The organism is Pseudomonas sp. Pseusp21 (genome assembly GCF_059492145.1).
Genome location: NZ_CP168520.1, coordinates 861,243 through 1,091,928, shown reverse-complemented (window position 1 = coordinate 1,091,928; position 230,686 = coordinate 861,243). Strand labels below are relative to the sequence as shown.

General features: G+C 60.4%; 180 protein-coding genes, 4 pseudogenes and 2 riboswitches (2 of these 186 only partly in view). Of the genes and pseudogenes, 100 read left to right on the top strand and 84 right to left on the bottom strand.

Translation table 11 applies throughout. From position 1 onward, the window contains the following. The 7 genes and pseudogenes from ACEN93_RS04655 to ACEN93_RS04625 all read left to right on the top strand — a co-directional run. On the top strand, positions 1 to 904 hold the 3' portion of the coding sequence (locus ACEN93_RS04655; protein ID WP_490840948.1) for a ShlB/FhaC/HecB family hemolysin secretion/activation protein. 803 nt of this gene lie to the left of the window's left edge; the window shows 904 of its 1,707 coding nt (coding positions 804-1,707); its start codon lies beyond the left edge, outside the window; it ends in the stop codon at positions 902 to 904. A gap of 25 nt (positions 905 to 929) precedes the next feature. Next, positions 930 to 9,626 (top strand): annotated as a pseudogene (locus tag ACEN93_RS04650) (two-partner secretion domain-containing protein). Positions 9,627 to 9,808: 182 nt separating this feature from the next. Further along, positions 9,809 to 10,159, top strand: coding sequence for a hypothetical protein (locus tag ACEN93_RS04645; protein ID WP_134333930.1), 351 nt, complete (start codon positions 9,809 to 9,811; stop codon positions 10,157 to 10,159). A gap of 208 nt (positions 10,160 to 10,367) precedes the next feature. Continuing rightward, positions 10,368 to 10,607 carry a DUF7660 family protein gene (locus tag ACEN93_RS04640; RefSeq protein WP_207273881.1) on the top strand — a complete coding sequence of 80 codons (240 nt, stop codon included), beginning with the start codon at positions 10,368 to 10,370 and terminating at the stop codon, positions 10,605 to 10,607. 212 nt (positions 10,608 to 10,819) lie between these two features. After that, positions 10,820 to 11,086, top strand: coding sequence for a hypothetical protein (locus tag ACEN93_RS04635; protein ID WP_134333931.1), 267 nt, complete (start codon positions 10,820 to 10,822; stop codon positions 11,084 to 11,086). A gap of 373 nt (positions 11,087 to 11,459) precedes the next feature. Beyond that, positions 11,460 to 11,993, top strand: coding sequence for a hypothetical protein (locus ACEN93_RS04630; protein ID WP_134333932.1), 534 nt, complete (start codon positions 11,460 to 11,462; stop codon positions 11,991 to 11,993). A gap of 117 nt (positions 11,994 to 12,110) precedes the next feature. Next, the gene (locus ACEN93_RS04625) at positions 12,111 to 12,572 is read left to right on the top strand and encodes an SMI1/KNR4 family protein (protein ID WP_081353100.1); all 462 of its coding nucleotides are present in this window, start codon (positions 12,111 to 12,113) and stop codon (positions 12,570 to 12,572) included. Positions 12,573 to 12,632: 60 nt separating this feature from the next. On the opposite strand, the pseudogene ACEN93_RS04620 reads toward ACEN93_RS04625, so the two are convergent. Next, positions 12,633 to 13,334: pseudogene (locus ACEN93_RS04620) on the bottom strand (IS4 family transposase); the annotation flags it as partial. A 326-nt stretch (positions 13,335 to 13,660) separates the two neighbouring features. Here ACEN93_RS04620 and ACEN93_RS04615 point away from each other — a divergent pair. Together ACEN93_RS04615 and ACEN93_RS04610 are read left to right on the top strand one after the other, a co-directional pair. Further along, on the top strand, positions 13,661 to 13,939 hold the full coding sequence (locus ACEN93_RS04615; RefSeq protein WP_074688638.1) for a hypothetical protein: 279 nt from the start codon (positions 13,661 to 13,663) through the stop codon (positions 13,937 to 13,939). Positions 13,940 to 14,023: 84 nt separating this feature from the next. Next, positions 14,024 to 14,500: a hypothetical protein gene (locus tag ACEN93_RS04610; protein WP_239065517.1), complete on the top strand. Its 477-nt coding sequence runs from the start codon at positions 14,024 to 14,026 to the stop codon at positions 14,498 to 14,500. A gap of 59 nt (positions 14,501 to 14,559) precedes the next feature. On the opposite strand, the gene ACEN93_RS04605 is transcribed toward ACEN93_RS04610, so the two are convergent. Further along, a complete protein-coding gene (locus tag ACEN93_RS04605; RefSeq protein WP_102688306.1) occupies positions 14,560 to 15,603 on the bottom strand; it encodes an LLM class flavin-dependent oxidoreductase in 1,044 nt (347 codons plus the stop codon). A gap of 67 nt (positions 15,604 to 15,670) precedes the next feature. Next, positions 15,671 to 16,156 (bottom strand): flavin reductase family protein, encoded by a 486-nt coding sequence (locus ACEN93_RS04600; RefSeq protein ID WP_007950450.1) that lies wholly within the window; start codon positions 16,154 to 16,156, stop codon positions 15,671 to 15,673. A 325-nt stretch (positions 16,157 to 16,481) separates the two neighbouring features. Between ACEN93_RS04600 and ACEN93_RS04595 the strand changes: the two genes are divergently transcribed. Together ACEN93_RS04595 and ACEN93_RS04590 are read left to right on the top strand one after the other, a co-directional pair. Beyond that, entirely contained in the window at positions 16,482 to 17,888 is a 1,407-nt protein-coding gene (locus ACEN93_RS04595; RefSeq protein ID WP_495611124.1) for a purine-cytosine permease family protein, read from the top strand. 252 nt (positions 17,889 to 18,140) lie between these two features. Next, positions 18,141 to 19,241: a polyamine ABC transporter substrate-binding protein gene (locus ACEN93_RS04590; RefSeq protein WP_074688632.1), complete on the top strand. Its 1,101-nt coding sequence runs from the start codon at positions 18,141 to 18,143 to the stop codon at positions 19,239 to 19,241. Positions 19,242 to 19,283: 42 nt separating this feature from the next. On the opposite strand, the gene ACEN93_RS04585 is transcribed toward ACEN93_RS04590, so the two are convergent. Continuing rightward, positions 19,284 to 20,261 (bottom strand): TerC family protein, encoded by a 978-nt coding sequence (locus tag ACEN93_RS04585; protein ID WP_074688630.1) that lies wholly within the window; start codon positions 20,259 to 20,261, stop codon positions 19,284 to 19,286. Positions 20,262 to 20,454: 193 nt separating this feature from the next. On the opposite strand from ACEN93_RS04585, the gene ACEN93_RS04580 reads away from it, so the two are divergent. Beyond that, positions 20,455 to 21,405 carry a Dyp-type peroxidase gene (locus ACEN93_RS04580; protein WP_163975609.1) on the top strand — a complete coding sequence of 317 codons (951 nt, stop codon included), beginning with the start codon at positions 20,455 to 20,457 and terminating at the stop codon, positions 21,403 to 21,405. A gap of 37 nt (positions 21,406 to 21,442) precedes the next feature. On the opposite strand, the gene ACEN93_RS04575 is transcribed toward ACEN93_RS04580, so the two are convergent. Beyond that, positions 21,443 to 23,155, bottom strand: coding sequence for an amidase (locus tag ACEN93_RS04575; protein ID WP_085667598.1), 1,713 nt, complete (start codon positions 23,153 to 23,155; stop codon positions 21,443 to 21,445). Between the two features lie 138 nt (positions 23,156 to 23,293). Beyond that, a complete protein-coding gene (locus ACEN93_RS04570) occupies positions 23,294 to 24,082 on the bottom strand; it encodes an AraC family transcriptional regulator (protein WP_085667599.1) in 789 nt (262 codons plus the stop codon). 85 nt (positions 24,083 to 24,167) lie between these two features. Here ACEN93_RS04570 and ACEN93_RS04565 point away from each other — a divergent pair, with 85 nt between their 5' ends. Next, complete coding sequence (locus tag ACEN93_RS04565) at positions 24,168 to 25,166, top strand: bile acid:sodium symporter family protein (protein ID WP_495611123.1); 999 nt, start codon at positions 24,168 to 24,170, stop codon at positions 25,164 to 25,166. A gap of 3 nt (positions 25,167 to 25,169) precedes the next feature. Here ACEN93_RS04565 and ACEN93_RS04560 read toward each other — a convergent pair whose 3' ends face one another. Continuing rightward, positions 25,170 to 26,093, bottom strand: coding sequence for a LysR family transcriptional regulator (locus tag ACEN93_RS04560; RefSeq protein WP_495611122.1), 924 nt, complete (start codon positions 26,091 to 26,093; stop codon positions 25,170 to 25,172). Positions 26,094 to 26,223: 130 nt separating this feature from the next. On the opposite strand from ACEN93_RS04560, the gene ACEN93_RS04555 reads away from it, so the two are divergent. Then, positions 26,224 to 26,499, top strand: coding sequence for a DUF2798 domain-containing protein (locus ACEN93_RS04555; RefSeq protein WP_039766910.1), 276 nt, complete (start codon positions 26,224 to 26,226; stop codon positions 26,497 to 26,499). A 12-nt stretch (positions 26,500 to 26,511) separates the two neighbouring features. Here ACEN93_RS04555 and ACEN93_RS04550 read toward each other — a convergent pair whose 3' ends face one another. After that, the gene (locus tag ACEN93_RS04550; protein ID WP_039766908.1) at positions 26,512 to 27,117 is read right to left on the bottom strand and encodes a LuxR C-terminal-related transcriptional regulator; all 606 of its coding nucleotides are present in this window, start codon (positions 27,115 to 27,117) and stop codon (positions 26,512 to 26,514) included. A gap of 113 nt (positions 27,118 to 27,230) precedes the next feature. Between ACEN93_RS04550 and ACEN93_RS04545 the strand changes: the two genes are divergently transcribed. Then, positions 27,231 to 28,868, top strand: a complete 1,638-nt coding sequence (locus ACEN93_RS04545) for an ATP-binding response regulator (protein ID WP_163975605.1) — start codon at positions 27,231 to 27,233, stop codon at positions 28,866 to 28,868. On the opposite strand, the gene yecR is transcribed toward ACEN93_RS04545, so the two are convergent. From yecR to ACEN93_RS04520, 5 genes are all read right to left on the bottom strand, one after another. Beyond that, positions 28,840 to 29,148 (bottom strand): YecR family lipoprotein, encoded by a 309-nt coding sequence (yecR, locus tag ACEN93_RS04540; protein ID WP_007950440.1) that lies wholly within the window; start codon positions 29,146 to 29,148, stop codon positions 28,840 to 28,842. The genes ACEN93_RS04545 and yecR overlap by 29 nt on opposite strands. A 59-nt stretch (positions 29,149 to 29,207) precedes the next feature. Then, complete coding sequence (locus ACEN93_RS04535) at positions 29,208 to 29,522, bottom strand: hypothetical protein (RefSeq protein WP_039766904.1); 315 nt, start codon at positions 29,520 to 29,522, stop codon at positions 29,208 to 29,210. A gap of 218 nt (positions 29,523 to 29,740) precedes the next feature. After that, positions 29,741 to 30,280, bottom strand: coding sequence for a hypothetical protein (locus tag ACEN93_RS04530; protein WP_495611121.1), 540 nt, complete (start codon positions 30,278 to 30,280; stop codon positions 29,741 to 29,743). Positions 30,281 to 30,990: 710 nt separating this feature from the next. Then, positions 30,991 to 32,169, bottom strand: coding sequence for a trans-sulfuration enzyme family protein (locus ACEN93_RS04525; protein WP_039766902.1), 1,179 nt, complete (start codon positions 32,167 to 32,169; stop codon positions 30,991 to 30,993). Beyond that, the gene (locus ACEN93_RS04520; protein ID WP_039766899.1) at positions 32,166 to 33,542 is read right to left on the bottom strand and encodes a pyridoxal-phosphate dependent enzyme; all 1,377 of its coding nucleotides are present in this window, start codon (positions 33,540 to 33,542) and stop codon (positions 32,166 to 32,168) included. The genes ACEN93_RS04525 and ACEN93_RS04520 overlap by 4 nt, the downstream gene beginning before the upstream one ends. A gap of 397 nt (positions 33,543 to 33,939) precedes the next feature. Between ACEN93_RS04520 and ACEN93_RS04515 the strand changes: the two genes are divergently transcribed. Next, positions 33,940 to 34,200: a ParD-like family protein gene (locus ACEN93_RS04515; RefSeq protein WP_039766896.1), complete on the top strand. Its 261-nt coding sequence runs from the start codon at positions 33,940 to 33,942 to the stop codon at positions 34,198 to 34,200. After that, on the top strand, positions 34,197 to 34,988 hold the full coding sequence (gene map, locus ACEN93_RS04510) for a type I methionyl aminopeptidase (RefSeq protein ID WP_074688609.1): 792 nt from the start codon (positions 34,197 to 34,199) through the stop codon (positions 34,986 to 34,988). The genes ACEN93_RS04515 and map overlap by 4 nt, the downstream gene beginning before the upstream one ends. A 284-nt stretch (positions 34,989 to 35,272) precedes the next feature. Here map and ACEN93_RS04505 read toward each other — a convergent pair whose 3' ends face one another. From ACEN93_RS04505 to ribBA, 5 genes are all read right to left on the bottom strand, one after another. Continuing rightward, on the bottom strand, positions 35,273 to 36,427 hold the full coding sequence (locus ACEN93_RS04505) for an ABC transporter ATP-binding protein (protein ID WP_103386950.1): 1,155 nt from the start codon (positions 36,425 to 36,427) through the stop codon (positions 35,273 to 35,275). A gap of 17 nt (positions 36,428 to 36,444) precedes the next feature. Then, positions 36,445 to 37,254 carry an ABC transporter permease gene (locus ACEN93_RS04500; protein ID WP_007957396.1) on the bottom strand — a complete coding sequence of 270 codons (810 nt, stop codon included), beginning with the start codon at positions 37,252 to 37,254 and terminating at the stop codon, positions 36,445 to 36,447. Between the two features lie 6 nt (positions 37,255 to 37,260). Next, positions 37,261 to 38,205, bottom strand: coding sequence for an ABC transporter permease (locus ACEN93_RS04495; protein WP_039766889.1), 945 nt, complete (start codon positions 38,203 to 38,205; stop codon positions 37,261 to 37,263). Next, positions 38,202 to 39,227 (bottom strand): ABC transporter substrate-binding protein, encoded by a 1,026-nt coding sequence (locus ACEN93_RS04490; RefSeq protein WP_490843556.1) that lies wholly within the window; start codon positions 39,225 to 39,227, stop codon positions 38,202 to 38,204. Before ACEN93_RS04490 ends, ACEN93_RS04495 begins: the two co-directional genes overlap by 4 nt. Positions 39,228 to 39,392: 165 nt before the next feature. Beyond that, positions 39,393 to 40,502 carry a bifunctional 3,4-dihydroxy-2-butanone-4-phosphate synthase/GTP cyclohydrolase II gene (ribBA, locus tag ACEN93_RS04485; protein ID WP_414881896.1) on the bottom strand — a complete coding sequence of 370 codons (1,110 nt, stop codon included), beginning with the start codon at positions 40,500 to 40,502 and terminating at the stop codon, positions 39,393 to 39,395. 65 nt (positions 40,503 to 40,567) lie between these two features. Here ribBA and ACEN93_RS04480 point away from each other — a divergent pair, with 65 nt between their 5' ends. Then, a complete protein-coding gene (locus ACEN93_RS04480; protein WP_039766882.1) occupies positions 40,568 to 40,861 on the top strand; it encodes a DUF1330 domain-containing protein in 294 nt (97 codons plus the stop codon). A gap of 157 nt (positions 40,862 to 41,018) precedes the next feature. On the opposite strand, the gene ACEN93_RS04475 is transcribed toward ACEN93_RS04480, so the two are convergent. From ACEN93_RS04475 to ACEN93_RS04445, 7 genes are read right to left on the bottom strand one after another with little or no spacing between them, the layout of a single operon-like run. Then, on the bottom strand, positions 41,019 to 41,582 hold the full coding sequence (locus ACEN93_RS04475; protein WP_011334615.1) for an NUDIX hydrolase: 564 nt from the start codon (positions 41,580 to 41,582) through the stop codon (positions 41,019 to 41,021). 1 nt (position 41,583) lies between these two features. Then, a complete protein-coding gene (locus ACEN93_RS04470) occupies positions 41,584 to 42,336 on the bottom strand; it encodes a GntR family transcriptional regulator (protein ID WP_039766879.1) in 753 nt (250 codons plus the stop codon). A gap of 58 nt (positions 42,337 to 42,394) precedes the next feature. After that, the gene (locus ACEN93_RS04465; RefSeq protein ID WP_007957404.1) at positions 42,395 to 42,784 is read right to left on the bottom strand and encodes a carboxymuconolactone decarboxylase family protein; all 390 of its coding nucleotides are present in this window, start codon (positions 42,782 to 42,784) and stop codon (positions 42,395 to 42,397) included. A gap of 11 nt (positions 42,785 to 42,795) precedes the next feature. Beyond that, on the bottom strand, positions 42,796 to 43,281 hold the full coding sequence (locus ACEN93_RS04460) for a flavin reductase family protein (protein ID WP_007957406.1): 486 nt from the start codon (positions 43,279 to 43,281) through the stop codon (positions 42,796 to 42,798). Between the two features lie 12 nt (positions 43,282 to 43,293). Next, positions 43,294 to 44,775 (bottom strand): aldehyde dehydrogenase, encoded by a 1,482-nt coding sequence (locus ACEN93_RS04455; RefSeq protein ID WP_074688587.1) that lies wholly within the window; start codon positions 44,773 to 44,775, stop codon positions 43,294 to 43,296. Further along, the gene (locus ACEN93_RS04450; RefSeq protein WP_039766874.1) at positions 44,772 to 45,605 is read right to left on the bottom strand and encodes an alpha/beta fold hydrolase; all 834 of its coding nucleotides are present in this window, start codon (positions 45,603 to 45,605) and stop codon (positions 44,772 to 44,774) included. Before ACEN93_RS04450 ends, ACEN93_RS04455 begins: the two co-directional genes overlap by 4 nt. Before the next feature lie 32 nt (positions 45,606 to 45,637). Continuing rightward, a complete protein-coding gene (locus tag ACEN93_RS04445; protein ID WP_007957412.1) occupies positions 45,638 to 46,228 on the bottom strand; it encodes an amino acid synthesis family protein in 591 nt (196 codons plus the stop codon). Positions 46,229 to 46,552: 324 nt separating this feature from the next. On the opposite strand from ACEN93_RS04445, the gene ACEN93_RS04440 reads away from it, so the two are divergent. Beyond that, positions 46,553 to 47,581: a WD40/YVTN/BNR-like repeat-containing protein gene (locus ACEN93_RS04440; RefSeq protein WP_495611120.1), complete on the top strand. Its 1,029-nt coding sequence runs from the start codon at positions 46,553 to 46,555 to the stop codon at positions 47,579 to 47,581. Positions 47,582 to 47,609: 28 nt separating this feature from the next. Further along, a complete protein-coding gene (locus ACEN93_RS04435) occupies positions 47,610 to 49,994 on the top strand; it encodes an efflux RND transporter permease subunit (RefSeq protein ID WP_085603072.1) in 2,385 nt (794 codons plus the stop codon). A gap of 264 nt (positions 49,995 to 50,258) precedes the next feature. Here ACEN93_RS04435 and ACEN93_RS04430 read toward each other — a convergent pair whose 3' ends face one another. Both ACEN93_RS04430 and ACEN93_RS04425 read right to left on the bottom strand, forming a co-directional pair. Then, positions 50,259 to 50,978 (bottom strand): FadR/GntR family transcriptional regulator, encoded by a 720-nt coding sequence (locus ACEN93_RS04430; RefSeq protein ID WP_011334609.1) that lies wholly within the window; start codon positions 50,976 to 50,978, stop codon positions 50,259 to 50,261. A gap of 214 nt (positions 50,979 to 51,192) precedes the next feature. After that, positions 51,193 to 52,929, bottom strand: a complete 1,737-nt coding sequence (locus ACEN93_RS04425) for an IlvD/Edd family dehydratase (protein ID WP_192561337.1) — start codon at positions 52,927 to 52,929, stop codon at positions 51,193 to 51,195. A 193-nt stretch (positions 52,930 to 53,122) separates the two neighbouring features. On the opposite strand from ACEN93_RS04425, the gene ACEN93_RS04420 reads away from it, so the two are divergent. The 8 genes from ACEN93_RS04420 (at position 53,123) to ACEN93_RS04385 (ending at position 59,792) form a co-directional block, all read left to right on the top strand. Next, complete coding sequence (locus ACEN93_RS04420) at positions 53,123 to 54,445, top strand: MFS transporter (protein WP_074688585.1); 1,323 nt, start codon at positions 53,123 to 53,125, stop codon at positions 54,443 to 54,445. Between the two features lie 35 nt (positions 54,446 to 54,480). Then, positions 54,481 to 55,473: an AraD1 family protein gene (gene araD1 / locus ACEN93_RS04415; RefSeq protein ID WP_495611119.1), complete on the top strand. Its 993-nt coding sequence runs from the start codon at positions 54,481 to 54,483 to the stop codon at positions 55,471 to 55,473. A 9-nt stretch (positions 55,474 to 55,482) separates the two neighbouring features. Then, on the top strand, positions 55,483 to 57,063 hold the full coding sequence (locus ACEN93_RS04410; protein ID WP_495611118.1) for an aldehyde dehydrogenase (NADP(+)): 1,581 nt from the start codon (positions 55,483 to 55,485) through the stop codon (positions 57,061 to 57,063). A 190-nt stretch (positions 57,064 to 57,253) separates the two neighbouring features. Beyond that, a complete protein-coding gene (locus ACEN93_RS04405; RefSeq protein WP_134333938.1) occupies positions 57,254 to 57,562 on the top strand; it encodes a DUF5629 family protein in 309 nt (102 codons plus the stop codon). After that, positions 57,559 to 58,734 (top strand): lactonase family protein, encoded by a 1,176-nt coding sequence (locus ACEN93_RS04400; RefSeq protein WP_490840960.1) that lies wholly within the window; start codon positions 57,559 to 57,561, stop codon positions 58,732 to 58,734. Before ACEN93_RS04405 ends, ACEN93_RS04400 begins: the two co-directional genes overlap by 4 nt. Positions 58,735 to 58,890: 156 nt before the next feature. Next, positions 58,891 to 59,070, top strand: a complete 180-nt coding sequence (locus ACEN93_RS04395) for a hypothetical protein (RefSeq protein WP_007941320.1) — start codon at positions 58,891 to 58,893, stop codon at positions 59,068 to 59,070. 255 nt (positions 59,071 to 59,325) lie between these two features. Then, positions 59,326 to 59,538, top strand: a complete 213-nt coding sequence (locus tag ACEN93_RS04390; RefSeq protein WP_064380404.1) for a hypothetical protein — start codon at positions 59,326 to 59,328, stop codon at positions 59,536 to 59,538. Further along, complete coding sequence (locus tag ACEN93_RS04385; protein ID WP_495611117.1) at positions 59,535 to 59,792, top strand: hypothetical protein; 258 nt, start codon at positions 59,535 to 59,537, stop codon at positions 59,790 to 59,792. The genes ACEN93_RS04390 and ACEN93_RS04385 overlap by 4 nt, the downstream gene beginning before the upstream one ends. A 5-nt stretch (positions 59,793 to 59,797) precedes the next feature. Here the strand turns inward: ACEN93_RS04385 and ACEN93_RS04380 are convergent, their stop codons facing one another. Genes ACEN93_RS04380 through ACEN93_RS04370 form a run of 3 tightly spaced genes read right to left on the bottom strand, consistent with a single transcriptional unit; the run spans position 59,798 to position 65,261 of the window. Beyond that, positions 59,798 to 60,382, bottom strand: a complete 585-nt coding sequence (locus ACEN93_RS04380) for a glutathione S-transferase (protein WP_495611116.1) — start codon at positions 60,380 to 60,382, stop codon at positions 59,798 to 59,800. Beyond that, a complete protein-coding gene (locus ACEN93_RS04375; protein ID WP_495611115.1) occupies positions 60,379 to 64,020 on the bottom strand; it encodes an AAA family ATPase in 3,642 nt (1,213 codons plus the stop codon). Before ACEN93_RS04375 ends, ACEN93_RS04380 begins: the two co-directional genes overlap by 4 nt. Then, the gene (locus tag ACEN93_RS04370) at positions 64,017 to 65,261 is read right to left on the bottom strand and encodes an exonuclease SbcCD subunit D C-terminal domain-containing protein (RefSeq protein ID WP_007959327.1); all 1,245 of its coding nucleotides are present in this window, start codon (positions 65,259 to 65,261) and stop codon (positions 64,017 to 64,019) included. The genes ACEN93_RS04375 and ACEN93_RS04370 overlap by 4 nt, the downstream gene beginning before the upstream one ends. A 414-nt stretch (positions 65,262 to 65,675) precedes the next feature. On the opposite strand from ACEN93_RS04370, the pseudogene ACEN93_RS04365 reads away from it, so the two are divergent. The 7 genes and pseudogenes from ACEN93_RS04365 to ACEN93_RS04335 form a co-directional block, all read left to right on the top strand. Further along, positions 65,676 to 72,587: pseudogene (locus ACEN93_RS04365) on the top strand (two-partner secretion domain-containing protein); the annotation flags it as partial. A gap of 1,241 nt (positions 72,588 to 73,828) precedes the next feature. Next, positions 73,829 to 77,293 (top strand): DUF637 domain-containing protein, encoded by a 3,465-nt coding sequence (locus ACEN93_RS04360; RefSeq protein WP_495611114.1) that lies wholly within the window; start codon positions 73,829 to 73,831, stop codon positions 77,291 to 77,293. Continuing rightward, positions 77,290 to 77,769 carry a pentapeptide repeat-containing protein gene (locus tag ACEN93_RS04355; RefSeq protein WP_080770591.1) on the top strand — a complete coding sequence of 160 codons (480 nt, stop codon included), beginning with the start codon at positions 77,290 to 77,292 and terminating at the stop codon, positions 77,767 to 77,769. Before ACEN93_RS04360 ends, ACEN93_RS04355 begins: the two co-directional genes overlap by 4 nt. Positions 77,770 to 78,066: 297 nt before the next feature. After that, positions 78,067 to 78,474, top strand: a complete 408-nt coding sequence (locus tag ACEN93_RS04350; protein ID WP_414881888.1) for an Imm63 family immunity protein — start codon at positions 78,067 to 78,069, stop codon at positions 78,472 to 78,474. A 79-nt stretch (positions 78,475 to 78,553) separates the two neighbouring features. Then, entirely contained in the window at positions 78,554 to 78,856 is a 303-nt protein-coding gene (locus ACEN93_RS04345; protein ID WP_414881887.1) for a hypothetical protein, read from the top strand. A gap of 727 nt (positions 78,857 to 79,583) precedes the next feature. Beyond that, positions 79,584 to 79,946, top strand: coding sequence for a ribonuclease toxin immunity protein CdiI (gene cdiI, locus ACEN93_RS04340; protein WP_414881886.1), 363 nt, complete (start codon positions 79,584 to 79,586; stop codon positions 79,944 to 79,946). A gap of 96 nt (positions 79,947 to 80,042) precedes the next feature. Next, entirely contained in the window at positions 80,043 to 80,348 is a 306-nt protein-coding gene (locus ACEN93_RS04335) for a hypothetical protein (RefSeq protein ID WP_039766835.1), read from the top strand. Between the two features lie 267 nt (positions 80,349 to 80,615). Here the strand turns inward: ACEN93_RS04335 and ACEN93_RS04330 are convergent, their stop codons facing one another. The 7 genes from ACEN93_RS04330 to ACEN93_RS04300 form a co-directional block, all read right to left on the bottom strand. Beyond that, a complete protein-coding gene (locus ACEN93_RS04330; RefSeq protein ID WP_495611113.1) occupies positions 80,616 to 82,256 on the bottom strand; it encodes a BatD family protein in 1,641 nt (546 codons plus the stop codon). After that, positions 82,253 to 83,989 (bottom strand): vWA domain-containing protein, encoded by a 1,737-nt coding sequence (locus ACEN93_RS04325; protein WP_495611112.1) that lies wholly within the window; start codon positions 83,987 to 83,989, stop codon positions 82,253 to 82,255. Before ACEN93_RS04325 ends, ACEN93_RS04330 begins: the two co-directional genes overlap by 4 nt. Continuing rightward, on the bottom strand, positions 83,986 to 85,065 hold the full coding sequence (locus ACEN93_RS04320; protein WP_085610528.1) for a vWA domain-containing protein: 1,080 nt from the start codon (positions 85,063 to 85,065) through the stop codon (positions 83,986 to 83,988). The genes ACEN93_RS04325 and ACEN93_RS04320 overlap by 4 nt, the downstream gene beginning before the upstream one ends. Next, positions 85,058 to 85,555 carry a DUF4381 domain-containing protein gene (locus ACEN93_RS04315; protein WP_039766825.1) on the bottom strand — a complete coding sequence of 166 codons (498 nt, stop codon included), beginning with the start codon at positions 85,553 to 85,555 and terminating at the stop codon, positions 85,058 to 85,060. Before ACEN93_RS04315 ends, ACEN93_RS04320 begins: the two co-directional genes overlap by 8 nt. Continuing rightward, positions 85,552 to 86,496 (bottom strand): DUF58 domain-containing protein, encoded by a 945-nt coding sequence (locus ACEN93_RS04310; protein ID WP_007959332.1) that lies wholly within the window; start codon positions 86,494 to 86,496, stop codon positions 85,552 to 85,554. Before ACEN93_RS04310 ends, ACEN93_RS04315 begins: the two co-directional genes overlap by 4 nt. Before the next feature lie 5 nt (positions 86,497 to 86,501). Beyond that, a complete protein-coding gene (locus ACEN93_RS04305) occupies positions 86,502 to 87,461 on the bottom strand; it encodes an AAA family ATPase (protein WP_011334589.1) in 960 nt (319 codons plus the stop codon). 219 nt (positions 87,462 to 87,680) lie between these two features. Beyond that, positions 87,681 to 88,034, bottom strand: coding sequence for a hypothetical protein (locus tag ACEN93_RS04300; RefSeq protein WP_074688549.1), 354 nt, complete (start codon positions 88,032 to 88,034; stop codon positions 87,681 to 87,683). A 516-nt stretch (positions 88,035 to 88,550) separates the two neighbouring features. On the opposite strand from ACEN93_RS04300, the gene ACEN93_RS04295 reads away from it, so the two are divergent. Further along, positions 88,551 to 93,437: an NAD-glutamate dehydrogenase gene (locus tag ACEN93_RS04295; RefSeq protein ID WP_490841958.1), complete on the top strand. Its 4,887-nt coding sequence runs from the start codon at positions 88,551 to 88,553 to the stop codon at positions 93,435 to 93,437. A gap of 178 nt (positions 93,438 to 93,615) precedes the next feature. Here the strand turns inward: ACEN93_RS04295 and ACEN93_RS04290 are convergent, their stop codons facing one another. From ACEN93_RS04290 to pdxR, 5 genes are all read right to left on the bottom strand, one after another. Beyond that, positions 93,616 to 94,329, bottom strand: a complete 714-nt coding sequence (locus ACEN93_RS04290) for a hypothetical protein (RefSeq protein WP_039773280.1) — start codon at positions 94,327 to 94,329, stop codon at positions 93,616 to 93,618. Between the two features lie 273 nt (positions 94,330 to 94,602). Next, on the bottom strand, positions 94,603 to 95,835 hold the full coding sequence (locus ACEN93_RS04285; protein ID WP_134333943.1) for a hypothetical protein: 1,233 nt from the start codon (positions 95,833 to 95,835) through the stop codon (positions 94,603 to 94,605). 210 nt (positions 95,836 to 96,045) lie between these two features. Next, complete coding sequence (locus ACEN93_RS04280) at positions 96,046 to 96,468, bottom strand: cupin domain-containing protein (protein ID WP_103387187.1); 423 nt, start codon at positions 96,466 to 96,468, stop codon at positions 96,046 to 96,048. A gap of 203 nt (positions 96,469 to 96,671) precedes the next feature. Beyond that, a complete protein-coding gene (locus ACEN93_RS04275; RefSeq protein ID WP_039773274.1) occupies positions 96,672 to 96,965 on the bottom strand; it encodes a putative quinol monooxygenase in 294 nt (97 codons plus the stop codon). Between the two features lie 120 nt (positions 96,966 to 97,085). Beyond that, a complete protein-coding gene (pdxR, locus tag ACEN93_RS04270; RefSeq protein ID WP_495611111.1) occupies positions 97,086 to 98,522 on the bottom strand; it encodes a MocR-like pyridoxine biosynthesis transcription factor PdxR in 1,437 nt (478 codons plus the stop codon). A gap of 310 nt (positions 98,523 to 98,832) precedes the next feature. Between pdxR and ACEN93_RS04265 the strand changes: the two genes are divergently transcribed. Beyond that, complete coding sequence (locus ACEN93_RS04265; RefSeq protein ID WP_039773270.1) at positions 98,833 to 99,273, top strand: carboxymuconolactone decarboxylase family protein; 441 nt, start codon at positions 98,833 to 98,835, stop codon at positions 99,271 to 99,273. A 1,357-nt stretch (positions 99,274 to 100,630) separates the two neighbouring features. Here ACEN93_RS04265 and ACEN93_RS04260 read toward each other — a convergent pair. After that, on the bottom strand, positions 100,631 to 100,945 hold the full coding sequence (locus ACEN93_RS04260) for a hypothetical protein (protein WP_039773268.1): 315 nt from the start codon (positions 100,943 to 100,945) through the stop codon (positions 100,631 to 100,633). Between the two features lie 123 nt (positions 100,946 to 101,068). Here ACEN93_RS04260 and ACEN93_RS04255 point away from each other — a divergent pair, with 123 nt between their 5' ends. Genes ACEN93_RS04255 through ACEN93_RS04245 form a run of 3 tightly spaced genes read left to right on the top strand, consistent with a single transcriptional unit; the run spans position 101,069 to position 103,335 of the window. Then, the gene (locus tag ACEN93_RS04255) at positions 101,069 to 101,815 is read left to right on the top strand and encodes an STN domain-containing protein (protein WP_495611110.1); all 747 of its coding nucleotides are present in this window, start codon (positions 101,069 to 101,071) and stop codon (positions 101,813 to 101,815) included. Further along, positions 101,812 to 102,363, top strand: a complete 552-nt coding sequence (locus tag ACEN93_RS04250) for an RNA polymerase sigma factor (RefSeq protein ID WP_011334580.1) — start codon at positions 101,812 to 101,814, stop codon at positions 102,361 to 102,363. The genes ACEN93_RS04255 and ACEN93_RS04250 overlap by 4 nt, the downstream gene beginning before the upstream one ends. A 33-nt stretch (positions 102,364 to 102,396) precedes the next feature. Further along, positions 102,397 to 103,335: a FecR family protein gene (locus ACEN93_RS04245; protein WP_495611109.1), complete on the top strand. Its 939-nt coding sequence runs from the start codon at positions 102,397 to 102,399 to the stop codon at positions 103,333 to 103,335. Here the strand turns inward: ACEN93_RS04245 and ACEN93_RS04240 are convergent, their stop codons facing one another. Together ACEN93_RS04240 and gspH are read right to left on the bottom strand one after the other, a co-directional pair. Then, complete coding sequence (locus tag ACEN93_RS04240; protein ID WP_039773261.1) at positions 103,336 to 103,944, bottom strand: type II secretion system protein GspJ; 609 nt, start codon at positions 103,942 to 103,944, stop codon at positions 103,336 to 103,338. Further along, positions 103,941 to 104,393 (bottom strand): type II secretion system minor pseudopilin GspH, encoded by a 453-nt coding sequence (gene gspH, locus ACEN93_RS04235; RefSeq protein ID WP_011334577.1) that lies wholly within the window; start codon positions 104,391 to 104,393, stop codon positions 103,941 to 103,943. The genes ACEN93_RS04240 and gspH overlap by 4 nt, the downstream gene beginning before the upstream one ends. A 132-nt stretch (positions 104,394 to 104,525) precedes the next feature. Between gspH and ACEN93_RS04230 the strand changes: the two genes are divergently transcribed. Then, on the top strand, positions 104,526 to 104,987 hold the full coding sequence (locus ACEN93_RS04230; RefSeq protein ID WP_495611108.1) for a type II secretion system protein N: 462 nt from the start codon (positions 104,526 to 104,528) through the stop codon (positions 104,985 to 104,987). Positions 104,988 to 105,157: 170 nt separating this feature from the next. On the opposite strand, the gene ACEN93_RS04225 is transcribed toward ACEN93_RS04230, so the two are convergent. Beyond that, on the bottom strand, positions 105,158 to 105,289 hold the full coding sequence (locus ACEN93_RS04225) for a hypothetical protein (RefSeq protein ID WP_017337405.1): 132 nt from the start codon (positions 105,287 to 105,289) through the stop codon (positions 105,158 to 105,160). Positions 105,290 to 105,351: 62 nt separating this feature from the next. Next, positions 105,352 to 105,834, bottom strand: a complete 483-nt coding sequence (locus ACEN93_RS04220; RefSeq protein WP_235972406.1) for a toll/interleukin-1 receptor domain-containing protein — start codon at positions 105,832 to 105,834, stop codon at positions 105,352 to 105,354. Positions 105,835 to 106,535: 701 nt separating this feature from the next. On the opposite strand from ACEN93_RS04220, the gene ACEN93_RS04215 reads away from it, so the two are divergent. The 5 genes from ACEN93_RS04215 (at position 106,536) to ACEN93_RS04195 (ending at position 111,896) form a co-directional block, all read left to right on the top strand. Continuing rightward, positions 106,536 to 108,518, top strand: coding sequence for a tetratricopeptide repeat protein (locus tag ACEN93_RS04215; RefSeq protein ID WP_495611107.1), 1,983 nt, complete (start codon positions 106,536 to 106,538; stop codon positions 108,516 to 108,518). A gap of 109 nt (positions 108,519 to 108,627) precedes the next feature. After that, on the top strand, positions 108,628 to 109,485 hold the full coding sequence (locus tag ACEN93_RS04210; RefSeq protein ID WP_495611542.1) for a DUF5677 domain-containing protein: 858 nt from the start codon (positions 108,628 to 108,630) through the stop codon (positions 109,483 to 109,485). Between the two features lie 535 nt (positions 109,486 to 110,020). Further along, complete coding sequence (locus ACEN93_RS04205; RefSeq protein WP_495611106.1) at positions 110,021 to 110,686, top strand: hypothetical protein; 666 nt, start codon at positions 110,021 to 110,023, stop codon at positions 110,684 to 110,686. Positions 110,687 to 110,844: 158 nt separating this feature from the next. Then, positions 110,845 to 111,075 (top strand): DUF7706 family protein, encoded by a 231-nt coding sequence (locus tag ACEN93_RS04200; RefSeq protein WP_495611105.1) that lies wholly within the window; start codon positions 110,845 to 110,847, stop codon positions 111,073 to 111,075. A 434-nt stretch (positions 111,076 to 111,509) separates the two neighbouring features. Continuing rightward, positions 111,510 to 111,896: a DUF6124 family protein gene (locus ACEN93_RS04195; protein ID WP_495611104.1), complete on the top strand. Its 387-nt coding sequence runs from the start codon at positions 111,510 to 111,512 to the stop codon at positions 111,894 to 111,896. Between the two features lie 205 nt (positions 111,897 to 112,101). Here ACEN93_RS04195 and ACEN93_RS04190 read toward each other — a convergent pair whose 3' ends face one another. Both ACEN93_RS04190 and ACEN93_RS04185 read right to left on the bottom strand, forming a co-directional pair. Next, positions 112,102 to 112,515, bottom strand: coding sequence for a hypothetical protein (locus ACEN93_RS04190; protein WP_495611103.1), 414 nt, complete (start codon positions 112,513 to 112,515; stop codon positions 112,102 to 112,104). Between the two features lie 51 nt (positions 112,516 to 112,566). Next, positions 112,567 to 112,908, bottom strand: coding sequence for a hypothetical protein (locus ACEN93_RS04185; RefSeq protein WP_495611102.1), 342 nt, complete (start codon positions 112,906 to 112,908; stop codon positions 112,567 to 112,569). Positions 112,909 to 113,007: 99 nt separating this feature from the next. Between ACEN93_RS04185 and ACEN93_RS04180 the strand changes: the two genes are divergently transcribed. From ACEN93_RS04180 to ACEN93_RS04170, 3 genes are read left to right on the top strand one after another with little or no spacing between them, the layout of a single operon-like run. Then, positions 113,008 to 113,547, top strand: a complete 540-nt coding sequence (locus tag ACEN93_RS04180; protein WP_285414173.1) for a PAAR domain-containing protein — start codon at positions 113,008 to 113,010, stop codon at positions 113,545 to 113,547. Continuing rightward, positions 113,547 to 114,269 (top strand): peptidoglycan recognition protein family protein, encoded by a 723-nt coding sequence (locus ACEN93_RS04175; protein ID WP_495611101.1) that lies wholly within the window; start codon positions 113,547 to 113,549, stop codon positions 114,267 to 114,269. The genes ACEN93_RS04180 and ACEN93_RS04175 overlap by 1 nt, the downstream gene beginning before the upstream one ends. Next, entirely contained in the window at positions 114,266 to 114,553 is a 288-nt protein-coding gene (locus ACEN93_RS04170; RefSeq protein WP_495611100.1) for a hypothetical protein, read from the top strand. The genes ACEN93_RS04175 and ACEN93_RS04170 overlap by 4 nt, the downstream gene beginning before the upstream one ends. 85 nt (positions 114,554 to 114,638) lie before the next feature. Here the strand turns inward: ACEN93_RS04170 and ACEN93_RS04165 are convergent, their stop codons facing one another. Continuing rightward, positions 114,639 to 115,001, bottom strand: a complete 363-nt coding sequence (locus ACEN93_RS04165) for a DUF6124 family protein (protein WP_007959368.1) — start codon at positions 114,999 to 115,001, stop codon at positions 114,639 to 114,641. Between the two features lie 967 nt (positions 115,002 to 115,968). After that, complete coding sequence (gspI, locus tag ACEN93_RS04160; RefSeq protein ID WP_495611099.1) at positions 115,969 to 116,349, bottom strand: type II secretion system minor pseudopilin GspI; 381 nt, start codon at positions 116,347 to 116,349, stop codon at positions 115,969 to 115,971. Between the two features lie 146 nt (positions 116,350 to 116,495). Here gspI and gspG point away from each other — a divergent pair, with 146 nt between their 5' ends. The 9 genes from gspG (at position 116,496) to ACEN93_RS04115 (ending at position 138,719) form a co-directional block, all read left to right on the top strand. Beyond that, positions 116,496 to 116,954, top strand: coding sequence for a type II secretion system major pseudopilin GspG (gspG, locus tag ACEN93_RS04155; protein WP_085610505.1), 459 nt, complete (start codon positions 116,496 to 116,498; stop codon positions 116,952 to 116,954). A gap of 8 nt (positions 116,955 to 116,962) precedes the next feature. Further along, positions 116,963 to 117,916: a type II secretion system minor pseudopilin GspK gene (gspK, locus tag ACEN93_RS04150; RefSeq protein ID WP_495611098.1), complete on the top strand. Its 954-nt coding sequence runs from the start codon at positions 116,963 to 116,965 to the stop codon at positions 117,914 to 117,916. Continuing rightward, positions 117,913 to 119,058, top strand: coding sequence for a type II secretion system protein GspL (gene gspL, locus ACEN93_RS04145; protein ID WP_495611097.1), 1,146 nt, complete (start codon positions 117,913 to 117,915; stop codon positions 119,056 to 119,058). Before gspK ends, gspL begins: the two co-directional genes overlap by 4 nt. Beyond that, positions 119,051 to 119,596, top strand: a complete 546-nt coding sequence (locus ACEN93_RS04140; RefSeq protein WP_495611096.1) for a type II secretion system protein M — start codon at positions 119,051 to 119,053, stop codon at positions 119,594 to 119,596. Before gspL ends, ACEN93_RS04140 begins: the two co-directional genes overlap by 8 nt. After that, positions 119,593 to 121,944 (top strand): type II secretion system secretin GspD, encoded by a 2,352-nt coding sequence (gspD, locus tag ACEN93_RS04135; protein ID WP_495611095.1) that lies wholly within the window; start codon positions 119,593 to 119,595, stop codon positions 121,942 to 121,944. Before ACEN93_RS04140 ends, gspD begins: the two co-directional genes overlap by 4 nt. Next, entirely contained in the window at positions 121,941 to 123,347 is a 1,407-nt protein-coding gene (gene gspE, locus ACEN93_RS04130; protein WP_011334556.1) for a type II secretion system ATPase GspE, read from the top strand. The genes gspD and gspE overlap by 4 nt, the downstream gene beginning before the upstream one ends. After that, on the top strand, positions 123,347 to 124,558 hold the full coding sequence (gene gspF / locus ACEN93_RS04125; RefSeq protein ID WP_085654186.1) for a type II secretion system inner membrane protein GspF: 1,212 nt from the start codon (positions 123,347 to 123,349) through the stop codon (positions 124,556 to 124,558). The genes gspE and gspF overlap by 1 nt, the downstream gene beginning before the upstream one ends. A gap of 348 nt (positions 124,559 to 124,906) precedes the next feature. Next, the gene (locus ACEN93_RS04120; protein ID WP_085668243.1) at positions 124,907 to 126,016 is read left to right on the top strand and encodes a substrate-binding domain-containing protein; all 1,110 of its coding nucleotides are present in this window, start codon (positions 124,907 to 124,909) and stop codon (positions 126,014 to 126,016) included. Positions 126,017 to 126,206: 190 nt separating this feature from the next. Beyond that, a complete protein-coding gene (locus ACEN93_RS04115; protein WP_495611094.1) occupies positions 126,207 to 138,719 on the top strand; it encodes a filamentous hemagglutinin family protein in 12,513 nt (4,170 codons plus the stop codon). A gap of 65 nt (positions 138,720 to 138,784) precedes the next feature. Here ACEN93_RS04115 and ACEN93_RS04110 read toward each other — a convergent pair whose 3' ends face one another. Beyond that, entirely contained in the window at positions 138,785 to 139,732 is a 948-nt protein-coding gene (locus ACEN93_RS04110) for a SphA family protein (protein ID WP_495611093.1), read from the bottom strand. 91 nt (positions 139,733 to 139,823) lie between these two features. Continuing rightward, positions 139,824 to 141,049 (bottom strand): IS3 family transposase gene (locus tag ACEN93_RS04105; protein ID WP_428997874.1). Its coding sequence is split into 2 segments (ribosomal slippage): positions 139,824 to 140,698 and positions 140,698 to 141,049, totalling 1,227 coding nucleotides; the frame shifts between segments, so codons are not numbered across the junction. Positions 141,050 to 141,257: 208 nt separating this feature from the next. Between ACEN93_RS04105 and ACEN93_RS04100 the strand changes: the two genes are divergently transcribed. The 11 genes and pseudogenes from ACEN93_RS04100 to ACEN93_RS04050 all read left to right on the top strand — a co-directional run. After that, complete coding sequence (locus tag ACEN93_RS04100; protein ID WP_039768895.1) at positions 141,258 to 142,295, top strand: AraC family transcriptional regulator; 1,038 nt, start codon at positions 141,258 to 141,260, stop codon at positions 142,293 to 142,295. A 144-nt stretch (positions 142,296 to 142,439) separates the two neighbouring features. After that, on the top strand, positions 142,440 to 143,327 hold the full coding sequence (locus ACEN93_RS04095) for a Dyp-type peroxidase (protein ID WP_495611092.1): 888 nt from the start codon (positions 142,440 to 142,442) through the stop codon (positions 143,325 to 143,327). A 9-nt stretch (positions 143,328 to 143,336) separates the two neighbouring features. Then, positions 143,337 to 144,305: a Gfo/Idh/MocA family protein gene (locus ACEN93_RS04090; RefSeq protein WP_495611091.1), complete on the top strand. Its 969-nt coding sequence runs from the start codon at positions 143,337 to 143,339 to the stop codon at positions 144,303 to 144,305. A 95-nt stretch (positions 144,306 to 144,400) separates the two neighbouring features. Next, positions 144,401 to 145,147, top strand: coding sequence for a GntR family transcriptional regulator (locus ACEN93_RS04085; RefSeq protein WP_039768890.1), 747 nt, complete (start codon positions 144,401 to 144,403; stop codon positions 145,145 to 145,147). A 2-nt stretch (positions 145,148 to 145,149) separates the two neighbouring features. Continuing rightward, positions 145,150 to 146,880, top strand: a complete 1,731-nt coding sequence (locus ACEN93_RS04080; RefSeq protein ID WP_414881860.1) for a fumarate reductase/succinate dehydrogenase flavoprotein subunit — start codon at positions 145,150 to 145,152, stop codon at positions 146,878 to 146,880. Positions 146,881 to 146,905: 25 nt separating this feature from the next. Continuing rightward, on the top strand, positions 146,906 to 147,151 hold the full coding sequence (locus ACEN93_RS04075; protein ID WP_414881859.1) for a 4Fe-4S dicluster domain-containing protein: 246 nt from the start codon (positions 146,906 to 146,908) through the stop codon (positions 147,149 to 147,151). Between the two features lie 111 nt (positions 147,152 to 147,262). Next, a complete protein-coding gene (locus tag ACEN93_RS04070; RefSeq protein ID WP_074690271.1) occupies positions 147,263 to 148,666 on the top strand; it encodes an ABC transporter substrate-binding protein in 1,404 nt (467 codons plus the stop codon). 125 nt (positions 148,667 to 148,791) lie between these two features. Beyond that, on the top strand, positions 148,792 to 149,565 hold the full coding sequence (locus ACEN93_RS04065; protein ID WP_039768884.1) for an ABC transporter permease: 774 nt from the start codon (positions 148,792 to 148,794) through the stop codon (positions 149,563 to 149,565). Then, positions 149,565 to 150,413 (top strand): ABC transporter ATP-binding protein, encoded by an 849-nt coding sequence (locus ACEN93_RS04060; RefSeq protein WP_103386677.1) that lies wholly within the window; start codon positions 149,565 to 149,567, stop codon positions 150,411 to 150,413. Before ACEN93_RS04065 ends, ACEN93_RS04060 begins: the two co-directional genes overlap by 1 nt. Further along, on the top strand, positions 150,410 to 151,372 hold the full coding sequence (locus ACEN93_RS04055) for a HEAT repeat domain-containing protein (RefSeq protein WP_103386676.1): 963 nt from the start codon (positions 150,410 to 150,412) through the stop codon (positions 151,370 to 151,372). The genes ACEN93_RS04060 and ACEN93_RS04055 overlap by 4 nt, the downstream gene beginning before the upstream one ends. Further along, positions 151,369 to 151,638, top strand: a pseudogene (locus ACEN93_RS04050) (DUF971 domain-containing protein); the annotation flags it as partial. The gene ACEN93_RS04055 and the pseudogene ACEN93_RS04050, both read left to right, overlap by 4 nt. Positions 151,639 to 151,645: 7 nt before the next feature. On the opposite strand, the gene ACEN93_RS04045 reads toward ACEN93_RS04050, so the two are convergent. The 3 genes from ACEN93_RS04045 to ACEN93_RS04035 form a co-directional block, all read right to left on the bottom strand. Continuing rightward, positions 151,646 to 153,304: a phosphoethanolamine transferase gene (locus ACEN93_RS04045; RefSeq protein ID WP_495611090.1), complete on the bottom strand. Its 1,659-nt coding sequence runs from the start codon at positions 153,302 to 153,304 to the stop codon at positions 151,646 to 151,648. A 163-nt stretch (positions 153,305 to 153,467) separates the two neighbouring features. Then, entirely contained in the window at positions 153,468 to 154,205 is a 738-nt protein-coding gene (locus tag ACEN93_RS04040) for a TorF family putative porin (RefSeq protein WP_285414149.1), read from the bottom strand. Between the two features lie 99 nt (positions 154,206 to 154,304). Then, positions 154,305 to 156,062, bottom strand: coding sequence for an amidohydrolase (locus ACEN93_RS04035; protein WP_495611089.1), 1,758 nt, complete (start codon positions 156,060 to 156,062; stop codon positions 154,305 to 154,307). Between the two features lie 103 nt (positions 156,063 to 156,165). Here ACEN93_RS04035 and ACEN93_RS04030 point away from each other — a divergent pair, with 103 nt between their 5' ends. From ACEN93_RS04030 to ACEN93_RS04010, 5 genes are all read left to right on the top strand, one after another. Then, the gene (locus tag ACEN93_RS04030) at positions 156,166 to 157,083 is read left to right on the top strand and encodes a LysR family transcriptional regulator (protein WP_039768875.1); all 918 of its coding nucleotides are present in this window, start codon (positions 156,166 to 156,168) and stop codon (positions 157,081 to 157,083) included. A 186-nt stretch (positions 157,084 to 157,269) separates the two neighbouring features. Then, complete coding sequence (gene lexA / locus ACEN93_RS04025; protein WP_064381249.1) at positions 157,270 to 157,887, top strand: transcriptional repressor LexA; 618 nt, start codon at positions 157,270 to 157,272, stop codon at positions 157,885 to 157,887. Beyond that, a complete protein-coding gene (gene imuA / locus ACEN93_RS04020; RefSeq protein ID WP_495611088.1) occupies positions 157,887 to 158,504 on the top strand; it encodes a translesion DNA synthesis-associated protein ImuA in 618 nt (205 codons plus the stop codon). The genes lexA and imuA overlap by 1 nt, the downstream gene beginning before the upstream one ends. Before the next feature lie 7 nt (positions 158,505 to 158,511). After that, positions 158,512 to 159,927, top strand: a complete 1,416-nt coding sequence (locus ACEN93_RS04015) for a Y-family DNA polymerase (RefSeq protein ID WP_039768872.1) — start codon at positions 158,512 to 158,514, stop codon at positions 159,925 to 159,927. Beyond that, positions 159,924 to 163,001, top strand: coding sequence for an error-prone DNA polymerase (locus ACEN93_RS04010; RefSeq protein ID WP_103386671.1), 3,078 nt, complete (start codon positions 159,924 to 159,926; stop codon positions 162,999 to 163,001). Before ACEN93_RS04015 ends, ACEN93_RS04010 begins: the two co-directional genes overlap by 4 nt. Positions 163,002 to 163,203: 202 nt before the next feature. Here the strand turns inward: ACEN93_RS04010 and ACEN93_RS04005 are convergent, their stop codons facing one another. From ACEN93_RS04005 to ACEN93_RS03975, 7 genes are all read right to left on the bottom strand, one after another. Further along, on the bottom strand, positions 163,204 to 163,863 hold the full coding sequence (locus ACEN93_RS04005; RefSeq protein ID WP_495611087.1) for a flavin reductase family protein: 660 nt from the start codon (positions 163,861 to 163,863) through the stop codon (positions 163,204 to 163,206). An 11-nt stretch (positions 163,864 to 163,874) separates the two neighbouring features. After that, on the bottom strand, positions 163,875 to 165,362 hold the full coding sequence (locus ACEN93_RS04000; RefSeq protein ID WP_495611086.1) for an amidohydrolase family protein: 1,488 nt from the start codon (positions 165,360 to 165,362) through the stop codon (positions 163,875 to 163,877). Further along, on the bottom strand, positions 165,359 to 166,555 hold the full coding sequence (locus ACEN93_RS03995) for an amidohydrolase family protein (protein WP_495611085.1): 1,197 nt from the start codon (positions 166,553 to 166,555) through the stop codon (positions 165,359 to 165,361). Before ACEN93_RS03995 ends, ACEN93_RS04000 begins: the two co-directional genes overlap by 4 nt. Before the next feature lie 85 nt (positions 166,556 to 166,640). Further along, complete coding sequence (locus tag ACEN93_RS03990; RefSeq protein WP_064597104.1) at positions 166,641 to 167,693, bottom strand: extracellular solute-binding protein; 1,053 nt, start codon at positions 167,691 to 167,693, stop codon at positions 166,641 to 166,643. A 15-nt stretch (positions 167,694 to 167,708) separates the two neighbouring features. Continuing rightward, complete coding sequence (locus tag ACEN93_RS03985; protein WP_007959453.1) at positions 167,709 to 168,497, bottom strand: ABC transporter permease; 789 nt, start codon at positions 168,495 to 168,497, stop codon at positions 167,709 to 167,711. After that, on the bottom strand, positions 168,494 to 169,411 hold the full coding sequence (locus ACEN93_RS03980) for an ABC transporter permease (protein WP_163975499.1): 918 nt from the start codon (positions 169,409 to 169,411) through the stop codon (positions 168,494 to 168,496). The genes ACEN93_RS03985 and ACEN93_RS03980 overlap by 4 nt, the downstream gene beginning before the upstream one ends. A 1-nt stretch (position 169,412) precedes the next feature. Further along, complete coding sequence (locus ACEN93_RS03975) at positions 169,413 to 170,498, bottom strand: ABC transporter ATP-binding protein (protein WP_495611084.1); 1,086 nt, start codon at positions 170,496 to 170,498, stop codon at positions 169,413 to 169,415. 139 nt (positions 170,499 to 170,637) lie between these two features. On the opposite strand from ACEN93_RS03975, the gene ACEN93_RS03970 reads away from it, so the two are divergent. The 3 genes from ACEN93_RS03970 (at position 170,638) to ACEN93_RS03960 (ending at position 176,234) form a co-directional block, all read left to right on the top strand. Further along, positions 170,638 to 171,327, top strand: coding sequence for a GntR family transcriptional regulator (locus tag ACEN93_RS03970; protein ID WP_039768861.1), 690 nt, complete (start codon positions 170,638 to 170,640; stop codon positions 171,325 to 171,327). Between the two features lie 132 nt (positions 171,328 to 171,459). Beyond that, a complete protein-coding gene (locus tag ACEN93_RS03965) occupies positions 171,460 to 173,571 on the top strand; it encodes a hybrid sensor histidine kinase/response regulator (RefSeq protein WP_495611083.1) in 2,112 nt (703 codons plus the stop codon). Between the two features lie 29 nt (positions 173,572 to 173,600). Continuing rightward, entirely contained in the window at positions 173,601 to 176,234 is a 2,634-nt protein-coding gene (locus ACEN93_RS03960) for an excinuclease ABC subunit UvrA (RefSeq protein WP_495611082.1), read from the top strand. A 95-nt stretch (positions 176,235 to 176,329) separates the two neighbouring features. On the opposite strand, the gene ACEN93_RS03955 is transcribed toward ACEN93_RS03960, so the two are convergent. The 7 genes from ACEN93_RS03955 to ACEN93_RS03925 all read right to left on the bottom strand — a co-directional run bounded on the left by ACEN93_RS03955 (position 176,330) and on the right by ACEN93_RS03925 (position 182,518). Beyond that, positions 176,330 to 178,273 (bottom strand): PAS domain-containing hybrid sensor histidine kinase/response regulator, encoded by a 1,944-nt coding sequence (locus tag ACEN93_RS03955; protein ID WP_074690300.1) that lies wholly within the window; start codon positions 178,271 to 178,273, stop codon positions 176,330 to 176,332. Continuing rightward, entirely contained in the window at positions 178,263 to 179,138 is an 876-nt protein-coding gene (locus tag ACEN93_RS03950) for a sensor histidine kinase (protein ID WP_074690302.1), read from the bottom strand. The genes ACEN93_RS03955 and ACEN93_RS03950 overlap by 11 nt, the downstream gene beginning before the upstream one ends. After that, complete coding sequence (locus tag ACEN93_RS03945) at positions 179,131 to 180,141, bottom strand: ATP-binding protein (RefSeq protein ID WP_039769014.1); 1,011 nt, start codon at positions 180,139 to 180,141, stop codon at positions 179,131 to 179,133. The genes ACEN93_RS03950 and ACEN93_RS03945 overlap by 8 nt, the downstream gene beginning before the upstream one ends. After that, positions 180,138 to 180,542, bottom strand: coding sequence for an anti-sigma regulatory factor (locus ACEN93_RS03940; RefSeq protein WP_039768856.1), 405 nt, complete (start codon positions 180,540 to 180,542; stop codon positions 180,138 to 180,140). The genes ACEN93_RS03945 and ACEN93_RS03940 overlap by 4 nt, the downstream gene beginning before the upstream one ends. Then, entirely contained in the window at positions 180,539 to 180,901 is a 363-nt protein-coding gene (locus tag ACEN93_RS03935; RefSeq protein WP_011334518.1) for an STAS domain-containing protein, read from the bottom strand. Before ACEN93_RS03935 ends, ACEN93_RS03940 begins: the two co-directional genes overlap by 4 nt. A 3-nt stretch (positions 180,902 to 180,904) precedes the next feature. Beyond that, a complete protein-coding gene (locus ACEN93_RS03930) occupies positions 180,905 to 181,756 on the bottom strand; it encodes an STAS domain-containing protein (protein ID WP_074690304.1) in 852 nt (283 codons plus the stop codon). A gap of 240 nt (positions 181,757 to 181,996) precedes the next feature. Continuing rightward, positions 181,997 to 182,518 carry a DUF4142 domain-containing protein gene (locus ACEN93_RS03925; protein ID WP_039768854.1) on the bottom strand — a complete coding sequence of 174 codons (522 nt, stop codon included), beginning with the start codon at positions 182,516 to 182,518 and terminating at the stop codon, positions 181,997 to 181,999. A 205-nt stretch (positions 182,519 to 182,723) separates the two neighbouring features. Here ACEN93_RS03925 and ACEN93_RS03920 point away from each other — a divergent pair, with 205 nt between their 5' ends. Both ACEN93_RS03920 and ACEN93_RS03915 read left to right on the top strand, forming a co-directional pair. Next, positions 182,724 to 182,966, top strand: coding sequence for an HP1242/YdcH family protein (locus tag ACEN93_RS03920; protein ID WP_039768852.1), 243 nt, complete (start codon positions 182,724 to 182,726; stop codon positions 182,964 to 182,966). A 109-nt stretch (positions 182,967 to 183,075) separates the two neighbouring features. Further along, positions 183,076 to 183,246 carry a hypothetical protein gene (locus ACEN93_RS03915; RefSeq protein WP_166742314.1) on the top strand — a complete coding sequence of 57 codons (171 nt, stop codon included), beginning with the start codon at positions 183,076 to 183,078 and terminating at the stop codon, positions 183,244 to 183,246. Positions 183,247 to 183,354: 108 nt separating this feature from the next. On the opposite strand, the gene ACEN93_RS03910 is transcribed toward ACEN93_RS03915, so the two are convergent. The 4 genes from ACEN93_RS03910 to ACEN93_RS03895 all read right to left on the bottom strand — a co-directional run bounded on the left by ACEN93_RS03910 (position 183,355) and on the right by ACEN93_RS03895 (position 188,325). Next, the gene (locus tag ACEN93_RS03910) at positions 183,355 to 184,371 is read right to left on the bottom strand and encodes an SMP-30/gluconolactonase/LRE family protein (RefSeq protein WP_371855447.1); all 1,017 of its coding nucleotides are present in this window, start codon (positions 184,369 to 184,371) and stop codon (positions 183,355 to 183,357) included. A 56-nt stretch (positions 184,372 to 184,427) separates the two neighbouring features. Continuing rightward, complete coding sequence (locus ACEN93_RS03905) at positions 184,428 to 185,573, bottom strand: SRPBCC family protein (protein ID WP_163975487.1); 1,146 nt, start codon at positions 185,571 to 185,573, stop codon at positions 184,428 to 184,430. 109 nt (positions 185,574 to 185,682) lie between these two features. Then, positions 185,683 to 186,546 carry a LysR family transcriptional regulator gene (locus tag ACEN93_RS03900; RefSeq protein ID WP_495611081.1) on the bottom strand — a complete coding sequence of 288 codons (864 nt, stop codon included), beginning with the start codon at positions 186,544 to 186,546 and terminating at the stop codon, positions 185,683 to 185,685. A 60-nt stretch (positions 186,547 to 186,606) separates the two neighbouring features. Then, on the bottom strand, positions 186,607 to 188,325 hold the full coding sequence (locus ACEN93_RS03895; protein WP_210710868.1) for a hydrogenase maturation protein: 1,719 nt from the start codon (positions 188,323 to 188,325) through the stop codon (positions 186,607 to 186,609). Between the two features lie 298 nt (positions 188,326 to 188,623). On the opposite strand from ACEN93_RS03895, the gene ACEN93_RS03890 reads away from it, so the two are divergent. From ACEN93_RS03890 to ACEN93_RS03830, 13 genes are all read left to right on the top strand, one after another. Next, a complete protein-coding gene (locus tag ACEN93_RS03890; protein WP_011334510.1) occupies positions 188,624 to 189,130 on the top strand; it encodes a sigma-70 family RNA polymerase sigma factor in 507 nt (168 codons plus the stop codon). Continuing rightward, a complete protein-coding gene (locus ACEN93_RS03885; protein WP_495611080.1) occupies positions 189,127 to 190,074 on the top strand; it encodes a FecR domain-containing protein in 948 nt (315 codons plus the stop codon). The genes ACEN93_RS03890 and ACEN93_RS03885 overlap by 4 nt, the downstream gene beginning before the upstream one ends. Before the next feature lie 90 nt (positions 190,075 to 190,164). Beyond that, positions 190,165 to 193,089: a TonB-dependent receptor domain-containing protein gene (locus ACEN93_RS03880; RefSeq protein WP_495611079.1), complete on the top strand. Its 2,925-nt coding sequence runs from the start codon at positions 190,165 to 190,167 to the stop codon at positions 193,087 to 193,089. A gap of 269 nt (positions 193,090 to 193,358) precedes the next feature. After that, entirely contained in the window at positions 193,359 to 193,835 is a 477-nt protein-coding gene (locus ACEN93_RS03875; RefSeq protein ID WP_170844922.1) for an antitoxin Xre/MbcA/ParS toxin-binding domain-containing protein, read from the top strand. Beyond that, positions 193,832 to 194,335: an RES family NAD+ phosphorylase gene (locus ACEN93_RS03870; protein ID WP_495611078.1), complete on the top strand. Its 504-nt coding sequence runs from the start codon at positions 193,832 to 193,834 to the stop codon at positions 194,333 to 194,335. Before ACEN93_RS03875 ends, ACEN93_RS03870 begins: the two co-directional genes overlap by 4 nt. A 117-nt stretch (positions 194,336 to 194,452) precedes the next feature. Then, positions 194,453 to 197,107: a TonB-dependent receptor gene (locus ACEN93_RS03865; protein WP_236187737.1), complete on the top strand. Its 2,655-nt coding sequence runs from the start codon at positions 194,453 to 194,455 to the stop codon at positions 197,105 to 197,107. Positions 197,108 to 197,334: 227 nt separating this feature from the next. Beyond that, positions 197,335 to 199,185 carry an extracellular solute-binding protein gene (locus ACEN93_RS03860; protein WP_495611077.1) on the top strand — a complete coding sequence of 617 codons (1,851 nt, stop codon included), beginning with the start codon at positions 197,335 to 197,337 and terminating at the stop codon, positions 199,183 to 199,185. Beyond that, positions 199,172 to 200,236 (top strand): microcin C ABC transporter permease YejB, encoded by a 1,065-nt coding sequence (locus ACEN93_RS03855; protein WP_495611076.1) that lies wholly within the window; start codon positions 199,172 to 199,174, stop codon positions 200,234 to 200,236. The genes ACEN93_RS03860 and ACEN93_RS03855 overlap by 14 nt, the downstream gene beginning before the upstream one ends. Then, complete coding sequence (locus ACEN93_RS03850) at positions 200,236 to 201,258, top strand: ABC transporter permease (protein ID WP_495611075.1); 1,023 nt, start codon at positions 200,236 to 200,238, stop codon at positions 201,256 to 201,258. The genes ACEN93_RS03855 and ACEN93_RS03850 overlap by 1 nt, the downstream gene beginning before the upstream one ends. A 1-nt stretch (position 201,259) precedes the next feature. Further along, positions 201,260 to 202,894, top strand: a complete 1,635-nt coding sequence (locus tag ACEN93_RS03845; RefSeq protein WP_495611074.1) for an ABC transporter ATP-binding protein — start codon at positions 201,260 to 201,262, stop codon at positions 202,892 to 202,894. Between the two features lie 34 nt (positions 202,895 to 202,928). After that, a complete protein-coding gene (locus tag ACEN93_RS03840) occupies positions 202,929 to 203,456 on the top strand; it encodes a PAAR domain-containing protein (RefSeq protein WP_039768840.1) in 528 nt (175 codons plus the stop codon). Positions 203,457 to 203,468: 12 nt separating this feature from the next. Continuing rightward, positions 203,469 to 204,506: a hypothetical protein gene (locus ACEN93_RS03835; RefSeq protein WP_495611073.1), complete on the top strand. Its 1,038-nt coding sequence runs from the start codon at positions 203,469 to 203,471 to the stop codon at positions 204,504 to 204,506. A gap of 2 nt (positions 204,507 to 204,508) precedes the next feature. Continuing rightward, complete coding sequence (locus ACEN93_RS03830) at positions 204,509 to 205,108, top strand: hypothetical protein (RefSeq protein ID WP_103386649.1); 600 nt, start codon at positions 204,509 to 204,511, stop codon at positions 205,106 to 205,108. Between the two features lie 72 nt (positions 205,109 to 205,180). On the opposite strand, the gene ACEN93_RS03825 is transcribed toward ACEN93_RS03830, so the two are convergent. Together ACEN93_RS03825 and ACEN93_RS03820 are read right to left on the bottom strand one after the other, a co-directional pair. Further along, entirely contained in the window at positions 205,181 to 205,498 is a 318-nt protein-coding gene (locus tag ACEN93_RS03825) for an SCP2 sterol-binding domain-containing protein (protein ID WP_007959502.1), read from the bottom strand. Between the two features lie 48 nt (positions 205,499 to 205,546). Next, complete coding sequence (locus ACEN93_RS03820) at positions 205,547 to 206,257, bottom strand: histidine phosphatase family protein (protein WP_085668223.1); 711 nt, start codon at positions 206,255 to 206,257, stop codon at positions 205,547 to 205,549. 207 nt (positions 206,258 to 206,464) lie between these two features. Between ACEN93_RS03820 and sohB the strand changes: the two genes are divergently transcribed. Together sohB and ACEN93_RS03810 are read left to right on the top strand one after the other, a co-directional pair. Beyond that, positions 206,465 to 207,487, top strand: coding sequence for a protease SohB (gene sohB / locus ACEN93_RS03815; protein WP_074690330.1), 1,023 nt, complete (start codon positions 206,465 to 206,467; stop codon positions 207,485 to 207,487). Between the two features lie 195 nt (positions 207,488 to 207,682). Then, a complete protein-coding gene (locus ACEN93_RS03810; RefSeq protein WP_495611072.1) occupies positions 207,683 to 212,545 on the top strand; it encodes an NEL-type E3 ubiquitin ligase domain-containing protein in 4,863 nt (1,620 codons plus the stop codon). Between the two features lie 61 nt (positions 212,546 to 212,606). Here the strand turns inward: ACEN93_RS03810 and ACEN93_RS03805 are convergent, their stop codons facing one another. Both ACEN93_RS03805 and ACEN93_RS03800 read right to left on the bottom strand, forming a co-directional pair. Next, positions 212,607 to 213,101 carry a DUF934 domain-containing protein gene (locus ACEN93_RS03805; RefSeq protein WP_007959510.1) on the bottom strand — a complete coding sequence of 165 codons (495 nt, stop codon included), beginning with the start codon at positions 213,099 to 213,101 and terminating at the stop codon, positions 212,607 to 212,609. Then, positions 213,085 to 214,743 carry a nitrite/sulfite reductase gene (locus ACEN93_RS03800; RefSeq protein WP_085668220.1) on the bottom strand — a complete coding sequence of 553 codons (1,659 nt, stop codon included), beginning with the start codon at positions 214,741 to 214,743 and terminating at the stop codon, positions 213,085 to 213,087. Before ACEN93_RS03800 ends, ACEN93_RS03805 begins: the two co-directional genes overlap by 17 nt. Positions 214,744 to 215,267: 524 nt before the next feature. Between ACEN93_RS03800 and ACEN93_RS03795 the strand changes: the two genes are divergently transcribed. After that, positions 215,268 to 216,341 (top strand): ABC transporter substrate-binding protein, encoded by a 1,074-nt coding sequence (locus ACEN93_RS03795; protein ID WP_163975475.1) that lies wholly within the window; start codon positions 215,268 to 215,270, stop codon positions 216,339 to 216,341. A gap of 5 nt (positions 216,342 to 216,346) precedes the next feature. Here the strand turns inward: ACEN93_RS03795 and ACEN93_RS03790 are convergent, their stop codons facing one another. After that, the gene (locus ACEN93_RS03790) at positions 216,347 to 216,565 is read right to left on the bottom strand and encodes a DUF2970 domain-containing protein (protein WP_007959515.1); all 219 of its coding nucleotides are present in this window, start codon (positions 216,563 to 216,565) and stop codon (positions 216,347 to 216,349) included. Between the two features lie 109 nt (positions 216,566 to 216,674). Beyond that, on the bottom strand, positions 216,675 to 220,385 hold the full coding sequence (metH, locus tag ACEN93_RS03785; RefSeq protein WP_103386645.1) for a methionine synthase: 3,711 nt from the start codon (positions 220,383 to 220,385) through the stop codon (positions 216,675 to 216,677). Between the two features lie 158 nt (positions 220,386 to 220,543). On the opposite strand from metH, the gene ACEN93_RS03780 reads away from it, so the two are divergent. From ACEN93_RS03780 to nfuA, 3 genes are all read left to right on the top strand, one after another. After that, positions 220,544 to 222,838: a fatty acid cis/trans isomerase gene (locus ACEN93_RS03780; RefSeq protein WP_074690334.1), complete on the top strand. Its 2,295-nt coding sequence runs from the start codon at positions 220,544 to 220,546 to the stop codon at positions 222,836 to 222,838. A gap of 59 nt (positions 222,839 to 222,897) precedes the next feature. Further along, positions 222,898 to 223,899: an acyltransferase family protein gene (locus ACEN93_RS03775; RefSeq protein WP_074690336.1), complete on the top strand. Its 1,002-nt coding sequence runs from the start codon at positions 222,898 to 222,900 to the stop codon at positions 223,897 to 223,899. A gap of 91 nt (positions 223,900 to 223,990) precedes the next feature. Further along, entirely contained in the window at positions 223,991 to 224,575 is a 585-nt protein-coding gene (gene nfuA, locus ACEN93_RS03770) for a Fe-S biogenesis protein NfuA (protein ID WP_007959519.1), read from the top strand. A gap of 132 nt (positions 224,576 to 224,707) precedes the next feature. On the opposite strand, the gene cobM is transcribed toward nfuA, so the two are convergent. From cobM to ACEN93_RS03750, 4 genes are all read right to left on the bottom strand, one after another. Then, the gene (gene cobM / locus ACEN93_RS03765) at positions 224,708 to 225,454 is read right to left on the bottom strand and encodes a precorrin-4 C(11)-methyltransferase (RefSeq protein ID WP_074690338.1); all 747 of its coding nucleotides are present in this window, start codon (positions 225,452 to 225,454) and stop codon (positions 224,708 to 224,710) included. A gap of 91 nt (positions 225,455 to 225,545) precedes the next feature. After that, on the bottom strand, positions 225,546 to 225,959 hold the full coding sequence (locus tag ACEN93_RS03760) for a cobalamin biosynthesis protein (RefSeq protein WP_074690340.1): 414 nt from the start codon (positions 225,957 to 225,959) through the stop codon (positions 225,546 to 225,548). After that, positions 225,956 to 226,657: a CbtA family protein gene (locus tag ACEN93_RS03755; RefSeq protein WP_039768821.1), complete on the bottom strand. Its 702-nt coding sequence runs from the start codon at positions 226,655 to 226,657 to the stop codon at positions 225,956 to 225,958. Before ACEN93_RS03755 ends, ACEN93_RS03760 begins: the two co-directional genes overlap by 4 nt. 11 nt (positions 226,658 to 226,668) lie before the next feature. Further along, on the bottom strand, positions 226,669 to 226,866 hold the full coding sequence (locus ACEN93_RS03750) for a CbtB domain-containing protein (protein WP_039768819.1): 198 nt from the start codon (positions 226,864 to 226,866) through the stop codon (positions 226,669 to 226,671). Positions 226,867 to 226,987: 121 nt separating this feature from the next. Continuing rightward, a riboswitch (cobalamin riboswitch) is annotated at positions 226,988 to 227,208 on the bottom strand. A gap of 727 nt (positions 227,209 to 227,935) precedes the next feature. After that, positions 227,936 to 228,145: riboswitch (cobalamin riboswitch) on the top strand. Positions 228,146 to 228,244: 99 nt separating this feature from the next. On the opposite strand from ACEN93_RS03750, the gene cobW reads away from it, so the two are divergent. Next, complete coding sequence (gene cobW / locus ACEN93_RS03745) at positions 228,245 to 229,318, top strand: cobalamin biosynthesis protein CobW (protein ID WP_039768817.1); 1,074 nt, start codon at positions 228,245 to 228,247, stop codon at positions 229,316 to 229,318. 3 nt (positions 229,319 to 229,321) lie between these two features. Then, positions 229,322 to 230,686 carry the 5' portion of a cobaltochelatase subunit CobN gene (gene cobN / locus ACEN93_RS03740; RefSeq protein ID WP_495611071.1) on the top strand. The gene runs 2,403 nt beyond the window's last position, so 1,365 of the gene's 3,768 nt are visible here — the first part of the coding sequence; its start codon is at positions 229,322 to 229,324; its stop codon lies off the right edge, out of view.

Sequence of the window (230,686 nt, the reverse complement as noted above, 5' to 3'; positions counted from 1 at the left end):
GATGACCGATCACCAGCACACCTCCAACAACGCCATGCTCAACTACAACCTGCCGTGGGGCTGGTGGAACTTCAGCTACACCTACAGCCAGAGTGAGTACCGCTCGCAGATCGCTGCCAACGGCTACAACTTCAAGCAGACCGGCGACAGCGAGAACCATCAGTTGCGCGCCGAGCGGGTGATCCATCGCGACTCTGTCAGCAAGACCTCCCTCAGCGCCGGTCTGTCGTATCTGCGCACCAACAACTTCATCGAAGACAGCAAGCTCAAGCTGAGCAGCAACCGCATCAGCGAAGCGCAGTTCGGCTTCAACCACGGACGTCGTATCGGCAGCGCCTTCGTCAACTTCGACGCCGGCATGCAGGAAGGTATCGGTGCATTCGACGCTCAGGGCAGCCACGATCCGGGTCCCGGCGAGCCCGACGCGCGCTATCGCAAGTACACCGCGACCCTGAGCTATCTGCAGCCATTCAAAGTGTGGGGCGAGTCCTTCAGCTTCAGCAGCCTGATGACCGGCCAGCGCAGCGAAGACGTGCTGTTCAGCCCGCAGCGCACCAGCCTCGGCGGGTCGTCTTCGATCCGTGGCTACAAGGATCAATCGCTGTCAGGCGACAGCGGCGGCTATTGGCGCAACGACCTGCGCTGGTCGCGCCCGATCAACGCCGAATGGCTGCGCCCGGTGTTCGCCGAATACGGCACCAGCCTCGGCTATGACCAGGGCGTGATTCGTGGCGACCGTTACAACGGCGAGCAACACGGGCGCATGTCGAGCAACTCGCTGGAGCTGTTTGCGCGTGGCGAACACGTGGCAGCAAGTGTGACTTTTGCCCATTCCCTGGAACGCCCTGACGTGCTGACCGAGCGCGAAGCGCCGATCTATTTCCGCGTGGATTTCTTCCTCTAGTTTTTGCCCTTTCCGAGATTCTGCTATGGACTTCCGCCAACTGGCCTTTCTGGCCAGTCAGCCTTCTGCTGCCGTAAAAAACCGTGAACACTTCTGGGGCATGCCCAAACGCGGACTGGCGTTCCTGCTGGCCAACGTCATGTTCTGGCAACCGATGTGGGCACAGGCGGACGGTATTGTGGTCAGTGCGCCCGGCACCACGCTCGACCGGGCAGGCAATGGCGTGCCGATCGTCAATATCGCCACACCCAACGGTGCGGGTCTTTCGCACAACCAGTTCCACGATTACAACGTGGACGCCCAAGGCCTGATCCTCAACAACGCGACCAGTCGTACTCAGCTGACGCAGATGGGCGGGATCATTCTCGGTAACCCGAACCTGCGCGCAGCAGCTGCGCAAACCATCCTCAACGAAGTCAACGGTGGCAGTCCGAGCCAGTTACGCGGATATACCGAAGTGGCGGGGCAGTCAGCGCGGGTGATCGTCGCCAACCCGCACGGCATCAGCTGTAACGGTTGCGGCTTCATCAATACACCACGCGTCACCCTCACCACCGGTAAACCGTTACTCGATGGCGCGGGTCGGCTGGATCGTTTCCAGGTCGATCAGGGCAGCGTTTCCATCGATGGCAAAGGTCTGGATGCCAGCGCCGTCGACAGCTTCGAAATCATTACCCGCAGTGCGCAGATCAACGCGCAGATCCACGCCAAACGCCTGAACATCACCACCGGTCGCAACGATGTAAACGCCGAAACGCTGAGCGCCACGGCGCGTGCCGATGACGGCAGCGCCAAGCCGCAACTGGCGATCGACTCTTCGGCACTCGGCGGGATGTACGCCGGGGCAATCAAACTGGTCGGGACCGAGACCGGTGTCGGCGTGAAACTGGCAGGCGAACTGGCGGCCAGCGCCGGTGATATCCAGATTGACGCCAATGGCCAACTGACGCTGGCCAAAGTCACGGCCAGCAATGCGGTCGACATCAAGGCCAACAGTCTTGAGGCGCAGCAAACCGTTTACGCGGGCACGCAATTGACCGTGCAAACCGCTAAGGATCTGGTCAACCAGCAAAGCCTTGCCGCCAGGGACAGCGTTCGCCTGACCAACGGCGGCACATTGACCAACGCCGGCGTGATCGAAGCCGGAGTGAATGCGGATAACAGCCGTAACAGCAATGGCGATGTTTCCATCAACAGCGGCTCGGTGAGCAACCGTGGCAGTGTATTGGCCAGTCGCTCGCTGAGCGCGAGTGCCGCAGGTGTTTTCGATAACCAGAACGGTATCGTCCAGGCCAAAGACGTCGCGCTGAGCGCCACTCGCCTGGTCAACCAAGGCGCTGATGCCCGGATTTACGGTGAGACCAGCCTCGCGTTCAACGTCCCGGCCATCGTCAACCTCAGCGGCTTGATCCGCTTCGCCGACGGTCAGACGGCGGCGCTCTCGGTCGACAATCTGGACAACCGCAAAGGCCGGATTGAAATCGCCGGCGGTAGTTTGAAACTCAATGCGCGGGCGCTGCACAACGACGACGGCAAGATCATCGCCGGACGTCTGGATATCGATACCCGGCGACTCGATAACGCTGGCGGCCTGCTTGCTGCCAGCCAAAGCGACACCAAAGTCGTTGCCCACGAACGTCTGGACAATGACAAAGGCAAGATCCAGGCAAAGACCGACCTCGTCGTTTCGGGCACCGAGTTGCTCAATCAGGGCGGCACGCTGGCCGCCGATTCGATCCGGATCACCGGCACTCGGCTGGACAACAGCAGCAAGGGTGTCATCAGTGCCGAAAACGGCAATGTTGATCTGACGCTGGATCAGGATTTCGATAACCACGACGGCAAGGTGCAGGCATCGAAACACTTGAGCGTCGCTACCCAGAGCATCAACAACCGCAATGCCAGTCTGACCGGTAAAACCCTTGAGCTGACCAGTCGCGGCAAGCTCGACAACACCCAAGGCACGATTTCATCCGACGACAGCGTGCTGTCCAGCTAAGACCTGGACAACACTCAGGGCTTGATTCAGGGCAAAACGACCCTGAACCTGACCGCACGCGATCTGGGCAACGCCAATGGCCAACTGCTCGGCGGTGTTGTCGATGCGACGCTGGACAATCTCACCAACAATGACAAAGGTGCGATCAGTGCCGAAACCGGCAAGCTCACGCTGGTCGTCAACAAGCACCTGAACAATGCCTTGGGCCGACTACAAGCCAGCCAGGGTGATGTAGATATTCACGCCGACAGTGTCGACAACCGCAAAGGCGTGGTGGCTGCGCAACAATTGCTGTTGGTCGCTCGCAATGGCCACATCGACAACCGTGGTGGACGGGTGATCGGCGATCGCTTCGACCTGCAAGCGACCAGCCTCGATAACAGCGACAGCGGTCTGCTGGCGGCAGGTGTTGACGGTGCCCGCTTGATTCTCAAGCAAGCCGTCGCCGGTCAATCGCAACTGCTCAATCAAAAGGGCCGGATCCAGAGCGACGCCGACCTGTACATCGAAAGCGATACGGTCGACAACAGTGCCGGTGTCCTGCTCGGTAAAACCCTCGAAGTCACCGCGACCCGACTGAACAACAGCGACAAGGGCGGCATCGTCGGCACGGGCGGCAACATTGCGCTGAAAATTGCCGGGGTCTTCAAAAACGTCACGGGCGTGGTCGATGCTGGCGAGCAACGCGTGCTGCTCGACCAATTGGTCGAACTCGACAATCGCGGCGGCACGTTGCGCGGCCAGCGTCTGGACATCACCAGTACGACCATCGACAACCGTGACGCGGGCCAGATCATTGCAGGCAGCGATGGTCTGAAAATCGTCGGTAGCACACTGCTGAACCAGCAGGGCGCGATCCTCGCCAATGGCAGCCACGCAGAACTCGCGCTGGGCACCGGCAACCTGCAGAACCAGGGGGGCACGCTGCAGGCCGACACCCTCGACATCACCAGCGCCGACCTCGACAACAGCGCAGTCAACGGCAAGGCCGGTTTGATCTCCAGCCTGCTGGGCGATTTGAAGTTGACGGTGACACGTCTGACCAACCGCGCCGGCAAGCTATTCGGCAAAGACCAGGTCGTTTTCGATGGGGCCACCCTGGACAACGCAGGCGGCGAAATCAGCGGCAATCGACTGGGCCTCGAGGCGGTCAGTCAGATTCTCAATCAGGGCGGACTGATCGAGTCGGGCACGGACCTGAAACTGATCAGCGGCCAACTGAACAACAGCGCTGGCGGGCAGATTCGCGCACTGGGCGGAGCGTCCAGCCAGATCAAACTGACCGGCAACCTGAACAACCAGAACGGCGTCATCGAGATCGGCAGTCAGGATCTGGAACTCGCCGGCATCCAGCTCAACAACCTCAGCGGCAGCGTGCGTCACGCCGCGCAAGGGCTGTTCAACCTGGATCTGAATAACCTGACGGGCACGCAGGGCAGCCTCACCGGTCTGGGCAAAGGCGTCTGGGATGTTGCGGCGGTCAATGGTGTGGGCACCTGGCAACTCAATGGTGGGCTGACTTACACCAGTTCGCAGGATTTGAACCTCAATGTCGGGGATCGCATCGCCAGTGCTTCGGCGCTGAACCTGAATGTCGCCAATCTGAACAACGCCGGGCAACTGCTCAGCGATGGCGACCTGACGCTGACCCTTGGCGGCAGCTTGATCAATAGTGGTCGAGTGTCGGCTCAACAAAAACTCACCATCAACGCCAACGACGTGATTCAACAGGACGGTCGACTCGTCAGCGGTGGCGATACCGTGATGACCTTGCGCGGCACGCTGGACAACCTCGGTCGGCTGATCGCCAACCAGAACCTTACGGTGACGGCTGCACAGATCAACAACAAAGGCACCTTGGGCGCCCAGGGCAATCTGGAATTCAACGCCGCCAACGGCATCTCCAACGTAGCCGATACGCTGCTGTTCAGCGGCGGCACGATGAAGTTGCATGGCAGCAGCCTGAGCAACTATTACGGCGACATCTACAGCCGGGGCAATCTCACGGTCGACGCCGTGGGTGGTGGTCGTGCTGCGTTGTTCAGCAACTTGTCGGGGACGGTCGAGGGCGAGGGGGATATCGACATCAATGCGGTGTCGGTGGAAAACGCCAAAGCGGTTTTCGAGATCTCTCAGGGGCTGAACTCCGGCGACATCAGTTGGGTGTGTGGCCAGCATTGTGGCGGTCACGATGGTTGGAAGCGCGGCACTATTACGATCAACCGAACCTACAGGGATGTCGTACTCAAGGATTCGACCGCTGCGCGTTTTGTCGCCGGTCGAAACCTGACGATTCATGGCGGCAATGTCGAAAACCGCTACAGCCTGATGGCTGCCAACGGCAACCTCAGCCTGACCGCAGACAATCTGCTCAACCAAGGTGCCAAGTCTCGTGACGGCTACTCGACAGAGATCATCGGAACTCCTGGCCACATCGACAATAGTCTGTGGGACAGGATGGAGTTCATTGATGTCTCCGCGTTCAACGCAGCCACCGCTGCGGGACATTTCGATGAAGCCCGTTTCGAGGAACTGGTTGAAACCACGATGGACAGCCGGTTCAAACATCCTGACATGGTCGAGATCCATTGGCAGGACGCTGGCAGTACGGTGTATGCGGGAACCCTGCAGGCCGGGGGTAGCGTCAGCCTGAACGTGAGCAACAACCTTCAGAACGGTACGCTGCACGACAACACCTACGATCAGCTGACCGGCAAACTGGACAGCGATCAGACCTTGGGTGTCGGGGTTCTCAATATCAACCTGGGTAAACGCAGCGGCCCAGCGGACGCTCAGGTGGCCAGGGATGTGACGCGGATCGAGCGCCTGGACGCCGATGGCGTGAAGCAAATCAGTTTCGTACCCATCGACTTCAAGGGCGTTCCGTTTACCGCCGTAGACCCGACGGCATCGTCGACGTTCAGGCTGCCCAAGGGCCCGTACGGCATGTTCGTGCAGAGCCCGAATCCGCAGAGCCGCTACCTGATCGAAACCAATCCGGAGCTGACTCAGACCGCGCCATTCATGAGCTCGGACTACCTGCTGGGCAAACTCAATTTCAGCGCAGATGAGGCTGCCCGTCGCCTCGGCGACGGCCGCTACGAATCGCGTTTGATCAGCGATGCCGTCTTGGCTCAAACCGGCCAGCGTTTTCTGGCCGGTGGCTTGAACAACGATTACGAGCAATTCCGTTACCTGATGGACAACGCGCTCGCCAGCAAAAACGAGCTGAATCTGGCGGTGGGTGTCGCCCTCACGTCCGAGCAGGTGGCGGCGCTGACGCATGACATCGTCTGGATGGAAGAGCGCGTCGTCGATGGCCAGAAAGTACTGGTGCCAGTGTTGTATCTGGCGCAGGCCGAGTCGCGCAACGTGCGCGGCGGCAGCCTGATTCAGGGGCGTGATCTGGAAATGATCGCCGGCAATGACCTGGTCAACGTCGGCACTCTGCGGGCCACCAACAACCTCACGGCAGACGTCAAAGGCAGCCTCTATAACGGTGGTCTGGTCGAGGCCAACGAACGCCTGAGCCTGATGGCCACCGACAGCATCCGCAATGCGCTGGCCGGTGATATTCGCGGTAATCAGGTCAGTCTGAGCACCCTCAAGGGTGACATTGTCAACGACCGGACCGCCGTGACTTACAGCCCGGGGCAGGGGTTGCGCACTTCCCTTGATGACGGCGGCAACATCAGCGCCCGCGATACGTTGAGCATCAAGTCCGGCCGTGACTTGACCAACTCCGGCACGATCACCAGCGGCGCCGATGCAGACCTGAGCGCGACCCGCGACATCAACTTACTGGCGGTTCAGAACGTCAACGAGATCCACACAATCGAGAACGGCGGACATCGCTCGACCGTCACCACAACCGTGGAAAACCTCGCGTCCAGCGTGAAGAGTGGCGGCAACCTGAAGCTCGATGCCGGTCGTGACATCAACGTCCTTGCCAGTACTGCAGAAGCCAAAGGCGATCTGCTTGCCGACGCGAAACAAGACTTGAATATGGCTTCGGCGAGCGACGAACACAATGTCGAGACCAACAGCAAAAGTGGCAAGAAACGCGTCCACGAAGAAGACAACCACACCGTCCAGAAAGCCGCCGAGTTCATTGCGGGCGGCGACGTAAAAACCACTTCCGGTCGCGATACCACGTTGGTGGCGAGCAAGATCAGCGCGGGCAATGAAGCCTATGTGTATGCGGGTAATGACCTGAGTCTGCTGGCCGCGCAGAACAAGGACTACACCCTGTACGACATGAAAGAGAAGGGTGGTTTCGGCGCCAAGAAAATGAAGCGCGACGAGGTTACCCAGATCACTCATGTGGGTAGCGAGATCAAGACTGGGGGCAGTCTCACGCTGGTTAGCGAGGGGGATCAGCGCTATCAGGTGGCGAAGCTTGAAAGTGGCAAGGGCATCACGCTGGACAGTGGTGGGCAGATTTACTTCGAAGGGGTGAAGGATCTCCATGATGAAAGCCATGTAAAAAGCAGCGACAGCCTTGCCTGGACTTCGATGAAAGGGGAAGGCAACACAGACGAAACGTTGCGCCAAAGTGCTTTGGTTGCAAAAGGAAAGCTGACCATCCATGCCGTCGATGGTTTGAAAATCGATGTTCGCAAGCTGAATGAACAGACTGTCAGCCAAGCCGTTGATGCGATGGTCGCTACGGATCCTGAACTGGGCTGGTTGAAGGAGGCGGAAGCCAGGGGCGATATCGACTGGCATCGCGTGGAGGAAATACACAAGAGTTTCAAATACGAGCACTCGGGGCTTGGCGCTGGTGCGCAGTTGATATTAGCCATCCTGCTGGCGGCAGTGACGGGAGGGGCAGGGGCTGCGCTGGTTGGAGCGGCGGAAGGGACCATTTATGCGACCGCTGCAAATCTGGCCTTCGTTTCGTTGGAGACGACCGCGGCCAATAGTGCGATCAGCAATAAGGGCAAGTTAAGTGCAGTTGCCAAAGACACCTTCAGCAAAGAAAGCCTCAGGAATGCCGCAATTGCGGGAGCAACCGGTGCGTTTACTCAAGGGGTAATCGACCCGTATCTGGGAGGCAAAACAGTACCGTTCAATAACCTGACCAAAGGCTTCGACCTTAATACGGTCGGGGGCATTGGTGGTCTCGCAATTCATGCCGGGGCACAGGGGCTCGCTGCGGGGGCAATCAAGACGGCTATTGGAGGAGGCAGTCTCGGCCAGAATCTGCAACAGAGTCTGGTGGCGCAGGCCGGTAATGTCGTAGCCGCTACAGCGTTCAACTTTGTTGGAGGGTACGCCCAGAGTCATTGGCAAGAAGCAAAAGAAGCGGGCGATTCGGTCGGCATGGCGATGTGGAAAGAGGGTGGTATTGCTCGTACCGCCATGCATGCGTTGTTTGGCGGCGCTGTATCCAGTGCCACTGGGGGCGATTTCAAGACCGGTGCAGTTGCGGCGGGTGCCAATCAGGCAATGGCTGGCGTTCTGAACTCCACTTTCGAAAATAAACCCGAGTTACGCCAGGCCTTTTCTCAAATTGTCGGTTTGACCGCCGCTGGATTGGCGGGGGGGGATGTCAATAAGGGGGCCTGGGTCGCGTTGATGGCTGACCAGTACAACCGTCAGCTCCATCTGAAAGAAACCGTAGCGCTGGAGAAGTTGCAGAAAGAGTCGCCGGATAAAGCATATGAGCTCAAAGCGGCTGCATGTGCGTTGGTTCATTGCAGTGAGTCAATACCAACGGGTGATCCGAATTATCAGGAGTTCAAGGATCTAGAAACCGCCGGCAAAGGCTTCAAGGGGGCGCAAGACGCTCTGCTCGCATCAGGGGCGTTTGACGAGTACTCAAAGTGGGACCAGGCCAACGATGCACTCGGGCGTAATGAAGAAAGCGCTCAGCGCTCAATTGCTGCGCGACAAGCGATCTTTGGCGCTGTGGGTGCTGTAACCGGTTACGGGGGCGCGGTAGCCTTAAGCCCGGCCTGTGTGAGTGTGGTTGGTTGCACGCTGCCAGCAATGTCCGCATTGGGGGGGGCCGTTTCCTTCAGGGATGGCTGGGAAGCCACTGGCCGACTGTTTGCACCTTACGAATACACGCAGGGCGACAGAGTAAGTGCGTCCTTCAGCAGTGATACATATCCCGGTGATGTAAATCCGCTTCGTGATTACGGCACGGAGGCTGCGAAAGCTGCGCTGGAAATGGCGTTGTTGAAGGGGGCAGCGAAGTATCTGGAGAGGACCGGGTCTTCGGTACTGGTTTCGGGGGGACATGGACTGAAACCGAAGACTGGGGATAATCTGGCCGAGCCACTTGAAGCTGAGCAACTGGGTAGCGGGGCTAAGGGGACTGGTGCATTCCTCGAAGGTGTTAATGGCGGAACAGGCCTTGGTAAACTGACGGAGCGAAAAGTAAATGTTTCTGATAGAGGCTTATATATAGTAGAGAGCCATTTGGAAAAGTTTGGGGTTGTACCAGAGAATGAATTGATGGTTAATAGGCTGCGGGCAGCGCTAGCTGAAGGGCGACCAATAGAAGGTGCAGATGCGAGCTTCTATATTCATGAGTTGTCTGAATATACCATGATGAATAAGGGCTTGGACTATAGTTCTGCGCACCAAGGGGCACTTGGTAAATACCAGGTTTCACCATACAGTGTTTATCACCCAGATGTTATCAATGCTATTAACGCTGCTGAGCCTGGGTCTTTCAATCCTAATTGGTTAAAGTTTTGGGGGCAGCAATGATTGTTAGTGGTGGTTTTGGGCGACTGGGTAAATTTCGGTTTTGGTGCGATGAGCCTCATGTTTCTGATTGTAGATGGTTCAGAGCTCATAAGTCTGATTTCGCTGGTGTAAATGACCGGGCTGAACTGGCTGGAGTGCGAAGCATAGTGCTTGAAGCAATGGAGCCTAGAGGTGCCAGGACCTTGTACGCGATGCTTGGATTGCATTACCTAGCGGAAACTGGAGAGTTTAGAGTAAACGTTGTTAACCACTCACCGAATTCTGCAGTCTATGAGGGCTCTCTTATAGATGATTTTGAGGTGGCGCATTTTGGTTTGCCAGCAAATTATGCAGCCGCATCCGTTGCTGGCATGAAACGCGGGCTAGCTGATACCGTTGGTGCTGATGGAGGTCGGGTAGATATTTGTTGTGCGGCATATGGAAGTGTTTCTTCAAGTGAACCTTTTTTTGAAAAGCTAGGCTTTACCTTGGCTCACCTTTTACGGTTGTCATGTGATGATATTTCAGAGGGTTTGATTGGTTCTTATCTTTAATTTTTTTTATTAATTTATAACTAATTAATAAAAATAGAAAAAAGGAACAAAAGAAAGGGGGTGGATTTATTTGATTTATCTTTTGATTTAATAAATCTGTCCCCTTTTGTTTTCAAGGAAATTGGAAGGAAGATGACTACACCAAACAACGGCTCTATAATTTGTGTTCGTGGGGTTTGTAAATAGGTGACTTGTGGATTTAGATAAAATGATTGAGAATATTAAAACAAGAGAGGAGTTTGCAGATTTTATTTGTGGGCTTAAGGAAGACTTGGAGTTGAATTCAGGCGAGTGGGAAAACCCTACGCTGGAAAGGTTTTTGGATGCAATGGAAGCTTGGATTCGAGCAATGAATTTATATGCAATGAACTCTGGAGATGAGGAAGCCTTCACCCCTAGTTGGCAGACATTTGCAAAAATATTGTTTGCATCCAAGATTTACGAATAGTATTAGCGTTTTAATTGGTTCGTTGGTGCAGAAGTAAGCAGTTTTATACCTACATCAGGCGATCTTGACTTCAACGGATCAATTCCAATAAAAAGCCAAAAATAAAAAAAGGCAATAAAAAAAGGAATAAAAAAAGGGGACAGATTTATTTAATTGTAAATCTGTCCCCTTTTTTGTCCATGGAGCCTAGAGGGGCCAGGACCTTGTACGCGATGCTTGGATTGCATTACCTAGCGGCAGCTGGAGAATTTAGAGTAAACGTTGTTAACCACTCACCGAATTCTGCAGTCTATGAAGGCTCTCTTATAGATGATTTTGAGGTAGCGCATTTTGGTTTGCCAGCAAATTATGCAGCCGCATCCGTTGCTGGCATGAAATGCGGGCTAGCTGATACCGTTAGTGCTGATGGAGGTCGGGTAGATATTTGTTGTGCGGCATATGGAAGTGTTTCTTCAAGTGAACCCTTTTTTGAAAGCTAGGCTCTACCTTGTCTCACCTTTTACGGTTGTTATGTGATGATATTTCAGAGGGTTTGATTGGTTCTTATTTTTGATTTTTTGGTTATCATTTATAGCTAAGTAAGAAGAAAAGGAAAAAAAGGAGGGCGGATTCATTTGATTTAATAAATCTGTCCCCTTTTTTTACCGAGTTTAAAACGGAAAGTTTGTACAAGGTTGAATTTACCGTGAAGCCGGGAGTGGGGGTTCGCGAGGGAGCTGCAGGTGATATGTGGGACGCAGATCAAAAAGTTAGACTTTCAGGTGGTGCGCATCAAGTTAATTTCATGGATAAAACTCCTCGGACAAATCCTGAATTATATGATGTTGATGTTGATAGCTTGAGGTTATTGAAATGAATGATCTTGTTTTCTGTGTTCGGAATGAGATAGTCCATGCTGATGGAACAGTTTTTGAAGAGTTCTACGACTGGCAGGGATGCAAGACTGATTTTGAAGTTGAAATGAAACACCTTAAGTATGTAAAGGTTAGTCCAGTGGTAGATATGGTGACTTTTATAGTCGTTGAGGATGGTGAAGAGGTCCCATTCCTTGCTGCTGGTATTCCCTACATACTCCCTGATAGAACAGGAGTGTTGGTGGTGTTTGAGCAAAAACCTAACAAATTCAAATGCTCCAAGGCTCCATGGTTTTTTGGGTACCCAAACAATGCCGCGATTTATAATGCTGATGGTTCATTACGTTATCAGTTACGCAATTCGTACGGTGAAGGTAGTTATGTTGGTGCAATCCATTCAGGTGCGATGCCCGATCATCCTGAAACGTTAGGTGTTTTGATCGGTACGGTTGGTCATGAGCCAGAATGGCTTTATTTGGTTGATCCCGCTGGTCCAGCGTTAATACCTACAGGAAAGTGGATTCGTTATTAGGTCGGAGAGAAAAAAGAGAAAGAGAAAAGGGGGGCTGATTTATTTAGAGAAAAGGAGACGGATTTATTATGTTTAATAAATCTGTCCCCTTTTGTTTGGAAAAACAGGAAGGCCAAGATGAAGAGCGTTCGGGATATTTTTCACGGGTTAGTGCTGCGAGGAGTGATTTCAGAGCATAATCTTGTTGGTTGCTCCGAAGTGGATATTGCATCAGTTGAGCAACATTTTGGTTGTGAAATTCCGTTGGCATATCGTGATTTTTTGACGATTGCGGGACGTTCGGCTGGTAAGATTTTTTCTGGTGTAGATATATTTTATCCAAGATTACTTGACCTGGAGTTTGAAGCGGAAGAGTTGCTTGATGAGTTAAATCTCTCTGGTTTTTTGCCTGCGGATGCTAAGGTGTTCTGCATGCATCAAGGATATGAAATTAATTATTTCCTACCCGTCTCTGATGATCCGCCAGTATTTCAATTTTTTGAAGGGGAAAGTTCGAGCATTAAAGCTTGGAATAGCTTTTCAGACTTTTTAATGGCATCAATGGAAAGCCATCTTGCACAATGGCCGGACTTGAATTGACTCGGCCAAAATTGGATAGAAAAGGGGACAGATTCATTTAATTTAATAAATCTGTCCCCTTTTGTTCGGCAACTCGCACAGCAGAAAATAGGTCGCGTAGTAAGCGTCGCCCAACAAGATGTCGCCTGTTTTCAACGTGCCGAGCATGGATCTGAGCAGCGTCTGTTCGTCGCCGCCCTTACCTCGGAAACGTCCAAGTGCGGCATCTAAAACAGCGCCACTGGAGAGGCAAACGAGGCCCACCACTCGACACAACGGAAAACCAAGGCCAACTTTCTGCCCGCGAGATTGCGGATAGGCCCCCTGATTCGCAGCCGTATCGGGCATCGAGACGGTTGTCCCGTCGACAAGACGTACAGGTCGCCCCATCCATCGCCATGAAGGCGGCGCCTGATCACTGATAGACGAACCGGTCTGTCGAACCAGCATGGAAACCATTTCTACCGGCAAGCGTTGCCTGGCCTTACAGAAAGCGCCCGTGCGAGTGCTATTGGGTTTCATGCCGCTACAGGATCGCTTGATGGAGAAATCGTTGACGGCATTCTGGCAGGAACGATCGGCACTCATCGCTTGAGCCAGGAACATCGACAGAGTTTCCGTTGGCGGATACAAACGCTCCCGATGCTCTGGCAGTGCTGACTCAACGCGCTGCAGCAACTCGGGAGCCGTGAGCAGGTTGAAAAAAGCATAGGCATCACAATTCGAAGCATGGCGGCGAAAACGTTGCTGTTGATGCTGGAGAATTTGGCGTCTACGATCCATGTGGGCTGTGTCCTTGGTTTTCTGGTGTGTGTTCGCAACTATCACCGTAGACCAAGGCCAGCCCTTCTTCATTTTTTGCTTTCAGCTCAATCGGTTAGCTGTTAAGTAAGTGCCATTCAAATCTGTCCCCTTTTGTTAATTTGAAGGGGCCTGAGGATTTTAACAAGGCGTTGACGAGCACAGCGCTAAGTGCCGGTTTCGAAAAATTTGTTGTCGCCAGTGGTTTCTCGAAGGAGGTAGCCAGCAAGGCTTCGAATACTCTCGGCATGGCCAATACCTGGGATAAGCTTGCGGACAGAACGCTGGATTTTTTTAAGGACAAGTAAATGTTGGGAGAGCTCAAACGGTACAAACATGTAATTGGTCTGACATTACTGGTGGTCGCATTAGTCGCTGGCTTTATACGGTTCAACGGGGACCGGGAGCGTTTCTTTGCGATGGTCTTGGGACAGATATGGTTTGGTCAAGCGGTCTACAATTACTTGCGCGATGGATGGGTCACGATTGGGCCGGGAGGAATGGGCCCTGAAGATGATCCAATGCACCGAGCGGTGCTGGCGGGAGTAGCGATGTTTTTGTACATGCTTGTGTTTTTTCTCTTCTGAATACAAAACGTAAATAGGGCAGACCACGTTCAGAGATATTTCGATACGTGGTGTGTCCCGGTTTGTGCGCAAAGGATCCAGGATTTGAGTGAAGTAAAAAAATACCCGCGTCTGAAAGTGTTCCTGGCCTTTCTTCTCTGCCCACTGGTTCCAGGGTTTATCGCAAGCATCATCAAGACCCTTGCAACGATCTTCCATCTGGCCATGAACCCACGGCTGATGGGAGAGGTCGTGGGAGGGGAGTTGATGTTGATGCCGTTCCTCGGCCCCTTGCTCGCCGAAGTGGTATTTCTTGTACCGTTTTTGCTGTTCGCGATGGTGATTGCACTGATGAAGGTCAAACGGACGGGTCGATCCTGTTCAGTGATTGCTCTGTCGGGTGCCGCGTTGGCCACTTTATGGGTGACGCCGTTTGTTCTGGCCGTTGTATCGGATGTAAAGAGAGCGACCTTTTCGGATGAGATGTTCGCAATGGTCGTGCTGTTCGTCACGGCAATGGCGACATGCTGGCTGACAGCGCGCTTCTTTCTGCCTGATCCAACAGAGCCATCGTTGCCTTGACGCCCCAAATGAAAACGCCCCGAACATCTCGGGGCGTTTTCATATACCGGGTGGCAGGTCTATCTGAACGCCGGCACCACATGCTTGATAAACAACTCCAGCGACTTCTTCTTCTCCGCATGCGGCAAGCTGTTGTCACACCAGAAACTGAACTCATCGACCCCCAGTTCCTGGTAGTACTTGATCCGCGGAATGATCTCTTCCGGCGTACCGATCATCGCCGTCTTGTGCAGACTCTCCAGCTCAAACTCCGGACGCCCGGCAAATTTCTCTTCCGGGCTCGGGGCGAGGAAACCATTAACCGGCACTTCCTTGTTGCCGAACCACGCATCGAACGTGCGATAGAAACGTGAGATGGCTTTCGCGCCGACCTTCCAGCCTTCCGGGTCATCCACTGAATGCACGTGGGTATGACGCAGCACCATCAATTGCGGACGCGGCACATCCGGGTTGTTGTCCAGCGCAGTCTGGAACTTGTTCTTCAGATCGAGAACTTCTTCGTCGCCCTTCATCAGCGGTGTGACCATCACGTTGCAGCCGTTGGCGACGGCGAAGTTGTGTGAGTCCGGGTCGCGGGCGGCGATCCACATCGGCGGGTTCGGCTTTTGGATCGGTTTCGGCACGCTGGTGGAGGTGGGGAATTTCCAGATCTCGCCGTTGTGGGCGTAGTCGCCTTGCCACAGCGCGCGCACCACCGGGACCATTTCCCGTAGCGCCTGACCGCCGCTGGAGGCGGGCATGCCGCCGGCCATGCGGTCGAATTCCACCTGATAGGCGCCTCTCGCCAGGCCGACTTCCATCCGGCCGTTGCTGATCACATCGAGCAGCGCGCATTCACCGGCGACCCGCAGCGGATGCCAGAACGGCGCAATGATGGTGCCGGCGCCCAGGTGAATGGTGGTGGTCTTGGCCGCGAGGTAGGCCAGCAGCGGCATCGGGCTCGGCGAGATGGTGTATTCCATCGCGTGGTGTTCGCCGATCCACACGGTGCTGAAACCACCGGCCTCGGCCATCAACGTCAGTTCGGTCAGGTCTTCGAACAGTTGACGGTGGCTGACGCTTTCGTCCCAGCGTTCCATGTGTACGAACAGGGAAAATTTCATGACGCTACCTCGAATCTCTTGTGGTCGGCCGGTCGCTTGCCGGCCTGTTTAAGTGCAATCGTGCGGATCAGGCGAAGGCGGGCAGGGCGCCCATCTTGCCGTGGCAGTACACCAGCGGGCCGGCGTCCTGCTGAGGGACGATGAGGTTTTTCACCGCGCCGACCATGATCGCGTGGTCGCCGCCTTCGTATTCGCGCCACAGCTCACATTCGATGATAGCTGTCGCATTGGCCAGGATCGGGTTGCCCAGTTCGCTCAGCGTCCACTCGATGCCCTGCGCCTTGTCCTTGCCTTTGCGGGCGAAGGCATAGGCTTCGCTTTGCTGACCGCCGGACAGGACGTGAATGGCAAAGCGTTTGTTTTTGATCAGGACAGGGTAGGAATCGGAACTGTAGTTGGGGCAGAACAGCACCAGGGCCGGGTCCATCGACAGCGAACTGAAAGCGCTGGCGGTCAGGCCGACGATCTGGCCGTCGTCATCCAGCGTGGTGATGACGGTAACGCCGGACGGGAACGAGCCCATGACTTGTTTGTAGACGGCAGCATCGATCATTGGTCAATCCTCGAGTGCGGTGAAGCGTGTTTTTATGTGTTTATGGGTCTGATGGTATACCGTAATACATCGATTGCAAGTGCTTTTTTGGTGAAACGATAAACGTGGTTCATCCGTCGGAAAGTCAGCATTTACGGGGCTTTGCTCTAGCCGTGAACGTTGGCTATCAGGGAGGATGCCGGATCAGATGCCATCGCAAACAGCGGATCAGTCTTGTGAAAATTTTGGAATACCATAATATGGTCTTCATCTGAGGAGCGGCCACGAATCACCCCCGGTTTGGCTTCATACAACGATAAGAACAGACCCAATCGAGTTCATTTTTATGTCCCAGATGTCCCGGCAAGATCCGTTGATCGAGAATCATACGGTCGACTACGTCCCACTCGCGGAACGCCACGGGAAGGCCCGCGACCTGTTTACCCTTTGGTTCAGCACCAACATTGCGCCACTGCCCATCGTCACCGGCGCCATGGTGGTCCAGGTGTTTCATCTCGACCTGTTCTGGGGGCTGCTGGCGATTGCGCTGGGGCACATGATCGGCGGGGTGGTGATCGCCCTGGCGTCGGCGCAAGGCCCGCGCATGGGCATTCCGCAGATGGTCCAGAGTCGGGGTCAGTTCGGGCGTTACGGCGCGCTGTTGATCGTGTTCTTCGCGGCGATCATCTATATCGGCTTCTTCATTTCCAACATCGTGCTGGCCGGCAAGTCCATCGTCGGCATCGCGCCGTCGGTGCCGGCGCCGTTGAGCATTCTGATCGGCGCCCTCAGCGCCACGACCATCGGCGTGATGGGCTACAACTTCATTCACACGCTCAACCGCATCGGCACCTGGGTGATGGGCAGCGCGCTGCTCGCCGGTTTCATCTACATCTTTGCCCATGAGTTGCCGGCGGACTTCTTTACCCGTGGCAGCTTCAATCTTTCGGGATGGCTGGCGACGGTATCGCTGGGGATCATCTGGCAGATCAGCTTTTCGCCGTACGTCTCCGACTACTCCCGCTACCTGCCGGCGGACATCGGGATCAGCAAGCCATTTATCGCGACTTATCTGGGCGCCACACTGGGCACGATTCTGTCGTTCACCTTCGGCGCGGTGGCGGTACTGGCGACGCCGGAAGGCACTGAGGCGATGGCGGCGGTCAAGCAGTCCACCGGTTGGCTGGGGCCGATTCTGATGGTGCTGTTCCTGCTCAACATCATCAGCCACAACGCGCTGAATCTGTATGGCGCGGTGCTGTCGATCATTACCTCGATCCAGACCTTCGCCAGCCAGTGGACGCCGAGCATCAAGGTGCGGGTGATCTTGTCGAGCGTGGTGCTGGCGGGCTGCTGCGTGGTGGCGCTGGGGGCGTCGGCGGATTTCATTTCCGAGTTCATCGGGCTGATTCTGGCGTTGCTGCTGGTGCTGGTGCCATGGGCTTCGATCAACCTGATCGACTTCTACTTGATCAAGCGCGGCAGTTACGACATCGCCTCGATCTTCCGCGCCGATGGCGGCATTTATGGGCGCTTCAACCTGCACGCGATCATCGCCTATTTCATCGGCATCCTCGTGCAGTTGCCGTTCGCCAACACATCGTTGTATGTCGGGCCGTATGCCAACCTTGTGGAAGGTGCGGACCTGTCGTGGCTGGTCGGCCTGATCGTGACATGCCCACTGTATTACTGCCTGGCGACCCGTGGGCAGACGCAGCAGAGCAGGGAGGCGCAGTTGGGTTTTACCGACTGAGCATTCGCAGGCTGTTCAAACAATGCCCGGCACTTCGCCGGGCATTGTTGTTTCCGCATCCCGGCGGTCACGCAAATTGGCCATTTCGATCCCCTTTTGGCCAACCGGCTACTGTGCTGCGTCTACGCTGTCAGGAAGAATCGAAGCCACAACTAGATGCTGCACCTTCCTTGCCCTTGGCTGATTTGCAAGCCGCTGCCGTGTACAGAACATAAAAACCATCGACTCACGCTGCATTCGGGGAAACACAACATGGTCACGATGAAACGCATTCTGGGCGCTACTGTTTGCGGGCTGACGCTGCTGGCTAGCGCCGTACAGGCCGAACAGCGCGAACTGCGGGTGTACAACTGGGCGGATTACATCCTGCCGTCGGTGCCCAAGGATTTCGCCGCCAAAAGCAACATCAAAGTGACCTGGGACACCTTCGACACCAACGAATCCCTCGAAGCCAAGCTGCTGACCGGTAACTCCGGCTATGACCTGGTGGTGCCGTCGAACCAGTTCCTCGATACCCAGATCAAGGCTGGCGTGTTCCAGAAGCTCGACAAGTCCAAGCTACCGAACTGGAGCCACCAGGACCCGGCGCTGCTCAAGTTGCTCGACGCCAACGATCCCGGCAATCAGTACGGCGTGCCCTACATGGTCGGCACGGTGCTGATCGGCTTCAACCCTGCCAAGGTCAAGGCTGCTCTCGGCGAGAATGCGCCGGTGGACAGCTGGGATCTGGTGTTCAAGCCGGAGAACATGGAAAAGCTGAAATCCTGCGGCGTGGCGATGCTCGATTCGCCGTCGGAAATCCTGCCGCTGGCTCTGCACTACCTGGGCCTGGACCCGAACAGCCAGAACCCGGCCGACTATGAGAAAGCCAAGGACCTGATGCTCAAGGTTCGCCCTTACGTCACCTACTTCAACTCGGCCAAGTACATGACCGACATCGCCAACGGCGATATCTGCGTGGCCATCGGTTACTCCGGCAGCTTCTACCAGTTCGGCAACCGCGCCAAAGAGGCGGGCAACGGCGTGGTGGTTGACTGGCGCCTCCCGAAGGAAGGCGCGCCGATCTGGTTCGACACCTTCGCCATTCCGAAGAGCGCGAAGAACGTCGAAGAGGCCCACGAGTTCCTCAACACCTTGCTCGATCCGAAAGTCATCGCTTCGATCAGCGACTTCCTCGGCTACCCGAATGCCAACAAGGATTCGCTGCCGCTGATCAACAAGGAAATTACCGGCAACCCGAACCTGACGCCGACCAGCGAAGCGCTGAAGAAACTGTACGTGGTGCAACCGTTGCCGCAGAAACTGGAGCGGGTGCGGACCCGAGTGTGGACCAGCATCAAGTCCGACAAATAGTCCCAAAACCGGGGGAGCGAACCACGTTTGCTCCCCCGACTGTTATTTCGCCTGACTTTCTTCGGGCGACTTGTCCTTCGTCAGCATCAGACTCAGCACCACCGACGCCAGAATCAGCCCCCCGACAATCGCCAGCGACCACTCCACCGGCATGTGAAACCATGGCATCGCCGTCATCTTCCCGCCGATGAACACCAGCACCAGCGCCAGTCCGTACTTGAGCAGATGAAAGCGGTCGGCCATGTCCGCCAGCAAAAAGTACAGCGCCCGCAGGCCCATGATCGCGAAGATGTTTGAGGTGAAAATGATGAACGGGTCGGTGGTCACCGCGAAAATCGCCGGGATGCTGTCGACCGCAAACATCAGGTCGCTGGCCTCGATCAGCACCAGCACCAGAAACATCGGCGTGGCCCAGCGCACACCGTTCTGCAGCACGAAAAACCGCTCGCCGTGAAAGCCGTTGGTGATTCGCAGATGCCCGCGCACCCAGCGCAGCAGCGGGTTGTTATCGAGGTCCGGTTGCTGCTCGGCGAACACCAGCATCTTGATCCCGGTGATGATCAGGAACACGCCGAACACATACAGCAGCCAAGTGAACTGCGACACCAGCCACACCCCGGCAAAGATCATCGCTGCGCGCATCACGATTGCCCCGAGCACGCCGTACAGCAGCACCCGGCGTTGCAACTCCGGCGGCACGGCGAAGTAGCTGAAGATCATCACGAAGACGAACATGTTATCGATCGACAGCGACTGCTCGATCAGGTAACCGGTGAGAAATTCCAGGGTCTTGACCTTGGCGATTTCGGGGCCGAATTCGCCGTTCAGATACCACCAGAGCAATCCGGCGAAGGCCATCGCCAGCATGCACCAGGCGAACACCCAGGATGAGGCTTCCCGTACCGAGACCCGATGCGCCTTGCGCCCACCGAAGACGAACAGGTCGACGGCCAGCATGGCGAGGACAAAAACGATGAAGGCGACCCACATCCAGGGTTCGCCGATGTTGATGGGGTGCATGCCGTTCTCCCTGTCTTTATGTTTTTCGGGGTAGACGGGGCCATGCTAGTAGGAGCCTTCCGGCAAAGAAAAATCGTTTATTTCGTGGGTATTGTTCGTTATTAACGAAGTGTCTGCCTTGGCAACGGGGTGACGGAAGGTATTTCAGTCAGTGCTTCTTTGCTAACCTCCCTTCGAGTTAGTCCATCATCCCTTGGGAGTCACGATCATCGAAACGCCAGATCCTCAAGCCGTCTGCAGCCCGATCACCAGCGCTGCGATATTCATTGTGGCGACGCTTAACGCCGAGGCCGAGTCCGCCGAAAAAGTCCGTGGCTGGTGCGCCGATATCGCGGGCCTGACGCGCTCGGTCGGCAAGCGTGTCCCTTCGGGAAACCTGTCCTGTGTTTGCGGGTTCTCTTCCAACGCCTGGGATCGTCTGTTCGGCAGTCCACGCCCGGCATCCTTGCACGACTTTCGCGAATTCGGTGTAGAAGGGCGGCGCGCCGTTTCCACGCCTGGCGACTTGCTGCTGCACATTCGCGCCGATCAGATGGACCTGTGTTTCGAACTGGCAACGCAGTTGATGTCGGCGCTGGATGGCGCCGTGACAGTGACCGACGAGGTGCAGGGATTCCGCTATTTCGACATGCGCAGCATCATCGGTTTTGTCGACGGCACGGAAAATCCGGTCGGTCGCAAAGCCGAGCATTTCACCCTCGTGGGCGATGAAGATCAGCCGTTCAGTGGCGGCAGTTACGTGCTGGTGCAGAAGTACCTGCACAACATGAAGGCGTGGAACGAATTGTCGGTCGAAGCGCAGGAGCGGGTGATCGGGCGCACCAAACTGTCCGATATCGAACTGGACGAGACGGTCAAGCCGAGCAATTCCCACAGTGCGTTGACGACCATCACCAGGGACGGCGAAGAGGTGAAGATCCTGCGCGACAACATGCCGTTCGGCCGACCTGGCGCAGGCGAGTTCGGCACTTATTTCATTGGCTACGCGCGTTCGCCGGAGCCGCTGGAACAGATGCTGGAGAACATGTTTGTCGGCAAGCCGCCGGGCAACTACGACCGGTTGCTGGACTTCAGCACGGCGGTCACTGGCAGCCTTTTCTTTGTGCCTTCGGCGGATTTGCTGGAAGAACTGGCAGAACGATAAAAAAACGGCGGGATCAATCGATCCCGCCGTTTTGCATTTACTTGCCTGTCGCCAGTGGTGGTGTACGTGGTGGCACCAGACGCCTGGAACCGGTCGCTTCGAACGCCGCCGCCAGGCGCAACAGTGTTGAATCGTCATAGGCGCGACCGGCAAACGTCAGCCCCACCGGCATGCCGATGTCGGCCATCACGCCCATCGGCACGGTGACGGTCGGCACGCCGAGGTGGCGGATCGCGAGGTTGCCGTTGGCGACCCAGATACCGTTGCTCCAGGCGATGTCCGCCGAGGCTGGGTTGACGTCGGCGTCGGCCGGGCCCACGTCGGCGTTGGTGGGGAACAGCACGGCGTCGAGGCCGAGGCGATCCATCCAGTCTTCGAGATCGAGCTTGCGGGTCTTCTCCAGGCCGCGCAGGCCGTCCGGCAGCGTCGGAATCTGATCCCACGGCGTGATACCGCGCTGGGCCATGCGCACGTATTCGTCCATGCCGGCAGCGAGGTCGCCTTCACGGTTGGGCAGGGTGCCAGGGTCGTGGGGGAAGATTTTCGGCCCGTCGACGTCTGCCAGTCGATTGAGTTTCGGGTCGCCGTTGGCGCGCAGGAAATCATCGAACGCCCAGGCCGACAGGTCCCACAGTTCGTGGTGCATGAACTCTTTGGAGACGATGCCGCGATTGAACACGGTCGGCGCGCCCGGACGATCGCCTTCGCAGTTGGAGACCAGCGGGAAATCCACTTCGATCACTTCGGCACCGGCGGCTTCGAGGGCCTGACGGGCCTGTTTCCACAAATCGATCACCGAAGCGCGGGTGTTGATGCGTTGCCCGGTCGGGCCGCCGATGCCCGGCTCGTCGCTGGTGCCGGCATCAGGGTCGGCGTTGATGTACATGCGCGGCACGCCCAGGCGTTTGCCGGCCAGTGCATCGCTGTTCACTGCCAGATCGAGATAGGAAGCCGGGCGCACCGAGGCGACGCTCGGGATCGGCACCCAGGGTTGCAGGCGCCACAGGTCGCCACGGGTGTCGGTGTCTTCGGCGACGACTACGTCGAGGACTTCCAGCAGGTCGGCCATGGTGCGGGCGTACGGCACCACCACGTCCATGGTCGGCGTCAGCGGCCAGTTGCCGCGTACCGAAATCACCCCGCGCGAAGGCGTGTAGGCGCACAGCCCGTTGTTCGAGGCAGGGCCACGACCGCTCGACCAGGTTTCTTCCGCCAGACCGAATGCCGAGAAGCTGGCAGCGGTGGCAGTGCCGGCACCGTTCGATGATCCCGAAGCAAACGGCGCGGTCAGGTAATCAGCGTTGTACGGGCTTTCGGCGCGGCCATAGACCCCGCGCTGCATCCCGCCATTGGCCATCGGCGGCATGTTGGTCTTGCCCAGGCAGATCGCACCGCCCGCACGCAGGCGCTCGATGGTGAACGCATCGCGCTGTGCCACCAGATCGGCGAAGGCCGGGCTGCCGGACGCGGCGGTCAGGCCTTTGACCAGATAGCTGTCCTTGGCGGTGTACGGGATGCCGTCCAGCGGACCGAGGGTTTCGCCCTTGGCACGACGGGCGTCCGAGGCTTGCGCTTCTTTCAGTGCGTCGGGGTTACGCACGATCACCGCGTTCAGCGCAGTGGCGGTTTCAGGGCCATCATAGGCGTCGATGCGCGCCAGATAGGCCTGCACCAATTCAACCGCCGTGGTCTGGCCGGACTCGAGCGCCGCGCGCAATTGGGCAATGGAAACTTCAGTGACTTCGATCATGCTGTTACCGCCGACAGGTTCGCTAAAGGGTGGTTGATCATTGTTATCGTCGAAAGATGTCAAAGGTTCTTGATGGGCGAAACTCTACCCTGAAATTTGCCCAATGGCATGTATAAAGTCGATAAATATCGGTTAATTTCATCGGAAAAACTCTCCCGGCGTCTCGCCGAACTGTTGGCGAAACGCCGCGATAAACGCCGATGTCGAGTCATAACCACAGGCCAAAGCCACGTCGGTGACGCGTTCGCCGCGTTCCAGCGGTGTCAGCGCACCCAGCAGACGCAGGCGCTGGCGCCAGGTGCGGAAGGTCAAACCGGTATCGCGCAGGAACAGCCGAGTCAGAGTTTTCTCGGTTACGCCGAATTTTTCGCTCCAGTGCGCCAAGGTGGTCTGCTGTTCAGGATGTTGCTCCAGACTCTGATAGATCTGGCGCAAGCGAGTGTCCTGCGGCAGTGGCAGCATCAGGTCGATGGGCGGCGCCTCGGCCAGTTGATCGAGGATCACCTGGGCCAGACGCCCGTGCGGGCCGCTCTGGTCATATTCGACAGGAATCTGACTGAAAGCCCGAATCAGCTCACGCAAAAGATCACTGACGCCGAGCACATGACAACGCTCCGGTGCCCAGCTGGCGACGCTGCAATCGATGTACAGGCTGCGCATTTCCGTGTGCGGCGAACTGAATACCCGATGCGGCACGCCCGCCGGAATCCACACCGCCCGCTCCGGCGGCGCAACGAAACGACCGACGGCAGTCTGTACCTCGAGCACGCCCTGGATTGCGTAGGACAACTGCACCCACGGATGACTGTGACGGCGAGTCAACGCGCGATTGGGCAGCGATTCGGTGCGCCCATAGAGCGGACGCGGCAGGCTGGGCAGCCCGGGAATGCTGCGTCTGACGCTCTTTTCGTGTCCTTTTGGCGGCATCTGTGGGTTCTTCGGCGTTAGTCGGTAATTTCCAGTCACGTTAGAGTCGCTTCCACGTACTGGCAACCCCCCGGATGAGCAAACCATGACGCGCCCACGATTTTTGCCCGACAACTTCACCTTGACCCTGATCGGCGTGGTGCTGCTGGCCAGCTTCCTGCCCGCCAGCGGTCAGGTCGCGACCGGTTTCGGCTGGCTGACCAACATCGCCATTGCGCTGCTGTTTTTCCTTCACGGCGCCAAGCTGTCGCGGGAATCGATCATCGCCGGCGCCGGCCACTGGCGCCTGCATTTGCTGGTGTTCGGCCTGACCTTTGTCCTGTTCCCACTACTGGGTCTTGCGCTCAAGCCGCTGTTGTCGCCGCTGATCGGTGATCAGCTGTACATGGGCATGCTGTATCTGTGTGCGCTGCCGGCCACGGTGCAGTCGGCGATTGCCTTCACCTCTCTGGCGCGGGGCAACATTCCGGCGGCGATCTGCAGTGCGGCGGCGTCCAGTCTGTTCGGTATTTTCCTCACGCCGCTGTTGGTGACGCTGCTGCTCAACGTCCACGGCGACGGCGGCTCGACCCTCGACGCAATCGTGAAAATCAGCGTGCAATTGCTGCTGCCGTTCATTGCCGGCCAGGTTGCCCGTCGCTGGATCGGCGCCTGGGTCGGTCGCAACAAGAACTGGCTGAAATTCGTCGATCAGGGCTCGATTCTGCTGGTGGTCTACGGCGCGTTCAGCGAGGCAGTGAACGAGGGCATCTGGCACCAGATTCCGGTGATCGAACTACTGGGGCTGGTGGTGGTGTGCTGCATTCTGTTGGCGCTGGTGCTGCTGGCGTCCACAGTGCTGGGCAAGCTGTTCGGTTTCAGTCTGGAAGACCGCATCACCATTCTGTTCTGCGGTTCGAAAAAGAGCCTGGCCACTGGCGTGCCGATGGCGCAGGTGTTGTTTGCCGGCAGCGCGATTGGCGTGCTGATTCTGCCGCTGATGCTGTTCCATCAGATTCAACTGATGGTCTGCGCGGTGCTGGCGCAGCGCTATGCGAAGCGGCAGGAATCGGTGCCTGAACTGATGGCGCAGGTTGATCCTTGATCCTCATCGAGCGGGCCAGCGGGTATGCAGGAACTCCTGCAAAAATTCGGTGAAGGCCTTGACCTTGGAAGTCATGGCGGCGCGCTCCTGCACACAGGCATAGATCTCGAGCGGCGCGGCGCTGGCAAAGGTCGAGCCGTCGCCCGGTTCGAATAAAGAGACCAGTTGACCACTCTCCAGATAGGGCGCGGCAACGAATTCCGCCAGTCGGGTGATTCCGGCACCATGAGCAGCCATTTGCGCCAGGGCGTCGATATCGTCGCTGATGGCGGTCGCATTGATCGCAGCCTCAAAGCGCTGACCCTGCCCAACGAACCACCAGCGCAGTAACCGTCCGTCCAGCGGATAGCGGAACGCCAGACAGGCGTGCTGTTGAAGATCTGCCGGAGTCGAAGGGCGACCGGCCTTTTGCAGGTAGTCAGGGCTGGCGCAAATCACGAACGGCACCGTCGCAACCTTGCGCGCGATGATGCCGTCTTCCAGTTGCGGCTCAATGCGCAGACTCAGGTCGATACCTTCGTGGAGGTGATTGATTTTGCGGTCGGTGGTCGAGAGCTCAAGCGTCAACTGCGGGTAGCGTTCGGCGAACCCGGCAATGACCGGGGCCAGTACATGGCGCCCGAACCCGGCGGTGGAGGCGATACTCAAGTGTCCCTGGAGTTGCGTCTGCGCGTGGCTGATGGCGCTCTGCGCGGACTCCAGATCGAGCGCGATACGTTTTACTTTCTCGAAATACACCGAACCGCTCTCCGTCAGCGCCATGTTGCGGGTGGTGCGTTGCAGCAGGCGTGTGTCGAGGTGAGTCTCAAGGCGACCAAGGGTCTGACTGACGGCGGCGGCACTCACCCCGAGGGTTTTGGCGGCGCCGACAATCGATCCCGCCTCAACGACTTTGATAAAACAATCGATTGCACCCAAGAGGTTCATGCGTGGATCCCGGCGAGGACGAATTAATAAGATTTTGTTTATAAATTGCTCACGGCGATCAGTCTAGTTACGGCTTGGCAGACTTGTTAGGGTGCTCGGCGCCTATCCACTTCGGTCAACAAGGACTGACATGAATCAGAGACTATCCCCAAGAACCACAGTATTCAGCCCGCGCAAGCTGTCGGCCCGTGCCATGCCGTACGTATTTGCGTTGTATATGGCGACCATCATGGCGTTTCTGATGTCGCTGGTGATCACCGCCTCCAATTTCGGAATTGATGCCGATTACCTTAGCAATGCGCTGCACGCCTACAAACTGGCGATGCCCGTGGCATTTCTGTGCATTCTCGTGGTCCGGCCGATTGTGGTGAAACTGGTCGCACTGACCGTCCACCCGCACGGCTGACCTGGAGGCCGGCTACAAGGCTCCGGAGTATTTCACCGCTGCTGCGGCGCGCGACGGCACGTTGAGCACCCGCAACAACGACGAAACATGAATCCGCACCGTGAACGGCGAAATATCCAGTTCGCGGGCGATTTCCTTGTTGGTCTTGCCCTGGGCGATCAGCCGCAGCACCTCTTGCTGACGCGGGGTGAGGGCGGTGCCGGTGTCCAGCGGCAGCAGGCCGGACGGGGCGAACTTCACCAGCACCTCACCTTCACGAATCGCCCGGATCGCCTGACCGATCTCATCGGGGGCGATGTTCTTGCCGATGAATCCATCGATGCCGGCCGCCATGACGTCGCCGATCAGCGCCTCGTCATCGACCATCGACACAACGATCAGGGTGGTTCGCGGCAAACGCCGGCGCAGTTCCGCGAGCTGGGTCACACAGGTCAGGCCGGGAAAGCGCAGGTCGAGGATCAAGGTGTCAGGCTCATCGCCCGCCGGCAGCAGGGCGAGCACAGTGTCGAGGTCGCCGGCTTCTTCGATCAGGGCCTCGGGCAGCAGACGCTGGACGGTGCGCAGCAGCGCTTCGCGAAACAACGGGTGATCGTCGGCTATGATGATTCGGCACGCCATGGCGCAACCCTCCCTGGGTCTGCATTGCTCATGGCATGCACCTTAGCATCGGGCGAAGGCATTGCCTGTTGATTCGTGCGTTTATGACGACTGCTGCACAAGGACGTTCCCCCATGAAGTTCGAAAAGAACACCGAGCTCGACCAGGCCAATCTGCGCATCATCATCGCCAGCATTGCGCTGGTTTACATGGCCGTGCTCGGTTTTTTGCCGGGCCAGCGCTTCGATACTTACCTGCCGGTGGTCACCTACATTTCCCTGTTTCTGCTGGCCTCCGTCGTGCTGCGCCAGGCCATTGTGCGCTGGCCGGGGCATTATCCGGCGCGGCGGATTTTCGGCATGCTCCACGATTACACCGGCACCAGTTTCGGGCTGGTGGTCGGCGGCGAGGCGGCGCTGCCCATCTACGCCGTCATGGTCTGGGTCAATCTCGGCAACGGCATGCGCTACGGCTCGCGCTATCTGGCGATCGCCACGGTGTTGGCGTTGCTGGCGCTGCTGGCGGTCTATCGGTTGACGCCGTATTGGCAGGCGCAACCGTTCATGGTGTTGATGCTGATGATCACCAGCACGGTGATTCCGGTGTATGCGCACCTGCTGCTGGAGCGCACGCGCAAGGCGTCCGAAGAGGCGGTCGCCGCCAACCTTGAAAAATCACGGTTCCTGGCTCAGGCCAGTCATGATCTGCGCCAGCCGATCCACTCCATCGGCCTGTTTACCGCATGCCTGCGCGAGTCGCGACTGGGCGAAGAGGAGCGGCGGCTGGTGGACAGCATCGACCGCTCGCTGCTCAACGTATCGCAGCTGTTTCGCTCGATTCTCGATCTCTACACCCTCGACAACGGGCGGATTCTGCCCCGGTTGCAGACGCTTGAAATGGGTGAATGGCTGGCGGATCTGATCCGCCAGAACGCCGAAGCCGCACGCTGGGCGGGTGTCGAACTGCGCTTGCGGCCTTGCGAACACTGGGTGCGCACCGATCCGGCGTTGCTGGCGACCATGGTCCAGAACGTGCTCTCCAACTGCTTCAAATACGGTGCGCATCGGCCAGTGCTGATCGGTGTGCGCAAGCGCGGCGCGGGGTTGGCCATCGCGATTTATGACCTGGGCAGCGGGATCGCCGAAGAGCATTTGCCCAAGGTGTTCGAGGAGTTTTATCGGGTTCGCCAGTTGCGCGACAAGGACGTCGAAGGCGTGGGCCTGGGGTTGTCGATTGTCCGGCGGTTGGGGCAATTGATCGGTGTCGACGTCGCGATCCGTTCACGGCTGGGGCATGGCACGGCGGTGACCTTGCATGGGCTGCCACTCGCACCGCCGCAGATGCCGGTCAATCGGGAGGAGGCTCGACAGGTCGGGTTGCTGACGGGGTTGAAGGTGTGTCTGGTGGAGGATGATCGCAACGTTTTGCTGGCGACTTCGGCGTTACTCGAGCGTTGGGGTTGCGTGGTGCAGGCCGAGCTGAGCGGGCAGGGCCTGGTCACGGACTGCGACATCATCGTTGCCGACTATGATCTCGGATCCCACAGTACCGGCATCGAATGCATAGACGAGGTTCGCCGTCAGCGCGGTTATGCGGTCCCGGCCATGATCATCACCGGGCATGACATCGAAAAAATCCAGGCGGCCCTGCATGATCGGCAGATCGCCATTCTGTCCAAGCCGGTACGCCCGGCCGAGCTGCGCGCGACCCTGCGTGCGCTGCGCGACCGGCAGACCGAAGCGGTCAGCGCTTACACAGATAGTCTTGCGTGATGGTGGTTTGCAGGCAGTTGTACTGACCCATGGTGCGGCAGATGTTTTTCTCCGAGCCCGACACTTCGGCGCTCTTGTAGCCCCAGACCTTGCAACGGCCTTCAGCCGTGGCCAACCCTTGAGCGGCGGAGGTTTGCCCGCTTTCGAACTGCCCCAGTTCATAGGAGACCTGGACAACGCCGTCGGTCTTGCTGCCGCCGGTGGCTTCCCATTGCTTGGGGGTGGCGCAGCCGGTGAGAACGACGGCCGCGAGGCTGAGGGTGGCGATGAGTGTTTTCATGGTAGAACGGAATCCTTTACCGGATGAGAAGAGGCGTTGAACGGTTTTCCTGCGCCGGATTACTGGTACGGAATCGGCGACGCGCCCTTGGGCAGACAGGACAGCGGAGGCGTCATGATGCCCATGCTCGCCACCGCGATGATTGCGCCGCTGGGCAACTCGCAGTTGTATTCGCCGGCGGCGGTGTAGGCGGTGTAGTAGGTCAGCGTGCTGTCGTTGCGGATGTTGCCGATCTTGGTGACCGGTTGGCCGATGACGGTCTGGGCGCGTTCGCGCATGCTGTCTTCGGTGGGTTTGGCGGTCTGGCAACCGCTGGCGCCGAGGAGCAGGGCACCGAGAACTGTAATCTTGGCGAGGCTGAGCTGAAGTTTCATGGTGTTTCTTCCTTGGTGTTGTTGTTTTTCCAGGCACAACGATCCCGCGCACTGCACAGCGGCAATGTTGGGGAGCGTCGGGGGTTGCGAGGGAATATAACGCCAGGGAACGGGGTGGTCGATTAGCACAAATGTGCTAGTGCGGCGCAACCAGCGGTGGGCTGATTGCGCCGATAGCGGTTATTGAGGGCTGTTGAACTGGTCGGAATAGCTGCCGCTCATGAGGGCGGAAGCCACCTGGTCCGAACCGACGCCTGCGCGGGAGTAGGCGAGTCGGTTGGCACCGACCTTGTCTGCGCCATCGGCGGCGAGGGCGCCTGCGCCGACGTGGTCGGAGCCGTCAGAGGCAACGGCCCGAGCGCCGACATGATCTGCGCCGTCAGAGGCGACGGCCCGAGCGCCGACATGATCTGCGCCGTCAGAGGCGACGGCCCCGGCGCCGACATGATCCGCGCCGTCAGAGGCGACAGCCCCGGCGCCGACATGATCTGCACCGTCAGAGGCGACAGCCCCAGCGCCGACATGATCTGCGCCGTCAGAGGCGACGGCCCGAGCGCCGACATGATCTGCGCCGTCAGAGGCGACGGCCCGAGCGCCGACATGATCTGCACCGTCAGAAGCGACGGCCCCGGCGCCGACATGATCCGCGCCGTCAGAAGCAACGGCGCCTGCGCCGACATGATCTGCACCGTCAGAGGCGACGGTCCCGGCGCCGACATGATCCGCGCCGTCAGAGGCGACGGCCCCAGCGCCGACATGATCTGCGCCGTCAGAGGCTACGGCCCCCGCCCCCACATGATCCGCCCCATCCGACGCCAATGCCTGCGCCTGCGCAGCCCAGACATTGGGCATTGCCACTGTTGCCGCAACTGCCAGGACGAAGCCCGGCCAAAGCGTGTGCTTCATGATGTTCTCCACGCCCCATCAGCCACACAGCAGCCGAGCATTACCCGTCATTTGTTCATCGACGGAAGGCTCGTTGGCCCGGGGTCAACCAGATTGGTGAATGGCACGGGGGCACCGGAGGGTGCACGGGTGTCGACGGTTACAGGAAATCTGGACAGCGAACTGAAAAGTATAGTTCGCCCTTGGCGGGAGGCAGGCTGAAGGGTCGTGAAGGCGATAGTCGGTTAGCTTCCTTGCAGGCCGGCGCTTGAAAACAATCAGTCTAAAAACCGCGTAGCGCAATGCAGCGTGTTTGCTAGGCTCAAGAATGTAGGCGAAGACGCAGACTGATGCGCAAGCGGATAGCAAGGGGACGTGGGGCGCGTTCCGAAGGGTACACGGTTAGAAAGATCTCCGCGCTGAGATCCAGCCCTTATGCCGTGTGAAGCAGCCGAGACCGTACCCCTTTCAATTTGGTCCGGTACTGTGAGAAGCCTGATAAACCTTGTAAGCCAGAGACCAGCACTGGCCGCCTACTCGAACACCAAAACCCGCCTTGTGCGGGCTTTGACGTTTTCGGGCGTTAAATGCTGGCCAGCGCCTGCGCCAGATCGGCACGCAGGTCTTCGATGTCCTCGACGCCCACCGACAGACGCACCAGGCTGTCACCGATGCCGAGCTTGGCGCGGGTTTCGGCCGGGATGGTCGCGTGGGTCATGATCGCCGGGTGTTCGATCAGGCTTTCCACACCGCCAAGGCTTTCGGCCAGGGCGAAGATCTGCACGTTCTCCAGGAAGCGCCGGGCGCCTGCCAGATCACTGTTCAGATCCAGGGAAATCATTCCGCCGAAACCACGCATCTGACGCTTGGCCAGTTCGTGCTGCGGGTGGGATTCCAGACCCGGGTAGTAGACGCGTTTGACCTGCGGTTGCTGTTCCAGCCAGCGCGCCAGATCCAGTGCGTTGCTGCAATGACGCTCCATACGCAGCGCCAGCGTCTTCACGCCACGCAGGGTGAGGAACGCGTCGAACGGGCCGGAGATAGCACCGACTGCGTTCTGCAGAAAGCCCAGGCGCTCGGCTAGCGCAGGATTGTCGCCAACTACCGCGATCCCGCCGATCACGTCGGAGTGACCGTTCAGGTATTTGGTGGTCGAGTGCAGCACGATGTCGAAACCCAGTTCCAGCGGACGCTGAATCCACGGGCTGGCGAATGTGTTGTCGGCCACGCAGAGGATCCCCCGCGCCTTGCAAATGCGCGCGATGGCGGCGAGGTCGGACAGACCCAGCAGCGGGTTGGTCGGGCTCTCCACAATCACCATGCGCGTGTCGTCCTGCAACGACGCTTCGAACGCCGACATATCCGCCAGATCGACGTAGCTGAAACGATGCCCGGCACTGCGCTGACGCACCTTGTCGAAGAGACGGAAAGTGCCGCCGTACAGGTCATTGCCGGACACGATGTGCGAGCCGGCGTCGAGCAGTTCGAGCACGGTGGAAATCGTCGCCAGCCCGGACGCGAAGGCGAACGCCCGGGTGCCGCCCTCCAGATCCGCCACGCAGCGCTCCAGGGCAAAACGCGTCGGGTTGTGCGAGCGGCCGTAGTCAAAACCCTTGTGCACGCCGGGGCTGTCTTGCAGGTACGTGGAGTTGGCGTAGATCGGCGGCATCAACGCGCCGGTGGTCGGGTCCGGCGTTTGCCCGGCGTGGATCACGCGGGTGGCGAAGCCTTGTTGACGGGCGTTCTTGTCATGCTGGCTCATGCCAGGGATCTCCGTAATTGATTGAGCATGTCGACGCGGGTGATCAGGCCGTGGAAGCCTGAGGCGTCGGCGATGATGGCCACCAGGCCGCTGCTGAGCACGGCTTCCAGTTCAGCCAGCGTGGCGCCGGGGGCGAGGGTTTGCAACTTGTCGGTCATCGCGCTGGCGACGGGTTTGCTGAAGAGGGAGGCGTCTTCGTGTACGCGCACCAGAATGTCCGACTCGTCGATCACGCCGACCAGTTGCTTGCCATCCACCAGCACCGGCAGTTGCGAAACATCGGCCAGGCGCATGCGCTGGAACGCGGTCATCAGCGTATCGTCCGGGCCGACGCTGACAACTTTGCCGTCCTCGAAGCGTCGGGCAATCAGGTCGCGCAGGTCGCCGTAGCGTTTGCGCTGCAACAGGCCCTGATCGGTCATCCACTGGTCGTTGTAGACCTTCGACAGGTATCGGGTGCCAGTGTCGCAGACGAAGCTGACCACGCGCTTCGGCTCGGTCTGTTCGCGGCAGTAGCGCAGCGCGGCAGCGAGCAGGGTGCCGGTGGACGAACCACCGAGAATGCCTTCGGCTTTCAGCAGCTGGCGCGCGTGATCGAAGCTTTCCTCGTCGCTGATCGAGTAGGCGCTGCGCACGCTCGACAGGTCGGTGATCGACGGAATGAAGTCCTCACCGATGCCTTCCACCGCCCACGAACCTGCGGTGCCGAGATGCTTGCTGCGGCTGTATTCAGCCATCACCGAACCGACCGGGTCAGCCAGGACCATTTCCAGATCCGGTTGTACGCGCTTGAAGAAGCGGGTCAGGCCGGTCAGCGTGCCGGCCGAGCCAACGCCAACCACGATCGCGTCCAGGTCATGCTCGGTCTGGGCCCAGATTTCCGGCCCGGTGCTGCACTCGTGGGCCAGCGGGTTGGCCGGGTTGTTGAACTGGTCGGCGAAGAACGCGCCGGGAATGTCCTTGGCCAGACGCGCGGCGACATCCTGGTAATACTCGGGATGACCCTTGCCGACATCGGAGCGGGTGATGTGCACTTCGGCGCCCATGGCCTTGAGGTGCAGGACTTTCTCGGTGGACATTTTGTCCGGCACCACCAGCACGACGCGGTAGCCCTTGGCGCGGCCGACCAGGGCCAGGCCCAGACCGGTGTTGCCGGCGGTGGCCTCGACGATTGTGCCACCGGGTTGCAGGCGACCGTCGCGCTCAGCGGCGTCGATCATGGCCAGACCGATGCGGTCCTTGATCGAGCCGCCGGGGTTCTGTGATTCGAGTTTGAGAAACAGGGTGCAGGGACCGGTATCGAAGCGGGTGACTTGTACCAGCGGCGTATTGCCGATCAGCCCAAGTACGGCAGGGCGTGAATCCTTTGACATCTCTTCACCTCTTTGTGGTGTTGATCGCGTTCCATTCGCGGGGAAAAAGCTCGCGTGCAACATAGGCTCAGACCTGAGCTGTCGCAACCTTTAAACAGCCGGAAATACTGCCATTTCGATCTAACGATAGAACGAAATCAGCGAGGGGCAGGAAGTGATTTGCAGGGGTTTATACGCAGGCGTCATCGAGTATTGAAAGGGCGTCTTCAGCGTCACGAAGCGCTTGATCCGGTAGTAAAAATCTTGCAGCGAAAAATGCTGATTGATTGCTCGTCAGAACCAGTCTTCGGTGCCGGGCAGATTTTTTCTCAGCGACTTACCGGGTATGCAGCGTTTGCAATCCCGAGCGACACACGATTAATATACGATCCATATACACTTCGTATCGGATATTGCCATGGGCATCGTAAAGATTTCAGAGGACATGCACGAGAATCTGCGCATTTCCAGCAACGCACTCAGCCGCTCGATCAACGCGCAGGCCGAACACTGGATGCGCATCGGCATGCTCGCCGAGCTGTATCCCGATCTTGATCACCACGCCATTTGCCGGTTGCTGATTCGCGCCGAGCAGTCGGGCGGTCTGGATCTGCAGCAAGTCTGCGCACTGGCGGATGCCGCGCAGAACGCCTCGGTCAAAGAGGCGGTAAAGGCATGAGAAACCCGATCAAGATCAACACCCAGGCCGAAATCGCTCAATCCCGCGAGGCCGGCAGACTGGCCGCCGAGGTGCTGGCGATGCTGGTGCCGCACGTCAAGGCTGGCGTCACCACCGATCAACTCGACCAGTTGTGCAACGACTACATCGTCAATGTGCAGAAAGCCATTCCGGCCAACGTCGGTTACCACGGCTTCCCGAAAACCGTCTGCGCGTCAGTCAACGAAGTGGTCTGCCATGGAATTCCTTCGAAGCGCGTGCTGAAGGACGGCGACATCGTCAACCTCGATATCGCGGTGATCAAGGACGGCTGGTTCGGCGACACCAGCCGCATGTACGTGGTCGGCAAGCCGACGCCCGAGGCGCGGCATCTGATCAAGACCACTTACGACGCCATGTGCGCCGGCATCCGCGTGGTGCGTCCGGGCGCTACGTTGGGTGACATCGGTCATGCGATCCAGACGTTGGCGGAAAAAGAAGGGTTCAGTGTGGTGCGCGAGTATTGCGGGCACGGGATCGGCAAGGTTTATCACGATGAACCGCAGGTGCTGCATTACGGTTATCCGGAGCAGGGCATGAAGCTGAAGGCGGGGATGATCTTTACCATTGAGCCGATGCTCAATGCTGGCAAGCGGCATGTGAAAAGTCTGGCGGATGGCTGGACGGTGGTGACCAAGGATCAGTCATTGTCGGCGCAGTGGGAGCATATGGTGGCGGTGACGGAGGACGGGTTTGAAGTGTTGACGGCTTGGCCTGATCAGATTGAGGGGTTTGCGGCTATCAAGTGAGACCGAGTCGGCCGCTGGCCCTCACCCCAGCCCTCTCCCGGGGGGAGAGGGAGCCGATTGGGGAATATTCGAGAAGTACGCCGACCTGAAAGCTCCGCAGTGAATCCATAATCGCCGCCGACCTGAAAGCTCCGCAGTGAATCCATAATCGCCGCCGACCAGAATGCTGTGCCAAATCCACAATCGACTCGGTTTTTCAGGTCGATGTACAGCGCAAGACACCTCGGTCGGCTCCCTCTCCCTCCGGGAGAGGGCTGGGGTGAGGGCGGGCAGGCGACGCGTTCTTAATGAGCACCGGCAGCTTTATTCAAATCGCTCTCAGCCCACTCGGTATAGACGCAAGCATCCGCCGTCGCCCAACGCACCCGAACCGGATCCCCAGCCTTCAACGGCATCCCCGCCGCCGACAACGCCTTCACCGTCATCGAAGTCCCGCCTGACGTCACCACACTGCACGTCTGACTCTCACCCAGAAACAACACCTCGACCACCTTCGCCGAAACCTCGTTCCAACCCGCCGCCAGCGGTTCATCGATCGCCTGCTGCACACTCAACGCCAACGCCTTTTCCGGACGCACCATCAGCAGCACATCCTGCCCGGTCTGCAATCCGGCAGTCAGGCGAATCGACAGCGACTGCCCCTCAAAACTCGCCGCCGCATTGCCCTGCGCCTTGAGCTTGAGAAAGTTCGAGTTACCCAGAAACGACGCCACAAACGCATTCGGCGGATTCTGATAAAGGTCATAACCGCTGCCGAGCCCGACAATCTTGCCGTGACTGAAAATCGCGATGCGCTGGGACAGGCGCATGGCTTCTTCCTGGTCGTGGGTCACGTAGACGATGGTGATGCCGAGGCGGCGGTGCAGTTGGCGCAATTCGTCCTGAAGGTCTTCGCGCAGTTTCTTGTCCAGCGCACCGAGCGGTTCGTCCATCAGCAGAATGCGTGGCTCGTAAACCAGAGCGCGAGCGATGGCGACCCGTTGCTGCTGGCCGCCGGACAGTTGCGAAGGGCGGCGATGGGCGAATTGTTCGAGCTGCACCAGTTTCAGCATCGCATCGACGCGCTTGTCACGTTCAGCGGCGGCGAGTTTGCGGATCGCCAGCGGGAACGCAATGTTGTCGCGCACCGACAGATGCGGGAACAGCGAATAACGCTGGAACACCATGCCGATGTCGCGCTTGTGCGGCGGCACGTTGACCAGCGACTGGCCGTTGACCAGGATCTCGCCGCTGCTCGGGGTTTCGAAGCCGGCGAGCATCGACAGCGTGGTGCTTTTGCCCGAGCCGCTGGAGCCGAGGAAGGTGAGGAATTCGCCGTCCTTGATGTCCAGCGAAATGTTGTCCACGGCCGCGAAATCGCCGTAGTGCTTGTTCAGGTTGCGCAGGCTGACCAGGGGTTTGTCGTTCTGCTGGGATGCGTCTTTGATCACGGCACTCATGTCGTACTCCTGGGCGCTCAGGCGCTGATTTCGTTGCGCCGGCGCAGGGCGGCGGCGATCACCATGACCAATACCGACAGGCCGATCAGCAGCGTCGAGGCGACGGCGATCACGGGCGTCAGGTCCTGGCGCAGGGTGGTCCACATTTTCACGGGAAGGGTTTGCAGGGTGGGGCTGGCCATCATCACGCTGAGCACCACTTCGTCCCACGAAACCAGGAAGGCGAAGAGGGCGCCGGCCACCATCCCCGGGCGAATCGCCGGGAAGGTCACCTTGAACACCGCTTGCAGGCGTGACGCACCGCAGATCACCGCCGCGTCTTCAATCGACTGATCGAACAGCTTCAGCGAATTGATGATCGAGATGATGGTGAACGGCAGCGCGACGATCACATGGCTGACGACGAAGGCAAACATCGTCCCGGTGTAGCCGAGCTTGAGGAACAGCGCGTACACCGCCACGGCGATGATCACCAGCGGCACGATCATCGGCAGGGTGAACAGACCGTAGAGCATTTCCCGGCCGGGGAAGCGTCCGCGTACCAGCGCAAAGGCCGTCGGCAAACCGAGGGCGACGGCGCAGATTGTGGTCAGCACCGCGACCTTGAGGCTGGCCAGTGCTGCGCTCATCCAGTCGGCGTTGGAGAAGAACTGCACGTACCATTTCAGCGTCCAGCCCGGTGGCGGGAACACCAGCCACTGGGACGAACCGAACGACAGCAGGACGATGAACACGATCGGCAACAACAGGAACAGGCCGATCAGCCCGGTGGTGAAATACAGGCCGAAGCGCATCCGGCGACTCATGGCATTGGGCGTCAGGAGCATCTCGGCTTACCTCGCGTTACTGGCGCCAACCGGGGATTCCGGTTGCAGCTTCAGGTAGACGTAGAACAGCACCAGCGTGATGACGATCAGCAACGCGGCGCCGGCGCTGGCCAGGCCCCAGTTGAGGAACGACTGCACCTGCTGAATGATGAATTCCGGCAGCATCATGTTCTGCGCCCCGCCCAGCAGCGCCGGAGTGACGTAGTAACCGAGCGACATCACGAACACCATCAACCCACCGGACGCCAGACCCGGCCGGCACAGCGGCAGGAACACCCGGAAGAAGTTGGTCCAGGGACTCGCGCCACAGATCGAACCGGCCTGCAGGATCATCGGGTCGATGGCCTGCATGGTCGCCTGCAACGGCAGCACGATGAACGGGATCATGATGTAGCTCATGCCGATCACCACGCCGGTCAGGTTGTGCACCATTTCCAGCGGCTGATCGATGATGCCCATGGCCATCAGGGCTTTATTGATGACGCCCGAAGCCTGCAACAGCACCAGCCAGGAATAGGTGCGGGCGAGCAGGCTGGTCCACATCGACAACAGCACGATGTTGAGAATCCAGCGGCCCCAGCCGCGCGGCACCAGAGTGATCGCCCAGGCCAGCGGAAAGCCCAGCAGCAGGCTGAACACCGTCACCAATCCCGCCACCGAAAAGGTGTTGAACAGCACCCGTGCATACGCCGAGTTGGCGAACAGTTGTTCATAGTTGCCAAGGCCCGGCACCGGTTCGAGCACGCCGCGCAGCAACAAACCAATCAGCGGGGCGAGAAAGAACAGACCGAGGAACAACAGCGCCGGCGCGAGATTGCCGGCGCCGCGCCAGCGTTGCTTGAGGGACGGGGCTTGCGCCATTGCACTCGCCTTGCCGGATGCCAGGCCGGCAGCGCTCGCGGCGCTCCCGGTGGCAGTGGAGGGACGGGACGCGGTGGCCGCCATTTTCATTTGACCAGCCATTCGTTCCACCGTGTCGCGATGGCCGGACCGTTCTTGGCCCAGTACGCGAAATCAAGAGTGATCTGATCCTTAGCGTAGGCAGTCGGCAGGTTCGGGGCCAGCGTCGAATCCAGACGCTGCACACTGTCGACGTTGACCGGGGCGTAGGCGGTCAGGTTGGAGAAGTCGGCCTGACCTTTGGCACTGCTGGCGCTGGCCAGGAACTTCATCGCCGCGTCCTTGTTTTTCGCGCCCTTTGGCACCACCAGAATGTCGGCCATGACCAGGTTCTGTTTCCAGCTCACGCCGACCGGTGCGCCGTCTTCCTGCAGGGCATGAATCCGGCCGTTCCAGAACTGACCCATGCTCGCTTCACCGGAGGCCAGCAGTTGCTGCGACTGCGCGCCACCGCCCCACCAGACGATGTCTTTCTTGATGGTGTCGAGTTTCTTGAAAGCGCGATCCAGATCCAGCGGGTAGAGCTTGTCGGCCGGCACGCCGTCGGCGAGCAGGGCGAGCTCAAGCACGCCGGGACTTGGCCATTTGTACAGGGCGCGTTTGCCGGGGAAGGTCTTGGTGTCGAACAGCGCGCTCCAGTCCTGCGGCTTGTTGGCGCCGAGTTTGCCCTCGTTGTAGCCGAGGACGAAGGAGAAGAAGAACGAGCCGACGCCGTAGTCGCTGACGAAACGCGGGTCGATCTTGTCGCGCTGGATCTGTTTGAAATCGAGGGGTTCGAGCAGGCCTTCGGCAGCGGCGCGCAGGGCGAAGTCAGCTTCGACATCGACCACGTCCCATTGCACGTTGCCGCTTTCGACCATGGCCTTGAGTTTGCCGTAGTCGGTCGGGCCGTCCTGCACGACGGTGATGCCGCTGGCCTTGCTGAACGGATCGGCCCAGGCCTGTTTCTGCGCATCCTGGGTGCTACCGCCCCAGCTGACAAAGTTCACACTCTCGGCGGCCATCGCGGCCTGACCGGTCACGCTCAGCAGTCCCGCGAAAAAGATCGCGGTTGCAGCTTTGTTCAACACCATTTTTACGCCCTCATTGTTGTGTTTTTGAGCGGGCTTGCGTTGTTGCCCGCCTGTCGGGAGCAGTAGCTGGACGGTTCTTTGATCGTCCGGTCTATGGAATATCATATTATGGTATTCCAAACTTTGTGCAAGCACTTTGCCGTACCGGCTATCTGGCAAACGGGGTTATTCGGTGAACGGAATGCTCTCAACCACCTCAAGATCGTAGCCAGTCAACCCGGCATATTTCAGCGGCGGCCCCAAGTGGCGCAGCTTGCCGACGCCCAGGTTCTGCAGAATCTGCGCCCCGGTGCCGACCTCCGAATAGATCCGCGATTGCGAGCGACTGAACTGCCGTGGCGGCTGAGTCAGTTGCGGAATGCGCTCCAGCAGCGCCTGGGAAGACTCATGATTGGCCAGCACCACGACCACGCCATGCCCCTCGGCCGCGACCCGTTGCAGTGCTGCCCACAACGTCCAGTTCGTCGGCCCGCTGTACTCGGCACCCACCAGATCGCGCAGCGGATCGATCACATGCACGCGCACCAGCGTCGGTTCCTCACGGCGCAGCTCGCCCATGACCATCGCCATGTGCACGCCGCCCTCGATGCGATCTTCGAAAGTAATCAAACGGAAGGTGCCATGCACCGTCGGCAGTTCCCGCTCGCCGATGCGCTCGATGGTGTGTTCAGTGCTCAGGCGATAGTGGATCAGGTCGGCGATGGTGCCGATCTTGAACCCGTGCTTGCGCGCGAAGATTTCCAGATCCGGACGACGGGCCATGGTGCCGTCGTCGTTCATCACCTCGACGATCACCGAGGCCGGCGTGAACCCCGCCAGCCGCGCCAGATCGCAACCAGCCTCGGTGTGACCGGCACGGGTCAGCACGCCACCTTCCTTGGCGCGCAACGGAAAGATATGGCCCGGCTGCACCAGGTCTTCTGCGCGTGCGTTCGGCGCCACCGCAGCGGCCACCGTACACGCGCGGTCGGCCGCGGAAATCCCGGTGGTAACGCCGACCGCCGCTTCGATGGAAACCGTGAACGCGGTGCTGAACACGCTGCCATTGCTCGGCACCATTTGCTCCAGCCCCAGGCGCTGGCAATGATCGTCGGTCAACGTCAGACAAATCAGCCCTCGAGCCTCACGGGCCATGAAACTGATCGCCTCGGGTGTGCAACGGTCGGCGGCCAGTAGCAGGTCGCCCTCGTTTTCCCGGTCTTCGTCATCGACCAGCAACACCATTTTGCCGAGGCGATAATCTTCGATGATTTCTTCGATGCTGTTGAAGGCCATGCTGGACTCTCGATATGGATGAAATTCGTGGTATACCATAATACAAAATCAACCAAGAGGTCACTATGAAGGCGTACTGGATTGCTCACGTGGACATCACCGATCCCGATCACTACAGCCAATACACCCAGCGCGCGCCGAAAGCGTTCGCCGAGTTCGGCGCGAAGTTTTTAGCCAGAGGCGGGCGCAGCGAAGCGATGGAAGGACGGACGACGCCGCAGCGCAGCGTGGTGATCGAGTTCGACAGTTATGAGCAGGCGGTGGCGTGCTATCGCTCGGCGGCGTATCAGGAAGCGAAAAGCTATCGCGAGGAGTGGGCGAGGGCGGAGATCGTCATCGTTGAAGGGATGGCGCCGTAACGGCTTGCTTTGATCGTTCCCACGCTCTGCGTGGGAATGCAGCCCGGGACGCTCCGCGTCCCTTCCACAGCCGAACGCGGAGCGTCCGTTGAGGCATTCCCACGCGGACGGTTCGACGCCTCGACGTGGGAACGATCAGACGGCGCGGGCAGGGCGATCAACGCATGAAATGAATCTTGCCGCTGTCGTCGTTGCCCATGTACATGCCATACACCCCGGCCTGGCGTTCCTCGATGTAGCGTTCGAGGATCTGCCGGATCGCCGGGTAGTAGATCTGCTCCCACGGGATGTCTTCCGGGGCGAAGAATTTGCAGGCGAGGGTTTCCGGGCCGTACTCGCCAGTGATTTCCAGTGCGAGGGCGCGGAAGATGATGTAGACCTCGCTGATTTTCGGCACGCTGAAGATCGAATAGGGCGAGACGATTTCCGCGCGTACGCCGCTTTCTTCCCAGACTTCGCGCAGGGCGGCCTGTTCGGTGGTTTCGCCGCTTTCCATGAAACCGGCGGGCAAGGTCCAGGTGCCGGGGCGCGGGGGAATCGCCCTTTGGCACAAGAGGTATTTGCCGTCCTGCTCGATGATGCAGCCGGCGATGATCTTCGGGTTTACATAGTGGATGTAGCCGCAGCCGCGGCACATCAGGCGCTCGTGCGTATCGCCCGGCGGCACTTGCTGACCGAGGTCAGCGCCACCGCATTTCGGGCAAAAGCTCGGGCTGAACATGTCAGTGACCTATGCGCGGTTCTTTCAGCGCGATGGGCAGGGTGATTGGCGGTGTGTCGCCGGTCTCTTCCTGTTTGCGCTTGAGGTAATCGAGAGCGACGGCAGCCGCAGCGCGCACGTGATCGACGCACGCCTGATGCGCCGCCAGCGGATCGCCGCTCTTGATCGCCTCGACCATTTTTTCCATCTCGTGATTACTGGCGCCGCGACGGTTTTCCTGGGACACCGACGTTGCGCGCAGATAGCTGATCCGCGCCTGCAACTGACGCAACTGGGTGGCCGCGACATGGTTGCCTGAGCCTTCCAGCAACACGTCGTAGAAACCCTGCACCGAATCGATCACCTGTTGCAGCTCGCCGTCCTTGAGTGCCTTGCGGTTCTCGTCGAGGGCTTTTTCCAGGGCCTTGATGTCCTTGGCCTTGGCGCGCAGGGTGAACAGCTGGACGATCAGGCCTTCGAGCACGCAGCGCAGTTCATAGATGTCGACGGCATCGGCGAGGGTGATGATCGCCACGCGCGGACCCTTGGCGTCGGCGAATTCCACCAGGCCTTCGGATTCGAGGTGACGCAAGGCTTCACGCACCGACGTACGGCTCACGCCCAGGCGATCGCACAGATCGCGCTCCACCAGGCGATCGCCGGGCAGCAGCTGGAAGTTCATGATGGCGCTTCGCAGTTTATCCAGCACGATTTCGCGCAGGGTGACGGGGTTGCGATTGACCTTGAAGCTGTCGTCGAGTGGCAGGCGTTTCATGGGGTCCGCTCTTTAAGGTGGCTGTCCATGCCAGACGGGCATCAAAACAGCCGAGGGGTTAACTGGAGGCCTCGGCGTCGGCTTCGGCGAAGGCTTCACGGGCGAGCCGGAAACTGTCCACGGCTGCCGGGACGCCGCAATAAATACCGACCTGAAGCAGAATTTCGCGTATTTGCTCACGACTCAGGCCGTTACGCAAGGCGCCGCGCACATGCAGTTTCAGTTCGTGCGGGCGGTTGAGCGCCGAGATCATCGCCAGGTTGATCATGCTGCGCTCCTTGAGCGACAGGCCTTCACGTCCCCAGACGTGGCCCCAGCAGTATTCGGTGACCATTTCCTGCAGCGGGCGGGTGAAGTCGTCGGCATTCTCGATCGAACGCTGCACATAGGCTTCGCCCAGTACCTGGGTGCGGATCTTCAGGCCTTGCTCGTACTTTTCGTTGCTCATGTGTCCTCCGCTCAACCCAGTGTCGGCAACGCGCCGAGCTTGCCCTTGTGATAAATCATCGGCGTCACCGGCTGCTCCGGCAGGATCAGGTTCTTCACCGCGCCAACGATGATCGCGTGATCACCACCGTCGTATTCGCGCCACAGTTCGCATTCGATGATCGCCGTGGCCTTGGCGAGGATCGGGTTACCGAGCTCGCTCAAGTGCCACTCGATGCCGTTGGCCTTGTCCTTGCCTTTGCCGGCGAAAGCATAGGCCTCGGCGGTCTGGTCGGCGGACAGCAAATGAATCGCGAACTTCTTGCTGTCGCGCAGTACCGGGTAGGTGTCGGAGGCGTAGTTGGGGCAGAACAGCACCAGCGCCGGATCAATCGACAGCGCACTGAAGGCGCTGGCGGTGATGCCGACGATGCCGCCGTCCGGGTCGAGGGTGGTGACCACCGTGACCCCGGACGGAAACGAGCTCATGACGTCTTTGTAAATGCCGGGTTCGATCATGTCGCAGGACTCCTAACGCATCACAAACGGATCAGGCATCGGCGCCTGGGAGAGGTTGATCCACACCGTTTTCAGTTCGGTGTAGGCCAGCACCGAATCGATGCCGCTTTCGCGTCCATAGCCACTGTTCTTGAAGCCGCCGATCGGTGCCATCGCCGACACCGCGCGGTAGGTGTTGACCCAGATAATCCCCGAGCGCACGTCCCGGGCCAGGCGATGGGCCCGGCCCAGATCGCGGGTCCAGATGCCGGCGGCGAGGCCGAACTGCGAGTCGTTGGCAATCGCCAGCGCTTCGGCTTCATCCTTGAAGCGGATCACCGAGGCCACCGGACCAAAGACTTCTTCCTGCATGATCTTCATCGAGTTGCGATCGCATTCGAACAGCGTCGGCTCGTAGAACCAGCCGTCACCGACGCCGCTAGGCCGCTTGCCGCCCAGACGCAGACGCGCACCTTCAGCGATGGCATCAGCCACCAGACCTTCGACCACCGCCAGTTGCTGCGCGGTAGCCATCGGGCCCATTTCGCTGTTGTCGTCTTGCGGATTGCCGATGCGGATGCGCTGGGCGCGCTCCACCAGTCGGCTGACGAATTCGTCGTAGATTTCATCCTGCACCAGCAGTCGCGAGCCGGATACGCAACTCTGCCCGGATGCCGCATAAATCCCGGCAATCGCACCGTTGATCGCGCTGTCGAGATCAGCGTCGGCAAAGATGATGTTCGGCGACTTGCCGCCCAGCTCCAGCGACAACTTGGCGAAGTTCTCGGCGCTGCTGCGCACCACGTGCCGGGCCGTGGCCGCGCCGCCGGTGAAGGCGATTTTGCGGATCAGCGGGTGGCGTGTGAGGGCGGCACCGGTGCTCGGGCCGTAGCCGGTGACGACGTTGACCACGCCCGGCGGAATCCCGGCTTCGAGGGCCAGGCGCGCCAGTTCCAGAATGGTTGCCGAGGCATGCTCGGACGGCTTGATCACGATGGTGTTGCCGGCAGCCAGCGCCGGCGCCAGTTTGATCGCAGTCAGATAAAGCGGGCTGTTCCAGGGAATGATCGCGGCGACCACGCCCATGGCTTCGTGCACGGTGTAGGCGAACAGATCGGGTTTATCCAGCGGCAGGGTGCCGCCTTCAAGCTTGTCGGCGAGGCCGGCGGTGTAGTGGAAGAACTCCGGCAGATAACCGACCTGACCGCGGGTTTCGCGGATCAGTTTGCCGTTGTCGCGGCTTTCCAGCTGCGCCAGTTGTTCCTTGTTTTCGGCGATCAGGTCACCGAGACGACGCAGCAATTTGCCGCGCGCGGTGGCGGTCAATCCACGCCATGCCGGGCTGTCGAAAGCAGTTTGTGCGGCCTGCACCGCGCGTTCGACGTCGGCTTCGTCAGCGTCGGGTAGCTCGGCCCAGGGCTCGGCCAGCGCCGGGTTGAGGCTTTCGAAAGTCTTGCCGGAGAGGGCGTCGACCCATTCTCCGCCGATGCACATCTGGAAGCGTGCGAGCGTCATGCAACGATCCCCTTTATATGGTTTTGTCGGGCGTGTGCGGTGTCGAGAAATTCCAGCAGCGTCTGGTTTACCAGCCGTGGCGACTCTACCGGCATCATATGCCGTTGCTCGGGCAGCACGGCAACCTTCGCGCCGGGAATGCGCGCGGCCAGTTGCTCGGCCATTTCCGGGGTCGATCCGGGGTCCAGCTCGCCGGTGGCTATCAGCGTCGGCGCCTGGATGCTGCCCAGGTCGTCGGCGCGGTACATGTCCTGGGTGGCGAACAGTTCGTAGGTGGTCAGGTAGCCTTGCGGATCATTGCCGGCCAGGGTCTGGCGGATCGCAGCGATCTGCGCCGGGTTGGCCGCCTGATATTCGCGGCTGAACCAGCGTGACAGCGCCGCTTCGGCATTCGCGTCAGGTCCGTGTTCGGCAGCCTGCGCGGTGCGGGCGATGACCCCGGCGCGCTGCTCTTCGCTGCGGTTGAACACGCTGTTGAGCACTACCAGGCTTTTCAGGCGCTCCGGGTAATGCAGAGCAAACGCCCGCGCCACCAGGCCGCCCATGGAAAAGCCGATCACTGATGCCTCGGGCAATTGCAGGTGGTCGAGCAACTCCAGCAACTGATCGGCGTAACCGAGCAGGGCGGTGCCGCTGGCCGGTCGCGGGCTGGCGCCATGGCCGAGCATGTCGTAGGCGATCACCCGGTATTGCGTGGCCAGGCCAACGATCTGGCCGCCCCACATTTCTTTGTTCAGGCCTACGCCGTGGATCAACACCACGGGTTGGCCAACGCCTGTCGCCAGATAACTGGTGCCAGCCGGGGTGAGTTCAGCGGTGAGCCGAATCATGGAGCGCTCCTGCAATGCCTTTTTTATTGTGGTTACTGGGCTTTTTCGGCGGCCAGTTCTTCCAGATCGATGTAGCGGTTGCCGATGCGCGGGTGCAGGCGACCACCGTCGGCGCAACCGAGCACCACGACGATTTCGTCGGCGCGCGGGGCGTCTTCGATCTGCATTTCCAGGGTGATGTAGTGCGAGCGCAGGCCTTCGTCGTCCTTGTGCATCATCGGGATCTGAATCGAAGTGCCCGGACCACCGCGCTTGTTGGTGAAGCTCAGGTAGCTCTTGGCCTTGACCGCTTCGCGGTAGTGGTTGCCGAAGCGCAGGGTGTGGATCACCGCCGACGCGTGTTCGATTTCGCCATCGGCACCGACCACCGCGGCTTTGCCGTAAGCCTCGATCTTCTCGGCGCCGCCGATGATCCCCACCAGACGCTCGACCATCATCGCGCCGAGGTCCGAGCAATTGGCGCGGATCTGCGGCTTGAGGTCTTCGACAAAGCCATTGCCGACCCACGGGTTCTTCATCACGACGGCCAGGCCGACCATGGTCACCGGGGTGTCGGACGCCTTGCCGCCTTCAATGAAGGTCTCTTCGACATAGCTGACGATCTTGCGAATTTCGAAACTCATGAGCTGCTCCGTAGGGGATAAAGAGTGTCTGTGCGTCTGATGGTATACCATAATACCGATCGTGCAAGTCCCCCTCGCAAGAATCCCTGCCATCAGTCGGACGAATGCCCGCGCATTCAGCCGCCGCTGTAGTCCCTTTCGGTTAACAAAAGATAACGTTGCGCCGATTGTCAGACGTTTCGAATGCCCGATAGGATGAGCCAGCTTCCGAAGGGGCTCTGGACAGCGGGTTTCAGGACTATGCTTGTGACCAGGCAGTCACCGTGAGCACCCTTGCGGCGCCCTTAAGGTCCATGACCAACAATAATAAACAGGGGAAGGTCTATGAGTCGTTGCCGCCCGCCGGCGTTACGCAACACCGCGTTGCTGGCCACAGCACTCTCTCTGCTGGGCTTTGCCACATTGTCGGCGCCGGTTCTCGCCGCCGAAGCGCCCGCCGACGTGGTCTATGCCACCGAATCGGCCAAGGCCTCGAAAAGCCTGATGCTCGATGTCGTTCACGCCGGAACCCGGCTGGTGGCGGTCGGGGATCGCGGGCACATTCTCTATTCCGACGATCAGGGCAAGACCTGGACCCAGGCCAAAGTGCCGAGCCGCCAGTTGCTGACCGCCGTTTATTTCGTCGATGACAAGCACGGCTGGGCCGTCGGCCACGACGCACAGATCCTCGCCAGCGAAGACGGCGGCCTGACCTGGACCAAACAGTTCGAAGACCTCAAGCGTGAATCGCCGCTGCTCGACGTCTGGTTCAAGGACGTCAACAGTGGCCTGGCCGTGGGTGCCTACGGCGCGCTGCTGGAAACCACCGACGGCGGCAAGCACTGGGAAGACGTCAGCGATCGCCTCGACAACGAAGACCAGTTCCACCTAAACGCCATCGGCGCGGTAAAAGACGCCGGTCTGTTCATCGTCGGCGAGTCGGGCAGCATGTTCCGCTCCGCCGACTGGGGCCAGACCTGGGAAAAACTCGAAGGCCCGTACGAAGGCTCGCTGTTCGGCGTGATCGGTACGGCGCAGCCGCAAACCCTGCTGGCCTACGGTCTGCGCGGCAACCTTTACCGCTCCACCGATTTCGGCAGCACCTGGGAGCAGGTCGAACTGAAAGCTGCGCGCGGTTCGCTGGAGTTCGGCCTGTCCGGTGCCACACTGCTTGCGGACGGCTCCATCGTCATCGTCGGCAACGGCGGCTCGGTGGTCAGCAGCAGCGACAACGGCGAAACCTTCAGCGTGTTCAACCGTCCGGATCGCATTTCGCTGTCGTCGGTCACCGCCGCCGGCAACGGCAATCTGATCCTGAGCGGGCAGGGTGGCGTTCGGGTCACTTCGCCGAACGGCGCCGAGCTGGGCAAATGAGCCGAATCAATAATAAGAAGGCGGGGCTATGACTTCCTTGAGCACTCATCATCAGGACAAGGCGACGTTTCTCGAGCGCCTGATCTTCAACAACCGCCCGGCAGTGATCGTGATCTGCCTGCTGGTCAGCATTTTCCTGTTCTGGCAGGCCACGCTGATCCGCCCGTCCACCAGTTTCGAAAAGATGATCCCGCTCAAGCATCCGTTCATTGAAAAAATGATGGAGCACCGCAACGATCTGGCGAACCTGGGCAACACCGTGCGCATTTCGGTGGAAGCGAAGGACGGCGACATCTTCTCCAGGGAGTACATGGAGACCCTGCGCCAGATCAACGACGAGGTGTTCTACATCTCCGGCGTCGACCGTTCCGGCCTCAAGTCGCTGTGGAGCCCGAGCGTGCGCTGGACCGAAGTGACCGAGGAAGGTTTTGCCGGCGGCGAAGTGATCCCGCAGAGCTACAACGGCTCCCAGGACAGCCTCGATCTGCTGCGCAACAACGTGCTTAAGTCCGGCCAGGTCGGGCGTCTGGTTGCCAACGACTTCAAGTCGAGCATTGTCGACATCCCGCTGCTGGAGTCCTACCCGGACCCGCAGGACCAGGGCAAGCTGCTGGCGCTGGATTATCGCCAGTTCTCCCATGAGCTCGAAGACAAGATCCGCAACAAGTTCGAAGCGCAGAACCCCAACGTCAAGATCCACATCGTCGGTTTCGCCAAGAAGGTCGGCGATCTGATCGACGGCCTGGTGATGGTGGTGATGTTCTTCGGCATCGCCTTCGTCATCACCCTGATTCTGCTGCTGTGGTTCACCAACTGCCTGCGCAGCACCGTGGCGGTGTTGAGCACCACGCTGGTGGCGGTGGTCTGGCAACTCGGGTTGATGCACTTCTTCGGCTTCGGCCTCGACCCTTATTCGATGCTGGTGCCGTTCCTGATTTTCGCCATCGGCATTTCCCACGGCGTGCAGAAAATCAACGGTATCGCCCTGCAATCCGGTGAGGCGGACAACGCGTTGACGGCCGCACGGCGGACCTTCCGTCAGTTGTTCCTGCCGGGCATGATCGCGATTCTGGCGGACGCCGTCGGCTTCATCACGCTGCTGATCATCGACATCGGCGTGATTCGCGAGCTGGCCATCGGCGCTTCCATCGGCGTGGCAGTGATCGTGTTCACCAACCTGATCCTGCTGCCGGTGGCGATTTCCTATGTCGGCATCAGCAAGCGTGCGATCGCCAAGAGCAAGAAGGACGCGCACCGCGAACATCCGTTCTGGCGCCTGCTGTCGAACTTCGCCAACCCGAAAGTCGCCCCGATTTCCATCGCTTTGGCGCTGGTCGCTTTCGGTGGCGGCCTCTGGTACAGCCAGAACCTGAAGATCGGCGACCTTGACCAGGGCGCGCCGGAACTGCGTCCGGACTCGCGCTACAACAAGGACAACAACTTCATCATCAGCAACTATTCGACCAGCTCCGACGTGCTGGTGGTGATGGTCAAGACCAAGTCCGAAGGCTGCTCGCGCTATGAAGCCATGGCGCCGATTGACGAACTGATGTGGAAGATGCAGAACACCGAGGGCGTGCAGTCGGCGATCTCGCTGGTGACCGTGTCCAAGCAGATGATCAAGGGCATGAATGAGGGCAACCTGAAATGGGAAACCCTGTCACGCAACCCTGACGTGCTGAACAACTCCATCGCCCGGGCCGATGGCCTGTACAACAACAGCTGCTCGCTGGCGCCGGTGCTGGTGTTTCTGAACGACCACAAGGCTGAAACCCTGGATCGCGCGGTGCATGCGGTGCAGGACTTCGCCAAGGAAAACAACAAGGAAGGCCTGGAATTCATCCTCGCGGCCGGTAACGCCGGGATCGAGGCGGCCACCAACGAGGTGATCAAGAAGTCCGAGCTGACCATCCTGATCCTGGTGTACATCTGCGTGGCGGTCATGTGCATGATCACCTTCCGCTCGTGGGCGGCGACCCTGTGCATCGTGCTGCCGCTGGTGCTGACCTCGGTGCTGGGCAACGCGCTGATGGCGTTCATGGGTATCGGCGTGAAGGTGGCGACGTTGCCGGTGGTGGCGCTGGGCGTGGGGATCGGCGTGGACTACGGCATCTACATCTACAGCCGTCTGGAAAGTTTCCTGCGTGCCGGCCTGCCGTTGCAGGAAGCCTATTACCAGACCCTGAAATCCACCGGTAAGGCAGTGCTGTTCACCGGTCTGTGCCTGGCCATCGGCGTGTGCACCTGGATCTTCTCGGCGATCAAGTTCCAGGCCGACATGGGCCTGATGCTGACCTTCATGTTGCTGTGGAACATGTTCGGTGCGCTGTGGCTGCTGCCGGCACTGGCGAAGTTCCTGATCAAGCCGGAGAAACTGGCGGGGCAGAAGGGCAATTCTCTGTTTGCTCACTGATCCGTTTGGCTGAAATGAAAAAGCCGCAACCTTGAAGGGTTGCGGCTTTTTTTATGGTGTGAGATCAAAAGCCCCCTCACCCTTGCCCTCTCCCAAGGGAGAGGGGACCGACCGCAATGTCTCGCGTGATACATCGACCTGGAAAACCGAGTCGATTATGGATTCAAAGCAGGTCGTTCAAGTCGGTGTAGATCGCTAATATCCCCGGATCGGTTCCCTCTCCCTCCGGGAGAGGGCTAGGGTGAGGGCAGGCGGTCTCAAGGCTTACGAAAGATCCGCCCCCAGCACAACACTCAAGGCACTGCGCGCATCATCCAACTGCACCAACGTCGCATGCCGTGCCCCCAACGCATCCCGATTCTCGATAGCCGTCAAAATCGCCTTGTGCCGAGGCAACGCCAGTTCATGCAGATTCGGCCGCTGGTTCGAATGCTTCAACGCCTCGGCAATCGCCACCGCAAGCATGTTGCACAGGTTGGCCAGCAAATCGTTGTGGGTCGCGTCGGCAATCCGGCTGTGAAAGTCCAGATCCGGTTGCAGCAAGGCCTCAGGCGTTGGCGCTGCTTCCATGCGCTGGTAAGCCTCGGCAATCGACGCAATGTCGGCATCGGTGGCGTGCTGGGCGGCGAGGGCGGCGGCGGCCGGTTCGATGATGCTGCGCACGCTGGTCAGAACATTGAAGAACTCGTTCTGCGGGCTGCTTTGCATCAACCAGTGCAATACGTCCGGGTCGAGCATGTGCCATTCGCGGCGCGGCTTGACCACGGTGCCGACGCGGGGTTTGGAATACACCAGGCCCTTGGCGACCAACACTCGTGTGGCTTCGCGCAACACCGGCCGGCTGACCGCGTACTCCTCGCAGAGCAGGGCTTCGGCGGGCAGTTTGTCGCAGGGCAGAAAACGTCCGGAAACAATCTGCATGCCCAGTTCCTGGACGATGCGCGAGTGCATGCTTTTACGGTCGGAAGGTTTGCGGTAATCCATGGGGAGTGACGCGATCCTGAGCGATGGAGATGCCGCGCATCATAGCAGGCACGGCGTAATCTGGAGCGAGGCAATGATCGTTCCCACGTCGAGGCGTCGAACCGTCTGCGTGGGAATGCCTGAAGGGACGCTCTGCGTTCCAGCTCTCGAATGGGACGCAGAGCGTCCCGGGCTGCATTCCCACGCGGAGCGTGGGAACGATCAGTCGGCGGTTTTAGTGGGAATGGCGCGGGACTTCAGCCCCTCGGCAACCAACGAGGAAGTCGAAATCGCAACCCTGATCCGCCTGTAGCACATGGTCGATGTACAACTGACGATACCCACCCACCAACAGTTGCTGCGGCGGTTGCAGATCCGCCATGCGCGCTGCCAGTTCGGCGTCCGGAATGTCCAGGTGCAAGCGCCCGCTGGCACAGTCCAGCTCGATCCAGTCACCTTCCTTCACCGCTGCCAAAGGCCCGCCGGCCGCCGCTTCCGGAGCTACGTGCAAGACAACGGTGCCATACGCGGTGCCGCTCATCCGTGCGTCGGAGATGCGCACCATGTCGGTCACGCCCTGCGCCAGCAGCTTGGCCGGCAAACCCATGTTGCCGACTTCGGCCATGCCCGGATAACCCTTCGGCCCGCAGTTCTTCATCACCAGAATCGAGTTCGCATCGACGTCCAGTTCCGGGTCGTTGATCCGTGCCTTGTACATGTCGAAATTCTCGAACACCACCGCGCGGCCACGATGCTGCATCAGTTCCGGTGTGGCAGCTGACGGTTTGAGCACCGCACCCAGCGGCGCCAGGTTACCGCGCAACACGCAGATGCCGCCGTCGGCGCGGATCGGGTTGTCGAGGGTGCGGATCACTTCGTCTTCACCGTAGATCGGTGCATCCTTGGTGTTCTCGCCGATGGATTTGCCGTTGACGGTCAGCGCGTTCGGATTGGGAATCAGATTGGCCTCACCGAGGCGGCGCAGCACGGCCGGCAAGCCGCCCGCGTAGTAGAACTCCTCCATCAGAAAACGCCCGGACGGTTGCAGGTCGACGATGGTCGGCATGCCGCGGCCCATTCGTGTCCAGTCGTCCAGATCCAGCTCGACACCGATGCGCCCGGCGATGGCTTTGAGGTGGATCACCGCGTTGGTCGAACCGCCAATCGCCGCGTTGACCCGGATCGCGTTTTCGAAGGCTTCCTTGGTCAGGATCTTCGACAGTTTCAGATCCTCACGAACCATCTCCACCGCGCGCATGCCGGACATGTGCGCCAACACATAACGCCGCGCATCCACTGCCGGAATCGCCGCGTTGTGCGGCAGGGACGTGCCCAGTGCTTCGGCCATGCAAGCCATGGTCGACGCGGTGCCCATGGTGTTGCAGGTGCCGGCCGAGCGAGACATGCCGCCCTCGGCCGCGAGAAAATCGTCAATCGTGATGGTGCCGGCCTTGACCTGTTCGCTGAGCTGCCAGACCACGGTGCCGGAGCCGATGTCCTTGCCCTTGTGCTTGCCGTTGAGCATCGGTCCGCCGGTGACGACGATCGCCGGTACGTCGCAACTGGCCGCGCCCATCAGCAGGGCCGGGGTGGTCTTGTCGCAACCGGTCAGCAGCACCACGCCGTCAATCGGGTTGCCGCGAATCGCTTCCTCGACGTCCATGCTCGCCAGGTTGCGGGTGAGCATGGCGGTCGGGCGCAGGTTCGATTCGCCATTGGAGAACACCGGGAATTCCACCGGGAAGCCGCCAGCCTCGATCACCCCGCGTTTGACGTGTTCCGCGATCTGGCGGAAGTGCGCGTTGCACGGGGTCAGTTCCGACCAGGTGTTGCAGATGCCGATGATCGGCTTGCCGTGAAACTGATGGTCGGCGATGCCCTGATTCTTCATCCAGCTGCGGTACATGAAGCCGTTCTTGTCGGCCGTGCCAAACCATTGGGCGGAGCGCAGGGTGGGTTTCTTATCAGACATGATCGATTCTCTTATTGTAAGACTATTGTTTGCGAGCTTTGGTTAAACATAAGCGCAAAATCGCCGGTTTGGAAGTGTTGTTGCGTAATTAGTATTACTATATAGTCGTTTTTGACGGAGGGATGGCCCTAGCGGTTTTCCGCGAGAGGCGTCCCCCGAGGTTCCATAAAAACAACAATCGGAGACCGATCTCATGAGCCAGGAACTGCGGCTTGTCCGGCGCATCACGCTGAAACTGATTCCCTTCCTGATCCTGCTGTACCTGATCGCCTATGTGGATCGCTCCGCCGTCGGCTTCGCCAAGCTGCACATGGGCGCCGACATCGGTATCGGCGATGCCGCCTACGGCCTCGGCGCCGGGCTGTTTTTCATCGGCTACTTTCTGTTTGAGATCCCCAGCAACCTGATGCTTGAACGCTTCGGCGCACGGCGCTGGTTCGCGCGGATCATGATCACCTGGGGCGCGATCACCATCGGCATGGCCTTCGTCCAGGGCCCGCACAGTTTCTACGTGATGCGCTTTCTGCTCGGCGCGGCGGAGGCGGGGTTCTTTCCCGGCGTTCTTTACTACATCACCCAATGGTTCCCGGTGCGCCATCGCGGCAAGATCCTCGGGCTGTTCATCCTGTCCCAACCCATCGCGATGATGATCACCGGCCCCGTGTCCGGCGGCCTGCTGGGCATGGACGGCATCCTCGGCCTGCACGGCTGGCAGTGGTTGTTCATCGTTATCGGCACCCCGGCGATCCTGCTGACCTGGCCGGTATTGCGCTGGCTGCCGGACGGCCCGCAGCAAGTGAAATGGATGGACCAGGCCGAGAAGGACTGGCTGACCGGCGAGCTGAAAAAGGACCTGCAGGAATACGGCCAGACCCGTCACGGCAATCCGTTGCATGCGCTCAAGGACAAACGCGTGTTGCTGCTGGCGCTGTTCTACCTGCCGGTGACCCTGAGCATCTATGGCCTGGGTCTGTGGTTGCCGACCCTGATCAAACAGTTTGGCGGCAGTGATCTGGTCACCGGTTTCGTGTCCTCGGTGCCGTACATCTTCGGGATCATCGGCCTGCTGATCATTCCGCGCAGTTCCGACCGCTTGAACGACCGCTACGGCCATCTGGCGGTGCTCTATGTGCTGGGCGCCATGGGCCTGTTCCTCAGTGCCTGGCTGTCCTTGCCGGTAGCGCAACTGGCGGCGTTGTGTCTGGTGGCGTTTGCGCTGTTTTCCTGCACGGCGGTGTTCTGGACGCTGCCGGGCCGATTCTTTGCCGGTGCCAGCGCGGCGGCCGGGATCGCCTTGATCAACTCGGTGGGCAACCTCGGCGGCTACATCGGCCCGTTCGTGATCGGCGCGCTGAAGGAATACACCGGCAACCTCGCTTCGGGCCTGTACTTCCTGTCCGGGGTGATGGTGTTCGGGCTGATTCTGACGGGTGTCGTCTATCGCTTGCTGGAGCGCAAACATGTGCTGCCAGTCGAGCAATTTGCAGCGAGCGCACGCGGTGCGACGCGCACCTGATTTCGATCCGGGATTTGTTTTAACAGGAGAACATCATGCATCTGGTTCAATTCGAATTGAGTAACGGCGAGCGACGTGTCGGGGTGGTCGAGGGCGGTCTGGTGCGTGAAGTGCAGGATGCGCGCACGGTTCGTGATCTTGCCTTGGCGGCAATCGAGGCCGGCAACACGCTCGCGCAGCAAGTGCAGACCCTCGGCCTGGGCATCAGCCATGATTACGCCGAGTTGCTGGCCCAACTGCGGATCCTGCCGCCACTTGATCACCCGGACCCGGCGCACTTGCTTGTCAGCGGCACGGGCCTCACGCACCTCGGCAGCGCGTCGGCCCGGGACAAGATGCACCAGCAGGCCGGCGACGAGGCGGCGATGACCGACACCATGCGCATCTTCAAGTGGGGCGTGGAGGGCGGCAAACCGGCGGCGGGGCAGGCCGGGGTGCAGCCGGAATGGTTCTACAAGGGCGACGGCAGCATTGTCGTGCGTCCCGGTCAGCCGTTCCCGCTGCCGCCGTTTGCCGAAGACGCTGGCGAGGAACCGGAAATGGCCGGCCTCTACATCATCGGCCACGACGGCAAGCCGTATCGCCTCGGTTTTGCGGTGGGCAACGAGTTCTCCGATCACGTTATGGAACGCAAGAATTACCTGTACCTGGCCCACTCGAAACTGCGCAGTTGCAGCTACGGCCCGGAACTTCGCACGGGTGAATTGCTTCAACACCTGGCGGGCACCAGCCGCATCCTGCGCGACGGCGAAGTGCTGTGGCAGAACGAGTTCCTCAGCGGCGAGGCCAATATGTGCCACAGCCTGGCGAACCTCGAATACCACCACTTCAAGTACCGCCAGTTCCTGCGTCCTGGCGACGTGCACATTCACTTTTTCGGCACCGCGACCCTGTCGTTCGCCGATGGCATCCGCACTCAGCCGGGCGACGTGTTCGAGATCAGCCAGGCCGAATTCGGCGCACCGCTGGTCAACGGCATCGCCCCGGTCGCAGCGGCATTCGAACCGGACAGCATCGGCACCCTTTAAGGAGATCCCATGACTCAGATTCTCGGTCACAACTACATCGGCGGTCGTCGCAGCGCGGCGGGCAACGTCAAGCTGCAGAGCGTCGACGCCACCACGGGCGAAGCACTGCCCCACGATTTCATTCAGGCCACGGAAGCGGAAGTAGACGCCGCCGCCAAAGCCGCTGCGGCGGCGTATCCGGCGTATCGCAGCCTCAGCGCCGAACGCCGCGCGCAGTTTCTCGATGCAATCGCCGACGAACTGGATGCGCTGGGCGATGATTTCGTCGCCGTGGTTTGCCGTGAAACCGCACTGCCGGCCGGGCGGATTCAAGGTGAAAGAGGACGCACCAGCGGCCAGATGCGCTTGTTCGCCAAAGTCCTGCGGCGCGGTGACTTCTACGGTGCGCGGATCGATTTGCCGTTGCCGGATCGTCAGCCGCTGCCACGTCCGGATCTGCGCCAATACCGCATCGGCCTCGGCCCAGTGGCGGTGTTCGGTGCAAGCAATTTTCCACTGGCATTCTCCACCGCCGGCGGCGATACCGCATCGGCGCTGGCGGCCGGTTGCCCGGTGGTGTTCAAGGCCCACAGCGGCCACATGGCCACCGCTGAGCTGGTCGCCGATGCGCTGATCCGTGCAGCAGAAAAAACCGCCATGCCCGCTGGCGTGTTCAACATGATCTACGGTGGTGGCGTCGGCGAATGGCTGGTCAAGCATCCGGCCATTCAGGCGGTTGGTTTTACTGGTTCGCTGCGGGGCGGACGGGCGCTGTGTGACATGGCCGCCGCGCGGCCTCAGCCAATACCGGTATTTGCCGAGATGTCGAGCATCAACCCGGTGATCGTGTTGCCCCAGGCCCTGGCCGTGCGTTCGGAAACCGTCGCCCGCGATCTGACCGCGTCGGTGGTACAGGGCTGTGGTCAGTTCTGTACCAACCCGGGTCTGGTGATCGGCATTCGCTCACTGCAATTCACCGCGTTCGTCGAGCAAGTCGCGGCGCTGATCGGTGATCAACCGGCGCAAACCATGCTCAATGCCGGCACCCTCGGCAGCTACGGCAAGGGCCTGGAAAAACTATTGGCACATACCGGCGTCGAGCATCTGGCGGGCAATCCGCAACAGGGCAATCAGGCGCAGCCGCAGTTGTTCAAAGCGGATGTTCGCCTGCTGATCGATGGCGATGAAGTGCTGCAGGAAGAGGTGTTCGGCCCGACCACAGTGATTGTCGAAGTGGCCGACAAGGCGCAGTTGAGCGCGGCGTTGCAGGGCCTGCACGGGCAACTGACGGCGACCATCATCGGCGAGCAGACGGATTTCGAGCGCTTCCCGGAGCTGACGCCGTTGCTGGAACAGAAGGTCGGGCGGATCCTGCTCAATGGTTATCCGACCGGTGTCGAAGTCTGTGATTCGATGGTTCACGGCGGGCCGTATCCGGCGACGTCCGATGCCCGTGGCACTTCGGTGGGCACGCTGGCGATCGATCGATTCCTGCGTCCGGTGTGCTTCCAGAACTACCCCGACAGTCTGCTGCCGGAACCGCTGAAAAACGCCAACCCGTTGCGCATACAGCGGCTGGTCGATGGCAAACCATCGCGCGAAGCCCTCTAACCGCATGATCGTTCCCACGTCGAGGCGTCGAACCGTCCGCGTGGGAATGCAGCCCGGGACGCTCCGCGTCCCATTCGAGAGCTGGAACGCGGAGCGTCCCTTGAGGCATTCCCACGCAGAGCGTGGGAACGATCAAGAGCAGGGGCTTTGAGCTATCATTGCCCCTTTCCCCCTGAAAGACATGATTGCCATGACTGCCGTAACCGACACCCTTCTCAACGCCCTCGAACACTGCGGTATGGTCGAAATCGACGGCCTGCACGCTTTCGAATTCGCCCTCGACGAAGACGACAACCTGCACATCGAATGCATCGATGGCCGGGCAGCCAAGCATTGGGAGTTCACCCCGGCGCAGGTGGCAGCGGCGACGTTTGATCAAGATTTGCAGAGTTGGCTGATCGTCGGTTTTGCCAGCGACACCAAAACCGTCGGCGAGCACCGTCTGGTGTGCCTCGGTGATGTACTGAGCAGTGCCGACGACGAGGACGAAACTGAATGAACATGCGTAAATTCTGGCCATTGCTGATAGCCGGCAGCGTCGGCGCGATGGGCCTTTCCAGCGCCTCGGCCGAGAGCTTCCAGTTTTTGGTGGGCTCCTACACCGCCGATACCAGCGAAGGCATTTACCGGATGAACTTCAACAGCGCCACCGGCCAGATCGACGCCAAGCCGCTGCAAGTGATCAAGAGTGAAAACCCGTCATGGCTGACCCTGTCGAAGGATCAGCGTCGGCTGTTTGTGGTCAACGAAAACGGCCCTGGGCAGAAAGACCCGGTCGGTCGCGTCAGCAGTTATTCCATCGATCCGAAGACCCACGCCCTGACCCTGATCAATCAGGTCCAGAGCCTGGGCAACGAGCCGACCCATTCCAGCCTCAGCGGCGACGCCAGCCATCTGTTCGTCAGCAACTATTCGGTGATGGAAGATCCGGGCGGCACCCTTGCGGTATTGCCGGTGGGCAGCGACGGCAAGCTCAAACCGGTGGTGCAGATGAGCGCGCACCCGGCGAGCCGGATCAATCTCGATCGTCAGGCCTCGAACCACGTGCACTCGACAGTTTCCTCGCCGGACGGTCGTTATGTGTTCTCCAACGATCTGGGCGCGGACAAGGTCTTTGTCTACCTGTTCGATCCCAAGGCCAATCCGGACTTGCCATTGACGCCGGCGATGACCGCTTCTGTGCCTTTGCCCGCCGGCAGCGGCCCGCGTCATTTGTTGTTCAGCGCCGACGGCAAACACGCCTGGCTGACCATGGAAATGAGCGCCCAGGTTGCGGTGTTCGATTACCACGACGGCGTGCTGACCCAGACGCAACTGGTCGATCTGGCGGCCGGTCAACCGACCTCCGACAAGGCCGCCGCCGCGCTGCACGCGTCCGCCGATGGCAAATTCCTCTACGTCAGCAACCGTGGCACGGCCAATCAGCTGCTGGTGTTCGCGATTGATCCGGCGTCCGGTCAGCTCAAAGAGTTGCAGCGACGTTCGGTGGAAGGCGATCACCCCCGTGAGTTCAGCCTCGACCCAAGCGGCAAATTCCTGCTGATCGCCAACCAGAAGAGCAACCAGATTGTCGTGGTCGAGCGCGACGGCAAGACCGGTCTGTTGGGCAAGACCGTGCAAAAACTGCCGATGGACGCCCCGAGCGATATCAAGTTTCTGGTGCGTCAATAAGCCGCAGGCCCCGTTCTACGGGGCCTGAAGCTTTGTATTAATCCTGCTGATAACAGGTAATGTTGCAAAGCATTTCAAGCGATCGACCCTCGAGCGTTAAGTTTGCTTCACGGCCCAACCGGGCAAGCAAGCCAACTGAACACGAGGGTTACCGCCATGAACTTCAATCTCTTCTCCGTAATTGCCGCTTCCGCCATCTCCGCCACCGTGGCTCTGCCAGCCAGTGCCAACGTTGAAATCAGCGACAAAAAATCCCACACCCAGAGCTACACCCAGAAATACCTGCAACAAAGCGCCAACTTCTACGCCGCGCTGGATCACAAAGCTCAACACTGAAATTTCCGTTACGCCCTGGAACTGCCCAAGGCTGCGATCCTTTGATCTTGTTTCTCAAAAAGCAAAATCAAAAGATCGCAGCCTTGGGCAGTTTTTTGCCTGCGCAACGACCGACGATAGCTATTTTCAAACGACGAGATAGATCGGCTAAATAATCAACGAAGCTGATGGTTACTATGGAAAACCCTGAGTGGATACTCCGGCTTTTTTGATCGATTCTGTGGACCTCGAAACATTGTCCACGGAGCACACATCATGGCCAGTTCAATCATCACTTCCGCCAAACGCGGCGCCTACGTGGCCATCGGTCTGTACCTGGTCATGGTGCTGTTTGTCAGTCTGGCGTCGCAGTCGCAACACAGCTTCGAAGCACCGATCGACGTCGCCCATCCCGGCATCCAGTTCGAACTTCGCTCGCAAAACGCGGCGGTCGGTTCAGCTGAACTCGCGGGAGTCGGCGGAGCATGAAAGGCTACAGACTTTGGGTCATTGCCGGACTGGCGTTCTTGACCAACGGCGCTTCCCTGTTGGGATTCGGCCAGGGCTCGGTCGGCGGGCTGGCCAGGGCCATAGAGGCCAACCACAACATCGCGCACAACATCGAACGGGCCAATGCGCTGGGGCTGCTGGCCTGCAATCCGCCAGCGAAAACCGCCAGCGGTTTTCTCGGCCCGTTCGAAGTGGATTGCTCGGCCATCGGCATGTGTGAAGTGTTGGCGTAACGCGCCTACTTTTTCATGATGCCGGTGAACAGTTCCGACTCCAGAAACCGCTGCAACCAGGCCTGCAACCGCACGTAAGGCGTCTGCGCAAACCAGTCTCGATCAACGTGAGCAAACTGGCGAACGAACGGCAACAGCGCGATATCGGCAAGGCTCGGATGCCCGGCCAGCAAGTAATCGCGACCCTCGAGCAACTCATCCAGTTTCTGCAAGAACAGAGCACCTTCCGCCCGATAAACCTCCATCGGCTGTTCCGGATAACGTTCGGCGTACTTGTAGCGATTCAAGTGCACCTTGAACACTTGATCGTTGGCCTCGATCAACTCGGCGATCCTTGAATCGCCACCCAGCAACCAGTCATCCGGATCATGCTGCGCCAGCGCCCAGTGCATGATCTCCAGGCTCTCGTCGATCACCTGACCGTCCGCATCCAGCACCGGCACCGTGCCCTTGGGCGAGATCGCCAGCATCTGGGCCGGTTTGGCCTTGAGGCTGACTTCGACGATCTCCACCGGCACGCCCGAATAACGCAGGGCCATCCGTGCCCGCATCGCGTACGGGCAGCGGCGGAAGGAATACAGCGTGTTCATTTCACCTCCAGCGTGCTCAAACCGTTGCCTTGTCGCTGCACCTGAATCTGTACCGGAATCCGTTCGTGCATTTCCTGTACGTGGGAAATCACCGCAACCTTGCGCCCTTGAGCCTGCAAGCCGTCGAGGGCGTCCATGGCCAGTTGCAGGGATTCCGGATCGAGACTGCCGAAGCCTTCGTCGATGAACAGCGATTCGATCTTCAACGTGCTCGACGCCATCGAGGCCAGGCCCAGGGCAAGGGCCAGCGACACCAGAAACGTTTCGCCGCCGGACAGCGAATGCACCGAGCGCAGTTCGTCGCCCATCTCCGTGTCCATCACCAGCAGGCCGAGCATGCTGCCGCCGCGCTTGAGGCGGTAGCGCTTGACCAGTTGCCGCAGCTGCACGTTGGCGTGATGCACCAGCAGGTCGAGGTTGTAGGCCTGGGCGATCTTGCGGAAGGTGTCGCCAGTGGCCGAGCCGATCAGCGCATTGAGCCGCGCCCAGCGCTGATATTCGGCATAGGCATCGGCGATCTGCTGCGCGAGCGCTTGATTGGCGTTCTGGCGGCGCTGGTCTTCGGCCTGCTCGGCGCGCAGTTCGGCGCATTGCTGTTCGCTGGCCGTGCACTGGTTTTGCAGGTCGGCGAGGGCGCTGGCGAGTTGTTCGGCGTCCAGGTTGCCGTTGTGTTGGCCCTGATGTTCGAGCAGACGCTGATCGCGTTCCTGCACCAACACCTTGGCCTGTTCAACGGCTTTTTCGTTGCGCTGCAAGCGCTGGCGCAGCTCATCAACTTGCGCGTCATCAATCCGCAGCAGGTCTTCGAGGCCGCCGTCATCCAGCTCCGGATGACGGGCGCGCCAGTCGGCGATCTTGCCGGCCAGATCGCGGTCTTCGGTTTCCAGCGCTTGCAGACGCTCTTGCTGCGCCTTGAGTTCGGCGGCGATTTGCACGAGCTGCGTACGCGCGTCCTGCAGCGCCTGAGTCGTGGTGGATTCGGCGTTGCGTGCCTGTTCCACGGCCTGTTCCAGTTGCTGCTGCCAATGCTCGGCGCAGGTGTGATCGCCCAGCAATTGCGCAAGCTTCTCTTGGCTGGTCTGTTGTTGCCCGGTCAGCGTGTTGAGTTGCTGTTCAGCGTTTTGCAGCTGCTGCACACGGCCCTGTTGGCGGTCCTGTTCTTTCTCGAGCGTCTGCTGGCGTTGTTGCTGTTCGGCCAGTTCTTCCTTCTGCTGATCGACTTGCGCCAGACGTTCGGCGATCTGCCGGTCAAGCTGCATGAAGGTCGCCGCCGGTTCGGCGCGCACGGCTTCGAGGGTGTCGCTCGGCAGCAGTGTGGCGAAGGCCGCCAGTTCTTCGTCCAGGCGCTGGCGGTCAGCGCCCAGCTCGCGTTGCTGATTGCTCAGGTGTTGGGCCGCTTGCTGGTGCGCCGTCTCGGCCTGACGCAATTGCTGGGTCAGGCGCGCCGCCTCCTGTTGCAGCGTGAGCAGGGCGGTCTGGCGCTGTTCGTCCTGGGTGATGCTCTGGTTCAGCTGTTCATTCTGGCGAGTCAGCCACGCAGCGCGTTTGTCACTGTCCTGATTCAGCAAGGACGCCGCCAGCGGATGCGCCTCGATGCTTGGCGTCAGCGTCTGCTGCTGAGCCGCCAGTTGCTCCTGCTGTTGCAGCAACTCTTTCTGTTGGGCAATCACGCCACCGACACTGGCACGCAGCTCGGTGAGTTTTTCCTTCAGTTGATCGACTGCTTGCTGCGCGCTGGCCTGCTCGCTTTCATCGTGACGGCCGAGGCTTTGCAGCAGGGCTTCCGGCTGGTGGTACGGATGCTCGTTGCTGCCGCAGACCGGGCACGGCTGGTCGTCCTGCAACTGCGCGCGCAGCTCTTCGACACTGGCACTGCGGGCCAGACGCTGACGCTCGAGCAGTTCACGGGTGACGTTGAGGGTCTGTTCGGCGACGGTCAGCTCGGACTTGGTCTTCACCCCGTCCTGGGTCAGGCGCTCGCGTTCCTGTTGCGCATCGAGCTGACGCTGTTGCAGCTCGGCACTGCGTTTGTCCAGCTCCTGCTGACTGGCCCACAGGCGCGTCAGGTCCTCGACGGCGCGCAATTGCTTGCGGTTGTCCTGCAACAGAGTGCCGAGGATGCCGATCTGCTCGGCGACGGCGTCCGGCTCGGCGCCGGCTTCCTTGAACAGCACTTCCAGCTGTTGCTTCTGCGTGGCGAGCGCTTCGCTGGCGCGGGCGGCGTTTTCTTCGAGGGAGGCGAGTTCGCTTTGGCCCTTGTTCAACCGATTGCCGATCAGCATCAGTTGCTGCAAGCGGTCGCGGTAGGCATTCCACGCTTCGCTCAACGGTGCCAAGTGAGCGCTTTGCTCAAGATCGGCGGCAATGCGCTGCAAGCGTTCGGCGACCTGTTTTTGCTGATCGAGCAGGGTCTGGATCGCGCTCTGGCCCTGGGCACAGGCTTGCTCAGCGGCTTGCTTCGCTTCGGTGCCGGACGCAACGTCCTTGGCGAGGCGGGCGAGGGTGCTCTGCTCCTCGAAGGCCTGACGCAACAGCGGCGCGCTTTCGCTCAGTTGCGTTTGCGCCTGGGTCAGGGCGATCTGCGCTGCGGCGAGATCCTGTTCCAGTCGTGTCTGGCGCTCGGTCAGCTCGCCATGTTGCCGGGTGTGCGCGTGGATCTGTGCGGCCAGCGGCGTCAGCTGTGCATCGAGTTCGGTCTTGCGGGCGAACTGGTGCCGTTGCGGGGCAAGTTGTTCCAGGCGGGTGAGCTTCAGGCGCTCGCCGGCCAGCGACTCTCGCTCGTGCTCGGCGCTGCGCAGTTGCTCGGCAGCGGCTTGTTGCGAGTCTTGCAGCCGCAGCAGCTCCTTGAGCCAGTCGTGCTGTTGCTCGATCTGCTTGAGCTGCGCCTGCTGCAACTTCAGTTGTTGCTGGGCGGCATTGAAGCGCTCGTCCAGTTCCGCGCGGGCCTCGGGGGCCAGCGGAGTTACGCCGGTGGCCTGATCCTGCAACTGCTTGTGGGCTTCGCGGGCCTCTTTGGTCTTGTCGAACGCGCGGCGGCCGAGGCGGGTGTAGAGCGCGGTGTCGGTGAGCTTTTCCAGCAGTTCGCTGCGGTCGTTGTCATCGGCCTTGAGAAACGCACTGAATTCGCTCTGGGCCAGCAGCACGGCGCGGGTGAACTGTTCGAAGTTCAGGCCCAGCGCGGCCTCGAGCTGAGTCTTGTACTCGCCTTTCTGGCTGGCGAGCAGTTGATCCTGATCGATGTCGCGCAGGCTCTGACGGCTCGCCTGCAACTTGCCGCCGGCCTTTTCCCGGGCGCGGTTGGCTTCCCAGCGCGCGCGATACCTGCGGCCATCGACGCCGACAAAATCCACTTCGGCAAAGCCTTCACCGGTGCCGCGACGCAGCAGGGTGCGCGGGTCGCCGGTGGCGATTTCGCCGTCGGCGTCCGGCACCTTGGCGTCACGGCTAGTGTTGTTCAAGCGCGGCACAGAGCCAAACAACGCCAGGCACAGCGCATCGAGCAAAGTACTTTTACCGGCGCCGGTCGGGCCGGTGATGGCGAACAGGCCAGCGCTGGCCAGCGGTTCGGCGGTAAAGTCGATCTCGAACGGGCCGGCCAGCGACGCGAGGTTCTTCAAACGAATGGCGAGAATCTTCATGGCTGCTCGCCCTCCATCTGTACGTCTTGCAGCAGTTCGGCGAAGTCCTTGAGGGTTTGCTCGTCGACTTCGCTGCCGTAGTTGTCGAGCCAGGCGCGGCTGAACAATTCCTGCGGCGTGAGCTGGTCCAGTTCAATCAGCGCGCTGCCGTCCTCGGCACCATCAGCGCCACGGTTGCCGGCGTATTCGGCGGCGATCCGCACCAGTCGCACAGCCTTGCCTTGCAGGGCGCTTTCGACCTGATGGCGCAAGTCTGGTTGTGGCTCGTCGAGGCGCACCCGCACTTCCAGCCAAGGCTGGCGCTGGGTTTCGGCCAGCAGGTCGATGTTCGGCAGGTCCGCCAGTTGCAGCAGGATTTCCGCCAGCGGTGCAGGACCGAGGCGTTGCAGATTGACGGAGCGGGGGATCAGCATTGGCTCGACGCTGACCAGGGTTTCGCCGTCCAGAACGACGTCGAGCACCTGGTGCTGATAACTGATTTCCGAAAACGACAACGGGATCGGCGAGCCGCTGTAGCGAATCCGCTCTTCGCCGTTGACCTTCTGCGGCTTGTGCAAGTGGCCGAGCGCGACATAACTGATGCTCGGCCCGAACAGGCTGGCGGGCAGCGCTTCGGCGTTGCCGATGATCAGGCTGCGTTCGGAGTCTTCCGACACCGAGCCGCCGGCCATGTGCGCATGGCTGATGGCGACCAGCGCCTGGCCCGGTTGGCGTTTGGCATTGGCCGCTTCGATCAGCCATTCATGCACTTGGCCGATGCCGCGCAAATAGTTGTCGCCCAGATGCGCGCCGGTGACCTCGGCAGGCCGAAGGAACGGCAGCGCCAGGCACCACGCGGCGATCTCGCCGGACGCATTCGGCAACGGCAACAGCAGACGTTCTGCATCCAGTTGTCCGTCATCCAGCCACAGTACCCGACCCAACGCATGGGTGCGCAAACGCCGCATCAACGGCGCGGGCAGCTCGATCCGCGAACCGGAATCGTGGTTGCCGGCGATCATCACGATGGTCAGCAACGGTTGCTGTTCGTGGGCGCTGACGATGAAATCGTAGAGGCGTTCCTGGGCTTTGACCGGCGGATTGACCGTGTCGAAGATGTCGCCGGCGATCAGCAGCACGTCCGGCTGCGCCAACTTCAATTGGCGCAGCAGCCACTCGAGAAAACAGGCGTGCTCGAAATCGCGCTCCTGGCCGTGCAGGTTCTGCCCAAGGTGCCAGTCGGAGGTGTGAAACAGACGCAAGGCTGACTCCGCAATATAAAGAGGTGATGGCCGCCGGGATGAGAGGGCGGCGAAAGAGGGGAGAGTTTACAGATTATTGCGCCGGGAGGGCTGACCGAGGCCGGGACGACGGTCTTATTGACGCTCAGCTTGGCCATGACCGTTCATCGGCAACGCACCGCTGTCGCATTCAATAATTGACGTCAAAATAGTGGCCATCTAATATCGCGCCACTAATTTGATATCAGTGTGCCGCTACGAGGGAACGAACAGGCGTTCATGGCTTTTGCCGTGATCGACTGGGCGACGCTGGATTGCCTTGCGCAACTTTCTCCCTATCCCACTTCGCTCTGACTGGCGCTGACCGTGCGCCCGTCGGGATCGTCGCGCCTGCCTTCAAATCGCCCATCCTGCCTGTTGCATTGAGACCTTTACATGGACGTTCGTCAGTTCGCCTTTCTCGCTCGCCTGCCATCTGCCGCCGTAAAAAGCCGTGATCAGTTCTGCGGTATGCCCAAGCGCGGACTGGCGTTTTTGCTGGCCAACGTCATGTTCTGGCAGCCGATGTGGGCCCAGGCCGACGGCATTGTGGTGGCCAACCCAGGCACTACCCTCGACCGCGCCGGCAACGGCGTGCAGATCATCAACATCGCCACACCCAACGGCAGCGGTCTGTCGCACAACCAGTTCCATGACTACAACGTCGGCGCGCAGGGCGTCATTCTCAACAACGGCTCCAACCAGGCTTCGTCCACTCAACTGGGCGGGTACATTGTTGACAACCCGCACCTGAAAAACAGTGGTTCGGCACAGGCGATCCTCAACGAAGTCATCGGTGGCAGCCCGAGCCAGTTGCGCGGCTACACCGAAGTGGCGGGGCAGTCGGCGCGAGTGATCGTCGCCAACCCGTACGGCATCAGTTGCAACGGTTGCGGTTTCATCAACACGCCCCGCGTCACCCTCACCACCGGCAAACCGGTGCTGGATGGCAGCGGTCGCCTGGACCGTTTCCAGGTCGATCAGGGCAGCGTCGCGATCGAAGGCGCCGGGCTTAACGCAACCAATGTCGACCGCTTCGAAATCATCACCCGCAGCGCAAAGATCAACGCCGAGATTCAGGCGAAAAACCTGACCATCGTTGCCGGGCGCAACGACGTCAACGCCGACAACCTCAATGCTACGGCCCGCGCCGACGACGGTAGCACCAAGCCGCAACTGGCCATCGACTCTTCGGCGCTGGGCGGCATGTACGCCGGGGCGATCAAACTGGTCGGCACCGAGGCCGGGGTCGGGGTGAAGCTCGACGGCAAACTGATCGCCAGCGGCGGCGACATCCAGCTCGACGCCAACGGCCAGTTGAGCCTGGCCGAAACCTCGGCCACCGGCGCGGTCAACGTCAAGGCCGCCGGCCTGGAGACCCGGTCTGCGGTGTACGCCGGCACCTCGCTGAATGTGCAGACCCAGGGCGACCTGACCAACCTGCAGACGCTTGCGGCGCGGGACAGCATCAGCCTCAGTGCGGGCGGTCAGTTGACCAACGCCGGGGCGATCGAAGCCGGGGTCAATGCTGACGGTGGTCGTAATGCCAATGGGGATCTGAGCCTGAGTGCGCAAAACATCGACAACCGTGGCAAGAGCCTGGTGGCCAGCCGCAATCTGGCGGTGAATGCCGCACAGGTGCTGAGCAACCAGGGCGGCACGCTGAGCGCTGCGCAGATCGCAAGCATCGTTGCGGGCACGCTGGACAACCAGAATGACGGACGTGTGCTGAGTAAAGGCGCGCTCAACGTGACCGCCAATCAAGTGCTCAACAGCCAGGGTTTGATCGACGCAAAGGGTAGCCTGACGGCCACGATCGGTCAGTTGAACAACAGCAATGGCCAGGTTTCGAGTTCCGGTATCACTCGACTCAACGGGACGTCGGTCAACAACTTCGGCGGCCAGATTCTGGGTGATTTGGGGCTCAACATTGATCTCAGTGCGGCGCTGGACAATCGCGACGGCGTGCTCGGTTCCGGCGTTGCTCTCGATCTCAAGGCCGGCAGTCTCGATAACCGTGACGCCGGGGTCGTGGTCAGCGATGGCGGTCTTGTGGTGCGGGTCAGCGGTCTGCTCGACAACCGCAACAAAGGCGAAATCACTGCCAGGGGCGCCATTGACGCGCAGGCCGGTCATCTCGACAACCGTGACGGCAAGGTCATCGGCAAAGGCACGCTGGCCTTGCGCAGTGATTCGGCAGACAACCGTGGCGGCGCGCTGCAAGGCGACGGGCAACTGACGCTGAACGTCGATCGACTGGATAACCGCGACAACGGTCTGATCATCGGCAAGGCTGGCGTTACATACGCGGGCACGCGACTGGACAACAGCAATGGTCTGGTCAGCGCTGTTGGCCCTGTCGGTATCAAGGCCGGCGAGGTGCAGAACGCCAAAGGGCGGATCTCCAGCCAGGGCGACTTGACCGCGACCATCGGCCTGCTGCAACAGCAGGGCGGCGCACTGGTCGCACAGGGCAATCTGAGCCTGACCGGCACCACACTCGACAACCGAAACGGCGGGCTGATCGGCACCAAAAAAGCGCTGACTCTCGCGGTCGATGACATCGATAACCGAGCGGGCGAGCTATCTGGCAGCCTGTTGCTCAACATCAAGGGCCAGCGTCTGGACAACAGCGACGGCGGCAAAATTCTCGCCGCCAGCGATCTGGAACTGGCGGTTACCCGGTTGATCAACCAGAACAAAGGCATGATCGTCGCCAGTGGCGCGACGAAACTGACCGGCAGCACGCTGGATAACACCGGTGGCTCGTTCGATAGCTTGAAGGGCCTGGTCATCACACTGGACGATGCACTGCTCAACGGCCAGGGGCTCATCAGCAGCGAAGGCACGTTGACCATCAATGCCGGCCGTGTCGATAACAATGCCGGCAACCTGACCAGCGCCGGCGCCCTGGCGTTGACCAGTCTTGGCACGCTGCTCAATCAGGGTGGCTCCATCAGCACCGACAGCACTCTGAAACTCAAGAGCGCCAGTCTCGACAATAGCCAGAAAGGTCTGATCTCCGGCAAGGACAACAGCCGGATTGACAGCGACGATGTCGACAACAGCCAGGGCGGGCGCCTGATCAGTGGTGGAACGCTGGACTTCACGGCGGGGCAGGTCAACAACGCTGCAGGCCGCATCGCCAGTCAGCAAGCCATGACCATGTCGGTCACCGGCCTCGATCAGCAGGGCGGTGAACTGTTCAGCAAGACCAGCCTGAGTCTTGATTTGAACAACGGCCAGTTGAACAACCAGAACGGTTTGATCAATGCGCCCGGCGAATTGCTGCTCAAGCAACTCAGTGGCGTGAACAACCAGGGCGGTGAAATCTCCAGCCAGCAAGCTTTCGCACTGACCGCCCATGACCTGGACAACAGCAACGGCAAACTGCTGAGCCAGCAGGGTCTGACCGTGCGTATTGCGCAGGCGCTGAACAACGCCAAAGGCGTTATTTCCGGTGCATCGCTGGACAGTCACAGCGCCAGCCTCGACAACAATGAAGGCTTGATCAGCAGCCGTGGCCCGCTGACGCTGACGACCGACGACACCTTGGATAACCGACTCGGCACTGTGATCGCTGACGGCAAACTCGACCTGACCGCACAGACGCTGGACAACCGTGGCGGCAGCATCGCCGGCAAGTCGGATGCCACCGTGCAGGCGAAAAAGCTCGATAACCAGGACGGCCAGTTGATCGCCACCGGCGTCCTCAAACTCGATGCCGACCTGCTCGACAACCGTCAGGGCGGACTGCTCGGCTCGACCAAGGCGATGACCTTGAACGTCGACGACGTGGATAACCGCGGCGGTGAAATCAGCACCAACAGCGACCTGCAGGTGATTGGCAAAAAACTCGACAACAGTGACGCCGGCAAGATCTTCACCGGTCAGTCGTTGACGCTGACCGTTGAGCAACTGATCAACCGCAACAAGGGCCTGATCAGTGCCAACACTTCGCTCGACCTGCACGGCGATTCACTGGACAACAGTGGTGGCGAGCTGCTCAGTCAGCAGACCATGGCTCTGACGCTGGGCGGTGCGTTCGACAACAGCCAGGGCAAGGTCAGCAGCGAAAGCATGCTGACGGTCAAAACCTCGCAACTGACCAACATCAAGGGCAGCCTTTCCAGCGCTGCGGACCTGACAATCGAGAGTCGCGGCAGCGTTGATAACCAGGGCGGTGCGGTGGTCACCGATGGGGCGCTGGTGCTCGACAGCACCGGCCTCGACAACCGTCAGGCAGGCACACTCAGCGCCAAGGGCGCGGCCAGCGTCACCACAGGCGACTTCGACAACAGCACCGGCAAGCTCAGCAGTGCCGATACCCTGAACCTCGTCGCGGGGAAGGTCACCAACCGCGATGGCGGGCAGATTGGCAGCCAGAGCGCTTTGACGGCGTCGTTCACCGGGCTAGAGCAACAGGGCGGCAAGCTGTTCAGCAACACTCGCCTGAGCCTGGACATGAACAATGGCCAGCTTAATAACCAGAATGGCTTGATCAATGCACCCGGTACGTTGCTGCTCAAGCAGCTCAATGGCGTGAACAACCAGGGCGGAGAAATTTCCAGCGGTGAAGCCTTTACCGTGGCGGCGCAAAATCTGGACAACGGCAATGGCAAATTGCTGAGCACCCAGAGCCTGACGCTGCGAATCGCCCAGGCACTGGACAACGTCAAAGGCATGATCGGTGCAGCATCGATCGATGCCCGGGCCGGCAGTCTTAACAACAGCGGCGGCAGCCTGATCAGCCGTGCCGACCTTGACCTGACCGCAGACGGTTTGCTGCGCAATGACAACGACGGTCTGATCAGCGCAGCGCAAGCGTTGCGCATTGGCAGCGCCGACCTGAACAACCAGGGCGGTGTTTTGCAGGGCATCGGCAGCGTCACGCTCAATGCCATGGCCCTGAACAACCGCGACAAAGGCTTGATCAACAGCCAGGGCAGTCTGTCGCTGATGGCGACAGCGCTGGACTCCAGCAATGGCGGTGAAGTCTCTGCTGGCGGTGACATCGACCTGACCTTGACCTCCCTGACGCAGAACGGCGGGCGTCTGCTGGGCGACAAATCCGTCACCGTGGACCTTGCCAATGGTGACCTCGACAACACCAATGGTTTGTTGACGGCCAAGGGACCGCTGACCCTCAAGCGCTTGCGCGACCTGAACAACCAGAGCGGTGAAATCTCCAGCAGCCTGGGTTTCGACGTCGTTGCCCGGGCGTTGAACAACAATGCCGGCAAGATCATCAGCGGCGAGAAACTGAAGCTCAGCGGTACGACCCTGACCAACCAGAACGGCTTGCTCTCGGGCTGGCAGCAGTTGAGCGTCAGTGGCGACAGTCTGGACAACCGCGCCAACGGCACGCTCTCAAGCCGCAACGGCGATGTGTCGGTCGATCTCAAGGGTGCTCTGCTCAACAGCGGTAACGGCGCTCTGGTTTCGCAAGGCAATCTGACCGTCAATGCCGCCAGTCTCGACAACAGCGACAAAGGCATCCTTAGCAGTGCGGCAGGGCAGACCCTCACGCTCAAAGGCGCACTCAACAACAATCAGGGCGGTCTGATCGACAGTGGCGCCGCACTCGACATCACCAGCACTGCACTGACCAACGCAGGCGGTTCTATCAACGCGCTCCAGGCGCTCACTGCCAACGCTTCGAGCCTGGATAACAACGGGGGCAAATTCGCGGCCAACGGCGCGATCACCCTGAACCTGGCGGGGCAGTTGAACAACAACGCCGGCAAACTGGCGGGCACCGGTCCGGTCGTGATCAAAGGCGTCAGCGATCTGAGCAACCGCAACGGCCAACTCGCCAGCCAAGGCTCACTGCAACTGCTGACCGGCTCGCTCGACAACGGCAGCAAAGGCACCATTGCGGCCAAGGATGACTTGCAGATCACCGCCAGCGGCGCCGTGCGCAACGATGCCGACGGCTTGATCTACAGCCAGACCGGCAGCCTGCAACTCAAGGCGGCAAGCCTGGCCAACGGCAAAGGTTCGATCCAGAGCCAGACCGGCCTGACGCTCGACGTTACTGGCGATCTCGATAACCAGAGCGGAAAAATCATCGCTCAGGAAGGCGACGTGACGGTCGGTGCGGCCAGCATCGATAACCGCGGCGGGATTCTGTCCAGCATCAAGGGCGCGCTTGAGGCGCGTACCGTCGGTGTCCTGCGCAACGGCTTCGACCTGAACAACAATCGCCAGGGCGGCGTCATTCAGGCTCAGGGCCTGAAACTGTCGGCACTGGCCGGTCTGGACAACAATGGCGGGCGCATCTCGGCGCAAGCCACCGACGCGAATATCACCACCGCTGCATTCGATAACCGCAATGGCGTGATCTACGCCAAAGGGCTGGTTGGCGTAAGCGGTTCGAGTCTGGACAACGGTGCCGGGCAGATCGCCGCCGAGCGCATCGATTTTGGCTTGAGTGGTGCGCTGAACAACGGCGCGGGTGTCATTGAAAGCAACACCCGACTGACCGTCAAAGCGGCCAGTGTCAATAACCAGAATGGCCGACTGCGTTCGCTGGGCACCTCTGGCAAGACCGAGTTCCAGATCGGTGGCCTGCTGGACAACCGCAATGGCGTGCTGGAAACCGCGAACACCGACATGACCCTGGCCGTCGGCAGCTTCCTCAACGGTGGCGGGCAGCTCAACCACGTCGGCCGTGGCCGATTCGATCTCTCCACGGCCAACGTGATCGGCGCCGGCGGCAGCATTACCACCGGTGGCCTGCTGGACCTGACGGCCGACACCTGGAACAACTCCAGCGTGATTCAGGCCGGGCGATTGAACGTGAATGTCCGCCAGTTCAGCCAGAGCGCCAGCGGCAAGCTGCTGGCCTCCGATCTTCTGCAGATACGTGGGGGCAACTGGACCAACGACGGTCTGCTCGCCAGTGATGGCCTGATCGACATGCAACTGACCGGTGCCTATGGCGGCAATGGGCGGATGTCGAGTCAGCGCGGGATCAATTTCAGCGCAGCCCAGCTGAGTGTCGGTGCGGCCGGCAGCATCGCCGCCGGCACAACCTCGACGATCAACGTGGGCGCGGCACTCGTCAACTCCGGGCGCATCACCTCCAGTGAAGACCTGACCGTGAATGCCGGCAGCGTTGTCAACTACGGCACTTTGGGCGCAGCGCAGAACCTGACTATCAACACGCCGTCATTGCTCAATGATCGTGGCCTGATTTTCAGCGGCAACGACATGACGCTCATTGTTGGTAATCTGACCAACCAGAATGGCGACTTCTATGGCTTGGGCAACGTGACCATCAAGGGTTATGGCACTGCGCAGGCCAGTCAGGTCTCAAACCTTTCGGGATCGATGGAGAGTGGCAAGACCTTCAAGATCGACGCGGCGAACTTCGCCAACCGCACTTCCGGCGATGACGGCACCCAGAGCTTTGCCCTGAATCGCAAGCTGGTTACCGGTTTCATTGGCGTTCAGTGTGGTGATTGCTCGGGTGGTACCTATGACGTCAATCTGATTGCCCATGAAGTCTTCGAGGGCGGGCAGGACAACGACACCACGGCGTCTTCCTTGCTGACAGCTGGTGGTGATTTCATCTTCAACGGTGGTGAGTTCCTCAATAGCAAAAGTACGCTCAGCGCGTCGGGCAACATCACCATCAATGCCAACAACATGAGGAACGTCGGCGCGGTCAGCGGCAGCATCGAGCGGACCCGCATCTACCGTACTGGCGCCATCGACTCGGGGTCGTTCAATACCTTCATGCCTGAGGTGGTGGCATACAACCAGCGCAACAACCCTGATTTCCCTAACGTTTACTACATCGATGGCACCGGGAATTTTGCCCAGGGTGTCGTGACGTCCACCACCGGTCGGGAACCCGGTCATGACGGCGGTACAACCTACGTCATCACGATCAAGGACTCGGTGACGAACAAGTCGGTCGGCGACCTCACCCTGTCCGGCTATCGGTGGGGCAATACCAGCCTGCAGTCTCAGTACGACCCCAATAACCTTGTACAGATGCCGACCCGGCTGGACGGTTTCACGCTGACATCCGACAAGGAAGTGGCCCGAGACGGCACCAGCCCCACAGCAGGTCGCAATGCGGTCATCCAGGCTGGCGGCAACGTATCGATCACCGCCGCAAAAGACCTGCAAAACAGTGTGATCCATCAGGATTACGGTTCAACCGGGGGCACCAACAAGGTGGGTAACACCAATGTTGGCAACTCGGGTACCACCGTCATCCGGATCAACAGCCAACTGCCGCCCGATGTCGCGCAGCAACAGGTCAATCCGCTCAGCCTGCCGGGCTTCTCCCTGCCAACCGGGGAAAACGGTTTGTTCCGTCTGAGCGGTCAAGGCGCGGCTGACCCGCACCCGTTGGCACAACCGGCCCGGCACCGACCTGGACGATGGGGGGGCAGGTTGTCTCTACCGAGGAGCATGTCGTGGCTGGCAGCAGTGGCGGCCCGCGTAATCTTTTCATTGATGCACCGCCCGCAGTCTCCGATAGCACGCGCGCGGTTGACACATTCCATCGGTCCCCGAGCGTGGTCACGGCGGTGGCCAGTACGGTCGATGTCAACGTGCCGGTGAAGTCGGCCGGTCCCGGCATGAAAGACCGCGGCAATGATGCCAGAGAGTCGATCGACACCCGTCCGGTGACTCGCGTTGCCGGACTGCCGGACACGAAGGCGCCGTCCAACGCGCACAAATACCTGATCGAAACCAACCCGGCACTGACCAACCTCAAGTCCTTCATGAGTTCGGACTACCTGCTCGGCAAACTCGGTTACGACCCGGATCAGAGCGCCAAGCGCCTCGGTGACGGCCTCTTTGAACAGCGTCTGGTACAGCAAGCCGTGACCGCGCGTACCGGCCAGGCTTTCATCGATGGCCGCAGCAACAACGAGGACATGTTCCGCTACCTGATGGATAACGCCATCGCCAGCAAGGACGCCCTCAACCTGTCGATGGGCGTGGGCCTCACGGCCGAACAAGTGGCGGCGCTGACCCACGATATCGTCTGGCTCGAAGAGCACGAAGTGAACGGCGAAAAAGTGCTGGTGCCGGTGCTGTACCTGGCCCAGGCCAACGGCCGTCTCGGCCCGACCGGCGCGCTGATTGCCGGTAAGGATGTGACGCTGATTGCCGGCGGGAATCTGGATAACGTCGGGACGTTGAAGGCGACGAATAATCTGTCGGCGACGGCGGGCAAGGACATCGTCAACAGCGGCCTGATCGAGGCGGGTAACCGTCTGGATCTGCTGGCGACCAACGACATCGTCAACAAGTCCGGCGGCATCATCACCGGGCGCGATGTGAACCTGACCACGCTCAAAGGCGATGTGATAAACGAGCGGACAATCACTTCCTACGACAACAGCACGCGGTATGGCACTCAGCATCATGACTATGCCGACAATGCGGCAAGGATAGAGGCCGCCAATGACCTCAGCGTCAAATCGGCCAAGGACATCAACATCACTGGTGGTGTACTTCAAAGCGGCCAGGATACGGCCCTGAACGCCGGGCGAGACGTCAATGTGACGTCGGTTCAAGTGACAAACAGTGTTTTTCAAAACAGCAACCATAACCGCAGTGATATCACCCAATTGGGTGCAGAGATCGACGCCGGACGCGATTTTAATGCTGGCGCCAAACGCGATATCAATATCATTGCCAGTCAGGTTGACGCCAATCGCGATGTATCAATGTCCGCTACTGAGAACTTGTTCATCAGTTCCGCTGCGGACGAGCAGCACTCCTTATCCAAGAGTAAAAAGCTCACCATTCAAGAGGATCACGTTAGTCAGGTCATGGCAGGAGTGAGCGCTGGCGGCAACCTAATACTTGGCGCAGGCGATAATCTGACGGTTGTTTCCAGTCGCATCACAGCAGGCGATGAAGCCTACCTTGTGGCGGGAAACAATCTCGAGATTCTTGCGGCTCAGGACACTGATTACTCCCTGTACGACAAAAAGAAAAAGGGCTCATTCGGATCCAAGGCAACCAAGCGTGATGAAGTTACGGATGTGAAAAACATCGGTAGCGAAATCAAAACGGGAGGTGACCTGACCATCAGGAGCGGCGGGGATCAGCGATATCAGGCTGCCCAGCTTCAGAGCGGTAGTAATCTGGCACTGATCAGTGACGGTCAGATCACCTTCGAGTCAGTTAAAGATCTACATCAGGAGAGCCACGAGAAGAGCAGCAGCAGTCTGGCTTGGAACAGTGCCAAGGGGCGGGGTAACACCGACGAAACCTTGCGTCAGACTCAGATGGTGGCCCAAGGGCAATTGACCATCAAGGCGGTTGATGGTCTGAAAATCGATATCAAACAGATCAATCAGAAGTCGGTAAGTCAGGCCATTGATGCGATGGTTCAGGCCGATCCGCAATTAGCTTGGCTCAAGGATGCCGAGCAACGTGGTGACGTGGACTGGCGCAAGGTGCAGGAGGTTCACGAAAGCTTCAAATACAGCCAGTCGGGGCTCGGTCAGGGTGCGATGTTGGCCATCATGATCATTGTCACGGCTCTGACCGCGGGCGCTGCGAGCGCGGCCTTAGGTACGGCTGCTGGAGCAACGGCGGGTTCTGGATCTGCCATGGCGGCCGCCAGCGCTACGACTGCTGCTGGGTGGGCTAACGTCGCCGCCACAGCTGTGGTGACATCTGCTGCCAGTGGCGCGGTGATCAGCACGATCAACAACAGAGGCAATCTGGGGAATGTCATCAAGGACGTGACTTCCACTGATAGCCTGAAGAACTACGTGCTGGCTGGTGTAAGTGCTGGCATCGGTGGTCAGGGTATCGGTGTCCGGCTGGCCGTGAACTCTGCCTTGAAAACAGTGGTAAATGGCGGAAAGTTCAAAGACAACCTGAGCCAGGCTGCTATCGGAATGGCCGCTGACGCTCTGAGTGGAGCCATCTACGAGCGAGTGGGTGACAGTCTGGTCGGCAGTGGTTTGCCAACCAAGGTCGCCGTGCATGCCATCGTCGGAGGGCTGATCGGTGAGGCAGCAGGAGGAGACTTTGCTACAGCCGCTCTGGCGGCGGGAGCCAACAAAGCTTTAATTCAGATGTTTGGGGACAAGATTTTCCCTGGGGTGGCTCATCAGCAAGTACTGGCGATGACTTCGCAACTGATTGGCATGACCGTGGCAGCGGCTGCTGGCGGAAGTGACAAGGATCAGCAGGTAGCGGGTTGGGTCGCGCAGCAGGGTACGATTTACAACTATCTTGATCACGATCAAAGAGAGAGGTTGGCCACGCAACTCGAGGAGGCATGCAAGGGTAACGTCAAGTGCATTCAGGCCACTCTGGATCAGTGGAAACCGGTAGCAGACAAGCAAAATATGTTTACGCCTGCCGAGCAGGCTCAATATGACCAAGCCCAAAGTATTCTTACTGGAAAGTTGCTGCAGAACTGTCAGACGACGACCTGTATCACCTTTACGCTAATCAAGATGAAGGAAGCGGGGCTTAACTGCGGCGATATCTCCTGCCTGCGTGAATCAGCAGGTGAGACCCAGAAGGCACAGTATTTCAACCAGGGACAATGGGGCAAGCTACTACTCGACGCTCTTGGAGATGGTGGAGCGATCGCGGGGGCACTGGGGCCTCTATTATCAGGTGGCTCGAAGTTTGTTTCTGGCGCCGGAACGGTTATTGATGAGGCTGCTGACGTTGTAAAAACAGTGGCACCTCTAGTTTCAAAAGGGTCAGAAGTAACGGCGGAAATCATTCAAAAGGCACTGCAAGGTGATCCTGCCATCAGCGGACAAAAACTTGTTTCGCTACCTGCGGTTCAGAGGTATGTTGATCGTCTCTTGAATGGTGACGTTGCTCCACCCATAAAGATGGATGGAAACATAATCGTTGACGGAAATCATCGCTATATTGCTGCGAAAATACTAGGGCGGACTCCAGAGGTGACTCCAGGGACTTTACCCCCTAATAAGGTTGGCCAAACCAGGCCTATCTCCGAAGTGATAGTCGATCCGGTAGATTGGGGGAATAGATGATAGTTATTAAATATGAAACAGGTGGGGAGTTGATTTTGCCGTTGTCTAGTCTTGTCAACTCAAGGCTGAATTCGTTGGAATTGCACCGTGCGATTTTTGACAATATAGATGTTTCTGGAGCTGAATTTACAGGTTCAAATTTGAGGGGTGCGTCTTTCAATCGAGCCGTGATGGAAAAAGCAGTCCTTTGCAGTGTTGCGATAATGAATGCAAGTTTTGTGGAAGCAAGGATGAGGGAAGCTAACCTTTCGAACAGTATCGCGAGTGGGGCTGACTTTTCCCGGGCAGATCTTTCAAAGTCTAGGTTTGATGGTGCTGATGTTTTTTATGCAAACTTTGAAGGTGCCAACTTGTGTGATGTAAACTTGGACGTTGGGAGGGTGGAAGGGGCTGTCTTTAAAGGAGCTCTGTACAATGAAGGAACGCAATGGCCTGAAGGGTTGGATCCAGGAGCCTTGGGTGCGGTTAAGGTTTGACTGTTTTGAGTAAGTATAAAAGGCAAAAAGGCGACAGATTTGAATGGCACTTACTTAACACCTAACCGATCGAGCTGAAAAGCAAAAAATGAAGAGGGGCTGGCCTTGGTCCACGGTGATAGTTGCGAACACACCAGAAAACCAAGGACACAGCCCACATGGGTCGTAGACGCCAAATTCTCCAGCATCAACAGCAACGTTTTCGCCGCCAAATAAAAAAAAGGGGGCAGATTTATTTGATTAAATAAATCTGCCCCCTTTTGATGAAAGAAGGTTGCCTGAGGGGAACTAATTAATATGAGCTCAGTCATTGAAGAAATACAAAAGGCCATTTGCTCGCTGGGTGAGCGAATTGGTGCTCCAGGTTCTCTTTTGATTGTTAAAAGCAGTTCGCCAGAAGATGGAAGCCCCCATGTGGAGGTTAAGTCGGACGAGTTTAATTATGTATGCTCTGAGAGGGGTTTTGAAATATACAGAAGACGCACAACCTCTTTGGATGAGTTGCTGTATTGGATAATTAGTGGTGTGGCCTTTAAATTGGCTTCAGACTACGAATTGGCTAATAGAGTTGTTGGTGTCGACTCGCGGAGGCTGCTTTTTTCACAATATGTATCAATTCTTGGGCGGATCAGTGATGAGTGGAAAAAAAGGGCTTCTGATGAGGTGGAGTTAATATTGATCAACGCCCCGTACTTGGATGTATAGAAAAAAAGGGGGACGAAAAAAAGGGGGACAGATTTATTTGATTAAATAAATCTGTCCCCTTTGTAGTATGGAGATGGCATTGTCTGATCTGGGCGGAGCGCAGGGCGTTGTGGAAAACGCATACTATATTTCAGCGTATGAGCTTTTAGGTAGTGCGTTGGTGTCCGCCAATTCATTCCAAAGTCTTTTGATTTTCTTCAAGGATTTTCAACGTTGCCTGGGTGAAGGGGTGGAGCAGCGTTATTACTTTGTAGAGTCTATAGTCGACTGTTTCTCAGCCCGAGGAGACAATGTTGCCGCTCTCATCGATGCAGCACCTTCAAGTTATAGGATTTACTTGCATAAAAAGTTTCCAAAAAAGGGGGCGGATTTATTTGATTAAATAAATCTGTCCCCTTTGTATATTTAGAGAGAGGTGTATATGATTTGCCCAAGATGTCAGCAGGACGACGTTATCAAAGCGATGATAAAAGCAAATAAGTCGATTGTTTTTATTTGCCCTGAGTGCGAATCGACGTGGTTTTCGATCGACGAAATAAAGTTTCCCGGGTTTGTGGATTACATGACTTATATGAGCAGTATTGGTCTGTCCCATCTGTGGGATGAGTTGGAAATTATTTCGGAAAAAATATAGGTGCTTAAAAAATGGGACTAAAAAATGGGGCAGATTTATTTGATTGATAAATCTGTCCCATTTTTTAGTCCTTTTTAGAATCTATTTGGCTTTTTATTTGGGTGGCGTGGCTAATAAGTCGTTTGAGTTTTATTAGGAAGTAAACAGTGAGAAATAATATCGTCTCTCGTGTGATGATTTTTTGCGGCCTGCTTGGGATGGTGTTGTCAGTATGTTTTATAATTTCCTTAGTGATGGTTTCGTTGCTGATGTTTTTTCTATATTTTTTTTGCGAGCCTGATTTTAATGTGCTCTTTCTGTGGATTGGTATGCCGTTGACGTTGCTCTTGTCTATTTGGTGGGCGGGCAAAAATCTCGATTATATAAAAAGAGCTATGGATGGACGTTAATTGAGAAGAGGTAAGAAAGGGGGGCGGAATTATTTAATTAAATAAATCTGTCCTACTTTTTTACGAATTAGAAGTTTGAGGTGCATATGAGAGAGTTGTTCGGTCAGCCATATAGCCAGTCAGACCCTATTTGGATTGTTAAAGGGTATTTTGACAGGATGTATAATGACGGCCGTTTTATCGAGGCGGTTGGCTATCTTGTGAAAAGATGGGGGTTCAGTGTGGATGGGGCATACTGTAACTTTCCTGATGAAAGCAGCCCGTTCGACGAAGAACACTTCGAGGGGGTGGAATTTTCCTATGGCTATCCCCCGAGTGATGAGGACTCCATCGTCGTCAGCGAATCGGTTTGTACTGAGTATCTTCGGCTAGCTTGTGAGAAGTACCTTCAGCGTCATCCTGAAGATAAGGCGAAGATAGAAGAACTCTTGCGGGTTGTCTCTTTTTGAATTTAAGAAAAAGGGACAGATTTATTTGATTAAATAAATCTGTCCCCTTTGTATTTGTATAGAAAATGAAGCACGAAGAATTCCAGAGGTAATAGAGTGATTACGGAAGATTTAGAGATCGTCAAAAAAATTTTTCAGATGATCGAAGGCGGAATAGTTCATGGCTATGATGCATTTCGCTACGAGGTGGAAGTGGGTGAAAGCTATATGGAAGCCGAACTGGCAGTGGAAAAGGATGGTGTCAGTGTGACAGATGCGGAAGTTGATTTTGATATTTCAGATCTGTATTTTTTGGTGAAAGAACTAAAAGCCAATGCGGTTCGGCGTGGTGAACCATGGTTGTCTTTTGTCATGTCCTATTGTGAAGGTTGGCAAGTCACGACTAAGTTTAACTATGAATGATGCAGGGATATAAGAAGCAGGTGTTTTGTTTAGGCTAAAAAGGGGGCGGATTTATTTGATCTAATAAATCTGTCCCCTTTTTATAGCCAATGAAGAGGAAACGGGTTCGACGGGTTCAACCGATCAGGTTGAATTGGAGAGCAATCCCTGCAGTTGAAACTGCAGGGCGCGGTAGCTTTTAACCTTGACTTGAGACCGGCTAATGGGTGTCCCCTTTAGTGGTCGTCCCCTTTTTGAGGCTGTATATGTGGGAAGCCGGGGACGACCCTACTTCGGATAAAGCGGCGGCAACCCACTATCCCCAACCGGATCCTGCACCCGCTCCGCCGTCGGAATCGTCCGGATCGCTCGCCACAGATCCTCACCCTGCCAATGCTGCCCCGTCTCGCTGTACAGCGCGCCGTTCAAACCATCGAGCGCATCCGACAGCGGCACAAACCGCGCCGCCATGTCCGCCAGGGTTTCCGGCTGCTGGCGGGCCCAGGCGTCGAGGGCCTGGCGGGTGGCGTGGGGGTCGTTGGCCTGGCTGGCGCGTTTGATGTCGTCGAGCAGGGTGCGCGGGCTCGGGCCGGTTTGTGCGGCGCGCAGGATTGCGGGTTGCCAGCGGGCACGCCACCAGAGGCCGAAGCCGAGCAGGGTGGTGCAGGCGAAAACGAAGGTGCTGAGTTTCCACCACCACAAGGCTTCGCTGTCGGCCGCGCTGAGTGGTTGCGCGTTGCCCGCCGGGGTGTCGACTTGCAGGCTTGGGTTGTTCGCCACTTGCAGGGTGCGCGCCGGCAGGCTGGTGTGTTCCAGGTGATCTTCGAAGGTGTTCCACCAGACCACGTCCACCGTTGGCAACTCGATCGAGCCACTGCGGCTCGGCACCAGCGCTTCACGTTCTTCGCGGCTGCCGATCAGGCCGCGGTCGCTGCTCTGGTTGTTCAGCACCGGTTGATCCGGGTAGCGGCGCAGGCCGTTGGCTTCGGTGGCGGGCAGGGCGGGCAGTTGTGAACTGGCCAAGCCTTCGACCTTGAGGGTCAGGCTGCGGGTCAGGGAGTCGCCGACCTGAGTGTGTTCCGGCTCCGGGTTCCAGCTTTCGCTCAGGCTCAGGCTGCGGGCCGGCAGCCACGGCGCATCGCTGGGGTAGGTCATCGGTTTGGGTTTGACCGTTAGCGAAGTTGCGGCGGAGCTGATGTGCATCAGTTTGCCCGGCTTCGGCCCCTGCGCCGTGGCGTCCTGTGAGGGTTGGGTATCGACCAGAGTGGCGCTGAAGGTCTGCGGAGCGATGCTCAGCAACCCGCTGTGCTGCGGATAGATCGCGTAGCGCATCTCGATCACGCCATGGCGCACACCGTTGATGTCTTTTTCGTAGGTGCGCATGTCGCCCAGTTGCTCGATGCGCGCGTCGGCGATCTGCAACGGCGTCAGGCTGCTGTCGTCGTACAGCGACACTGAATGGTAGATGCGCAACGTCAGGATGGCCTGAGCCTGCACATACACACTGGTTTGGTCGAGGCTGGCTTCGATGAACACTGGTTCGCGGGCATTGTTTTCTTCGCGGGTGTCGCTCTCGATCACTTGTACGGTGATCGGCTGGCTCTCGACGTCGCCCAGTTTCAGCGGCGGGATTTCAACGCTGCCGTTCTGCTTCGGCAGCAGGGTGATGATCCAGCGAGTGGTGGCGCGGTTGTCTTCGTTGAGGGTGTTCAACTGGTTGACCTGACGCGTGCCGCGCACTTCGAACAGCGGCTCCAGCGGGCTCAGGTCCGGTTTGCCGAACTGCGTGACATCGTTGGATTCGAGGGTGAGTTCGACCGTCTCGCCGGAGTTCAGGCGACTGCGATCCACACTGGCGGTCAGCTCGGCCGCCTGGGCGGTGGCCGTGCAGATCAGCAGGGGCAGCAAGAGAGCGGTGAAACGGGTCATCGAATGTTTTCCTGATCCTGATGTTGTTGCTGTTCGTACCAGAATTTGCGTCGCAGCAGTTCGCCCGGATCATCCGGGATCTTGCCGAGCCATTGTTCCAGCGCCTGCTGTTGCTCGCCTTCGAGGGTGTCCTCATTGGGGCGCAGCAGCGGCGGGTTGTTCTGTTCCTTGCCCGGTTCGCTGTCCGGCAGCTCGTTGGCACCCGGCAGCGGCGGGGTGGTCGGCGGCGGTTCGCTGGCGGATTCGCCGGTCTGCGGCTCGCTCTGGGTTTCGCTTTTGACCGCTGGCGGCGGAGCGGTCGTTGGCGGTGGTTCATCGCCCGGTAGGTTTGGCTGCGCCGGTTTGTCTTGCGGTTCGGCCGGCGGCGGGGCGTTTTTCTGTTTCAGCAGGTTTTCCACCAGCGCCTTGTTGGTCAGCGCCGGGCGCAGATCCGGCTGGCGTTCCAGGGCCTGTTCATAGGCGTCCAGCGCCGCTTCCAGCTCGCCGCTTCTGGCCAGGGCATTGCCACGATTGTAGTGGGCGTGGGCGTCATTGCCCTCGGCGAAACGCTGAGCGGCGCCACTGTAGTCGCCGGCCTCGTACAACGCCACCCCTTGCCATTGCGGATCTTCGAAATGCTTCGCTGCCTCGGCCGGGCGCTTCTGTTTGAGCAGGTGCAGGCCTTGCTGATCGGGACGCAGCCACAGGTCTTCGAAGTCGAAGGCGTAGCTCGGTTGCGGCAATGCCAGCAGCAACGGCAGGCAGAACAGCCAGCCACGCCGCCCGGCGCACGCGGCAAGCAACAACAGCGGCAACAGCAGCCAGTAACCCTGATCGGCCCAGGTGTCGAGTCGAACGGTCTGGCCATCGCTGCGCAGGCTGCGCGGGCCATCGAGCAGGCCGAGGTCGCCCAGATCGGATTCATCCAGCCGTGCGCTGCGGTACTCGCCGCCGACCGCGTTGAGAAATGCGCCGAGGCCCGGGCTGTCGAGTTGCGGCACGCGGATTGCGCCCTGGGCATCCTTGAGGAAACTGCCGTCTTCCTGAGCAATCGGCGCGCCCTCGGCGGTGCCGACACCGAGCATCAACAATTGCGCCGATTGGCCACTGAGTGCATTGCGAATACCTTGGCGTTCTTCTTCCGACAGCGAAGAGCCAATCAGCAGAATCCGCCCCTGACCCAACGCACCCTGCTTGAGCAGCGCCAGCGCCTTGCTCACCGCCAGATCGGCGCGATGACCGCTTTCCGGCATCAGGGAAGGCTTGAGCGCGTCGAGCAGGTTGCGGCTGGTCGCCAGGTCATCCGACAGCGGCACCAGCGTATGGGCGCTGCCGGCGTAAACGACGATGGCGGTCTGGGCATCGCTGCGCACCTGCAACAGGTCGAACAGCTTGCGCCGGGCCTGTTCCAGTCGCGTCGGCGGCGAATCGGTGGCGAGCATTTCCGGGGTCAGTTCCAACACCACCACCAACGGGTCGGCGGGTTTCTGGCTGGTCTGTTCGACCCGTTCCCAGCTCGGCCCGAGCAACGCCAGAATCGTCAGCAGCCAGGCCACGCTCAGGGCGACCCAAGGCAACTTGCTGTCGCGACCGCTGCCGCCACTGAGCAACGTGGCGTGGAAGGCCGGCGGCAGAATCATCTGCCAGCGACCGGCGCGTTTCTGCCGGTGCCAGAGCTGCCAGATCAGCCAGCCGAGCACCGGCAGCAGCAACAGCCACCAGGGGCGGAACCAGTGCGGCCAGAGGGCGATCATCGACGCCTCCGCAAACGCAGGCGCTTGAGGCGCTCGCGCCAGTCAGGCAGAGGGCTTTGCAGATACAGCTCCTTGGTAAACAGCCGTTGCAGCGGGTTGTCCGGCCACAACACGCGGGCCACCAGCAGAATGCTCAGCAGCAGCGCGAATGCCAGCGGCCACTGATACAACGCCTGTGCCGGGCGGGCCTGGGTCGGTTGCTGAGTCACCGGTTCGAGCTGGTCGAGGGTGTCCTTGATCGCTTGCAGCTCCCTGCCATCGCGGGCACGGAAATAGCGCCCGCCGGTGACCTCGGCGATGGCCTTGAGCGCCGGTTCGTCGAGATCGAGGGTCGGGTTGCCGCCGAGCAACGCCGTGGCGCCGCTTTCTTCAGGATCGGCGCCGATGCCGATCGGGTAGATTTTCACGCCTTCGCTGGCGGCCAGTTTTGCGGCGGTCAGCGGATCGATTTCGCCCCCATTGTTGGCGCCGTCGGTGACCAGAATCAGCACCCGGCTCTGGGCCGGACGCATGCGCAGGCGCTTTAGGGCCAGGCCGATGGCGTCACCAATCGCGGTGTTCTTGCCGGCAATGCCGATCCGCGCTTCATCGAGCCAGACTCGAACGGTGCGCCGGTCAAACGTCAGGGGTGCTTGCAGATAAGCCTGGCTGCCAAACAGGATCAGACCGACGCGGTCGCCATCGCGGCTTTCGAGAAAATCACCGAGCAAATGCTGAACCAGCGACAGACGACTGACGTCTTCGTCGTTCCATTGCATGTCCGGGAAATCCATCGAGCCGGACACGTCCACGGCCACCAGCAGATCACGGCCGCTGGCGGCAATCGGCAGCGGTTCGCCGAGCCATTGCGGGCGGGCAGCAGCGGTCAGCAACATCAGCCACAACAACAGAAACGGCGCCTGCTGGCGCCAGGCCGGCAGGTTGGCGCGGGCGCGACGGCGGGCGAGACCTTCGAGGTCGCCCAGGAAACTCACTTTCAGCGCCGGCTCGCCGCTGTCGGCCACCGGCAGCACGAGGCGCATCAGCCACGGCAGCGGCAACAGCAGAAAGATCCACGGCCAGGCGAACTCAAACATGTTTGCGGATCCAGGTGTCGACTGCCTGGGTCAGGCCGGCGATGGCTTTGTCGTCGAGTTTGCACTCGGGTTTGTAGGCGCCTTCGACGAGCACCATCCAGCGGGTCAGGCCGGCGGCGGGGCAACGGTTGTCGAGAAACGCCAGCCATTTGCGCCCGTTGAGGGTATGGCTCTGGCTGTAGGGGTAATGGTTGCGGCACAGGCGCTTGAGCAGGCCGTTGAGCTGCTGCAGCCAGGCTCCGGCCGGGGCGCCGTCGTAGGGTTTGGGCATCTGCGCCAGTTCGGCGAGTGCAGCGATGCGCACCGGATCGAGCGGCAGTTCGGCGCGCACGACCGGTTTCTTCTTGATCGGAATGAAACGCCGCAGACGCCAGACCGCAAAGCCGATCACCGGCAGCAGCAAAAGCAGCAGCCACCAGCCCGGCGCCGGTGGCCAGAAGGCGATCGGTGGCGGGGAGATCAGCGGTTGCAGTTGTTCGAGGCCGTTCATCGACCTTTCCCCGGGCGTTGCGGGTTAAGAAACTCGCGCATTTGCTCGACCATTTCGCTCTGGGTGCTCAGCGGCATCAGCAGCACGCGCAGCTTCTGCGCGAGCAGTTCCCAGCGAGCGATCCGCGCTTCGGCCTGGGCGCGGTAGGTCTGGCGCAGGTCGAAATTCAGCGTGTCGAGTTCCAGTTGCGCACCGCGTTCGGCGAATCTCAGCAGCCCGGCGGCGGGCAGGGCGTGGTCCAGCGGATCGGAAAGCGGCAGCATCAAAAGGTCGCAATGGCGCGACAGCAGGCTCAACTGTTGCTCGGCGCTGTCGGACAGTGCGCGCTCGTCACAGATCACGATCACCAGACTGCCTGGTCGCAGCACCTCGCGGGCCCGGCGCAACGCCACGCCAAACGCATCGCGATCCGGCTCCCGCTCGCTGTGCAGCGACTGATTGACCTTCACCAGCCGGTTGAGCAGTTGCAACAGGCTCTGCTTGCTGCGGCGCGGTTTGATTTCGTAGTGCTCGTTGTCGCCGAACACCAGCCCGCCAACCCGATCGTTATGACCCAGTGCAGCCCAGCCGATCAGCGCCGCAGCCTGCGCCGCCAGAACCGACTTGAACATCAGCCCGGAGCCGAAAAACAGCCGCGTGCTTTGCTCGACCATGATGAAAATCGGCCGTTCGCGTTCTTCATGGAACAGTTTGGTGTGCGGTTCCTGCGTCCGTGCCGTCACGCGCCAGTCGATGGTGCGCACGTCGTCGCCGGCCTGATAGACCCGCACCTGATCGAAGTCCACGCCACGACCACGGAATTTCGAGTGATGCAGGCCGATCAGCGGGCTGCGCTGGCTCGGCGTGGAAAACAGCTGCACTTCGCGCACGCGGTGACGCATCTCGATCAGCTCGGCGAGGCTGATGCGGATGCCCGGTTCGGACGGCAGGGAGGCGTTCATCGGGGTCAAGCGACGGCTACGACGTCGAGAATCCGTTGCACCACCCGATCCTGGTCGATGCCGGCGGCTTCGGCCTCGAACGACAGAATGATGCGGTGACGCAACACGTCGAACAGCACCGCTTGGATGTCTTCCGGGCTGACGAAGTCGCGACCGGCCAGCCAGGCGTGGGCGCGGGCGCAGCGGTCGAGGGCGATCGAGCCACGGGGGCTGGCGCCGTAGGCGATCCACTCGGCCATTTCCGGGTCGAACTTGGCCGGGTTGCGCGTGGCCATGACCAGTTGCACCAGGTATTCCTCCACGGCGTCCGCCATGTACAGCCCGAGGATTTCCTTGCGCGCGGCGAAGATCGCCTGCTGGCTGACCCGGCGTTCGGGCTTGGTTTCGCCGTTGAGGGCTTCGCCCCGGGCCTGTTGCAGGATCCGGCGTTCGACGGCCGCGTCCGGGAAACCCATTTTCACGTGCATCAGGAAGCGGTCGAGCTGCGCTTCGGGCAGCGGGTAGGTGCCTTCCTGCTCGATCGGGTTCTGCGTGGCCATCACCAGAAACAGCGGCGACAACTCGTAAGTGCTGCGCCCGACACTGACCTGACGTTCGGCCATGGCTTCGAGCAAAGCTGATTGCACCTTGGCCGGGGCACGGTTGATTTCGTCCGCCAGCACCAGATTGTGGAAGATCGGGCCTTGCTGAAACACGAAACTGCCGGTTTCCGGGCGATAGATCTCGGTGCCGGTGATGTCGGCCGGCAGCAGGTCCGGGGTGAACTGGATGCGATGGAACTGGGCTTCGATGCCCTCGGCGAGCTCTTTGATCGCTTTGGTCTTGGCCAGACCCGGAGCGCCCTCGACCAGCATGTGGCCGTCGGCGAGCAGGGCGATGAGCAAGCGCTCGATGAGTTTTTCCTGGCCGAGAATCTGCGTTGAAAGAAAGGTTCGCAGCGCCAGCAGCGCTTCACGATGTTCCATCGATGACTGTTCCTGGAAAGGGTGGCCACAGGCGTTCGGATAACGCCGGGGCTGGGGGCGTTACTTTAATCCATCGCAGGGGGTGGCGACTAACGGCATTTTGCGCAAAGTGCGGAAAATGACCGGGGTAAATGTTGGAATTTTGTAGACAGGGAAAGGTGGGGAGTCAGTTCTGGCCCTATCGCTGGCTTGCCAGCGATGAGGGCAGTGCAGACGCCATCAAATCTGGCTGATATAGGTGCCAGTACCATCAAGAATGTTTTTCAGGGTTTCCTCAACCTCGGCCAGATCGACCATGTCCGGGTTGTAGGTGATTTCCAGCACATCATCCCCGTTCAGCGCATCGGCATCCGCCGCGGCGATTTCGATCTTCAGCAGTGTCCTGGTCAGGGTGACCTTGACGCCATCGAGCGTGGACGGCTCGCCATCCAGGGTGATCTCCAGCTCATCCTCGTCCGGATAGCGGCTCATCAGAAACATTTCACCCTTGTCGCTGTGGCAGCAGAGCATGGCCATGTTGTCTTCTTCGTCGTCGCACGGGTTGACGATCAAAAGGGCGGTGGTCATTTGCATGGGGAATTCCTGCCTCGGCGGGCGTGTTGGTCGCAATTGGGCGCGATTCTGCCAGCCCCCGGGAATTTCTGCATGTGAGAGTGTCAGAGCATGTGTCGTGAACGCGACACAGGTCAATGGTCATTCCTGGCACGCCTGTACCGTAAAAACGGGGATTCAGACCGGCGTTTCGCCCCATGAATGCTAGTGTTTACCGATGCGCACGCCTTGGTTTACGTGCCAATGACCGAATATGTCGCAGCACCGCAAGCAGACACATTGTCGCACCCATTAAGCTGCGCAACGGATGAGCACCCGTAAAGGCATTGCCAGGGCCCCGCGAGCGGCGCCGGTCAGTCGTTTTTGCAGATGCCCATTCATGGAAGGTGAATGTGACCTGAGTGTCTCGTCCAGCTTCACCCACCTGTCACCCTGTTTCCTCTGCCCGAGAATCAGGAACAGGGCGACGGAACGCCCCGAAAGGGGTTTTGCACGCGACGCTTTCCATCAATAACAAGCCCAAGCGGAGTACCACAGATGGCGTTCTTCACCGCAGCCAGCAAAGCCGACTTCCAGCACCAACTGCAAGCGGCACTGGCGCAGCACATCAGTGAACAGGCACTGCCACAAGTGGCGCTGTTCGCTGAACAATTCTTCGGCATCATTTCCCTGGACGAGCTGACCCAACGTCGCCTCTCCGACCTCGCTGGCTGTACTCTTTCTGCGTGGCGCCTGCTTGAGCGCTTCGATCACGCGCAACCGCAAGTGCGCGTCTACAACCCCGATTACGAACGTCACGGCTGGCAGTCGACCCACACCGCGGTCGAAGTGCTGCACCATGACTTGCCGTTCCTGGTGGACTCGGTGCGTACCGAGCTGAACCGTCGCGGCTACAGCATCCACACCCTGCAGACCACCGTGCTCAGCGTGCGTCGTGGCAGCAAGGGCGAGTTGCTGGAAATCCTGCCAAAAGGCACCACCGGCGAAGGCGTGCTGCACGAGTCGCTGATGTACCTGGAAATCGACCGCTGCGCCAACGCGGCCGAATTGAATGTGCTGTCCAAGGAACTGGAACAGGTCCTGGGTGAAGTCCGCGTCGCGGTCGCCGATTTCGAGCCGATGAAGGCCAAGGTGCAGGAAATCCTCACCAAGCTCGATAACAGCGCATTCCCCGTCGATGCCGACGAGAAGACCGAAATCAAGAGCTTCCTGGAATGGCTGGTGGGCAACCACTTCACCTTCCTCGGCTACGAAGAATTCACTGTTGTCGATCAGGCCGATGGCGGCCACATCGAATACGACCAGAACTCCTTCCTCGGCCTGACCAAGATGCTGCGTACCGGTCTGACCAATGAAGACCGCCACATCGAAGACTATGCCGTGAACTACCTGCGCGAAGCGACACTGCTGTCGTTCGCCAAGGCCGCGCATCCGAGCCGCGTGCACCGTCCGGCCTACCCGGACTACGTGTCGATTCGCGAAATCGATGCCGACGGCAAAGTGATCAAGGAACACCGCTTCATGGGCCTGTACACCTCGTCGGTGTATGGCGAGAGCGTACGTGTGATTCCTTTCATCCGCCGCAAGGTCGAGGAAATCGAGCGCCGTTCCGGCTTCCAGTCCAAGGCTCACCTGGGCAAGGAACTGGCACAGGTGCTGGAAGTGCTGCCGCGTGACGACCTGTTCCAGACTCCGGTCGACGAACTGTTCAGCACCGTGATGTCGATCGTGCAGATCCAGGAACGCAACAAGATCCGCGTGTTCCTGCGCAAAGACCCGTACGGTCGTTTCTGCTACTGCCTGGCCTACGTGCCGCGTGACATCTACTCCACCGAAGTTCGCCAGAAGATCCAGCAAGTGCTGATGGAGCGCCTGAAAGCCTCCGACTGCGAATTCTGGACGTTCTTCTCCGAGTCCGTGCTGGCCCGCGTGCAACTGATCCTGCGCGTCGACCCGAAAAACCGCATCGACATCGACCCGCTGCAACTGGAAAACGAAGTGATCCAGGCCTGCCGCAGCTGGCAGGACGACTACGCCGCCCTGACCGTCGAAACCTTCGGCGAAGCCAACGGCACCAACGTGCTGGCCGACTTCCCGAAAGGCTTCCCGGCCGGCTACCGCGAGCGTTTCGCTGCGCATTCGGCCGTGGTCGACATGCAGCACTTGCTCAATCTGAGCGAGAAGAAGCCGCTGGCCATGAGCTTCTACCAGCCGCTGGCCTCCGGCCCGCGCGAGCTGCACTGCAAGCTGTATCACGCCGATACCCCGCTGGCCCTGTCCGACGTACTGCCGATCCTGGAAAACCTCGGCCTGCGCGTGCTCGGTGAATTCCCGTACCGTCTGCGTCACACCAACGGCCGCGAGTTCTGGATTCACGACTTCGCGTTCACCGCCGCCGAAGGCCTGGACCTGGACATCCAGCAACTCAACGACACCCTGCAGGACGCGTTCGTCCACATCGTCCGTGGCGATGCCGAGAACGATGCGTTCAACCGTCTGGTGCTGACCGCCGGCCTGCCATGGCGCGACGTGGCCCTGCTGCGTGCTTATGCTCGTTACCTGAAGCAGATCCGCCTGGGCTTCGACCTCGGCTACATCGCCAGCACCCTGAACAACCACACCGACATCGCTCGCGAACTGACCCGGTTGTTCAAGACCCGTTTCTACCTGGCCCGCAAGCTCGGCAGCGATGATCTGGACGACAAGCAACAACGTCTGGAACAGGCGATCCTGACCGCGCTGGACGACGTTCAGGTCCTCAACGAAGACCGCATCCTGCGTCGTTACCTGGACCTGATCAAAGCGACCCTGCGCACCAACTTCTACCAGACCGACGCCAACGGCCAGAACAAGTCGTACTTCAGCTTCAAGTTCAACCCGCACTTGATCCCTGAGCTGCCGAAACCGGTGCCGAAGTTCGAAATCTTCGTTTACTCGCCACGCGTCGAAGGCGTGCACCTGCGCTTCGGCAACGTTGCTCGCGGTGGTCTGCGCTGGTCCGACCGTGAAGAAGACTTCCGTACCGAAGTCCTCGGTCTGGTAAAAGCCCAGCAAGTGAAGAACTCGGTCATCGTGCCGGTGGGTGCGAAGGGCGGCTTCCTGCCGCGTCGCCTGCCACTGGGCGGCAGCCGTGACGAGATCGCGGCCGAGGGCATCGCCTGCTACCGCATCTTCATCTCGGGTCTGTTGGACATCACCGACAACCTGAAGGACGGCAAACTGGTACCGCCGGCCAACGTCGTGCGTCATGACGACGATGACCCGTACCTGGTGGTCGCGGCGGACAAGGGCACTGCAACCTTCTCCGACATCGCCAACGGCATCGCCATCGACTACGGCTTCTGGCTGGGTGACGCGTTCGCGTCCGGTGGTTCGGCCGGTTACGACCACAAGAAAATGGGCATCACCGCCAAGGGCGCGTGGGTTGGCGTACAGCGCCACTTCCGCGAGCGCGGCATCAATGTCCAGGAAGACAGCATCACGGTGGTCGGCGTGGGTGACATGGCCGGTGACGTGTTCGGTAACGGCCTGTTGATGTCCGACAAGCTGCAACTGGTTGCCGCGTTCAACCACATGCACATCTTCATCGACCCGAACCCGGATCCGGCCACCAGCTTCGTCGAGCGTCAGCGCATGTTCGACCTGCCGCGTTCGGCCTGGTCCGACTACGACACCAGCATCATGTCCGAAGGCGGCGGCATCTTCTCGCGCAGCGCGAAGAGCATCGCCATCTCGCCACAGATGAAAGAGCGCTTCGACATCCAGGCCGACAAGCTGACCCCGACCGAACTGCTGAATGCCTTGCTCAAGGCACCGGTGGATCTGCTGTGGAACGGCGGTATCGGTACTTACGTCAAAGCCAGCACCGAAAGCCACGCCGATGTCGGCGACAAGGCCAACGATGCGCTGCGCGTGAACGGCAACGAACTGCGCTGCAAAGTGGTGGGCGAGGGCGGTAACCTCGGCATGACCCAACTGGGTCGTGTGGAATTCGGTCTCAATGGTGGCGGTTCCAACACCGACTTCATCGACAACGCCGGTGGCGTGGACTGCTCCGACCACGAAGTGAACATCAAGATCCTGCTGAACGAAGTGGTTCAGGCCGGCGACATGACCGACAAGCAACGCAACCAGTTGCTGGCGAGCATGACCGACGAAGTCGGTGGTCTGGTGCTGGGCAACAACTACAAGCAGACTCAGGCTCTGTCCCTGGCGGCCCGCCGTGCTTACGCGCGCATCGCTGAGTACAAGCGTCTGATGAGCGACCTGGAAGGCCGTGGCAAGCTGGATCGCGCCATCGAGTTCCTGCCGACCGAAGAGCAACTGGCCGAACGCGTTGCTGAAGGCCATGGTCTGACCCGTCCTGAGCTGTCGGTGCTGATCTCGTACAGCAAGATCGACCTCAAGGAGCAGCTGCTGGGCTCCCTGGTGCCGGACGACGATTACCTGACCCGCGACATGGAAACGGCGTTCCCGCCGACCCTGGTCAGCAAGTTCTCCGAAGCCATGCGTCGTCACCGCCTGAAGCGCGAGATCGTCAGCACCCAGATCGCCAACGATCTGGTCAACCACATGGGCATCACCTTCGTTCAGCGACTCAAAGAGTCGACCGGCATGACCCCGGCGAATGTTGCCGGCGCGTATGTGATTGTTCGGGATATCTTCCACCTCCCGCACTGGTTCCGTCAGATCGAAGCGCTGGACTACCAGGTCAGCGCTGACGTGCAACTGGAGCTGATGGACGAGCTGATGCGTCTGGGCCGTCGCGCCACGCGCTGGTTCCTGCGTGCCCGCCGCAACGAGCAGAACGCTGCCCGTGACGTCGCGCATTTCGGTCCGCACCTCAAAGAGCTGGGCCTGAAGCTGGACGAACTGTTGAGCGGCGAAATCCGCGAAAACTGGCAGGCGCGCTATCAGGCATACGTCGCCGCCGGTGTACCGGAACTGCTGGCGCGTATGGTGGCGGGTACTACCCACCTCTACACGCTGCTGCCGATCATCGAAGCCGCCGACGTCACCGGTCAGGATCCAGCCGAAGTGGCCAAGGCGTACTTCGCCGTGGGCAGCGCGCTGGACATCACCTGGTACATTTCGCAGATCAGCGCCTTGCCGGTTGAAAACAACTGGCAGGCCCTGGCCCGTGAAGCGTTCCGCGACGACGTCGACTGGCAGCAACGCGCGATCACCATCGCCGTTCTGCAAGCGGGCGGCGGTAACCTGGACGTGGAAGAGCGTCTGGCGCTGTGGATGGCGCAACACGACGCGATGATCCAGCGCTGGCGCGCCATGCTGGTGGAAATCCGTGCCGCCAGCGGCACCGACTACGCCATGTACGCGGTGGCCAACCGCGAGCTGAACGACGTGGCGCTGAGCGGTCAGGCAGTTGTGCCTGCTGCGGCAACTGCGGAGCTTGAGCTTGCTTGAGTAGCCGTTGAATGAAAAAGCCCCTGCATTGTGAGATGCGGGGGCTTTTTTATGTCTGTTGGATTCGTGTTGTTTGTTCCGGCCCTTTCGTCGGAACGCCGCCCGGAGCTAGCTCGCTCCCACACTTGGAACGCATTTCCCTGTGGGAGCGAGCCTGCTCGCGATAGCGGTATTAGAGTCACTGCAATTTAAGTACTTGTTTACGCTCAAGCATCGACACATTACCTGCCGATCTGGTCAATAAATTACCGAGCGACTGGTCAAACTTCTGCAGCGCCCGAACTTGCACGTTCTGCTGTTCATTAATATCCGCCACGATATCTTCCGAACGCTTGTAATCCGCCCATAACGGACTCAGCGCTCTGGCATCCGTCCCTTTGGCCGTGCCGATATAGTTGAACTTCCCGTCATAAAAATCAGCACTCACATCCGCCTTGACGTCCGAACTGCGTGAAGTAATCAACTGGCTGTGAGTGTCGACGATCGCCACCACATCCGGGTTGGCCGCGCGCAGGCTTTGCATGTCCGGATACACCGTGACCGAACCGAACTGGCGTTGCAGCGAGGCTTTCACCCAATCCACCGCCATGTCCGGTTGCGAGGTGGCGACGTAGGCGTCGTGGATCGGCTGCACCAGCAGGCTCTGGCCGAAACCGGTGCCGGCGTTGGCCTGGTAGTTGCGCAGGTAGTCGCGGTTGGTCTGGGTGCTTGGGCTGTAAATCACACCAAGTGACACGGCCGGGCCGGCCTTCACAGTGGTCATGCTGCTGCGGCCAACCGGGTGAGGCAGCAGGGTGTCGAGTGACGATACCGCTTTGGGCGCGGTGGGGATCGAGCAGGCAGTCAGTGTCAGCAGTGAAATGGTCAAGATGCTGGCGAACACAGGTTTCATGGTGTTTCTCCCGTGAGACAACTTGAGTAGAAAATCCTGGGCAGCCGTGCTGTCGGCCACTGATTCATGTTACCCCGACAAAAATTATATTAAATGGGGATCCAGGTGAAGTTTGGCAGGGCAATAGTCTTGTTTGGCGTGTTCTTGGTTTTCTAATTGCGACGGGAAATAAAAAAAGCTCAAATCCTGATTTGAGCTTTTTACTTATGAATGAACGAGTTTTTCTATTGAATTGTTAATGCTCAGTAATAGGGGCGTTCATCGTTTGATGACTTAAGCCAGAATTCGCATCAATACCGGTTTCAGTTCCGAGTTTACCTTGATGATGGCGCCTACCAGAAGCCGTTCCTGACTGTCGATTGCAATTGCCTCCGAAAGCTGGACGTCATCCAGCGTAAACAACCCCTCCTTGTTAAAGCTCAAATCAGGTTTGCCATTCTGCAGGATTCGGGCAAGTGGAAGGTAGGATGGCGCTGTCCCCGATTCCATCGAATTACCGGTAGCGATAATCCTGCCCTGTTGGTCGATCAAGCTATCGTGCCAAGAGAGACTTCTGCTTTCGTCGTTAGGAGTGAGAACAGGTTTACCTTCATTGAAGTCTTGCGCAATGTCTCCCGAGTGAGTGACGCTCGTAATGTAACCTTTATTGGGGAAACCCATTTTTTGACCGGCAATGAGCAGTGTTCCCGAGTTTGACTTTGCAATGGAAACAATATTGTTTGGGAAGTTTAAGTGCTTGAGCAGCAGATATCCATTGTCTGCAAAGTTACGTACTTGTTCTCCGGCTGCCGTATACATGGCCACTAACCCCACCCATCTGTTGTCGACGTTTGCGTTGCCTGCTACGCCGATCAGGTTGTCGGAAACTTTAATAATTTTGTAAATGTTTGCTGGGTAATCCGGGTGCCTGATATCAATGTAGGGCTTGCCATTGTTGAAATCATTGTCGGGTTGACCAGAGCTTAAAATTTGAATGAGGTAGTTGTTGTGGATGAACAGTATTTTTCCGTCAGGAAATACGATAGGCGCACTTGAAGAGTGTCCACCTTCCGATGATGGTGCGGGCAGGGATGACGTCGCAGGAGAGACGGGGAGCGGGATAACGATCTTCCCACTCTTGCCAAACTCAGTTTTGTAATTTCCGTGGTTGTTGAAGCAGGCAAGGGCGGCCATCGCCTGGCCGTCATTCTGATGTGAGCCATGAAGCAATATGCTTTCATCTTCCAGCAGCCTGATACTTAATCCTGATGATTTTCCTTCGTTGGCAAATTTGTCCAGTACAAATCCATGATTTGCGTAGCTTTCATCGGTGGTGCCATCGGCTGCAATGCGACCCAATACAAAGTTATCAGCAGTGCTGCTGACCAACAGTGTTCGGTCTTTTGAGTCAGTGACCAATCCCTGAATTCTCGATAGCCCGCTATTGGGGCCGGGTATGTGAATGGTCACTTTCCCCCTCTCGCCGAAAGTTTCATCCAGATGTGCGGGAGAGCGGTTGCCGGACATTTTCAGATCCTCATTGATTTGGAACTTCCTGAGGATCATTTAGCTTTTCACTATTGCTGTCTACTGTAAGACTTGACAGTAGACAAGGTCGTTAATTTAAAGGTGGCGCAATGGCTATCTTCGAATTCGCCATCAACCTTATTCCAATGAGTAGCAGCGGAAAGCAAGAAGGGCCCTGTTCAATTGGCCCTTCTGAATTTTCGTGCTGTCTCAGTCGTTTTTCAGCGGAATCAGAACTTTGTCATCAGGCGAGAGCACCATGAACACCAGCAACCTGGCCGGCTTGCTCTTGCTGGCATTTTTCGAGATCAAATGCTCGGAACCGGCCGGCTCGTACCAGTATTGGCCTTTCTTGTAGGTGATCGGTTGTTCACCCTTGACCTGGGAAACGATCTCGCCTTCGAGCACGTACGCCATGGCGGTGCCGTCGTGTTTGTGGGCGATCGAGGACTGGCCGGGTTTGTAATCGACTTCGATCATCATGGCTTTTTTGCCCGGGACGTTTTTCAGCATCTGATCCTGCAGCACCGAGATTTTCTCGGACGGCGAATCGGTGCCGTGGGCCAGTGCCGAAGCGCTGATGGTGAGGGCCAGAGCGGCGAGCGGGGCGGCAAGCAAGCGCAGGATTTTCATGGTGATCACCTGATGAAGTGGGGGAGTCGGTGATCACAGTAGTCCGCGGGCCGGGGTATTCAAACGGCCAATGTTCGGGAAGTTTGGGTGACCAATCTGGGGGATATCAGCGCTTTTGAGTACGCCATCGCGAGCAGGCTCGCTCCCACATTCAACCGTATTCAAATGTGGGAGCGAGCCTGCTCGCGATGGGGTCTTTAAGGTCAAACGATCGGAAAGGAGTTGAAATCCACGCTATTGGCCAGACGACTGTCGATCAGGTCGATGAAGCCCTGAGCTTCCGGGCGATTGAAATGCGCCTGCATCGCCGCTTCCGACTGCCAGCGGGCGCTGACTGTCCAGCGGTGGCTGTCCTCGGGGCAGCGGTCGACCATGTAGGAATCGCAGCCCGGCGTCTGGCGCAGGGTTTCGACGATCTTCTGCAACTGCTTGCCCAGCTCCTCCGATCGGCCGGCTGCAGCCTGCACCTGTACGGTGTTGATCACTTCGTTGGACATTGCTCACACTCCTGAATCAGGCCGGACGAATCCTGCTCATTGAGGGATAACGCTTGTGCAGGATAGGCCTGCCCCCCCGGATCACCAATAACCAATCGGCGGTTAATCGCTTAGGCCAATTTAATCAACGACCTGTTGCAGAATGTCGCGCAGGCGGTCCAGCGCGATGTCGATGTCCAGCGTCTCGATGGCACCGAAACCGAAGTACATCCCGCTTCTGGCCGGCTGCTGATAATAGAAGCCGTCGATGGCATACAGCCCGACTTCGACTTTTTTCGCCAGTTCGATCACCAGCGGCAAATCGATCGGCACCTTGCAGAACACCGCCATGTGAAAACCCGCGCTGGGTGGCACGGCTTCCAGCCACGGCGAAAGGTCCGTGGCCATGCGCGCCAGAATCCGCTCGCGGCGCTGGGCGTAAATGGTGTGGCAGCGGCGGATGTGCTTGAGCAGACAGCCTTCGGCGATGAACTTGGCCAGCGCCCATTGCGGCAGGGTGGAGGCGTGCAGATCGGTGAGCTGCTTGGCGCGGATCACCGCTTCGAGAATCGCCGGCGGCAGGATTGCGTAGCCGAGGCGCAGCTCGGGCAAGAGGGTTTTCGAGAAGGTGCCGACGTAGGCGACGATGCCGCGCTGATCGAGCTTGTGCAGCGAATCGGTCGGGCGGCCCTCGTAGCGGAACTCGCTGTCATAGTCGTCCTCGATGATGATCGCGCCCAACTCATGGGCCCGCTCAAGCAGGGCTTCGCGCCGCGCCTGACTCATCGGCATCCCCAGCGGAAACTGGTGCGACGGCGTTACGTAAATCAGCCGCGTGCCCTCGGGAATCCGCTCGACCTGAATGCCCTCGGCATCCACCGGCACACCGACCACCGTCGCCCCGTGAGTGCCGAACAGCAGCTGCGCCGGCGGGTAGCCGGGATCTTCCATCGCCACCAGACTGCCGGGGCGAATCAACACGCGGGTGATCAGATCCAGCGCCTGCTGCGCGCCGTTGCACACCACGATGTCTTCGTCCTGACAGTTCACGCCACGGGAAAACGCGATGTGCCGAGCAATCGCATTGCGCAGCGCCGGCAGGCCTTCCGGCACGCTGTAAAAACCTTTGGAATTGGCCATCTGCCGCAGCGCGTGAGCGACGCAGCGGCGCCAGTCATCCTGGGGAAACTGGCCCTTGCTGGTGGCGCCGCCGATGAAGTCGTAGCGCAGCGAGCCCTCGAGCGTCGGGTGGCGCAGGAACACCGGCAGATTGCGCCAGCTCTCGATCACTTCGGCGCTCGCCAGGTCACTGTGATTTTGCTTGCGCTCGATGGTCGCCGGGCGCGCGTTGACGTAAGTGCCTTTGCCGATCACGCCGGTGAGGAAATTCTCGTAAGTGAGCTGCGCGTAGGTGTCGGAAATGGTCTTGCGCGAGATCCCCAGTTGCTCGGCGAGCAAACGGCTGGGCGGTAACTGGGTGCCGGCGGCCAGACGCCCGGATTCAATGGCGCCGCGCAGTTGCTGGTACAACTGACCGGCCAGATCCTTGCGGCCATTGATCACGACATGCAGTTCCATACCGACGGGGCGCTCCGGGCGATTGAGTGTGCCGGCCAGATTACTCCCGAATGCGGTACCGGCAGAAGTTGCGTAGTGCAAATCCCTCAAATTGGCATAGGGCCCTGTGGGAGCTGGCTTGCCAGCGATGGCGGTATACCTGCTGACATCTATGTTGAATGTGATTGCCCCATCGCTGGCAAGCCAGCTCCCACAGGAATGTTGTTTTACTTGAATCAGTGGTCTGCCATTTTTTCGTGGAATTGGGGCTGTAACGTTGCCCAACCAGCGCTTACCGTGAAATCACTCTTCTGCTGCCCGAGGCCCGCCCATGTCCCCGCGTCTGGATTACTACAGCGCATCGCCCAAAGCGATGAAAGCGATGATTGGCCTGGAAGCGCTGACCAGCAACCTGAGCATCGAACCGCCGCTGCTGCACCTGATCAAGATCCGCGCCTCGCAACTCAACGGCTGCGCATTCTGCACCGACATGCATTCGGTGGAAGCGCGGCGGGCTGGGGAGACGGATCGACGGCTGTACGCCATCGCGGTCTGGCGCGACAGCGGCTTCTTCAGCCTGCGCGAGCGGGCGGCGCTGGCCTGGACCGAGGCGGTGACGCTGCTGGCGGACAGCCGGGTGCCTGACGATGTTTACCAGCAGGCGCGGGAACAGTTCAACGAGACCGAACTGGTGGACCTGACCATGGCCGTCAGCACCATCAACAGCTGGAATCGCCTGGCGGTGAGCTTCCGCCAGATTCCCAGCGACTGAACTCCAGACCTCGATCGTTCCCACGCTCCCACGCCCCACACAGTGATCGTTCCCATGCTCCGCGTGGGAATGCCTCTGGGGACGCTCCGCGTCCAGTGACGCAGAGCGTCACGGGCTGCATTCCCACGCAGGAGCGTGGGAACGATCAGTTCTGCGGCCGCTGTGATTCTGATCGATTCCCACGCCCCACACAGTGATCGTTCCCATGCTCTGCGTGGGAATGCCTCTGGGGACGCTCCGCGTCCAGTGACGCAGAGCGTCACGGGCTGCATTCCCACGCAGGAGCGTGGGAACGATCAGTTCTGCGGCCGCTGTGATTCTGATCGTTTCCCACGCCCCACACGGTGATCGTTCCCATGCTCCGCGTGGGAATGCCTCTGGGGACGCTCCGCGTCCAGTGACGCAGAGCGTCACGGGCTGCATTCCCACGCGGGAGCGTGGGAACGATCAGTTCTGCGGCCGCTGTGATTCTGATCGATTCCCACGCCCCACACAGTGATCGTTCCCATGCTCTGCGTGGGAATGCCTCTGGGGACGCTCCGCGTCCAGTGACGCAGAGCGTCACGGGCTGCATTCCCACGCAGGAGCGTGGGAACGATCAGTTCTGCGGCCGCTGTGATTCTGATCGATTCCCACGCCCCACACGGTGATCGTTCCCATGCTCTGCGTGGGAATGCCTCTGGGGACGCTCCGCGTCCAGTGACGCAGAGCGTCACGGACTGCATTCCCACGCAGGAGCGTGGGAACGATCAGTTCTGCGGCCGCTGTGATTCTGATCGATTCCCACGCCCCACACGGTGATCGTTCCCATGCTCCGCGTGGGAATGCCTCTGGGGACGCTCCGCGTCCAGTGACGCGGAGCGTCACGGACTGCATTCCCACGCGGGAGCGTGGGAACGATCAGTTCTGCGGCCGCTGTGATTCTGATCGATTCCCACGCCCCACACAGTGATCGTTCCCATGCTCCGCGTGGGAATGCCTCTGGGGACGCTCCGCGTCCAGTGACGCAGAGCGTCACGGGCTGCATTCCCACGCAGGAGCGTGGGAACGATCAGTTCTGCGGCCGCTGTGATTCTGATCGTTCCCCACGCCCCACACGGTGATCGTTCCCATGCTCCGCGTGGGAATGCCTCTGGGGACGCTCCGTGTCCAGTGACGCAGAGCGTCACGGACTGCATTCCCACGCAGGAGCGTGGGAACGATCAGTTCTGCGGTCGCTGTGATTCTGATCGTTCCCCACGCCCCACACGGTGATCGTTCCCATGCTCCGCGTGGGAATGCCTCTGGGGACGCTCCGCGTCCAGTGACGCAGAGCGTCACGGGCTGCATTCCCACGCAGGAGCGTGGGAACGATCAGTTAGTTCGGTGGGCGCTGCGGTTTCACTGACGTGCCAAACGTGTTGCCCATCCGCGTAGCCGTGGCCGCCGGCGTCGCCAGCCCCACCTGATTCGGCGGGCGTTTGTCGATCGGCACATTCATCGCTTCCAGATTCTTCTGCGCAGCCGCCGCGCCGTCGGGGTTGTTGCCCATCTGCTGGCTCAGGCAGTCGTAATTCGGCGCCTTGTAGCCACCCACCGTCACCTCGACACAGCCCAGCGGTTCCTCCGCGTGCGCACCGCCCAACACCGTCAGCAATAACCCGCCGAAGACGACTTTCCAGACTGATTTCATGCCTGCCTCCTGGCCGGCCCGAAGGGGCCGCTCTAGCTCCAGAGTCTAGTGCAACGGCGGCGTCGATCCCGTGATGGTTTTTTTGCAGTGGCCGTCACACCAGATTCATAAACAGCCCTCAGGATGACGGTTTTCAGGGATACATCAGCCGTGCAGCGAGGCCGTGCCAGGGAGGATGTTGTGCGCTCAGCGCTCGTGCGCCAGCTCTGTCTGGGGCTGCTGCTCGGCTTGTTTCTGAGCCGCGCCAGCGCCGACCCGATGCCGGCGACGATGCGCATGACCTTGCACATCCCGGCCCAGGAACTGGCCCGCGCCCTCGAACAGTTCAGCCGCGCCACCGGCATGGCGGTGCTGGTCGACAGCCAGTTGAGTCGCGGTCGCCGCTCGTTGGCGGTGGATGGCGAATTCACCGCCGCCGAAGCGTTGCGCCGGATGCTCGGCGGAAGCGGCTTGATGGCCAAGTACAGCCGCGACGACGCGTTCACCTTGCAGGTTGCGCAAGTCGAGGAAGTACCAATGCCGGCGGAGAAACCGACCCCCGCCAGCGCAGCCGTCAACCGCAGTTACGCCACCGCGGTGCAGGCCGCTATTGAACGCAACCTGTGCCGCTCGCCGCTAACCCGGCCCGGCAGTTTTCGCGCGGTGTTGCAGCTGTGGATCGGCCGCGACGGCGTGGTGCAGCACAACCGGTTGGTCACCTCGACCGGCGATGTTCGGCGCGATGCAGCGCTGGTAGACAGTTTTCACACGCTCAAAATCGACCGGCCCACACCCGGCGCACTGCGCCAGCCAGTCACGTTGCTGTTGTTACCCGAATCGTCAGGAAAGCGCATGGAATGCACACAATGGGAAGGAGTTTCCGGGGGATGAAAGACGCCGGACAAAGTTCGATGGTCCAGTTGTTCCTGACGTCCTACGAGGACTTTCGGGTGCGCCTGCGACGCCGTCTCGGCTCGGAGGACCTGGCCAACGACGTGCTGCACGAAACCTACCTGCGGGTCGACCGCATGGAAGCGCCGCCGAACCTGCTGCGGCCCAACGCCTACCTCTATCGCATGGCCCTGAACATCGCCGCCGACCGCCGCCAGGCTGATGCGCGGCTGCTCACCGGCAGCGAAGTCGAAGAACTGCTGCAAGTCAGCGACGAAGCGCTGGACCCGATGCGCGTGGTCGGCGGCCAAAAGGAAATCCAGTCGCTGCTCAGCGCCCTCTACGAACTGCCAGCGCGGCGGCGCCGGATCTTCATCGCCGCACGGCTGGAAGAAGCGCCGCACCTGGAAATCTCCCAGCGTTTCGGCATTTCCACGCGCATGGTCGAGAAGGAAATCAAGGCTGCCCTCGGACACTGCGCGGCCAAACTGGAAAGAAAAGTGTTTCAGCGGTTCGGTCGCGGGGCCGGAAAACCGTCTAGTGAATGAAGCTCCCGATCAACCCGTCGAGTACCTGCGCGTTTGAACATCTTCCGTCTGACACCTGCCGAGCCCACGCCTGCCGAGCGTCTGCAAAGCGAAGCCCGCGACTGGCTGATCCTGCTGACCTCCGGCCGCGCCACGGTCGCCGACGCCCGAGCGCTGCGCCAGTGGTGCGCGCAAAGCCCCGAACACGCCCGCGCCTTTGAAGAGTGCAAGGCCTTGTGGCATCTGCTGCAACCGGCGGCCGAAGCTACACAGGCGCCACGCCGGTTTGGACGTCGGGCCTTTCTCGGCGGCGCGATTGCCGCATCGGCAGCGTTCCTGCTGGTGCGCGGCACGATACCGGGCGGGTTCTCCGGGCTTGGCGCGGATTACATCACCGAAGTCGGCCAGCAACGCCGGGTCGAACCGGCCGATGGCCTGAGCCTGGAACTGAACACCCAGACCCGTATCAACCAGCGTTCGGTGGATGAGGGCGTGCAGGGCTTTGAACTGGTCAGCGGCGAAGTCGAAGTGCAGACCGCGCGACTGCCGATGGCGATGCAGGCCGGTGGTGGTTGGTTGCGGGCGAGCAGGGCGCGGTTCAACCTGCGCAACCTTGATCAGCAGGTGTGTGTGACGTGCCTCGATGGCGCGGTGGATGTGGAAGTCGAAGGCCGCAGCCTGCGCCTGGAACCGGGCCAGCAATTGACCTATGACGCGCGACAGGTTGGCACGGTGCAAAGCGTCGACACGGCGTCGGTGATGAACTGGCGGCAGCAGGTGCTGGTGTTCAACGGTGCGACGCTGAGCCAGATGATCGACGAGATCAACCGCTACCGCCCAGGCATGTTGCTGCTGCTCAACCGCGAACTCGGCCAACGCCGGGTGCAGGCGCGGTTCTCCCTCGATCAACTGGCCGGCGTAGGCGCATTGATCCGCGATGCCTACGGCGTCAAATGCACCGAACTACCGGGCGGCGTAGTCGTTCTCAGCTGATCACTGCAAGGGCCCCATGACCTGCCGGTACTTCTCCGGCCCTTGCGGTGTCTGCCGGGTCAACCGCACCTCCAACCCCAACGGATCCTCCCGCCGATTCCCGCTCAACTGCCGCCACCCCTTGTCCGCCTCCCAAACCCGCACCTGCAAATCACTCACCTCACCCAACACCGCCACCCCAGCCGTAGGCGCCGGCAACGGATACCGACTACGCGCTGGCGCCACCGCGCGATACAACGTGTCCCCCTTGAGCCACCAGCGCACCCGCTGCAACGCCCCCGGCTGATCCGCCGCGCTCCGAATAATGTCCAGCCGAAACCCCTTGCTGTCACTGCTGCGCACCGTAAGCGCAGGCGGCGCCGTCGCCGGTTCATCCTCGGTGCCGACCTTCTTCGGCTCCGTCAACTCGATCCCGGCGCGCATCTCCACATCCCGCTGCATCTGATTCAACGCCCGCAACAGGCTGTCGCTCTGCTCACCACTGGCCTGCAAATGGCTGTCGGCGCGCGTGACACTGTCCAGCCCCTTCCAGGCAATCAGACTGACCACCGCCATCAACAGAATCGCGACCATCACCTCGATCAGCGTAAAACCTTGTTGTCTGTTCATTGCACGCTGATCCGGCCCGAAGCATCGCGCAGCACACTCAACCGATTGAGCCCGTCAGACAGCGTCAACTGCAGCGGCGGATTGATCCACTCCGCGTTCAGCACCACCTTCTGCTTCGGCTCGACCCGCACCTCCAGCTTCGGACTCTGCCAAGGACGCGGCCGCAACTGCGGGTCCCGATCAAAATGATCAAAACCCTTGCCACTGTCACTGCGCCGACTGAACCGAAACCCCTTGCCATCGCTCAACCACGCAATCGGCCGGCCATCCGCGCGGGCCTCAGCCTGGGCAATCTGCAGCAACTGCGCCACGCGCTCGGCGTCCTTGCGCAACAACTGCAACGGATCGGGCTTGATACTCAGACTGATCGCCGCACTGGCGATTCCAATGATCACCAGCACCACCATCAACTCGATCAGCGTAAAACCCTGCTGCCTGCACCGGTTCATCGAATGCGCACTCCCTTGCGTCCAGCACGTCCCAAAAAACCATCCTGCACGGTCAACATGTAAGGCGTGTGAAATAAAACCGTGAGAATTGCCGCGTAGTCTGGTCACCGGGACTAAAAGGAGATTCAGCCCATGAGATTCACCGCACGCTTTTCGCCCCCCCAACTCATCCAGGCCGCCGCACTGCTGGCCGCCTTGGTCGGCATCGCCACCTGGTCATCCCTGCTCTTGACCACCGCCGAATCCCACACCCCGCCGGCCACGCCGCAACTGCTCGCGGCACGTAGCGACAACCCGGCGTTGCAATGGTTTTCCAATCGAACGGCGCCGGTGGAGATCAAGGTCAGTGGTGTGATGGCGGGGAGTCGCGGGGCGGTGGCGATTTTGAGTTTGAACGATGGGCCGCCGAGGAGTTTTTTGCAGGGGGAACGGGTGAGTCCTGGGGTGAAGTTGGTGGCGGTGGAGGGGGATGGGGTGGTGATTGAGCAGGGTGGGGAGAGGGTGCGGTTGGGGGTGGAGAGGTTGGGGGAGGGGTGGAGATGCCTAGGTTGGTTAGGCCGTGAATTGGGCGGCGGCAGTTATTTTGGCGTTTGAGTCGGGTGATGGGTGCTGAGCCGCTGGGGGGGGGGGGAGTTGATTGCTTTTGGCCAACCGAAGGAAGCGTGGCGCAAATGTCCGATTTCGGCCAATAGCTGCCGGCCACGAAAGGCCGTAATCGACCAGAAGCTGCCTAACCTACGTGACTCGCCCCCTCTCTTTTAAGGTCAATCACCTTTTTTATGTTTATGTACTTCCAGATCAGGATGTTTGGGTTTGTTTTCTTCAGTAACACGACGGCGCTGGTCCTTTTTGCCGGTGGATTCAGCGATCGGTTTGGGACCGGGTTTAATACTCATGTGCTCAACTCCTTCGATTGATAATGTATCTGCAAGTGAAGCCGTAAGCATGGACAGTGAAGCTACGGGGCGACCAACTCGGAAAGCTTGGCCGCGATATCTGCAAACGTATCTTCAGCAGTGCTTAGGCCGCTTCTCGAACCGAGTAGAGGACTGACTTCTCGCAGCGATTCGTATGTTGTGTCGTGAATGATGGGAACCAGCAGATCCCTTGCGAGAAGTGCGGAAAGCTCTTTGTCGGCGATGCCTTCGGCTGCTAGGCGGCGCAGCAATGCAGGGGTGACCAGCACAATTCCTACTCGAGATTTCGCCAATCCTTTATCAATTTCACGCAGTAACGAAGAGCCTAGAAGGACATCTTTCTCGCTGAACCAAACGGAAACACCGAGCGATTCGAGTACATCATGGAGCTCCTTCGCGGATCCTTTCCGGTCGTCCCAGGCGTGACAAAGAAAGACGTCACGTAGATCAGGTACTGTCGCACGCCTCTCGACATTTTCGCGTACCGGCGTGAGGGTTCGTACCTCGGCGGAGGTGTAGGCCACAGAGGATCCGGGTTTCGACCAGCGCGGCTTCGCGCTGCTGGATGAACCGCCGCTACTGCGACCACCCCCGCCATGAGACGGGGAAGAATAGGATGGTGCGTAGGATGAATACGATCGCGATCCGTACCCGCTATATCCGCTGCCACACGCGGGACACGCTGCTCTTGCGCTTGCCGAACGATGACCATGTACCGGTGCTGTACATCTAGACATGTCGTAAACCTTGCGTTTATAGCTGCTCGCCCAAGAGATGATTAAGCAGCGGTTGTACCGAGCCATCAGCTTTTGAAAACACCGCAGCCCATCCTTATTGGCTCGAAATCACCTGCGCTTCAGGCCGTGATTCCAATATGCCGACACAAACGATAGCCCACAGAGCGAATTCCGCTAGCAGGCGTAGCGTGAATGTTCGCTAGCGGCTTCCGTTACAAATGCTGCCATGGTCTAGAGCTATCTATCATAACGGGCAGCTCTCGACCCAGGTTTCAGCTCCCTGACGTTCAACGGCCCAGCCATCGATGCCGTTGTTCAATCGACGGAAGTCGCCTATGGGGCGGATACTGCCTTTCTGCGACAGGCAGCAATCTGCCAATAGCAGTCTTTCAGAAGATACAGAGGAGTTAGGAATGCATATTAATGAAGAGGACTGCTACTATTCTTTCAGACGCCAATATCAATGCGCAGCGGTTGGGAGCTAGAAGATGGACCACTTTAATAATCTACCCATGCGTCATAAAAACCATGTTACGGAAAACAAAGCCGAAGCTGCTTTTCAGAGTTTTCTTTCGTTATCGGATGACTTTATCCTGCAGGCGCAGGATCGAAAGGACTATGGAACCGACTGTCAAATTGAGGTGGTTGATCACGTAAGTGCTACTAATGTTAGGATTCATGTTCAACTTAAAGGTACGGAAGGCAAACTAAACTTAGATGGCTCGGTTAGTGTGGAGATAAAACGCTCCAATCTAAACTATCTGCTCATGCAGCCCCACTCTTTATTCGTCTGCTACCACGTCCCAACTACTACACTACGCTTTTGCTCTGCCGATACGGTGATGAGGCAGTACGAACATAGTGGGAAAAACTGGACGCAGCAGCAAACTCTTACCGTAAACTTTTTAGACGTACTTACTGAATCACACCTGCAATCAATCGCAGGCTTAGCGAAAGCTGGAGCATTGTCACTGCGTGATATGAGAATTGCGCAAACGGTTGCAAGTCCTGAAGATTTGCCCGGGATTATAAAATCTTCTCGCCCTAGCCTGCATGTTCCAGATGATAAAGCTCAAGCAGAAAAAATACTTTCTAACTTGTACGATAGGGGCGAGGACGAAATAATAAGCTCTTCATTTGGCAAGTTTGTGTCGGTTCTATCTATGGATCATGACGCAATGATTTTCTGCTATATGGCGGAGATTAATCTTGGAATGGATAAACGTAATAAGAATTTCGAACGCCTTGAAGATAGCATTTCTTATCTGGCGTCAAAAATTAATGACGGTCGAATTCATGCGGGCAGTATCCACTACTCAATAGGCAATGCGCTATCCGCACTTGGGCGGGATGATGAGGCTGTGAAGCAATATGAAATTGCTCTTCAGCTCATGGTTGCCGATGATAGTATCTCACTATTCGCAGAGTGTTATAAAAACCTCGGCACCAGTTATGAAAAATTAGGCGATGAGGCTAGAGCTGCTATATTTTATCGCGAAGCCCTACACCATAATCCTCAACTACCAGAGGCGCATTTTGCGTTAGGACTCTATAGTCTGCGAAATGGTGAGAACACAGAGGCACTTGAACATTTTGATAACGTTGTTTTCGTCGAAAATGCATTGGGTAAAAGATCCTCTGTTTCAGGCTGGCGTATAAATGCGCTCTTCAATCTCTGTGATGGGCGGGGTGCTTTTCGCGAAATCAATACGCTCCTGAGCGATGCGGGAAATGAATCTTGGATTTGGCCATGGTGTAGTCAACAGGTGGCTAACTTTTGTCGCTGCTCAATTGAAAATGCAAAGCTAAGCATTCCGTTTTGGAGTCGATATTTGAACGCTAATCCCAACTGTTCCAGCGGAGTGCGAGAATTTTTGATGACCAGGTTGTATTTACAGTCGGAAGATCCCGACACGGGTATGACCTATACTGAATTTAAACGCGAGTTTGAGGCCGCTATCTGTCATGTAAGTGGCGAGCCTGTTGCCTATCTATGGGATCGCCTAGGGCATTGGGCTCAGAAAGAAGACAATTGGGAGGAAGCTGAGCGCTGCTATCGTATCGCATACGATCTTGCAGGTGGGCACTACGGCTACTGCCTCGGCACTGCCCTTAATTTTCTTAACCGGTCTGAAGAAAGCTTGCCGATACTTCTGTCTCAAGCTGAAAAAATTCAACCGGACGATATGAGTTGGTATCAAGTGGCAGTCGCCTACGAACAACTAAAAAATTTTAGCGAGTCAATTAGTGCATATCACAGAACTATCGAGTTAAATCCTGACTATGAACTGGCCTGGTTCAATTTGGGCGGAGTACACTGGAATGCCGGAGAGCAGATTGAGGCAGGTCGGGTTTGGAAGATTGCAGCAAGTAAGTTTCCAAATCACAAGTTGGTGGAACTGCTTCGCCGCGAGCTTCCATTTGTTCTAGCTGAATCTCCCTCGCAGCTAACGAGAAACGCAGAGCAATGAGAATGTCGAAATATTGTCAAATCATCACTCCCCTAGCGTTCTAACCTCAGGCGAGCATAATGACAGTGAATGATTATTGCCATGGAAGGAGCTTTACATTTTGATTGATATGCAGCGTATTAATGATTATGCCAAACAGCACGAAACACATAAAGATCAGTTGGTAATTTTGAGGGAGTGCCAGAAAGATGCCTACAGAATTCTAACTTCGATTGACCTTAAGGCGGCGGGAGAATATAAATTTATTTCTAAAGTTGCCTGCTATGTTATGGCGGGAAATATTGATGATATAAATCACGGAATGCTCAAGAGTCTAGAGATCAACTGCTACTCTGCTGTTGAGTCTTTAGCTCGAGTGTCAATTGAAAATTCAATAAATCTAATGTATGTAGTAAAGGATAAGGACTCCTTGAAATCGAGGTCGCTGATCAAATCGTATCTCACGTCTTCTAGTAGGCGGGCAGTTCATTGGTTGAACTACGCAGAAACCTTAGGGGATGCTAAATATCTAGAGCGGGCTAAAATTTTTTCTTCACATATGCAAAATATATCTGGAATATTTAAAGATTTAAATGATAGCGAAGTTTTCCCTCATTGGCCTGACGCTCGCAGTCGATTTAGATCCGTGGGATTAGAAGCTTTTTATCATATCCTGTTTGCGCCAACATCCGATTCCATACATGGGTTTTCCGAAGATATTTTCAATAGCTTATTGATTGACATATCTCCCAATGACTTAGACGTAAAGCAAGCATTGCAAAAAGCTCAGAAAGCTGAAAAATTATCTTTGGCGTACTATTTAACGACCAATGCGGTCCTGTTTTTTTGCCATGCTGCTCATAGAATCTGCTGCCGCTCGGAGCGCGAGCCGGAAGCCGCGGCTCTAGAGCAAGTGGTCCTCAAGCTGAATGGCGTCATTACAGCCCATGAAGATTTAATGGATACCTACTACGAAAGTCGTATTTGATGGTTTTATTTAGAGAAAAGGGGACTGGAAAAGGGGACGAATTTATTTGCACAAAAAAATGGGGACTGATTTATTTCCTGAAAATAAGTCAGTCCCCATTGTTACTATCCGCAACCCCACTGCACCCGCACCCGAGTCCTTCAATCTGCGCCTGCGCCTGCACGAATGAGATGTTAGCTTCCTATCGACGCGTCGACAGCTCTCGGCACCAAATGCGGTGTTACCCGGTTACGAACTATGCGAAATACAAAGCGGGGTCACTGCCGAGGTCCTGCCGATGAACTTCGGCACCGTAGGACGTGGAGTGGATGATTAGAATGGACTTGTAGATATCGCGCAGGCCTTCGATAAGCTCTCTGGATGTACCGTGGGCGGGCTGCCAGTGAGCGGCGGTGATGCTGGCATAAAGGGTGGGCGTCGTCATAAGCCCATAGCGCGAGAACCAGGGTGGTGGGGCTTCTCATCGAGTTTCAAGACAAATCAGAAAATCATTCTATGCTCAACCGAACGACTCGAGGCCATGCAGGGAGCACTTATGGAGCAGCAAATTATCTGGATCATCGCTGTATTAGGTTTTGGTACTTTAGTTGGGGTCTTTTGGAAGATGAAAGGAGGATTCGGACCTCTCAATCTTCGAGTTGTTGGCATTGTCTTGATTGCGATTTTTACCTCATTGCTGGCCTTAGCCAAGTCCAGCGACCTCAGTGCCGCGCTAGGCATATTGGGGGCAATCGCGGGATATTTGTTCGGTGCCAAAGCTGAGCCTGCTAAGCTTGCGCCCCCCCAATCGGGCGATGCTACTATAAATAATAGTGGTTCAATTGGAGACAATACCAAGATTGCACTTGGTGACATAAATGAAACCGTTAACAACATCAAAAGCCAGATCAAGGATCTCAGAAGCTTTTTAGGTGACGAAAAACAGAAACTCAATCACCTTCTCTCCCCAGTACAGGACCTCCGCGAAGCTCAATATGAATACCTAATTAACACAATTTTTGAGCGAAATGCGGATGTAGTCTATGAAGCTATGGCTACAGTTATCAGGGCTTGGACTGATGAAGGCTGGTCACTACTTTCAATGACTGAAAACTACGATAGATCCGATGCATTGATCTTGATGTTCCGTCGTCCCACTGACGATTCTGATAGCGTTGGTACGGTCACCTTGTACAACGGATCAAGAATGGCAAGGGGGTAGGGCGCGTTAGGGCGCCTTAGTGCTGTGATTATTCGAAATTCCATCCGCATCCATGAGTTAGCCAGTTGCGTTGATATGGACCAAAAGGGCGGCTGATCTATTTCTGGAAAATAGATCAGTCCACTTTTTTAGTCTCTTTGTTATTCAGAGGAAGTCCTATGCGCTATAGCCCAAATCTGATTGTAACTGCCGACAATCCACGAACCGGGGAGACGGTATATGCCGAATTTGAGCGAGCCGAGGCCTACGCTTTGGCCCGATTGCTCAGGACTTTGAACCTAGAAGATTGTCGTTCCAAAGCCTTGAGCGACGATGATGCACACCTGATGACGGAAGGACTGGCAAAGCTGCGGAGCTTCTTTGTTGCTGCTGGTGTAGCGCCGTGGTGAGTCATCCACTGAGTGGGGTTGGATCAACAGGAAAAAGGGACGGGACGTAGTGGGGAGGTGCCGCAGTAAGGCCTCGATAAACGCCTGTGTTTAAAAAGACATCTCCAGACACTCTCTCAGGCTACATATCCTTGCGCCGTTGCCTACAGCTACGCCAGAATCCGCCGGCTTGTGCGCTTTGTACCTGGTCTTTATCGTCTACGTGTCGCTGGTAACCCAGCGACCGGGTTTAGCGACCCGACCAGGTATAAGTTCAACGACGCTCCTGTTTGTCGCAGACATTTGCGATGACGATATGGTGGCTGTGCGTGGGAGATCTTCGGGTCTGCCGGGTCTTATACCTCTCGGTTCGCTAACCCGCGTACAGCTGCCACCCTTACTTGTTTAGCGACAGGTGTTGGTGGTTCCACCAGGTATAAAAATGGAGCTTCACCATGATCAAACCAACACCCAACCCGCCAGAAACCGCCTCGGTTTCCCCCTACGAATCCATCGATTCCCGAAAACTCCACGAAGCCGCCGACCGCGCGCTCGACCATTACCTCTGTCCGCCCGGCTCCACGCCACCCCCACGCAGAACCCGCGGGATGTATGCCGTGACGGCGGACAACAAAAACGAAGAACTGCTGATTGATGCCAGTGAAACACTCGCTTCGGCCCAAACCATTGCCCAGAATGTCGCCAGTCTGGTGCCGGCTTCGCAGCGTCGGGCGTTGGTGGGCATTGCGCAGTTGATCATGCTCGGAGAGTTGGCTGTGAATCGGGCGTTGGATAACTTGCAATTGCCGGTGAAGCAGACCTCAGGATCACCTGCTGATTAAGCTGGTGCCAATTCTGGCGCGTTCGCGAGCAAGTCGAATCGTCGCTGCCACAGGAATTCATGTTGATCACAGATATTGTGTAGGGCGCTGAAATCTGTGGAGGCCGGGCAGGCAGAGAGGGCGATGGCACATGCGCTGTTTCTGACGTCTAGCCGTCAGTGGAAAAAGGGGATCGATTCATTTCAATCGATCCCCTTTTTGTTGCTTAACCCGCGTCGCCGTTACTTGGCTCTGAAGGCGCATCCGGACATTCATTGCGCCATCGCGTAACCATCATGTCTTTGAGTTGCTCTCCCATGGTGTCGACACGCAAGCAGGCGCCTTTCTTTGAATAGAACAGGATGCAGCGCGAGCTATCAAAAGAGCAGGTATCGACCTCCAGGAAATCGCGAGCAGCCAGCTCCCGCTCGACACCACTGTATTCATAGCCATCGCGGGTGTGCATCCGGGTTGGTTTCCATCCTTGTTTGATCAGCTTGGATCTGGCCGACACCAAGGGCTCATCGACGGCGATGCCTGCTGGTCCGTGCTTGACGTTTGTCGCTTGCGAGCCGCCGGCAAACGCAAAGCTTGTACCTGTGCAATACATTGCGAAGAGCAGGAGGGTTGGGGTCTTCATTTGATCGTTCCACAAAAAGGAACAGATTTCTGTTCCCTTTGATTTCTGGCTTCAATCCTTTTCAGGGCATTTGAAGTTCCAGGAATAAATCTTCATGTCTTTGACTTCTTCGCCGACAGTTCCTACACCTAAACAATCACCGTTCTTGATGTAGTTGAAGCTGCAGTAACGGACGCCTTCCGTGCAAGACTCGATTTCACTGAAGCCTTTTCTTTGGATGACGCTTTCAACCCCGAACCCACCGGAGTGGGTGGGATTTGGATTCCAGCCATTTTTGATCAAGGCTTTTCGGGCTTTCGAAAATGGCATTCCCTCTTTGATAGGAAGATCTGCTGCGCTGGAAAATAAACTGACGCAACATAAAAGGCTGATGGCTAATATTTTTTGTTTCACTTATCAGTACCGCCAAAGAAAAGGGGACGAGTTTATTTTCACTGGAGGGTTTCTGATAGAGTCCGCACTCGTTCAATCCGCTGACAGGGAGTCAGGCACATGGCAAAGCCTGCCGCACGCATCACTGATCCAACCTCCTGCCCGATGCCCGGGCATGGCCCAAAGGCTATCGCCTCAGGATCCCCCGACGTGTTCTTCGACGGCCTTGCTGCCGCCCGTAAAGGAGATACCTGTACCTGTGGGAGTGCACTGGTTTCGGGTGTTTCCGCTACGGTGTTCATCAATGGCAAAAACGCTGCGCTGATCGATACCACAGGTTCGCACGGCGACGTTGTGATTGGTGGTTCGGGGACAGTCATCATCGGGGATTCGCATACTCCGGCACCTTTCATTCCTCCTTTACCTCTCACCATTCAGAAACGATTCGGGCAGTCGTTCAGTGTTACCGACAGTGAAACGGGTAAGCCATTGGCGTTTCGTGACTATGTTGCGACGGTAAATGGCGTCGAGACCAAAGGCGTCACCGATGCTGATGGCATCGCACACATCAAAACGCCGACGCCCAATGCCCAAATCTCACTTCACATCACGTTCAATGCCCCAGCTCGAACGCTTCATGAATTTTCGGAGAAACAGTAATGGCCGCCAGTTTTGCGACACAGGCAACTGCTCAGGAGATTAAGCCAGGCGAGTTCATGTGCCCTATACCGGTGGCTGTGAATGATCGAGCGGCTACTCGTGAGGCGATTATCAAACGGGTTCGGGATTTGAAAGTCACGTTTATCGAGCGCTCGTCCTGGAAAGCGTTGGATGGCAAGAAGGACATGGTCAAGGATTGGGACTACACCATGATCGCTTTGCACCACGCGGGCCGCAGCCATAGCTGCACTCCCGGTGCGGAGCAGATGCAGGAAATCCAGAAAGGACACCTGAGCCAGAAGTACGATGATATTGGCTACCACTACGGCATCGATTGCACTGGGCAGGTTTTTGAAGGTCGTGACATTCGGCTTCAGGGTTCAAGTGTTCTGAAATACAACACAGGGCTGATTGGCATCGTCCTGCTTGAAAATCTGACGACCCCGGAGGAGGGTGGCGATTGGGTCGCCAAAGGTCGGGTGGCTTTGGATAGCATCGGTTACAGCACCACAAACGTTATTCCCCAAGAGCAAATCGTTTCGCTGATGCACCTGATCGACGCATTGAAAAGCGTGTTTTTTATCAAGAATTTTGGTGGCCACAGGGAGTATCCAGGGCAAGGCTCTGAAGGGAAAATTTGCCCCGGCAACATTGGAATGGAGCTGGTCAGAAATATCAGAGCTAAAACCCAACTGCTTCCACCGCCGGCGCCACAGCAATGAAAAAGCTTTTAATCGCAGCAGTCCTCGCCGTAGTAACTGTGCTCTATGTCGGCTACTACGAAGCCCTTGAGGACGGGGACATCGAGACCATTGTCTTCATCAAGAAGCACCCGACGTTTCAGATGAAGTTCTACAACATCCACGCGAACGATGGAGAGATCAGGAAAGTAGGGCGCCTGACAGCAGAGGAGCGAGGGTGGATTATTGATTACTGTAGGTATCGTTTGGGAATCGATACGGACCTGAAAACCCAGGATGACGTCGAGATGTGTCGGAAAAAATAGAACTGCTCATTTGGCCGAGGTCGTCAGTCACACCTGACAACCTCGGTCATTTTCTTTTCGTCTATTGAGCTCAGCACTCAGACGCTTACGCCTTCACTTCAACATGATCCAACGCCTGATTCACCGCCAACTCACTCAACATCACCAACTGCGCAATCCCGATCGCGGTTTTGCGGTGAGCCGGCTCCAGAGTGGCCGCAAAGTTGTTGAGCATTTCGCTGGCCGATCCCAGTGATTCGCTGGCATTGGCCAGGAGGGATTCAGTGTTGTATGCCGGGTTGGCCAGGTACATCGGATCGTGTTTGTGGTGGCTACCCATGATCCGTTGTTGTGGGGTGAGGTAGTGGTCGAGGGCGCGTTCGGCGGCTTCGTTCAGGGTTCGGGAGTCGGGGAATTTGTAGGGGGAGACCGGATCGGTTTCTGGTGGGTTTGGTGTTGGTTTGAACATAGATGTAGCTCCATATGGGACTTAAGGAGCCATCACTCTCGCTACCAAACGAGTGGTGGTGGCCATACGAAGGTTGGTAGACCGGCCCATATGGAAAATCCGGCGCGCCCGAGGGCGCCCTGCGCATGGCCACCATAAGACCGATGCCGAAAGAGCATCTGCGCTAGGTGACGTTATGCGTCATATGGGAGGTCGGGCTACCAAACCCGATCACTGTTTTTCAGTGACCCGGAAACGATAAGACCCGCACCCCAGACGCACAAGCCGGCGGATTCTGGCGTAGTCGTAGGCAATGACGCAAGGCGTTGTAGCCTTGAGGAAGTAACGCTGAGTGTCTTTAAACGGCACTGAAAAAATCGGTTAAACAGGCTATCGGCACAGCGTCCGTTCGTGCGGTAGAGGGGGCAGCCAGTGATTGAGCAGGGTGAAAAGAGAATGCAAGAGAAATGACCGTTGGTCGTAAACATCCGAATACCTGTCAGATCTGACAGGTGACGCTTCCTGCTGCCCACGATTGAATCACTCCGTCAAACCAAACCCACGAAACGGAGTTACTGACATGTCTACATCCAAGTCCAATGCCCCCATACCCATGATCGTTTCTATCAGCGATTCCAAGGGTGAAGTACCTAATGGCGGAGCAACCCCTGATACCACTGTGAGAGTCGCAGGTCTCTCGGTATCAGGGACGAACGTCGGAGTGTTCGATGGAACAATCTTGAAAGGTAATGTCCTTGCTGGACCAACAGGCCAATGGTTAATGGAGTTAGGTGGGCTGGCCTTGGGCAGGCACAGCATCACGGCTCGGGTTGACGGATCTGTGTCGGTTCCCAGAACATTTTCAGTGGTTCAACAGTAGAAAATAGATTCAATGGTTGCGAGTGAAGATCGGGAGATTTGAGGCGCGAAGTCCTCAGGGATCCCGATCTGTCCCCCCCTCGGGTTTGGCGTTTTGAGCAGGCCAGAACTATGGGGTATCCGGGCGGCTGAGCAGTGTTTCAAGCCTCGCCAGCGGCGGCGCTTCCCGGCTGCGGTCAAAGACTTGCACACCAACCTTCAACAACCGCCCATTTTCCACCCCCCCAATCACCTGCTCACACCGCAACAACAACCTCCCTTGATCACACTCCATCGCCTTAACCCCCATCGGCAATCTCCCTTCCAACCGAAGTTCCGCCATCCGACCCTGCGCCGCAATCATCGCAATCGAGCGATCCCGCAATATCCCGCTGCTCTGCGTCATCAACCCCGCCACGCGCACAGCGGCGGACATGGCCACGGCGATGATCGCCAGCGCGACGAGCACTTCAATCAGGGTAAATCCAGCTTGCGGGGAGGGGGTGCGCATCGGGGTCTCGGGCAGTCGGGCGGCCCTTGACGCTAACGCCCGTGCTTGACGGCTTGACGACGAAAACACCCGAGGATTTTCAACATCCCTGACATATCTTCTTGCAACACTGCGCGTCGAATCGAATCAAGCCAGGGAATGACGAGATGGATATCGCGCAATTCAAACAGCCCAGTCGACCGAGCCGGATGCCCCGTGGGCAGCAGGGTTTCACGCTGATCGAGATCATGGTGGTGGTGGTGATTCTCGGGATTCTGGCGGCGATGGTGGTGCCCAAGGTGCTCGACCGGCCGGATCAGGCGCGGGCCACGGCGGCGAAGCAGGACATTGGCGGGTTGATGCAGGCGCTGAAGCTGTATCGCCTCGATCACGGCACTTACCCGAGCCAGAGCCAGGGCCTGAAGGTGCTGGTGGAGCGGCCGGCCGATGCGAAGAACACCAATTGGCGCTCGTACCTGGAGCGCCTGCCGAATGACCCGTGGGGTCGTCCTTATCAGTACCTCAATCCCGGTGCCAACGGCGAGATCGACATCTTTTCCCTCGGCGCCGACGGCCAGCCTGACGGCGACGGTGTGAATGCCGACATCGGTTCCTGGCAGTTGTAAGGCGGGCCATGAACAGCCAATCGAACCAGCAGGGGATGGCGATCATCAGTGCGCTGCTGATTGCGGCGGTGGTCGCGGTGATCGCCGCCGGCATGCTGACCCGCCAGAGCGTTTCGACCCGGGCGCTGGAAGCCGAACAACTGCGCGTGCAGGGCCGTTGGGTGTTGCACGGCGGGTTGGAGATCAGCCGGCAATTGTTGTGGGATGCGCGGCAGCGCGATCCGTTGACCCGGCTCGATCAACCCTGGGCGCAGTTGTTGAATACCCAGGGTTTCGAAGGGCGGCTGGAGGACGAGCAGGGCAAGTTCAACCTGCGCAATCTGGTGGCCAACGAGCGGATCGATGACGCGCAGGTGCAGGCGTTCGAGCGCTTGTGCGAGTTGATTGGTGTCAGCAGCGGCTTGAGCCGGCGCATCAGTCAGCGGGTGATCGGCTCTTATCCGCACCTGTTGAATGCCCAAGTGGTGGACAAGCCTGTGGCGAAAACCACCTTCGACAGTGGGCGTGCCACGTCGCCGTCCGCGTCGCGCAAGCCGCAATCGCCGACCTTGCCGATGCTGCGCACGCTTGACGATTTGCGCAGTGTGGATGGGATCAACGATGCGCTGTTGGCGAAACTCGCGCCGTACCTGACGGTGATTCCGGCGACCACCTGGCTCAACGGCAACACCGCCACGGCGCCGGTGCTGGCGGCTTATGTGCCGGGGTTGTCGCTGGAGCGGGCGCAGGCGTTGATCAATGAGCGTGACGCCGGGCGCTGGTTTATCAATCGCGGGGACTTCGTCAATCGCCTGCGACTGCCGCAACTGGAGATCACCAGCGTCAAGGTTGGTATCACCAGCGACTGGTTCCGGCTGCGCGGGCAGGCGCGGCGCGATCAGCGGCGGGTGAGCCTCGATGCGTTGTTGCATCGCAGTGAGGATCGTTTGCCACAAGTGATCTGGTCGCGGGTGGGCGTATGAGCCAGTTGCGCGTGAGTTTGCCGCCGCTGGCGGAGCTGAGTCTCGACAGTGAAGTGGATTGTGCGTGGCTGGATCGTCAGGGGCAGGTCACTCGCCAGGAACGCGTGCGGCTCGGCGCGCTGCCGAAGCAACCGCTGGTGTGTTTTCTGCACCCGTCGGACAGCCTGTTGGCGAGCATCGATCTGCCGCCGCTGCCCGCGAGCAAAACCGCTGCGGCTGTGCAATGTGCGGCGCAGGCGTTGATGCTCGGTGACAGCGCCGAGATGCACATCGCCCACAGCGCTCGCAATGAAAGCGGCCAGGTGCAGATTGCCTGGGTCTCACGCAAGGATTTGCAGCACCTCGGGCAATTCGGTTTGAACCTCAAAGGTCTGTACCCGGCGGCCTACAGTTTGCCGGTGATGGCCGGCGGCGTCGGCTGTCTGCACGACGAGCATCTGTTGCTGCGCCACGGCCCGAATGCGGCGCAGGTGCAGCCGATGATCGACGAAGCGTGGCTGCTGGAAACCGGTCTGCCGGCGCACTGGATCGGTGACGGCGCGCCGGAAGCGGTGCAATCGACATTGCCTGACTTGCAGCGCTGCTCCGGCCCACTGCCGAATTGGGGTTTGCACGGCGGCCTCCAGCAACCGGGCACCGAACATCGCGGCTGGGGCAAGGCGCTCGGTTGTTGTGCGCTGGCACTGGCGGTGTGGGTGATCGGTTTGAACCTGTACGCCGCCCGAGAGGCCGGGCAGGCCCAGCAGCTCAAGGCGCAGATGGCGCAGCGGGTGAAGCAGGCGTTTCCCGAGTTGCCGGTGATCCTCAATCCGCTGCATCAGGCCCGTCAGCAAATCGCCGCTCGCCAGCAAGGCGCGACGGATGCGCCGGGCCAGGATTTCACGCGGCTGGTGTCGCAGGCCGGCAGCGGCATGCCGTCCATGGCGGGCACGGTACAACGTCTGGAATTCGTCGATGGTGCGTTGCAACTGAGTCTGCTGCCCGAGGCCCGGCGTTCGGGCAACGACAAGGACTGGCAAGGCACGCTGGCCCAGGCCGGTATCAGCATCAGCCCGAACGACGACGGCTGGGTCTTGCGCCCGGCCGGCGAGGCGACCGCTGCCACCGACAACGACGATAGCAGCGGAGCCGAAGATGAATAGCCCATCGCTTGCGAAATACCGCGCCGGTTGGCAGCGCTTCAATGCTCAGTTGCAGGCCCGTTGGCAGCCCTTGGCGCTGCGGGAAAAACGCATGGTGGGTGGCATGGCGGCGCTGTTGCTGGGGCTGTTTGTGTGGGTGGCGTTGGTTCAGCCGCCGTTGAAGAAGATCGCCGCCTCGCAAGTCGAAACCCCGAAATTGCGCGCCCAGGCTGAAGCGCTGGAAGTGCTGTTGCGCGACGTCAGCGTGCGCCCCGACGGGCAGAACCTCGAGCAGTTGCTGCAACAGACCATGCAGGCCAGTGGATTGGGCGGCCATTACCAATTGGCGGCCGCATCCGCCGGCTGGCAGTTGACCTTTGACGCGGCACCCGCCGACGCCGTGCTCGACTGGCTGCTGAGCCAACCGCGGAATTTTTCACTGCAAGTGGTCGAGGCCCGTCTGCAACGCGCGGACGACGCCGCGACCGATGACACCGCCGGCACTCTGTCGGGCACCGTACGCATGGATCAGGCGCTGGGCGCTAAGGAAGCTTCATGAAGGGGTCAGGATCCAAACGCATGGCGTTGCCGATGCTGTTGATGGCATTGAGCGCGTGCAGCAACACCACACCACCGAATCAACCGCCGCTGCTGGTGGACAGCGAACTCGGCCGGCCGTTGGCCAACACTCAGCGCAGTGGCGACGCGGTGCTCGACCGCGAGCGCGCGCAGGCTCAGGTCAAACCGGCGCCGAAGCAATTGCACAACATCACCGAACGCGCCCGCAGTGGCGGTTCGCCGCGGGGCACGACGTTGCCGGCCAATCCGTTGGGCGATCAACCGGTGACGCTGAATTTTGTCGACGCCGATATTCAAGCGGTGGTGCGGGCGTTGTCGCGTTCCACAGGTCAGCAGTTTCTGGTCGACCCTCGGGTCAAGGGCAACCTGACGCTGGTCTCCGAAGGCCAGGTGCCGGCGCATCAGGCTTACGACATGTTGCTGGCGGCGCTGCGCATGCAGGGTTTCAGCGTGGTGGACGTGGGCGGCGTGGCGCAGGTGGTGCCGGAGGCCGATGCCAAGTTGCTCGGCGGGCCGATCTACAGCGCTGACAAACCGGCCGGCAACGGCATGCTCACCCGCACGTTCCGCCTGCAATACGAGAACGCGGTGAACCTGATCCCGGTGCTGCGCCCGATCGTCTCGCCGAACAACCCGATCAACGCCTATCCGGGCAACAACACCATTGTCGTTACCGACTACGCCGAGAACCTGACGCGGGTCGCGCAACTGATTCAAGGCATCGACACGCCGAGCGCCATCGACACCGACGTGGTGCAGATCCAGAACGGCATCGCCGCCGACATCGCGCCAATGGTCGCCGACCTGCTCGACGCACCGGGCAACGATCCAACGCAGAAAATCGCGGTGATCGGCGACCCGCGTTCCAACACCATCATCATCCGCGCCGGCAGCCCCGAGCGCACGGAGCTGGCGCGCAACCTGATCTACAAACTCGATAACGCCCAGAGCAATCCGAGCAATCTGCACGTGGTGTATCTGCGCAATGCTCAGGCCGGCAAACTGGCCCAGGCGCTGCGCGGTTTATTGACCGGCGAGAGCGACAGCGGCACCAGCGACAATGCGCGCTCGGTGCTCAGCAACATGGGCAGCTCCACCAATTCGGGTAGCGGGCAGAACGGCCAGAGCGGCACGCAAAGCAACGGCAGCACGTCGACCACCAACAGCGGCAGCACCGGCGGCAGCTACGCTCAGGGTAGCAGCGCCACCAGCGGCAGCAGCAATGCGCAAAGCAGCGAACAGAACGTCGCCTTCAGCGCTGGCGGTGTGACCATTCAGGCGGATGCGACCACCAACACCTTGCTGATTTCCGCGCCGGAGCCGCTGTACCGCAACCTGCGCGAAGTCATCGACCTGCTCGACCAGCGCCGCGCGCAAGTGGTGATCGAAAGCCTGATCGTTGAAGTCGGCGAGGACGACGCCAGCGAATTCGGCGTGCAATGGCAGACCGGCAACCTCGGCGGCAAAGGCGTGATCGGCGGCGCCAACCTCGGTGGTTCGGGGATCAACGTCAATGGCAAGACCAGCCTCGATGTACTGCCGCAAGGCCTGAACCTCGGCTACGTCAATGGCACCGTCGACATCCCCGGCATCGGCAAGATCCTCGACCTGAAAGTGCTGGCCCGGGCCCTGAAGAGCAAGGGCGGCACCAACGTGCTGTCGACGCCGAACCTGCTGACCCTGGACAACGAAGCGGCGAGCATTTTCGTCGGCCAGACTATCCCGTTTGTCAGCGGCAGCTACGTCACCGGCGGCGGGGGCACCAGCAACAACCCGTTCCAGACCGTGACTCGCGAAGAGGTCGGTTTGAAGCTCAACGTACGGCCGCAGATTTCCGAGGGCGGCACGGTCAAGCTCGACATCTATCAGGAGGTCAGCAGCATCGACGAACGCGCCTCGGCCGCGGCCAATTCGGCGGGGATCGTCACCAGCAAACGCGCGCTCGACACCAGCATCCTGCTCGACGACGGCCAGATCATGGTGCTCGGCGGTCTGCTGCAGGATGGCTACAGCCAGAGCAATGACGCGGTGCCTTGGTTGTCGAGCATTCCGGGGATTGGCGCACTGTTTCGCAACGAACGCCGCTCGATCACCAAGACCAACCTGATGGTGTTCCTGCGCCCGTACATCATCCGCGACAGCGCGGCGGGGCGAAGCATCACGCTGAACCGTTACGACTTCATGCGCCGCGCCCAGGGCGGTCTGCAACCGGAGCGCAGCTGGGCGATGCCGGACATGCAGGCGCCGCAGTTGCCGGCCACCGCCCAAGGCGTGCCGGCGCCGGTGTCCGGCCCCCGCGCGACCATCAAAGCGGTGCCGCTGCAATGAGCGCATTGCCTTACGCCTGGGCCAAGGCGCAGCGGATTCTGCTGCGTGACGGCGTGCTGACGGTGTGCCCGTCGACGCCGGGCTGGTCGATCAGCGAAGTACGGCGGCAGTTCGGCGCGGCGAGGCTTGAGCGGGTGCGCGATGACGAGCTCGACGGCTTGCTCGCCACGGCCTATGCCGACACCGGCAGTGCGGCGGCGGTGGTCGGTGCGGCGGAAAACGAAGTCGACCTCGACCGCCTGATGCAGGACATGCCGGAAATCACCGACCTGCTCGACACCCAGGACGGCGCGCCGGTGATCCGCATGATCAACGCCTTGCTCACGCAGGCGGCGCGGGATGAGGCCAGTGACATTCACATCGAACCGTTCGAAACCCATTCGGTGGTGCGCTACCGGGTCGACGGCACGCTGCGCGACGTGGTGTCGCCGCGCAAGGCGTTGCACGGTGCGCTGGTGTCGCGGATCAAGATCATGGCGCAGCTCGATATCGCTGAAAAACGCCTGCCGCAGGACGGCCGCATTGCGTTGCGCGTAGCGGGGCGGCCGATTGATATTCGCGTCTCCACCGTGCCCACCGGTCATGGCGAGCGAGTGGTGATGCGTCTGCTGGACAAGCAGGCCGGGCGCCTGCATCTGGAAACCTTGGGCATGGATGCGCAGGTGCTGGCCAAACTCGATCACCTGATCCGCCAGCCCCACGGCATCGTGCTGGTTACCGGCCCGACCGGTAGCGGCAAAACCACCAGTCTTTATGCGGCGCTGGCACGGCTTGATGCGAGCACCAGCAACATCCTCACCGTGGAAGACCCGGTGGAATACGACCTGCCGGGCATCAGCCAGATTCAGGTCAACGCGAAGATCGACATGACTTTTGCATTGGCATTGCGGGCGATTCTGCGGCAGGACCCGGACATCATCATGATCGGCGAGATCCGCGACCTCGAAACCGCGCAGATTGCGGTGCAGGCTTCGCTGACCGGTCACCTGGTGCTCGCGACCCTGCACACCAACGACGCGGTGTCGGCGGTCAACCGCTTGATCGACATGGGCGTCGAACCGTTTCTGCTGGCCTCGTCGATGCTCGGCGTGTTGGCCCAGCGGTTGGTGCGGCGCCTGTGCAATCAGTGCAAACAGGAAGACCCGGCCACGCCCGGCACCTGGCGCCCCGTGGGCTGTGCGGCGTGCAATCACACCGGTTATAGCGGCCGAACCGGCATTCACGAATTGTTCTGCATCGACGACGACATCCGCACCCTGATTCACCAAGGGGCAGGGGAGCAGGCGTTGCGTGCGGCCGCGAGCAAGGCCGGGATGTTCAGCCTGCGCGAGGACGGCGAGCGCTGGATTCGCAGCGGTGCCACGGCGCCGGAAGAAATCCTTCGTGTGACACGGGACGCCTGATGAATCGCTATCGTTTTGAAGCCGCCGATGCCAGCGGCAAGATCGAATCCGGGCATCTGGAGGCGGAGAGTCAGGGCGCGGCGTTTGGCGTGTTGCGCGGTCGTGGCCTGACGGCGTTGTCGGTGGAGAAGGAGAGCAACGTCTCACAGCACGGCGGCGGTGGATTGTTCAGCGCCAGGCTCTCGGATAACGATCTGGCGTGGGCCACGCGGCAACTGTCGAGTCTGCTCGGCGCCAGCCTGCCGCTTGAAGCTGCGTTGAGCGCCACGGTCGAGCAGGCCGAGAAAAAGCACATCGCCCACACCCTCAGCGCCGTACGCGCCGATGTGCGCAGCGGCATGCGCCTGGCCGAAGCGCTGGCGGCGCGGCCACGGGATTTTCCGGAGATTTACCGGGCGCTGATTGCGGCGGGCGAGGAGTCCGGTGATCTGGCGCAGGTGATGGAGCGGCTGGCGGATTACATCGAGGAACGCAACAACCTGCGCGGCAAGATTCTCACCGCGTTCATCTATCCGGGTGTGGTCGGGCTGGTGTCGATCGGCATCGTGATTTTCCTGCTCAGCTACGTGGTACCGCAGGTGGTCAGCGCGTTTTCCCAGGCGCGGCAGGATCTGCCGGGGCTGACTTTGGCGATGCTCAATGCCAGTGATTTCATTAGGGCGTGGGGCTGGTTGTGCGCAGGCGTCATGGCCGGTGCGTTCTGGAGCTGGCGCCTGTATTTGCGCAATCCGGCGGCGCGTTTGAGTTGGCATCATCGGGTGTTGAAGCTGCCGCTGATCGGGCGGTTTGTGCTGGGGCTGAACACGGCGCGGTTCGCCTCGACGCTGGCGATTCTCGGCGGTGCGGGGGTGCCGTTGTTGCGAGCGCTGGAAGCGGCGCGGCAGACCTTGTCCAATGATCGTCTGAGCCTGAGCGTCAATGAGGCCACCGCCAAGGTCCGGGAGGGCGTCAACCTGGCGGCAGCGCTGAAAGTGGAGAACGTGTTTCCACCGGTGCTGATTCATCTGATCGCCAGCGGCGAGAAAACCGGTGCGCTGCCGCCGATGCTCGAACGCGCTGCGCAAACCCTGTCCCGCGATATAGAGCGTCGGGCGATGGGCATGACTGCGCTGCTTGAGCCGCTGATGATCGTGGTGATGGGCGGGGTGGTGCTGGTGATCGTGATGGCGGTGTTGTTGCCGATCATTGAGATCAATCAGTTGGTGCAGTAGTTTTTTCAACTTTTTTTACCGGCGTCTGATCTCACCCGAGCGCCAAAAACAGCATCCTCGGGTTCTCCTTTCTGTCATCTGCAACGGCCCTTCAAGGGCTGTGGGCGATTCCCTCGAAAAGCTTGCCGCAGACACTCCGAACAACCCCCGGAACACCCGAGAAAATCCCTCGAAAATCACCTCGCACCTCCCGAGGTTTTTTCCTTTATCTGTCACCGGAAGCTGCGAATTTCTCAGTGCGACTTAACCCCGGACCCCGCTTGCGAAGGTCGGCGGTGAGTCTTCCCAGTGTCATGCAAGACCCCTGAAAACCTGTGTTCACACCCAACGTTGAAAAGGAGATTCTTCATGTTCAAGCGCACTCTGATCGCAGCTTCCCTGACCGTCGCTGCCCTGGCTTCCGCCCAGGCCATGGCTGCCAACGTAACCGGTGGTGGCGCGACTCTGCCTGCCGCTCTGTACAAAGGCTCTAGCAACAGCATCCTGCCAACCAACTTCAGCTACGTGGGTACCGGTAGCGGCACCGGCAAGACCGCTTTCCTGACCAACAACTCGGCACTGTTCAGCACCACCGGTTCGGTTCACTTCGCCGGTAGCGACTCGATCCTCAGCGCTTCGGAAATCAGCACCTACAACGCCAACTTCGGCGCTTCGTACGGCCCGCTGATCCAGCTGCCTTCGGTGGCAACTTCGGTTGCCATCCCTTACAAAAAATCCGGTCAGACCGCTCTGAACCTGACCAGCGCTCAGCTGTGCGATGCCTTCTCCGGCGCCAAAGCCACCTGGGGCGAGCTGCTGGGCACTTCCGACACCACGCCGATCCGCGTTGTTTATCGCAACGTTTCCAGCGGCACTTCGGAAATCCTGACCCGTCACCTGAACTCGATCTGCCCGACCAGGTTCGCCACCAACTCCACATTCACCAGCGCTCGTCTGCCAGCCGGTTCGACCCTGCCTTCGAACTGGGTAGGCGTTGCCGGTACTGCTGACGTGGCCACTCAGGTCAACGCTGTTGACGGCTCCATCGGTTACGTCGGTCCGGACGGTGTGAACGCCGCCAGCAACGCAGTGGTTGCTCGCGTCAACGGCGTACAGCCAACCACCGCCAACGTTTCGCTGGCACTGGGTTCGGCGGCTCTGCCAACCACCCCTTCGAACCCTTCGCAGTGGGTACCGGTCGTTCCTAACCCAGCCAGCGGTTACCCGATCGTGGCTTACACCAACTTCATCTTCGGCCAGTGCTACAAGGACGCAGCCGTGGCCGCTGATGTCAAAGCCTTCCTGACCACTCACTACAGCAACCCGGGCAACAACGCTGCCACCATCGCTCACAGCTTCACTCCGGTTCCAACCAACTGGAAAGCGGCTGTGACTGCCAACTTCGTCACCAACACCTCGGGCAACAACCTGGACATCAACAACGCCAGCGTCTGCAACGCTGTCGGTCGTCCTTTGTAAGCCTCGCTTCACGGCAATGAAATGGCAGCAGCCTTCGGGCTGCTGCCATTTTTTTTGGCCGATCTACTCCTCATTCATGAAGTTTGTGTGACATCCGTTCGGTCGCGGCCCCCGCCAACCGCCTATGTCGTAACAGCAGGGGCAAGCCGACCTGCGGCCTCGTGTGGCAAACAAAAAGGATCTCGTAGTGATGCTCGCTCGCCCATCCCGTCGCAGTACCCGTGTTCAGCCTCAGCAGCGCATGGCCGCCGATCCGGCGCTGTGGTTGCTCAAGCCCCTGGCGCAGGCGATTGCCTTGTGCCTGGTGGCGGGCAGTGCCGAGGCGGCGACCACCTTCAGCTCGGGATGGTTTGCCGCCAAGGGCGCGGCGCAACAGGCTGCCGCAGCGCGCCCGAGCGTCGGCGGATTGCCGGGGATGACGCCGCCGCTGGCGCAGCAGCAAAAGGCCAACCAGCAGTTGCAGCGCTCGATTCAGACCCTGAACAACACCGTAGCCGCGATTGCGGCGCAACAGGCGGCGCAGGCGGCCGGTCGTGCGGCGGCACTGGGCACGGTGCAGTTTGTGCCTGACGGTCTGGGCGAGGGCGGCCTGAAGGTCGACAACAGCCTCACGCAGGGTTGGCAGAACGCCAAAGGCCCGCAGCAGACTCAGGCCGACGGCAAGACCACGGTGAAGATCGAGCAGACCGCCGACAAGGCGATCCTCAACTGGGAGACCTTCAACGTCGGACGCAACACCACGGTCGAGTTCGCCCAGCAGTCGAACTGGGCGGTGCTCAACCGGGTCAACGATCCGAATGCGCGGGCCAGCCAGATTCAGGGCCAGATCAAGGGTGATGGCACGGTGATGCTGATCAACCGCAACGGCATCGTGTTCAGCGGGACCAGCCAGGTCAACGTGCGCAACCTGGTGGCCGCAGCCGCCAACATCACTGATATTCAGTTCCGCGATCGCGGCCTGTATTTCGACAGCACCGGCAGTCAGCCGACGTTCACCGAGGCGGCCGGCAAAGTGCTGGTGGAGCGCGGTGCGTCCATCGAGACGGCGCGGCCGGCCAAATCCACCGATGCCGGCGGCTATGCCTTGCTGCTCGGCAGCGAAGTGCAGAACGACGGCAGCATCAACACCGCCAAGGGCCAGACCGTGCTCGGCGCAGGCGATCGCTTTTACATCCGCAAAGGCTCGGGCACTGAAGGCAACGCCTTCTCCACGACGTTCGGCAACGAAGTCACGCCGGGCTTCAAGACCGGCAGCGCTGCGGGCAAGGTCAGCAACAACGGTCTGATTCAGGCCGCGACCGGCGACATCACCCTGACCGGCCATGAGGTCGTGCAAAACGGCGTGTTGCTGGCCAGCACCTCGGTCGCCACTCGCGGCACGATCCATTTGCTCAATCCGGCCACCGACACCCAGGGCAGTGTGACGCTGGGGCAGGGCAGCGCGACGGCGATCCTGCTCGACAGCAGCGATTTGACCGCCCTCGACAGTCAGCATCAGGCCGCCCTGACTGGCGTGACGCCCAACAACAGGATTCGCAGCGACCAGTCACGCGTCGACATCCAGAGCGGCGGCAGCGTTGAGTTCCAGAGCGGCTCGATCACCCTGGCCACCGGCGGGCAAGTGGCGGTGGCGGCGCAGCGTCGCAGTCTGGTGCGAGACGGCGCATTGATCGATGTCTCCGGTGCCATCGGCGTGAAAGTCGCGATGGAATCCAACAGCATCAAGATCAACGTCCAGGGCAACGAGCAGCGCGATGCTTCGGCCAATCGCGATAAAGGTGCGCTCAACAGCAATGACGTGTGGGTCGATGTGCGCGAACTGGTCTACGTGCCGGCCGGCACCAACGGTTACGCCACGGATCGCTGGTACACGGCGGGCGGTCTGCTGGAGGTCGGCGGCTATCTCGGCACCCAGGGCCACCGCATCGGCGAATGGATGGCCCAGGGCGGGATGGTGAGTTTTGCCGGCAATGACGTGGTGACCGAGAAGGGCTCGCTGATCAACCTGTCCGGCGGCACGCTGGATGTACAAAGCGGCGAGATTCGCCAGAGCTGGCTGCGTGGGGCCGACGGGCGCCTGTATGAAGTCTCCAAAGCGCCTGGGGATCTGCTCTACACCGGACTGTACAAGGGCTATGAAGACAGCAGTGAGCGCTGGGGCCAGACGAGTTATTACTACAACCCGTTGATTGCGCCGTCCAGTCGTCGGGAATCGGGTTACACCGTGGGTCGCGATGCCGGGCAACTGGTGATCGGCACCCGCAACGCCGTGCTCGAAGGTCAGTTGCTCGGCGAGGTTTATCAAGGCGAGCGCCAGACCCAGGCCCCGCGCGCGGTGCTCGATGGCTATGCGCAGAGTCAGACGGCGCTGGCGCGGCGCGGGCAGTTGATTGTCGGCAGTTATGACCCGGCGTACGTGGCGGCTTCCGGTGGTTTGCTCTACGGCCTCAATCCGTTGCTTGATCAGGTGCAGATCGGCGGCAAACCGCCGGTTGAGGGCAATGATCGCGATCTGACCGGCGCCGTGGCCGATGCGCGCAGCGGTAAGCTGTTCCTCGATGCCGGGCAACTCAGCGACTGGCAACTGGGCGCACTGAAAGTGGCGGCCAAAGAACGGATCGACGTGCAAGGTGCCGTCACCGTCGACAAGGGTGGCGACATCACCCTTTACGGGCCGCAGGTGCAGGTTAACGCGAACCTGACCGCGCGCGGCGGCAGCCTGCACCTGGGCAACGTGCTCAATCAGCTCAACACCGATCGCCTTACCGACACCCGACTCGTCGCACCGACCGGCAAGGCCACTCGCGTGAGCGTGGCTGAAGGGGCACAACTGGACACGCGCGGTCTGTGGAGCAACCTGCGCACCAACCCGGATGATGCCGCGAGCCTGGCGTATCTGGACGGTGGCGTGGTGTCGATACGCAGTAGCGGCGACATCGAAATCGGTGCGGGCAGTCTGCTGGACGTGTCTTCCGGCGGAGCGATTCTGGCCAACGGCAAGACTCGCGGTGGCAAGGGTGGTGATGTGACGCTGGAGTCCAGCGCCTTGTCCGCGCCGGGTGACAGCCACCTGACCCTGGACGGCCAACTGCGCGGTTACGGTGTTTCCGGCGGTGGCCGACTGCTGATACAGGCGGGCGACATCCTCATCGGCCAGTCCGATAAACCCCTCGTCAACAACACATTGCATCTGCAACCGGATCTGTTCGACAAGGGCTTTTCTGCCTACAACCTTATCGGCCTCAATCGCCTCGACGTGGCGGACAACACCCTCATTGACGTGCTGATGCCGGTCTACCGTTTTGGTGATGCAGCCGCGAATCACGTCAGTGGCACCGCGCCAGGGCAGGCGCTGGAGTTGTGGACGCCGACGCTTTATCAGGAAAACCCGCTCAAGGCGCAACTGACCCAGCGTGTCGGCGCCAGCCTGGCTTTGCAGGCCGGTTCCAGCGAGGTCGCTCTAATCGATCCGACCCGCAACTCCCTGACCCTTGGCCAGGGCTCGCGGATCAGTGTCGATCCTGGGCAGCGCATCAATCTGCGCAGCGCCGGTCAGCTCACGGTCGACGGCGAGCTGAATGCCTGGGGCGGCACAATCGATATCCGCCAGCAGCAGTTCGGTTCGATCAATGTCGCCGATTCCTCGCAGACGGCGGACAAGCAAATCCACAACCGTTCCATCTGGATCGGCGAGCACGCGGTGCTGGATGTGGCCGGTCGCGTGGCCACCGGCATCGATGCGCTGGGTCGGGTGTATGGCCAGATCGGCAAGGGCGGCTCGATCATCATCGGCGGCGAAACCGATGCGAAGAAAGCCACGGCCACATCGGCCGATGCTTATGTGATTGTGCGAAGCGGTGCGCGACTGGAGGCTTCCGGCGCACAGGCGATGTTGGATATCGCCGGGCAGGGATCGACGCTGGTTGCCACGGATGGTGGACGAATTTCGCTGAGTTCCTACAACGGCCTGTTCATCGAAGGCGGCCTGCGTGCGGCGGCCGGTGGTGCCGGGGCGGCGGGCGGGCGACTGGACATTGCGCTGGAGACCCCGATTTATCTGCGCAGCGACGCGAGCAACGACGTTCGCGTGCCGCGCGAAATCGTCATCGGCCAGGACGCCGGCCCGTCGCTGTTGCCGGGCAGTCTGCAAGCGGGTGAAGCCGCCCCTGCGTTGCAATACGGACGTGCCCGTCTGGGCGCCGATCAGTTGATGTCCGGCGGGTTCGACAACCTGAGCGTGCTGAGCAACGGTCTGCTGTCGTTCGACGGCAACGTCGATCTGCACATGAATCAAAGCCTGAGCCTGTATGCCGGGGCCTTGTCGCTGGCCGACAGTTCGCAAAGCAATGCACGGATCAATCTGTCTGCGCCTTACGTGCGTCTGTCGGGTACGGGCAAGTATTCCGAGGCTCCCGGGGATATCCGGCCACGGGTGATGAACAATCCGACCACCGAAGTGGCGCCGGCACACTTCACCGCCACGGCAGATCTGCTGGATCTGGGCAACAGTCTGTCGTTCGGCACGGCCGGGGCAATCGTGCAGCTCGGCGGCCCGGCGCTGGAAGTCGGGCGGCGGGGTTTTGAACAGGTCACGCTCGACAGCCGAGGCGATCTGCGCTTTCTGGCGCCCACCGGCAACGTCGAGAAAACCGAACTCTGGACGCCGGGCGACCTGAACCTGCGTGCCGCGCAGATCTACCCCGCCAGTGATGTCACCGCCGAGGTACGCGTGGGTTATCAGAGTGTCCAGCGTGACGCCAATCCTGAGCGTACCCTGCGAATCAGCAGTTCCGGGGCGGCGCCGGCCGCGTTGCCTTACTCGGTCTTCGGCAACCTGACGCTGGCCGCTGCCCATATCGAGCAGGGCGGGGTGATCCGTGCGCCGCTGGGCATGATCAATCTGGGTGACAACCTGGTCCTCAACACCCGGACACTGCAACTGTTGCCAGGCAGCATGACTTCGGCCAGCGCAGCCGGGCTGGTCATGCCTTATGGCGGCACCACCGACGGCATCGACTATCGCTACAACGGCAAGTCCGTGCTGCTTCGAGGGATCACCGCCGAAACCGCTGGCGTGACGCTCACCTCGAAGTACGTCGATGTGCAAGGCGGTGCGTTGATCGACCTGTCGGGTGGCGGTGATTTGCGCGGTGCCGGTTTCGTATCCGGGCGTGGCGGTTCCACCGATGCCCGCTACAACCCGCTGGTGCGCAATGCCAGTGATGGCACCTTCAGCCTGCCTGGCCTGGCCAGCAACCCGGTGTATGCCATCGTGCCGGGGAATCAGAGTGCTTATGCGCCGATGCTCGCCGAGGCGGGGGCGGTCGATCCGCGCATCGGCCAGCAGATCACCCTCGGGGCGGGCGTGCCGGGGCTGGCGGCGGGCACCTATACGTTGCTGCCCTCGACCTTTGCGCTGTTGCCGGGTGCCTTCCGGGTCGAGGTCAATGGCCAGGCGGCAGCGGGTGCAACCAACGCTGCACTGCCGCTGCGCAATGGTTCGTGGACGGGTTCGGGGCGGATGTCGATTGCCAATACCGGCCTGCGTGACAGCCTGGCGAGCCAGGTCATCCTGACATCCGCCGCCGTGCTGCGCCGTTACTCGCAGTACAACGAGACCTCTTTCAGTCAGTTCATCCAGAGCGATGCGACGCGCCGGGGCGTGCCACGGGCATTGGCGCCCATGGACGGCAAATCCCTGAGACTGAATCTGTCCCAGGGCGCCGCACCGGGTAACGCGCTGGATTTCAACGGTCAGGCGCTGTTCCAGCCCGCCACGGGAGGCGTCGTCGGGACGGCCGTGGTGCACGGCGCGCCCAACTTCGAAATTCTCGGCGCGGGACATTCGAGCACTGCAGGTTTTGCAGGTGTGTCGCTGTATGCCGGCAGCCTCAACGCGCTCAATGCCGGCCGCTTGACCCTCGGCGCGCAACCGACGATCGATTACAACACGTCGGGCAACATCATCGCGTTCAGCGGCGATACCTCAACGATTACCCTGCGTGAAGGTGCCGTGTTGTCGGCACCCGAAGTGCTGCTGCGCACCACCCGGACCGATGGCGGCATCAGCCTCGAAGCCGGCTCGGGCATCAACACGTTGGGGCGTGGCAATGCACCTTATGATTCCAGCACCGGCTTCATCTATAAGCCGGGTGCGGCGGGGTTGCTGGTGGTGTCGAACGGCTGGACCAATGTGCTGGCGCCAGAGGTGTCAGTCAGGACATCCGGCGCGGGTAACATTCTCATTGGCAGTTGCCTGACGACAGCGTGCAACAACCCGACGCTGCTCTATTCCAGCGGCAGCATTACCGCCGCCACTGACAAGCAATTCGAACTCGACGAAGCGGTACGCTTCGGCACCCGTCATCTGACGCTGGCCGTGGGCTCGGTCAATGCCGGCAGTGCCGAGGCCTTGAGCGCCGCCGGCAACCGGGTGCCGACCGGTCTGACCCTGAACCAGAACGTCTTGAACCGCCTGTTGCGGGGCGATACACAGTTCGGCGCACCGGCGCTGGAAACCCTGAGCCTGACCAGCCGCGATGCGTTCAATTTTTACGGCAGTGTCAGCCTCGATACGCTGGACCCGCAGACGGGCATCAGCAAACTGCAAAACCTGATACTCAGCACTCCGGCCATTTACGGCCTGGGCGAAAGCGGCGACGTGGCGTCCATTCGCACTGCCAATCTGATCTGGAACGGTGCGACTCAGGATCCGGGCATGGTGATTACGGGCGGCGCCGGCACTGGCCAGGGCACGTTCGATATTCAGGCGCAACGGATCGAGTTCGGCTACGGCCCCAATCCGCAGGCCAGCGGTCAGGACCAGAACAAACGTCTGGTATTGGGTTTTGCCGACGTTAACCTCTCTGCCAGCGATCGCATCACCGCCAACCACAAGGGCAGCCTGGCGGTGTACCAGACGCAGGGCGCTTTCGATCCGGTCAACGGTTATGCCTACAGCGGCGGCAATCTCACGCTGCGTACGCCGTTGCTGACGGGGGAGTCGGGCTCGGTCAACCTGCTCAAGGCCGGTAACAATCTGACCCTGACGGGTGCCGGTACAGCGACTGTCGCCAATGCGCTGGGAGCCGAATTGACCCTCGATGCGCGCAATGTCCTGCTGGACAGTCGCATCGCCCTGGCCAGCGGCAAACTGGTGGTCAAGTCCGAGGACGATCTGACCCTCGCCAGTGGCGCGTATCTGGACATGGCGGGTCGCACCTTGCCGTTCAACGATGTGAACAAGTACAGCTGGGGCGGCGATGTGGCGCTGTACAGCCGCGACGGCAACATTCGTCAGGCGGCGGGTTCGCGAATCGATCTGTCGGCGCAGAACAATCAGGCCGGTAACCTGAGCGCCGTCGCGCTGGCGGCCGATGCCGGCATGGTCGATCTGCAAGGCGATATCCTCGGTGCGAGCAGCGGCTATTACGATGCCGGCGGCACGCTGGTGCCTTACAAGGCCGGTGGCGTGGATATCCGCGCGCAGCACCTGAATGGCGATGCGAGCCAGCAATTCGCGGCTCTCAATCAGCGCTTGAATGCGGGGCAGGTTTTCGGCAGCCGCAGCTTGCAGCTCAAGCAAGGCGATCTGTTGACCGGCGACGGGCTCAAGGCGGGTGAGGTCAATGTCTCGGTGGACAACGGCCGGTTGACGGTGGCGGGTCTGATCGATGCCAGCGGCGAGCGGGTCGGCAGTATTCGCCTGTCGGCGCAAAACGGCCTGACCCTGGCAGGCAATGCGGTGCTTGACGCCCATGGTCGTGTGCTGCGGGTCGACAGCTACGGCAAGATCATCGACGCACCGAACCGGGCGATGGTCGAACTCAACTCCGGACAAGGCGTGCTGACCCTCGGCGCCGGTGCGCGCATCGATTTGCGCCATGGCACCGAGGCCGTTCGCGGCACTCTGCCGGGGCAGTCCGACGGGCTGCTGCGTGGCACGCTTGAGCTGAACGCGCCACGCCTGGGAGCGGGTGACATTGCCATCGATGCCGGCGGTGCGCTGAGCATTCAGGGTGCCCGCTCGATTGGCCTCAACGCCACGCGCCGCTATACCGACGCCAGCGACGGCACGGACCCGGCGGCCAGTGGACGCCCATATCAGGTGATCGATCAGGCGTACCTCGATCGCATCCACGGCGACAGCACGGCGTTCATCAACGCGGCGCTGACCAACGGCAACTTGCTGAACAACAAACTGGCCGGTCTGAACAACGCCACTTATGCCGACGCCTTCCATATACGGCCTGGGGTCGAGATCGCCAGTAAAACCGCCGACGGTGATCTGGTGGTGCAGGGTGATGTGGACCTGTCCGGTTACCGCTACACCAGCCTGAATCCGCACACGCAGAAGACTTCGGTATACGGCTCGGGCGAGGCGGGCAACCTGGTGATCCGCGCGGGCGGCAACCTCGATATCCATGGCAGCCTCAACGACGGTTTCGCGCCGCCGCCGGAGACCGTGGACGATGCCGGCTGGAAATTGCTGCCGGGGATTCAGCCGTTCGGCGGCGATCTGATCGTGCCGGGGGCGGGCGTTACGCTCGCGGACGGTACGGTGTTCCCGGTCGGCGCCACGTTGAACTACGACCTCCCGTTGCAAGCGACGACGCTGGCCAGCGGCACACTGTTGCCGACCGAGGCAACGCTGGCGGCACCTTACACCTTCGGCGCCGGCACGGTGCTCGCCGGCTCGGTTCGCGATGCTTCGGGCAACGTGCTGTATGCCGCCGGCACGCTGCTCGCCGACAGCGTGACTTTGCCCGCGGGCAGCCGGCTGGGAGCGGGTATCCGTTTGAATGACGCAACAGCGTTGCAAGCCCTGCGCTGGCCCAAAGGCGTGCCGCTGCCGGGCAGCGTCGAGGCCGGCGACGCCGGGGTCAAGGGCGTGCGCCTGAGCGGTTCGCTGGCCCTGTTGCGCGGCTCGCTGATTCCGTCGATGACCAATGTCGTACTGGCGGACGGTACGGCGTTCATCGAGTTGCGGCCATTGACCGGCACGACCCAGGGGCGCAATTGGGCGGTCGCCAGCCTGTTGCCGGCCGACAGCGCGTCGTGGTCGATGCGCGTGGTGGCGGGGGCCGACCTGAGCGCCGCGGACAGCCGGGCGATCAAGCCGGTGTCCAGCGATGGCCATCTGCGCCTGGCCGACACCCATTACGGTCTGACCGTGACAGAAAAACCACCGACCCTGGTCTGGGGCGAGGGCAACCTGGGCGGCTTCACGCCGGGCGACCCCGTCCCCGAGGATCAAATGATGTGGTGCGACTGGGCGCCGAACTCCTGTGTGCCGGCCCCGCGCTGGGTCTGGGCACCGGACAACTGGATGGGCATGCCGCCTGGCTCGCCGATGACCGACGATGATGTGCTCGCCTGGTGTGGTGCATTCCCGGAACTGTGCGTGGAAAACAAGCCGGGTACCACCGTAAAGACCCACACACAGATGTTCAGCGTGCTGCGGACCGGCACCGGTGATCTGGACGTGCTCGCCGCCGGCGATCTGAGCATGGATTCGCCGTACGGCGTGTATACCGCCGGCACTCAGTCGCAAGACATCGATCCGCGCTTCAATCAGCCTCGCGGAAAACTGTCGGACAACGGCTCGGTGCTGGGCAGTGCCGGCGGCGACTACGAAAAATGGGTCAGTGGCAGTGACAGCCTGTATCAGGCCTGGTACCCGCAAATGGGCGGCAACCTGACCATCAATGCCGGCGGCTCGATATCGGGCGATGTACTGGGGCGTCGCGGCTTGTCGCAAAACATGGACACCCGTGAGCAGGTTCCGAGTGTGGCCGTGGGCAACTGGCTCTGGCGTCAGGGCACCGGCAACAGTGATGTGCCGACCGCGTGGTGGATCAACTTCGGCAGCTATGCGACGCAACCGTTGCCGGATCAGAGTGTTGATACCGGCCCGTACCTGGTCGGTTTCACCGGTTTCGGCACCTTGGGCGGCGGCAATATCAGCCTGCGTGCCGGGGGCGATGCCGGCATGCTCAAGGCGATGGGCGACGCTAACAAGACCAACCTTTATCCACGCGGGCAGGGGCTGGTCGTGGCAGTCGGCAGCACCGGGCGCGTGGGCAGCGATCGCAGCCTGCAATTGACCGGTGGCGGCGACATGGACATCCGCATTGGCGGGTCGGTCAATCCGTCATTGCAGGCCCGGGCCGGAGATAACGGCATCGGTGTCGCACAACACGACCTGCAAGGTGCATTGATCAACCTGCGCGGTGCCGCGCGACTGGCCGGCGGCGCGCTGGGCGGGATCAATCTGCAATATGGCGCCGCAGCCTCGACCCAGGATCCTCGTGAAGTGCGCCCGTTCGACCCGTTCACGTCCACGATGGGCAGCGCCTCCGGTGGGCTGGTGCTGATTCCGGGGGATTCGGGGATGAGTCTCAGCACGCGCGGCGATCTGGTGTTGGGCGGGGCGGCGGACCCGGGTCGGGTGCGGCTGCAGAACTCCACGCCGTTCACCACGGACGACGGTGTCGTCCATGAGGGGGGCGGCCTGACGGGCTTCTCGTTGTGGACCGATCACACCGCCATCGACCTGTTTTCGGCGGGAGGCAACCTGACACCGAGCACCCAACTGGGCGAAGTCGACGGTCAGGGCCCTGTCACCGGCCGCAATACGTCGCCTACCGACGGACGCTTCGTGTACCCGTCGATCCTGCGGGCGGTGGCGGCGCAAGGTTCGATTTATGCCGGGCCTTCAGCGGTCTACAGCCAGGGCAGTGGAACGGTGCCGGCAACCGGGTATTCGCTGCTGCTGGCACCCTCCAGCACCGGGCAACTGGAGTTGCTGGCGCAGGACTCGATTTACGCGGGTGGCTATGCGATCAATCAGTCGGGCGCCAGTCCGCTCTCCATCGCCACACCGTTCGCGCCGGCCTTCAACGGGTACGGCAACAACACGTCGGCCACGCCGATCATGAGCAATCGCAACAGCGACGGGGTTTTGCCGGACAAGAATCTGCGCTATCCGTTATTCGCTTTCGGCGCCAACAGCTACTCGGGCTTGAGCGACGTCCAGACACCGGCGCGGTTCTACGCCTTGACCGGCGATCTGGTGGGCGTTCGCAGCGGTGAAACGCTGACGTTCAGCCTGTCGAAACGTACCTGGTACGAAGCCGCAGGCCCTGTCTGGATGCTGGCCGGGCGCGATATCGTGGCGTCCGGTACTTTCCTGGGCAGCCCAACGACCGTGCCTGGTGCCGAGATGGGCATAACACCGACAGAAAGCATCACCTCGACCGGCAACCTGTTCGTGCATGACGACCCAAGGGACGTGTCGCGGGTATCGGCAGGGCGGGACATCCTCTACAGCAGCTTCGACATCGCGGGCCCCGGCGTCCTGGATATCAATGCCGGGCGCAATATCCTGATGGAAGACCGCGCCAGCATCACCAGCCTTGGCTCATTGGTGGCCGGTGATCAGCGGTCGGGCGCCAGTGTGGTGTTGCAGGCCGGTGTGGGCGCGCAGGGGCCGGATTATTCGCGGTTCATCGCCCGGTACCTGAACCCGCAGTACCTCGCGGACCCGAACGCATCCCTCAACGGGCAACCGGGCAAAGTGGTCAAGACCTACCTCGACGAGCTGCAGAGCTGGCTGACCCTCGGCTACGGCTTCAGTGGCAACGCAGAGCAGGCGCAAGCCTTCTTTGCAGCGTTGCCAAGTGCCGAACAGGCGATCTTCGCCCGCCAGGTGTACTTCGCCGAATTGCGTGCTGGCGGCCTGGAATACAACGATGTCGACGGCCCGCGCACAGGCAGTTATCTGCGTGGTCGTAACGCTATTGCTTCGCTGTTCCCGACCGTCGATGTGGCCGGCAACCCGATCCGCTACGACGGCGACATCACCCTTTACGGTGGCGCCGGGGTCAAGACCCTGTTCGGTGGCGATATCCAGATGCTCACGCCGGGCGGCGGTCAGGTGTTCGGCATCGAGGGTGCCGCGCCGCCGTCCACGGCAGGGATCATCACCCAGGGTTCGGGCAACATTCAGCTTTATTCCCAAGGCAGTATTTTGCTGGGGCAGAGCCGGATCATGACCACGTTTGGCGGCTCGATCCTTGGCTGGTCTGCCGAGGGCGACATCAACGCCGGTCGCGGTTCGAAAACCACCGTGGTCTACACCCCGCCGAAACGCGTGTACGACACCTGGGGCAACGTGACCCTGTCGCCATCGGTGCCGAGCACCGGCGCCGGTATCGCCACGCTCAACCCGATTGCCGAAGTGGCCCCGGGGGACATCGACCTGATCGCGCCGCTGGGCACCATCGATGCGGGCGAGGCGGGGATTCGCGTGTCGGGCAACGTCAACATCGCCGCGCTGACGGTGGTCAACGCCGCCAACATCTCGGTGCAGGGCAAGGCGACCGGCGTGCCGGTGGTGTCGGCGGTCAACACCGGGGCGATCACCTCGGCCAGCTCCGCTGCGTCGTCGGCAACCCAGGCGGCGGAAGACGTCGCCCGTCAACAACAGGCCGCCTCGCGCCAGAATCAGGCTTCGGTATTCACCGTGCAGGTACTGAGCTTCGGCAACGAACAACTGGCCCCGACCCGCGACGGCGCCAGCCGCGCGCCGACACCGGGTTACAACCCCAACAGCCCGGTGCAGGTGCTGGGCGCCGGGGCGCTGGATGAACAGGCGAAACAGCAGCTGACCGAAGAGGAGCGGGGACAGCTGACGTTGTAAAAGGACTCTCGTGTAGTACGCTTCGGGCGGCCGTTTGGCCGCCCTTTTTTTTTCGGTTCTTTTATTTAAAAAGCATACGGAATACTCACCTTCGCCCACAACATTTCCCCCTCTGGCCGGTTCTCCACGTCGAATTCCTTGGCCCAGCGGATCTCGGCGCTGGCGTACTTGAGGAAGGTGAAGTGCAGCGCCGGGCCGATGGCGAAGACCTTGCCGCGTACGCCGTCATCAACGTCCTGGCCGGCGAATTGCACGGTGTGGCCGAACTGTTTGTCGTCGGTGGTCTGCTTGAGGTAGTAACCGTTGATACCGAGCATCAGGTCGTCGGTGATCTTGTAGCTGGCCGAGTAATCGAAGTGGAAGATCTGCCCGGACTTGTAGTCGGTGTCCTTGTTCTTCTCGTTGAAGCTGTAGGTGGTCTTCATCGACACCTCGGTGCGCTCGGTCGGCAACCAGGTGAAGGAGAACAGCGGTTTGTAGGTGTAGAAATTGTTGCTGGTGTTGGCCAGCCGGTCGACGCTGTATTCGCCGGTGGGCACGGTGATTTCCACGGCGGCGCCGAGGGTCAGGTCCTTGCCCATGTCCCACAGGATGATCGGCGCGATGGTGGTATCGCCCATGCCTTCGCGGGTGTCGCTCAGGCCGAACACCGAGACTTCCTGCTTGAGCCACGGCTGGGCGATGTAACCGGCCAGACGCCCGCCGAAGATCCGTACCGGGCTCAGGTAATCGATGCGCGGGATGACGGCGGTGGATTCGATCTCGACATTCGGCACCTTGCCGCCGAGCGAACTGATGTTGAGCTTTCGTGACTTGTAGTGGTTGTAGTAGAGGTTGAAGGCGACCATGTTCTCCGGAAGGCTGTCGACCTCCAGCGGCAGCATGAAGAAGCCGTCGGTGCCGGGGCCGATGTTGTCAACGCCGGCTTCGGTGGCCAGCACCGGCAGGGTCGCGGCGCAGCCGAGCAGGCTCAGCGCCAGTCGCACAGGGAATGTCGCGCGGTTCGGGGTCATGTCCGTCCTCATTATTATTGTGTTTTGGGCGCAACGCCGGCACGCAGGGTGCCCGACCACTGTCTAGTCCTGAAATAGGTTTACACCTGTCTCATCCTAACGCCCGATGCACTGCATCGGGCGTTTTGTATTTTAAGGACAGGTGCGGGCGCTCCTGGTTGTAGATCAAGATCGCCTCCCGCACCATTTGCTCCGCTTGCGCCAAGTCTGTCGGCCGGTGGAGCAAGAGCTCTGTCTTCAAGATGCCGTTGACCCGCTCTGCCAGGGCGTTTTGGTAGCAGTCGTAGCCATCAGTCATTGAGCACGTGATGCCATGCTTGGCATGGAGCTTTTGATAAAGCGCCGAGCAGTACTGCACACCTCGATCTGAGTGATGAACCAGTTTCTGGCATGTTCGACGCGTCTTCAAAGCCATGCGCAAGGCTTGAGCCACCGAGTCGGCATGTAAGCTGCTATGCACGTGATAGCCGACTATTTTTCTCGAGAAGGCATCCGTCACCAGACTCAAATAAACCGGATCGTCACGCTTGGTGGACAGATAAGTGATATCGGCCACCCAGACCTGTTCCGGACCGGTAGCGACAACTTGCGACGGGCCTGGTTTGAGCAGATTGGGATGGCAGCGGAAGTGATGATGACTGTCGGTCGTTTTGTGATAAGCCCGCTTCCTGCGGACCAGTTGGCGGTAATCACGCAAGACCGCCAATAACCGATCGCGGCCGACATGCAGCTCCTGTTTCTCACGCTCCGCGTGCATCAACGAGTGCAATTTGCGGGCGCCAATGCAGGGTTGGCGTACTCGGATTGTCTGCACAAACTGGATGAGTTTCTGATCTTGCTCGATGCGAGCCCGATAGACGCGATTACGTTTGTAAAAGGCTTGGCGACTGATCCCCATAAACTGGCAAGCCCTGCTGACACTCAGGGTTTGGGTTTGCGCAACGACTTGCCGGGCCGCTTTTTTACGACAGAGACGCCGTAGTCGTTCTTCAGTACATCCACCACGTCTTCAAAAAACTTGGCTTTCTGATTCGCCAGCGCCAACTGCTCCTCAAGCTCTTTGATTCTCTGCTCGGGAGTTAAGGGCAAAGTGGGCTCGTCCATCGGTCGGTTCCTTTGGGAACGAATGGAGGCGCCTTGGCTCCAGTCTTGCCGACCATGCTTGCGTAACCAAACCAACACCGTCGACCGACCCTGAATTCCGTAGCGCCGTTGAGCCTCTTTATAACTCAACTCGCCTTTTTCGACTTGGTCGACAACCGACAATTTAAAAGTCAGCGTGTAATCGCGTTGACTGCGTTTTGCGCCCGAATCCATTGCACCCTCCTGATAAGAAGCCAGAAGGTGTAAACCTTATTCAGGACGAGACACACGATAGAAATAAGCCCTTGGCGCACGACAGGGCAGGGTATTGGCGGACACGGATGGGGGCTTCTGCGGACACTTCGTCAACCCTGTGCTAACTTCCTTCGACATAACCGGTAACAAAAATAACAATTCAGCGTGATCCGGAATGTCAGCCCCCATGAACGTAAAAGTCCAAGACCCGACCTTCGAAATGGCGCTGGTGTCGCCGTTTCTCCTGCAAACCCTGGCCGAAGTCGCCGCCAACAAGGGCATCGAGCCGCAGAGCCTGTGCCGTGGCCTGGGTTTTGATTTCGAAGACCTGCAGGATCCGGCGCAGCGGATTTCCTACCGACAGGCCGTGGCCATGATCCAGCGGGGGCTTAAAGCTTTGCCCAATCAGGGGCTGGGCCTGTGGGTGGGCGCGCAGAACGTGCTCGGTACGCTGGGGCTGCTGGGGCACGTACTGTCGCTGTGCAAGACCTTGCGCGATGCGTTCGACATTGGCGTTCGGCATCAGCACACCTCCGGCGGGATCGTGGTTTCCAGCGTCGATGTGGTGGGCGATCAGGTCTACGTCGACGTTGAGTGCCGGCTGCCGTTTGCCGAGGTGCAGGTGTTTGCCGTTGAAGAGTTTTTCGCCAGCCTGCTGGTCTACGGCCGGGCGCTGGTGGGCGAGACGTTCAAGCCGATTGCCGTGGAGTTCATGCACGCGGCGCCGGATTACGTCGATGAATACCGCCGTCTGCTGGGGCCGGAGGTGCGCTTCGGTTGCCTGCACAATCGGATGTTGATCGACGTGCAATGGCTGGATGTGAATTTGCCCAATCATCATTCGCTGGCGCTGCGTCAGGCGGTCAAACTGCTGGAGCTGGAAGCGGCGCAGGTTCATCAGAAACTTGATCTGATCCAGGCCGTGGAGCGGGCGATTGCGCGGGATCTGAGCCGGGGCAGTCACATTGAAAAGATTGCCGGTGACTTGAACATGAGCAGCCGGACTTTGCGTCGGCGGCTGACTGAGCATTCGTTGACGTTCGAGGCGCTGCTGGAGCAGGTGCGGCAGGCGCGAACCATGAGTTTGCTGGCCAATCCTGATATGCCGATCGAGCGGATTACCGAGGAGGTCGGCTATAGCGATGTGCGCAGTTTTCGGCGGGCGTTCAAGCGGTGGACGGGGAAGAGTCCGAGTGCGTGGCGCATGGAGAGTTCTGTGATTTGACTTGAGACCGATACCCCTCACCCCAGCCCTCTCCCTCCGGGTGAGGGCTGGGGTGAGGGCGCTTTTGACGTTATCCAACCCATTTCAATCCCCCACAAACCCTCCGCCTACAGTTAAACTCCGCGCTCTTTCCAAGGAGTCGACATGAGTTACTACCAGCCGGGCATTCTCGCCACCCCTGTTCCGCCGCAAGCACGTCACCTGTTTTTCGCTCTCGAGTCGGTTGAAGCGCTGCCGCAGGCGATCGACAACCTGCTGAACATGGTGGATGGCAAGTCGGCGGTGGTCGGTTTTGGTGAATCCCTGGCCAAGGCCCTGAATGTGCACGTCGACGGCCTGCGCAGCTTTCCGGCGCTGACCGGTGTCGGCGTGGAAAACCCGTCGACCCAGCACGCCCTGTGGGTCTGGCTGCACGGCGTCGACCGTGGCGAGCTGCTCAACCGCAGCACTGCGCTTGAGGCCGCACTGGCCCCGGCGCTGCGTCTGGTGCAGATGCAGGAAGCCTTTCGCCACAAGGACGGCCATGACCTCACCGGTTATGAAGACGGTACCGAAAACCCCCATGACGAAGCCGCTATCGCCGCCGCGCTGCAAAGTGAAGGTGCGGACGGTCTGGTCGGTGGCAGTTTCGCCGCGATCCAGCAATGGCAGCACGACCTCAAGGGTTTCCATGCGTTGTCCGCCGAGGACAAGGACAACATCATGGGCCGTCGCCTGAGCGACAACGAAGAGATCGACGACGCCCCGGTGTCCGCCCACGTCAAACGCACCGCCCAGGAAAGCTTCGCCCCGGAAGCCTTCGTCGTGCGTCGTTCGATGCCGTGGATCGAAGGCGATCGCGCCGGCCTGATGTTCCTCGCGTTCGGGTTCTCCCTTGATGCCTTCGAAGCGCAACTGCGCCGCATGAGCGGTCTGGAAGACGGTGTCACCGACGGTCTGTACCGCATCAGCCGGCCGATCACCGGCGGCTACTACTGGTGCCCGCCGCTGCAAAACGGCCACCTCGACCTGCGCGCACTGCGCATCGGCTGAGGCGCAAGCATGCACGTGGTGCGTTGGGGCATGATCGGTTGCGGCAGCGTCGCTGAACGCAAGAGCGGGCCGGCCTTCTACAAGGCCCCCGGCTCGGCGTTGGTGGCCGTCATGGGGCGACGCCTCGAAGCGGTGACCGATTACGCCGCGCGCCACGGCATCGCCCGGACGTACACCGACGTCGATGACCTGATCAACGACCCCGAGGTGGACGCGGTGTACATCGCCACGCCACCCGACAGTCACCACGCCTACAGCCTGAAAGTCGCCGCCGCCGGCAAGCATTGCTGCGTGGAAAAACCCATGGCGCTCAATGCCGGGCAAAGTCGCGAAATGCAGCAGGTGTTTGCCGACGCCGGCTTGCACCTGTTCGTCTCCTATTACCGCCGTTCATTGCCGCGCTTCCAGCAGGTTCGGCAATGGCTGGAACAGGGGCGCATCGGTGAGGTGCGGCATTTGAGCTGGACGCTGACCAAGGCGCCATCGCCCAAGGATCTGGACGGTAGCGCAAACTGGCGCACCGATCCGGCGGTGGCCGGGGGCGGGTATTTCGCCGATCTGGCCAGCCATGGGTTCGACCTGTTCCAGTACCTGCTCGGCGACATCGTGGAAGTCGCCGGCTTCACCGCGCGTCAGGCCGGGTTGTACGCGGCGGAAGATGCGGTGAGCGCCAGTTGGCGATTCGCCTCGGGTGCGCTGGGCATGGGCTGCTGGAGCTTTGTCGCGGACCGGCGCGAGGATCGGGTCGAGATCATCGGCAGCCAAGGGCGGATCGGGTTTTCGGTGTTCGATGAGCATCCGGTCGAGCTGCATGCCGAAGAGGGCATCAGCCTGGAAATCCCCCATCACGAACACATCCAGTGGCACCACGTGCTGGGCATGAACGCGCAGATTCGCGGTGAGTCCCGGCACCCGGCTGTCGCCGCAGAGGCCCTGAAGACCGATTGGGTCATGGATCAGATCCTCAAGCGCCACTGAAGGCGCATCTAAGGTTATGCCCAAACAATATTTCTCAAGCTTGTCATAACGTCTCTAAGATCACGTCATAACTCGTTATAACAAGTGATCCCGTGATGACCGATAACGTTCTCTCTCTTGGCAGCGTCCCGCTGCACACTCAACTGCGCGACGTGCTGCGCGCCCGGATTCTCGACGGTGAATACCCGCAAGACAGCCAGATGCCGTCCGAAAGCGAGCTCGGCGCACTGTTCAAGGTCAGCCGCATCACCGTGCGCCAGGCCTTGGGCGATCTGCAGAAGGAAGGGCTGATCTTCAAGATCCACGGCAAAGGCACCTTCGTCGCCAAACCCAAGACCTTTCAAAACGTCAGCACCCTGCAAGGCCTCGCCGAGTCCATGACCGGCCGCGGCTACGAGGTGATCAACCGCCTGCGCAGCTTCAAATTCATCGCCGCCGACAAACTGGTCGCCGAGCGTTTGCAGGTCGCCGAAGGCGAAACTGTTGCGCAGATCAAACGCGTACGCCTGATCAATCGCGAGCCAATTTCGCTGGAAATCACCTACCTGCCCAAAGCCGTCGGCGAGCGGCTGGAGAAGGCTGATCTGGTGACCCGCGACATCTTCCTGATCCTCGAGAACGACTGCGGCATCGCCCTCGGCCATGCCGATCTGGCCATCGACGCGGTGCTGGCCGACAGCGACCTGACCCAGGCGCTGAACGTCGAGGCCGGCTCGCCGATCATGCGCATCGAGCGTCTGACCCACGACGCCAACGGTCAGCCGCTGGACTTCGAACACCTTTACTACCGTGGCGATGCGTTCCAGTACCGCCTGCGGATCGACCGGCAAAAAGGGGCGTGACCATGACCCGCAATACCCTCGAACAGGAATACGACATCGTCGTGATCGGCGGCGGCACCGCTGGCCCGATGGCCGCGATCAAGGCCAAGGAAAAGAACAAGGAGCTGCGCGTGTTGTTGGTGGACAAGGCCAACGTCAAACGCAGCGGTGCGATCAGCATGGGCATGGACGGCCTGAACAACGCGATCATCCCCGGCCACTCGACGCCCGAGCAGTACACCAAGGAAATCACCATCGCCAACGACGGCATCGTCAATCAGGCGGCGGTCTATGCCTACGCGACGCACAGCTTTGAAACCATTGAACAGCTCGACCGCTGGGGCGTGAAGTTCGAGAAGGACGAAACCGGCGATTACGCGGTGAAGAAGGTCCATCACATGGGCGCCTACGTGCTGCCGATGCCGGAAGGGCACGACATCAAGAAAGTCCTCTATCGCCAGTTGAAGCGCGCGCGAGTGAGCATCACCAACCGCCTGGTCTGCACCCGTCTGCTGACTGACGAGGAGGGCGCCGTCAACGGCGTGATGGGGTTCGACTGCCGCACCGCCGACTTCCATGTGATCAAGGCCAAGGCTGTCATCCTCGCTTGCGGCGCGGCCGGGCGACTGGGTCTGCCGTCCTCGGGTTACCTGATGGGCACCTACGAAAACCCGACCAACGCTGGCGACGGTTACGCGATGGCGTATCACGCCGGTGCGGAACTGGCGAACCTCGAGTGCTTCCAGATCAACCCGCTGATCAAGGATTACAACGGCCCGGCCTGCGCCTACGTCACTGGCCCGCTCGGCGGCTACACCGCCAACAACAAGGGCGAACGCTTCATCGAGTGCGACTACTGGAGCGGGCAAATGATGTGGGAGTTCCACCAGGAACTGGAGAGCGGCAACGGCCCGGTGTTCCTCAAGCTTGATCACCTGGCCGAGGAAACCGTCCAGAACATCGAGGAAATCCTCCACAGCAACGAGCGCCCGAGTCGCGGCCAGTTCCACGCCAATCGCGGCACCGATTACCGCACGCAGATGGTCGAGATGCACATCTCGGAAATCGGTTTTTGCAGCGGCCACTCGGCGTCCGGCGTGTGGGTCAACGAGCGCGCCGAAACCTCGGTGAAAGGTTTGTACTCGGCCGGCGACATGGCTGCCGTGCCGCACAACTACATGCTCGGCGCGTTCACCTACGGCTGGTTCGCGGGTAACAACGCGGCGGAATTTGTTGCCGGGCGCGAGTTCTCCGCACTGGATGCCGAGCAGATCGAGAAGGAAAAGGCCAGGGTCTACGCACCGCTGGATCGCGAACACGGTCTGCCGCCGGCACAGGTCGAGTACAAGCTGCGGCGCTTCGTCAACGACTACCTGCAACCGCCGAAAGTGACCAAAAAAATGGAAATCGGCCTGCAACGCTTCAGCGACATTGAACGCGATCTCAACGAGATGAAGGCCAACAATGCCCATGAACTGATGCGCGCCATGGAAACCAGCGTGATCCGCGACTGCGCCGAAATGGCTGCGCGCGCCTCGCTGTTCCGCGCCGAAAGCCGCTGGGGCCTGTACCACTACCGCGTCGATCACCCGCAACGAGACGACCGCGAATGGTTCTGCCACTGCCACCTGAAGAAGGGCGAAGACGGGCGCATGACCAGTTTCAAGAAAGCCGTCGAGCCTTACATCATCCCGCTCGATGCCGAGGAAATGCAGGCCTACGACCGTTTGCGGGTCGGCGCTTTCGCCGCTTGATGCATCACTAGAGAGAGTCCGAACCATGGCCTATCAAGCCCAGGAAATCTTCTTCCGCTCCAACGCCCCCGTCACCGTGGACGAGGACAAATGCATCGCCGAAAAGGGCTGCACCGTGTGCGTCGACGTCTGCCCGATGGACCTGCTGGCGATCAACCCGGTCACGCAAAAGGCCTACATGGCGTTCGACGAATGCTGGTACTGCATGCCTTGCGAAAAGGACTGCCCGACCGGCGCGGTGAAAGTCGAAATCCCGTATCTGCTTCGCTAAAAACGCTATCCGGCAACACCGGACGCCTGATTCAAAACACCCCTCGTTTCCCACCGCGCCCTGATCGCGGCGGAGACGAACATCCTATAAATGATTCGAGGGGATTCAACCATGTTGCGTGCAGCAATCGCCGGTCTGGTACTGGCTTCGTTCACCCTGTCGGCCTCGGCCGAAACCATCCGCATTGCCATCGGCACCCAGGACACCACCATCAACTGCGCCGCCGGCGGTTTGTTGATTCGCGAGCTGGGCCTGCTCGACAAATACCTGCCTCACGACGGCGCCTACAAGGATGCCAGGTACGACGTGCAGTGGAAGAACTTCACCAGCGGTGCGCCGCTGACCAACGAGATGGTCGCCGGCAAACTCGATTTCGGCGCCATGGCCGATTTCCCCGGTGCGTTCAATGGCGTGGCGTTCGAAACCGCCGGCAAACACAGCCTGTTCATCAGCGTGCTGTCGGGCAGCATCAAGGGCAGCGGCAACGGCATCGTGGTGCCGAGCGCGTCGGGCGTGCAGTCGCTGAGCGAGCTCAAGGGCAAGACCATTTCCGTGCCGTTCGCCTCCACCGCCCACGGTATGCTGCTGCGCGCGGTGGCGGAGCAGGGTTGGGACCCGCTGAAGGACGTGAACATCATCGCCCAACCGCCGGAGGTCGCAGGTTCCGCGTTGCAGGCCGGCAAGATCGACGCCCACGCCGACTTCGTACCGTTCGCCGAGCTGTTCCCGAGCCGTGGCTTTGCTCGCAAGATCTACGACGGTGCCCAAGCCAATGCACCGACCTTCCACGGTGCGCTGGTGGATCAGGCCTACGCCAAAAAATACCCGGAAATCGTCGTCGCCTACCTGCGCGCCAGCATCGAGGCCAATCAACTGTTGGCCGCCGAACCGGAGAAATACAGCGAGCTGATCGCCAAGGTCACCGGCGTTGATGCCGAGGTCAATTATCTGTTCCACGGCCCGCTCGGCGTGCAGACCCGCGACCTGAGCTGGAAACCGGAATACCGCCAGGCCGTGGGCACTGCCATCGACACGCTGAAGCTGCTGAAGAAGGCCGATCGCGGGCTCGACCTGAACACCTTTATCGACGATCAGTACATCCGCGCGGCGTTCAAGGCCTCGAATCTGGATTACACCGCGCAACTGGCCAACTACGCGCAGACGCCCTTGAAGTCGGTCGATGCGGCGACTGGAAAAGCTATCAGCGATTTCAGCCATGTCGCGGAAATCTGGGTGCGCGGTGAGGACAAGGTCCGGCGCTATGCCTCGGCTGAAGAGGCGTTCACCGCGTTGGCCGGTCTGAAGTCGGAAGGCAAGAACATCCGTGCGGTGTATGCCCAGGCGAGTGACAGCGGGATCAAGTTGCTGGCGGAGCAGGCGTGGTTTGCCAGTGATGCGAAGGGGCGCCTCAGCGCGTTCCTGCTCAAAGGCCAGGCGCAGCAATTTGCATCGGCGCAGGGCGGGAAAGTCCTCGACTTCACCGATGCCACGACTCAGGCAGTGGCCACCCGTTAACTCAAACGTAGATCGTTCCCACGCTCCGCGTGGGAATGCCGCCATGGACGCTCTGCGTCCACTGTGACGCGGAGCGTCGCGGGATGCATTCCCACGCGGAGCGTGGGAACGATCAGAGGTGATATATGTTTTCACGCTGGATCCCCCGAGCCGCCTCACTGCTGCTCTGCCTGCTCTTCTGGCAACTAGCCGCCAGCCACCACTGGAACCTCGGCCTCGTCACCTTCGCCAACGTCCCGACCCCGCTGGCCGTGATCGAAGCCGCCCTCGGCCTCGGCGACTCCGGCAAGCTCATCCAGCACCTGAGCGCGAGCCTCGGCCGGGTCTTTGCCGGTTACCTCGCGGCACTGGTGATCGGCATCGCCCTGGGCCTGGCCATCGGCCGTTCGAAGTGGGCCGAAGACCTGCTGCTGCCGCCACTGGAAGTGTTGCGCCCGATCCCTGCCGTGGCCTGGATTCCACTGGCGATCCTGATGTTCCCGTCGTCGGAACTGTCGATGGTCTTCATCACCTTCACCGGCGCGCTGTTCCCGATCCTGCTCAACACCGTGCACGGCGTCGAAGGTGTCGATCCACGCCTGATAGCCTCGGCCAAAAGCCTCGGGGCCGGGCGTCGGGCGATTCTGCTGGAAGTGATCCTGCCAGGCGCCGCACCGAGCATCATCACTGGCCTGGCGATCGGCATGGGCACGTCGTGGTTCTGTCTGGTGACCGCCGAAATGATCTCCGGCCAGTTCGGCATCGGTTACTACACCTGGGAGTCCTACACCATCCAGAACTATGCGGACATCGTGGTCGGCATGTTGCTGATCGGCGTGTTGGGCATGGGCAGCAGCCTGCTGATCAAACGCCTGGGCGGGCTGTTCACGCCCTGGCATCGACCACGAGGAAAAGCCTGATGAGCGTGATGCAAACTCCGGAAGGGCGGATCGACATCCGCCAGTTATCCATCGTCCTCGGCGAAGGCCGGCAAGCGTTTGAAGCGGTGCAGGGGCTGGACTGCCAAATCGAGCCCGGCCAGTTCGTGTGCATTCTCGGCCCGTCCGGTTGCGGCAAGTCGACCTTGCTCGGCGCGCTGGCCGGGCATCTGCAGCCCCATGGCGGACAGTTGAAAGTCGACGGCACCGACGTGTCCGGCCCGTCACCACAACGCGGCATGGTGTTCCAGCATCACACGCTGTTCCCGTGGCGCACGGTGCGCGACAACGTTGCCTTCGGCCTGAAAATGCGCGGCATCGGCAAGACCGAGCGCCATCGCGCCGCCGACGACATCCTCAAATTGGTCGGCCTCGAAGGTTTCGCCGAACGCTGGCCCGATCAACTTTCCGGCGGCATGCAGCAACGGGTGGAGATCGCCAGGGTGCTGGTCAATCGCCCCCGGCTGTTGCTGATGGACGAACCCTTCGGCGCACTGGACGCGCTGACCCGCCTGAACATGCAGGAACTGCTGCTGGACATCTGGACGCGGATTCGCACCACCGTGGTGTTCGTCACCCATGACATCGACGAAGCGCTGTTCCTTGCCGACCGCTTGCTGGTGATGAGCGCACGGCCAGGGCGAATCATCGAAGACCTGCGCCTGGATTTCCCGCGCCCACGCACCACCGAACTGGTCACTAGCCACGAATTCTCGCGCCTCAAGCGCCACTGCCTCGACCTGCTGCGCCACGACAACGACCGACCGCTGCCGCGCCTCAACCCGCTCGGCCTGCCTCTCGAAAACTCTTTGCCGAGATTTGCCCTGTGACTTCATTTTTTGCTGTGACCGATAACGACGACATTCTCGCCCTGCAACCGCGCCTCACCGCCGATGATGCCGGGGTGCGGCGGATTGCCCTGATCGACCTGGCCGACCTCGAAGAGCCGGACGGTCTGCTCTGGCTGGTCGAGCGTCTGGCCGAAGACCCCGCCGAAGAAGTGCGTGCCGAAGCGGCGCGTCTCTTGGAAGCCTGGGAAGACGAGCCGGTGGTTGAAGCGTTGTGCCAGGCGCTGACGGATCCGTCGCCGACGGTGCAAGCCGCTGCGGCGCAGAGCCTGAGCCTGCTCAAGACCGAAGCGGCGGGCAGGGTGATTCTGCCGTGGACCAGCCATGCCGAAACCGGCGTGCGGATTGCCGCGTTCCGGGCCTTGCGCGAGTTGCGTTTCCCCGGCGCTGCGCCGGCCGCCATTCAGGCGCTGAACGATGCCGACGCCAGCGTGCGCCGCGAAGCCGTCGGCGTGCTCGGCTGGCTCAAGCAACTCGACGCGCTGCCGGCCCTGGCCCGCTTGGCGAGTGATGACCCTGACACCGAAGTTCGCCGCGCCGCCACCGGCGCCCTGGGTCTGGCAAGTGACGCCGAAGTGCTGCCCGCGTTGCGTCAAGCCTTGCAGGATCAAGCCTGGCAAGTGCGCGAAGAAGCCGCGACCACCCTCGGCAAGGTCGGCCATACCGACGCGGGCCCGGCGCTGATCGAAGCCTTGGCCGACGACTACTGGCAAGTGCGCCTGCGCGCGACCCGCAGCCTCGGGCGCCTCAAGTACGTCGCAGCCCTCGACGCCCTGATCGACACCCTCGGCCATCGCATCAGCAACCTGCGCAAGGAAGCCGCGCTGGCCCTCGGCGAACTGAACGATCGCGGTGCCGTGGCCGCGTTGCAGGCCGCGCAGGACGACGGCGACCCGGAAGTGCGTAAAGCCGTGCGGATTGCCTTGAGTCAGCTGCAATGAATCCGCTGTCGGTCGGCAACTCCCAACGTGAGCACCGGTTGCTGCTGAGCTGGCCGGATGGCCGCGAGCAACTGCTTGAGCATGCCGAACTGCGCCGCCAATGCCCGTGCTCGCAATGCCGGGCGTTTCGCCTGCGGGGCTCGCCGCCCATGGTTGACCCGCGTGTGCGGGTCATCGAATTGAACGCTCAGGGCTATGGCCTGCAGCTGGTGTTCAGCGACGGCCACCAGCGCGGGATTTACCCGTGGGCCTATCTGGCGCAGCTGGAGGGGATCACTGTCCCGCCGTCATCGCCGGCCGACAGCCATGGAAAATATCCAGCCCCGGCTGATACAGCGACGTCCTGACTTCGAACAACCCGAGCACCGAATGGAACAGGTTGTCATGGCTCAGATCCGGCTGGCTGCTTTTGCCTTGCAGGCAGCCACGGTCGATGCCCAGTTGCGCCAGGGTGTTGTTGCCGAACCACATCACCATCGGCACATGGGTCTGCGCTTCCGGCGCCAGCGCATAAGGCGCGGCGTGCAGGTACAGGCCGTTTTCGCCCAGGGATTCGCCATGGTCGGAGACGTACAGCATCGACGTATCGAGGTGGTCCTGATTGCGCTTGAGCAGCTCGATCACCTTGGCCAGGAAATGGTCGGTATAGAGGATCGTGTTGTCGTAGACGTTAACCAGCTCGTCACGGCTGCAACTACCCAGTTGATTGGTGTGGCAGATCGGTTTGAAGCGCTCCATGTCCTTGGGATAGCGCTCGTAGTATTCCGGGCCGTGACTGCCGTCGGCGTGGAGGACAATGATCGCGTTGCCCTTGAGGCTATCGATGTAGCCTTGCAGGTCGGCCAGCAGCGCTTCGTCGAGGCAGTTGTTGCCGTCGCAGAACGGCCCCGGCTGATTCTTCGCGATGTCGCGGTTCGGCACGCGCAGGCAGGTGCCTTTGCAGTCGCTGTTGTTGTCCAGCCACAGCACCTGCACGCCGGCCCGTTGCAGGATGTCGAGCAGGCCTTCGTAGGTTTTGCCTTTCTTGTCGCTGTAGTCCTCGCGCGGGAACATCGAGAACATGCACGGCACCGACACCGCCGTCGAAGTGCCGCAGGAATGCACGTTGGTGAAGTTGATGATGTCGAGTTTGCTCAGCTCGGGATTGGTCTCGCGCTCATAACCGTTGAGCGAGAAATGGTCGGCCCGGGCAGTTTCACCGACCACGAACACCATCAGCGATTTCTTCTCGCGACCGGCTGCCTTGGCGCTCATGACTGCGTCTTCGCCGATGGCCTGCACCACAAAATGCTTTTTGATCCCCAGCCGCTGCTTGGTGTATTTGCTGATCGCGTAGATGTAGTTGGTCGGGTTGATGAAGTGGGTGAGCTTGTCTTCCTCGCGAAAGATTGGTGCGTAGGTCGAATAGAACGCGCCCACCGAAGCGCCGATCACCAGCACACAGGCGACGATCACCAGCACCTTGTTCAGCAAGCCCCGAAAGAACGGCCGATACACCACCGGCCAGCGCCAGATCAGCATGGCCGGCAACACACCGAGCAACAGCACGTAAGCCAGCAGTTTGCCGCTGAACAGTGCGGTGGCCTCCCCGGGATTGGTTTCGAACACGTTCTGGATCATCACCGTGTCGATGGTGATTCCGTATTCGTTCATGAAATACGCCGCGCAGGCCGAGAGCAGGGCCACCAGGGTCAGCGCCGGTTTCAGCGTCCAGCGAAACGACACCAGGGTCAGCAGCAGGGTGATCGCCGCCCAGAGAAACAGCCCGAAGGACGCGAAAAACGCCAGTTTGTGCGCGCCTTGCAGGGTAATCAACGTTCCCAGCGCCTTCCAGGTCGCCAGGTTGTACAGCGCCACCAGTGCCAGCGAAAACAGCAGCACCAGGCGGGTCGGAGTGATGGACGGTAAACGCAGTCCTTTGCCCAAAGCCATTTCGATACTTTCCTCTACGTCAGTCGAAAACCCATACGGTTACGCGCGTAACTGTAGAAGAGCATTGGTAAAAATTCCGTAAACATCCGGTAACAAAATCACGGTAAGTGCAAAAAAAATGTGGGCGCCAGCAGGCCGGCTCCCACGGGAGATTTGCGGCGGGTCAGAAGGACTTGCTGACGCTGGCGACGACCGTCGCCGTGCAAACGTCCTTGAAGCCCCAGTTGCTCAGGCATTGGCTCTGCGACAGGTCGGTGTCGATGTAGCTCAGGCCGAGCACCACGCCGGCCAGGTTGTGGGTCAGTTTGACTTCCCACTCCCGGTAAGACTCTTCGCTGTGACCGGACGCCGAATACATATGCGGGTCCTTGAAGTCCATGTTGCCGTAGCGCAGCTTCAGCCCGGAATCGAACGGCAATTCGGTTTCATAGCCGATATAGCTGTAGAGCGAACTCTGTTTGCTGCCGATGCCCGGCGCGTCACTGGAGTAATAAGCCGCGAGTTTCACGCCGTAAGCGCTGAGAATCGAGTACACCTCGCTCTGGTTGAACTGGCTCTCCTTGGGATACGCGTATTTGATGTAACCCAGATCCAGGCTCACGGCCTCGGTGGCCTGCCACAGCCAGCCGGCGTAGTAATCGACTTCCTGACGGGTTTTCAGGCCGCCACCGAAATCGACGTTCGAGCTCCACGCGCCGAGGTACAGGCCGCTGCTGTGGGCCAGGGTCAGGCTGGCCTGCACCGCCGGGTCGTTCTGGGTCTGGGAGATGCCGCGGGTGCGGTAGTCGCTGGCCAGAGTCAGGTCGACCAGCACGGCGAAATCATCGTTCAGGGGAATCGCGTGGCTGCTCAAGGGCAGCAGGCTCAAGGAAGTGAGGGCGAGCAGGGGCAAGGCTTTCATGTGAAGTCCCGTTGTTGTGGTTGTTATGGGCAGGAAGCGGGCAAGGCTGCGCCGGACCCCGGCGTCGGGCGCGGGGGCGGGCAGCGGGTACGGCGATTGTTATTGGAGGGTAGGGGCGTAGACCTGACGGCCGGCGAACCAGGTTTGCAGCACCTGGGTGTCATGCAGGGCCTTGTCATCGACGCTGAACACGTCGCGATCGAGCACGATGAAATCGGCCTGTTTGCCAGGGCTCAGCGAGCCGATCTGTTGTTCCAGGCCGATGGCCCGCGCGGCGTTGGCGGTGTAGGCGTAGAACATGGTTTCGCGATCCAGGCGTTCGTCGGCGTTGAGCACGCCCAGCGGCCCGGTGCGGGTGATGGCCTGGGCCATGGCGTTCCACGGGTTCGGCGAGGACACCGGCCAGTCACTGGCGCCGGCAATCGTCGCGCCCTGTTTGAGCAGCGAATGCGCCGGGTATTGATAGCGAAAGGCAAGAGCGCTGACGTAAGGCTTGATCATGTCGGTGGTGTAGTCGTCGGCGCTGGCCCACAGCAGCTGCATCGAGGCAATCACGTTCAACGGCTTGAAGCGGGCGAACTCCTTCGGGTTGACCATTTGCAGGTGGGTGATCGAGTGCGTTACGCCGCTTTGCCGGTCCTTGCGCGCCTGGGCGATGCCGTTCAGTGATTCGCGCACCGCGCGATCGCCGATGGCGTGGATGTGCACCAGCCAGCCGCGCTGGTCGATGGCGCTGACCAGCTCACCGAAGTGCTGCGGATCGATCAGCAACTCGCCCTGTTTGTGCGAGTTGCTGTAGGGATCGATCATCGCCGCGCTCTGGGCCGGGTACTCGATCACGCCGTCGGCGAAGATCTTGATCCCCGGCAGCGTCAGGTTGGGGATGCCCTGAAACTGCCGGCGCACTTTCTCGAGGGTGTTGAGATCGGCCGGGACGCTTTTCGGATTGGCCACCAGCAGTGCGGCGACGTGGGCCGTCATGCCGCCGCTTTCCGACAGGGCTTTATAAGCGGGCAACACGCCGACGGTTTTCTCGGTGGGCTTGAGCGCGAATACCGCTTCGCCCGGTGCGGCGTTGGCGGCGGGGTCCATCCACGCGGTGATGCCGAGGCTGTTGTTGAAACGCACTGCCGATTGCGCAGCCTTGAGCATGTCGGCCGGGCTCGGCACCGGCATTTTCGAGGCGACCCGATCCCAACCGGCGTCGACCACAAAGCCGTTCGGCTCACCGCTGGGCAGTTTGCCGATGGTGTCTTTCTCCGCGTCCGGCAGGGTTTTCAGCAGCGCGGCGTCAATGCCCGCCCGCTTGAGCATCACATTGTTGGCCCACGCGGTGTGGTGATCGCTGCCGGTGAACACCACCGGCACGTCGGCCCATTCGCCGTTATTGAAGATTTTGCCCAGCGCTTCAGCCTTGGCCCAATACGCCGAACTCATGCCGGCCACGCTCAATACGTCGCCATGCCGGGCCTTGCCGTCGTCACGCCATGCGCGCAGGCGTTTTTCCAGTTCGTCGAGTTCGACCACCTCGTCTTCCATGTTGGCTGAGACCATTTCCAGTCCGCCGAAAATCGCGTGGGAATGGCTGTCGATCAGGCCGGGCATCAGCGCCTGGCCTTTGAGGTCGATGACCTGGGTGCCGGGCTCGATCAAGGCCTTGATCTGCGCATCGCTGCCGACTTTAAGCACCTTGCCGTTCTCCACGGCCAGCGCCTGAACCTTCGGTTGAGCGCGGTCGGCGGTGAAAATCTTGCCATTGAGCAGCACCAGATCGGTGGCGGCCATGGCTTCCATCGAGGCAAAACTCATAGCGGCGACCAGCACATTTTTTGCGAAATGCGGGATGAATCTTTTCATTGAACATTTCCTTGTTATTGCGTCTGATGGCCAGATTAGTGGCTGCCAACGCCCGACAGAACGCCTCCCTCACGAAAAACGTTTTTGCCTGAATGGAAAAAGCATGGACAAGCTGGGTGCACTGAAAATGTTCGTGGTCACCGCGCAACTCGGCAGTTTCAGCCGCGCTGCCGAGCAACTGGGCAAGACCCCGTCGGCCCTGACCAAAGCGGTCAATCACCTGGAATCCGAGCTTGGCGCGCGGCTGTTCGAGCGCAGCACGCGGCGGATTCTGCTGACCGAAATCGGCCGGCTGTATCTGGAAACCGCACGCCAGGTGTTGCAACGGCTGGACGAGGCCAGCGAGGAAATCGAGCAGTTGCAGCACGGCCTGCGCGGCAGCCTGAAAATCACCGCGCCGCTGGCTTACGGGCGGGCGTTTCTCGATCAGGTGTGTGACGGCTTTTTGCAGCAATACCCGCAGATCAGCCTGCAAGTGGATTTGTGCGACGAATTCGTCAATCTGCTGGAAAGCGGCTATGACCTGGCGTTGCGCGAGGGGCACGACGACTTGCCGGGGCTGATCGCGCGGGTGGTCGGCAGCAATCGGCTGGCGCTGTGCGGCAGCCCTGAATACCTGGCGCGCAAAGGGTTGCCGGTGACGCCGCAAACCCTCGATCAGCATGAATGGCTGCTGTACCGGCATCCGTTGCTCAGCCGCGAATTCTGGTGGGCCGAGCGCGACGGCCAGCGCCTGAGCCTGGCGCAACCGGCGGCGCCGCTGTTGCGCAGTGACAATTACGATTTGCTGCTGGCCAGCGCCCTGGCCGGGCGCGGTTTGCTGCACACGCCGCTGTGGAGCGCCGCGCCGTACATCGCCGACGGGCGACTGGTGCGGGTCATGGCCGATTACGACATCGACCCGGACAGCTTCGGCCCGCATATTCTGGCGGTGTACCCGAGTCATCGGCGGGCTACGGCCAAGGTTGTGGCGTTTATTGATTACATCGCAGGGTTTCTCGCCGAACGCGGTTTGAGCTGACTCCGTGCTTCTGATCGTTCCCACGTCGAGGCGTCGAACCGTCCGCGTGGGAATGCAGCCCGTGACGCTCCGCGTCACTGGACGCGGAGCGTCCCTAGAGGCATTCCCACGCAGAGCGTGGGAACGATCATCAGTGGGTTTGAGCTGACTGGCGGTGCTTGTCAGGAAATTCCCACAAGAGTACAAATGTACTCCATGACGACTCTGACTCCCCGCCGTACCGCCATCCTGACCTTTATCCGCGAACGCATCGCCGAACACGGTCAGCCCCCAAGCCTCGCTGAAATCAGCGAGGCTTTTGGTTTCGCCTCCCGCAGCGTGGCGCGCAAGCATGTGCTGGCGCTCACCGAAGCCGGGTTCATCGAGGTCAATCCGCATCAGGCCCGGGGCATTCGTTTGCTCGGGCAACCGGCGCGACCGGAACTGCTCGAAGTGCCGGTGCTTGGCCGGGTGGCCGCCGGTGCGCCCATCGGTGCCGATGCCGACCTGCACAATCGGCTGATGCTCGACCCGGCGCTGTTCTCCCGCACGCCCGACTACATGCTGCGGGTGCAGGGCGATTCGATGATCGAGGACGGCATTCTCGACGGCGATCTGGTCGGCGTGCGGCGCAACCCCGAGGCGCTCAACGGCCAGATCGTGGTGGCGCGGCTCGACGGTGAAGTCACCATCAAACGCTTCGAGCGCGTCGGTGATGAAGTTCGCCTGTTGCCGCGCAACCCGGCGTACCAGCCGATTGTGGTGCGGGCCGATCAGGATCTGGCCATCGAAGGGGTGTTCTGCGGTCTGGTGAGGCAAGGCTGATGGGGGCCGTCGTTGCGCTGGATACGCTGTTCAATGGCGGCCAGGTCTGGAAGGGCCGGCCTGCGCCACCGGGCGCCAGCCCGCAACCCACCGGGCACGCGGCGCTGGATGCGGCCTTGCCCACTGGCGGCTGGCCGGAAGCGGCGCTGAGCGAAATCCTGCTGGCCGGGCCCGGTGTCGGCGAACTGCAACTGGTGTGGCCAACGTTGGCGCGGTTGTCGGCGGCGGGCGAGCGCATCGTGCTGGTGGCGCCGCCGTTCGTGCCGTACCCGCAGGCCTGGGCCAATGCCGGGGTCGATCTGCGGCAGTTGTCGGTGATCCAGGCCAGCGAGCGCGATGCGTTGTGGGCGGCAGAACAATGCCTGCGCTCGGGCAGTTGCGGCGCGGTGCTGTGCTGGCCGCACAAGGCCGATGACCGTGCCTTGCGCCGTTTGCAGGTGGCGGCGGAAACCGGCCAGACCCTGGCGTTCGCGTGGCGCCCCTTGAGCGAAGCGGTCAACCCGTCGCCGGCCGCGCTGCGCATTGCCATCGATGCGCGGCCGGCGCAGTTGCGCGTGCTCAAGTGCCGGGGTGGTCTGGCGCGCAGCGCACCGATTGCCTTCACCGTGGGGCATTGAGGTCGCCATGCGCTGGGTTTGCATTCTGTTCCCGCAATTGGCCCTCGACGCCGTGCTGCGTCAGCGCCCCGATCCCGAGCAGCCGTTGGCGCTGCTCAGCGGCCCGGCCCAGCGCCGCGTGCTGCAAGCGGTCAACCCGGCGGCGCGGGCCCTGGGCTTGCGTCCGGGGCAGTCGATGACTGCTGCGCAGGCCATGAGCAAAGGGTTTGCCACCGTCGATTACGATTCGGCCGAGGTCGAGCACTGGCAGCAGTTTCTCGCCGCCTGGGCCTATCGTTTCAGCGCCCAGGTCAGCGTGCATTACCCGCGCACCGTGGTGTTCGAGATCGAATCGAGCCTCGGCCTGTTCGGTTCCTGGGCGCAGTTCGAGGCGCGGTTGCGCACGGAGCTGACCGAGCTGGGCTTTCGGCACCGCATCGTTGCCGCGCCCAACCCGGTGGCGGCGCGGGTGCTGGCCAACGCCTACGACGGATTGGTGGTGCCCGACGGTGAAGCCCTGCGCCATCACCTCGGGCAACTGCCGGTCGACCGCATCGGGCTGGAGCCGAGTGTGGCCACGGCGCTGTCGCGCATGGGCCTGCGCAACCTCCATCAGGTGCAGAACCTGCCGCGTCAGGCCCTGGCCCGGCGTTTCGAGGCGCCGATGCTCAAGCACCTGGACACGCTGTTCGGCGCACGACCGCTGGCGCTGGCGTTCTACCTGCCGCCGGATCGCTTCGACGTGCGCATCGAACTCAATTTCGACGTGCAGTCCCATCAGGCGCTGCTGTTTCCATTGCGCCGCCTGACGTCCGATCTGGCGGCGTTTTTGTGCGGGCGCGACAGCGGCGTGCAGCGCTTCGATCTGCATCTGGAACACGCCGGGTTGCCGGACACGCTGATCAAGGTCGGCCTGCTCAGCGCCGAGCGCGATCCGGCGATGCTGTTCGAGCTGGCCCGTGGTCGACTGGAGCAGGTGCAGGTCGAAGCCCCGGTGCGCGGTTTTCGTCTGCGCGCCGAGGATCTGCCGAGTTTCGTGCCGCAGTTTCAGGAGCTGTTCGACGACCGCCCGCAGCAGACCTTGCCCTGGGAGCAATTGCGCGAACGCCTGCGCGCGCGGCTGGGGGATGAGGCGGTGCAGGGCCTGCGCTTTCAGGCCGATCATCGACCGGAGTGCGCGTGGCAGAACGCCGATGACAAACAGCGTTGCCCTGCATTGCCGGGCGTGCAGCGTCCGGGCTGGTTGTTGGGCGAACCGCAATCCGTGCCCGAAGGTTCGGCGCGGATTCTCATGGGCCCGGAACGCATCGAGTCCGGCTGGTGGGACGGTGACGATGTGCGCCGCGACTATTACCTGATCCAGAACCGCGCCGGCCAGCAAGGCTGGGCGTACCGGGCTGTGGGTGAGGGTGGCCCGTTGTGGCTGCAGGGCTGGTTCGCATGAGCCAGGGTTATGCCGAGCTGCACTGCCTGTCGAACTTCAGTTTTCAGCGTGGTGCGTCCAGTGCATTGGAGCTGTTCCAGCGCGCGAAGAAACACGGCTATCAGGCGCTGGCGATCACCGATGAATGCACACTGGCCGGGATCGTTCGTGCCTGGCAGGCAGCCAAATCCGTGGAGCTGCCGCTGATTATCGGCAGCGAGATGCGCATCGAGAACGGCCCGAAACTGGTGTTGCTGGTGGAGAACATCGAGGGTTATCAGGCGTTGTGCGGCTTGATCACCCAGGCTCGACGGCGCACCCAGAAAGGCCAGTATCAAATACTGCGCGAGGATTTCAGCGAACCGTTGCCGGGATTGCTGGTGCTGTGGGTGCCGGATACGGTCGAAGAGGTAGAAGAGGGCCGCTGGCTGAAACAGACCTTCGGTGAACGGCTGTGGCTGGCGGTGCAGTTGCATCGTGGGCAGAACGATCAGCAACGGCTGGCCGCACTGCTGAGTCTGGCGGATGAACTGCAGATTCCAGCCGTGGCCAGCGGTGATGTGCACATGCACGCCCGTGGCCGGCGGGCCTTGCAGGACACCATGACTGCGATCCGCCATCACGTTCCGGTGGCCGAAGCCGGCTTGCGCCTGCACCCCAACGGCGAGCGGCATCTGCGCAGCCTTGATGTGTTGCGCGAGTTGTATCCGCAGGCCTTGCTGGACGAATCCGTGAAACTGGCCCGCCGCTGCACCTTCGATCTGGGCGAGTTGCGTTATCAATACCCCAAAGAGCTGGTGCCCGAGGAACACAGCGCCAGTTCCTGGCTGCGCCACCTGACCGAACAAGGCATCGCCTGGCGCTGGCCGCAAGGCGCACAACCCAAGGTGCTCAAGCAGATCGACGATGAGCTGAAGCTGATCGCCGAACTCGGCTACGAAAGCTACTTCCTTACCGTGCACGACGTGGTGCGCTTCGCTCGGGAGCAGAAAATCCTCTGCCAGGGCCGAGGTTCGGCGGCCAACTCGGCGGTGTGTTTTGCCTTGGGCATCACCGAGATCGACCCGGATCGCACCACGCTGCTGTTCGAACGTTTCATGTCGAGGGAGCGCAACGAGCCGCCGGACATCGACGTGGATTTCGAGCACGAGCGCCGGGAAGAAGTCCTGCAATACGTGTTTCGTCGTTATGGTCGCCGTCGTGCGGCGCTGACCGCGGTGGTCAGCACCTACCACGCTTCCGGTGCGATCCGCGATGTGGCCAAGGCGCTGGGGCTGCCGCCGGACCAGATCAATGCGCTGGCCGACTGCTGCGGCCACTGGAGCGATGAGACGCCGCCCGTGGAGCGTCTGCGCGAAGGCGGTTTCGACCCCGAAAGTCCGCTGTTGCACCGGGTGCTGAGCCTGACCGGGCAACTGATCGGCTTCCCCCGGCACCTGTCGCAGCACCCCGGTGGTTTCGTGATTTCCGAGCAACCGCTGGACACGCTGGTGCCGGTGGAGAACGCCGCCATGGCCGACCGGACCATCATCCAGTGGGACAAGGACGACCTCGACGCCGTCGGGCTGCTCAAGGTGGATATCCTCGCCCTTGGCATGCTCAGCGCGATCCGCCGCTGTTTCGACCTGCTGCGCCGTCATCGTAACCAGAAGCTGAGTCTGGCGACGATTCCGGCCGAGGATCGCGCCACGTACGACATGATCAGCCGCGCCGACACCATCGGCGTGTTCCAGATCGAGTCCCGGGCGCAGATGTCGATGCTGCCGCGCCTGCGCCCGCAAACCTTCTACGACCTGGTGATCGAGGTGGCCATCGTCCGGCCGGGGCCGATCCAGGGCGGGATGGTCCATCCGTACCTGCGCCGCCGGAACAAGGAGGAAGAGGAAACCTATCCGTCACCGGAGCTGGAAGTGGTGCTCAAACGCACCCTCGGCGTGCCGCTGTTTCAGGAACAGGTGATGCAGATCGCCATTGTTGCCGCCGACTACAGCCCCGGCGAGGCCGACCAGTTACGCCGTTCCATGGCCGCGTGGAAACGCCACGGCGGACTGGAACCGCACAAGGAGCGGCTGGCCGCCGGCATGAAGAAAAACGGCTACAGCCCGGAATTCGCCGCGCAGATCTTCGAGCAGATCAAGGGCTTCGGCAGTTACGGTTTCCCTGAATCCCACGCTGCCAGTTTTGCCTTGCTGACCTATGCCAGTTGCTGGCTCAAGTGCCACGAACCAGCGGCGTTCGCCTGTGCGCTGATCAACAGTTGGCCGATGGGGTTCTACAGCCCCGATCAGATTCTTCAGGACGCGCGCCGGCATCATTTGCAGATCCGCCCGGTGGACGTGCGCGCCAGCGACTGGGATTGCAGCCTGGAGCCGATCACCGGCGAGCAACCGGCCATCCGCATGGGCCTGCGGATGATCAAGGGCTTTCGCGAGGAGGATGCGCGCAGCATTGAAAGCGCGCGGGCGAGGGGGGCGTTTGCCGATGTCGCCGATCTGGGCGAACGGGCCGGGCTCGACAGTCGCGCTCAGGCGCTGCTGGCCGATGCCGGGGCATTGCGCGGTCTGGCCGGTCATCGTCATCGGGCACGCTGGGAAGTGGCCGGGGTGCAGAAACAGCTCGGGTTGTTTGCCGGGTTGCCGAGTCAGGAAGAGCCGGATGTGCTGCTGCCGACGCCGAGTGTCAGCGAAGACCTGTTCACCGACTACGCAACGCTGGGCACCACGCTGGGGCCGCACCCGCTGACGCTATTGCGCGACGAGTTGCGGGCGCGGCGCTGTCGCAGTTCCCGGGAGTTGTTGGAGGTCGAGCATGGCCGGCCGGTCAGCGTGGCGGGGCTGGTGACCGGTCGCCAGCGGCCGGGCACCGCCAGCGGCGTGACCTTCGTGACCCTCGAAGACGAGTTCGGCAACGTCAACGTGGTGGTCTGGCGCGATCTGGCCGAGCGTCAGCGTCAGGTACTGGTGGGCTCGCAATTGCTCAAGGTCGATGGCCGCTGGGAGCGGGAAGGCGAGGTGCGTCACCTGATTGCCGGACGCCTGAGCGATCTGACTCCGCTGCTCAACGGCATCCGCGTACAGAGCCGCGACTTCCACTGACACCCACTGAACCTGCTGCTCGTTCCCACGCCCTGCATCGTTGATCGTTCCCACGTCGAGGCGTCGAACCGTCCGCGTGGGAATGCCGCCATGGACGCTCCGCGTCCACTGTGACGCAGAGCGTCACGGTATGCATTCCCACGCGGAGCGTGGGAACGATCAGTACGAGCAGCACGCGGAGCGTGGGAACGAGCAATAGCTTTCAGCGCTGTGGCCAGAACCGTTCGCCACCCCCCGGCGCTTCCGTCCACGCTTGCAACGAGCGGGTCGGCAAATCGAAGTAATCCCGGGTTCGCGCATAACCATGCCCGCCCATGCGCCCGATCGCATCCAGCCCCAATTGATCGATGTACAGGGTTTTCGGGTCGATCAACTCGTCGCGCACATGGGCCATCAACACCTCGCCAAAAATGATCTCCCGGGACTGACCGATGTTCAGCGCCATCATCCGCCGACACTCCAGCGCCACCGGTGCTTGGCCGATTCGCGGGCATTTGACCGAGGTGCCGGGAATCGCTGTCAGGCCCGCAGCGGTCAATTCATCGAAACCCGGCGCGAACGGCACGGCGCAGACGTTCATGGCTTCCACCAGTGCATCGCTGACGATGTTGACCGTGAATTCCTGATTCATCTGGATATTGCGCGTGGTGTCCTTGGGGCTCTGGTCGCCGTAGTTCTCGACGCCGAGCGCCAGGATGGGCGGGTCCGCCGACAGCGCATTGAAAAAGCTGAACGGCGCGGCGTTGACCCGACCTTCGCCGTCGATGGTGGTGACCAGTGCAATCGGGCGCGGCACCACGCTGCCGATCAGAATCTTGTATTTTTCCCGTGGGCTCAGTTGGCTGAAGTCGAAGCTGTGCATGGCAGTGTTCTCTAAAGAAGGGGGTCGATGGCGCTCAACGGCGCTTCGGCGCTGTAGTCGTCGGCGAACGGAATGGCCGGCTGAAACAGGGTTTTCCAGTCCGGTCGGCCAACGGCCCGGTCGCTGTGGCTGCGCATCAGTTTTTCGTATTGGCGTTGGGCCTGGCGTTGCAGAGTGGGGTAATCGACGCCGTTGACCTGACCGTCGTGCATCACGCAGCGACCATCGATGTAACTGGCGATGCAGTCGTCGCCGCGCCCGGCCAGCAGCAGGTTTTTCAGTGGATCGAACAGCGGGCCCAGGTGCAGACCGCGCAGGTTGAACACGGTGATATCCGCTTTGGCGCCGGCGGCCAGGCGACCGAGGTCGTCACGGCCCAGCGCCTTGGCGCCGCCGAGGGTGGCGGCGTTGTACAGATCCAGGCTGCTGGTCAGCGCGGGCCCGCCTTCCATCAAGCGGGCGATGTTCAAACCGTGGCGCATGTTCTCCAGCAGGTCTGCCGGCCAGGTGTCGGTGCCGAGGCCGAAGTTGATGCCTTTCGCACGATAGCGGCCGAACGAATTCAGCGCCTCGCCGTCACGGGCGAACACCAGCGGGCAGTGCACCAGACTCGCGCCGCCGTCGATGACCCGCTGCAGATCGTCATCGCCCGAGGTGTAGAGGCCGTGGGGCAGCAGGCTGCGCGGGGTGAGCAGGTCGAGTTGCTGCAACCAGCCCAGCGGCGTGGTGCCGCGTAGCTGTTCGACCATCGCCACTTCCCCCGGCGCCTGACAGCAATGCAGGCGCATCGGTGCATTCAATTCACGGCTCAAGGCGGATGTGCGTTGCAGCAGTTTCGGCGTGCAGGTCTGGATGCGATCCGGCAGCAGCGCGCCGCGAATCAACCCGGCGCGGGCGCCATCGAAATCCTTGAAAAACCGTTCGGCCGCGTCCAGTCCCGCCAGGCCCCGAGCCTCATCCCAGTGATGGGCGAGGGTGCCGTCGGCGCGCCAGTAACTCATGCCGCTCATGTAGCAGGGGCCGAGATAGGTACGCAGGCCCAACTCGCCCGCCACGTCAGCGACAGCGGCAAACTCGTCATAGGTCTCCGCCCATTCGCGGTAGTACATCGAGGTGATCGGCATGGCCGTGGTGATGCCGTTGCGGATCAACTGGGTGAAGGCGTAGCGGTATTTGAAGATCTCTTCTTCAGGGCTGAACGACTCACGCGGCCCGGCTGCCAGATACTCCGCCGACCACATGCGGCCCATGGCACGCTCGTCGCCGTTGTCCAAGGTCAGCACCGTGGAGTCGAGATCGCCGAGGGCGTCCAGGTCTATGAAACCGGGACCGATCAGTGCGTTGCCGTAGTCGATCCACTGATCCACCGGCCCTTGATAACCGCGCCCGACAAACTCGATGCGCGATCCGCTGAATACCACTTCGCCGTCGCGCCACAGCACATGTTGCGTGCCGTCGAAGCCGACCACGCAACCGGCCTTCAGGCCGATCCGTTTCACAGACGGCTGCCCAGCAAACGACCGCCGCTGGCGATCAGTTCGCCGCCGCGATAGACCTGACGCACTGGCCGCGCGACTACCGCTTCACCAAGGGTTTCCACCGGCATCAGCAGAAAGTCTGCCGGCCGGCCGATGGCGAAGCCGTAATCCTCGATCCCCAATGCGCGCGCACCGTTGACCGTCGCCGCGTCGAACGCCGCCGCCAGTTCATCGTCCTTGCCCAGATCAAAACGGAACGCCAGCAGCATCGCCCGTTCCAGCATGTCGCCGTTGCCCATCGGTGACCACGCATCACGAATGCCGTCGGAGCCCAGGCACACGTTGACGCCGGTCTCGCGCAGCGCCAGGAAGGGTGGAACGGCGCAGTCGGCCGGCGCCGAACTCATCAGCGAAATGCCCAGTGCAGCAAGGCGTTCGGCGACGGGTTTGACTTGGCTCCACGGCAGCATGCCGAGGCAATAGGCGTGGCTGATCATCACCCGGTTGTGCAGGTTGAAACGCTCGGTGTAATCGGCGATCCGGGCTATCTGCCACAGGCCCAGTTCTCCTTTGTCGTGCAGGTGAATGTCGACGCCACGCTGGAATTCGCTGGCCAGTTTGAACACGAAATCCAGCTGCGCGATCGGGTCATTGTCGATGCCGCAGGGGTCGAGCCCGCCGACGTTTTCCACGCCCAGGGCCATGGCTTCACGCATCAGCTCGGCGGTGCCGGGACGGCTGATCAGGCCGGTTTGCGGGAAGACCACCAGTTGCAGGTCGATCAGGTCGTTGTAGGTTTCGCGCAGTTGTTGCATGGCTTCGACGTGGCGCAGGCCGAATTCCGGGTCGATGTCGACATGGCAGCGCATCGTCAGCGAACCCCGGGCGATGCAGTTCTCCAGCAGGGCGCCGGCGCGTTCGGCAATCGGCGCTTTGACTTCGCGCAGCACGCGGCGCTCGTTGCTGATGTAGTCCTTGAGCGTCGGGCCGGCGCTGTTCGGGCGCCAGGGTTGGCCGTACAGGGTCTTGTCGAGGTGGACGTGGCTTTCCACCAGCGGGGCGGTCAGGAGCTGGTTCTGGCCGTCGATGTCGGTGGCGGCCAGCGGGGTGCTGGAGGCCGGGCGGCGTTGGCTGAACTTGCCGTTTTCGATCAGCAGGTCTTCGGCAGGGGCGCCGTAGGGGCGGATGTTTCTGAGCCAGCGGGGGTGGGACATTTCATACCTCTGTTTCTATGTTGTCTGGGCGGGCCTCATCGCTGGCTTGCCAGCGATGGCCGCGACGCGGTCTCAAGTCAGGCGATCAGCCTTTGAGCTTCGACCAGATCCGATCCTGCAGCTCCCGCGCCTTGTTGCTGCATTCCTTCTCCGGCCGCAGGCGCGAGGCGTACTCCTCGGGCATGTTGATCGCGTCCATGACCTTCCATTTCGCATCCAGCAACTGATCGCTCTGAATCCCGTTGGCATAGGCAATCGCGTTGGACACGGCCGCCGCGTTTTCCGGCTTCATCATCCAGTCGATGAAGATCTTCGCGTTGCCCGGATGCGGCGCGCTTTTCGGTACGGCGAAGTTGTCCTGGAACATTGCCAGGCCTTCTTTCGGGTACACGTATTTGATGGTGCTCTTCTGCAACGTGGCGCGGGCCGTCGAGCCGTTCCAGTTCTGCATCATGATCACTTCGCCCGAGGCCATGCGGTCGACGGTGTTGTCGGAGCTGTACATCTTCAAAAACGGTTTCTGCTTTTGCAGCAGTTCGAGGATGCGCTTGGCGTCCTGCGGGTTTTCCGTGCACTCGTCGACGTTCAGGTAGTGGCTGGCGGCGTTGATCACGCTGCTGGAGGTGTCGAGGGCGGCAAGCTGGCCTTGCAGTTCCTTGCGCGGCTCGAAGAATTCTTTCCACGAATCATCGAGCTTGCCGCCCGGCACCCGCGCGCTGTCATAGGAGAACCCGGTGGTGCCCCACAAGTACGGCGCCGAAAACTTGCGGCCGGGGTCGAAGCTCGGATCGCGGAACGGGCCTTTGACGTACTGGAAGTTGCTCAGGGTCGGGGCGTCGATTTCCAGCAGCAGGTCCTGCTTGATCAGCGTCTGCATGATCGACTGCGACGGCACGATCACGTCATACGCGGCGCCGCCGGCCTGCAACTTGGCGAGCAGGGTTTCGTTGCTGTCGTAGCCGTCCATGGTGACCTTGATCCCGGTCTCTTTTTCGAACTTGGCCAGCAGATCCACCGGGTAGTAATCGGTCCAGTTGTAGAAGAACAATTGCTTGGGCTCGGCGGCGTGGGCGCCGAACGCGGTGAAACAACTCAGGGCCAGACCGGATACTGCCAGACGCATGTTTTTCACTTTCATGAGCGCGCTCCAGGTTTATTGTTGTTTGCCGCGTTGGCCAAGCCAGAAGGCCAGCACCACCAGCACGATGGAAATCACCAGCATCAGGGTTGAAATCGCGTTGATTTCAGGTGTTACGCCGGCCTTGATCGCCGAGAAGATGTACACCGGCAACGTGGTCGAACCGGGCCCGGCGACGAAGAAGGTCATGATGAAATCGTCGAGGCTGACCACGAACGCCAGCACCGAGCCGGACAGCACCGCCGGCCACAGCAGCGGCAAGGTCACGCGGCGGAACACCTGCCACGGATTGGCATACAGGTCGTTGGCGGCTTCCAGCAGGCTCTTGTCCAGATCGTTGAGCCGCGCGCGGATCGGCAGGTAGGCGAACGGAATGCAGAAGCCGATGTGCGCGACGATCACCGTCATCAGCCCGAGCTTGATGCCCAGCGCCATGAACAGCAGCAGGGTGGCCACGGCGGTGACGATCTCCGGCAGGATCAGCGGCAGGTTGATCCCGCCTTCGACCATTTTCTGTCCGTAGAACGGCCGGTAAGTCGCCAGTGCTGCGAGCAGTGCAATGGTTGTGGCGCAGACTGTGGCGATGGTCGCGACGATGATCGAATTCAGCGCTGCGGTCTGGATCGACGGGTTGGCCAGGATCCGCCCGTACCAGGCGAACGAGAACTCGGTCCACACCGTCGCCGAGCGGTTGGCGTTGAAGCTGTAGGCGATCAACACCAGGATCGGCACGTACAGATAGGCGAGGATCAGCAGGCTGATTTCGCGGGTTGCGGGGAGTTTTTTCAGGTGCAGAGAGATCATGCTTTCGCTCCCCGGTTCAGGGTTTTCACCGCGCTGCGGCTGTACAGGGCGTAGAGCACCAGGGACAACAGCAGAATCCCCAGCAGCAGGAACGACAGCGAACTGCCCAGCGGCCAGTTGCGTGCGGTGCCGAATTGCTGCTGGATCAGGTTGCCGATCATCAGGGTCTTGCCACCGCCGAGGATCGCCGGGGTGATGAAGGCGCCGAGACTCGGCACGAACACCAGCAACGCACCGGCAATCACGCCGGGCATCGACAGCGGCAGGATGATCCGCCGCAGCGCATGCCAGCGGTTGGCGCCCAGGTCATAGGCGGCTTCCACCAGACGCCAGTCGAGCTTTTCCAGGGTCGAGTAGATCGGCAGGATCATGAACGGCAAGAAGCTGTAGACCAGACCCACACTGACCGCGAAGTCGTTGTACAGCAGGGTGATGCCGCCGGCACTCGGGAACAGCGCGTTGAGGCTCTGGGCGACCCAGCCCTGTTCGCGCAGGATGATCAGCCATGCGTAGTTGCGGATCAGCAGGTTGGTCCAGAACGGAATGGTGATGAGCAACACCATCAGGTTGCGTCGGCGCGGGGTCAGGCTCGACATCCACAATGCCACCGGAAACCCGAACAGAAAGCACAACACCGTGGTGCCACCGGCCTGGAACACCGAGCGCAACAGCGCCTGGGCGTAGACCCAGTTCAGCTCCAGTTCGCCGTCAAAACCTTCCTGGAAAAACAGCTGCACGTAACTTTGCAGTTGCCATTGGGCCTGCCAGTCGACGCCGCCGTAGGTGTTGCGCGGCAGCAGGCTGATGTAGCCCATGATGCCCAGCGGAATGGCGATCAGGGCGAGCAGGGTCAACACCACCGGGCTGAGCAACAGCGCGCGGTTGAGGGCGGGGGAAGTGCTGCTGACGCTCATCTCAGGCCTCCATCAACAGGCAGGCCTGGGGCGGCAGGTGCACCGCCACGGGCTCGCCGACTGCACGACCACGGTTCAGGCCTTCGTTGTTTTCCCGCAGCATGACTTTGATGTCGTTGTTCAAGCGGCACTGGTACAGGGTCGCGGTGCCGACATACAGCACGGCCTCGATTACGCCGCGCAGATGATGCGGTTGATCCGCCGCGACCAGTTGCGAGCGCTCGGGACGAAACGCCAGTTGCACGCTGCTGCCATTCACGCCTTGCGGCGGGCAGGGGATTTCCACCGGCATGCCGTTGGGCACGAAGAGGTTTTCGTTGTGGTCGCCGCGCTTGAGTTCGCCGGGGAGGAAATTGATGTCGCCGATGAACTGGGCGACGAAACGGTGCTGCGGGCGTTCATAGATGTCGGTCGGGGTGCCGATCTGCAGGATCTTGCCGGCGGACATCACCGCGATCCGGTCGGACAGGGTCAGCGCTTCTTCCTGATCGTGGGTGACGAAGATGAAGGTGATTCCGGCTTCCTGCTGCACGCGCTTGAGTTCGACCTGCATTTCCTTGCGCAGCTTCAGGTCCAGCGCCGACAGCGGCTCGTCGAGCAACAGCACTTTCGGCTTCGGCGCCAGGGCCCGGGCCAGAGCCACGCGTTGTTGCTGGCCGCCGGATAATTCCGCCGGTTTGCGCCCGGCCAGATGCTCCATCTGCACCAGCGCGAGCATCTCGTCGACCCGTCCGGGAATCGTCTTGTGATCAAGACCCTGCATCTCGAGGCCGAAGGCGATATTCTGCGCGACACTCATGTGCGGAAACAGCGCGTAACTCTGGAACACCGTGTTGACCCGACGCTTGAACGGCGGCAGGTGATTGACCGTTTCGCCCGCCAGACGGATTTCGCCGTCGCTGACGTGTTCGAAACCGGCGATGGTGCGCAGCAGGGTGGTCTTGCCGCAGCCCGAGGGGCCGAGGAGGGTGAAAAACTCGTTGTCGGCGATGTTCACCGATACGTTGTCGAGGGCTGGCGCCAGGCCAGGGTCATCAGAATACCGCTTGGATACGTTACGCACTTCAATGGCTATTGGTTGACCCATAATGGTGCAATCCTCTAATTATTGTATGCAATATCTGAATGCAATTTAGAAATACCCGGATTAATCTGCTGGCGCAACCCCCATTTCCCTGACTGAGTCGTTCGTCGGGCAGCGTCGCCAGCGTTGAAGGAGCTTTCAAATGACCGAGAAAAAAACGGAAACCACGGTCGACCGCGTCTACCAAGGGGTTTACGAGGCGATCAGCAAGCGTTCGCTGCGTCCGGGGATGAAGCTGGGCGAGGCGTCGCTGGCGGAATTGTTCAATGTCAGCCGCACGTCGGTTCGCGCCGCGCTCAAGCAACTGGAGGCCGACGGACTGGTCACCACCGAGCCCAATAAAGGTGCGTCGGTGTCGCTGCCCAGCGATGAGGAAATCCGTTCCCTGTTCGAAACCCGGCGTCTGATCGAGATCGGCATCGTCACCGAACTGTGTCGGCGCAAGGACTCTGCGGCGATGCAGGACCTGCGTGATCATTTGCTGCTGGAAGACGAAGCCCACGAAGCCGGCGACCACGAGCGACTGATTCACCTGCTCGGCGAATTCCACATCAAACTGGCCCGCAGCCTGAACAACCCGGTACTGCTCGACTGGTTCCAGAAGCTGATTTCCCGCGCCTCGCTGTACGCCGCCGCGCTGGATGACGACAGCCACGAAGCCTGCCGCGACGACGAGCACCTGCGCCTGATCGAGTACATCGAGGCCGGCAATCAGAGCGCGGCGATCGAGCTGACCTGCATGCACCTGGACGGCATCCAGAAGGCGATCCTCGACGTCGCTGCGAAAATGAAGACCGGCTACCATCCGCTCAAACACCTGATCGGAGTGTGAGCGTCGAGTGCAGGTGAAATCGGCTATACCTCTAATGAAACCATCGCTGCCCGACACGCTCGAAACAGACGGGCGTGGCGTTTGAACGCGCGGCGATAGACCCGGACCCACTACAAGGCGTTGAAGCAGCTGATGCAGTTTTTATCCGATAGCCATGGGTGTGACGGCTGGCAAGGCGAGATGGCCGGGCGCATTCGTGCGTTTGACTGGAGCAGGACTGATCTGGGCCCCCTCGAAACCTGGCCGGCCAGCCTGTGCAGCACGGTCCAGCTGATGCTGGCCTCGCCGCTGCCGATGGTCATGCTCTGGGGCCATGCCGGTTACATGATCTACAACGACGCCTATTCGCGATTCGCCGGCGGCCGGCATCCGTACCTGCTCGGATCGCCGGTGGAACTGGGCTGGCCGGAGGTGGCCGATTTCAACCGGCATGTGGTCGACACTTGTCTGGCCGGCGGCACCCTGGAATATCGCAACAAGGTCCTGGTGTTGCTGCGCGATGGCGTACCCGAGGATGTCTGGCTCGATTTGTATTACAGCCCGGTGGCCAACGATGCCGGTATGCCTTCGGGTGTGATGGCGATGGTGGTGGAAACCACTGAACTGGTGCTGTCCGAACGCTTGCGTCAGGCCGCCGAAGACGCTTATCGCGCCGATAACGAGCGGGTGCGACTGGCACTGAATGCCGGGGCACTGCTTGGCTCGTTTGTCTGGGACGTCAGAAACAATGTGCTGTCGGCCGATGAGCGATTTGCCCGCACATTTTCCTTTCCGGCGGATCAGGACCTGACCAACCTGCCGCAGCACATTACCGAGGCGCACATTCATCCCGACGACCGCAGTTGGGTGCAGGAATGCGTCGAGAATGCGGTGCGCACCGGCGAGCCGTACAACGCCGAATACCGCGTGATACGCGCTGATGGCAGTTTCCTCTGGGTGCTGGCCAGCGGTTGCTGCGAGTTCGACGAGCAGGGACAGCCGTTCCGTTTCCCCGGTGTGTTGATCGATATTCACGAGCGCAAGACCGCCGAAGAGTCCCTGCTCAAATTCACCCGCAATCTCGAACAACGGGTAGCTGATGAAGTCGGCGCGCGTCTCTCCGCCGAAGAGCAACTGCGCCAGTCGCAGAAACTCGAATCCATCGGCGGCCTCACCGGCGGCGTGGCTCACGACTTCAACAACCTGCTGCAAGTGATCGCCGGCAACCTGCACCTGCTGGCGCGACATGAACCGAACAACGCCAACGTCCAGCGCCGGGTCAGCGCCTCGCTGGCGGCGGTGGAGCGCGGCGCCAAGCTGTCCTCGCAACTGCTCGCGTTTGCCCGGCGTCAGCCGCTGTCGCCGGCGGTTTGCAACCCACGCCAGATTTTCGAAGGCGTGGGCGAGTTGCTGCAACGGGCGCTGGGCGAAACCATTCAGATCGACGTGCAACTGCCTGTTGAGCCGTGGCACATCAACGTTGACCGCAATCAACTGGAAAACGCCATTCTCAATCTGGCGATCAATGCCCGGGACGCCATGAAGGGCGAGGGCACGATTGTACTCGGCGCCTCCAACCTCTCACTGGATCGGGCGTTCTGTTCGGGCAAGGGCATCGTGCCGGGGGATTTCGTCCGGGTTTCGGTCAGTGACAGCGGCGTGGGCATTGCCCCGCACATGCTCGAGCAGGTGTTCGAACCGTTCTTCACCACCAAGGCCGACGGCCAGGGCACCGGCCTCGGCTTGAGCATGGTCTTCGGCTTCGTCAAGCAGAGCGGCGGGCATGTGGAGATCGACAGTCGGATCGGCGAAGGCACGCGGGTGCAGTTGTACTTTCCACGCAGCCTGCGCCCCGTGCTCGATGACTCGCCGAGCGTCAATCATCAGCAGGCGGGTGGTCACGAGACGATCCTGGTGGTCGAGGACAACGAAGCGGTGCGCACCTCGGCGGTCGAACTGTTGCGCGAAGAAGGCTACCGCGTGCTGATCGCCGGCAACGGCGATGCGGCCATGCAGATGTTGATGGAAGGTGCGCGGGTCGACCTGATCTTCACCGACGTGGTCATGCCCGGTCTTATCAAGAGCTCCGATCTGGCGGCGTGGGCCAAGGTGCAAATGCCGCCGGTGGCGGTGCTGTTCACCTCGGGGCACACCCGCGACATCATCTCGCGCAACCACCAGCTCAGCCCCGACACCCATTTGCTCGGCAAGCCTTATGGCCCCGAAGCATTGCTGCAGATGATCCGTTCCGTGCTCAGCACCTGAGCTCCAAATCCCCTGACCAAGGCTGGCCGATGACTTCCAGACGCAATTCCAGTTCTGCCGCCGGCATGGTTCGCGTGCGCGGCGCCCGTGAACACAATCTGAAGAACGTGGACGTCGACATTCCTCGCGATGCACTGGTGGTGTTCACCGGGGTGTCGGGTTCGGGCAAGTCGTCGCTGGCGTTTTCGACGCTGTATGCCGAAGCCCAGCGGCGCTATTTCGAATCGGTGGCGCCCTATGCGCGGAGGCTGATCGATCAGGTCGGCGTACCGGACGTCGATTCCATCGAAGGTCTGCCCCCGGCCGTGGCCCTGCAGCAACAGCGCGGCACGCCGAGCACGCGCTCGTCGGTGGGCAGCGTCACCACGCTCTCGAGCCTGATCCGAATGCTGTACTCGCGCGCCGGCAGCTATCCGCCGGGTCAGCCAATGCTGTATGCCGAGGATTTTTCACCGAACACGCCGCAAGGCGCGTGCCCGCAATGCCATGGACTGGGCCGGGTTTACGAGGTCACCGAGGCGTTGATGGTGCCGGATCCGAATCTGACCATCCGCCAGCGTGCCGTGGCGTCCTGGCCGCTGGCCTGGCAGGGGCAGAACCTGCGCGACATCCTGGTGACCATGGGCATCGATGTCGATATCCCGTGGCGCAAGCTGCCGAAAAAACAGCGTGACTGGATCCTCTTCACCGAGGAAACACCGACCGTTCCGGTGTACGCCGGGCTGACGCCGGAAGAAACCCGCGTCGCCCTCAAGCGCAACATGGAGCCGAGCTATCAAGGCACGTTCACCGGCGCCCGGCGCTACATCCTGCACACGTTTACCCATTCGCAAAGTGCGCTGATGAAGAAGCGCGTGTCGCAGTTCATGATCGGCAGCCTGTGCCCGTTGTGCGATGGCAAGCGCCTCAAGCGTGAGGCGCTGTCGGTAACGTTTGCCGGGCATGACATCGGCGAGTTGTCGCGGATGTCTCTGTTGCAAGTCGCCGAAGTCTTGAAACCGGTGGCGGACGCGAGCTGGCTGGAACACGCCGATGAAAGCGGTGAAACCCTGACCCACAGCCAGACCCGCGAAGCCCGGCAACAACGCGTGGCTCATGGCGCCAGCGGCCACGCCAACGCGCCGGACGTGCGCCATACGCCGAACCTGTCGCTGGAAAAACGCCTGGCCGCGCAGCGCATTGCCGAGGACTTGCTGGAGCGGGTCAGCACCCTGACCGATCTCGGCCTCGGTTATCTGGCCCTGGAGCGCAGCACGCCGACCCTGTCGTCCGGCGAATTGCAACGCCTGCGACTGGCCACTCAATTGGGGTCGCAATTGTTCGGCGTGATCTACGTGCTCGACGAACCCTCCGCCGGCCTGCACCCGGCTGACGGCGAGGCGCTGTTCGAGGCCTTGCAGCGTCTGAAGGCCGACGGCAACAGCGTGTTTGTGGTCGAGCACGATCTGGACACCATGCGCCGCGCCGACTGGCTGATCGACGTCGGCCCGGCGGCCGGTGAAAAGGGCGGGCAGATTCTCTACAGCGGCCCGCCGCCGGGGCTGGCCGCGATCGAGGAATCGCAGACCCGCGCCTATCTGTTCGCCGAACAGCAACGGCCGAACCGCGCCGCGCGCAAACCGTCGGGCTGGCTGAAACTCGACGGCGTCACACGCAACAACCTGAATAACCTCAGCGCCGAATTTCCCCTGGGTTGTTTCACTTCGGTCACCGGTGTTTCCGGTTCGGGCAAATCCAGTCTGGTCAGCCAGGCGCTGCTGGAACTGGTCGGCGCGCAGCTCGGGCGCAGCGTCAGTGACGCCGAGCCGGAAGAGCTCAATCTGGAAGACGATACCCCGTCTGCCAGCACCGGCCAGGTCAGCGCCGGGCTGGAGTCGATCAAGCGTCTGGTGCAGGTCGATCAGAAACCCATCGGCCGCACGCCGCGTTCGAATCTGGCGACCTACACCGGGCTGTTCGACAACGTGCGCAAGCTGTTTGCCGCGACCGATGAGGCGAAAGCGGCAGGTTACGACGCCGGGCAGTTTTCCTTCAATGTCGCCAAGGGGCGCTGCCCGACCTGCGAAGGCGAGGGGTTTGTCAGTGTCGAATTACTGTTCATGCCCAGCGTTTATGCGCCGTGCCCGACCTGTCACGGCGCGCGTTACAACCCCGAAACCCTGGCCATCCTCTGGCAGGGCTTGAGCATCGCGCAGGTGCTGAAGCTGACGGTGGACGAAGCGGTGACGGTGTTTGCCGAGCAACCGGCGATCCGCCGTTCGCTGGAGGTACTGCGCGACATCGGTCTCGGTTACCTGCGCCTCGGGCAACCGGCGACCGAGCTGTCCGGCGGCGAAGCCCAGCGGATCAAACTGGCCACCGAGCTGCAACGCAACCAGCGCGGCGCGACGCTGTATGTGCTGGATGAACCGACCACCGGGTTGCACCCGCGCGACGTTGATCGTTTGCTCGAACAACTGGATACGCTGGTCACGGCGGGGCACACGGTGATCGTGGTCGAGCATGAAATGCGCGTGGTGGCGCAGAGCGACTGGGTGATCGACATCGGTCCGGGTGCGGGGGATCAGGGCGGCAAGATCGTCGTGGCCGGAACGCCGCAGAAAGTGGCGGCGAGCAAGAAGAGCCGGACTGCGCCGTTTCTTTCTCGTGCCCTCAGCCGCTAGCCATAGCGTGTCGAATATCGTCATCGCCAGCAGGCTGGCTCCCACAGATTGCTGGTTTTCCATGTGGGAGCCAGCCTGCTGGCGATGGCGGTGTATCAGGCGCCGTCGAGCGTGCGGCGTACCTTGTCCAGCAACTCGCGGATCTGGAACGGCTTGACCAGCATCTCCATGCCGGCCCCGAGGAACACCTGGCGGTTGATCGCGGTTTCCGCGTAACCGGTCATGAACAGGATCGGCAGCGCTTCACGCCAGCCCCGGGCAACGTCCGCCAGTTCACGGCCGGTCATGCGTGGCAGGCCCACGTCGGTCAGCAGCAGGTCGATCGACGGGTCGTTCCGCAAGCGCTCCAGCGCGGTTTCGATATCGGCCGCCTGGGTGCAGCGGTAGCCGGCGTCTTCCAGCACTTCGGTGACGAACAGGCGCACCGCCGGCATGTCTTCGACGATCAACACATGCTCGCCCGAGCCTTGCGGATCGATGGTCACCGGGGCCACATCGACAGCGGTCGGATCACTGGTGGCCGGCAGCATGATCGTCACTTCGGTGCCGCGTCGCGCGACGCTGCGGATGTGCGCATCGCCACCGGATTGACGAGCGAAACCGTAGATCGTCGACAGCCCCAACCCGGTGCCCTGGCCCAGCGGTTTGGTGGTGAAAAACGGCTCGAACACCTTATCGATGACGCTGTGCTCGATGCCGGTACCGTCATCGCGCACCGATAGCGCCACATAGGAACCATCGGCGAGGTTCGGGTCGCCGTGGGAATACGCCGCGTAAGTGCTGACCCAGATATTGCCGCCCCGTGGCAATGCGTCCCGGGCGTTGATCACCAGGTTGAGCACTGCGCTTTCGAGCTGGATCGGATCGACCAGCGCGATGGCAGGTTTGGTGGTCATTTCCAGTTTGAGGGCGATGCGTTCGCCGATGGTGCGCACCAGCAATTCTTCCAGCGAGCGGACGTGCTTGTTGATGTCCACCGGACGGGTGTCGAGCGGTTGCTGGCGGGCAAAAGCCAGCAGGCGATGGGTGAGCGAGGCCGCACTCATCGCCGAGTTCAGAGCTGCTTCGGCGTAAAACTGCACCTTGTCCGGGCGGGCATCGGCGACCCGTTTCTGGATCAGCTCAAGGCTGGTGATGATCCCGGTCAGGAGGTTGTTGAAGTCGTGGGCAATGCCGCCGGTGAGTTTGCCCAGCGCATCCATTTTCTGTACTTGCAGCAGTTGCGATTCGGCGCGTACCCGGTCGGCGACTTCCTTGGCCAGTTGCGTGGTGGTGTCGTCCAGCCGCGCCAGGTGCGAACGTTCGCGGTGACGGTGTTCGGTGACGTCTTCGACGAACACCAGGCTCAGTTTCGGGGTGCGGTAGGGGGAAATCTGCCACTCGGTCTCACGGATCTCGCCCTGCACGCGCATGTTCAGCGTGCCTTTCCAGCGTTCGCCATCCACCAGCCGCAGGCGCAGTTCGTCGAGGATCGCGCTCTGATCCTCGGCGAAGCATTCGCTGAGGGGCTGCGGGTCGCGGTTGTCCTGGATCAGTTGGGAGAAAGCGTGGTTGCACTCGTGGACTTTCAGGTCGGCATCCAGCACCGCGATGGGCGCGGAGATGTTGACGAAGATCTCGCGGAAACGCGCCTCGCTTTCGCGCAACGCGTTCTCCGTGTCGCGCACCCGAAGCAGGGTGCGCAATGTTGCCAGCAGCACGTCGGGATCGACTGGGTGAATCAAATAGGCATCGGCTCCGGCATCAAGGCCGGTGATGATGTCGCCGGTCTGGATCGACGCGGCCGACACGTGGATCACCGGGAGCAGGGCGGTGCGGGCGTCGGCGCGCAGTTCGCGGACAATATCGAAGCCGCTCATGTCCGGCAGGTTGACGTCGAGAATCAACGCGTCGAGCTTTTCACTGGCGATCAATGCCAAGCCATCGCCACCGGTGCCGGCCTCTAACACCTCATAGCCGTGGCGTTCCAGCCGTCGGCGCAAGGCGTAGCGGGTGGCGACGTTGTCATCGACGATCAACAGACGGATGTCATGTTTCATCGACGCTCTCCTGGGCGATCGCCAACGGGATGATCACGAAAAAGCACGAACCCACGCTCGGGGTACTCTGGACGCCGACCTCGCCACCGAGCAGTTCGGCGAAGCGTTTGCACAGGGACAAGCCGAGCCCGGTGCCGCGCAGGCGTTTTTGCAGCGGTGAGTCGACCTGAGAAAAGTCTTCAAACAAGGTGCCATGCAGCTCCGAAGCGATACCGATACCGGTGTCGCTGACGGCGAACCGTACCTTGTCCTCACCCTCAAGGCGTGCCGAGATCCTTACTTCACCACGGGTGGTGAATTTCAGCGAGTTGGAAATGAAGTTGCGCAGAATCTGCGCGAGCTTCTTGTCGTCGGTATAGAGACGCGGCAGGCCCACTGGCTCTTCGAAAATCAGGTCTACGGCAGTGGCGTCGACAATCGGCCGGAACATTCCGCGCAACGCCGCGAACAGGTCGAACATGTCGAACCACGCAGGCGAAATGCTGATGCGTCCGGCCTCGATCTTCGCCAGGTCGAGCAGGTCGTCGACCATGTCGCTGAGTTCCCGGGCGGCGCTGCTGACGAAGGCCACCTGTTTGTGCTGCTCGGGGCTGAGGGGACCGTCGAGTTCGTCGGCCAGCAGGCTGTTGATGCTCAGGATCGAGCCCAGCGGTGTGCGGAACTCGTGGCTCATGTACGACAGAAAGCGGCTTTTCAGATCGGACGCCTGACGCAGTTGTTCGGCCTGGGTGTCGAGTTCGGCGTACAGCGCCAGCACGCCCTGATTGGTTTCGTCGAGCTCTTCGCGCAACGCAACGGTTTCGCTCTGCAACTGGGCGATCAACGCAGCCTGTTCGGCATTGCTCAGTGTCGGGGACTCAGCCATGGGCGGCCTCCAGGGCAACGACCAGCACCGTTACATCGTCGCGCCCGCGACAGAAATCGCGGTGCAGGACGGTGGCTATCACGGCGGGATGGCGATGCACCAGACCGGGGTAGTCTTGAAGGTTCCAACGGGACTGCAAGCCATCGCTGTACATGATCAATAGATGTCCGTTCACGTGAGCATAGTCAAAGGGCTGGGCTTTTCGGTATTGGCCGCCGACTATCCCCGGATGCGAGGCCAGTCCGCGCGACTTGTCTGAGGCGATCAGGCTGGCACCGATGTTACCGACACCGGTGAACGACAGACTGGCACGCCCGGCATGAAACTGCGCGAATGCCACTGCGCCACCCCGGCTCCCGATCATTTCCCGGTGCATGTCTTCCATCAGGACCGTTGGCGCACCGAACGGGCTCAGGGCAAAGGCTTTCTCTCCTGCTCGGGCCGCACGCTCGGCGTCTTCGCCATGGCCCAGACCATCGACGATCAGGGCACTGATGTCACTGCCGTGAATCGCCAGATGCCAGACGTCGCCGCAGGCGGGATCGTTGTGCAGCGAGTGTTGACTGACACCATACGGCATATCCAACTGCCGGTCGCTGCGCGGATACAGACGAGCCAGCAGCACAGCGCCGCGATGATCGGCAAATACGTCGAAGATATCCGCCTGTCGAGCCACTGCACCGAGGCCGATGCCCTGAGTACCACCGGTGGAAAAGCCGTCCGCCAGACACGCGTCCAGATCAAACCCCTGGGCACGGTCGACCGCAATCATCTCGATACCGTCGTCACCCTGACGGGGCAACAGGCGCAGGTGCAATTCCCCGCGCCCGGCGTGCTTGAGCACATTGCTCGCCAGCTCCGTGGCCACCAGCGCCACACGGCCTGCGTCGCTTTCGCCAAAACCGTGTTGCTCGGCCAGACGCTGGGCCGTACGCCGGGCATGGCCGATCTGGCTGCTGTCCTCGATCACCAACACCTGGGTCAATGTCCCGCTGATGTTCATGTCCATCGGGTGATCGTTATGCGAGTGCCTTTGCCGGGCTCGGTGTCCAGTTCAAATTCGTCCACCAGCCGCTTGGCCCCGGTCAGCCCCAGGCCCAGACCGCTGCCGGAGGTCCAGCCGTCGGTCATCGCCAGTTTGATGTCGGGAATGCCCGGGCCTTCATCGCGAAAGGTCAGGCGCAGGCCGACCTTGTGGTTGTCGTCGAGGATCTGCCAGTCCATGTCGCCACCCCCGCCATACACCATAGTGTTGCGCGCCAGCTCGCTGACGGCGGTCACCAGTTTGGTCAGGTCGATCAGGCGCATGCCGCATTCGGTGGCCAGTTTGCGCGCCTGTTGCCGGGCCAGCACCACGTCCTGCTCGATGTTGATCGGTTGGGTACCGCTGCTGCGCACGGTCATTGCTGGCGTACTCGTTCCTGCAGCAGTTTCATGCCGCGCTCGACGTTCAGCGCGGTACTGACGCCTGGCAGGTACAGACCGAGCTCGACCAGGGTAATGGCGACCGCCGGCTGCATGCCGACGAGCATGGTTTCGGCATCCATGATTTTCGACAGGCCGGAAATGGTGCCGATCATCCGGCCAATGAACGAATCGACCATGTCCAGCGCCGAGATGTCGATCAGCACCCCGCGCGCGGAGGTCTTGCTGATGCGCTCGGACAGGTCGTCCTGCAAGGTGAGGGCGAGCTGGTCGTGCATGTCGACCTGGATGGTCACCAGCAGGAAGTCACCCATCTGAAGAATCGGGATACGTTCCATTGTTCAGACCGTCTTGGTGAGGGTGATGCCCAGACGGGTCAGGGCCAGCTTCAATGCGTCGGCCAGATTGGCTTTGGTGACCACGCCTTGCAGGTCGAGGCCCAGGTGCACGATGGTCTGGGCAATCTGCGGACGCACGCCGCTGATGATGCAGTCGGCGCCCATCAGGCGAATCGCGGTCACGGTCTTGAGCAGGTGTTGGGCGACCAGCGTGTCGACGGTCGGCACGCCGGTGATGTCGATGATGGCGATTTCCGAGCCGGTGTCGACGATGCGTTGCAGCAGCGATTCCATCACCACTTGGGTACGTTGCGAGTCGAGGGTGCCGATCATCGGCAAGGCGAGCACGCCGTCCCACAGCTTGACCACCGGGGTCGACAGTTCCAGCAGTTCTTCCTGCTGGCGCTTGATCACCGCTTCACGGGATTTCTGGAACGTGCGAATGGTGTACAGGCCAAAAGCATCGAACAGTTCGGAAATTTCCCAAAGCTGTTCGGCGAGCAGGGCGGGCTGGTCCTGATAATGGTTTTGCAGCAGGGCGAACAGCGGGCCCTTGAGCGAGAAAATGAAGCTGGCGGTCTGCTGGGAATCCTGACCGAGCTGGGCGCGGCTGTGGGAGAGTTTTTCGAGGAACTGGCGCATGCCTTCCCAGCCCGGCGCGGCGATGTTGGTGCCGCTGTCGTTTTCCAGGCCGCTGACCACCAGTTGCAGGAATTCACTGGTTTGCTGCTGCAAGTCGTGTTCTTTGAGATTGCGGGTGGCACCGCTGTCGACCAGTCCTTTAGTCCATTCGCCCAGCAGTTGTACCTGTTTGTTTTTCATCGCATCGAGTGTGCTGTTCTGCAGTGCTGCCATGTGCCTGTTGCTCCATTGCGAATAGGGGGCCGGTTCTTCGGGAAATGACCGGCGCGAAGTGAATGACCTTGGCCGTTCGAAATAGTTGTTCGTTCCCGCGAGGATATTTTTGATTTGCCGCAAGCAACGCACCGGTAACTCTAGTCGGCGTGGCCGGGAATGCTGATCTTTTGCCTGCAACAAGGCCCCAACGCAAAGAGGCCGCGTCCAATGGAGGCGGCCTCTTTGTTTACCTGGCGGTTACTTGCTGGGGTGTTTGGCCTGCAGCTCTTTGGCGTGGGCCAGGTGTTTTTCCAGTGCCGGCAGCATTTTCTGCGCAAAGGCTTTGAGTTCGGTGGCGCCTTTGACTTTGTCGTCGGTCACGGTGTTGGCTTGTTTCTTGAACAGCTCGATGGTTTCTTCGTGAGCCTTCACCTGATTGTTGGCATAGGCGGCGTCGAACGACTCATCACGGACTTCGAGTATTTTTTCCTTGGCCTGTTTGACCAGGGTCGTGGTGTCCGGCACCTCGATGTCGTTGGCCTTGGCAATTGTCGCCAGTTCATCGTTGGCCTTGCCGTGGTCGGTGATCATCATGTTGGCAAACGCTTTGATGTCGGCGGATTGGCTTTTTTCCAGCGCCAGGCGACTGGTTTCGATTTCAGCGATGCCGCCGGCCGCTGCGTTGTCGACAAAATCGTTGTCGGTAGCGGCGAAAGCCGAGCCCATGCCGGTGCTCAATGCAACGGCCAGAAAGAGATGACGCAGTTTGAATCCGTCCATTGGTGTTTCTCCACGCAGGTTTTTGTGAGCGTTATTCAATGGAGGGAGTTCGCCGACCAAAGGTTTTATCGCATTTGCGAAAGGGCGACGAACGGACACCGCTGGTCTGACAGGTGGTCGACAGAAGTGGCCAACCGAGGCCATTCTGATACCTGGCCAGCGCAATCGGTCGCGTTGGCTGCCGATCAACTGACGGAGGTGTTCCATGCCGGTGACCCATGATTTGTTACAGGACTTGAAACTTACAAAGGAAGAGATCCAGCAACGACGCACCGCGGATCCACATCTGGATGCACTGATCAACAAGTATTCCCAGGCGGACGCCGAAGTCGTCAAGGCCGAGACGGCGACCTCGGATGCACCCAGCGACGACACCCTGAAGAAACTCAAAGAGAAACGCCTGCAGGTCAAAGACAAGATCGTCGAGCAGTTGCAGGCTCGATCCTGACCGTCAGTCGCACCACCGGCCTGCGGTGGCGAATTGACTGGAACGACAGCCCCGACCGGCACCTCGAATGTTCAGAGTCTTCACATTGCGACTCTCAACGAGGTGCCTTATGAACGATCCAAAATTCCCCAGTGAAGAACAGGGCGCATTCGACCCGGTTCCCACGCATCCCGAGCCGAACAGTCCGGCGCACACCGTCCGTAATCCTGAAGAGGAACGCGAAAGCGAGGAAGTGCCGGAGGACGAAGACCCGGAAACCTTCGATAGATCCAGTAACTGACTATCCGCTATCGCCAGCAGGCTGGCTCCCACATTTGGGATGCAAATTCTTTGTGGGAGCCAGCCTGCTGGCGATAGGGCCAGTCGACCCAATACAAAGTCCAGGGCCTCACTTCAAGGCGGCGTCCAATGGCATCCGCGCCATGTGCGTCGCCTTCAGCGAGCCGAAATACAGCCAGTCGCCATACTCGCGCACCGTGGTGATCGGCGAGTAATTGCCGGCGCTGGCATCCTGCAGATTGGCGATAACCTTACCGTCCAGATCCAGCCCCAGCACGAACCCGCGCTTTTCCACCGGTTTGGGCAGCACGGTCATCGCCCGCACCAGCATCTTGCGCACGAAAGGGTGGGCGGCGGTACGGTCGAGCAACGGATTGCGAGGCGTGTACAACGCCACCCAGAAACGATCCCGGCCATTGAAGGCGAGGTTGTCCGGCAGCCCCGGCAGATTGTCGATGAACAGGTCATGGGTGCCGGCCTGCGGCCCGGTCAGCCAGTAGCGGCTGATGCGGTAGGCGCCGGTTTCATTGACCAGCACATAGGCGTCTTCCGGGCCGAGGGTCACGCCGTTGGCGAACTCCAGCTTGTCCAGCAATACGCTGGTTTTTCCGGTCTGGAAGTCGTAACGCAGCAGGCGCCCGTCGCCGCCATGCTCGATGATCGCTTCGCCATCGTGGCCGTAACCCCAGCGACTGGAGGCATCGCTGAAGTAGGCGTAATGCCCGGACTTGTCGATGGCCACGTCATCGGTAAACCCGAACGGCAGGCCATTGGCTTCGGTGGTCAGCGCCACCAGTTGCCCCTGTGCATCAAGGGATAGCAAACCCTTGACCCCGTCGGCGATCACCAGCAAACCGTTGGGATGCCGCGCCAGCCCCAGCGGCCGGCCGCCGGTATCGGCCAGCACCTTGCGCTGCTGGCCATCGAGACTGGTGCGCAGCAGGCGTCCGTCGTGCAGTCCGGTGATCAGAAAGTCGTTTTCCAGCAGCAGCGCTTCCGGGCCTTCGATGTCACTTGGACCGACCTGTGCCGCGCTCTTGAGCCGCTGATTGTCAGCGTACTGGCCCTCGGTCAGCGAGGGCGCCGGTTGCGGCGTCCAGGCCACGGGCTCGACCCTGGTCGGCATCAACAGCAAAAAGCCCAGAACCCCGACAACCAGCAGCAACACCAGATAACGCCATCTCACACGTGGGCTCCCGCGAGCGCGAGATGCCGGGTGGCCATGTCGCGCAGGGCCAGCATCGATGTTGCCGACTCGCGCTCGATGCGCCGCTTGAGCAGCAAGTGGTTGGCGATGCGCAGGCCGATCCCTTCGAACCGGTAATCGAGAGTGCGCACGAACCGCGTGGCAGCGTCGTGCGCCGAGCATTCATAGGTCAGCCGCAACGACAGCCCCTGATCACCCTGGGCCCGGGCGCACCAGCGTCGGCCGGGCAGGTACTCGGTGACCTCCCAGCGCAAATGCCCCTCGCGACCGCCGGCATGGATGTCCTCGTCGAATCGTGCGCCGGCATGCAACGCACCGCTCGGGCCGTCGATCTTCAGCGAAGACGGGTGCCACTCCGGCCAGCGACTGACGGTGGCGGCGTAGGCGAGGACGGCGATCGGATCGCCGGCGATATCGACTGTGTGCTGCATGCGGGTCATGGGCGTTCTCGAATCGGTCAAAGGGGCGATTTCCGGCTCCCGGTAGAGGGTGCCGAACAGGTAGTCCATCAGCGGAAAAACGATATTGAAATTACGCTCCTGCATGTGCTCGCGACGGTGATGCAATTCGTGCAGACGGCGCATCTGGCGGATCCACGGCAGGCGGGTCAGCGGGTTGTGCGGCGGCAGATGCTCGCAGGCATGAAACACTTCATAGGTCAGGTAACCGAACACCATGCAGCCACCGAACAGTCCGGCGACGTTGCTGTTGACCTGCGCGAACAGCCACCACAGGGGCAGGGTGATCGCCAGCGTGTGCAGCACGATCAGCCAGGCCGGGAACAGGATCACCCGCCAGTCGCGGGCGCCGTCGTAGGTCATGTGGCCGGGGGTGAAAAAGCTGTGATGATCGCCGGCATGCCGGGCATAGAACATCCGCGCGAAGCGCTTTTTGTGGTGGCCGAGGTGGCGGTGCACCATGTACACGCCGAAATTGAAGAACAACAGGGTCAGTGGCACGGTCAGCCATTCCAGCGCCTGCACCTGGTGCACGCTGCTCCAGAACGCGCCGATGGCCAGCACGCCGAACAGCAGCACGAACGCGCCGTGCAGCCATGGGTTGTAGCGGGGATGAATCGCCGCCCGGTAGCGGCTGCGAAATGCCTCGGTGGTCTGCCTCACTGCGCTCACCTGCGGATATTGTCGTTATCCCGGCAGCGTAGCCGATCCCGCCGTTTGTGCAGCGCCAACCTTCAGGTCACAAGTGCCATGCTCCGGTGCATAGCGGCCGTCAGCTCAACGGGTTCCAGCGCTGCGACCAGTCGTCATCGGCTCTGATCACCTCACGCAGCAGGTCGAACGCCTGTTGCAGGATCGCCGAGTCGCGGTCACGGGAGTAGACGAGGTAGGTCGGGTAGCCGAATTCCGGGGCTTTGGTCACCGGCTCCAGCGCGCCGCTTTCCAGGTAGGTGCGCACGACCCGGGTTCGGAAATAGCCGCTGCCGCCGTTCTCGAGAATGTATTGCAGGGCCAGCGGGCCGAGGTTGAAGCTCAGGGCAGCCTTGGCTTTTTCCGGCAGGGCGGCGTCGTGCTGGCGGCGGAAGTCCGGGCCCCAGTCGATGTACACGTAAGGGGCAGGGCGGCCGGGCGTGGTCACCAGAATCAGTTTCTCTTCCAGCACTTGCTCGACCTGCAGCCCCGGCCAGTATTCCGGCTGATAGACCAGCACCGCATCGAGTACGCCCAGTTCGAGCTGACGCAGCAGGTTTTCACCATCGCGGATCTCCATGCGCAAGGCGTGACCGGGGATTTTCTCGCGCAATTCGGCGGCCCAACTGAGCATTAACGGGTTGCACAGGCTGACCTCGCCGCCGATGTGCAGCACGTTGTGATAGCCCTCGGGCAAAGGCAGGTCCCGGCGTGCGGCTTCCCAGGTCTGCACCAGCTGATTGGCGTAGACCACGAAGGCCTCGCCGTTGGCGGTCAGCCGCGCACCGGCACGGTTGCGCACGAACAGCGTGCTGCCCAACTGGCTTTCCAGTTTCTGGACCCGGGCGGTGATTGCCGTTTGCGTGACGAACAGTTTCTCCGCCGCCGCGGCGAGGCTGCCGTGGCGGACGATTTCCAGAAAGGTGCGGGCGAGGTCGATGTCCATGGGCGGGCCGGTGGTTGAGGTCCGCGCATTGTACGGGCAGCCCCGGGACCGCGTCATTGTTCAGTCAGCCACTTCGACTTCACGCACCCGCGCCCAATCTTCCACCAACCGCGCCGGCGTGCAGCAAGTCTTGCGCTTGTAGACGAAGTTGCGGCACTTCTCGGCAAACTGATTGCGGTTGTACAGCATGTCTTCCTGCATCTCCCGCAGCTCCGCCTCGCGGCACTGACGAATCAACACATGATCGACCCGCAGCTTGCGTTCGCGCACCGGCGCATAAGTCGGATCGCTCAGCACACTGTTGGCCCGTTGCAGCAGCCACAGCGAGAACTCGTCCGGGCAGCGCGGGCCGATTTCCTGAACCATGCCCAGTTGCAGCGCCTGCGCAGCGCTGACCGGCAGACAGGCCTGGGTCAGTTGTTCGGCCATGGCCGGGCCGACGGCGCGGGGCAGGCTGTAGGTCCAGTATTCCGAGCCATACAGGCCCATGCTCTTATAGTGCGGATTGAGCACGATATCGGCGCGGGCGAACACGATGTCAGCCGCCAGGGCGAGCATCACACCACCGGCGCCAGCATTGCCGGTAACCCCGCTGACCACCAGTTGCCGTGCGCTGAGCAATTCTTCGCACACATCGTCGATGGCCTGGATATTGGCCCAGGCTTCGGCGCCCGGATCTTCGGCGGCCTGGATCACGTTCAGATGCACGCCATTGGAAAAACTGCCGCGTCCGCCCTTGATCAACAGCACCTGAGTGTCGCGGGATTTAGCCCAGCGCAGGGCCTCGACCATGCGCCGGCACTGCTCGGTGCTCATGGCGCCGTTGTAGAACTCCAGCGTCAGCTCGCCGACCAGACCGGACTCGCGATACCGGATCGGTTGATACGGCTCGTCGCTGAACGGCGCGTTGGCAATCGACCAGTCCAGCACCGGCACGCCAGACAACTGACCGGCCAGCACATGCCGCGCCGGACGCTTGAAGGTTTCCTCGCCCGGTTGCGGTTTGCGCCGCAGCGAGCCGATCCACAGGCTGTGATCACCGGTCGCCACCAATACCGCGTCGTCGTGCACCGCGAGAATCTCGCCGGGCATGCCGGTGCGCTGATCGAGGTGCGCGTCGTACACGTAATACTGCCCGCCGGCGAGGCTGGCGAGTACGCCGGGCTGGCCGTCCGCCGCGTCGATGCAGCGCTTGATGAAGCGCGAGCAGTCGTGCCAGCTGAAGGTGCGGTCGTCCTGTTTCATGTTCGGCTGCAAACGCCCGCGTACTTTCGGATCGTTGTAATCCAGCGCTACCGGCACGAAGCCGTCGATGAATTTCTCCACCACTTCGCGGATGCAACGGATCGCCGCGTCGCTGACCCGGCCGTTGTACAACTCGGATTTGCGCAGCCCCGTTGGCAGGTTGAACTCGCAGGTGGCCCAGACCGGGCCGGCGTCCATTTCTTCCACCGCTTGCAGGGCGGTCACGCCCCAGGATGGCAGCTCGCGCATGATCGCCCAATCCAGTGCGCTGGCACCGCGATCGCCGACGATGCCCGGGTGGATGATGACGACCGGACGCTGCGGGTTGCTCCACAGCGCGTGGGGAACGCGGTCCTTGAGAAACGGGCAGATCACCAGCTCGGCGCCGCTGTTTTCGATCTGCTCGCACACGGCGGTTTCGTCGGTGAACAGCACCACGCTGGGTGAGTGCCCGGCCTGACGCAGTTCCAGCCAGGCACGCTGGGTCAGGCCGTTGAACGCCGACGACAGAAGAATGATGTTGAGTGATCGCATGATTTCTCGTCCTTGAAAGGTCAGCCGCAGGCTCCCGGTGAGCCGTCCGTGGCTATCGATGGAGGCGCAAGGTTAGAGACTGGCGTGGGGGGCGCCACTGATCGAGATCAACGTTGTGTCAGGCAATGTTGCCGTGCCGACGGCGTGTCTTATTCTCAAAGGTTTGCTGATCCTGATTTTTTATTACTTCAAATGTATCCGGCGCTATTGCACAGTCGCACCCCTGATCACCGCCGGAAGATCCCGGCGTATCCATGGATTTTCGCAGCGGGTGGAGCCCGTTTTCAGGGAGTAAGGCATGGGGAGTCACAACCCGCATTACCAGGTCATCGGGCAGATGTTCCAAAAGGACTACCGATGGTTGTGCGCAGCGGTCAGCCGTACCCTCGGCTGCCCGCACAGCGCGCAGGACATCGCTTCGGAAACTTTTCTTCGGGTTTTGGCACTGCCCGATCCGCTGGCGATTCGCGAACCCCGCGCGCTGCTGACCACGATTGCGCGGCGGCTGGTCTATGAAGGCTGGCGCCGGCAGGATCTGGAGCGCGCTTATCTGCAAAGCCTTGCCTTGGCGCCGGAACCGGTGCACCCGTCGCCCGAGGAACGGGAATTGGTGATCGAAACGCTGCTGGCGGTGGATCGCTTGCTCAACGGCCTGTCGGCCAAGGCCAAGGCTGCGTTTCTCTATCACCAGCTCGATGGCCTGACCTACAGCGAAATCGGCGAACGCCTCGGTGTGTCCACCAGCCGTGTGCAGCAATACATGGTCGAGGCGTTCAAACGTTGCTATCAGGCGATGCAGGCATGAGGCCGGACGACACGCTGATCGACGAAGCCGCGCAATGGATGGCGCTGCTGCAATCGGGGCACGTCAGCTTGCAGGAGCGCGCGGCCTTCGACGCCTGGCGCACGGCGGATCCACGGCATCAGCAAATCATCGAGCAAATGGGTGGCGGGTTGAGCCTGCTGCGCCATGCAAACCTGCGCGGCTTGCCGCGTGAGAGTGTCCTGCACAGCCTGAATGCACCGTCCAGTCGCCGTCGATTCCTCAGCGGCAGTTTGAGTGTGCTCGGGATCGCGGTGCTGGCGGGTCTGCTCGGGCGACACTATGACTGGCTGCCGGAGGCCGGCGAGTTGTCGACCGGTACCGGCGAGCGTCGGGAATTCACGCTGGAGGATGGCAGCGCCCTTACGTTGAATGCCCGCAGCCGCGTGGTGCCGCGCTTCAACAATCTCGAGCGCCTGCTGGACTTGCGCAGCGGTGAGCTGCTGATCGATGTCGCAAAAAATCTGTCCCGGCCGTTTGTGGTCGAAACCGAGCATGGGCGGATGCGCGCGCTCGGGACGAAATTTTTGGTGCAGCGCGGTGAGGATTCGACGCGGCTGGTGATGTTGCATTCGCAAGTCGAAGTGGTCACTGCCAGCGGCGCGCGGGAAGTGGTGGAAGCGGGTGAAAGTCTGCTGTTCAACGCTCAGGAAATCCTCGCCCTGGAACCCAGCAAAGGGCAGGAAAGTGCCTGGGTGCAAGGGCGGCTTGAAGTGCGCGATCGCCCCTTGAGCGAAGTCATCGGCAGCCTGCGCAGCTACCGTCGCGGCATCCTGCACTTGAGCCCGGAGGTCGCCGGTTTGCGCCTCAGCGGTCTCTATCCGCTGGACGACAGCGACCGCACCCTGCAACTGCTGGAGCGTTCGCTGCCGATCCGTGTCACCTGGCACAACCCGTACTGGGTCAGCATCGAAGCACGGTTATAAATCCATAACTTCCCGGTCTATCCGTCCCCCTATAAAAAGCGCCGGCCCGCTGCTCATTCCCTGCAGACGCCTTCAACAGGGAAGCCCCTCATGTTTTCATTCAAACAACAACAATTGTCCCGCCTGACACTGGCCATCGTGCTGGCGACGGGTATGGTCCCGGCCGCCGTTCTGGCGCAAGACGCCGCCACTCAAGTCTTTACCTTCGACATTGCCGCCGGGGCCCTCGACGAGGTGCTGCTGGACATCTCGCGCCAGACCGGTGTGCCGATTTCCTTCAGTCAGAATCTGGTTCAGGGCAAACGCAGCAGTGCGGTGCGCGGCGCATTGGGGGGCCGCCAGGCGGTGGAGAAGGCTTTGCTCGGCAGTGGTCTGCAAGTCGAACAGGGGGCGCAGGGCCTCAGCATTCGCCCGGCCGATACGCCGAGTGCCACGCCGGTCAAGGCCGCTGCCGTGGTACCCGCCAGCACTGCCGATTACCGCATGGAAAAAGTCACCGTCACCGGCTCGCGCATCGCCCGCGCGCAGAGCGATGGTGCGACCCCGGTCAATGTCATCACCCACGAAGAAATGGAAGCGCGCGGCTACAAGAACGTCTACGACGCCCTCGCCACGCAGACGCAAAACACCGGCATGACCCAGGGCGAAGACTACGGCAATACCTGGCAACCGGCGGCCAGCGCCCTCAACCTGCGCGGCCTCGGCCCGAACCACACGCTGGTGCTGATCAACGGCCGACGGGTCGCCGATTACCCGACGCCGTACGACGGCAAGGTCAACTTCACCAACCTGGCGAACATTCCGTCGGCGATCATCGAGCGCATCGAAGTGCTCAGCAGCGGCGCTTCGGCGATCTATGGTTCGGACGCGATTGCCGGGGTGGTGAACATCATCCTCAAAGACAAAATGAATGGCGTCGACGTCAATCTCAAGGGCGGCACCAGCGAGCGCGGCGGCGGTGACAACCAGCGCTTGCAGATCAGCGGCGGCGGCAGCTGGGGCGACTTCGACGGGCTGTTCGGGCTCGAACTGACCAATCGCGATCCGATCTGGGCCGATGATCGCGGCTTCATGCAGAGCGGGCCGCTGGCGGATGTCGGCTACCGTCGCGACCTGACCAACAACCGCTATCTGGGACCCGGCTGTGGCGCGTATCAGGGCACGTTCGACAACAAGCTGTTCAACAGCGGCGGGCGCTGCCGCACCGACCAGATTTACAACGATTACTGGACGGTGCAAACCCAGAAGGAAAACTACGACGGCTACACCCGTGGCACCTGGCATTTCAGCGACAGCGGGCAGGTTTTCGCCGATCTGATGTACGGCCTCGATCACATCCAGAACAACACACGCGGCCCGAGCTTCACCTCGCCGGATTTCATCAACCAGAACAGCGGCAATCTGGAGCGTTGGTATCGACGCTTCGGCGAAGAGGAAATCGGTGGGCGCACCAGCAACAACAGCAAGTGGCGCGACACCTCCTGGACCGGCACCCTGGGCCTTTCGGACAAGATCGCCGACACCGGGTGGAACTATGAACTGGCGGCCAACCGGTCCGAGTACAAAAGCGTGCGCACCACCCGTTACACGCCGCTGTCGTCGATCCAGGATTTCTACCTCGGCCCGCAACTGGGCACCCGTGGCGGTTACCCGGTGTTCGCGCCGGATGCCTCGCGCCTCGACCGGCCACTGACGCAGCAGGAATGGGAGCAGTTTCGCGGCAACCTGACGCAGAGCAGCAAGTCGGTTTCCACCAGTTACAACGCGTCGGTCAACGGCGAGTTGTTTGACCTGCCCGCCGGTCCGGTGGGATTTGCCGGCGTGCTCGAGGCGGGCAAGCAGGAATATCGCATCGATCCGGATGACAGCCTTAATGACGGCAGTTTCTACGGCGTGACCCCGGCGCAAAGCTCCGGCGGCTCGCGCAAGCGTTACGCGGCCGGCGGCGAGTTCAGCATTCCGGTCACCGACACGGTGCTGGCGACAGCCGCAGGGCGCTGGGACCAATACAAATTCAGTGGCCGCACCGAACAACAGAAAACCTACAACCTCGGCCTGGAATGGCGGCCGGTGAACAGCCTTTTGGTGCGCGGCAGCTACGGCACCAGTTTCCGCGCCCCGGACCTGAACTACATCTATCAGTCTGACAGCAACGGTTACTACCCGGCGCAGATCGACTATTACGGTTGCAGCCAGGGCGTGGAGGGCGCCTGTGATCGCGGGCGGGTCGATTACACCCAGAGCGGCACGGCGGATCTGGAATCCGAACGCGGCAAATCCTGGACCTACGGTTTCGTCTGGTCGCCGTCGCGCAATTTCGATTTCTCCACCGATTTCTGGCGGGTGGAGATCGATGACCTGCTGACCACCGTCGACGAAAACCGTCTGCTGCAGCAAGAGAACGAATGCCGCAATGGCACCCAGGACATCAACTCGGCCAACTGCCAGTCGACCCTGGCGCGCGTCGATCGCAATCCCGGCAACGCCGCCGTCGATCCCAATCAGTTGCAGCGGGTGCGGGTGAACGCGATCAACGCCGCCAGCGAGCGGGTCAGCGGCCTGGACTTCAAGAGCAACATCCGCTGGGGCGCCGGGCAGTACGGCGCGTTCAGTTCGGCGCTGGGTTACACCCTGGTGCTCTCGCACTACTACAAGGAATCGGACGAAGCCCCGACCCAGGACTGGCGCACCTCGCGCACCAACTACGACTGGCGCAGCAAGGTCAACGCCAGCCTGACCTGGGATTACCAGAAAGCTACGGCGACGCTGATGGGGATTCGTTACGGCTCGGTCACCAACGGCGCGGGCGACGGGCGTCTGTCGCCGTGGACGGTGTTCAACGCCAGTGCACGGTACAAGCTCAACGACCGGGCGAGTGTCGGGCTGACCGTGAACAATGTGCTCAATCAGGTCAAGCATGACGACTCGGCGGGATGGCCGTATTACCCGACCGGCAACTACGACCCGTACGGGCGCCAGTGGTGGCTGGATGTGAGTTATCACTTCGGGAGTTGAAGGCGGAATAATGCCCGGTAGCGTCCTACGGAAGTTGCCGGACTTTGGGCGAAAACGGGGATATTTCCGACGACTTTTTAAGGTTGGCCGTCGGAAGCAGGGCCTATAGCATCGGTCGTGACATGAAGTCACTGACCGGCCTGGAGACTCGGGCCCCTGACATTGGATGGATTATGCGAATCCCACATCTCGAGCACGAAAACTCTACTTATTCCCCTCGTGATTCCTGGCGCCACGATCATGCCAGATGCCCTATGGAGGGTGTTCCGATGCCCCAAGCGAAAGCACCCCGGTTTACGGGGCTGAAGAAGGTCGAGGGGAAGCCTGTTGAGGTGTTGCTGAACGGCCGGATATGGGACAGAGACACCATGCACATTGTTGGTTACGCGCGGGAAGGTTTTGATCTGCGGGACGTTGTGAACATGATTTCAACATCCGAGCTCTACCGGGAAAGCGAGCTTGTGCAGCTCATCACCGGAAAGTCGGTCAGAACCGTGCGGCGCTTGCTGAGTAGTGGCGAGCCGACGCGAATGAGCCGACAGCAGAGCATGATCGCTTTTCAGTATGCGCACGCTCTTGAGTCCGCTATCGAGGTGTTCCACGATCAGCCGAGCGCCGAGGAGTGGATGAGCAAGGCGACCAAATGGTTAAACGGTTACAGACCCGTTGCATTGATTGAAAGCTCACTGGGGTATCAATCGGTCATTGCTTATCTGCACCGGATTAAATACGGGGTTTATCAATGAACCCGCTGCCTTGGGACGACCGCTGGTATGCGTGGCGTTTGGACCCTGAGGTTTATCGGTGCACATGGGACAGCGGCATCGGTTCAGAACTGCAGGGCGGTCGATGGAACCGGCCCGGCCGCCGTGTCGTTTATGCTTCGATCGATCCATCTACAGCCATTCTGGAGGTGGCCGCTCACGGGAGTTTCAACGCACTTGATAGAAGTCCCTATGTGCTGACGTGCTTTGAGGTGGTCAGCGAGGCGCTTGTGAAAATCGTGCAACCCGAGGAGCTGCCCAACCCCTACTGGATGTGTCCCGCACAGGCCTCGCCCAACCAGCAGGATTTTGCCGACGCGTTGCTCGCCGAGCACCCGTTTGTACTGATTCCATCGGCAGCCACCCGGCACTCGTGGAATTTGCTGGTGAGCTGCGATTTGGCGGAGGGGCAATTCAGGATGGTCTCGCAAGAGCGATTCGGGCTGGATACGCGATTGCTCAAGGACGCGGAACTGGTATGAAAAATCACGCGCCTCTTTTTGCATAACCTCAGCACCCAACGGTCTAAATCGCACCCTATAAATCCCCATCTGCCATCGCACATCCCTGCATAAACCAAAACGCAGGGATGGCTGTTCATGATCCATTTTTCACCCGTTAAATCCCCTTTGAGCCTGGCCTTGCTGCTGGCGATCAACACGTTGCCGGCCGTCGCTGCCGACAGCACGGCAAACGAACCGACCACCCAACTGCAACGGGTCGAAGTCACAGGCACCGCGATCCGCCGGGTCGATGCCGAAACCGCCGTGCCGGTCACCATCCTGCGGGTCGAGGAGTTGCAGAAGCAGGGCGTGACCACCACTGAAGAGCTGGTCAACCGCATCTCGGCCAACCAGTCTTCGGTGGGCTCCGGGCGCTCGGTGGGGTCGAGCAGCGGCGGGGCGTCCTATGCCGACCTGCGGGGCATTGGCCCGAACAAAACCCTGGTGCTGCTCAACGGTCGGCGTCTGAGCAACAACGCGACCAATGCGATCAATGGCTCTGGCGTCGACCTCAACACTATCCCGTTCGCTGCCATCGACCGGGTGGAAGTGCTGCGCGACGGTGCTTCGGCGCTGTACGGTACCGATGCCATCGGCGGGGTGATCAACTTCATCACCAAGACCAGCCTCACCGAAGGTCAGATCAGCACGAACTACGACACACCGACCCATTCTGGCGGCGGCGAAAGTCGCAATTTCAGCGGCAGTTGGGGTTTTGGCGATTTACAGGACGATCGCTTCAACGTTTTCGGCGTGGTGAGTTACGACAAGCAGAATCGCCTGGCCGCCGACGACCGTGGTTACACCTATAACTACCAGCCGGGGCGCGGACTCGATTACACCTCCGGCACGGCATCGCCCGCCAACTGGAGCCAGGGCAGCAATGCCACCAACCCGCTGGCCGGCTCCGGTTGCAATGCGCCGGGGCTGTTGTCACGCAACGGCATCTGCCGCCAGAGCCTGTGGAACTACCTTGATCTGGTGCCGGAAACCGAGAAGACCTCGGCCTTCGCCAAGGCCACCGGCAAGCTGTCGGACGATCACAACGTCAGCCTCGAATACTTTTGGGCGCGCAACGAAAACCGTACCCAAATCGGGCCCGGCACTTTGATGGGCAATCAGGTCAACCCTGGCACGGCGTTCTATCCGGGGAACGGCATTACGCCCGGACCGAGCGGTTTTGCCCTCGACCCGACGCAGCCGGTGGACGTGAACTGGCGTGAAACCGCCGTCGGTGCCCGTCAGCATGAGGACGACAACACCGGTCAGCGCCTGCTGTTGAGCTTCGACGGCACCCTGGTCGGGTGGGATTACAACCTCGGCGCGTCGTACAACCAGAACAAGGTGGTCAACACGATTCGCAGCGGTTATGTGAACGACCGCGCCGTCAGCCAGGGCATCGCCAACGGTGTGATCAACCCGTTCGGCCCGCAGACCGCCGCCGGTTCGGCACTACTGGCAGCCAACGAGGTAGAAGGCGATTACGCGACCGCAGTGGGCCGGGTCAAGGCGATTGACGGGCGTGTCAGCCGCGAGATCGGCGACTGGTTCGGTGCAGGGCCTTCGGCACTGGCGCTGGGCGGCGAGTATCGCAAGGAAGATTTTCATCAGGATTTCGCTGCGTTTGCCGGCGACGTGCAGAGCCTGGGTGTTGATCCCAACGGCAGCGTACAAGGGGATCGCAGCGTCTCGGCGCAGTACGCCGAGGTCAACGTGCCGGTGCTCGACAGCCTGGAACTGTCCGCCGCCGTGCGCCACGACAAGTACAGCGACTTCGGCAGCACCACTAACCCGAAATACTCGTTCCGCTTCCAGCCGTTCAAGGAACTGGTGGTGCGCGGCGCCTACAGCGAAGGTTTCCGTGCGCCATCGCTGTACGAGTTGTACAACCCGACGTTTACCTCCTTCACCAACGCCAACTACAACGACCCGCGCCTGTGCGCTGGAGGCAACCCGAGCAACGGCGGCATTGCCAACCGCGACTGCGCCCAGCAGTTCAATCGCACCTCCGGCGGCAACACCGACCTGAGCCCGGAGACCGCGCGCAACGTCACCCTCGGTTTCGTTTACCAGCCGTTCGATCGCCTGACCACCGGCCTGGATTTCTGGTGGATCGACATCGCCAACCAGATCGCTGAGTTCCCCGAATCGGCGGTGTTCGAGAATCCGGAGCTGTACCCGGAGCGCCTGATCCGCAAGCCCGACGGTTCCATCGACCACATCGTCACCGGGCTGGCCAACCTCGGCAAGATCAAGACCAACGGCGTCGACGTGAGTTTCGACTATCGCCTGCCGAGCACGCCGTACGGTGATTTCGGCATCGGTCTGCAAGGCACTTACGTGACCCGTTATGACTATCAGCAGCAGCTCAAGGGTGACTACATCGACAAGCTCGGCGATTTTCGCGGCGGCGACTTTGCCTCGGCCGGCGCCGTGGCCCGTTGGCGTCACAGCCTGACCGGCAGCTGGAACTACGGCCCGCTCGGCGCAAGCCTGACCAACCGCTACACCAGTGGTTACCACGACTCGGATCGCGAGACTCACGATTACGTCGGTTCGTACAACGTCTGGGACGTGGCCGGCACCTACACATGGCGCAAGACCCTGGCGGTGACCCTCGGGGTGAAAAACCTGTTCGACCGCGAGCCGCCGTTCAGCAACCAGACCTACACGTTCCAGAGCGGCTACGACCCGAAATACGGCGACCCGTTTGGCCGCACGCTGTACACGCGGGTCAATTACAAGTTCTGAAAATGATCGGTCGTGGCGGGTTTTAGTCACTTATCGTTCTAAACCCCGCCCTATAAAAAATGCCTGCCTGCTGCACATCCCAGGTAGGCAGGAGGTGTGGTGACTGCTTTGGCCCTATCGCGAGCGGGCTCGCTTCCACAGGTGTTTTGTGTTCATTGCGAACCATTGTGGGAGCGAGCCTGCTCGCGATGGGGCCATCGAGGCGCCCAATTATCAGGATCTTGCCGATGCTCTCCAGACTCATGCTTTTCAGCATCTTCGTGTTGTCGAGCCCGCTCAGTTTCGCCGCGCCCCAACACGCCCTCACGGTCTACGGCGAAGCCCCGAAATACGCCGCGGATTTCCAGCACCTGGCCTACGCCAACCCCGACGCGCCAAAGGGTGGAACCCTGCGCCGCTCTTCGCTGGAGAGCGGTCCGTTCGATCACTTGATTCCCTACATCGACAAAGGCACCGGCGTTGCCGACATTGACGGCTGGCTCTATGCGCCGCTGGCCTATCGCAGCAAGGACGAGCCTTACAGCGTCTACGGTCTGGTGGCCCAACGCATGGAGTTGGACGCGGACCGGCGCTGGCTGCGCTTTTACTTGAACCCCAAGGCACAGTTCGAGGATGGCACGCCGATCACCGCCGAGGACGTGCGCTACACCTTCGAGTTGTTCACCACTCAGGGCAGCCTCAAATATCGCCAGCAGTTTCGCGATGTCGCCGAGGTGCAGGTCGAGTCGCCGACTCAGGTGCGTTTCGTGTTCAAGAACAACGAGAGCCGTACCTTGCCGCTGGATCTGGCGACGTTGCCGGTGCTGCCCGAGCATTGGTGGCGCACGCGCAATTTCGCCGATGGCGCAGGTTTCGAGATTCCGCCGGGCAGCGGGCCGTACAAGGTCAGCGCGGTGGATGCCGGACGCAGCGTGAAATTCCAGCGGATCAAGGACTGGTGGGCCAGGGATCTGCCGATCACGCGCGGGCTCTATAACTTCGATCAGTTGAGCGTGGAGTTTTTTGCCGACACCGACGTGTCGCGACAAGTGCTCAAGGCCGGCGGCTTCGATTACAACCGCGAGTTCTCCGCCACCAGTTACACCATCGGTTATGCGGGGGCGGCGCTGGAGCAGGGCAAGTTGCTGCGCGAACACCTCGCACCCGGCGCCGCGCAAGGTGCCCAAGGCTTTGTGTTCAATCTGCAGAAACCGATGTTTCAGGATCGTCGGGTGCGGCAGGCGATTGCCATGCTCTGGGATTTCGAATGGAGCAACCGGCAGATGATGCGCAGCATGTACCTGCGCCAGCGCAGCTTCTTTTCCCACAGTGCGTTGTCGGCCACTGAATTGCCGGATGTCGAAGAACTGAAAATCCTCGAACCGTGGCGCGGCAAGATTCCCGATGAAGTCTTCAGTCAAGTGTTCGAAGCGCCGCGCACCGACGGCAGCGGCAACATCCGCGCGCAACAGTTGCAGGCGCTGAAACTGCTGGAGGCCGCCGGTTGGAAACCCCGTGGCGATCAATTGGTGAATGCCGCCGGCGAGCCGTTGCAGTTCACCTTTCTCAACGGCCAGAAGGGTTTCGAGCGCCTGCTGCTGCCGTTCAAGCGCAACCTGGCGCAGATCGGCATCGGCTTCGATATCCGTCAGGTCGACACCGCGCAATACACCAACCGCGTGCGCAGCCGCGACTACGACATGATCGTCGTCGGTTACCCGGTGAGTCAGGCGCCGGGGCGCGAGCTGTTCAACTACTTCGGCTCCGAGGGTGCCGACGATCCTGGCTCGAACAACTACATGGTGCTGCGCGATCCGGCGGTGGATGCGCTGCTTGAAGGCGTGGTGCAGGCCGACAATCGCGAGAGCCTTCTGCGCCACGCCCATGCTCTGGATCGGGTGTTGCAGTGGGGCTACTACTGGATTCCCAACTATTACCCGCCGGGGATTTCCACGGTGTGGTGGAACCGCTTCGGTCGCCCGGCTATTGCGCCGTTGTACGACGCCGGACTCGACACCTGGTGGGAAATCAGCCCGACCGCGCTGACCTCGACGCAGATGCAGCAACAGCACAAGGAGTACGCCCATGTGGGGTTATAGCCTGCGGCGTCTGCTGCTGATCGTGCCGACCTTGCTGGCGATTCTGCTGGTGAACTTCGTGATTGTGCAGGCCGCGCCCGGTGGCCCGGTCGAGCAGGCCATCGCCCGATTGCAGGGGATCGGTGTCGGTGCGGCGGTGGGTGCCAGTCATGTCGAGAACATTGGCGGCGAGTCCCGCGCGACTCGGGGGCTGGATCCGAAACTGGTGGCCGAGATCGAGCGGCAGTATGGCTTCGACAAAAGCGCTGGCGAGCGCTTGTGGCTGATGCTCAAGAGCTACGCGCAACTGGACTTCGGCAAGAGCTTCTTCCGTGGCGCGACGGTGACCGAACTGATCTGGCAGAAGCTGCCGGTGACCCTGTCGCTGGGTTTGTGGGCGACGCTGATCACCTATCTGGTGTCGATCCCGCTGGGGATTCGCAAGGCGGTGCACAACGGTTCGGCGTTCGATGTCTGGAGCAGCGCGGCGATCATCATCGGCTACGCCATGCCGGGGTTTCTGTTTGCGCTGCTGCTGATCGTGGTGTTCGCCGGCGGGACGGCGCTGGACTGGTTTCCGGTGCGCGGGCTGGTCTCGGACAACTTTGCCGAGCTGTCGCTGTGGGGCAAGGTTGCCGATTACTTCTGGCATCTGGTGTTGCCGGTCAGTGCGCTGGTGATCGGCGGTTTCGCGACGCTGACGATCCTGACCAAGAACAGCTTTCTCAATGAAATCTCACGGCTGTACGTGGTCACGGCTCGGGCCAAGGGCCTGAGCGAGCGACAGGTGTTGTACGGGCATGTGTTTCGCAACGCGATGCTGCTGGTGGTGGCCGGATTGCCTCAGGCATTGGTCACGGTGTTCTTCGGCGGTTCGTTGCTGATCGAAGTGATCTTCTCCCTCGACGGTCTCGGCCGCCTGAGCTACGAGGCGGCGGTGTCACGGGATTACCCGGTGGTGTTCGGTTCGCTGTTCATCTTCACCCTGTTCGGGCTCTTGATAAAACTGCTGGGCGACCTGTGCTACACGCTGGTCGATCCGCGCATCGACTTCACCGCGAGGGCTGCCTGATGCTGACGCTTTCTCCAATCGGACAGCGCCGGTGGGCGCGGTTCAAGGCCCATCGGCGCGGCTGGTGGTCGTTGTGGCTGTTTCTCGCGCTGTTTGGCCTGAGCCTGGGCGGCGAACTGGTCGCCAACGACAAACCGCTGCTGGTGACGTATCAGGGCGAGTGGTATTTCCCGGCGTTCAAGCGTTATACCGAGCAGGATTTTGGCGGTGAGTTGCCGTTCCAGCCCGACTACCGCAGCGCCCAGGTACGTGAGCTGATCGAGGGCCAGGGCGGACGGATGTGGTTTGCGCCGATCCCGTTCGGCTTCGACACGGCCAACTACGACCTCACCGAACCGGCCCCGAGCCCGCCCACCGCTGAAAACTGGCTGGGCACCGACGATCAGGCGCGGGATGTGCTGGCGCGGGTGATATTCGGCACGCGGGTCTCGCTATTGTTCGCCCTGGCATTGACGGCGGTGAGCGCGTTGATCGGAATCGCCGCCGGTGCCCTGCAGGGCTATTACGGCGGCTGGGTCGACTTGCTCGGGCAGCGTTTGCTGGAGGTCTGGTCGGGGCTGCCGGTGCTTTATCTGCTGATCATTCTGTCGGGCTTCGTCGAGCCGAATTTCTGGTGGTTGCTGGGGATCATGGCGCTGTTTTCCTGGCTGAGTCTGGTGGACGTGGTGCGCGCCGAGTTCCTGCGCAGCCGGGGGCTCGAGTATGTGAAAGCGGCGCGGGCGCTGGGTGTCGGCGATGCGCAGGTGATCATGCGGCACATTCTGCCCAACGCCATGAGTGCAACGTTGACGTACCTGCCGTTCATTCTGACCGGAGCGATTGCGACGTTGTCGGCGCTGGATTTCCTCGGCTTCGGCATGCCCGCCGGCAGCGCTTCGCTGGGCGAGTTGATCGGTCAGGGCAAGAACAATCTGCAAGCACCGTGGTTGGGGCTGACGGCATTTTTTGCCCTGGCGCTGATTCTTTCTCTACTCGTATTTATCGGCGAAGCCTGCCGTGATGCTTTCGATCCCAGGACTTGATATGCGTGAACATCTGATCGAAATACGCGACCTGCGGGTGGCGTTCAAAGGGCAGGAAGTGGTGCACGGCATCGACCTCGACATTTGCCCGGGTGAGTGCCTGGCGCTGGTGGGCGAGTCGGGTTCCGGCAAGTCGGTGACGGCCCACAGCATCCTGCAACTGCTGGACCCGAACATCACGCAGATCGACGGCAGCATCCGCTACGGCGGCGAAGAATTGCTGGGTGTGCACGAGCGCTATCTGCGGCAACTGCGCGGCAACCGCATCGCAATGATTTTTCAGGAGCCGATGAGCTCGCTCAACCCGTTGCACAGCATCGAGCGCCAGCTCGGCGAAAGCCTGGCGCTGCACAAGGGCCTGACGGGCGCGGTGGCACGCAAACGGATTCTGGAGCTGTTGGAACTGGTCGGCATTCAACGACCGCGCGAGCGGCTGAAAGCGTATCCGCATCAGCTCTCCGGCGGGCAGCGGCAACGGGTGATGATCGCCATGGCGCTGGCGTGCGAACCGCAGTTGCTGATCGCCGATGAGCCGACCACGGCCCTCGACGTCACGGTCCAGCGCAGGATTCTGTTGCTGCTCAAGGAACTGCAACAGCGCCTGGGCATGGCGCTGCTGATCATCAGCCATGACTTGAATCTGGTGCGCACCATCGCCCAGCGGGTGGCGGTGATGCGCGCGGGCGAAATCGTCGAACAGGCTACTTGCGAGCAATTGTTCCGCGCGCCGCAGCATCCCTACAGCATCGAATTGCTCAACGCCGAACCCGGCGGCGCGGCGCTTTGCCGTGATGCAGCGGAAGATCTGCTCGAGGTTCGTGATCTGAATGTGCGTTTTCCGCTGGGTGGCGGATGGCTGCGGGCCAAGACGTATCTGCACGCGGTCAACGGCATCGATTTGAACCTGCAGCGGGGCAAGACGCTGGGGATTGTTGGTGAGTCGGGCTCGGGTAAATCCACGCTGGGTCAGGCGATCCTGCGTCTGATCGACGCCGACGGCAACATCCGCTTCAAGGGCGAGGCGCTCGAACAACTGAGCGGCAAGCAATTGCGTCCGCTGCGCAAACGCCTGCAAGTGGTGTTTCAGGACCCGTTCGGGAGCCTGAGTCCGCGCTTGTGTGTGGAGCAGATCATTGCCGAAGGTCTGCAGGTGCACAGCGACTTGAATGCGCAGGCGCGCGAGCAGGCTGTGATCGATGTACTGAAGGAAGTCGGGCTCGATCCGGCGACGCGTCATCGCTATCCCCACGAGTTTTCCGGCGGGCAACGGCAACGTATCGCCATCGCTCGGGCGCTGGTGCTCAAGCCGGATCTGATCCTGCTCGATGAGCCGACGTCGGCGCTGGATCGCACGGTGCAGAAACAGATCGTCGCGCTGTTGCGCAGGTTGCAGGAGGAACACGGTCTGACTTATCTGTTCATCAGTCATGACCTGGCGGTGGTGCGGGCGCTGGCCCACGATCTGATCGTGATGAAGGATGGCGAGGTGGTGGAGCGTGGCGAAACGGCCGGGTTGTTTCATTCGGCCCGGCACCCGTATACGCGGGAGCTGTTGGCGGCGTCGTTTGTGACACCGGTCACGGCAGAAACGGGCAGCCAGGAGGGCAGACTTTCACCCACGGAGCACATCCGGTAAATTTCCCGGCTCCGCTCATACAAGGATGTAGATGATGGCAAAACCTGCCGCGCGCCTCAGCGATCTCAATGCCTGCCCGATCACTGGACACGGTACCAACCCCAGCACCAGCGGTTCACCCAATGTGAACATCAATGGCATGCCTGTGCTGCGAGTCGGTGATACCACCGCCTGCGGTGATTCCGTCACCGAGGGCATCGGCAACATCCTGATCAACGGCAAGCCAATCGCCTTCCTCGGCAGCGCCACAGCCCATGGCGGAATGATCATTACCGGCTCCGGCGACGTTTTTGTCGGCACGCAGGTCGGTTCCGCGCCTTTCAGCCCGATTGTCACCGTGCCAAAACACAGTGAACGCTTCCAGCTGGTGGACGAAACCACCGGCGAAGCAATTCCCGACATGCTCTATTGCATCGAAACCGGCGATGGACAGCGCCTGGTCGGCCATACCGACAACCATGGCAATGCCGAGAGGGTATTTACAGCCGATCCGACATCCATTGTTGTTCAGTGGGGCAAGGAAGCGGCCCTCCATCTGGATGCCTTGGGCATCGACTATTAAGGAGGGCGACGCGTGGCTGCACCAAAGAAGAAACAGGCCAAGACCACTGATCAGCATGCGACGACTCAGGTCACGGGCACGCTGGCACAGGATTATGTGACCGTGGTGGGGGCTTCCTACATGTCGACGATAGAAAACTGGCGCGGGCAGAAGGGCAATAAAATGCGCTTCATCAATCAAGGCATCCGACAACTGACGAAGTACCCCGAAGGCACGCCAAGTTTTTCGAAACAACGCGTCTTTCTGATTTTCAAGGATGACTATCCGCAAAACCTGCTGGCGGCCTTGAAACTGGTAGTCGAGCGCGATCATGGCGCGCAATACCGGGAACTGGATTCAATATCCGGCCTGGTGGATTTCATCTTTACCCGGCAACGTCGCGGCAGAGAAATCAAACAGCTCGATTTTTTCTCCCATGGCGTAGTGGGTGCAATCGAGCTGGGATACGAGCTGGATAAGCGTGAAAGTTACCGATTACGTGATGCCCAGGCGAAAATGTTCAAGCCGGAAGCGTTTGCATACGGTGCAAAGATTCACTCTTATGCCTGTCGCACCGGGCTGGGCATCAACGCCGAGCGTTGGGTGCTCGAGGGCGAAGACCCTCATTATGAACTCAGCCTCGCGCAAATCATGGCTAATGCAACCCGGACAACCGTCATGGCGTTTCCGCGTCGCAGCAATTACGACACGACTTATGGCACCAACGCGGAGCGGCAATCGGTGCCCGGCACGCGTCAGCGGATGGCCTCCGACAGGGAGGCGATGGAAAGCTACACCCGCAAGAATATCGAGTATCAACGAAAGCTTGCAGAACACCGTAAGACAGCGAAGAACCCGGCGGCTGAGCTTCCAGATGAAAAGGCCCCGCAAAAACCCCTTTCAACGGTTACTGATGAGGAGCGCAAGTTGGTAGCACATGAGGACAGCCGCAGTTTTCACGAGAAAACCGTGGGTTACCCGCTGGATGCGTTGGGTGCACATCGTGATGTCCGTTCCGGGGATACCCCCACCGGGGTGCCGGCCCACCTTCTTGAATACAGACCCGCTTGAGCATGCTGCGTCTATCGAGAAAGAACAGCCTCCTGCTCATCTTGCTGGCGGTGTTCATCACTACGGTATTTTTTTATTACAGCAAGGAAGATCAAATGTCCGCCAGGGTAATGATGTATTACGGCGACTGGAGCCCTGAAGAAACGCGCTTTGACGCGACACGATGGTTCAGCTCGGGAATGTATCGACCGCGTTTTATGGGTACGCCTTCCGCACAGAGTCCTGTCACCATGCTGCGCAACAGTCCTGATCCGTTGAGGGGCATTTCGAATGACGAGTTTCTGACCAAAGTGCTGGTTGCGATGGAAGAGCGTTATCCGAAGGTGGATACAGAGGGGCTGGTTCTCGATACACCGGATCTTCGTCGCCAGATTCGATATGCCTACAGTGCGTTCTCCCAACCGGACAGACCGGTGGATTCCTATTGGTTGTTTGTGACTCTTGGGGGCGACACGTTTGTCATCACGATTGACTGGGATGTCACCGACAAAAAAATGCTGACTGGGTCGATGGCTGAGCATCTGGCTGAAGGAAGTGAAGCGGCCACTGCGTTTCGAGATATTCAGCGAGAGCTGGAAAGAGCGCCGGGTTCAACACGTTGATGGTTGGAGATCATCGGCCTCTGAAAGCACGAATCCCGCCAGAGGCGGGATTCGCGAATTGCGTCCGGACGTTTACGCCGGGAACAGCTCGGACAGTTTCATCGACAGCATCATGTCGCCTTCAACGCGCAGCTTGCCGCCCATGAAAGCCTGCATGCCGTCGGTTTCGCCGCTGACGATACCTTTGAGGGTTTCGCTGTCCAGCACCAGCGTGCAGTTGGCGTCCGGGTTTTCGCCTTCCTGGATGTCGCAGGTGCCGTCTTTGACGATCAGGGCGTATTGCTTGTCTTCGTCAGTGATGTTGAAACCGAAGACCAGATCCAGACCGGCAGCGGCGGCTGGGTTGAACTTGGCTTGCATTGCTTTTACGGCATCAGCTACGGAGGTCATGGTTCGATCCTTTTTGGTTGATTGCAGCAGGGTCACAGTAATCCGGACTCAGCGAAACGTGATGAGTTCCGGGGCCTTCAGCAGTTGCAGGTGTGCATGACTGTTGAAGGAAGCCAGAGCCACCTCGCGACCGCGGAACTTCAGCTGGTTGAGCGAGGTGTTGACGATTTGCCAGTTCAGTTCAAAGGCCTGCCTGGCAGGCATTTGAGTGATGAGGTGGAGCAGGGCGGTGATCGTGCCACCGGAAGTGAACACCGCGATTTTCTGGGTGTTGTCGGCTTGTTCGAGTATTCGGTGCAGACCGGCCTGGACCCGCTCGACGAAACCCAGCCAGCTTTCCAGGCCAGGTGTGTCGTAGGTGCCGGCGAGCCAGCGTTCGATGATCAAGGCGAAGATGCGCTGGAACTCGCCACGGTTTTGTGCGGCGTTGCGCAGGATTTCCAGTGCTTCGGGCTCTTGCGGCAGCATGGCCGGGAGCAGGGCGCGGATCACGGCGTCGGCATCGAATTCGTTGAAGGCCGAATCGATTTCCAGAGCCGGAACCGGCAAACCGACGGCGGCGAACTGTTCCAGCGCGCTGTTGGCCGTGTGTTGCTGGCGGCGCAGGTCGCCCGACAGGCAGCGGTCGAAGCTGATTCCGAGTTCGGCGAGGTGACGGCCGAGGATTTCTGCCTGGCGTACACCGGTCGGCGACAGGACGTCATAGTCGTCTGCACCGAAGGAGGCCTGGCCATGTCGAATCAAGTAGATGCTGCCCACGTCCGCGTCGTCCCGGTACGTTGAAGGTTGAGGCGAGGTTATGGGGATGACGGTGAGCTGTCAATGAAAAAACATACGCTTGTTTGAAATGCCCGTTCCAGCCTTGTTGCCAGAGGTTTCACGGCTGGCCGACGGGCCGGTGCATGGGTATGCTGGAGCCAATTCCCGCGTGTGTTTCAAGATCGCGCATCGTTTGAAGGAGTCACTGTGGAGTTTTTCACTGAATACGCCAGTTTCCTGGCCAAGACCGTGACGCTGGTCATCGCCATTCTGGTGGTGCTGGCCAGTTTTGCTGCGTTGCGCAGCAAGGGCCGGCGCAAATCTGCGGGCCAGTTGCAGGTCAGCAAGCTCAACGATTTCTATAAAGGCCTGCGTGAGCGTCTGGAGCAGACCCTGCTCGACAAGGATCAGCTCAAGGCCTTGCGCAAGGGCCAGGCCAAGTCCGAGAAGAAACAGAAGAAGAAACCCGAGGCCAAACCTCGGGTGTTCGTGCTGGACTTCGATGGCGACATCAAGGCCTCGGCCACCGAAAGCCTGCGCCACGAAATCACCGCGCTGCTGACCCTGGCCACGCCGAAGGACGAAGTGGTTCTGCGTCTGGAAAGCGGCGGCGGCATGGTGCACAGCTACGGTCTGGCTTCGTCGCAACTGGCGCGCGTCCGTGAAGCCGGCGTGCCGTTGACTGTGTGCATCGACAAGGTCGCAGCCAGCGGCGGCTACATGATGGCGTGCATCGGCGAGAAGATCATCAGCGCGCCGTTCGCCATTCTTGGCTCCATCGGTGTGGTGGCGCAGTTGCCCAACGTCAACCGCCTGCTGAAAAAGCATGACATCGATTTCGAAGTACTGACCGCCGGCGAGTACAAACGCACCCTGACCGTGTTCGGTGAAAACACCGAGAAGGGCCGGGAGAAATTCCAGGAAGACCTGGACATCACCCATCAGCTGTTCAAGAACTTCGTTGCCCGTTATCGCCCACAGCTGGCGATCGACGAGGTCGCCACCGGTGAAGTCTGGCTCGGCATCGCGGCACTGGACAAGCAACTGGTCGACGAACTCAAGACCAGCGACGAATACCTGGCCGAGCGCGCCAAACAGTCCGAGGTCTATCACCTGCACTACGCTGAACGCAAAAGCCTGCAGGAGCGGATCGGCATGGCGGCCAGCGGCTCGGTGGATCGCGTGTTGCTGAGCTGGTGGAGTCGTCTGACCCAGCAGCGTTTCTGGTAATGCTCCGTGGGGGCGTCGGCGGCAAATGCCAACTGCCCCCTCTGCATTTTTATTGAAACGATGTGCGTTACATATATAGTTTAAAGTCTAAGGTTACTGCTGTTTCATAGTTCGTATCCATCAACTATTTATGCTTTTTTTTAATTGGCCCCGGCTCTAGGCTAATTATTCAAAATTGTTTGATGGATGTTTTACATGGAAGTTAGGCGAGACGAAAAAATAACTTTAGAAATGACACCGGCTGAACAGGGTGTGCATTTTGATCTGTTGAAAAAACATACCCCTGCCTGGATGCTTGAGTCATCAGCCGAAGTTCGGAATGACTTATATGCAAGCCTGAAGTCCAGCTATGTGTCGAGGAACGCTGCGGTCAGCGCGTTGCGAGCATTCAAGTCGCCGGAGCAATTCTGCAAACCTTTACTGGCCAAGGCCATGTCCGACAGGTTGGCCGAACCTTTTCAGGTGGAGGGGGTGGTATTTCAACATGTGCGCTCCACTTCCAGCCTGCTTGGGCTGCGACGCAAACTTGTGCTGCCGATTGAACGGGATCTATTGACCGCTGCATGTGAAAACTTTGAAGTCAGCGAGACACTGCCCCAGAATTATCATGAACAATCACATCTCTATATTCCGGAAAAGATAACGGGGCATGTCAGTCGGACACTTTCAATTGAGCCTCATGAGTTTGCCAAGCTTTGTCGAGATCTGGATCTGGGAAAGCAATATCAAGCCCATGTGGCTGATTTGTTCGGTGACAAGAATAAAACTGGCAGCCTGCTTGATAAAGGTCTGGTCTATGCCAAAGATCGATTCGCGGTCGAACGGCATCTTGCCTACCTGCAAAAACATATCAGTGCCGATGTATACCGTATGCTTCATACCGTGGGGAACGAAGAGTCATCGAACCAACCGGATCAGAATGTCCTCGCGTACAAGACTCTGAAAATACTGGGCGTACAACTGCATGGTCCGATATCCATAGCGCCCGTCAGCGAAAACGACGACCGATGTGTGATTTACCTGCCGGGTGATTCGCTGCACCCTTTGAAAGAGTATCTGTCGTTTAACCGATTTGAGGTAGATCTAAGTCGTCGCCTGAGAACAACCGAATTTCTCGGTTTTTTCATGGGGTTCATCAAGCTCAAGGATCGCCCCGAGTTTCTCGCTGCTCTGGATAAGCGCTTGTTGTCGGTGACACCTCCGATCCTGCCCAAGGACTCTATCTATCTCCCGCTCGAAGAGCTTGATCTGGGTAAAGAGCATAAGAATGATCTGTTTCGGGCAATGTTCCAGATGCAGGCCGAACGCATCCGCGCAGATGCACGATTGCTGGTGATCCCGACGGATGACGAGGACGAAAAGACCCGGTTGGCCAGGCTCGATACCTACAAAACCATTGCGTTCAATACGGCACTGTTCTTCGCCTCATTTGTGCCTGTTGTTGGTGAAGTCATGTTTGCCGTGGCCGGTATCCAGTTGCTTGACAATATTTACGAAGGTATTTCCAGCTGGGCAGCGGGGGACCAGGAGCGGGCCACGGATTATCTCTTTGATACCATCGAGAACCTGATTGTAATGTCTGCTGCGACCGCAGGCGTAAAGGTAGCGATCGGTACCTACAAGGTGGTCAGGGCCTCCCCCTTCATCCAGCGACTGCGTTCAGTGCCTATCTCGTCGGGTGTGCTGCGGTTGTGGAATGTCGATCTGGCGGCCTACAGGCGACACCGGGCGATGCCTCGCGGGATCGAAATGGACGAACAGGGGCTCGTCCGAGAGCACAGCAACCTTTTTTTGCGCATTGACTCCGACAATTATGTCGTACGGCCGAGGCCTGAGTCCGATGTTTGGGAGGTGGCCCATCCTGACGTGGCGGACCGTTACTCCCCCGTACTGGAAACCAACCGCGCCGGCGCCTGGCGACACGACTCCGAACTTCCCCAGGACTGGAACCGCCTGAGACTGTTCCGTCGTCTGGGGTATCGCCAGGAACACCTTACCGATGCGCAGGCTTTACAAGTCCTGGCGACCATCGATATCGGCGAACAGCCGTTGCGGCAACTGTTCATTGATCGAAGCAAGCCGATGGCCGTGCTCGTCGACAGCGTTAGGCGATTTCGCGCCGATGCGGCTGTCGAGCAATTCATGAAACAGTTGAATAACCCTTTATCCGCTTCTGCTGCCAATCCGGACTTGCAACTTTTCCTCCTTACGTCCGCCCCTGGGTGGCCAAAAAGCCTCGCGGTGAGTGTGGTCAGTGTCGTCGGAAAGGAAATCGAACGCTATGGTCCGGCAAAGGCGCTACAGCGGTTGAAGATCGGCGAAGAACGGCTTCACAAGGGTGATTACTATCCGGTGTTGCTGGCCGGTCTCGACAGCCCTCAACGATTGCGCTTGCTAGGCTCGGCGCCCGCTGACCAGGCCGGACAGATCGAACAGCTGAGGGTCGTGATCGCCGGCAAGGCGAACAAATCACGCCTGGGACTGTTCCATCGGGTCGATCTCCAGACCGACGTTCTTCGCGAATCCCTGGCCGAGCCGGTACGTGAGGCATTTGCCGGTCTGCCAGCGAGCGTTGCCGATGAACTGGTGGCCAACGCTGATTCGGGAGAACTGGAAGAACTCGAGTCCGGTAGCGTGCCTTTGCGTCTGGCCGAAGAAGCGCGGCGCTATGAGCAAGTCGTTCGGTTGAATCGCGCCTACGAAGGACTTTATCTGGACGCCGCCTGTGGGCTGTCCAGCGATCTGCTGGTGCTGGATAGCCTGGCCAGTCTGCCGGGGTGGCCTGCCGACGTGTTCATCGAAATTGTGGAGTGGGCGGTGCATTCGGACGAGCGCGCGAGTATCGGCAGTACGACTGCGCGCCACAAGGTTTTTATCGAAGCCTACACGGATCGATTTCAAGCACTCGATGCGGACGAAAAAGTGCTTACAACTCACGACGGTCGCACTCGCGAGAGTTTCTTTCATGCGCTGTGGGACGGTCTGCCGGAGCACGCACGAAAATCCCTGAAGGTTGACGTCGACAAAGGAGAGGAGGTCTTGCGTCGAAAAATCACTGCGATGGCTCATCAACGACGCGAGGTTTTCGCCCGCCTGCTGGAAAAGGAAGCGTTGCGTGAAGGTTATCGCTCGCCCATGGTCCTGGCTGATCGCCTGGTGGAACGATCGACCTGGCTGGCCGAGCCACCTGCAGACCCGGCATCCAGGCGATCATCTGTACTGATACAACGTGCCCGGGAGTTGTTCCCCTCGCATTCGGCTGCGCAAATCGATCATTTCGTGAAGACACTGGACAGCGACGATGTACTGGCAGTCCGGACGCTCGAGGGGTTGAGGCAACAATACGAGTCGATGCGTAATACGCTGGAGCAATGGGTTCATCGCGACACCCGATATCAGGTGGGCGACGGCCCGAGGCGCAAAGTTCCTCCGCGCAGCAAGGCAAGGGCCGCCCAGGCGATTCTGCAGGCCTGGCGCAGGGAATCCGCTACCGTGACGCAAGCCTCCCGGACGTTCTACAGACTGGTGTTTGATCCGCAACCGCTTGGCGACCTGCCTGTCATCGTCGCCGACTTCCGACATGTCAATGCACTGGAAATGGACAATGTGGGCGCCAGTGCCGGTTTGAATGCTTTTTTGCATAACTTCCCCAATCTGAACGACTTGAGCCTGACTGGAAACGGGCTGACTCGGGTTCCCCTGGCGCTTGAGAGCATGTCACGGCTGACCCATCTGAATCTGAGCAACAATCAGATTCATCTGACCGCTGAAGCACAGGCTTCGCTAGCCGCAATGACACATCTGCAATCGTTGAACCTGAGTTTCAATCCTGATCTCGGCCGCTTGCCGGCCGTGACCTCCTGGAGTCGCTTGCGTCACCTGTCATTGCGTGCCAGTGGCATCAGTCAGTGGCCATTGGGCGTATACGGTCTGGCTGAACTGCAAACCCTGGATCTGCGTGACAACATGATCGCGACACTGCCCGACTCAGTGTTCACGGCTCGTCTGGAGCTGAACCGAGGTACTAATGTCGACGGCAATCCGCTTTCGCCTGCCACCCTGAGAGCAATCGCAACCTACCAGCGGGATCGTGGCATCAGTCTGGGCGTGATTACTGCCGACTACATCCAGCGAGTGCCGGAGGCGCTGCGTACGGATGCACTGGGTGCTCACTGGGTCTCGGGCGTGGCAGGCGATCTGGTCGTCCAGATGCAGCGGACCTGGGCGGCATTGATCACCAACCCGCGGTCCAGGGATTTCTTTCTGGTGCTCGAGCAAATGCGTTACACCGCCGACTACACCCGCCAACATACACAGTTGGCCCAGCGAGTCTGGAACGTGTTGCAGGCCGCTTCAGAAAGCGATGAACTGCGTAACGCGCTGTTTCGAATGGCCTGGGTCGGTCGAGTCAGTGCTGCAGATGCCTCGGCTCTGTTCAGTGATATCGAAGTCAGGGTGTTGTGTTACCGGGCAATGGAGGCTGCGCGCTCCGGTGCGCAGTCTCTTGAAGGGGAGCTGATCCGGTTGCTGCGGGGCCTGTTCCGTTTGCAGGAAGTGGAAAAGCAGGCGTTGATCGAGATAAGCAGCCGTACGCAGGATGGTACGCTCAGTCGTCAGCAGGCGCTGGAGCTGAACCTCGGCTACCGGGTCGGGCTTGCCCAGCGACTGGATCTGCCTGCCCAGCCACGGGACATCAATGTCCGACTCGATGTCGAGATCACCGAAGAGCAACTGGACCGGGCCTACACCGAGGTCGTCAAGGCAGAAAACTCACCCGCACTGCTGGCGTCGATCAAGACACAGCCTTTCTGGTCGCAGTACTTGCATACGATATATCGGGAACAGTTTCTGACGCTGCTGAATGACAGTGCTGACGCGTTCGCGCGACTGGAGGTGCAGGCAGAGCTGCCACGGCCGGTTGCGACTCAAAGAATGATGGCGATCTTCGAAAACTATCGAAACCAAATGGCGAGACTGACCCGACAGTTGACCGAACAGGCCCTGGCCCGGCATCCAGGACTGAGCAGTGTGCAAGCACAGGGTTCTGCGCGCCTGTGAGCTGAAACAGTGGGGGGAAACGGTGCGATCCTGAGCCCGCTAGCCGGGCTCAGGCGCATGTTCAGCGGCGACGGAACAGCGGCAGCGGTTCGTCAGTGGCGGCCTGATAGGTCACCGAGAAGTCCTTGAGGCTTTCAAGGGCGTCGTACGGGTCTTTGTCCGCGCGCAGGGCGAAGGCATCGAAACCGCAACGGCGCATGTAGAACAGCTGGTCGCGCAGTACGTCGCCAATCGCCCGCAGTTCACCTTTGAAACCGTAGCGGTCACGCAGCAGGCGGGCGTTGGAGTAATTGCGGCCATCGGTGAACGCCGGGAAGTTCAGCGCAATCACCTGGAACTCGTTCACGTCGTCACCGATTTCTTCGGCTTCTTCATCGGCGTCCAGCCACACACCCAGACCGCCATCGCGGGCCTTGAGCATGCGGGCGTGTTCACGCCACAGCTGCAGCGGGACGATCAGGTCGTCGCAGTTGCTGATTTCGTCGATGTTGAAATCCTTGGGCAGCAGGTGCCAGGTTTCGTCGACGACCTCGTTGTTCTTAATGATTCGCTGCATAGACGCGTTCCTTGAAGAGGTCGATGCCAATACGCTGGTAGGTGTCGATGAAACGCTCGTCTTCGGTGCGCTGTTCCACGTACACGTCGATCAGTTTGGAGATCACGTCCGGCATGTCTTCCTGGGCGAAGGAAGGGCCGAGGATCTTGCCCAGGCTGGCGTCACGGCTGGCGCTGCCGCCGAGCGAGACCTGATAGAACTCCTCACCTTTCTTGTCCACTCCGAGGATGCCGATGTGGCCGACGTGGTGGTGACCGCAGGCGTTCATGCAGCCGGAGATGTTCAGGTCCAGTTCACCGATGTCGAACAGGTAGTCCAGGTCGTCGAAGCGGCGCTGGATCGATTCGGCGATCGGGATCGACTTGGCGTTGGCCAGGGAGCAGAAATCACCGCCAGGGCAGCAGATGATGTCGGTCAGCAGGCCGATGTTCGGAGTGGCGAAACCTTGCTCGCGCAGCTCGCCCCACAGGGTGAACAGCTGGCTCTGCTCGACGTCGGCCAGAATGATGTTCTGCTCGTGGGAGGTGCGCAGTTGACCGAAGCTGTAGCGGTCGGCCAGGTCGGCGACGGCGTCGAGCTGCTTGTCGGTGATGTCACCCGGTGCAACGCCGGTCGGCTTCAGGGACAGGGTCACGGCCACATAGCCCGGCTTCTTGTGCGCCAGGGTGTTGCGGGTGCGCCAGCGGGCGAAACCCGGATGCTCTTTGTCGAGGGCGGCCAGTTCGGCGTCCTGACTGCTCAGTGCCTTGTAGTCCGGGTCGACGAAGTGTTTGGCTACGCGATGGACTTCGGCTTCGGTCAGGGTGGTCTGGCCGCCGCGCAGGTGTTCCATCTCGGCATCGACTTTTTGGGCGAAGACTTCCGGCGTCAGCGCCTTGACGAGGATCTTGATCCGCGCCTTGTATTTGTTGTCGCGACGCCCGTAGCGGTTGTACACCCGCAGGATCGCGTCGAGGTAGCTCAACAGGTCCTGCCATGGCAGGAACTCGTTGATGAACGCACCGACCACCGGGGTACGACCCAGACCACCGCCGACCAGCACGCGGAAACCGAGTTCGCCAGCAGCGTTGTGTACCGGCTCAAGGCCGATGTCGTGGACTTCGATGGCCGCGCGGTCGGAAGTCGAACCGTTGACGGCGATCTTGAACTTGCGTGGCAGGTAGGCGAATTCCGGGTGGAACGTGGTCCACTGACGAACGATTTCGCACCACGGACGCGGGTCGATCAACTCGTCGGCTGCGACACCGGCGAACTGGTCAGTAGTGACGTTGCGCAGGCAGTTGCCGCTGGTCTGGATGGCGTGCATCTGCACAGTGGCCAGTTCGGCGAGGATGTCCGGGATGTCTTCGACCGCCGGCCAGTTGAACTGCACGTTCTGCCGCGTACTGATGTGGGCGTAGCCCTTGTCATAGTCGCGGGCGATCTTGGCCATCATGCGCACCTGACGCGAGGTCAGCTGGCCGTAAGGCACCGCCACTCGCAACATCGGCGCGAAACGCTGGATATACAGGCCATTCTGCAGGCGCAGGGGGCGGAATTCTTCTTCGCTCAGCTCACCTGCCAGATAGCGTCGGGTCTGATCACGGAACTGCTTGACGCGGTCCTCGATGATCCGCTGATCGTACTCGTCGTATACGTACATATAAGTCCTGTTCTCAGGCTTTGGCCACTCGGAAACGCTGCGTTTTCGCTTGCTGGAGTCCGATGGTTCCTCTGCAATTCTGCGCGCACGGCCGCGCACTCCCTGACGGAGCCGGGGCAATATACCCGTTTGCAGTTATGCGCAAAAGTGATGTTTGAGTATATGTAAAGAACCAAATCGCCTAAAAAGAATCACTGTCAACTAAACCACATTTGTCGTGCGGACAATCATCGTCTTTACTGTGGACGAGTCTTTCTGCAATCACCGATAAAACCGACAAGAGGCGATGCAATGAGCAACCCAACCAAAGCAAGGAAAAGCGATAGCAGCGTCGATGCCTGGGCGATTCTGTTCCTGATCATTCTGGTCGTTGGAACGGCGGTATTCTGGGTCAGCCATCAGTAAAACGACTCGTCCGGGCCCCGCTTGCGACGATTGTCGGACAAAAGGCGGGATCAAGCGCCAAAGGCCAGGTGATCAATGGCTATAATGCGCGGCCATTTTTCCTTGGGCCCGGATGATTCATGTTCAAGCTTCTTCACCTCAGCCTGCTGCTGTTCGGCGCGGTTTTCGGTACCTGCGCGCGTGCGGAGTCGGTGCTGTTCCTGAATCCGGGCTCGACGCAGGAAGCATTCTGGGTCAGCTATTCGCAATTCATGCAGGCTGCCGCCCGGGATCTGGGCATCGACCTGCGCATCCTCTACGCCCAGCGTCAGCCGGAATTGACCCTGGCGCAGGCGCGACTGGCCCTGCAGGGGCCAGATCGCCCGGATTATCTGGTGTTCGTCAACGAACAGTACGTGGCACCGCAGATTCTGCGCTTGGCCAATGGCAGTGGTGTGAAGCTTTTTATTGTCAACTCGGGACTGACGTCCAACCAGCAGGCACTGGTGACAGAGGGCGCGGACCGCGTCGGCAGTCTGGTGCCTAACGACGAGGAGGGCGGCTATCTGATGATGAAAGAACTGATCCGCCTGCATCCGCCTGTGGCGCCCGGTGAAAGCATCGATCTGCTGGCGTTTTCCGGCCTCAAGATCACGCCATCGGCGCAATTGCGCGAAAAGGGCATGCAGCGAGCCCTGGCGGAGAATCCGCAGGTGCGTTTGCGGCAACTGGTCTATGGCGGCTGGACCCAGCAGCGGGCTTACGAGCAGGCGAAGCAGTTGCTGGTCCGCTATCCCAACGTTTCATTGGTATGGGCAGCCAATGATGAAATGGCCTTCGGCGTGATGCGTGCCGCGTCCGAGGCCGGCAAGGTGCCGGGCAAGGACGTGCTGTTCAGCGCGGTCAACACCTCGCCCGAAGCCTTGCAGGCGGTGGTCGACGGGCGTCTGAGCGCGTTGCTCGGCGGCCATTTCACCCTGGGTGGCTGGGCACTGGTCGAGCTGCATGATCACGCGCAAGGCGTCGATCTGAATCAGTATGGCGGCCGGGATCGGCAGATTCCGTTGCTGCAACTGATCGACAGGGATCATGCCCGTCGAATCCTTGCCATGGGCGCCTCGCCGGACTACGGCGTGCACTTTCGCAAGCTCTCGGCGAAAGGGCGCCCGGTTTCGTATCGCTACCCGTTCAATCTGCAGACCCTGATGCACTAGGGCCGTCAGACGCCCGCCAGGTGCACCACCAGTTGCACAATGCCGAACAGCGTCAGCGCGAACACCGCCGTGAATGCGATACCCAAAAAGATGAAATGGCTGGGCTTGCCGTGGGTGAAGTCCCTTGCCCGGTTCTTGCCGCTCTGCACCCCGAACGCCGCCGCCATGACGCTATGCAGCATCTGCCAGAACGTCGGTGGCTTGTTGTCGACTGGATCGTCCATAAATCCCTCGTCTGCCGTGTGTGTCAGACAAGCATAGCCAACGCCTTTGAAGCCACAGAAATAACTGTGGGAGCCAATTGGCTCCCACAGGGTGTCGCGTGAAGCCGGATTAGTTGTCGTAACCCAGATTCGGCGCCAGCCAGCGCTCGGTCAGGCTTAGTTCCTGGCCTTTGCGCGAGGTGTAGCTCTGCACCTGATCCTTGTCGACCTTGCCCACGGCGAAGTACTGCGCCTGCGGATGGGCGAAGTACCAGCCGCTGACCGCTGCCGCCGGGAACATCGCGTAGTGCTCGGTCAGGAACACGCCGCTGCGACCGGCGCGCATTTCCTGGGCCTCAGGGTCGAGCAGGGCGAACAGGGTGGCCTTCTCGGTGTGATCGGGGCACGCCGGGTAGCCCGGGGCAGGGCGGATGCCGGAGTACTGCTCTTTGATCAGCGCCTCGTTGTCGAGGACTTCATCCTTGGCGTAACCCCAGTGCTCTTTACGCACCTGCTGGTGCAGCCACTCGGCGCAGGCCTCGGCCAGACGGTCGGCGAGGGCCTTGACCATGATCGAGTTGTAATCGTCGCCAGCGTCCTGATAAGCCTTGGCCACTTCTTCGGCACCGATCCCGGCGGTGGTGATGAAACCACCGACATAGTCGGTCACTTCGCTGTCCTTCGGCGCGACGAAGTCGGCCAGGGAGAAGTTCGGTTTGCCGTCGGTCTTGATGATCTGCTGGCGCAGGTGATGCAGGCGGGCCATTGGCTTGCCGTCATCGCCGTACAGCTCGATATCGTCGTCGTGCACCTGATTGGCCGGCCAGAAGCCGAACACTGCACGGGCGCTGATCAGCTTCTCGTCAATCAGCTTGGTCAGCATCTCGCGGGCGTCCTTGTACAGCGAGGTCGCGGCTTCACCGACCACTTCGTCTTCGAGGATGCGCGGGAACTTGCCGGCCAGGTCCCAGGAGATGAAGAACGGCGTCCAGTCGATGTACTCGGCCAGGACGTTGAGGTCGATATTGTCCAGCACGCGGGTGCCGGTGAAGGTCGGTTTGACCGGGGTGTAAGTGGCCCAGTCGAACTGCGGCTTCTTGGCGATCGCGGCGGCGTAGCTCAGGCGTTCGGTGCGGGCGCTGCGGTTGGCGGTGCGCTCGCGGACGTCGATGTACTCTTCGCGGGTCTTCTGAACGAAACCGGCTTTCAGTTCCTTGGACAGCAGCTGCGTCGCCACGCCCACGGCGCGGGAGGCGTCGGTCACGTAGACCACTGCGTCGTTGCTGTACTTCGGTTCGATCTTCACCGCCGTGTGTGCCTTGGAGGTGGTCGCGCCGCCGATCATCAACGGCAGGTGGAAGTCCTGGCGCTGCATCTCGCGGGCCACGTGGACCATTTCATCCAGCGACGGGGTGATCAGGCCGGACAGTCCGATGATGTCGCACTTCTGCTCCCTGGCCACCTGCAGGATCTTCTCGGCTGGCACCATCACGCCGAGGTCGACGATGTCATAGCCGTTGCAACCCAGTACCACGCCGACGATGTTCTTGCCGATGTCGTGCACGTCGCCCTTCACCGTGGCCATCAGGATCTTGCCCTTGGCTTCCGGCTTGTCGCCCTTTTCCAGTTCGATGAACGGAATCAGGTGCGCCACAGCCTGTTTCATCACACGGGCGGATTTCACCACCTGCGGCAGGAACATTTTGCCGGCGCCGAACAGGTCGCCGACGATGTTCATGCCGGACATCAACGGGCCTTCGATCACTTCGATCGGGCGCGCGAAGGACTGACGGGACTCTTCGGTGTCTTCAACGATGTGGGTGGTGATGCCCTTGACCAGCGCATGCTCCAGACGCTTGTTGACGTCCCAGCTGCGCCATTCTTCGGTCTCGGCTTCCTTGACGCTGCCATCGCCCTTGTACTTATCGGCGATGGCGAGGAGGGCGTCGGTGCCTTCGGGCGTGCGGTTGAGGATCACGTCTTCAACGGCGTCGCGCAGTTCCTGCGGGATCTGGTCGTAGATCTCCAGCTGACCGGCGTTGACGATGCCCATGGTCAGGCCGGCGCGGATCGCGTACAGCAGAAACACCGAGTGAATCGCCTCGCGCACCGGGTTGTTGCCGCGGAACGAGAACGACACGTTGGACACGCCACCGGAGCTCAGGGCGTACGGCAGCTCGTCACGGATGTAGGCACAGGCGTTGATGAAGTCCACAGCGTAGTTGTTGTGTTCCTCGATGCCGGTGGCCACGGCGAAGATGTTCGGGTCGAAGATGATGTCTTCCGGCGGGAAGCCGACTTCGTTGACCAGAATGTCGTAGGAGCGTTTGCAGATCTCTTTCTTGCGCGCTTCGGTGTCGGCCTGGCCGGCTTCGTCGAACGCCATCACCACCACGGCGGCGCCGTAGCGCTTGCACAGTTTGGCGTGGTGGATGAACTGCTCGACGCCTTCTTTCATGCTGATCGAGTTGACGATGCCCTTGCCCTGGATGCATTTGAGGCCGGCTTCGATCACGTCCCATTTCGAGGAGTCAATCATGATCGGCACGCGGGAGATGTCCGGCTCACCGGCAATCAGATTGAGGAAGGTCACCATGGCCTTCTTCGAATCGAGCATCCCTTCGTCCATGTTGATGTCGATCACCTGGGCGCCGGCCTCGACCTGCTGCAGGGCGACTTCCAGGGCTTCGGTGTAGTTGTCTTCACGGATCAGGCGGGCGAATTTTGCGGAACCGGTGATGTTGGTCCGCTCGCCGACGTTGACGAACAGCGAGCTGCGATCGATGGTGAACGGCTCCAGGCCTGAGAGGCGGCAAGCCTTGGGAATGTCCGGAATCTGCCGTGGCGCGTAGCCGGCGACGGCTTTGGCGATGGCTTCGATGTGGCCCGGGGTGGTGCCGCAGCAACCGCCGACAATGTTGAGGAAACCACTCTGGGCGAATTCTTCGATGACCTTGGCGGTGTCCACCGGCAGTTCGTCGTACTCGCCGAACTCGTTCGGCAGGCCAGCGTTCGGGTGCGCCGAAACGTGGGTGCTGGCTTTGTCCGACAGCTCTTCCAGGTACGGACGCAATTCGCGGGCACCGAGGGCGCAGTTCAGGCCGACCGAAATCGGTTTGGCGTGGGCCACGGAGTTCCAGAACGCTTCGGTGGTCTGGCCCGACAGGGTACGGCCGGAGGCGTCGGTGATGGTGCCGGAAATCATGATCGGCAATTCGAAGCCCAGTTCTTCGAACACGCCTTGCACGGCAAAGATCGCGGCTTTGGCGTTGAGAGTGTCGAAAATGGTTTCGATCAGGATCAGGTCGGCGCCGCCTTCGATCAGGCCTTTGGTGGCCTCGGTGTAGTTTTCCACCAGTTCATCGAAGGTAACGTTGCGATAGCCCGGGTTGTTGACGTCCGGCGACAGCGAGCAGGTGCGGCTGGTCGGGCCCAGAACGCCGGCGACGAAACGCGGCTTGTCCGGGGTCTCGAGGGTTTTCGCGTCGGCGACCTTGCGCGCCAGACGGGCGCCTTCTACGTTGAGTTCGTAGACCAGTTCTTCCATGCCGTAGTCGGCCATGGAAATCTGCGTGGCGTTGAAGGTGTTGGTCTCGAGGATGTCGGCACCGGCATCCAGATAGGCTTTCTCGATGCCGCCGATCACGTCCGGGCGGGTCAGCACCAACAGGTCGTTGTTGCCCTTGACATCGCTCGGCCAGTCGGCGAAACGTTTGCCGCGATAATCCTGCTCTTCGAGCTTGTAGCTCTGGATCATCGTGCCCATGCCGCCGTCGAGAATCAGGATGCGCTCTTTGAGAGCTTGCTTGAGAGCTTGAAGGCGGACGCTGCGATCGGACATTGGGGCTACTCGAAAAAGACCATGACGAAGGGCCGGGATCATAACAAACCTGTGCGGTTTTAGAGCATGTGGCGCTTTTGCATGAATATCGCTCATGTTGGTACGGACGTCATAACGGTAGAATCGCGGCGTTTTTCTTCAGGATCAGGATCAGGGACATGTCGTACCGCGTCATCAGCATTTTTTTGCTGTTCTTAAGCTGGGGCGCCGCTGCGCAGCAACCCTCGATTTCTCCCGCTATTTCTTACAGCCGCGATATTCAGCCGATCTTCACCGAGAAGTGCGTGGCCTGCCATGCGTGTTATGACTCTGCCTGTCAGCTCAACCTGGGCAGCGGTGAAGGCGCAGCGCGGGGCGCGAGCAAGATGCCGGTCTACGATGGCGAACGCACCCAGGCGGCACCGACCACGCGGTTGTTCTATGACGCCTTCGGCAAGCGGGCCTGGCAGCAGAAAGACTTCTACTCGGTGCTCGACGCCCAGGGCAGCCAGGCCGCACTGATGGCGCGCATGTTGGAGCTGGGACACAAAACCCCGCTGACCCCCAACGCCAAACTGCCGCAAGACATTGTCCTGGGTCTCAACCGCGAAAACCTGTGCGCGATGCCCGCCGAGTTCGAAGGCTATGCCGGCGCCCATCCGAGAGAGGGAATGCCGCTGGCGGTGACCGGGCTGACCGATCAGCAATATCAGACACTGCAACGCTGGCTCGCTTCCGGCGCACCGATCGATGAGCAAGGCCTGGCGCCAAGCGCCAAGGAGGCGATGCAGATCGTCCAGTGGGAAAATCTGCTCAACCAGCCTGGCGCGCGGGAAAGTCTGGTCGGGCGCTGGCTGTTCGAGCACTGGTTCCTCGCGCACATCTATTTCAAGGACGGCGAGCCGGGGCATTACTTCCAGTGGGTGCGCTCGCGCACGCCGACCGGGCAACCAATCGATCTGATCGCCACCCGTCGCCCGAACGACGATCCGGGTACTCAGGTGTATTACCGCCTGTGGCCGGTGCAGGGCGTGATCGTGCACAAGACCCACATCACTTATCCGCTGAGCGCGGCGAAGATGGCGCGGGTCAAAAGCCTGTTCTACAACGGTAACTGGCAGGTCAATGCCTTGCCGGGCTACGGGCCGCAGAGCCGGGCCAACCCGTTCGCGACCTTTGAGGCGATTCCGGCGCAGGCGCGCTATCAGTTCATGCTCGATAACGCAGAATACTTCGTGCGCACCTTCATTCGCGGCCCGGTGTGCCGTGGGCAGATCGCGACTGACGTGATCCGCGACAACTTCTGGGCGTTGTTCCAGGCCCCGGAACACGACCTCTACATCACCGACCCGAACTATCGCGGCCAGGCCACGCCATTGCTGGCCATGCCGGGGCAGAACGACGATGTCGGCAGCGTCCTGAGCCTGTGGCACAACTACCGCAACAAGCGAAACCAATACGAAGCCCTGCGCCGTGACAGCTACGCCGACCTGCCGGCGCCGAGCTGGTCGACCCTGTGGGCCGGCAACGATAACGCCTTGCTCAGCATCTTCCGCCACTTCGACAGCGCTTCGGTGACCAAGGGCCTGATCGGCGAGGTGCCGCAGACGATGTGGCTGTTCGACTATCCGCTGCTGGAGCGCACCTATTATCAGTTGGCAGTGAATTTCGATGTGTTCGGCAACGTCTCCCATCAGGCGCAAACGCGCTTGTATTTCGACCTGATCCGCAACGGCGCCGAACAGAACTTCCTGCGCCTGATGCCCGCCGATTCCCGTGAGGGCTACCTCGACGATTGGTACCAGAGCAGCGGCCAGTTCAAGATGTGGCTCGATTACGAAGCCATCGACGACGACAAGCCGACCGCGCTGAAACTCGACGAGAAAGACCCGAAACGCGATTTCGCTATGCAATTGCTGGCGCGTTACGGCGATCTCAACGCGCGTCCGGATCCGATCAACCGCTGTGAAGACGCCTATTGCTCGCGCCCGAACATCGACCCGGCGCTGCAAAACGCCGAACAGGCGCTGAGTCGCCTGACTTCGCGCCCGGCGGCGGGCCTGAAGGTGATCGATCAATTGCCGGAAGCCACCATGCTCCGGGTTGAAACCCGCAGCGGCAAGCGCGAGGTCTACAGCCTGCTGCGCAACCGCGCCCACAGCAACGTGGCGTTCCTGCTCGGTGAATCGCTGCGTTATCAGCCGGGCCTGGACACGCTGACGATCTACCCGGGCGTGCTCAGCAGCTACCCGAATTTCATGTTCAACGTTCCGGCAGACCAGGTGCCGGCGTTTGTCGATGCGATGGAAGGGGCAAAGGACGCGGCGCAGTTCGAGAAAGTCGTCGAGCGCTGGGGGATTCGCCGCAGTCATCCGCAGTTCTGGTTCTATTTCCACGATTTGAGCCAGTACATCCACGAAACCGAGCCGGTGGAAGAGGGCGTGCTGGACATGAACCGGTACGAGAATCTTTGATCGTTTGAGCGATGGCGGTTGTCCCAATTCTGTGAAGTACGGGATCGGGAGCGCCATCGATGTTGATTTCAGTGCAGGCCCTGCGAGCGCTCGCCGCGTGGGCGGTGGTCTGCCATCATTTCATGCAGATTTTCTTCGACTTCGAGGCGCGGGGGCCGATAGGTCAGCTGTTCATCGACAAGGGTGCCGTGGGCGTCGATATCTTTTTCGTGATCAGCGGGCTGGTGATTTTCCTGTCCACTGAAGGCAAGGCGCTGCCGCCCGCGCGGTTTTTGCTGTATCGACTGTTCCGGATTGTCCCGGCGTATTGGCTCTACACCGTGCTGATGGCGTTGCTGGTGGTGTTCGCCCGGCCATTGCTGCCGGATCAGACGGTGGACTGGAGTCATCTGTTCCTGTCGTTACTATTTATCCCGACCGAAAACCCCGGCGGCTACGGGATCTACCCGACCCTGAATGTCGGCTGGACCCTGAATTACGAAATGCTGTTCTACGTGTTGTTCGCCTGGGCGCTGTTGTTTCGGTTGCAGGTGCGCTTGCTGGTGGTCGCGGCGCTGCTGTTCGCGGTGTGCCAGGCCTGGACCGGATTTGGCTGGGTCAGCGAGTTCTATCGCTCGGACATCGTTTATGAGTTCCTGCTGGGGATCGGCATCGGCATGCTCTACCGTCGCGGCTGGATCGGCCCGGCGCTGTGGCTGCCCTTATTGGGGATCAGTGCGGCGTTGCTGGCTATCTATCACCTGCCGCCGGAACCCCGATTGCTGAACTGGGGCGTGCCCAGTGCGGTGCTGGTCATGGCCAGCATGGCGCTGGAGCGCCATGTCGAGCGCAACAGGCTGCTGAAGCTGCTGGGCGACTGTTCCTACTCTGTATATCTGATGCACGTGCTGGTGCTGTCGGCCGGCGGTTATCTGGCCCGACGCTACGGGATCAACCCGTATTTGATGTTTGTCGTCTGTGCGCTGGCCATCGCTATCGGTTCGTGGCTGAGCTACGAATGGGTGGAAAAACGCAGTTATCAATGGCTTAAAGCGCGGATTGACGGTGAACCTGGCACCTAGCCGATTTGCGAACTATTCCTACGTAAATACTAGGACTTTGTGCCGCGCGCCGATTGGCGTAAACTCCGCCCCAAGCCTGCGAGGAGTTTCCATGACCGCTATTACCATTACCGACGCCGCCCATGATTACCTGGCCGATCTGCTCTCCAAGCAGAACACCCCGGGCATCGGCATCCGCGTTTTCATCACCCAGCCTGGCACCCAGTACGCCGAAACCTGCATTGCCTACTGCAAGCCGGGCGAAGAGAAACCTGAAGACACGGCGCTGGGGCTGAAAAGCTTCACCGCTTACATCGACTCGTTCAGCGAAGCGTTCCTCGATGATGCCGTCGTCGACTACGCCACCGACCGCATGGGCGGCCAGCTGACCATCAAGGCGCCAAACGCCAAAGTCCCGATGGTCAACGCCGACAGCCCGATCAACGAGCGCATCAACTACTACCTGCAAACCGAAATCAACCCGGGGCTGGCCAGCCACGGCGGTCAGGTCAGCCTGATCGATGTGGTTGAAGACGGCATTGCCGTGTTGCAGTTCGGCGGCGGTTGCCAGGGCTGCGGCCAGGCGGACGTGACCCTGAAGGAAGGCATCGAGCGCACCTTGCTCGAGCGCATTCCGGAGCTCAAGGGCGTTCGCGACGTGACCGACCACACGCAGAAAGAAAACGCCTACTACTAAGGTGTTCGCTGCGACATGAAAAACGGCGCCCCGTGAGCGCCGTTTTTTATGCCTGCCGGACGATGATCGTTCGTTGGTTGATCGTTCCCACGCTCTGCGTGGGAATGCAGCCGTGGACGCTCCGCGTCCCATTCACGGTCGATAAAGGTGCGCATGCCCCGCGCGATACAGCGACGACTCGCTAAAGTGATCGCTACCCAACACCCGCCCAACCAGAATCAACGCGGTACGCCGAAACCCCTTGGTCGTCACCTTCTCGGCAATATCCTCCAGCGTTCCGACTACCCAATCCTGATCCGGCCAAGTCGCCCGATGAATCACCGCGATCGGGCAATCTGCGCCGTAATGCGGCAGCAACTCGGCCAGAATCTTCTCCAGATGATTGACCCCCAGATGAATCGCCATGGTCGCCCCGTGCTGCGCCAGACTACCGAGTTCTTCGCCAACCGGCATCGCCGTCTTGTCCGCATAGCGGGTCAGAATCACGCTTTGCGAGATGTCCGGCAGGGTCAGTTCAGCGCCCAACAGCGCGGCGCACGCGGCGGTGGCGGTCACGCCGGGAATGATTTCGAACGGAATATCCAGCTCGCGCAAATAACGAATCTGCTCGCCAATCGCGCCATACAGGCTTGGATCGCCCGAATGCACCCGCGCCACATCCTGGCCCTTGGCATGGGCGGTCTTGATCAGGTCGATGATCTGTTCCAGGTGCAGCTCGGCGCTGTTGACCACGGTTTCCGCGCAATGACCTTCCAGCACCGCCGTCGGGACCAGCGAACCTGCATAGATGATCACCGGGCAACTGCGGATCAGCCGCTGGCCTTTGACAGTGATCAATTCCGGGTCGCCGGGGCCGGCGCCGATGAAGTAAACGGTCATCGTTGGATCCTGTAAAAAAGGGGCAGGGCAGTGCTTCACAAGCCCTTCAGATGAAGAATGCTCATGATCGAAAGCGTGAATTATCGGGAATTTACGCCGCGCCGGCCAATGCCAGAGTTGCCTGGGTGTATTTTTGCCGGGGTATCAGCAGTTTTGCCGGGCCGCTTATCAACTGCTCGGCGAGCGCCAGCGCGGCACTTTCCGCTACGCCGTAGCAACCGGTGCGTTCGAAGGCAATCTGTGAATGATGGCTCAGTCGTTGCTGATAACTGGCCAGTTCTTCGCTGCTGAAATACAGCAACGGCAGCGCCAGTTGGGCGGCGAGTTCCTGCAGGCCAGGTTCGTCGCGCTTGAGGTCGATGCTGGCCAGCGCCTTGACCTTCTCCAGATCAATTCGATGTGCCTGTAATGCCTGATCAAGCAAGGCGCGCAGCGTGCTGGCCGGGCAGCCGCGCTGGCAGCCCAGGCCGACCACGAAGGTCGGCGCTGCGCTGTCATCGGTCATGCCTGGTACTGACCTTCGCTTTTGCGGCGGAACAACCACGCGCTGATCAGGCCCAGGGCCAACCAGAACGCGACGTTGGTCAGCTGCGAAGCGATTTTGAACTGCGCTTCGAGGGCTTCCGGGGCGAGCATCGAGTGCACTTCCGGTTGCGGCGCGCCGATCACGTGCGGCACGGCAAGGATCGCCACGCCGAGGATCTTCATCAGCCAGTGACGGCTGAATGCAATCAGGGCCAGACCGACAGCGGTGGAAGCGGCGGTGCCGATCCACCACATCTGACGCGAGGCCAGATCCGCGGCGGCGGTGCCCGGCAGCTCAGGTGGCAGGCCCAGGGTCGGTGCAAGTACGAAAGTCGCATAACCGGCCAGGCCCCAGAGCAGGCCTTGCGAGGTTTTGGTCGGCGCACGCAGGGTGTACAGGCCCGCGAGCATCAGTGCGAAACCCACGGCAACCACCAGATTGCCACCGGTGGTGGACACCACGCGCTGCCAGCCGTCTTCCGGCTCCCAGGCTTCGGCATCGTGGGTGTGGGCGGCGGTGCCGGCAGCGTGTTCGTGAACTTCGGCCACCGGTTCGGCTTTCTCGAAGGTTTCGGCCTGCAGAATCAGCGGTGATACCCAGAAGCTTTGCAGCAACGTCAGGAGCAGGGCGGCCAGAAGGCCGGTGAAACCTGCGGTCTGCGCAATACGCTTGATCATGTCGTCAGGTCTCAGTGGCACGGGAACGCGGCGCTGTGGCGGGTATCGTGAGCAGCGTTGTGCACCGCTTCGATGTGCGAGAAACCGGCGAAATACACAAGGCACGCACCGAGGATCGACGCGCAGGCGGCGGCGGTCAGGCGTTGGCTCAGGGTGGTGGTGCTGGAGATCTTGTCCGAATTGCTGCCGGTGCTGCTGATGATCGACATGGCGCTTCCCTCTGAAGTGTCAGCGGGTGAATAGAGCGCATGAAAACCCCTGCGGCCGGGCACGCAGAGGTTCGAACAGCGCCCGCCCACCGCGGGTTTGTTATGTTCAGCGACGCAAGATGCGCACTGTGTGTTGCGGGCCGGTCTCCGGGCTCACGAGGGGTGGCTGTCTGCCGACCTGCAAGCGTCACCTTCCCATGCCTGTGGGCACAGTGGATCTGACGCTTCGCTCGCTTACCGTTGCGGGGGCAGCACCGGACTGACATGGCTTTAGAGTAAAGCACATGATTCACCGGTTTCCCGTTTCACCCTGTGAGGGGCACCCGTAACAAGTTGTGTAGGAGACCATGGGCGGGGGTTTTTAGTCAATTGAATGGGTGGGTTTGGATAGGTGGGGGCATATCCGTTGCTTCGGGTGCTGCCGCTGGCGGTTTCGCTCTTACAGCGAGTCACTTTTGGCAAACGCCCCAAAAGTAACCAAAAAGTCTTGGCCCCGGCGTACGGCACTTCGCTTAGGCTCAGTGTTCCCTCGCTACGGTGTCCATCAGGGGGCATCGCCTACGGTTTGCTTCGCTGCACCTCCTCTCGATGTGTTCGACTTCGTCGAACGGCGCTACGCGCCTACCCCCTGATGGACACCTCCGCTCGGCCTGCCGAAGGGGCAAAAAATCAAAAGCCACATCAAAAGCCAGATCAAGAGCCCTTAACCACTCAACACGATGAGCGTTAGCTCGAGTACCGCTTTTGATCGCAGGGCCCGTCGGCAGGCTGAGTGGAGGGGTTTATACGGGGGTGGGGGCGCAGCGACCCTTTTGCGAAGCCAAACACATCGAGAGGAGGTGCAGCGAAGCAAACCGTAGGCGATGCCCCCGGATCAATCCCGGAGCGAAGGAACCCCGAGCCTCAGCGAGGGGCCGTACGTCAGGGTTAGAGACCTTTTGGTTACTTTTGGGGCGTTTGCCAAAAGTGACCCGCCGTAAGGGCGGAACCCTAAGAAGCCGTTACCGCAGCAACGGATATACACCCAAATCCGAAAAGCACCGCCCATTGACCCACAACCAACCCATGCGTAGCCTTGCGCTTTCGAGGTTCTTCGGCCCACGCCGAAGCTAAGAAGGGAACGCGGTCCAAGCCGCGGCTGCCCCCGCAACTGTGAACGGTGCTGTTCGCTGCCACGCCACTGCCAACTCAATCCAGAGCCAGCGGGAAGGCGCAGCGAATACCGGGCCAAGGCCCGAACACCGTCAGCCAGGAGACCTGCCTCGTCACAGATTCTCACTTTCAACCGGGCGGGGTGATCCGGTGGCGAACTCTCCAGGCACGCACTCGCGTTGCCGGTCTCGTCCCGTATGCCCGCCACCTTGCCAAAGGGCATCCGATGAAAACACTGGCCAAACTCCCCGTCACCATCGTCACCGGCTTCCTCGGCTCGGGCAAAACCACCTTGCTGCGGCATATGCTCGACAACGCCCAGGGCCGCCGCATCGCGGTGATCGTCAACGAGTTCGGCGAGCTGGGCATCGACGGTGAAATCCTCAAGCAATGCACCATCGGCTGCACCGAAGAAGAAGCCACCGGCCGCGTCTACGAACTGGCCAACGGTTGCCTGTGCTGCACGGTGCAGGAAGAGTTCTTCCCGGTGATGCGCGAACTGGTGGCCCGTCGCGGCGACCTCGACCACATCCTGATCGAAACCTCGGGCCTGGCCCTGCCAAAGCCGCTGGTGCAAGCCTTCCAGTGGCCGGAAATCCGCAGCGCCTGCACCGTTGACGCGGTGATCACCGTGGTCGACAGCCCGGCCGTGGCCGCTGGCACCTTCGCCGCGTTCCCGGATCAGGTCGACGCCCAGCGCAAGCTCGATCCGAACCTGGATCACGAATCGCCACTGCACGAACTGTTCGCCGACCAACTGGCCAGCGCCGACCTGGTGATTCTCAACAAGGCCGACCAGACCAGCCCTGAAGACCTCGCGCGCGTCCGTCTGGAAGTCGCCGAAGAGCTGCCGCCAGCAGTGAAAATCATCGAAGCCAGCAATGGTCGTCTGCCGCTGGACGTGTTGATCGGCCTCGGCGCCGGTTCCGAAGAACACATCGACAGCCGGCACAGCCATCACGATCACCACCACGGTGAAGGCGATGACGATCATGATGACCACGATCACGACGCCTTCGACTCGATCTCCATCGAATTGCCGCAAGCCGACGAGAGCCTGTTGCTCGACGCGCTGACGCAACTGGTGGTTCAGCACGGCATCCTGCGAGTCAAAGGCTTCGCGGCGATCCCGAACAAGCCGATGCGTCTGTTGGTTCAGGGTGTGGGCACTCGTTTCGACAAGCACTTCGACCGTCAGTGGGGCGCCGATGAGGCGCGCGTGACGCGTCTGGTGTTGATCGGTCAGGAGCTGGACGCCGCCCAGCTCGAAGCGCAACTGCGCGCCGCGCTCAGCGTTTAAGCCATGCACCTGCTCAGGACCCAGCCCGGCGGTTTCGTGTCGGATGACAACATTGCCGACCTTGGACAAACCCCCGCCGAGCTGGTGATCCTGTGCAGCGGCGATTCCAGCCTGGCGCTGCTCGCCGAAGCCGCGCAGCAACTGCCTGAGGATTACCCGAGCGTGCGGCTGGCCAACCCGATGCAGGTGCAGAACCATGCGTCGGTCGACCTGTACGTCGATGAGGTGCTGCGTCACGCCAAGGTCATTCTGATTTCGCTGCACGGCGGCATCGCTTATTGGCGTTATGGCGTCGAGCGGCTGGTCGAGTTGTCCGAACGTGGCGTGCAGTTGATTCTGGTGCCGGGCGATGACCGTCCCGACCCGGAACTCAGCGACCTGAGCACCGTGGGCGCCGAGGATCGCGACCGGCTCTGGCAGTTTCTGCGTCAGGGCGGCATGGACAATGCGCTGGACTTTTTCCGTTGCCTGGCCAATCGCTGGCTGGCGCGGGATTACGTGTGGGGCGAGCCGCAAACGCTGCCGCGCACGGCGATATATCATCCGAACAAAAACACCGCCGCACTGAGTGACTGGCAAGCCGATTGGCTGCCCGGTCAACCGGTGTCGGCGGTGTTGTTTTATCGCTCGCATTTGCAAGCGGCCAACACGGCGTTTATCGACGTGTTCTGCCAACGGCTTCAGGCGGCCGGACTCAATCCGCTGCCGATTGCCGTGGCCAGTTTGAAAGAGCCTGGCTGCCTGTCGGTGGTCGAGGGCTGGCTGGATGAAGTCGAGGCCTCGGTGATTCTGAACACCACTGGTTTCGCCCAGTCCAGCCCGGAAGCGCCGCATCTGCGGCCGTTCCGTCGCAACATTCCGGTGATCCAGGCGATTTGCGCCCAGGACAACGAGCCCTGTTGGCGCGAGAGCGAGCAGGGCCTCGGCCCGCGGGATCTGGCGATGCACATCGCCTTGCCGGAACTGGACGGCCGGATTATCAGTCGGCCGATCAGCTTCAAGGATCTGGCCTGGCGCAGCGAGCGCAGTCAGTCCGACGTGGTGTGTTATCGGGCCCAACCCGAGCGCATGGATTTCGTCGCTGAACTGGCGCGACGCTGGGTCGATCTGGCGCGGGTGCCGAACGCTGAAAAGCGCATCGCGCTGATCCTCGCCAACTACCCGACCCGGGACGGACGCATCGGCAACGGCGTCGGCCTCGACACGCCGGCTGCCGCGCTGAATATCCTGCGGGCGCTACAGGCCGAAGGTTATCCGCTGCCCGCCGAACTGCCGGACAGCGGCACCGAACTGATCCGGCAATTGCTGGGTGGCGTCAGTAATGACCTCGACACCCTCGATCAGCGCCCATGCCAGCAAAGCCTGGCG

Bases quoted from the DNA above. Each gene is read 5' to 3' on its own strand.
- ACEN93_RS04640 (WP_207273881.1), top strand. From the start codon at position 10,368: ATGATTGAGAATATTAAAACAAGAGAGGAGTTTGCAGATTTTATTTGT.
- ACEN93_RS04635 (WP_134333931.1), top strand. From the start codon at position 10,820: ATGCTTGGATTGCATTACCTAGCGGCAGCTGGAGAATTTAGAGTAAAC.
- ACEN93_RS04630 (WP_134333932.1), top strand. From the start codon at position 11,460: ATGAATGATCTTGTTTTCTGTGTTCGGAATGAGATAGTCCATGCTGAT.
- ACEN93_RS04625 (WP_081353100.1), top strand. From the start codon at position 12,111: ATGAAGAGCGTTCGGGATATTTTTCACGGGTTAGTGCTGCGAGGAGTG.
- ACEN93_RS04615 (WP_074688638.1), top strand. From the start codon at position 13,661: ATGTTGGGAGAGCTCAAACGGTACAAACATGTAATTGGTCTGACATTA.
- ACEN93_RS04605 (WP_102688306.1), bottom strand. From the start codon at position 15,603: ATGAAATTTTCCCTGTTCGTACACATGGAACGCTGGGACGAAAGCGTC.
- ACEN93_RS04600 (WP_007950450.1), bottom strand. From the start codon at position 16,156: ATGATCGATGCTGCCGTCTACAAACAAGTCATGGGCTCGTTCCCGTCC.
- ACEN93_RS04595 (WP_495611124.1), top strand. From the start codon at position 16,482: ATGTCCCAGATGTCCCGGCAAGATCCGTTGATCGAGAATCATACGGTC.
- ACEN93_RS04590 (WP_074688632.1), top strand. From the start codon at position 18,141: ATGGTCACGATGAAACGCATTCTGGGCGCTACTGTTTGCGGGCTGACG.
- ACEN93_RS04585 (WP_074688630.1), bottom strand. From the start codon at position 20,261: ATGCACCCCATCAACATCGGCGAACCCTGGATGTGGGTCGCCTTCATC.
- ACEN93_RS04575 (WP_085667598.1), bottom strand. From the start codon at position 23,155: ATGATCGAAGTCACTGAAGTTTCCATTGCCCAATTGCGCGCGGCGCTC.
- ACEN93_RS04570 (WP_085667599.1), bottom strand. From the start codon at position 24,082: ATGCCGCCAAAAGGACACGAAAAGAGCGTCAGACGCAGCATTCCCGGG.
- ACEN93_RS04565 (WP_495611123.1), top strand. From the start codon at position 24,168: ATGACGCGCCCACGATTTTTGCCCGACAACTTCACCTTGACCCTGATC.
- ACEN93_RS04560 (WP_495611122.1), bottom strand. From the start codon at position 26,093: ATGAACCTCTTGGGTGCAATCGATTGTTTTATCAAAGTCGTTGAGGCG.
- ACEN93_RS04555 (WP_039766910.1), top strand. From the start codon at position 26,224: ATGAATCAGAGACTATCCCCAAGAACCACAGTATTCAGCCCGCGCAAG.
- ACEN93_RS04550 (WP_039766908.1), bottom strand. From the start codon at position 27,117: ATGGCGTGCCGAATCATCATAGCCGACGATCACCCGTTGTTTCGCGAA.
- ACEN93_RS04545 (WP_163975605.1), top strand. From the start codon at position 27,231: ATGAAGTTCGAAAAGAACACCGAGCTCGACCAGGCCAATCTGCGCATC.
- yecR (WP_007950440.1), bottom strand. From the start codon at position 29,148: ATGAAAACACTCATCGCCACCCTCAGCCTCGCGGCCGTCGTTCTCACC.
- ACEN93_RS04535 (WP_039766904.1), bottom strand. From the start codon at position 29,522: ATGAAACTTCAGCTCAGCCTCGCCAAGATTACAGTTCTCGGTGCCCTG.
- ACEN93_RS04530 (WP_495611121.1), bottom strand. From the start codon at position 30,280: ATGTCGGCGCTGGGGCCGTCGCCTCTGACGGCGCGGATCATGTCGGCG.
- ACEN93_RS04525 (WP_039766902.1), bottom strand. From the start codon at position 32,169: ATGAGCCAGCATGACAAGAACGCCCGTCAACAAGGCTTCGCCACCCGC.
- ACEN93_RS04520 (WP_039766899.1), bottom strand. From the start codon at position 33,542: ATGTCAAAGGATTCACGCCCTGCCGTACTTGGGCTGATCGGCAATACG.
- ACEN93_RS04515 (WP_039766896.1), top strand. From the start codon at position 33,940: ATGGGCATCGTAAAGATTTCAGAGGACATGCACGAGAATCTGCGCATT.
- map (WP_074688609.1), top strand. From the start codon at position 34,197: ATGAGAAACCCGATCAAGATCAACACCCAGGCCGAAATCGCTCAATCC.
- ACEN93_RS04505 (WP_103386950.1), bottom strand. From the start codon at position 36,427: ATGAGTGCCGTGATCAAAGACGCATCCCAGCAGAACGACAAACCCCTG.
- ACEN93_RS04500 (WP_007957396.1), bottom strand. From the start codon at position 37,254: ATGCTCCTGACGCCCAATGCCATGAGTCGCCGGATGCGCTTCGGCCTG.
- ACEN93_RS04495 (WP_039766889.1), bottom strand. From the start codon at position 38,205: ATGAAAATGGCGGCCACCGCGTCCCGTCCCTCCACTGCCACCGGGAGC.
- ACEN93_RS04490 (WP_490843556.1), bottom strand. From the start codon at position 39,227: ATGGTGTTGAACAAAGCTGCAACCGCGATCTTTTTCGCGGGACTGCTG.
- ribBA (WP_414881896.1), bottom strand. From the start codon at position 40,502: ATGGCCTTCAACAGCATCGAAGAAATCATCGAAGATTATCGCCTCGGC.
- ACEN93_RS04480 (WP_039766882.1), top strand. From the start codon at position 40,568: ATGAAGGCGTACTGGATTGCTCACGTGGACATCACCGATCCCGATCAC.
- ACEN93_RS04475 (WP_011334615.1), bottom strand. From the start codon at position 41,582: ATGTTCAGCCCGAGCTTTTGCCCGAAATGCGGTGGCGCTGACCTCGGT.
- ACEN93_RS04470 (WP_039766879.1), bottom strand. From the start codon at position 42,336: ATGAAACGCCTGCCACTCGACGACAGCTTCAAGGTCAATCGCAACCCC.
- ACEN93_RS04465 (WP_007957404.1), bottom strand. From the start codon at position 42,784: ATGAGCAACGAAAAGTACGAGCAAGGCCTGAAGATCCGCACCCAGGTA.
- ACEN93_RS04460 (WP_007957406.1), bottom strand. From the start codon at position 43,281: ATGATCGAACCCGGCATTTACAAAGACGTCATGAGCTCGTTTCCGTCC.
- ACEN93_RS04455 (WP_074688587.1), bottom strand. From the start codon at position 44,775: ATGACGCTCGCACGCTTCCAGATGTGCATCGGCGGAGAATGGGTCGAC.
- ACEN93_RS04450 (WP_039766874.1), bottom strand. From the start codon at position 45,605: ATGATTCGGCTCACCGCTGAACTCACCCCGGCTGGCACCAGTTATCTG.
- ACEN93_RS04445 (WP_007957412.1), bottom strand. From the start codon at position 46,228: ATGAGTTTCGAAATTCGCAAGATCGTCAGCTATGTCGAAGAGACCTTC.
- ACEN93_RS04440 (WP_495611120.1), top strand. From the start codon at position 46,553: ATGAGTCGTTGCCGCCCGCCGGCGTTACGCAACACCGCGTTGCTGGCC.
- ACEN93_RS04435 (WP_085603072.1), top strand. From the start codon at position 47,610: ATGACTTCCTTGAGCACTCATCATCAGGACAAGGCGACGTTTCTCGAG.
- ACEN93_RS04430 (WP_011334609.1), bottom strand. From the start codon at position 50,978: ATGGATTACCGCAAACCTTCCGACCGTAAAAGCATGCACTCGCGCATC.
- ACEN93_RS04425 (WP_192561337.1), bottom strand. From the start codon at position 52,929: ATGTCTGATAAGAAACCCACCCTGCGCTCCGCCCAATGGTTTGGCACG.
- ACEN93_RS04420 (WP_074688585.1), top strand. From the start codon at position 53,123: ATGAGCCAGGAACTGCGGCTTGTCCGGCGCATCACGCTGAAACTGATT.
- araD1 (WP_495611119.1), top strand. From the start codon at position 54,481: ATGCATCTGGTTCAATTCGAATTGAGTAACGGCGAGCGACGTGTCGGG.
- ACEN93_RS04410 (WP_495611118.1), top strand. From the start codon at position 55,483: ATGACTCAGATTCTCGGTCACAACTACATCGGCGGTCGTCGCAGCGCG.
- ACEN93_RS04405 (WP_134333938.1), top strand. From the start codon at position 57,254: ATGACTGCCGTAACCGACACCCTTCTCAACGCCCTCGAACACTGCGGT.
- ACEN93_RS04400 (WP_490840960.1), top strand. From the start codon at position 57,559: ATGAACATGCGTAAATTCTGGCCATTGCTGATAGCCGGCAGCGTCGGC.
- ACEN93_RS04395 (WP_007941320.1), top strand. From the start codon at position 58,891: ATGAACTTCAATCTCTTCTCCGTAATTGCCGCTTCCGCCATCTCCGCC.
- ACEN93_RS04390 (WP_064380404.1), top strand. From the start codon at position 59,326: ATGGCCAGTTCAATCATCACTTCCGCCAAACGCGGCGCCTACGTGGCC.
- ACEN93_RS04385 (WP_495611117.1), top strand. From the start codon at position 59,535: ATGAAAGGCTACAGACTTTGGGTCATTGCCGGACTGGCGTTCTTGACC.
- ACEN93_RS04380 (WP_495611116.1), bottom strand. From the start codon at position 60,382: ATGAACACGCTGTATTCCTTCCGCCGCTGCCCGTACGCGATGCGGGCA.
- ACEN93_RS04375 (WP_495611115.1), bottom strand. From the start codon at position 64,020: ATGAAGATTCTCGCCATTCGTTTGAAGAACCTCGCGTCGCTGGCCGGC.
- ACEN93_RS04355 (WP_080770591.1), top strand. From the start codon at position 77,290: ATGATAGTTATTAAATATGAAACAGGTGGGGAGTTGATTTTGCCGTTG.
- ACEN93_RS04350 (WP_414881888.1), top strand. From the start codon at position 78,067: ATGAGCTCAGTCATTGAAGAAATACAAAAGGCCATTTGCTCGCTGGGT.
- cdiI (WP_414881886.1), top strand. From the start codon at position 79,584: ATGAGAGAGTTGTTCGGTCAGCCATATAGCCAGTCAGACCCTATTTGG.
- ACEN93_RS04330 (WP_495611113.1), bottom strand. From the start codon at position 82,256: ATGACCCGTTTCACCGCTCTCTTGCTGCCCCTGCTGATCTGCACGGCC.
- ACEN93_RS04325 (WP_495611112.1), bottom strand. From the start codon at position 83,989: ATGATCGCCCTCTGGCCGCACTGGTTCCGCCCCTGGTGGCTGTTGCTG.
- ACEN93_RS04320 (WP_085610528.1), bottom strand. From the start codon at position 85,065: ATGTTTGAGTTCGCCTGGCCGTGGATCTTTCTGCTGTTGCCGCTGCCG.
- ACEN93_RS04315 (WP_039766825.1), bottom strand. From the start codon at position 85,555: ATGAACGGCCTCGAACAACTGCAACCGCTGATCTCCCCGCCACCGATC.
- ACEN93_RS04310 (WP_007959332.1), bottom strand. From the start codon at position 86,496: ATGAACGCCTCCCTGCCGTCCGAACCGGGCATCCGCATCAGCCTCGCC.
- ACEN93_RS04305 (WP_011334589.1), bottom strand. From the start codon at position 87,461: ATGGAACATCGTGAAGCGCTGCTGGCGCTGCGAACCTTTCTTTCAACG.
- ACEN93_RS04300 (WP_074688549.1), bottom strand. From the start codon at position 88,034: ATGCAAATGACCACCGCCCTTTTGATCGTCAACCCGTGCGACGACGAA.
- ACEN93_RS04295 (WP_490841958.1), top strand. From the start codon at position 88,551: ATGGCGTTCTTCACCGCAGCCAGCAAAGCCGACTTCCAGCACCAACTG.
- ACEN93_RS04290 (WP_039773280.1), bottom strand. From the start codon at position 94,329: ATGAAACCTGTGTTCGCCAGCATCTTGACCATTTCACTGCTGACACTG.
- ACEN93_RS04285 (WP_134333943.1), bottom strand. From the start codon at position 95,835: ATGTCCGGCAACCGCTCTCCCGCACATCTGGATGAAACTTTCGGCGAG.
- ACEN93_RS04280 (WP_103387187.1), bottom strand. From the start codon at position 96,468: ATGAAAATCCTGCGCTTGCTTGCCGCCCCGCTCGCCGCTCTGGCCCTC.
- ACEN93_RS04275 (WP_039773274.1), bottom strand. From the start codon at position 96,965: ATGTCCAACGAAGTGATCAACACCGTACAGGTGCAGGCTGCAGCCGGC.
- pdxR (WP_495611111.1), bottom strand. From the start codon at position 98,522: ATGGAACTGCATGTCGTGATCAATGGCCGCAAGGATCTGGCCGGTCAG.
- ACEN93_RS04265 (WP_039773270.1), top strand. From the start codon at position 98,833: ATGTCCCCGCGTCTGGATTACTACAGCGCATCGCCCAAAGCGATGAAA.
- ACEN93_RS04260 (WP_039773268.1), bottom strand. From the start codon at position 100,945: ATGAAATCAGTCTGGAAAGTCGTCTTCGGCGGGTTATTGCTGACGGTG.
- ACEN93_RS04255 (WP_495611110.1), top strand. From the start codon at position 101,069: ATGACGGTTTTCAGGGATACATCAGCCGTGCAGCGAGGCCGTGCCAGG.
- ACEN93_RS04250 (WP_011334580.1), top strand. From the start codon at position 101,812: ATGAAAGACGCCGGACAAAGTTCGATGGTCCAGTTGTTCCTGACGTCC.
- ACEN93_RS04240 (WP_039773261.1), bottom strand. From the start codon at position 103,944: ATGAACAGACAACAAGGTTTTACGCTGATCGAGGTGATGGTCGCGATT.
- gspH (WP_011334577.1), bottom strand. From the start codon at position 104,393: ATGAACCGGTGCAGGCAGCAGGGTTTTACGCTGATCGAGTTGATGGTG.
- ACEN93_RS04230 (WP_495611108.1), top strand. From the start codon at position 104,526: ATGAGATTCACCGCACGCTTTTCGCCCCCCCAACTCATCCAGGCCGCC.
- ACEN93_RS04225 (WP_017337405.1), bottom strand. From the start codon at position 105,289: ATGAGTATTAAACCCGGTCCCAAACCGATCGCTGAATCCACCGGCAAA.
- ACEN93_RS04215 (WP_495611107.1), top strand. From the start codon at position 106,536: ATGGACCACTTTAATAATCTACCCATGCGTCATAAAAACCATGTTACG.
- ACEN93_RS04210 (WP_495611542.1), top strand. From the start codon at position 108,628: ATGCAGCGTATTAATGATTATGCCAAACAGCACGAAACACATAAAGAT.
- ACEN93_RS04205 (WP_495611106.1), top strand. From the start codon at position 110,021: ATGGAGCAGCAAATTATCTGGATCATCGCTGTATTAGGTTTTGGTACT.
- ACEN93_RS04200 (WP_495611105.1), top strand. From the start codon at position 110,845: ATGCGCTATAGCCCAAATCTGATTGTAACTGCCGACAATCCACGAACC.
- ACEN93_RS04195 (WP_495611104.1), top strand. From the start codon at position 111,510: ATGATCAAACCAACACCCAACCCGCCAGAAACCGCCTCGGTTTCCCCC.
- ACEN93_RS04190 (WP_495611103.1), bottom strand. From the start codon at position 112,515: ATGAAGACCCCAACCCTCCTGCTCTTCGCAATGTATTGCACAGGTACA.
- ACEN93_RS04180 (WP_285414173.1), top strand. From the start codon at position 113,008: ATGGCAAAGCCTGCCGCACGCATCACTGATCCAACCTCCTGCCCGATG.
- ACEN93_RS04175 (WP_495611101.1), top strand. From the start codon at position 113,547: ATGGCCGCCAGTTTTGCGACACAGGCAACTGCTCAGGAGATTAAGCCA.
- ACEN93_RS04170 (WP_495611100.1), top strand. From the start codon at position 114,266: ATGAAAAAGCTTTTAATCGCAGCAGTCCTCGCCGTAGTAACTGTGCTC.
- ACEN93_RS04165 (WP_007959368.1), bottom strand. From the start codon at position 115,001: ATGTTCAAACCAACACCAAACCCACCAGAAACCGATCCGGTCTCCCCC.
- gspI (WP_495611099.1), bottom strand. From the start codon at position 116,349: ATGCGCACCCCCTCCCCGCAAGCTGGATTTACCCTGATTGAAGTGCTC.
- gspG (WP_085610505.1), top strand. From the start codon at position 116,496: ATGGATATCGCGCAATTCAAACAGCCCAGTCGACCGAGCCGGATGCCC.
- gspK (WP_495611098.1), top strand. From the start codon at position 116,963: ATGAACAGCCAATCGAACCAGCAGGGGATGGCGATCATCAGTGCGCTG.
- gspL (WP_495611097.1), top strand. From the start codon at position 117,913: ATGAGCCAGTTGCGCGTGAGTTTGCCGCCGCTGGCGGAGCTGAGTCTC.
- ACEN93_RS04140 (WP_495611096.1), top strand. From the start codon at position 119,051: ATGAATAGCCCATCGCTTGCGAAATACCGCGCCGGTTGGCAGCGCTTC.
- gspD (WP_495611095.1), top strand. From the start codon at position 119,593: ATGAAGGGGTCAGGATCCAAACGCATGGCGTTGCCGATGCTGTTGATG.
- gspE (WP_011334556.1), top strand. From the start codon at position 121,941: ATGAGCGCATTGCCTTACGCCTGGGCCAAGGCGCAGCGGATTCTGCTG.
- gspF (WP_085654186.1), top strand. From the start codon at position 123,347: ATGAATCGCTATCGTTTTGAAGCCGCCGATGCCAGCGGCAAGATCGAA.
- ACEN93_RS04120 (WP_085668243.1), top strand. From the start codon at position 124,907: ATGTTCAAGCGCACTCTGATCGCAGCTTCCCTGACCGTCGCTGCCCTG.
- ACEN93_RS04115 (WP_495611094.1), top strand. From the start codon at position 126,207: ATGCTCGCTCGCCCATCCCGTCGCAGTACCCGTGTTCAGCCTCAGCAG.
- ACEN93_RS04110 (WP_495611093.1), bottom strand. From the start codon at position 139,732: ATGACCCCGAACCGCGCGACATTCCCTGTGCGACTGGCGCTGAGCCTG.
- ACEN93_RS04100 (WP_039768895.1), top strand. From the start codon at position 141,258: ATGAACGTAAAAGTCCAAGACCCGACCTTCGAAATGGCGCTGGTGTCG.
- ACEN93_RS04095 (WP_495611092.1), top strand. From the start codon at position 142,440: ATGAGTTACTACCAGCCGGGCATTCTCGCCACCCCTGTTCCGCCGCAA.
- ACEN93_RS04090 (WP_495611091.1), top strand. From the start codon at position 143,337: ATGCACGTGGTGCGTTGGGGCATGATCGGTTGCGGCAGCGTCGCTGAA.
- ACEN93_RS04085 (WP_039768890.1), top strand. From the start codon at position 144,401: ATGACCGATAACGTTCTCTCTCTTGGCAGCGTCCCGCTGCACACTCAA.
- ACEN93_RS04080 (WP_414881860.1), top strand. From the start codon at position 145,150: ATGACCCGCAATACCCTCGAACAGGAATACGACATCGTCGTGATCGGC.
- ACEN93_RS04075 (WP_414881859.1), top strand. From the start codon at position 146,906: ATGGCCTATCAAGCCCAGGAAATCTTCTTCCGCTCCAACGCCCCCGTC.
- ACEN93_RS04070 (WP_074690271.1), top strand. From the start codon at position 147,263: ATGTTGCGTGCAGCAATCGCCGGTCTGGTACTGGCTTCGTTCACCCTG.
- ACEN93_RS04065 (WP_039768884.1), top strand. From the start codon at position 148,792: ATGTTTTCACGCTGGATCCCCCGAGCCGCCTCACTGCTGCTCTGCCTG.
- ACEN93_RS04060 (WP_103386677.1), top strand. From the start codon at position 149,565: ATGAGCGTGATGCAAACTCCGGAAGGGCGGATCGACATCCGCCAGTTA.
- ACEN93_RS04045 (WP_495611090.1), bottom strand. From the start codon at position 153,304: ATGGCTTTGGGCAAAGGACTGCGTTTACCGTCCATCACTCCGACCCGC.
- ACEN93_RS04040 (WP_285414149.1), bottom strand. From the start codon at position 154,205: ATGAAAGCCTTGCCCCTGCTCGCCCTCACTTCCTTGAGCCTGCTGCCC.
- ACEN93_RS04035 (WP_495611089.1), bottom strand. From the start codon at position 156,062: ATGAAAAGATTCATCCCGCATTTCGCAAAAAATGTGCTGGTCGCCGCT.
- ACEN93_RS04030 (WP_039768875.1), top strand. From the start codon at position 156,166: ATGGACAAGCTGGGTGCACTGAAAATGTTCGTGGTCACCGCGCAACTC.
- lexA (WP_064381249.1), top strand. From the start codon at position 157,270: ATGTACTCCATGACGACTCTGACTCCCCGCCGTACCGCCATCCTGACC.
- imuA (WP_495611088.1), top strand. From the start codon at position 157,887: ATGGGGGCCGTCGTTGCGCTGGATACGCTGTTCAATGGCGGCCAGGTC.
- ACEN93_RS04015 (WP_039768872.1), top strand. From the start codon at position 158,512: ATGCGCTGGGTTTGCATTCTGTTCCCGCAATTGGCCCTCGACGCCGTG.
- ACEN93_RS04010 (WP_103386671.1), top strand. From the start codon at position 159,924: ATGAGCCAGGGTTATGCCGAGCTGCACTGCCTGTCGAACTTCAGTTTT.
- ACEN93_RS04005 (WP_495611087.1), bottom strand. From the start codon at position 163,863: ATGCACAGCTTCGACTTCAGCCAACTGAGCCCACGGGAAAAATACAAG.
- ACEN93_RS03995 (WP_495611085.1), bottom strand. From the start codon at position 166,555: ATGTCCCACCCCCGCTGGCTCAGAAACATCCGCCCCTACGGCGCCCCT.
- ACEN93_RS03990 (WP_064597104.1), bottom strand. From the start codon at position 167,693: ATGAAAGTGAAAAACATGCGTCTGGCAGTATCCGGTCTGGCCCTGAGT.
- ACEN93_RS03985 (WP_007959453.1), bottom strand. From the start codon at position 168,497: ATGATCTCTCTGCACCTGAAAAAACTCCCCGCAACCCGCGAAATCAGC.
- ACEN93_RS03980 (WP_163975499.1), bottom strand. From the start codon at position 169,411: ATGAGCGTCAGCAGCACTTCCCCCGCCCTCAACCGCGCGCTGTTGCTC.
- ACEN93_RS03975 (WP_495611084.1), bottom strand. From the start codon at position 170,498: ATGGGTCAACCAATAGCCATTGAAGTGCGTAACGTATCCAAGCGGTAT.
- ACEN93_RS03970 (WP_039768861.1), top strand. From the start codon at position 170,638: ATGACCGAGAAAAAAACGGAAACCACGGTCGACCGCGTCTACCAAGGG.
- ACEN93_RS03965 (WP_495611083.1), top strand. From the start codon at position 171,460: ATGCAGTTTTTATCCGATAGCCATGGGTGTGACGGCTGGCAAGGCGAG.
- ACEN93_RS03960 (WP_495611082.1), top strand. From the start codon at position 173,601: ATGACTTCCAGACGCAATTCCAGTTCTGCCGCCGGCATGGTTCGCGTG.
- ACEN93_RS03955 (WP_074690300.1), bottom strand. From the start codon at position 178,273: ATGAAACATGACATCCGTCTGTTGATCGTCGATGACAACGTCGCCACC.
- ACEN93_RS03950 (WP_074690302.1), bottom strand. From the start codon at position 179,138: ATGGCTGAGTCCCCGACACTGAGCAATGCCGAACAGGCTGCGTTGATC.
- ACEN93_RS03945 (WP_039769014.1), bottom strand. From the start codon at position 180,141: ATGAACATCAGCGGGACATTGACCCAGGTGTTGGTGATCGAGGACAGC.
- ACEN93_RS03940 (WP_039768856.1), bottom strand. From the start codon at position 180,542: ATGACCGTGCGCAGCAGCGGTACCCAACCGATCAACATCGAGCAGGAC.
- ACEN93_RS03935 (WP_011334518.1), bottom strand. From the start codon at position 180,901: ATGGAACGTATCCCGATTCTTCAGATGGGTGACTTCCTGCTGGTGACC.
- ACEN93_RS03930 (WP_074690304.1), bottom strand. From the start codon at position 181,756: ATGGCAGCACTGCAGAACAGCACACTCGATGCGATGAAAAACAAACAG.
- ACEN93_RS03925 (WP_039768854.1), bottom strand. From the start codon at position 182,518: ATGGACGGATTCAAACTGCGTCATCTCTTTCTGGCCGTTGCATTGAGC.
- ACEN93_RS03920 (WP_039768852.1), top strand. From the start codon at position 182,724: ATGCCGGTGACCCATGATTTGTTACAGGACTTGAAACTTACAAAGGAA.
- ACEN93_RS03915 (WP_166742314.1), top strand. From the start codon at position 183,076: ATGAACGATCCAAAATTCCCCAGTGAAGAACAGGGCGCATTCGACCCG.
- ACEN93_RS03910 (WP_371855447.1), bottom strand. From the start codon at position 184,371: ATGCCGACCAGGGTCGAGCCCGTGGCCTGGACGCCGCAACCGGCGCCC.
- ACEN93_RS03900 (WP_495611081.1), bottom strand. From the start codon at position 186,546: ATGGACATCGACCTCGCCCGCACCTTTCTGGAAATCGTCCGCCACGGC.
- ACEN93_RS03895 (WP_210710868.1), bottom strand. From the start codon at position 188,325: ATGCGATCACTCAACATCATTCTTCTGTCGTCGGCGTTCAACGGCCTG.
- ACEN93_RS03890 (WP_011334510.1), top strand. From the start codon at position 188,624: ATGGGGAGTCACAACCCGCATTACCAGGTCATCGGGCAGATGTTCCAA.
- ACEN93_RS03885 (WP_495611080.1), top strand. From the start codon at position 189,127: ATGAGGCCGGACGACACGCTGATCGACGAAGCCGCGCAATGGATGGCG.
- ACEN93_RS03880 (WP_495611079.1), top strand. From the start codon at position 190,165: ATGTTTTCATTCAAACAACAACAATTGTCCCGCCTGACACTGGCCATC.
- ACEN93_RS03875 (WP_170844922.1), top strand. From the start codon at position 193,359: ATGCCCCAAGCGAAAGCACCCCGGTTTACGGGGCTGAAGAAGGTCGAG.
- ACEN93_RS03870 (WP_495611078.1), top strand. From the start codon at position 193,832: ATGAACCCGCTGCCTTGGGACGACCGCTGGTATGCGTGGCGTTTGGAC.
- ACEN93_RS03865 (WP_236187737.1), top strand. From the start codon at position 194,453: ATGATCCATTTTTCACCCGTTAAATCCCCTTTGAGCCTGGCCTTGCTG.
- ACEN93_RS03860 (WP_495611077.1), top strand. From the start codon at position 197,335: ATGCTCTCCAGACTCATGCTTTTCAGCATCTTCGTGTTGTCGAGCCCG.
- ACEN93_RS03855 (WP_495611076.1), top strand. From the start codon at position 199,172: ATGTGGGGTTATAGCCTGCGGCGTCTGCTGCTGATCGTGCCGACCTTG.
- ACEN93_RS03850 (WP_495611075.1), top strand. From the start codon at position 200,236: ATGCTGACGCTTTCTCCAATCGGACAGCGCCGGTGGGCGCGGTTCAAG.
- ACEN93_RS03845 (WP_495611074.1), top strand. From the start codon at position 201,260: ATGCGTGAACATCTGATCGAAATACGCGACCTGCGGGTGGCGTTCAAA.
- ACEN93_RS03840 (WP_039768840.1), top strand. From the start codon at position 202,929: ATGGCAAAACCTGCCGCGCGCCTCAGCGATCTCAATGCCTGCCCGATC.
- ACEN93_RS03830 (WP_103386649.1), top strand. From the start codon at position 204,509: ATGCTGCGTCTATCGAGAAAGAACAGCCTCCTGCTCATCTTGCTGGCG.
- ACEN93_RS03825 (WP_007959502.1), bottom strand. From the start codon at position 205,498: ATGACCTCCGTAGCTGATGCCGTAAAAGCAATGCAAGCCAAGTTCAAC.
- ACEN93_RS03810 (WP_495611072.1), top strand. From the start codon at position 207,683: ATGGAAGTTAGGCGAGACGAAAAAATAACTTTAGAAATGACACCGGCT.
- ACEN93_RS03805 (WP_007959510.1), bottom strand. From the start codon at position 213,101: ATGCAGCGAATCATTAAGAACAACGAGGTCGTCGACGAAACCTGGCAC.
- ACEN93_RS03800 (WP_085668220.1), bottom strand. From the start codon at position 214,743: ATGTACGTATACGACGAGTACGATCAGCGGATCATCGAGGACCGCGTC.
- ACEN93_RS03795 (WP_163975475.1), top strand. From the start codon at position 215,268: ATGTTCAAGCTTCTTCACCTCAGCCTGCTGCTGTTCGGCGCGGTTTTC.
- ACEN93_RS03790 (WP_007959515.1), bottom strand. From the start codon at position 216,565: ATGGACGATCCAGTCGACAACAAGCCACCGACGTTCTGGCAGATGCTG.
- metH (WP_103386645.1), bottom strand. From the start codon at position 220,385: ATGTCCGATCGCAGCGTCCGCCTTCAAGCTCTCAAGCAAGCTCTCAAA.
- ACEN93_RS03780 (WP_074690334.1), top strand. From the start codon at position 220,544: ATGTCGTACCGCGTCATCAGCATTTTTTTGCTGTTCTTAAGCTGGGGC.
- ACEN93_RS03775 (WP_074690336.1), top strand. From the start codon at position 222,898: ATGTTGATTTCAGTGCAGGCCCTGCGAGCGCTCGCCGCGTGGGCGGTG.
- nfuA (WP_007959519.1), top strand. From the start codon at position 223,991: ATGACCGCTATTACCATTACCGACGCCGCCCATGATTACCTGGCCGAT.
- cobM (WP_074690338.1), bottom strand. From the start codon at position 225,454: ATGACCGTTTACTTCATCGGCGCCGGCCCCGGCGACCCGGAATTGATC.
- ACEN93_RS03760 (WP_074690340.1), bottom strand. From the start codon at position 225,959: ATGACCGATGACAGCGCAGCGCCGACCTTCGTGGTCGGCCTGGGCTGC.
- ACEN93_RS03755 (WP_039768821.1), bottom strand. From the start codon at position 226,657: ATGATCAAGCGTATTGCGCAGACCGCAGGTTTCACCGGCCTTCTGGCC.
- ACEN93_RS03750 (WP_039768819.1), bottom strand. From the start codon at position 226,866: ATGTCGATCATCAGCAGCACCGGCAGCAATTCGGACAAGATCTCCAGC.
- cobW (WP_039768817.1), top strand. From the start codon at position 228,245: ATGAAAACACTGGCCAAACTCCCCGTCACCATCGTCACCGGCTTCCTC.